The sequence below is a fragment of the Acidobacteriota bacterium genome (assembly GCA_018268895.1).
Lineage (GTDB): Bacteria > Acidobacteriota > Terriglobia > Terriglobales > Acidobacteriaceae > Edaphobacter.
The window spans coordinates 458,652-689,337 of sequence record JAFDVP010000001.1; the positions used below are offsets into that span (position 1 = coordinate 458,652).

Annotated in this window: 198 protein-coding genes and 7 tRNA genes (2 of these 205 only partly in view); 114 read left to right on the forward strand and 91 right to left on the reverse strand. The window is 59.3% G+C overall.

Features of this window, described 5'->3' with window-relative positions:
* The 3 genes in view from rseP to JSS95_02000 are tightly spaced (at most 34 nt apart) and all read right to left on the reverse strand, a layout consistent with a single transcriptional unit that may run on beyond the window.
* Positions 1–38, reverse strand: the start of a protein-coding gene (gene rseP / locus JSS95_01990; protein MBS1798576.1) for an RIP metalloprotease RseP. Its footprint begins 1,315 nt before the window's first position; only the first 38 of its 1,353 coding nucleotides appear in the window; it begins with the start codon at positions 36–38; the stop codon falls past the left edge of the window.
* A gap of 34 nt (positions 39–72) precedes the next feature.
* Positions 73–1,260 carry a 1-deoxy-D-xylulose-5-phosphate reductoisomerase gene (locus tag JSS95_01995; protein MBS1798577.1) on the reverse strand — a complete coding sequence of 396 codons (1,188 nt, stop codon included), beginning with the start codon at positions 1,258–1,260 and terminating at the stop codon, positions 73–75.
* 24 nt (positions 1,261–1,284) lie between these two features.
* Positions 1,285–2,148 (reverse strand): CDP-archaeol synthase, encoded by an 864-nt coding sequence (locus tag JSS95_02000; protein ID MBS1798578.1) that lies wholly within the window; start codon positions 2,146–2,148, stop codon positions 1,285–1,287.
* An 86-nt stretch (positions 2,149–2,234) separates the two neighbouring features.
* Between JSS95_02000 and JSS95_02005 the strand changes: the two genes are divergently transcribed.
* Positions 2,235–2,840 (forward strand): PadR family transcriptional regulator, encoded by a 606-nt coding sequence (locus tag JSS95_02005; GenBank protein MBS1798579.1) that lies wholly within the window; start codon positions 2,235–2,237, stop codon positions 2,838–2,840.
* Positions 2,841–3,098 carry a DUF3861 domain-containing protein gene (locus JSS95_02010; GenBank protein MBS1798580.1) on the forward strand — a complete coding sequence of 86 codons (258 nt, stop codon included), beginning with the start codon at positions 2,841–2,843 and terminating at the stop codon, positions 3,096–3,098.
* Positions 3,099–3,260: 162 nt separating this feature from the next.
* Here JSS95_02010 and JSS95_02015 read toward each other — a convergent pair whose 3' ends face one another.
* Together JSS95_02015 and JSS95_02020 are read right to left on the reverse strand one after the other, a co-directional pair.
* Positions 3,261–4,178 carry an isoprenyl transferase gene (locus tag JSS95_02015; protein MBS1798581.1) on the reverse strand — a complete coding sequence of 306 codons (918 nt, stop codon included), beginning with the start codon at positions 4,176–4,178 and terminating at the stop codon, positions 3,261–3,263.
* 152 nt (positions 4,179–4,330) lie between these two features.
* Positions 4,331–4,864: a helix-turn-helix transcriptional regulator gene (locus tag JSS95_02020; GenBank protein ID MBS1798582.1), complete on the reverse strand. Its 534-nt coding sequence runs from the start codon at positions 4,862–4,864 to the stop codon at positions 4,331–4,333.
* Between the two features lie 218 nt (positions 4,865–5,082).
* Between JSS95_02020 and JSS95_02025 the strand changes: the two genes are divergently transcribed.
* Entirely contained in the window at positions 5,083–5,688 is a 606-nt protein-coding gene (locus JSS95_02025) for an HD domain-containing protein (GenBank protein ID MBS1798583.1), read from the forward strand.
* Here the strand turns inward: JSS95_02025 and JSS95_02030 are convergent.
* Both JSS95_02030 and pncA read right to left on the reverse strand, forming a co-directional pair.
* Entirely contained in the window at positions 5,685–6,203 is a 519-nt protein-coding gene (locus JSS95_02030) for a hypothetical protein (GenBank protein ID MBS1798584.1), read from the reverse strand. The genes JSS95_02025 and JSS95_02030 overlap by 4 nt on opposite strands.
* Positions 6,200–6,844 carry a bifunctional nicotinamidase/pyrazinamidase gene (pncA, locus tag JSS95_02035; GenBank protein ID MBS1798585.1) on the reverse strand — a complete coding sequence of 215 codons (645 nt, stop codon included), beginning with the start codon at positions 6,842–6,844 and terminating at the stop codon, positions 6,200–6,202. The genes JSS95_02030 and pncA overlap by 4 nt, the downstream gene beginning before the upstream one ends.
* Before the next feature lie 88 nt (positions 6,845–6,932).
* Between pncA and JSS95_02040 the strand changes: the two genes are divergently transcribed.
* Positions 6,933–7,601 carry a hypothetical protein gene (locus JSS95_02040; protein ID MBS1798586.1) on the forward strand — a complete coding sequence of 223 codons (669 nt, stop codon included), beginning with the start codon at positions 6,933–6,935 and terminating at the stop codon, positions 7,599–7,601.
* Here the strand turns inward: JSS95_02040 and JSS95_02045 are convergent.
* Complete coding sequence (locus tag JSS95_02045; protein ID MBS1798587.1) at positions 7,585–8,049, reverse strand: hypothetical protein; 465 nt, start codon at positions 8,047–8,049, stop codon at positions 7,585–7,587. The genes JSS95_02040 and JSS95_02045 overlap by 17 nt on opposite strands.
* 129 nt (positions 8,050–8,178) lie before the next feature.
* On the opposite strand from JSS95_02045, the gene JSS95_02050 reads away from it, so the two are divergent.
* The 6 genes from JSS95_02050 to JSS95_02075 are packed head-to-tail and all read left to right on the forward strand — an operon-like array spanning position 8,179 to position 13,269.
* Entirely contained in the window at positions 8,179–9,969 is a 1,791-nt protein-coding gene (locus JSS95_02050) for an acyl-CoA carboxylase subunit beta (protein ID MBS1798588.1), read from the forward strand.
* 24 nt (positions 9,970–9,993) lie between these two features.
* On the forward strand, positions 9,994–10,284 hold the full coding sequence (locus JSS95_02055) for a hypothetical protein (protein ID MBS1798589.1): 291 nt from the start codon (positions 9,994–9,996) through the stop codon (positions 10,282–10,284).
* Positions 10,285–10,304: 20 nt separating this feature from the next.
* Positions 10,305–11,177 (forward strand): hydroxymethylglutaryl-CoA lyase, encoded by an 873-nt coding sequence (locus JSS95_02060; protein MBS1798590.1) that lies wholly within the window; start codon positions 10,305–10,307, stop codon positions 11,175–11,177.
* Positions 11,178–11,218: 41 nt separating this feature from the next.
* Positions 11,219–11,998 carry an enoyl-CoA hydratase/isomerase family protein gene (locus JSS95_02065; GenBank protein MBS1798591.1) on the forward strand — a complete coding sequence of 260 codons (780 nt, stop codon included), beginning with the start codon at positions 11,219–11,221 and terminating at the stop codon, positions 11,996–11,998.
* Between the two features lie 45 nt (positions 11,999–12,043).
* Positions 12,044–12,481, forward strand: coding sequence for an acyl-CoA thioesterase (locus tag JSS95_02070; GenBank protein MBS1798592.1), 438 nt, complete (start codon positions 12,044–12,046; stop codon positions 12,479–12,481).
* 50 nt (positions 12,482–12,531) lie between these two features.
* Positions 12,532–13,269 carry an SDR family oxidoreductase gene (locus tag JSS95_02075; protein ID MBS1798593.1) on the forward strand — a complete coding sequence of 246 codons (738 nt, stop codon included), beginning with the start codon at positions 12,532–12,534 and terminating at the stop codon, positions 13,267–13,269.
* Here JSS95_02075 and JSS95_02080 read toward each other — a convergent pair.
* The 4 genes from JSS95_02080 to cyaY form a co-directional block, all read right to left on the reverse strand.
* On the reverse strand, positions 13,259–13,675 hold the full coding sequence (locus JSS95_02080) for a cobalamin B12-binding domain-containing protein (GenBank protein MBS1798594.1): 417 nt from the start codon (positions 13,673–13,675) through the stop codon (positions 13,259–13,261). The two genes, JSS95_02075 and JSS95_02080, sit on opposite strands and share 11 nt — an antisense overlap.
* A 17-nt stretch (positions 13,676–13,692) precedes the next feature.
* Complete coding sequence (locus JSS95_02085) at positions 13,693–15,318, reverse strand: M28 family peptidase (protein MBS1798595.1); 1,626 nt, start codon at positions 15,316–15,318, stop codon at positions 13,693–13,695.
* Between the two features lie 9 nt (positions 15,319–15,327).
* Entirely contained in the window at positions 15,328–16,113 is a 786-nt protein-coding gene (locus tag JSS95_02090; GenBank protein ID MBS1798596.1) for a glycosyltransferase family 2 protein, read from the reverse strand.
* A 177-nt stretch (positions 16,114–16,290) separates the two neighbouring features.
* Positions 16,291–16,635: an iron donor protein CyaY gene (gene cyaY, locus JSS95_02095; GenBank protein MBS1798597.1), complete on the reverse strand. Its 345-nt coding sequence runs from the start codon at positions 16,633–16,635 to the stop codon at positions 16,291–16,293.
* A gap of 136 nt (positions 16,636–16,771) precedes the next feature.
* On the opposite strand from cyaY, the gene JSS95_02100 reads away from it, so the two are divergent.
* Positions 16,772–17,617: a transporter gene (locus JSS95_02100; protein ID MBS1798598.1), complete on the forward strand. Its 846-nt coding sequence runs from the start codon at positions 16,772–16,774 to the stop codon at positions 17,615–17,617.
* A gap of 6 nt (positions 17,618–17,623) precedes the next feature.
* Here JSS95_02100 and JSS95_02105 read toward each other — a convergent pair whose 3' ends face one another.
* The 8 genes from JSS95_02105 to JSS95_02140 form a co-directional block, all read right to left on the reverse strand.
* Positions 17,624–18,871, reverse strand: a complete 1,248-nt coding sequence (locus JSS95_02105; protein MBS1798599.1) for an amidohydrolase/deacetylase family metallohydrolase — start codon at positions 18,869–18,871, stop codon at positions 17,624–17,626.
* A 112-nt stretch (positions 18,872–18,983) separates the two neighbouring features.
* Complete coding sequence (ssb, locus tag JSS95_02110) at positions 18,984–19,454, reverse strand: single-stranded DNA-binding protein (protein ID MBS1798600.1); 471 nt, start codon at positions 19,452–19,454, stop codon at positions 18,984–18,986.
* 56 nt (positions 19,455–19,510) lie between these two features.
* Positions 19,511–19,735: a hypothetical protein gene (locus JSS95_02115; protein MBS1798601.1), complete on the reverse strand. Its 225-nt coding sequence runs from the start codon at positions 19,733–19,735 to the stop codon at positions 19,511–19,513.
* A gap of 20 nt (positions 19,736–19,755) precedes the next feature.
* Positions 19,756–20,313, reverse strand: a complete 558-nt coding sequence (locus tag JSS95_02120; GenBank protein MBS1798602.1) for a DUF420 domain-containing protein — start codon at positions 20,311–20,313, stop codon at positions 19,756–19,758.
* A complete protein-coding gene (cyoE, locus tag JSS95_02125; GenBank protein ID MBS1798603.1) occupies positions 20,313–21,275 on the reverse strand; it encodes a protoheme IX farnesyltransferase in 963 nt (320 codons plus the stop codon). Before cyoE ends, JSS95_02120 begins: the two co-directional genes overlap by 1 nt.
* 127 nt (positions 21,276–21,402) lie before the next feature.
* Positions 21,403–23,148 (reverse strand): DNA polymerase/3'-5' exonuclease PolX, encoded by a 1,746-nt coding sequence (gene polX / locus JSS95_02130; GenBank protein ID MBS1798604.1) that lies wholly within the window; start codon positions 23,146–23,148, stop codon positions 21,403–21,405.
* Positions 23,149–23,271: 123 nt separating this feature from the next.
* Entirely contained in the window at positions 23,272–23,550 is a 279-nt protein-coding gene (locus tag JSS95_02135) for a cold shock domain-containing protein (GenBank protein ID MBS1798605.1), read from the reverse strand.
* Between the two features lie 261 nt (positions 23,551–23,811).
* Positions 23,812–24,459, reverse strand: a complete 648-nt coding sequence (locus JSS95_02140; protein ID MBS1798606.1) for an NUDIX hydrolase — start codon at positions 24,457–24,459, stop codon at positions 23,812–23,814.
* Between the two features lie 115 nt (positions 24,460–24,574).
* On the opposite strand from JSS95_02140, the gene bshC reads away from it, so the two are divergent.
* The 3 genes from bshC to JSS95_02155 all read left to right on the forward strand — a co-directional run bounded on the left by bshC (position 24,575) and on the right by JSS95_02155 (position 28,671).
* Entirely contained in the window at positions 24,575–26,248 is a 1,674-nt protein-coding gene (gene bshC, locus JSS95_02145; protein MBS1798607.1) for a bacillithiol biosynthesis cysteine-adding enzyme BshC, read from the forward strand.
* A 56-nt stretch (positions 26,249–26,304) separates the two neighbouring features.
* Complete coding sequence (locus JSS95_02150) at positions 26,305–26,613, forward strand: hypothetical protein (GenBank protein MBS1798608.1); 309 nt, start codon at positions 26,305–26,307, stop codon at positions 26,611–26,613.
* A 237-nt stretch (positions 26,614–26,850) separates the two neighbouring features.
* Complete coding sequence (locus JSS95_02155) at positions 26,851–28,671, forward strand: ABC-F family ATP-binding cassette domain-containing protein (protein MBS1798609.1); 1,821 nt, start codon at positions 26,851–26,853, stop codon at positions 28,669–28,671.
* 2 nt (positions 28,672–28,673) lie between these two features.
* On the opposite strand, the gene JSS95_02160 is transcribed toward JSS95_02155, so the two are convergent.
* The 3 genes from JSS95_02160 to JSS95_02170 all read right to left on the reverse strand — a co-directional run bounded on the left by JSS95_02160 (position 28,674) and on the right by JSS95_02170 (position 32,371).
* The gene (locus tag JSS95_02160; GenBank protein ID MBS1798610.1) at positions 28,674–29,366 is read right to left on the reverse strand and encodes an outer membrane beta-barrel protein; all 693 of its coding nucleotides are present in this window, start codon (positions 29,364–29,366) and stop codon (positions 28,674–28,676) included.
* An 84-nt stretch (positions 29,367–29,450) separates the two neighbouring features.
* Positions 29,451–30,746 (reverse strand): nodulation protein NfeD, encoded by a 1,296-nt coding sequence (locus JSS95_02165; GenBank protein MBS1798611.1) that lies wholly within the window; start codon positions 30,744–30,746, stop codon positions 29,451–29,453.
* On the reverse strand, positions 30,743–32,371 hold the full coding sequence (locus JSS95_02170) for a tetratricopeptide repeat protein (protein ID MBS1798612.1): 1,629 nt from the start codon (positions 32,369–32,371) through the stop codon (positions 30,743–30,745). Before JSS95_02170 ends, JSS95_02165 begins: the two co-directional genes overlap by 4 nt.
* A gap of 198 nt (positions 32,372–32,569) precedes the next feature.
* Here JSS95_02170 and JSS95_02175 point away from each other — a divergent pair, with 198 nt between their 5' ends.
* Complete coding sequence (locus JSS95_02175; protein MBS1798613.1) at positions 32,570–33,901, forward strand: alkaline phosphatase family protein; 1,332 nt, start codon at positions 32,570–32,572, stop codon at positions 33,899–33,901.
* Here JSS95_02175 and JSS95_02180 read toward each other — a convergent pair.
* The 7 genes from JSS95_02180 to JSS95_02210 all read right to left on the reverse strand — a co-directional run bounded on the left by JSS95_02180 (position 33,890) and on the right by JSS95_02210 (position 40,881).
* Positions 33,890–35,443 (reverse strand): glycosyltransferase family 39 protein, encoded by a 1,554-nt coding sequence (locus tag JSS95_02180; protein ID MBS1798614.1) that lies wholly within the window; start codon positions 35,441–35,443, stop codon positions 33,890–33,892. The two genes, JSS95_02175 and JSS95_02180, sit on opposite strands and share 12 nt — an antisense overlap.
* Positions 35,444–35,531: 88 nt before the next feature.
* Complete coding sequence (locus JSS95_02185; GenBank protein MBS1798615.1) at positions 35,532–35,840, reverse strand: DUF3467 domain-containing protein; 309 nt, start codon at positions 35,838–35,840, stop codon at positions 35,532–35,534.
* A gap of 30 nt (positions 35,841–35,870) precedes the next feature.
* Positions 35,871–35,955 (reverse strand) — tRNA-Leu (locus JSS95_02190).
* A gap of 153 nt (positions 35,956–36,108) precedes the next feature.
* Positions 36,109–37,635, reverse strand: coding sequence for a Do family serine endopeptidase (locus JSS95_02195; GenBank protein MBS1798616.1), 1,527 nt, complete (start codon positions 37,633–37,635; stop codon positions 36,109–36,111).
* 30 nt (positions 37,636–37,665) lie between these two features.
* On the reverse strand, positions 37,666–38,964 hold the full coding sequence (locus JSS95_02200; protein ID MBS1798617.1) for a M56 family metallopeptidase: 1,299 nt from the start codon (positions 38,962–38,964) through the stop codon (positions 37,666–37,668).
* 2 nt (positions 38,965–38,966) lie between these two features.
* The gene (locus tag JSS95_02205) at positions 38,967–39,365 is read right to left on the reverse strand and encodes a BlaI/MecI/CopY family transcriptional regulator (protein MBS1798618.1); all 399 of its coding nucleotides are present in this window, start codon (positions 39,363–39,365) and stop codon (positions 38,967–38,969) included.
* Positions 39,366–39,450: 85 nt separating this feature from the next.
* A complete protein-coding gene (locus tag JSS95_02210; GenBank protein MBS1798619.1) occupies positions 39,451–40,881 on the reverse strand; it encodes an MFS transporter in 1,431 nt (476 codons plus the stop codon).
* A 250-nt stretch (positions 40,882–41,131) separates the two neighbouring features.
* Here JSS95_02210 and JSS95_02215 point away from each other — a divergent pair, with 250 nt between their 5' ends.
* The 9 genes from JSS95_02215 (at position 41,132) to JSS95_02255 (ending at position 54,105) form a co-directional block, all read left to right on the forward strand.
* Positions 41,132–42,430 (forward strand): MFS transporter, encoded by a 1,299-nt coding sequence (locus JSS95_02215; GenBank protein ID MBS1798620.1) that lies wholly within the window; start codon positions 41,132–41,134, stop codon positions 42,428–42,430.
* Positions 42,431–42,458: 28 nt separating this feature from the next.
* On the forward strand, positions 42,459–44,000 hold the full coding sequence (locus tag JSS95_02220) for an ATP-binding protein (GenBank protein ID MBS1798621.1): 1,542 nt from the start codon (positions 42,459–42,461) through the stop codon (positions 43,998–44,000).
* The gene (locus JSS95_02225; GenBank protein MBS1798622.1) at positions 43,997–44,620 is read left to right on the forward strand and encodes a response regulator transcription factor; all 624 of its coding nucleotides are present in this window, start codon (positions 43,997–43,999) and stop codon (positions 44,618–44,620) included. The genes JSS95_02220 and JSS95_02225 overlap by 4 nt, the downstream gene beginning before the upstream one ends.
* A gap of 237 nt (positions 44,621–44,857) precedes the next feature.
* Positions 44,858–48,199 carry a TonB-dependent receptor gene (locus tag JSS95_02230; protein MBS1798623.1) on the forward strand — a complete coding sequence of 1,114 codons (3,342 nt, stop codon included), beginning with the start codon at positions 44,858–44,860 and terminating at the stop codon, positions 48,197–48,199.
* A 265-nt stretch (positions 48,200–48,464) separates the two neighbouring features.
* A complete protein-coding gene (locus JSS95_02235; protein ID MBS1798624.1) occupies positions 48,465–49,100 on the forward strand; it encodes an RraA family protein in 636 nt (211 codons plus the stop codon).
* A gap of 77 nt (positions 49,101–49,177) precedes the next feature.
* Entirely contained in the window at positions 49,178–50,464 is a 1,287-nt protein-coding gene (locus JSS95_02240) for an aminotransferase class V-fold PLP-dependent enzyme (protein ID MBS1798625.1), read from the forward strand.
* A 46-nt stretch (positions 50,465–50,510) separates the two neighbouring features.
* Positions 50,511–51,008, forward strand: coding sequence for a RidA family protein (locus tag JSS95_02245; protein MBS1798626.1), 498 nt, complete (start codon positions 50,511–50,513; stop codon positions 51,006–51,008).
* A gap of 51 nt (positions 51,009–51,059) precedes the next feature.
* Positions 51,060–52,676 carry a PLP-dependent transferase gene (locus tag JSS95_02250; GenBank protein MBS1798627.1) on the forward strand — a complete coding sequence of 539 codons (1,617 nt, stop codon included), beginning with the start codon at positions 51,060–51,062 and terminating at the stop codon, positions 52,674–52,676.
* A gap of 34 nt (positions 52,677–52,710) precedes the next feature.
* Positions 52,711–54,105, forward strand: coding sequence for an amidohydrolase/deacetylase family metallohydrolase (locus tag JSS95_02255; GenBank protein ID MBS1798628.1), 1,395 nt, complete (start codon positions 52,711–52,713; stop codon positions 54,103–54,105).
* Between the two features lie 77 nt (positions 54,106–54,182).
* Here the strand turns inward: JSS95_02255 and JSS95_02260 are convergent, their stop codons facing one another.
* Positions 54,183–55,346 carry a lactonase family protein gene (locus tag JSS95_02260; protein ID MBS1798629.1) on the reverse strand — a complete coding sequence of 388 codons (1,164 nt, stop codon included), beginning with the start codon at positions 55,344–55,346 and terminating at the stop codon, positions 54,183–54,185.
* A gap of 57 nt (positions 55,347–55,403) precedes the next feature.
* Positions 55,404–56,522, reverse strand: coding sequence for a beta-propeller fold lactonase family protein (locus JSS95_02265; GenBank protein ID MBS1798630.1), 1,119 nt, complete (start codon positions 56,520–56,522; stop codon positions 55,404–55,406).
* A gap of 205 nt (positions 56,523–56,727) precedes the next feature.
* On the opposite strand from JSS95_02265, the gene tdh reads away from it, so the two are divergent.
* Positions 56,728–57,756: an L-threonine 3-dehydrogenase gene (gene tdh, locus JSS95_02270; protein ID MBS1798631.1), complete on the forward strand. Its 1,029-nt coding sequence runs from the start codon at positions 56,728–56,730 to the stop codon at positions 57,754–57,756.
* Between the two features lie 487 nt (positions 57,757–58,243).
* Here tdh and JSS95_02275 read toward each other — a convergent pair whose 3' ends face one another.
* Positions 58,244–58,429 (reverse strand): hypothetical protein, encoded by a 186-nt coding sequence (locus JSS95_02275; protein MBS1798632.1) that lies wholly within the window; start codon positions 58,427–58,429, stop codon positions 58,244–58,246.
* A gap of 26 nt (positions 58,430–58,455) precedes the next feature.
* On the opposite strand from JSS95_02275, the gene JSS95_02280 reads away from it, so the two are divergent.
* Genes JSS95_02280 through JSS95_02290 form a run of 3 tightly spaced genes read left to right on the forward strand, consistent with a single transcriptional unit; the run spans position 58,456 to position 62,078 of the window.
* Positions 58,456–58,842 carry a hypothetical protein gene (locus JSS95_02280; protein ID MBS1798633.1) on the forward strand — a complete coding sequence of 129 codons (387 nt, stop codon included), beginning with the start codon at positions 58,456–58,458 and terminating at the stop codon, positions 58,840–58,842.
* Positions 58,806–60,725 carry a DUF1800 domain-containing protein gene (locus JSS95_02285; GenBank protein ID MBS1798634.1) on the forward strand — a complete coding sequence of 640 codons (1,920 nt, stop codon included), beginning with the start codon at positions 58,806–58,808 and terminating at the stop codon, positions 60,723–60,725. Before JSS95_02280 ends, JSS95_02285 begins: the two co-directional genes overlap by 37 nt.
* Positions 60,726–60,737: 12 nt before the next feature.
* A complete protein-coding gene (locus JSS95_02290; protein ID MBS1798635.1) occupies positions 60,738–62,078 on the forward strand; it encodes a DUF1501 domain-containing protein in 1,341 nt (446 codons plus the stop codon).
* A gap of 99 nt (positions 62,079–62,177) precedes the next feature.
* Here the strand turns inward: JSS95_02290 and JSS95_02295 are convergent, their stop codons facing one another.
* Positions 62,178–63,017 (reverse strand): protein-L-isoaspartate(D-aspartate) O-methyltransferase, encoded by an 840-nt coding sequence (locus JSS95_02295; GenBank protein MBS1798636.1) that lies wholly within the window; start codon positions 63,015–63,017, stop codon positions 62,178–62,180.
* A gap of 110 nt (positions 63,018–63,127) precedes the next feature.
* On the opposite strand from JSS95_02295, the gene JSS95_02300 reads away from it, so the two are divergent.
* Positions 63,128–63,919 carry an ATP-binding cassette domain-containing protein gene (locus tag JSS95_02300; protein MBS1798637.1) on the forward strand — a complete coding sequence of 264 codons (792 nt, stop codon included), beginning with the start codon at positions 63,128–63,130 and terminating at the stop codon, positions 63,917–63,919.
* Between the two features lie 121 nt (positions 63,920–64,040).
* Here the strand turns inward: JSS95_02300 and cydB are convergent, their stop codons facing one another.
* The 3 genes from cydB to JSS95_02315 form a co-directional block, all read right to left on the reverse strand.
* Positions 64,041–65,087: a cytochrome d ubiquinol oxidase subunit II gene (gene cydB, locus JSS95_02305; GenBank protein MBS1798638.1), complete on the reverse strand. Its 1,047-nt coding sequence runs from the start codon at positions 65,085–65,087 to the stop codon at positions 64,041–64,043.
* Between the two features lie 19 nt (positions 65,088–65,106).
* On the reverse strand, positions 65,107–66,480 hold the full coding sequence (locus JSS95_02310; protein MBS1798639.1) for a cytochrome ubiquinol oxidase subunit I: 1,374 nt from the start codon (positions 66,478–66,480) through the stop codon (positions 65,107–65,109).
* A 171-nt stretch (positions 66,481–66,651) separates the two neighbouring features.
* On the reverse strand, positions 66,652–71,181 hold the full coding sequence (locus tag JSS95_02315) for a glutamate synthase large subunit (GenBank protein ID MBS1798640.1): 4,530 nt from the start codon (positions 71,179–71,181) through the stop codon (positions 66,652–66,654).
* Between the two features lie 172 nt (positions 71,182–71,353).
* Between JSS95_02315 and JSS95_02320 the strand changes: the two genes are divergently transcribed.
* From JSS95_02320 to JSS95_02385, 14 genes are all read left to right on the forward strand, one after another.
* Positions 71,354–71,794, forward strand: coding sequence for an ArgR family transcriptional regulator (locus JSS95_02320; GenBank protein MBS1798641.1), 441 nt, complete (start codon positions 71,354–71,356; stop codon positions 71,792–71,794).
* A 10-nt stretch (positions 71,795–71,804) separates the two neighbouring features.
* Positions 71,805–72,920, forward strand: coding sequence for an N-acetyl-gamma-glutamyl-phosphate reductase (gene argC, locus JSS95_02325; protein ID MBS1798642.1), 1,116 nt, complete (start codon positions 71,805–71,807; stop codon positions 72,918–72,920).
* The gene (gene argB / locus JSS95_02330) at positions 72,917–73,699 is read left to right on the forward strand and encodes an acetylglutamate kinase (GenBank protein ID MBS1798643.1); all 783 of its coding nucleotides are present in this window, start codon (positions 72,917–72,919) and stop codon (positions 73,697–73,699) included. Before argC ends, argB begins: the two co-directional genes overlap by 4 nt.
* The gene (locus JSS95_02335; GenBank protein MBS1798644.1) at positions 73,696–74,946 is read left to right on the forward strand and encodes an aspartate aminotransferase family protein; all 1,251 of its coding nucleotides are present in this window, start codon (positions 73,696–73,698) and stop codon (positions 74,944–74,946) included. The genes argB and JSS95_02335 overlap by 4 nt, the downstream gene beginning before the upstream one ends.
* A complete protein-coding gene (argF, locus tag JSS95_02340) occupies positions 74,939–76,045 on the forward strand; it encodes an ornithine carbamoyltransferase (GenBank protein MBS1798645.1) in 1,107 nt (368 codons plus the stop codon). Before JSS95_02335 ends, argF begins: the two co-directional genes overlap by 8 nt.
* A gap of 39 nt (positions 76,046–76,084) precedes the next feature.
* Positions 76,085–77,572 carry an argininosuccinate lyase gene (gene argH / locus JSS95_02345; GenBank protein ID MBS1798646.1) on the forward strand — a complete coding sequence of 496 codons (1,488 nt, stop codon included), beginning with the start codon at positions 76,085–76,087 and terminating at the stop codon, positions 77,570–77,572.
* 10 nt (positions 77,573–77,582) lie between these two features.
* On the forward strand, positions 77,583–78,179 hold the full coding sequence (locus JSS95_02350; GenBank protein ID MBS1798647.1) for a GNAT family N-acetyltransferase: 597 nt from the start codon (positions 77,583–77,585) through the stop codon (positions 78,177–78,179).
* Between the two features lie 351 nt (positions 78,180–78,530).
* Positions 78,531–79,034, forward strand: coding sequence for a TetR/AcrR family transcriptional regulator (locus JSS95_02355; protein ID MBS1798648.1), 504 nt, complete (start codon positions 78,531–78,533; stop codon positions 79,032–79,034).
* A gap of 17 nt (positions 79,035–79,051) precedes the next feature.
* A complete protein-coding gene (locus tag JSS95_02360; GenBank protein MBS1798649.1) occupies positions 79,052–80,839 on the forward strand; it encodes a long-chain fatty acid--CoA ligase in 1,788 nt (595 codons plus the stop codon).
* A 120-nt stretch (positions 80,840–80,959) separates the two neighbouring features.
* Positions 80,960–81,781, forward strand: coding sequence for an HAD family acid phosphatase (locus JSS95_02365; protein ID MBS1798650.1), 822 nt, complete (start codon positions 80,960–80,962; stop codon positions 81,779–81,781).
* 30 nt (positions 81,782–81,811) lie between these two features.
* Positions 81,812–82,855, forward strand: a complete 1,044-nt coding sequence (locus JSS95_02370) for an MBL fold metallo-hydrolase (protein ID MBS1798651.1) — start codon at positions 81,812–81,814, stop codon at positions 82,853–82,855.
* A gap of 147 nt (positions 82,856–83,002) precedes the next feature.
* Complete coding sequence (locus JSS95_02375; protein ID MBS1798652.1) at positions 83,003–84,046, forward strand: 6-phosphofructokinase; 1,044 nt, start codon at positions 83,003–83,005, stop codon at positions 84,044–84,046.
* 149 nt (positions 84,047–84,195) lie between these two features.
* Positions 84,196–84,447: a helix-turn-helix domain-containing protein gene (locus JSS95_02380; protein MBS1798653.1), complete on the forward strand. Its 252-nt coding sequence runs from the start codon at positions 84,196–84,198 to the stop codon at positions 84,445–84,447.
* An 83-nt stretch (positions 84,448–84,530) separates the two neighbouring features.
* Entirely contained in the window at positions 84,531–85,088 is a 558-nt protein-coding gene (locus tag JSS95_02385) for a DNA-3-methyladenine glycosylase I (GenBank protein ID MBS1798654.1), read from the forward strand.
* Between the two features lie 16 nt (positions 85,089–85,104).
* On the opposite strand, the gene JSS95_02390 is transcribed toward JSS95_02385, so the two are convergent.
* The gene (locus JSS95_02390; protein ID MBS1798655.1) at positions 85,105–86,013 is read right to left on the reverse strand and encodes a metallophosphoesterase; all 909 of its coding nucleotides are present in this window, start codon (positions 86,011–86,013) and stop codon (positions 85,105–85,107) included.
* A 73-nt stretch (positions 86,014–86,086) separates the two neighbouring features.
* Here JSS95_02390 and JSS95_02395 point away from each other — a divergent pair, with 73 nt between their 5' ends.
* From JSS95_02395 to JSS95_02425, 7 genes are all read left to right on the forward strand, one after another.
* Entirely contained in the window at positions 86,087–87,172 is a 1,086-nt protein-coding gene (locus JSS95_02395; GenBank protein ID MBS1798656.1) for an aminopeptidase P family protein, read from the forward strand.
* A 37-nt stretch (positions 87,173–87,209) separates the two neighbouring features.
* Positions 87,210–87,710 carry an acetyl-CoA carboxylase biotin carboxyl carrier protein gene (accB, locus tag JSS95_02400; protein ID MBS1798657.1) on the forward strand — a complete coding sequence of 167 codons (501 nt, stop codon included), beginning with the start codon at positions 87,210–87,212 and terminating at the stop codon, positions 87,708–87,710.
* 48 nt (positions 87,711–87,758) lie between these two features.
* A complete protein-coding gene (accC, locus tag JSS95_02405; GenBank protein MBS1798658.1) occupies positions 87,759–89,108 on the forward strand; it encodes an acetyl-CoA carboxylase biotin carboxylase subunit in 1,350 nt (449 codons plus the stop codon).
* Between the two features lie 95 nt (positions 89,109–89,203).
* The gene (thiE, locus tag JSS95_02410; protein MBS1798659.1) at positions 89,204–89,800 is read left to right on the forward strand and encodes a thiamine phosphate synthase; all 597 of its coding nucleotides are present in this window, start codon (positions 89,204–89,206) and stop codon (positions 89,798–89,800) included.
* Between the two features lie 57 nt (positions 89,801–89,857).
* Positions 89,858–90,772, forward strand: coding sequence for a glycosyltransferase family 2 protein (locus tag JSS95_02415; protein ID MBS1798660.1), 915 nt, complete (start codon positions 89,858–89,860; stop codon positions 90,770–90,772).
* Between the two features lie 385 nt (positions 90,773–91,157).
* Complete coding sequence (locus JSS95_02420; GenBank protein MBS1798661.1) at positions 91,158–92,642, forward strand: amino acid permease; 1,485 nt, start codon at positions 91,158–91,160, stop codon at positions 92,640–92,642.
* Positions 92,643–92,692: 50 nt separating this feature from the next.
* A complete protein-coding gene (locus JSS95_02425) occupies positions 92,693–94,240 on the forward strand; it encodes an amino acid permease (protein ID MBS1798662.1) in 1,548 nt (515 codons plus the stop codon).
* Positions 94,241–94,468: 228 nt separating this feature from the next.
* Here JSS95_02425 and JSS95_02430 read toward each other — a convergent pair whose 3' ends face one another.
* From JSS95_02430 to JSS95_02440, 3 genes are all read right to left on the reverse strand, one after another.
* A complete protein-coding gene (locus JSS95_02430) occupies positions 94,469–97,123 on the reverse strand; it encodes a hypothetical protein (protein MBS1798663.1) in 2,655 nt (884 codons plus the stop codon).
* A gap of 88 nt (positions 97,124–97,211) precedes the next feature.
* On the reverse strand, positions 97,212–97,868 hold the full coding sequence (locus tag JSS95_02435; GenBank protein MBS1798664.1) for an ABC transporter ATP-binding protein: 657 nt from the start codon (positions 97,866–97,868) through the stop codon (positions 97,212–97,214).
* Positions 97,869–98,139: 271 nt separating this feature from the next.
* The gene (locus tag JSS95_02440) at positions 98,140–99,543 is read right to left on the reverse strand and encodes an efflux RND transporter periplasmic adaptor subunit (GenBank protein MBS1798665.1); all 1,404 of its coding nucleotides are present in this window, start codon (positions 99,541–99,543) and stop codon (positions 98,140–98,142) included.
* 305 nt (positions 99,544–99,848) lie between these two features.
* Between JSS95_02440 and JSS95_02445 the strand changes: the two genes are divergently transcribed.
* Together JSS95_02445 and JSS95_02450 are read left to right on the forward strand one after the other, a co-directional pair.
* On the forward strand, positions 99,849–101,573 hold the full coding sequence (locus JSS95_02445; protein ID MBS1798666.1) for a GWxTD domain-containing protein: 1,725 nt from the start codon (positions 99,849–99,851) through the stop codon (positions 101,571–101,573).
* Positions 101,574–101,752: 179 nt separating this feature from the next.
* Complete coding sequence (locus JSS95_02450) at positions 101,753–103,459, forward strand: carboxypeptidase regulatory-like domain-containing protein (GenBank protein MBS1798667.1); 1,707 nt, start codon at positions 101,753–101,755, stop codon at positions 103,457–103,459.
* 531 nt (positions 103,460–103,990) lie between these two features.
* On the opposite strand, the gene JSS95_02455 is transcribed toward JSS95_02450, so the two are convergent.
* Together JSS95_02455 and JSS95_02460 are read right to left on the reverse strand one after the other, a co-directional pair.
* Entirely contained in the window at positions 103,991–105,079 is a 1,089-nt protein-coding gene (locus JSS95_02455; GenBank protein MBS1798668.1) for an SIS domain-containing protein, read from the reverse strand.
* 354 nt (positions 105,080–105,433) lie between these two features.
* Positions 105,434–105,510 (reverse strand) — tRNA-Met (locus JSS95_02460).
* Between the two features lie 166 nt (positions 105,511–105,676).
* On the opposite strand from JSS95_02460, the gene JSS95_02465 reads away from it, so the two are divergent.
* The 7 genes from JSS95_02465 to JSS95_02495 all read left to right on the forward strand — a co-directional run bounded on the left by JSS95_02465 (position 105,677) and on the right by JSS95_02495 (position 114,275).
* Positions 105,677–106,918: a BON domain-containing protein gene (locus tag JSS95_02465; GenBank protein MBS1798669.1), complete on the forward strand. Its 1,242-nt coding sequence runs from the start codon at positions 105,677–105,679 to the stop codon at positions 106,916–106,918.
* Between the two features lie 217 nt (positions 106,919–107,135).
* Positions 107,136–109,112, forward strand: a complete 1,977-nt coding sequence (locus JSS95_02470; protein MBS1798670.1) for a peptidylprolyl isomerase — start codon at positions 107,136–107,138, stop codon at positions 109,110–109,112.
* 154 nt (positions 109,113–109,266) lie between these two features.
* Positions 109,267–110,859 (forward strand): 4-alpha-glucanotransferase, encoded by a 1,593-nt coding sequence (gene malQ / locus JSS95_02475; protein MBS1798671.1) that lies wholly within the window; start codon positions 109,267–109,269, stop codon positions 110,857–110,859.
* A 35-nt stretch (positions 110,860–110,894) separates the two neighbouring features.
* A complete protein-coding gene (locus JSS95_02480) occupies positions 110,895–111,080 on the forward strand; it encodes a hypothetical protein (GenBank protein MBS1798672.1) in 186 nt (61 codons plus the stop codon).
* Positions 111,077–111,658, forward strand: coding sequence for a 3-hydroxyacyl-CoA dehydrogenase (locus tag JSS95_02485; GenBank protein MBS1798673.1), 582 nt, complete (start codon positions 111,077–111,079; stop codon positions 111,656–111,658). Before JSS95_02480 ends, JSS95_02485 begins: the two co-directional genes overlap by 4 nt.
* A gap of 103 nt (positions 111,659–111,761) precedes the next feature.
* The gene (locus JSS95_02490) at positions 111,762–113,018 is read left to right on the forward strand and encodes an ABC transporter permease (GenBank protein MBS1798674.1); all 1,257 of its coding nucleotides are present in this window, start codon (positions 111,762–111,764) and stop codon (positions 113,016–113,018) included.
* An 18-nt stretch (positions 113,019–113,036) separates the two neighbouring features.
* Positions 113,037–114,275 (forward strand): ABC transporter permease, encoded by a 1,239-nt coding sequence (locus JSS95_02495; GenBank protein ID MBS1798675.1) that lies wholly within the window; start codon positions 113,037–113,039, stop codon positions 114,273–114,275.
* 3 nt (positions 114,276–114,278) lie between these two features.
* On the opposite strand, the gene JSS95_02500 is transcribed toward JSS95_02495, so the two are convergent.
* Positions 114,279–114,773 carry a DUF1572 family protein gene (locus JSS95_02500; GenBank protein ID MBS1798676.1) on the reverse strand — a complete coding sequence of 165 codons (495 nt, stop codon included), beginning with the start codon at positions 114,771–114,773 and terminating at the stop codon, positions 114,279–114,281.
* A 103-nt stretch (positions 114,774–114,876) separates the two neighbouring features.
* Between JSS95_02500 and JSS95_02505 the strand changes: the two genes are divergently transcribed.
* Positions 114,877–114,950 (forward strand) — tRNA-Gln (locus JSS95_02505).
* 36 nt (positions 114,951–114,986) lie between these two features.
* Here JSS95_02505 and JSS95_02510 read toward each other — a convergent pair.
* Together JSS95_02510 and JSS95_02515 are read right to left on the reverse strand one after the other, a co-directional pair.
* Complete coding sequence (locus JSS95_02510; GenBank protein MBS1798677.1) at positions 114,987–116,429, reverse strand: hypothetical protein; 1,443 nt, start codon at positions 116,427–116,429, stop codon at positions 114,987–114,989.
* 59 nt (positions 116,430–116,488) lie between these two features.
* Positions 116,489–117,895, reverse strand: coding sequence for a sigma-54-dependent Fis family transcriptional regulator (locus tag JSS95_02515; protein ID MBS1798678.1), 1,407 nt, complete (start codon positions 117,893–117,895; stop codon positions 116,489–116,491).
* A gap of 285 nt (positions 117,896–118,180) precedes the next feature.
* Here JSS95_02515 and JSS95_02520 point away from each other — a divergent pair, with 285 nt between their 5' ends.
* From JSS95_02520 to JSS95_02565, 10 genes are all read left to right on the forward strand, one after another.
* Positions 118,181–119,791: a DUF2723 domain-containing protein gene (locus JSS95_02520; protein ID MBS1798679.1), complete on the forward strand. Its 1,611-nt coding sequence runs from the start codon at positions 118,181–118,183 to the stop codon at positions 119,789–119,791.
* A gap of 97 nt (positions 119,792–119,888) precedes the next feature.
* Positions 119,889–120,404, forward strand: coding sequence for a prepilin peptidase (locus tag JSS95_02525; protein ID MBS1798680.1), 516 nt, complete (start codon positions 119,889–119,891; stop codon positions 120,402–120,404).
* Between the two features lie 73 nt (positions 120,405–120,477).
* Positions 120,478–121,671, forward strand: a complete 1,194-nt coding sequence (locus JSS95_02530; protein ID MBS1798681.1) for a hypothetical protein — start codon at positions 120,478–120,480, stop codon at positions 121,669–121,671.
* A gap of 30 nt (positions 121,672–121,701) precedes the next feature.
* Positions 121,702–122,982, forward strand: a complete 1,281-nt coding sequence (locus JSS95_02535) for a CpaF family protein (protein MBS1798682.1) — start codon at positions 121,702–121,704, stop codon at positions 122,980–122,982.
* A gap of 18 nt (positions 122,983–123,000) precedes the next feature.
* Positions 123,001–123,972 carry a type II secretion system F family protein gene (locus tag JSS95_02540; protein MBS1798683.1) on the forward strand — a complete coding sequence of 324 codons (972 nt, stop codon included), beginning with the start codon at positions 123,001–123,003 and terminating at the stop codon, positions 123,970–123,972.
* A gap of 9 nt (positions 123,973–123,981) precedes the next feature.
* Positions 123,982–124,887 carry a type II secretion system F family protein gene (locus JSS95_02545; GenBank protein ID MBS1798684.1) on the forward strand — a complete coding sequence of 302 codons (906 nt, stop codon included), beginning with the start codon at positions 123,982–123,984 and terminating at the stop codon, positions 124,885–124,887.
* A gap of 314 nt (positions 124,888–125,201) precedes the next feature.
* A complete protein-coding gene (locus tag JSS95_02550) occupies positions 125,202–125,645 on the forward strand; it encodes a DUF192 domain-containing protein (GenBank protein MBS1798685.1) in 444 nt (147 codons plus the stop codon).
* Between the two features lie 2 nt (positions 125,646–125,647).
* On the forward strand, positions 125,648–126,628 hold the full coding sequence (locus JSS95_02555) for a pilus assembly protein (protein MBS1798686.1): 981 nt from the start codon (positions 125,648–125,650) through the stop codon (positions 126,626–126,628).
* On the forward strand, positions 126,625–127,107 hold the full coding sequence (locus JSS95_02560) for a pilus assembly protein (protein ID MBS1798687.1): 483 nt from the start codon (positions 126,625–126,627) through the stop codon (positions 127,105–127,107). Before JSS95_02555 ends, JSS95_02560 begins: the two co-directional genes overlap by 4 nt.
* A gap of 12 nt (positions 127,108–127,119) precedes the next feature.
* Positions 127,120–128,673 carry a hypothetical protein gene (locus JSS95_02565; GenBank protein ID MBS1798688.1) on the forward strand — a complete coding sequence of 518 codons (1,554 nt, stop codon included), beginning with the start codon at positions 127,120–127,122 and terminating at the stop codon, positions 128,671–128,673.
* 646 nt (positions 128,674–129,319) lie between these two features.
* On the opposite strand, the gene JSS95_02570 is transcribed toward JSS95_02565, so the two are convergent.
* Positions 129,320–130,834: a hypothetical protein gene (locus JSS95_02570; protein ID MBS1798689.1), complete on the reverse strand. Its 1,515-nt coding sequence runs from the start codon at positions 130,832–130,834 to the stop codon at positions 129,320–129,322.
* 302 nt (positions 130,835–131,136) lie between these two features.
* On the opposite strand from JSS95_02570, the gene cpaB reads away from it, so the two are divergent.
* The 6 genes from cpaB to JSS95_02600 all read left to right on the forward strand — a co-directional run bounded on the left by cpaB (position 131,137) and on the right by JSS95_02600 (position 136,185).
* Positions 131,137–131,988, forward strand: a complete 852-nt coding sequence (gene cpaB, locus JSS95_02575; protein ID MBS1798690.1) for a Flp pilus assembly protein CpaB — start codon at positions 131,137–131,139, stop codon at positions 131,986–131,988.
* Between the two features lie 34 nt (positions 131,989–132,022).
* Complete coding sequence (locus tag JSS95_02580) at positions 132,023–133,552, forward strand: pilus assembly protein N-terminal domain-containing protein (protein ID MBS1798691.1); 1,530 nt, start codon at positions 132,023–132,025, stop codon at positions 133,550–133,552.
* A gap of 9 nt (positions 133,553–133,561) precedes the next feature.
* Positions 133,562–133,993, forward strand: coding sequence for a DUF192 domain-containing protein (locus JSS95_02585; GenBank protein MBS1798692.1), 432 nt, complete (start codon positions 133,562–133,564; stop codon positions 133,991–133,993).
* A 223-nt stretch (positions 133,994–134,216) separates the two neighbouring features.
* Positions 134,217–134,411: a Flp family type IVb pilin gene (locus tag JSS95_02590; GenBank protein MBS1798693.1), complete on the forward strand. Its 195-nt coding sequence runs from the start codon at positions 134,217–134,219 to the stop codon at positions 134,409–134,411.
* Positions 134,412–134,532: 121 nt separating this feature from the next.
* Positions 134,533–135,588, forward strand: coding sequence for a glycosyltransferase family 2 protein (locus JSS95_02595; protein ID MBS1798694.1), 1,056 nt, complete (start codon positions 134,533–134,535; stop codon positions 135,586–135,588).
* Between the two features lie 9 nt (positions 135,589–135,597).
* On the forward strand, positions 135,598–136,185 hold the full coding sequence (locus JSS95_02600) for a methyltransferase domain-containing protein (protein MBS1798695.1): 588 nt from the start codon (positions 135,598–135,600) through the stop codon (positions 136,183–136,185).
* A 434-nt stretch (positions 136,186–136,619) separates the two neighbouring features.
* Here the strand turns inward: JSS95_02600 and JSS95_02605 are convergent, their stop codons facing one another.
* Positions 136,620–138,290, reverse strand: a complete 1,671-nt coding sequence (locus JSS95_02605) for an Ig-like domain-containing protein (protein ID MBS1798696.1) — start codon at positions 138,288–138,290, stop codon at positions 136,620–136,622.
* Between the two features lie 650 nt (positions 138,291–138,940).
* Between JSS95_02605 and JSS95_02610 the strand changes: the two genes are divergently transcribed.
* Positions 138,941–140,020: an oxidoreductase gene (locus JSS95_02610; protein MBS1798697.1), complete on the forward strand. Its 1,080-nt coding sequence runs from the start codon at positions 138,941–138,943 to the stop codon at positions 140,018–140,020.
* A gap of 18 nt (positions 140,021–140,038) precedes the next feature.
* Here the strand turns inward: JSS95_02610 and JSS95_02615 are convergent, their stop codons facing one another.
* The 3 genes from JSS95_02615 to mutS all read right to left on the reverse strand — a co-directional run bounded on the left by JSS95_02615 (position 140,039) and on the right by mutS (position 145,475).
* Positions 140,039–141,475 carry an ABC transporter substrate-binding protein gene (locus tag JSS95_02615; GenBank protein ID MBS1798698.1) on the reverse strand — a complete coding sequence of 479 codons (1,437 nt, stop codon included), beginning with the start codon at positions 141,473–141,475 and terminating at the stop codon, positions 140,039–140,041.
* A 110-nt stretch (positions 141,476–141,585) separates the two neighbouring features.
* Positions 141,586–142,776 carry an anhydro-N-acetylmuramic acid kinase gene (locus JSS95_02620; GenBank protein ID MBS1798699.1) on the reverse strand — a complete coding sequence of 397 codons (1,191 nt, stop codon included), beginning with the start codon at positions 142,774–142,776 and terminating at the stop codon, positions 141,586–141,588.
* Positions 142,773–145,475, reverse strand: a complete 2,703-nt coding sequence (gene mutS, locus JSS95_02625; protein ID MBS1798700.1) for a DNA mismatch repair protein MutS — start codon at positions 145,473–145,475, stop codon at positions 142,773–142,775. The genes JSS95_02620 and mutS overlap by 4 nt, the downstream gene beginning before the upstream one ends.
* Positions 145,476–145,570: 95 nt before the next feature.
* Here mutS and ccsA point away from each other — a divergent pair, with 95 nt between their 5' ends.
* From ccsA to JSS95_02650, 5 genes are all read left to right on the forward strand, one after another.
* Positions 145,571–146,386: a cytochrome c biogenesis protein CcsA gene (ccsA, locus tag JSS95_02630; protein ID MBS1798701.1), complete on the forward strand. Its 816-nt coding sequence runs from the start codon at positions 145,571–145,573 to the stop codon at positions 146,384–146,386.
* Positions 146,383–147,687, forward strand: a complete 1,305-nt coding sequence (locus JSS95_02635; GenBank protein MBS1798702.1) for a glutamyl-tRNA reductase — start codon at positions 146,383–146,385, stop codon at positions 147,685–147,687. The genes ccsA and JSS95_02635 overlap by 4 nt, the downstream gene beginning before the upstream one ends.
* Positions 147,688–147,734: 47 nt before the next feature.
* Complete coding sequence (gene hemC / locus JSS95_02640; GenBank protein ID MBS1798703.1) at positions 147,735–148,688, forward strand: hydroxymethylbilane synthase; 954 nt, start codon at positions 147,735–147,737, stop codon at positions 148,686–148,688.
* 97 nt (positions 148,689–148,785) lie between these two features.
* On the forward strand, positions 148,786–151,191 hold the full coding sequence (locus JSS95_02645; GenBank protein ID MBS1798704.1) for an arginine decarboxylase: 2,406 nt from the start codon (positions 148,786–148,788) through the stop codon (positions 151,189–151,191).
* A gap of 11 nt (positions 151,192–151,202) precedes the next feature.
* Entirely contained in the window at positions 151,203–151,994 is a 792-nt protein-coding gene (locus tag JSS95_02650; GenBank protein ID MBS1798705.1) for a uroporphyrinogen-III synthase, read from the forward strand.
* A 15-nt stretch (positions 151,995–152,009) separates the two neighbouring features.
* Here the strand turns inward: JSS95_02650 and nth are convergent, their stop codons facing one another.
* Both nth and JSS95_02660 read right to left on the reverse strand, forming a co-directional pair.
* The gene (nth, locus tag JSS95_02655) at positions 152,010–152,708 is read right to left on the reverse strand and encodes an endonuclease III (protein ID MBS1798706.1); all 699 of its coding nucleotides are present in this window, start codon (positions 152,706–152,708) and stop codon (positions 152,010–152,012) included.
* A gap of 20 nt (positions 152,709–152,728) precedes the next feature.
* Positions 152,729–153,550 (reverse strand): chlorite dismutase family protein, encoded by an 822-nt coding sequence (locus tag JSS95_02660; GenBank protein ID MBS1798707.1) that lies wholly within the window; start codon positions 153,548–153,550, stop codon positions 152,729–152,731.
* 73 nt (positions 153,551–153,623) lie between these two features.
* On the opposite strand from JSS95_02660, the gene JSS95_02665 reads away from it, so the two are divergent.
* A complete protein-coding gene (locus JSS95_02665; GenBank protein ID MBS1798708.1) occupies positions 153,624–154,262 on the forward strand; it encodes a DedA family protein in 639 nt (212 codons plus the stop codon).
* A 150-nt stretch (positions 154,263–154,412) separates the two neighbouring features.
* Positions 154,413–155,756, forward strand: coding sequence for an inositol-3-phosphate synthase (locus JSS95_02670; protein ID MBS1798709.1), 1,344 nt, complete (start codon positions 154,413–154,415; stop codon positions 155,754–155,756).
* Between the two features lie 76 nt (positions 155,757–155,832).
* Here JSS95_02670 and JSS95_02675 read toward each other — a convergent pair whose 3' ends face one another.
* The gene (locus JSS95_02675; GenBank protein ID MBS1798710.1) at positions 155,833–159,357 is read right to left on the reverse strand and encodes a glycosyltransferase; all 3,525 of its coding nucleotides are present in this window, start codon (positions 159,355–159,357) and stop codon (positions 155,833–155,835) included.
* Between the two features lie 108 nt (positions 159,358–159,465).
* Here JSS95_02675 and JSS95_02680 point away from each other — a divergent pair, with 108 nt between their 5' ends.
* From JSS95_02680 to JSS95_02690, 3 genes are all read left to right on the forward strand, one after another.
* Positions 159,466–160,878, forward strand: a complete 1,413-nt coding sequence (locus tag JSS95_02680) for a glycosyltransferase family 39 protein (protein ID MBS1798711.1) — start codon at positions 159,466–159,468, stop codon at positions 160,876–160,878.
* On the forward strand, positions 160,875–161,594 hold the full coding sequence (locus JSS95_02685; protein MBS1798712.1) for an SDR family NAD(P)-dependent oxidoreductase: 720 nt from the start codon (positions 160,875–160,877) through the stop codon (positions 161,592–161,594). Before JSS95_02680 ends, JSS95_02685 begins: the two co-directional genes overlap by 4 nt.
* Positions 161,595–161,813: 219 nt before the next feature.
* Positions 161,814–162,503, forward strand: a complete 690-nt coding sequence (locus JSS95_02690; protein MBS1798713.1) for a lipid-binding SYLF domain-containing protein — start codon at positions 161,814–161,816, stop codon at positions 162,501–162,503.
* Between the two features lie 121 nt (positions 162,504–162,624).
* Here JSS95_02690 and JSS95_02695 read toward each other — a convergent pair whose 3' ends face one another.
* Together JSS95_02695 and JSS95_02700 are read right to left on the reverse strand one after the other, a co-directional pair.
* Positions 162,625–162,870 (reverse strand): zf-HC2 domain-containing protein, encoded by a 246-nt coding sequence (locus JSS95_02695; GenBank protein MBS1798714.1) that lies wholly within the window; start codon positions 162,868–162,870, stop codon positions 162,625–162,627.
* Complete coding sequence (locus JSS95_02700) at positions 162,867–163,493, reverse strand: sigma-70 family RNA polymerase sigma factor (GenBank protein ID MBS1798715.1); 627 nt, start codon at positions 163,491–163,493, stop codon at positions 162,867–162,869. The genes JSS95_02695 and JSS95_02700 overlap by 4 nt, the downstream gene beginning before the upstream one ends.
* A gap of 82 nt (positions 163,494–163,575) precedes the next feature.
* Here JSS95_02700 and JSS95_02705 point away from each other — a divergent pair, with 82 nt between their 5' ends.
* Both JSS95_02705 and JSS95_02710 read left to right on the forward strand, forming a co-directional pair.
* Positions 163,576–166,086, forward strand: a complete 2,511-nt coding sequence (locus JSS95_02705; GenBank protein MBS1798716.1) for a transglycosylase SLT domain-containing protein — start codon at positions 163,576–163,578, stop codon at positions 166,084–166,086.
* 635 nt (positions 166,087–166,721) lie between these two features.
* A tRNA-Leu gene (locus tag JSS95_02710) sits at positions 166,722–166,810 on the forward strand.
* A gap of 309 nt (positions 166,811–167,119) precedes the next feature.
* Here JSS95_02710 and JSS95_02715 read toward each other — a convergent pair.
* Complete coding sequence (locus JSS95_02715) at positions 167,120–168,769, reverse strand: uroporphyrinogen-III synthase (GenBank protein MBS1798717.1); 1,650 nt, start codon at positions 168,767–168,769, stop codon at positions 167,120–167,122.
* A gap of 162 nt (positions 168,770–168,931) precedes the next feature.
* On the reverse strand, positions 168,932–169,765 hold the full coding sequence (locus JSS95_02720; GenBank protein MBS1798718.1) for a hypothetical protein: 834 nt from the start codon (positions 169,763–169,765) through the stop codon (positions 168,932–168,934).
* Positions 169,766–170,370: 605 nt separating this feature from the next.
* On the opposite strand from JSS95_02720, the gene JSS95_02725 reads away from it, so the two are divergent.
* Genes JSS95_02725 through JSS95_02745 form a run of 5 tightly spaced genes read left to right on the forward strand, consistent with a single transcriptional unit; the run spans position 170,371 to position 179,095 of the window.
* Positions 170,371–172,152 carry a NirA family protein gene (locus JSS95_02725; protein MBS1798719.1) on the forward strand — a complete coding sequence of 594 codons (1,782 nt, stop codon included), beginning with the start codon at positions 170,371–170,373 and terminating at the stop codon, positions 172,150–172,152.
* Positions 172,153–172,154: 2 nt separating this feature from the next.
* Positions 172,155–173,933: a sulfite reductase flavoprotein subunit alpha gene (locus JSS95_02730; protein ID MBS1798720.1), complete on the forward strand. Its 1,779-nt coding sequence runs from the start codon at positions 172,155–172,157 to the stop codon at positions 173,931–173,933.
* 28 nt (positions 173,934–173,961) lie between these two features.
* Positions 173,962–175,566: a dimethyl sulfoxide reductase anchor subunit gene (locus JSS95_02735; protein ID MBS1798721.1), complete on the forward strand. Its 1,605-nt coding sequence runs from the start codon at positions 173,962–173,964 to the stop codon at positions 175,564–175,566.
* On the forward strand, positions 175,563–177,776 hold the full coding sequence (locus JSS95_02740; GenBank protein MBS1798722.1) for a molybdopterin-dependent oxidoreductase: 2,214 nt from the start codon (positions 175,563–175,565) through the stop codon (positions 177,774–177,776). The genes JSS95_02735 and JSS95_02740 overlap by 4 nt, the downstream gene beginning before the upstream one ends.
* A gap of 50 nt (positions 177,777–177,826) precedes the next feature.
* Positions 177,827–179,095: a NarK/NasA family nitrate transporter gene (locus tag JSS95_02745; GenBank protein MBS1798723.1), complete on the forward strand. Its 1,269-nt coding sequence runs from the start codon at positions 177,827–177,829 to the stop codon at positions 179,093–179,095.
* Positions 179,096–179,178: 83 nt separating this feature from the next.
* On the opposite strand, the gene JSS95_02750 is transcribed toward JSS95_02745, so the two are convergent.
* From JSS95_02750 to JSS95_02765, 4 genes are all read right to left on the reverse strand, one after another.
* A tRNA-Lys gene (locus JSS95_02750) sits at positions 179,179–179,254 on the reverse strand.
* A gap of 129 nt (positions 179,255–179,383) precedes the next feature.
* Positions 179,384–180,238, reverse strand: coding sequence for an ABC transporter substrate-binding protein (locus tag JSS95_02755; GenBank protein MBS1798724.1), 855 nt, complete (start codon positions 180,236–180,238; stop codon positions 179,384–179,386).
* A gap of 82 nt (positions 180,239–180,320) precedes the next feature.
* Positions 180,321–180,917: a biotin transporter BioY gene (locus JSS95_02760; GenBank protein MBS1798725.1), complete on the reverse strand. Its 597-nt coding sequence runs from the start codon at positions 180,915–180,917 to the stop codon at positions 180,321–180,323.
* 19 nt (positions 180,918–180,936) lie between these two features.
* Positions 180,937–181,413, reverse strand: coding sequence for a hypothetical protein (locus tag JSS95_02765; GenBank protein MBS1798726.1), 477 nt, complete (start codon positions 181,411–181,413; stop codon positions 180,937–180,939).
* 180 nt (positions 181,414–181,593) lie between these two features.
* Here JSS95_02765 and JSS95_02770 point away from each other — a divergent pair, with 180 nt between their 5' ends.
* Both JSS95_02770 and JSS95_02775 read left to right on the forward strand, forming a co-directional pair.
* A complete protein-coding gene (locus JSS95_02770) occupies positions 181,594–181,983 on the forward strand; it encodes a septum formation initiator family protein (protein MBS1798727.1) in 390 nt (129 codons plus the stop codon).
* 74 nt (positions 181,984–182,057) lie between these two features.
* Positions 182,058–182,699, forward strand: a complete 642-nt coding sequence (locus JSS95_02775; protein ID MBS1798728.1) for a flavin reductase family protein — start codon at positions 182,058–182,060, stop codon at positions 182,697–182,699.
* Positions 182,700–182,703: 4 nt separating this feature from the next.
* Here JSS95_02775 and JSS95_02780 read toward each other — a convergent pair whose 3' ends face one another.
* Together JSS95_02780 and JSS95_02785 are read right to left on the reverse strand one after the other, a co-directional pair.
* Complete coding sequence (locus JSS95_02780; GenBank protein MBS1798729.1) at positions 182,704–183,546, reverse strand: ATP-binding cassette domain-containing protein; 843 nt, start codon at positions 183,544–183,546, stop codon at positions 182,704–182,706.
* A gap of 11 nt (positions 183,547–183,557) precedes the next feature.
* Positions 183,558–184,337 carry an ABC transporter permease gene (locus tag JSS95_02785; protein ID MBS1798730.1) on the reverse strand — a complete coding sequence of 260 codons (780 nt, stop codon included), beginning with the start codon at positions 184,335–184,337 and terminating at the stop codon, positions 183,558–183,560.
* A gap of 114 nt (positions 184,338–184,451) precedes the next feature.
* On the opposite strand from JSS95_02785, the gene JSS95_02790 reads away from it, so the two are divergent.
* The 4 genes from JSS95_02790 to JSS95_02805 are packed head-to-tail and all read left to right on the forward strand — an operon-like array spanning position 184,452 to position 188,786.
* Positions 184,452–185,519, forward strand: a complete 1,068-nt coding sequence (locus tag JSS95_02790) for an alcohol dehydrogenase catalytic domain-containing protein (GenBank protein ID MBS1798731.1) — start codon at positions 184,452–184,454, stop codon at positions 185,517–185,519.
* The gene (gene hpnC, locus JSS95_02795; GenBank protein MBS1798732.1) at positions 185,516–186,466 is read left to right on the forward strand and encodes a squalene synthase HpnC; all 951 of its coding nucleotides are present in this window, start codon (positions 185,516–185,518) and stop codon (positions 186,464–186,466) included. The genes JSS95_02790 and hpnC overlap by 4 nt, the downstream gene beginning before the upstream one ends.
* The gene (locus JSS95_02800; GenBank protein MBS1798733.1) at positions 186,463–187,380 is read left to right on the forward strand and encodes a phytoene/squalene synthase family protein; all 918 of its coding nucleotides are present in this window, start codon (positions 186,463–186,465) and stop codon (positions 187,378–187,380) included. The genes hpnC and JSS95_02800 overlap by 4 nt, the downstream gene beginning before the upstream one ends.
* Complete coding sequence (locus JSS95_02805) at positions 187,377–188,786, forward strand: FAD-dependent oxidoreductase (GenBank protein ID MBS1798734.1); 1,410 nt, start codon at positions 187,377–187,379, stop codon at positions 188,784–188,786. Before JSS95_02800 ends, JSS95_02805 begins: the two co-directional genes overlap by 4 nt.
* 425 nt (positions 188,787–189,211) lie before the next feature.
* On the opposite strand, the gene JSS95_02810 is transcribed toward JSS95_02805, so the two are convergent.
* The 10 genes from JSS95_02810 to JSS95_02855 form a co-directional block, all read right to left on the reverse strand.
* On the reverse strand, positions 189,212–189,616 hold the full coding sequence (locus JSS95_02810; protein ID MBS1798735.1) for an EamA family transporter: 405 nt from the start codon (positions 189,614–189,616) through the stop codon (positions 189,212–189,214).
* Positions 189,613–190,053 carry an EamA family transporter gene (locus tag JSS95_02815; protein ID MBS1798736.1) on the reverse strand — a complete coding sequence of 147 codons (441 nt, stop codon included), beginning with the start codon at positions 190,051–190,053 and terminating at the stop codon, positions 189,613–189,615. Before JSS95_02815 ends, JSS95_02810 begins: the two co-directional genes overlap by 4 nt.
* Before the next feature lie 140 nt (positions 190,054–190,193).
* Complete coding sequence (locus JSS95_02820; GenBank protein MBS1798737.1) at positions 190,194–190,868, reverse strand: hypothetical protein; 675 nt, start codon at positions 190,866–190,868, stop codon at positions 190,194–190,196.
* Between the two features lie 181 nt (positions 190,869–191,049).
* Positions 191,050–192,528: a hopanoid biosynthesis associated radical SAM protein HpnJ gene (gene hpnJ / locus JSS95_02825; protein MBS1798738.1), complete on the reverse strand. Its 1,479-nt coding sequence runs from the start codon at positions 192,526–192,528 to the stop codon at positions 191,050–191,052.
* A gap of 62 nt (positions 192,529–192,590) precedes the next feature.
* Entirely contained in the window at positions 192,591–192,911 is a 321-nt protein-coding gene (locus tag JSS95_02830; protein ID MBS1798739.1) for a hypothetical protein, read from the reverse strand.
* Positions 192,908–194,239, reverse strand: coding sequence for a TolC family protein (locus JSS95_02835; GenBank protein MBS1798740.1), 1,332 nt, complete (start codon positions 194,237–194,239; stop codon positions 192,908–192,910). Before JSS95_02835 ends, JSS95_02830 begins: the two co-directional genes overlap by 4 nt.
* 55 nt (positions 194,240–194,294) lie before the next feature.
* Positions 194,295–195,266, reverse strand: coding sequence for a tetratricopeptide repeat protein (locus tag JSS95_02840; GenBank protein MBS1798741.1), 972 nt, complete (start codon positions 195,264–195,266; stop codon positions 194,295–194,297).
* Positions 195,267–195,269: 3 nt separating this feature from the next.
* Entirely contained in the window at positions 195,270–196,508 is a 1,239-nt protein-coding gene (locus JSS95_02845; protein ID MBS1798742.1) for an efflux RND transporter periplasmic adaptor subunit, read from the reverse strand.
* Between the two features lie 101 nt (positions 196,509–196,609).
* On the reverse strand, positions 196,610–198,352 hold the full coding sequence (recJ, locus tag JSS95_02850) for a single-stranded-DNA-specific exonuclease RecJ (GenBank protein MBS1798743.1): 1,743 nt from the start codon (positions 198,350–198,352) through the stop codon (positions 196,610–196,612).
* Between the two features lie 97 nt (positions 198,353–198,449).
* The gene (locus JSS95_02855) at positions 198,450–198,914 is read right to left on the reverse strand and encodes a hypothetical protein (protein MBS1798744.1); all 465 of its coding nucleotides are present in this window, start codon (positions 198,912–198,914) and stop codon (positions 198,450–198,452) included.
* Between the two features lie 93 nt (positions 198,915–199,007).
* On the opposite strand from JSS95_02855, the gene JSS95_02860 reads away from it, so the two are divergent.
* Genes JSS95_02860 through JSS95_02870 form a run of 3 tightly spaced genes read left to right on the forward strand, consistent with a single transcriptional unit; the run spans position 199,008 to position 199,976 of the window.
* Complete coding sequence (locus JSS95_02860) at positions 199,008–199,373, forward strand: (2Fe-2S) ferredoxin domain-containing protein (GenBank protein ID MBS1798745.1); 366 nt, start codon at positions 199,008–199,010, stop codon at positions 199,371–199,373.
* A 52-nt stretch (positions 199,374–199,425) separates the two neighbouring features.
* A complete protein-coding gene (locus JSS95_02865; protein ID MBS1798746.1) occupies positions 199,426–199,704 on the forward strand; it encodes a DUF507 family protein in 279 nt (92 codons plus the stop codon).
* Entirely contained in the window at positions 199,701–199,976 is a 276-nt protein-coding gene (locus JSS95_02870) for a DUF507 family protein (protein ID MBS1798747.1), read from the forward strand. Before JSS95_02865 ends, JSS95_02870 begins: the two co-directional genes overlap by 4 nt.
* Before the next feature lie 87 nt (positions 199,977–200,063).
* On the opposite strand, the gene JSS95_02875 is transcribed toward JSS95_02870, so the two are convergent.
* Positions 200,064–201,536 (reverse strand): hypothetical protein, encoded by a 1,473-nt coding sequence (locus JSS95_02875; protein ID MBS1798748.1) that lies wholly within the window; start codon positions 201,534–201,536, stop codon positions 200,064–200,066.
* Positions 201,537–201,701: 165 nt separating this feature from the next.
* Here JSS95_02875 and JSS95_02880 point away from each other — a divergent pair.
* From JSS95_02880 to JSS95_02900, 5 genes are all read left to right on the forward strand, one after another.
* Positions 201,702–201,778 (forward strand) — tRNA-Glu (locus tag JSS95_02880).
* 25 nt (positions 201,779–201,803) lie between these two features.
* Positions 201,804–201,880, forward strand: a tRNA-Glu gene (locus JSS95_02885).
* Positions 201,881–201,926: 46 nt separating this feature from the next.
* A complete protein-coding gene (gene miaB, locus JSS95_02890; GenBank protein ID MBS1798749.1) occupies positions 201,927–203,300 on the forward strand; it encodes a tRNA (N6-isopentenyl adenosine(37)-C2)-methylthiotransferase MiaB in 1,374 nt (457 codons plus the stop codon).
* A gap of 2 nt (positions 203,301–203,302) precedes the next feature.
* Entirely contained in the window at positions 203,303–203,827 is a 525-nt protein-coding gene (locus JSS95_02895; GenBank protein MBS1798750.1) for a bifunctional nuclease family protein, read from the forward strand.
* A 107-nt stretch (positions 203,828–203,934) separates the two neighbouring features.
* Positions 203,935–205,002, forward strand: a complete 1,068-nt coding sequence (locus JSS95_02900) for a glycosyltransferase family 9 protein (protein ID MBS1798751.1) — start codon at positions 203,935–203,937, stop codon at positions 205,000–205,002.
* A gap of 24 nt (positions 205,003–205,026) precedes the next feature.
* Here JSS95_02900 and aroA read toward each other — a convergent pair whose 3' ends face one another.
* Positions 205,027–206,364: a 3-phosphoshikimate 1-carboxyvinyltransferase gene (gene aroA, locus JSS95_02905; protein ID MBS1798752.1), complete on the reverse strand. Its 1,338-nt coding sequence runs from the start codon at positions 206,362–206,364 to the stop codon at positions 205,027–205,029.
* 98 nt (positions 206,365–206,462) lie between these two features.
* Between aroA and JSS95_02910 the strand changes: the two genes are divergently transcribed.
* Positions 206,463–207,551, forward strand: a complete 1,089-nt coding sequence (locus JSS95_02910; GenBank protein MBS1798753.1) for a hypothetical protein — start codon at positions 206,463–206,465, stop codon at positions 207,549–207,551.
* Between the two features lie 156 nt (positions 207,552–207,707).
* Here the strand turns inward: JSS95_02910 and JSS95_02915 are convergent, their stop codons facing one another.
* Together JSS95_02915 and deoC are read right to left on the reverse strand one after the other, a co-directional pair.
* Positions 207,708–209,588, reverse strand: coding sequence for a GAF domain-containing protein (locus tag JSS95_02915; protein ID MBS1798754.1), 1,881 nt, complete (start codon positions 209,586–209,588; stop codon positions 207,708–207,710).
* A 114-nt stretch (positions 209,589–209,702) separates the two neighbouring features.
* Positions 209,703–210,479 carry a deoxyribose-phosphate aldolase gene (deoC, locus tag JSS95_02920; protein ID MBS1798755.1) on the reverse strand — a complete coding sequence of 259 codons (777 nt, stop codon included), beginning with the start codon at positions 210,477–210,479 and terminating at the stop codon, positions 209,703–209,705.
* 358 nt (positions 210,480–210,837) lie between these two features.
* Between deoC and JSS95_02925 the strand changes: the two genes are divergently transcribed.
* From JSS95_02925 to JSS95_02935, 3 genes are all read left to right on the forward strand, one after another.
* On the forward strand, positions 210,838–211,887 hold the full coding sequence (locus tag JSS95_02925; GenBank protein MBS1798756.1) for an LLM class flavin-dependent oxidoreductase: 1,050 nt from the start codon (positions 210,838–210,840) through the stop codon (positions 211,885–211,887).
* A 63-nt stretch (positions 211,888–211,950) separates the two neighbouring features.
* Positions 211,951–212,220 carry a type II toxin-antitoxin system HigB family toxin gene (locus JSS95_02930; protein MBS1798757.1) on the forward strand — a complete coding sequence of 90 codons (270 nt, stop codon included), beginning with the start codon at positions 211,951–211,953 and terminating at the stop codon, positions 212,218–212,220.
* Positions 212,217–212,618, forward strand: a complete 402-nt coding sequence (locus JSS95_02935; protein MBS1798758.1) for a transcriptional regulator — start codon at positions 212,217–212,219, stop codon at positions 212,616–212,618. Before JSS95_02930 ends, JSS95_02935 begins: the two co-directional genes overlap by 4 nt.
* A gap of 32 nt (positions 212,619–212,650) precedes the next feature.
* On the opposite strand, the gene JSS95_02940 is transcribed toward JSS95_02935, so the two are convergent.
* Entirely contained in the window at positions 212,651–213,001 is a 351-nt protein-coding gene (locus tag JSS95_02940; GenBank protein MBS1798759.1) for a hypothetical protein, read from the reverse strand.
* A 244-nt stretch (positions 213,002–213,245) separates the two neighbouring features.
* Entirely contained in the window at positions 213,246–213,821 is a 576-nt protein-coding gene (gene hpt / locus JSS95_02945) for a hypoxanthine phosphoribosyltransferase (GenBank protein ID MBS1798760.1), read from the reverse strand.
* A 71-nt stretch (positions 213,822–213,892) separates the two neighbouring features.
* Between hpt and JSS95_02950 the strand changes: the two genes are divergently transcribed.
* Positions 213,893–214,756, forward strand: coding sequence for a prolipoprotein diacylglyceryl transferase (locus tag JSS95_02950; GenBank protein ID MBS1798761.1), 864 nt, complete (start codon positions 213,893–213,895; stop codon positions 214,754–214,756).
* 205 nt (positions 214,757–214,961) lie between these two features.
* Here JSS95_02950 and aqpZ read toward each other — a convergent pair whose 3' ends face one another.
* From aqpZ to ileS, 10 genes are all read right to left on the reverse strand, one after another.
* Complete coding sequence (gene aqpZ / locus JSS95_02955; GenBank protein ID MBS1798762.1) at positions 214,962–215,687, reverse strand: aquaporin Z; 726 nt, start codon at positions 215,685–215,687, stop codon at positions 214,962–214,964.
* 136 nt (positions 215,688–215,823) lie between these two features.
* Positions 215,824–216,510 (reverse strand): M48 family metallopeptidase, encoded by a 687-nt coding sequence (locus JSS95_02960; protein ID MBS1798763.1) that lies wholly within the window; start codon positions 216,508–216,510, stop codon positions 215,824–215,826.
* Positions 216,511–216,545: 35 nt separating this feature from the next.
* Positions 216,546–217,073 carry a hypothetical protein gene (locus JSS95_02965; protein MBS1798764.1) on the reverse strand — a complete coding sequence of 176 codons (528 nt, stop codon included), beginning with the start codon at positions 217,071–217,073 and terminating at the stop codon, positions 216,546–216,548.
* Positions 217,074–217,115: 42 nt separating this feature from the next.
* Positions 217,116–217,583: a hypothetical protein gene (locus tag JSS95_02970; protein MBS1798765.1), complete on the reverse strand. Its 468-nt coding sequence runs from the start codon at positions 217,581–217,583 to the stop codon at positions 217,116–217,118.
* 122 nt (positions 217,584–217,705) lie between these two features.
* Positions 217,706–219,055, reverse strand: coding sequence for a tetratricopeptide repeat protein (locus tag JSS95_02975; protein MBS1798766.1), 1,350 nt, complete (start codon positions 219,053–219,055; stop codon positions 217,706–217,708).
* Positions 219,056–219,236: 181 nt separating this feature from the next.
* A complete protein-coding gene (locus tag JSS95_02980; protein MBS1798767.1) occupies positions 219,237–219,935 on the reverse strand; it encodes a PAS domain-containing protein in 699 nt (232 codons plus the stop codon).
* Between the two features lie 96 nt (positions 219,936–220,031).
* Entirely contained in the window at positions 220,032–223,073 is a 3,042-nt protein-coding gene (uvrA, locus tag JSS95_02985) for an excinuclease ABC subunit UvrA (protein ID MBS1798768.1), read from the reverse strand.
* A gap of 69 nt (positions 223,074–223,142) precedes the next feature.
* A complete protein-coding gene (locus tag JSS95_02990; GenBank protein MBS1798769.1) occupies positions 223,143–225,167 on the reverse strand; it encodes a hypothetical protein in 2,025 nt (674 codons plus the stop codon).
* A gap of 246 nt (positions 225,168–225,413) precedes the next feature.
* The gene (gene lspA, locus JSS95_02995; GenBank protein MBS1798770.1) at positions 225,414–225,992 is read right to left on the reverse strand and encodes a signal peptidase II; all 579 of its coding nucleotides are present in this window, start codon (positions 225,990–225,992) and stop codon (positions 225,414–225,416) included.
* 119 nt (positions 225,993–226,111) lie between these two features.
* Positions 226,112–229,018, reverse strand: coding sequence for an isoleucine--tRNA ligase (gene ileS / locus JSS95_03000; GenBank protein MBS1798771.1), 2,907 nt, complete (start codon positions 229,016–229,018; stop codon positions 226,112–226,114).
* A 428-nt stretch (positions 229,019–229,446) separates the two neighbouring features.
* Here ileS and JSS95_03005 point away from each other — a divergent pair, with 428 nt between their 5' ends.
* Positions 229,447–230,418 (forward strand): TonB family protein, encoded by a 972-nt coding sequence (locus JSS95_03005; protein MBS1798772.1) that lies wholly within the window; start codon positions 229,447–229,449, stop codon positions 230,416–230,418.
* Between the two features lie 84 nt (positions 230,419–230,502).
* Here JSS95_03005 and JSS95_03010 read toward each other — a convergent pair whose 3' ends face one another.
* A protein-coding gene (locus JSS95_03010) for a methyl-accepting chemotaxis protein (protein MBS1798773.1) crosses the window boundary here: on the reverse strand, positions 230,503–230,686 show its final stretch. It continues 1,526 nt past the right edge of the window; the window shows 184 of its 1,710 coding nt (coding positions 1,527–1,710); the start codon falls outside the window, past its right edge — the gene reads right to left on this strand; the stop codon is at positions 230,503–230,505.

Here is a 230,686-nt window from a genome sequence, read left to right on the forward strand (position 1 = left end):
ATGCCGAGCACGATGCCTAGCTGAATGATGGTGGACATAAAAGGGAGTAGGAACCTCGTTTACCTGTGCGGCTTATCGTACACCGGTGAGCTGATGGGCAATCACATTACGCGCAGTAGTTCGCGCAGCAATATCCGCTTCGAGAACCTCATGGATAGACGTTGGACGGCCACCCGGCGTTTGCATCAGCACCTGCTCTATTGTACGTGGAATGCCGAGGAAGGGGATACGCCCTTCGAGGAATGCCGCGACGGCGATCTCATCTGCTGCATTCAAAGCGATACAGGCTTTTCCACCGGCCTCGGCGGACTCATAGGCGAGCCGCAGGCAGGGGAAGCGGACGAGGTCGGGAGCGGAGAAGTCCAGTTGGCTCAACGCGGCGAGGTCGAAGTGCAGACCTGGGGCAGAGGAGGCATCGACCCGCTCAGGGTAGGCCAGAGCATAGAGGATCGGCAGCCGCATGTCCGTCACAGAGATCTGCGCCAGGATGCTGCCGTCGATGAACTCCACCAGCGAGTGAACCGTCGACTGCGGGTGGATGGTGACGCGGACCTCGGCAGGTGGGAGAGAGAAGAGGCGGCAGGCCTCGATCACCTCGAAGCCCTTGTTCATCATCGTCGCCGAGTCGATGGTGATGCGCTGTCCCATCACCCACGTCGGATGCTTGAGCGCCTGCGCCGGGGTGATGTGTTCAAAGTCGGCCAGCGGAGTATTGCGGAAGGGACCACCTGAAGCCGTAAGCCATATCTGCCGGACCTCGGCAGGAGTCCCCCCCCTCATGCACTGGTGGACGGCGTTGTGCTCGGAGTCGATGGGGAGCAGCGCAACGTTGTGCTCCTTCGCCGCTGCCATGATCAGTTCACCGGCGGCGACCAGGCACTCCTTGTTGGCGAGGCCGATGGTCTTGCCTGCTTTGACTGCCGCATAGGTGGCTTCAAGGCCGGCGACTCCGACGATGGCGGAGACGACGAAGTCGACTTCAGAGAGCGTAGCGACGAGGACTGTACCGGCGGTGCCGTAGACGACTTCAATACCGCTAATACCGGCGGCCTTCAAACGCAATTGCAGCTTTGCCGCGAGCTCCTCGGTAGCGATAGAGATAACCTGCGGATGCCAGCGCTCACACTGGGCAAATGCTACGTCGACATTCCGGCCAGCCGCCAGCGCAATGGGCTTGTAACGGTCGGGGAAGGATTCGCAGATGGAAAGAGTAGAGGTACCGATGGAGCCGGTCGAACCGAGGATGGCGAGCTTTTTCACGTGATCTATTTTCTCAGATGGCAGTTAGAAACGCCCGAGCCCCAAATAGTCCTTGATCACAAGAGCGAACCAGAGCACCGGTGCGGCCAGCAGCAGGGCATCGATGCGGTCGAGGATGCCTCCGTGGCCGGGAAGCATGGTGCCAGAGTCTTTCACTCCTGCGCCGCGCTTTATGGCGGATTCCAGCAGATCGCCGAGTTGGGCGGCGATGTTCAGCACAGCTGCGAGAACGAGTGTCTGCCAGACCGGTTCGGTGATGTGCAGTATCAGGTTGCCACGTGCTGTGAGTACGTCGCCGATCCAGATGACGAGTCCTGCGGCGGCGATGCTGCCTGCGATGGAGGCAATGGACCCCTCCCACGTCTTGCCGGGGCTCAGGCGGGGGGCGAGCTTGTGCTTGCCGAAGGCCTTACCAATGTAGAGCGCGGCGATGTCGCCTGCCCACACGCAGACCATCAGGAAGACGACGAGCGCGGGGCCGTTCTCCTGCTTCCAGAGCAGAGGAACGAGCGTGAGGGGGTAGGCGATCCAGATCAGACCGAATAACCCCTGCGCAGTATCGGGCAGAACCTGAATGAGGGGGGCGCGGAATCCGTTCCACGCAAAAAGAATCAGGGTGAGCCCGCTGAGGACGGGAAGCTGTGCGTCGACGGGGAAGTTGGGAAGGGTAACGATGAAGGCGATTGCGGTAGCGATGGCCATCCACCAGACCGGGATACGCAGGTGCGCTCCATTTGCTTCTGCTCCGACGGCGGCCAGCTTGAGGTACTCATAGACGGCTAGCTCGGCGACGATGGCGGCGGCCAGGGTAATCATCCAAAGCTGGCCGAAGAAGATCAGCGCAAAGACGGCAACGATCAGAACGGTGGCGGTGAGGATTCGCTTCATGAAGATTCAGACAAGTATATCTGTGGATGGGAGAGACATTAAATCACTCTTGACATATAAAGATATATCTTGATACTTTCTAAAACATGAGATACCAATATCAACATGAACACTTTAGAGGGTTCCGCGGCGGAGAAGACTTCCACGGGATGAAAGAACAACTGCGGGAGAGATTCTGCACAAACTTTGGCGACTTCGGCCGAGGACGGCATGGTGGCAGGGGGGGGAGGGGCCCGTGGGGCGGACGGATGTTCGGCTCGGGCGACCTGCGCTACGTCATCCTGCAACTGATCTCCGAGAAGCCGAGCCACGGATACGAGATCATCAAATCGATCCAGGAGCGCCTGGGCGGAACGTATGCTCCTAGCCCCGGTGTGGTCTACCCCATGCTGACCATGCTCGAGGAGATGGGCCACATCGCCGGTTCTGCCGAAGGCTCGCGCAAGCAATACACCATCACGGAAGAGGGAGCGAAGGCTCTGGCAGAGAACAAGACCATGGTCGATGCGCTGTTCTCCCGGATCGAGAACCTGCGCCAGGAGTATGCGCGCCAGAGGCCGCAGCAGATCGAGCGCGCTGTGGAAAACCTGCGGATGGCGTTGCGGATGAAGATGGGCTCGTTGACGACAGAGCAGATCAACGCCGTCACGGACATCATCGACGCGGCGGCGAAGCAGATAGAGAGGGTATAGATGAACTCGTACCGTTACCGAGTCACGGTGGAAAAGCTGAACGATGCGAAAGGGCAACCCGTGCATGGCGAGAGCCTGAGCTTTTACGCGGCCAACCATGACGACATCCTGGCGATTGTAAAGAGGTTGGAATCGAGGCTTCCGTTCGACGCCGGCACGGCTGCCTCACTTGGCGTCGGCCTGAAGCTGTTTGGCGAGGTGGTGCTCACTCATCGCAACGATCCAATGTTTGCCGCGATAAGTCCTGCGCTTGGTTAGTTTATTCAAGAGTTGAAGCGACAGCTGGAGGGTGCTGGCCAGGTCAATGCGTAGGCAGACCCTGGGATTGGTTGGCGCTCCTGGAGGATACAGGGATTCTTCGCTTCGCTCAGAATGACACCCTCAATAGGTATCGGACACTAGCGGTGGATGTTGTTTAGGCTAGCGGCGGGTGAGTTCGCGCGGTGGGTGCAGTTCATTGGCTATTTCGTTTTCGAGCTCTGAGACGGGCTGCAACGTGTCGATCTTCTCGTCGGAGTTGTCGCTGAGTCCGCCGAAGCGGCGGTCGCGGCGCTGGTAGTCGGCGATGGCCTCGAGCAGATGAACGCCGCGAAAGTCGGGCCAGAGGCGGTCGGTGATGAAGATCTCGGAGTAGGCGATCTGCCAGAGAAGGAAGTTCGAGATACGCTGCTCGCCCGAGGTGCGGATGATCAGGTCGGGGTCGGGCATGCCGGCGGTATAAAGCGCTTTCGAGATGGTCGACTCATCCAGTGAGTCGAGGGCACCGGCACCAAGCAGGTCTTCGACCGAGCAGCCGCGTGTGTGGGCCTCGGTGGTGAGATCGGTCAGGATGCGGCGGACGGCATCGACGATCTCCGAGCGGGCGCCGTAGTTGAGAGCCAGGGTCAGCGTGGTTCCGGTGTTCTTTGCGGTGGACTCCATCGCCCATTGCATGGTCTCCTGAACCTCCTGCGGGAGGTCGTAGGTGCGGCCGATGTAGGACATGCGAACGTTATTGTCGTTCATCCGCTTGACGTTGCCGATCAGGTAGTTCTTAAGCAGCTTCATCAGAAAACTGACCTCGGTCTTGGGGCGGCGGAGGTTGTTTTCGAGTGAAAAAGCGTAGAGGGTGAGGAACGGGAGATTGATGCGCGAGGCCGTCTCCACAACGTACTGGACGCTCTCGGCGCCTTGCTGGTGCCCCAGAAAACGCTTGAGTGCACGCTTGCCTGCCCAGCGCCCGTTGCCATCCATAATGATGGCGATATGCTGCGGAATTCGCGAGAGATCGAGCTGCCGATAGACGGCTTGTTCCTCCTGGGAGAGCTCGTGAACGCGGCTGGGGGACGTGGGGGACAAATCTACCTCTCAAAGCATGACGCTAGCACACCGGGAGGGAGCTTCGCAAAGACAAGACTGTGCAAGAGAAGAGAGAGGCGGAGGGTGCCGCACCCTTCCGCAGATTGCGGTTGGATGCGGCACGGAGGTTATTGTTGCTGCGCGGGTCTTCGCTATGCCGAGCGGCGGCGGCCAGCGGCCAGCTCGCGCACATGGTTCAGGAAGATGGAGCGCTGCAGAGCATCGAGCTGCGAGGTGTAAGCGGCAATCTCGGCGAGGAACGGGTCCGTCATCAGAACAGCCGTCTCGTCGCGGTGGCGCGTGTTCGAGTCGCGCAGCAGGGTGGAGATGTCGACCTGAAGCGCCTTGGCCAGACGGTCGAGCGAGGAGAGGGTCGGCATCGCCTTGCCGTTCTCGATCTTCGAGATGTAGGTGCGCGGCACGTTCATGCGTGCGGCGAGCTGACGCTGCGAGAGATTGCGTACGTGGCGAAGGTCACGAACCGCCGTGGCGACCTGAAGGCCGTCAGGGGAGGGCGTCGTTGCCGGAACGATGGATAGTGGAGCTGCTACCGGCTCGGGCTCTTCGACCTCGAGCGATTTGTGGCAGCGGCGGCACAGCGAGTTTGCTGTGCGGAACTGCACCAGGCTGCAGTGGTCACAGCGCAGGACCTCACGCTGTTCGACGGGTGCCATCATAGTTGCCATAAGTTGTCTTAACGCGGGCGGACCCAGAGCAAGGAACCGCGGCACATGTCCGATAACGGAGCAATGCGATGTGCCTAGAGTGACACTGGGTTACTGGATAGTCAAGAGAAACCCGTTGATTATTAGCACAAAAACCGGTAAAAACCAGAAGCGAACCAAAGTAGTAAAGGCGGGGAGTAGGGAATAGGGTGTAGGGAGTAGAAGGCCGGAGGTTCTGGATGGGCGAAGGGTATGGACGCAGAGCAGCGTTGGCGTTGCTGGAAGAGTGGACGAAGAGCGAGTCGCTACGCAAGCACGGCATGGCGGTGTCGGTGTGCACGGAATCCTACGGCCGTCGCGAGGCCGTGCGGCTTGGGCTGAACGGCGCTGAGGCAGATGCGTTCGTCGAGGCGTACGCCTGCGCCGGGCTGCTGCATGACATGGACTACGAGCGGCATCCTTCGCTGGAAGAGCATCCGTTTGTCGGCGTCAAACACCTGCGCGAGACGGGCTGGCCGGAGCCGGTGCTGAACGCGATCCTTGCGCATGCGGACTACTCCGGCGTGCCGAGGGAGTCGCACCTTGAGCGGGCGCTGTTTGCCTGCGATGAGCTCGCGGGGTTTCTGACGGCGTGTGCTCTGGTGAAACCGACGAAGTCGATTCACGATGTCGAAGTGGCTGGTGTGAAGAAGAAGATGAAGGACAAGGCCTTCGCACGGGCGGTGAAGCGCGAGGATATTACCGGCGGAGCGGAGCTGCTGGGGATTTCGCTTGAGGAGCATCTGGGGAACTGCCTGAAGGCGATGCAGGATAGGGCCGGGGAGTTGGGGCTGGCGGGTAGCTAGTGAGATTTGCAGTGAACACTGATTCCTGCGGCTACAGGTTTACATGCCTGTGTTCTTTGCGAGTCGGGACGATATCCAATCTCTAAGTTTTGGTCGTCTAGCCAACGAACATTTGTATCTTCCCAAGAGCTTGGGCCGAAATAAAAGTAGGCTTCTTCACCATGAAGGCTATTACTTGATCGAATAGTAACGCCGGTAAAATCCCGACCTAAAAATCCGGCTTCATACGTCAGATCTGCTACGTGTTTACGGTCAGGCGATACGAAAAAATGCGGTTTGTCGGTTGAAGTTAGTGAACTGAAAGCGATCCAGAGAGATATGGCTGCTGGTAGCGCCGTAAAAAGACCCAAGCCAAATATTGTTTTCTGCTTCCATCCCGTAGGGAATTTGTTCCGACGAACGAGCAGGAATGTGACCGTTGTGAGCAGTATGGAGATGATGAGAGCCTTCAGTTTCGGCGCGGCAAACATGATCGCCTCTGTCACTTCGACCTCATTAAATTTAGGCCAGATCAATCTCTAATCTCCTCGGCATCGATTCGCATGACACTCGCAGACGCCAACGCTTTTTGCGCAGATGTAATGGAATCAGGCAACCCGACAGCTCGCGTGGCATCTTCGATGACTATGCACTCAAACCCCGCCGCTGTGCCATCAATGGCCGAAGCCCGCACGCAGAAATCATAGGCAAGCCCGCAGATAAACAACCGCTTCAAACCGCGCTCGCGGAGATAACTCGCGAGTCCCGTAGGCGTCGTATGGTCGTCTTCGAGGAAGGCGGAGTAGCTGTCGATCTCGCGGCGGAAGCCCTTGCGCAAAATCAGTTCGGCGTGGGGGATGTGGAGGCCGGGGTGGAGATCGGCTCCCAATGTGCCCTGGACGCAGTGATCGGGCCAGAGGGTCTGGGTGCCGTAGGCGATTTCGGTAGTCTCGAAGGGTTTCTTGCCGGGGTGTGATGAGGCGAAGGAGATATGGCCTGCCGGGTGCCAGTCCTGTGTGAGGATGACGTGCTGGAAGCGGGTGGCGAGGCGATTGATAATGGGGACGACGGCGTCTCCGTCTTTGACTGCCAGTGCGCCGCCGATTCCGTTGATGGGCGGGCAGAAGTCGTTCTGGACGTCGATAACCAGCAGGGCATCAGTGGGTTGGAGCTGCACGGTAACTTAAGTCTGCCACAAATAGGGTATGTCGTAAGCGGTAACGGATTTTCTAGACTGGCGAACGATACTTTGAGGTGCGACCCAGTTGATTGAGACGCTTGAGTTTTCCAGTGTGCAGCCTACAGACGGGTGGCTGAGGCGGCTGTTCTGGCCGAGGATTGCGAACCGGCAGGATGTCGACCTGGTGGGGCAGCAGGGATTCTGGATCTGTTTTGTGGTGGCGACGGCCTGGGGGATTGGGGCGTTCTTTACGGCGCATGCCTCGCTGGGGCTGTTGATTGCGGCTACCTATTTTCTAGGTGCAATGGGTGTCAGGCGATATAGTCTGGCGGCGTCGGTCTTCATGTTTCTTTGCCTGTTTCTCGATCGTGTGGCTTCGCTGGAGGCTTTGTTGCTGGGGGCGCCGGGGGGAGGCAATCCCATGGTAGGCATCACTGCAATTGTGCTGCTGTTCCTGAACATCCGCGCGACGGTGCTTGCGCGGCGCTGGCAGGCACGGAACCGCCCGATGGAGCGGCGTCAGCGGCAGAGGCCGGTGACGCCGCTTGCCGACACGCTGGTCAATGAATGGCCGGGGCTTGTCTGGCCGCGTGCGCGGTATGTGTTTTATCCGCTGGCAACGGTGGTGGTGATGACCTCGTTAAGCGCGATCTTTGGATTGCCGCATATGAAGGCTGAGCTGGAGAGGGTAAGGCCAGCGAGTCCGCGAATGGACGTGGTGCAGCAATCGATGCCGGTTAGGGGTGCTTCTTAGCGCCGCTGGTGTTCTGAATTGTAATGATTCGGATGTCGGTCTGTTTGCATTGCTTGTCTTTGCAGATGCCGCCGATCCAAACCTCGCCTGAGCCGAGCATGGCTCCCCGGGAGTTCACAAACAGGCCTTCGTACTTCTGGTTCTCGATGACATCGGCGATGTGCGGCGTGATGATCCTGTCGTATCCCGCTGTGAATGCTTTGGGGGTGCGTATGCGCTTTGCCGATCTGGTGCGCGGGTTGATCGTGATGGGGTAGCTGACGAGCTCGGCGACGGCAGCGGCGTCGTGCCTCTGGACCGCCTGCTTGAGGTCTGCGAAGAAGGCCTGGAACTTTGCCGGGTCACTGATATTCGCCGCAATCGACTTTTCGATATCTGCATGGCTGTTCTGGCCCTGCGCCGGGGGCAGAACGGAGCAGGCGAACACAGCCAAAGCTGTCAGGCGCATGAACACCTTCATTGATCCTCAAACCCCCCTTCGCAAAGCCGTCACAGCATAGGTTACATGGCAGAAGTAGGTTGAAGCGCGCGTAAAGACTAAGATGCTATGCTGACGAGTCTTACGCGGGTGGTGGCGATGGCAGGGGAGGCGAAGTTGGAGGGCAGTCTCGAGTCGAAGCTGGATACAAAGTCGGCGCGGTTTATTTCAAATCGTGCGGCGTTGATGACGCTGTTGGGTGGTATGCGCGAGCAGGAGTCGGCGATCCGTCAGGGTGGCGGCAAAAAGGCGGCCGAGGCGCAACGGGCCAAGGGACGCCTCACCGTGCGCGAGCGGTTGGCGCTGCTGCTCGATCCTGTGGACGAAAGTGTGTCGAATCCACCGTTCGCAAAGAGCGCGAAGGATGGGGCACCCGGGCTGTTGTTGCCGAACTTTCTGGAGCTTGGTCTTTGGGCTGCGCATGGGATGTATGAGGAGTTTGGTGGTGCACCAGGGGCGGGAGTTGTTACCGGACTGGGACGAGTGAGCGGGAAGTTGTGCATGATCGTGGCCAACGACGCCACGGTTAAGGCAGGCGCGTTCTTCCCGATGACGGCGAAGAAGGTGCTGCGTTCGCAGACGATTGCTCTGGAAAACCGCATCCCGACGCTTTACCTCGTCGATTCGGCGGGGGTGTTTCTGCCGCTGCAGGAGGATGTGTTTCCGGACCAGGACGACTTCGGGAGGGTGTTTCGCAACAACGCTGTAATGAGCTCGCAGGGAATTCCGCAGATTACGGCGATCATGGGCATGTGCGTTGCGGGCGGGGCGTATCTGCCGGTGATGACGGACACGGTGCTGATGACGGAGGGTTCTGGGCTGTTTCTTGCAGGGCCTTCACTGGTGCAGGCGGCGATCGGGCAGAAGACTGGCGCCGAAGAGTTGGGCGGAGCGGCGATGCACGCCGAGATCTCCGGCACGGTCGACTTCAAGGAGGCGAACGACCACCTGTGCATCGCGCGGCTGCGGTCGCTGGTGGAGAAGATCGGCGAGCGGCCGGGTGCTCCGTTCAGCGTGGTGCCGTATGACGCAGCGAAGGATGCTCCGCGGTATGCGGCGGAAGATCTGTACGGGCTGATCGATCCCGATCCGGCGAAGGCGGCGACGAATGTGTATGACATGCGCGATGTGATTGCGCGGATTGTGGATCGTTCGGAGTTCGATGAGTACAAGGCGGAGTTTGGGCGGACATTGCTCTGCGGCTATGCGCGGATCGGCGGGCGTGCGGTGGGGATCGTCGCCAACCAGAAGGTGCATCAGCAGCAGACGGTGGCGATGGGGCCGCAGGCGGGGTCGAAGCGGACGGAGTTTGGCGGCGTGATCTACACGGAGAGCGCGCAGAAGGCTGCCCGCTTCATCATGGACTGCAACCAGAACCTCATCCCGCTGGTCTTTCTGCACGACGTCAACGGCTTTATGGTGGGCAAGGATGCGGAGTGGAGCGGGATTATTCGCGCGGGGGCGAAGATGGTGTCGGCCGTGAGTACGAGCGTGGTGCCGAAGATCACGGTGATTGTCGGCGGCAGCTTTGGCGCGGGGCACTATGCGATGTGCGGGAAGGCGTACGATCCGCGGTTTATCTTTGCGTGGCCGACGGCTCGGTATGCGGTGATGAGTGGGGCTTCGGCGGCGAATACTTTGGTCGAAGTACGTGTGAAGCAGATGGAGCGTGGTGGCAAGCATCTGTCGGAGGAGGAGAAGAAGGCGATCTACGAGGAGATTAAAGCCACGTATGATGCGCAGGCCGATCCGAGATATGGCGCGGCGCGGATGTGGGTGGATGCGATCATTGATCCGGCGAAGACTCGTGAGGTACTGATGACGGCTCTGGAGGCTTGTGCGCTGAATCCGGAGGTGGCGAGGTTTAATCCGGGGGTGTTGCAGACGTGAGAAATGAGCTTGAGGAGAGAATGTATGGATCGTGTAATCAATGGAAGAGTTGCGAATGAGTCAGACGTACATCCCAATGGAGCAATTTTCTATATCCCTGATGATCGCAGCGTACCCTATTCATTCGGTCGCGAGCTTCCTGTAAGCGTCACAATTAAGTCGAATGATTCTGAGAGTCTTCCACCTGAAGGTACGGTTGTGCATATTCTTCAGGCTGAACAGGCGGGCGACGGCTCAGTCTTACTGGGTTTTGTTCACGAACATAACGACTATGTTTGTATGCTCGAAGATGTAGAGGTTTTGCCCAGCACATAGAAAGCGTAGCTGCAGAAGGGATTTTGGTTGTGGTGAAGATTATTGAATGTCCGCGTGACGCCTGGCAGGGACTGCCGGTGCATATCTCTGCCGAAGTCAAGGCGGACTACCTGCGCGTGTTGATTGCGGCGGGGTTCAAGCATATCGATGCGGTTAGCTTTGTTTCGGCGGGTGCGGTGCCGCAGATGGCTGACTCGGAGAAGGTGCTGGAGTATCTTGATCCGCCGGATGATGTGGAGATCATCGGCATTGTGGTGAACGCCAAGGGGGCGGAGCGCGCGATCAAGACGGGGTCGGTGCAGACGCTGGGGTTTCCTTACTCGATCTCGCCGGGGTTTTTGCAGCGGAATCAGAACCAGACGCCGGAGGAGTCGCTGGAGGCGCTGGAGCGCGTGGGCGAGATGGCGTACAAGGCGGGGCTTGATTTGGTGGCGTACATCTCGATGGCGTTCGGGAATCCTTACGGCGATGCCTGGTCGATCGACGAGATCGTCGACGCCTGCGATCTGCTGATCGACTCTGGCGTGAAGCAGATATCGCTCGCCGACACGGTAGGCATGGCGACGCCGAAGCTCGTCGCCGATGTTGTGAGCGATGTGATGGCAGTGCACGACGGCATTGAGATCGGCGTCCATCTGCATTCGCGTTATGAAGGTGCAAGTGAGCTGGTACGGGCGGCTTACAATGCAGGCTGCCGGCGGTTCGACGCGGCGATCGGTGGGCTTGGCGGGTGCCCTTTCGCACAGGATGTTCTGGTGGGCAACCTTCCCACAGAGTTGGTGTTGGAGGAGTTACGCGCCCTTGGCGCCGAGCTTCCACCTATGCGTCCGCTGGACGGTCTGCAATCGGCGACCTCCGAGATCGCGCGCAGGTTCGGAGCGAAGATGCAGTAAAGCAGGGAGCAGGTGTAGGGGATAGGGAGTAGAGAGCGACCATGAGCTACAAGACGATCCTGGTAAGCGAAGTCGACGGCGTGAAGACGATCATGCTGAACCGGCCTGAGCGGCGCAACGCCATGACCCCTGAGATGCAGGACGAGCTGATCGCCGCGCTCGAGAAGGCGGCGGTGGGGCACTGCCGCGTGGTCGTGCTGACGGGGGCGGGCGAGGCCTTTTGCGCGGGGCTCGACATGGTGCACCTGCGCGCCATCGCCGACAAGTCTCTCTCCGAGCATGTGGCCGACGCCGAGCGCGTCGCGCGGCTCTTTCGCACATTGTACGAGCTGCCCAAGCCCACGATCGCAGTGGTCCACGGCGCGGCCATCGCCGGAGGCACCGGCCTTGCGACGATCTGCGACTTCACGCTCGCCGCTCCCGGCGTGAAGTTCGGCTTCACCGAGGTGAAGATCGGCTTCGTGCCGGCGCTGGTCTCGGCGTTCCTTGCGCTACAGGTCGGTGACAAGCGCTCGCGCGACCTGCTGCTGACGGGACGCCTGTTCACCTCCGAGGAGGCTGAGCGGCTGGGCCTGGTCAATCATGTCTACCACGCCGAGGAGCTTGCCGACCGCGCCAGCGCTCTGGCCGCCTGCCTGAAGACCAACAGTCCGCAGTCAATGGCAGCGACCAAGCGGCTGATGGCGACGCAGAACCGCGCCTGGCTCGATGCGGCCATCGCGCACGCACTGACGGCGAACGCCGAGGCCCGCGCCATGCACGATTTCCGCGAGGGCGTGACGGCATTTCTCGAAAAGCGCAAACCAGTGTGGAGCGAGTAATTTCCTGCGCTCTCCCCGCCTCACTCAGTTCGATAAACTTGAAGCATGAGTGAATCGACTGTGAGCAAGCCCATGATCGCCGAGGCGCGCGTCCGCGTCCGCTATGCGGAGACCGATCAGATGGGCGTGGTCTACCACGCCAACTACCTCATCTGGTTCGAAGTAGGCCGCGTGGAGTTTATCCGCAGCCTGGGCCTGGACTATAAGACGATGGAGCGCGAGGACGGCGTCGGCATCGCTGTCGTCGACGTGTCGGCACGGTTCAAGTCTCCCGCCCGCTACGACGATGAGCTGGTCATCCAGACGCGCCTGCTCGCAGCCCGCGGCGCAGTCGTCAAGTTTGGCTACAAGATCGTCCGTGCAGCGGACGAGGCGTTGTTGTGCGAGGGCGAGACGTCGCATGTTGTTGTCGGCAGGGACATGAAAAGATCGCGGTTGCCGGAGAAATATGCGAAGCGTTTTGCCCAGGTGCTCATCTCATAATCAAATACTCATCGAACGATTGCAGGACAATCGAACGGGAAGGCGGCACTATGAGCACAGCAAAGAAGGTTGCACTGATCTCGGGAGCAAACAAGGGGATCGGCTTTGAAACCGCGCGCCAGCTTGGCAAGCAGGGAGTTACGGTCATCCTCGGAGCGCGCGATCTTGCCAAAGGCGAAGCTGCGGCGGCCACGCTGAAGAAAGAGGGAATCGACGGAAGGGCGGTGAAGCTCGATGTCGTCGACGCGGCGGATGTGAAGACAGTCGCGGCTCAAATCGCCAAGGAGTTTGGCAAGCTCGACATTCTCGTCAACAACGCAGGCGTGATGTTCGAGCCGATCGGCGGAAACAACTCGAGCACGATCTCCGAGGAGACGCTTCGCAAGACCTTCGACACAAACTTCTTCTCGGTGATCGCGGTCACGAATGCGCTTCTACCGCTTCTGAAGAAGAGCGACGCGGGCCGCATCGTCAATGTCTCGAGCATCCTCGGCTCGCTCACGCTCCATGCAACGGAGGGATCGCCGATCTACGAGGCGAAGGCCCTGGCCTACGATGCTTCCAAGGCCGCGCAGAATGCTTACACGATCCATCTTGCGCACGAGCTGAAGGGCACGAAGATCAAGGTCAACTCGGCGCATCCCGGCTGGGTGAAGACCGACATGGGGACCGACGCCGCTCCGATGAACGTCGTCGACGGCGCGAAGACCGAGGTCGAGCTCGCGACGCTCGGGCCCGATGGGCCGACGGGCGGCTTCTTCCACCTGGGCGAAGCGATCAGTTGGTAAGCAGTCTGCGCGGCTTCACGTTTTCGCGGATGAACTGGATCGTCGTCTCAAGCGGCGTGCCGGGGCCAAAGATGGCCGCGACGCCGCTCTCCTTCAGGCGAGGGAAGTCCCCTTCGGGAACCGTGCCGCCCAGCACAAGCAGAATGTCCTCGGCGTGCTGCTCGCGCAGCAGCGCGGCGATGCGCGGCACGATCACGTTGTGCGCGCCGGAGAGGATCGACAGCCCGATGCAGTCGACGTCCTCCTGCACGGCCGCCGAGACGATCATCTCCGGCGTCTGCCGCAGGCCGGTGTAGATCACCTCCATGCCTGCGTCGCGCAGCGCGCGCGCGATCACCTTCGCTCCGCGGTCGTGGCCGTCGAGGCCGGGCTTGGCGACAAGAACGCGAATAGGAGGCTTCGTCATTCGCTCGTGAGTATACGTCAGGGCTGTGCCGGTGTTACAGGTGCCCCGGCGGCGACAAAGGGAACTGCCTCCCCGGAGTTCGCGAGCTCCGCCACCGACCGGAAGACGAGCTGAACGATGCGCGTCGTCTTGGGGTAGTTGATCCTGTCCCACGTGTCGTTGTCGGTGTGATAGTCCGGGTGCAGCCCGGTCTGGAACTCCACTTGCGGAATGTGCAGCGTGGCGAACCAGAAGTGATCGCTGCGCGACCACAGCGAATCGGGATCGACGGCGTCCATCTTGTAGTCGAGCTTCAGCGCCTCGGCCTTGTTGTTGCGATCGATGATGCGGCGCAGCGCAGGATTGTAGCGCGTGCCCAGCACGTTGACCGTGTTGCGATTGTGATCGGCAGGAGTAGGCCAGTTGGCGTCGTCCTCATCGCGGCCGATCATGTCCAGGTTGATCGTCGCGACCGTCTGGCTCAGCGGAACCACCGGATGCGTCACGTAGTAGTACGATCCCAGGAAGATGCGTTCCTCCGCATCGTAGGCGACGAACAGCACGCTGCGCTTCGGGCGAATGTTCCCATTCACCAGCGCGCGCGCCACGCCGAGGATGCCCGCCACGCCCGAGGCGTTGTCGTCCGCGCCATAGTAGATATGCCCGCCGGATTCGCCCATATGGTCGTGGTGCGCGGTCACGATGATTGTCTCCGCGTTCAGCTTCGGATCGGAGCCTTCGAGCATCGCGACGACGTTGCGGCCCCTGCGCGTCTCCATGCCGGTGAAAGCCTTTGTTACACAAGCCGATGCCTGCGGTATCTCGAACGATGCGGGCGCGAGCGACCGGTCGATTTCTTCCTGCAGCGCGTCTGTCGTTTTGCCTGAGGGAGCAAGCAGCTCGTCTGCGACCTCGCGCTTGATGAGCAGCGCGGGGATGTCCCACATCTCGCCCGCAAGTGCGTAGGAGGTGGTCGCTGCCGGGCGCGGAGACGTCGGCGGGATCGGCTTCACGACGCGAGGCACGCGGTCCTGGATCATCAGGATTCCCGCTGCGCCGCGTTTGCGCAGCTCCTCCAGCTTGTGCCACTGGAAGGCGTGGTAGGTGTCGAGCGTGCCCATAAACTTTGAGTGCGGGTCGTTGGCCTGCGGTTCGCGAACGAAGACCAGCGCAACCTTGCCCTTCACGTCGACGTTGCTGAAGTCGTTGTAGCCGTACTCCGGCGCGTCGATGCCGTAACCTGCAAATACAACCGGGCCGCAGGCTTTGCCGGGATGGATGCTCTGCCGGACCGTCTGAACGCCGGGGCCCAGTTTGAAGGTATGCTCCGTGCCGTTAATGGTTGCGCTTAGCCCTGTGTGGTCGCGGTCCCACTCGCCGGTGACGATGTCCATGCTCTGGAAGAACGTGCCGTTGTCGCCCATGGGCTTCAGGCCCAGGCGCATGAACTCCGACGCGATGAACTCGGTGGCGATGCGGTCTTCAGGGCTGGTTGTATTGCGTCCGGCCAGCGCATCGGAGGCGAGGAAGTAGATGTCGGCGCGAAGGTCCTGCTCGCGGATGAGACTGGCGGCGCGGTCGATCGTCTGGCTGAGGGCAGGTTGCGGTGCCGCGAGCAGAACAAGTGAGAACAGTGCTATAGGTGCGGTTGCTGAAAAGCGCATACAGAGAGACTACCTCTTGCGCGCGATCTGCCATGCCTTCGAGTATTTCCAACTCGTATACGTCGAGTGATACAGGTGCAGCAGCAGCCCCTCGCGCCCGTCGAGGAATCCGCCGCGAAAGAAGAAGTTCCACACAAAGGTGAACGAAGGAATGAGGAAGATGTTGTTGAAGAAGGCAAACAGCGACCTGCCCGTCTTGCCCTTGTCGAGAACAATCTGCGCGCCGAGCGTGCTGTAGCGGTCCATATGCTCGATGTAGCTCTCGATCGTCGGATAGGCGTGGTGGACCAAGTCATGCTCCAGCGTCTCCAGCCTGCCCTCAAACGCCATCGTCTCGTGCACCGGGCGCTCGGTAAACCGCGCGGGAGGCGCGAAGTTCGCCGAGTGGCGGCGGAAGAGTCGCAGCTTTGGATCGGGGTAGTAGCCGCCATGGCGAATCCAGCGGCCCAGAAAGATATTGCGGCGGCGTAGAAGGTAGGCGTCGGCGGAAGGGCTGCCCTTCAGCAGGGCGGCGATCTCACGCTGTAGCTCCGGGGTCAGTTCCTCATCGGCGTCGAGCGACAAGACCCACGTTCCCGAGCACTTTTCGATGGCGTAGTTCTTCTGTTGCGCGAAGCCCTTCCAGGGTTCGAAGATAACGCGCGCGCCATATTCGCGAGCGATCTCAAGCGTGCGGTCGGTTGAGCCGGAGTCGACCACAACGACTTCGTCGGCGAACTGGACGCTGGCAAGCGTCCGCGCAAGGTTCTCTTCTTCATTCAGGGTGATGATCGCGACCGATAGCTTTGGCTGCATGGTTTCGGTGCGTGTGCTCCCCGCAGTCGCAGGTTGGCGAGAATCGGATGCGAGAAGCATAAGCCCTGACGTGGCCCCCGTTCAGGCGAGGTAATAGAGGGATTGTGACACATTTACAGGAATTGTCGAGCCAAAAAGACTCTCGATGGTCGAATTCTATACGCGTTTCTTGCTGCGCTAAGACAACGTGATGCTGTCGTCGCCGAGGTGCTCGCGGAGCAGCCGCTCCGTCAACGTCCGCAAATCTTCGCCGGTCTTCGCGAGACGAAAGACGTCATTGGACCAGTCGAGTTTGAAGCTGGTGGTTAGGGCCGAGATCCATATTTGCCGCACTGGGGTATTGGGGGTAAAGACAAACTTGCTTCCGTCGTGCTCGAACACTACGTTCAGCACGCCGTTCTTCTCTTCGGTTTCGAAGGGGATCTCCTCAGCCACACTCTGTTCCTCCGCACGGATCAGCGACTGTTTCAGAGATTCAAGGGCGCGGTCGGACTCACGGCGAAAGGTGACTTCATCAAGCATGAACTTAGTGTAGCCGGTCGCGTATGGCGCCACCAGAGCGCGGCGTCCGGTAAAATCGATGAAGAGTGAGCTTGGACGCCAATGATCCTTGGCCGCGTGATTTCGAGAAGAAGCAACGGGATAGAAGGAGCATTTTTTGCGCAGGACTCTATTACTGTTGACCGTTCTCGGTCTCGCTCCGTTCAACGCCACCGCAGAGGGCAACGCCGTCGAGAAGTTTGGCAAGGCATGGCAGGCTCGCGCCACCAGGACCCAGGCCGAACAGCCGAAGTGGGCGGTTCCCATGTACTCGCCGTTCCCCATGGTGGCGCAGGTCTTCCGGCTGGACTACACGAGGCAGCGTGTTGCCGGCGGGTACGACAACTGGAACATCGGTGGAAACAAGGGCTTCAACTTCATTCCCTTTGCGCGGACGCAGATCGATGTCTTCTTTCCTGGCTACATTCTGCACGGCGCCAGCCCCTCCGAAGACGGATTCGCCGACACGAACATTATCGGCAAGTATCGTTTTGCCGCTGCCAATGAGAAGCAGGGCAATTACGCCGTCAGCGGAGCCATAAGTATTCATATTCCGACCGGAAGCTATAAAAACGGCGCCCCAAGCACCATCCTGACGCCGACGGTCATGGGCGGCAAGGGCTTCGGAAAGCTCGCGTTGTTCAGCAGCGTGGGCGTCGCTTTGCCGGCTTCAGGCACGGCTACTTCAGGCCGGACCATTCATTGGAATACGGTGGCCCAATATAAGACAGGCAAGTACCTCACGCCCGAGCTCGAGCTGAACTCGAACACATGGGTCGGAGGCACACGCGACGGAAAGACGCAGATGTTTCTTTCGCCAGGCCTGCTCAGCAAGATTCCGTTGCGGCCAAAGGACCCCGCCAGCCGCCTCAGTTTGATCTTCGGCGTCGCCTTTCAGACGTCAGTCACCAGCTACCACACCCACAACCGCGGCCTGGCGGTGACGACGCGCTTCGGCTTTTGAGGCTGCTCACCGCGTCGCATACTTCAGATGCCCCGTGCGCCAGGGAACAGCCGTCCGCGCGTTCAGGTCGAAGACCACCTTGCCCGCGCGGACCGTCATCTCCGGCACGATCCGCTCCGTGCCATCGACCTTCCCTCCTGCGAGATCGGCGTAGCCGAAGCTGCCGCGATCCACACGCAGAACCGCGATATCTGCGACGGAGCCTACGGCGATCTGGCCAAGCTCTGGATGACCGATCTCGGTTGCCGGGTTGGTCGTCGACTCGCGAATCACCTCGGGCAAAGGAATGCCCAGCGCAAGCATCTTGCTCATGACGTTGGGTAGGTTCAGCATTACTCCCGTGGCCGACGCCACGTGCAAGTCGGTCGAGATCGAGTCCGGGAAGAAGCCGCCCTTCACCATCGGCTCGGCGAGCGCGAAGTTGAATGAGCCACCTCCGTGGCCCACGTCGAACTTCACGCCGCGTCTGCGCGCGTCCAGCATGTATGGCGCGGGCTTGCCCTCCGGCGTCAGCAGCGGCGCGGGCATGCGGAAGACGTGCGTGCTGATGTCCCCCGGACGCAGGATCGTCGAAACCATCGTCTCGTACGACTTGTTGTCGAACCAGCCGAAGTCGACCATCACCGGAAGATGGTTGCGATTGCCCGCCGCGACGGCCTTCTCGACCGAAATGAAGTTCGGCTGCTGCCAGTGCGCGGTCTTGATGCCGACGATGATGTCCTTGTTCTGCTCGATCACCTTCGAGAGCGCGTCGAGGTCCATGTCGTGCTCATTCTGCTCGGCCACATCGTCGCTGTTGGCCATCCCCGCGCCCACGATGTTGACGAAGGCGAAGACCCGCGTCTTCGCGTTGTCGATCACGCGGCGGCGAAACTCGGCGAAGTCACGCCAGCCGGAAGACCCGGCGTCGGCTACCGTCGTAACGCCGTAGGGAACGGACATCACATCTGCGGGGACGGAGAGGTCTCCATTGCCCCAGGCATTGTGGCGCAAGCCGGTGAAGACGTGCACGTGAATATCGACAAGGCCTGGCGTGAGATAGAGGCCCGTGATGTCGACGGATTGTTTCGCCGCGTCAGCGGGAATAGACGGCTCAATGGCCGCGATCTTGCCGTCGCGAATGGCAACATCGCGTTTCGCATCGACGTTGTTTCTGGGGTCAATGACGTGGCCATTGCGAAGCACGAGATCGAACTGCTGCGCGTTTGCAGTGAGGGTGCAGGCGACAACGCCCGCAATCAGGATGCGGAACATAGTTGGGAGTATAGAGAAGTGATGCGGAGGATGTCTTCGTGAAGAGGAACCTCGGCCCATCCTGTCTACCAGAGAAACTGTTCAATGGAGTTGAGGATGGGCCGGGTAAGGCCTAGAAGGGGATATCGTCGTCGGTGATGCCCTGGTCTGCGTATTCGGTTTGCGAAGAAGGTGTGCGCTGGTCGTAGCTCGCCGTATTCGATTTTGAGTAGCCGCCGCCTGAGCTGGATCCTTCGCCGCGTCCAGGGCCGCCGCCGAGCAGGCTCAGCTCATTGACCAGAATCTCGGTCTTGTACTTCTTCTGGCCAGACTCTTTGTCGTCCCACGAGCGGGTCTGGATCTTGCCTTCGATAAAGAGCTGCGTGCCCTTCTTGACGTAGTCGCGCACGATCTCGGCGGTGCGATTGAAGGCGACAAGGTTGTGCCATTCCGTTTTGTCGACCCAGTTGCCGGTTTGGTCCTTGGCGCGATCGGCCGTGGCGAGCGAGAAGCTGGCGACGGTCGTGCCGCCGGCCGTGGAACGAATCTCGGGGTCTTTGCCGACGTTGCCGAGAAGAAGAACTTTATTGACGCCTTTTGCCATTGCGGATGCTCCAGTGTCGTTCAGGTGTAGAAGCTGAGAATAGCAGAACGGAGCCGCTACCGGCGGCGGTCGGCTAAGAGCTTCATCAGGGCCAGAATCAGCGTCAGGGTCCCCGTCGGCAGGCATCCCAGGGCCAGCACCAGCGCCAGCCAGCCGGAGTTGGTATGCGGTCCTTGGCGGCCGATGCCTCCGAAGATCGTCATCGTCGCCGCGACAGCCAGTATGCCAGTGCCTAAGATCGTCAGTCCGCTGCGGAGAAGTTTTTGCGTATCAGGCTGCATGAAGTAAAGGACCGCCCTGGTTAGTGGATAGCAGACTGCATCCAGTAGACGATAACTCCCGTAATGGAGACGTAGAGCCAGACGGGATAGGTGTAGCGCGCCAGCCGCCGATGTGCCGGAAACCGGCCCGTCAGCGACAGGAAAAAAGTAATGAGGATCATCGGCAGTGCAAAGACCGACAAAACGATGTGCGACAGCAACAGCTTCCAGTAGAAGGGCCACCACGCGCTCAGGCGATCGAATTTTGTCTCGCCGTGCAACGCGAAGTTGACCAGGTATGAGGCCAGGAAGATTGTGGAAAAAAAGAATGCAGTCAGCATCGCTGCGCGGTGTGCGGGGACATTCCGAGCACGGATAAACCAGTATCCGGCAAACAGGGCGACGGTCGAGAGCGCATTGAGCACGGCGTTGACCAGAGGCAGGGAACGAAGCTGTGTCCCGGCTACGTCCGTTGGCGTATGAAAGTAGACAAGCCAGCAGATCAAGGCGCTTGCTGCGGCGCTGACGGCGATAATGCCTGCGACCACCCCCAGAGGGGTGCGAACGGTTGACGAAGGAAGTGCCGTTGGATTGCTCATCAGAAGAGGAGGCGTCCTTTCGCGTCGAGCATCAGTGCAGCCATCAGCAGGGGCAGATAGATCACCGAAGCTTTCAGCAGATCGCCGGCATATCTGCGTGACGCTGGTTCTTCGGGCGACTGCGTGATGCGGGCAAACCTCACGGTGTACCAGAGGTAGGCAAGCGAAAGCAGAGCTGCGACCACCTCATAGATCGTTCCTGTAACGCCAAGCCAGGTTGGCCACATGCTTACCGGCACCATCAGCACGGCGTAGAACAGCGACTGGATTACGGTCGAGCGGGCCGCGAAGCTGACGTCCGGCTGGGTCGGCGTCAGGCGGATTCCCGCAGCCGCATAGTCGTCGCGGTACATCCAGCCAATGGCCATAAAGTGCGGAAACTGCCATACAAAAAGAATCGCGAACAGCGCGACTGCCGGCCATTCAATGACGCCGCGCACAGCCGTCCATCCAATAAGCGGCGGCAACGCGCCCGGAAATGCTCCGATGAAGGTGTTGACTACGGTAATCCGCTTGAGCGGGGTATAGATTCCCACGTAGCCGACGGCTGTCAGAAGGGTGAGGGTGCCAGTCAGCAGGTTCGTCGTGACGGCGAGGTAGAGCGATCCCAGAAAGATCGCCGCGAACCCGAGAATCAATCCATGCGCGAGAGAGATGCGTCCCGCGGCCATGGGGCGGTTCGAGGTTCGCCGCATCAGGGCGTCGGTGCGTCTCTCCAGGGCCTGGTTCAGTGCGCTCGACCCGCAGGTAACCGCGGCAATTCCGGCCAGTGCTTGTACCATGCCCGCATGAAACGGGCTGATGCCGCTGGCCAGCGAGCCTAGATAGAACCCCGCGCCCGCGGTAATGACCACCATCGCCGAGACGCGCAGTTTGAACAGCGTCGCGTAGTCGGCAAAGAGCCTCGGCTCCGTGAGGGCCTTTGCCGAAAGCGTCGTCGAGGTTGTCGCGGATTGCGCCACGTACTAAGAATATCGCGTCTTCACGGTGGGCGCTTATCGGCGCGGGTGCCGGGGTGCCCATATCTGGCGGCCTCTCGCCAGATGTGGGTTATTCGCGCAAAGCGCGAGCCGATTCCAAACCCGCAACCTACTGCCGCGCTCGCATCTTCTCCAGCAGCGCCTCCGCCGTCGGCTGGGTATTCAGTACATCGGTCGCAGTCAGCCACGCCCGCCGCAACTGCGTAATCCCATACCGAATCTGGTCAAGTTCGGCAATGGAGTGCGCGTCTGTGTTCACGACAATCCTGCATCCATGCTGCTTCGCCTGCCGAAGATGCAGGTCGGTCAAATCGGAGCGCGCGGGATTGGCGTTGTGCTCGACAGCAACGCCCAACTCCGCCGCCCGCTTCAGCACTGCGTCGATGTGCAGCGCGTACGGATCGCGCTTCAGCACCTTACGCCCCGTCGGATGCCCGAGAATGCGCACGTAGGGGTTCTCGATCGCGCGCAGGATCCTGTCGGTCATCTGCTCGATCGTCTGGTCGAAGCGGCTGTGGACGCTGGCGACCACGATGTCCATCTCGGCCAGCGTTTCGTCGGCAAGGTCAAGCTCGCCCTCGGCAAGTATGTCGACCTCGACGCCGGCCAGCACTCTTATGCGGCCCTTCAATTCGGCGTCAACCTCGCGAATGCGCTTCACGTGGGCCAGCGCGCGCCGGTCGTCCATGCCGTTGGTCATGGCGAGGTTCTTCGAGTGGTCGGTGATGGCGATGTACTTCAGTCCGCGATCCGCTGCGGCCTCGGCCATCTCACGAATCGTGTTGACGCCGTCCGTCTCGTTGGTGTGCATGTGCAGGTCGCCGCGAATGTCGGTCGCGGCAATCAACTCCGGCAGAGCGTGCGTCGCGGCAGCCTCAAGCTCGCCGCCATTCTCACGCAGCTCTGGAGGAATGTAGTCCAACTCGAGCGCACGATAGATCGCCTCTTCCGTCGCGGCGGCGACGATGGTGTTGTCCTCCACACGCAGCAGAGCGTACTCGTTCAGCGTCAGTCCCCGCTTGATCGCCCTTTGCCGCAGCGCGACGTTGTGCATCTTCGACCCTGTGAAGTACTGCAACGCGGCTCCATAGCTGGCGCGGGGCAACAGGCGTACATCGACCTGAAGGTTGTTACGCAGCGTAAAGCTGACCTTGTTCTGGCCGCTGGCAAGCAGCTTGTCGATGAGCGGAAGGCTGGCGACATGCTGGACGGCAGCCGCTACAACGTCGGGTTCGCATGCCGGTCCTGTTACCAGCAGATCCAGGTCGCCGACGGTCTCGCGGCCGCGGCGCAGGGAGCCGGCGGGGGTGATCTCCTCAATGCCGGGGAACGCGCGGATGAGCTCGCTGATTCGGTCTGCCTGCTCGCGTGCGTGATCGATGCGGAACCGGCTTGAGTTTTTGCGATAGTCCTCGATGCCCTTCAGCAGCTTGGTGGTGAACTTCTCGCCCATGCGCGGCAGCTTGTTCAGATGTCCGGCCTTCGCGGCTTCTTCCAGCGCATCGATGTCTCCGACCTGAAGCGCCGACCAGATCAACGCTACCGTCTTAGGTCCCATACCGGGCAGCTTCAACAGATCCAGCATGGTGGGCTTGTACTTCGCCAGCAGATCTTCGCGCAGAGGCATCGTGCCGGTGCTCACGATGTCCACGATATTTGCGGCCATGCCTTTGCCAATACCCGCGATGGCGAGCAGCTGCTTCGGGTCATCCACCATACTGGCCAGCCGAGAGGTCTGCTGCTCCACAGCCTCGGCCGCGCGGCGATATGAACGGACACGAAAGGTATCCGCTCCGTCAATCTCAAGCAGCGAAGCCGTTTCGTCCAACAAACGTGCGATTGTGATGTTATCCATTTGGCAGGAACTCAGAGCCTCGTAGAGCTACTGAGAAAGTATGCAGCAGGGTAAAGCTGTTTCATAGCGCCAGAACGGAAGTTCTTTTCCCCGGCTGCAAAACGTGCAAGCCGGGGGAGTGACTTAGGAGGCTTTGGCGTGTTGCTCATGATCGGATTGCTGCTCGTGCGGCACTTCCTTGAGACGGAAGACCTGGTCTGCCTGGGGTCCTTTCGTTCCCTGAATGATGTCGAACTCCACCTCGTCGCCTTCCTTCAGGCTCTTGTAGCCATCACGCTGAATCGAGGTGTAGTGCACAAAGACGTCCGCACCGCCGTCGCGGCCCAGAAACCCGTAGCCCTTCGCATTGTTAAACCACTTCACGGTTCCTCTGTATTGTGCCAAGACTCTTGCTCCTTGCATTCAAATCGACTCGCATATACCCACTCGACTCACCATGAGGTACAGGAGTTCACTCCATCTGACGCAAAGACCATCGCATGGGTTATCTCTGCTCCACAAGGGACGGGCATGCGTAACTCGCGCTATTGCAGAGTTAAGAGGATCCCGTCAGGCGCCCGTTGAAGGCGTGATAGAGAAGTGATTGGTTTAAAAAGGCATTGGGCGGCAGAAGATTTTTAGAGCAGCCGCCGTCCGATGCGAGATGGAAATCGAAAGGATCGCTCAGCGTAGCGTTTGCCTCAGGCGGTCGTAGAGCATCAGCCCAATCAGCGTCTTGCCGTCGTGAATCTTGTTGGCCGTGGTCAGGGCCAATGCCTGCGAGAGCGGCATGCGCACAATCTCGATCTTTTCGTCTTCCTCGGGCTGGGCCTCGCCGAGGCGGATCTCTCGCGCAAGGTAGATTTGCATCCACTCGCCGAGAAAACCCGGGCTGGCGAAGTATTTCGTCAACAGGGTCCATCTCTTCGCGCGGTAGCCCGTCTCTTCAATCATCTCGCGCTTCGCTGCTGCCAGTGTGGACTCGCCTGGCTCCACCCGGCCAGCCGGAAGTTCCAGCAGAAACTGCCCCGTGGCGTGCCGGTACTGACGCTCGAGGATGACATCGGGGTCGTGCGGGTTCTTCGACTCATCCACAGCCAGAATCACCACTGAGCCGTTGTGCCGGATCACCTCGCGGACGTTTTTATGGCCCCCCGGTTCAATTACTTCGTCGCGGGATACCGAGAAGACCCGTCCCTGAAAGACCTTCTTTGAGGAAAGCACCCGCGTCTTTTTACTTCCGTCGCCCGTCTTTCCGCTGGTCGTCCTCTTCGTGCCCTTGTCATTGGGGCGCGCCGTCTTCTGTACCGCAGTCTTTGTCTTCTGTACCATAGCCCTACGGTATCATCCTGCATCGAGATTGCAGGATGCTGCATCCAAATCCGAAAGCATCCAAATCTGTCTCTCAGCCGATTGAGACAAACGACTGAGGACGAAGGCCGCCGCGATGAGCGTTGAGTGTTATCCGATTACGATATTGCCTCATGTGTCGCAGCTTTACCGCGACTACCTCGTCATGGGTGATAGCGCGGCGGATGCACCCGTCCGTCAGTGGTATGGATCCGGAGCGAACGGCGGGCCGTTCGCCGGTGGATGGATGCGCACACAGCTTCCGCCTGTTGCCTCAGCCGATCGCCTCGCGAATGAGTTGCTTCGTCAGAACAAATCCTTCGAAGCCAGCCCCGAGACGATTGCAAACATTGAGTTGGTTCGCAAGGGGGCCCGCACGGTGATTACCGGGCAGCAGGTAGTTCTCTTCGGTGGGCCGCTTCTCACGCTATTGAAGGCTGCCACAGCCATCTCGCGCGCGAAAGACGCTACGCGCATCAGCGGAGTTCCTCATGTTCCCGTTTTCTGGATGGCGACCGAAGACCACGATCTTGCCGAGGTCGACCAGGCTGCGCTCCTCACCAAGACCACAGTCGAGACGCTTCGCGCCGGCCTTCGTGTTGCTCACCCTGTCGAAGTCGGCGGAGTTGAACTGACGCCCGAAGCGGCGCCTGATCTTGAACAGGCGATTGAGCAAGCCACAGAATTGCTGGGTTATGCGCCCGTTGCCGACTGGATCCGTGAGGCATACCTTCCCGCCGATGCTTCTCAGTCCCGGCCCACGCTGGCCCAGGCCTTCGGACGTCTTATTGCGCGTATCTTTGCCCGCCAGGGGCTGATTGTTGTCGACGCCTCAGGCCGCGAGTTTCACTCCATGGGCGCTTCAACGCTGCGCTATGCCATTGAAAACACCGACCAGCTTCATCAGGCGCTTCTTGCGAGGACGGAGCAGCTTACCTCGCACGGCTACCACGCGCAGGTGCTTGTTGCAGAGGCTTCGTCGCTGCTCTTTCTTGTAGACGAGACGACTGGCGAGCGTGTCGCCCTGCGCCGGACCTCCGACCCGGCAACGAATGAACTTCAATGGCGCGCGGGGTCCCACATCTATACCACCGTGGCGCTGCTGGAAATTCTGGAGACTGCTCCTGAGCGTCTCAGCCCGAATGCGCTGCTGCGACCCGTTTTTCAGGACACCGTGCTCCCTACCGCGGCCTACGTCGGCGGCCCGGCGGAGATTGCATACTTCGCCCAGAGCGCCGTGCTCTACCAGCAGATTCTTGGCCGCCTTACGCCAGTGTTGCCTCGCCTGAGCGCTACCCTGATTGAGCCTGCGATCACCACGATAATGGAGAAGGATGAGGTGCAGCTTCCCGATGCCATGACCACGGCCGAGGAGCTTGCGCAGCGGCTTGGTGCGCGCGCCATGCCCATTCCGCTCAAGCGCAAGCTGGCCGCTGCCGGCAATGCTCTGGAATCGGAACTCGACGCTCTTACCGAGTACCTGCGTGGCATCGACTCCTCGCTCGGTACTGCGGCGGAGACCTCCAGCTCAAAGATGCGCTACCAGATGGACCGCCTGCGCCGCATGGCTGCAACCTACGAGCTGCAGAAAGAGGCTTCTCTCGGAAAACATGCCGCAGCGATCACGCTCAATCTCTTTTCCAACGGCCATCCCCAGGAGCGCGTGCTGGCGGGAGTCTGGTTCATGGCGCGTTATGGCGAGGAACTGATCGAGCGTATCGTTCAGGTCGCTGGCAACCAGTGTCCGGGCCACGTCGTCGTTCGCCTGTAACCTGCCCCTTCAACTTCAGCCCACTGCGCTTTAGAATTGCTTGGCGAGGAGTTGTTATGGGACTGAGCGACCAGCCGTTTGAAGTGATGTGCCCCGATTGCGGTGCGATGCTGAAGATCGATCCGGTCACGCGCGCCATCATCGCCCACAAGTCCGCCCCGAAGAAGAAGATGTTCGAAGACTTCGGCGAAGCCGCCAAGGCCCTCCGCGAGGCCGACGCCCGCCGCGACTCCATCTTCCAGCAATCTGTCGAAGCGCAGAAGAACAAGGACGATGTGCTCGCCAAGAAGTTTGCGGAGGCCGTCAAGAAGGCCAAAGAAACACCGCTGACCGACCGTCCCCTCCGCGACTTCGACCTCGATTGAAATCCATAGGCTGGCCCAAGAATTTGTCATCCTGATCGCAACTCAACCCACCTATCAATTTGTCGTCCTGAGCGAGTCGAAGGCGAGTCGAAGGATCTGCGTTTGCTTCGTTCCCCAATCGTGTCGACCTGCAGCGGGCGCCCATCCTTCGTGAAACGAAGGGTGGGAGTGATTTTCTCAGACCAGCTGCGAACCCCAACTCATCTTCGGATGAGGGTTCTCCGTTAAACTAAATCCATGCCACCGATTCTTAACGCGCAAGGCCTGTCCAAAAGCTTCGGTGCAACGCCACTTTTCAGCGAGATAGCTTTCACCGTCTCCGACGGAGACCGCATTGGCCTGATCGGCCCCAACGGCGCGGGTAAAAGTACCCTGCTCAAGATACTGGCTGCTGAGGAAGATGCCGATGCGGGTGATGTAGCTGTCCGTAAGCGGGCGCGCATCGGCTACGTCCGCCAGGAATCAACCTTCGCCACGGGCATTACCGTGCGGGAGGTGCTTGAAGCCGCGCTCCACGCCGGGCACGTCGCCGAGGCTGAGCGCGAGGGGAAGCTCCGTGAGACGAGCGGACGCATCGGCTTGTCCGATCTCTCCGTTGAAGCTGCGAAGCTGAGCGGAGGCTGGCGCAAGCGCCTTGCCATCGCCGAGGCAATTGTGGCGGCGCCAGATGTCTTGCTTCTCGACGAGCCGACCAATCACCTCGACCTGGCGGGGATCGCGTGGCTGGAGGGAATGCTCAGCGCTGGAGACTTTGCCTCCGTCATCATCACCCACGACCGCTACTTCTTAGAGAACGTTGCAACTGAGATCGTCGAGTTGAACCGCGTCTATGCCGATGGGCTGCTGCGCGTGCAGGGTAGTTACTCGAAGTTCATCGAAGCAAGGCAGAGCTATCTTGAATCGCAATCGCGGCTAGAAGAATCCCTGCGCAACCGAGTCCGCACCGAGATCGAGTGGCTGCGCCGCGGCCCGAAGGCCCGTGCTACCAAGGCCAAGGCGCGTATCGACAATGCCCACCAGCTCATCGGCCAGCTCAAGGAAGTCTCCTCTCGTGCGCAGACCGCAACCGCATCCATCGACTTTGCTGCAACGGAGCGACAGACCAAACGCCTCGTCGAGTTGAACGACATCGCCATCGAGCTCGGCGATAGAACCATCGTCGAGAAGCTGAACTTCCTCATCGCCAATGGAACCCGCATCGGTCTCGTCGGCCCCAACGGCAGCGGCAAGACGACGATCCTCCGCCTGCTCACCGGCGAGCTCACGCCATCGACGGGCACGATCAACAAGGCAGGCTCGCTGCGCATCGTCTACTTCAGCCAGAAGCGTGAGCTTCCCGAAGGCGTAACGCTGCGCCGCGCGCTCGCCCCCGACTCCGACTCCGTCGTCTATCAGGACCGCGTCGTCCACGTCGCCAGCTACGCGCAGAAGTTCCTCTTCACCGGCGACCAGCTCAACCAGCCGGTCGAGCGGCTGAGCGGGGGTGAGCGTGCCCGCGTGTTGATTGCGCGGCTGATGCTCGAGCCTGCGGACCTCCTGCTGCTCGACGAACCCACCAACGACCTCGACATCGCCACGCTCGAAGTCCTCGAAGAGAGCTTGCTCGAATACAAAGGCGCGCTTGTGCTGGTGACGCATGACCGCTATATGCTCGACCGGGTCTCTACGACCGTTCTGGGGCTTGATGGGAAGGGAAGCGCCGCGACCTTCGCCGACTACGCGCAGTGGGAGCAGTGGTTCCTCGATCAGGCATCGTCGCAGGATGCAGCCCAGCCCGCGCGCGACGAGCCATCCAAACCGGTGCAGTCGACTGCGTCGTCAACTGTCCCGGCGAAGAAGAAGCTCTCCTATCTCGAAGCGCGCGAGTTCGCCGATATCGAGCAGCGAGTAGAAGCTGCCGACGCTGCTCTTGAAGCAGCAAAAGCGCGCGTCAACGATCCTGAAGTCTCCATCGATGTGACAAAGCTGACAGAAGCGCTTGCAGCTCTCGATGCCGCACAAACCGAGTCGGACAAGCTCTACGCTCGCTGGGCCGAGCTGACCGAGAAAGCCGGTTAGAGCTAGAACTTGATAAAGAAGCCGACCCCGGGTTCAAAGGTCGAGGTGCGCTGCTGGATCGTGAGATAGTCTTGACCGAAGTCCGGAGCTTTGAAGAAGGTCTGACGGACCTGAGCGCGAAAACCAAAGTGTTCTAACACTAGTTTTTCAACACCAACAGCGTAGTAGTACGTCATGCGAGCCTGAACGGGAAGCCCCTGGCCGCCACCGGGCGTGGGGCGGAAGGCCGTGGAGCCTGCACCGCCTGCGACGAAAGGTTGCGCGCCGAGGATTAGGTGGGGGGGATGAGCGACATAGCCAAGCGTGTATTCATTGGCATTGGTCTGTGCGCCACCGACGATGTACTGGTGGTTGATCAGCGCGTTTGTGGTGTTGGAAAAATTTTGCGTGTAGCGAGCGTAGCCGTAGTTGAACTCGCCGCCGATCCATGGAGATTTGGTGTAGCGGATCGAGATAAGCGCTCCGAGAGTGTTCGAGGCGTTCTGTGTCACCGTGGCACCATGCTTTTTGTTGACGCCGGTGACATCTTTCGTAAACATTCCGACGCCGCTGATCGCAAAATCAATACGGGAGAGCTGCTTGTCGAGGGCAGGATTGCCGCTGGTTGCCTGGGCGCGAACAGCCGGAGCTGCAAGAGTTGTGAAAAGACAAAAAACGAGGCTCCGTACAAGCAGCGCGCGGGACACGTTCGACATCAGCAAGGAACTCCCTTAAGGCGAAAAGTGGTGCCAGTTCAGTTTACTCTGAATTGACCGCACTTCGTGGGCCAGTGGGTCAATTCAGGGTTCGACGAGCAACATAAGGTCTTCCACAGCGCGGATGCGCACTGTTGCCCCGATGGGTGCCGGTGCCGATGCCGGGTCGAGAAGGCGGGCCTGCCATATCTCGCCGCGTACCTCGACCTGCCCAGCCGGCGCAAGAGGTGTACGGACCATGGCCACAGAACCGATCATGGCCTGCGGTCCGGTAAGGACCTTGTTCCGTCTTGCCTTGAAGGCGATGAATGCCAATGCAAATGAGATGATGCCAAAGCCGAGCCCCAGCGCGACGGCGGTCGAGGTGTGAACGCGCTGCTCCGGGATGGGACCATCGACCAACGTGGCCAGGCCGAAGACCAGTGCGATGGTTCCAGCAAGCGCGAGTATGCCGTGGCTCGCGAACTTCGCCTCAAGAACGATAAGCGCCATTGCGGCGACCAGTAGAAAGACCGATGTGTGATGAATGGGCAGCAGGTTCAGGCCGAAGAGCGCCAGCAGGACAAACAAGGTCCCGAGCGTACCTGGGACGATGGTGCCCGGAACGTTGAACTCCAGATAGATCAACAACGCGCCGATAACGAGGACGAGCACCGCGAGGTCAGGATTGGCCAGACGGCCGAGGATGCGTTCGCGCAGTGAGGGTCGAAAGACACTGATCGCCGCGCCAGCCAGATGCAATACCTGCGTGGAGCCGTCGAGGCGACGTATCTGCCGGCCGTCGAGCTGGCGAAGCAGCGAGGCATCGTTGGGAGCGGTGAGGTCGATCAGGTTCAGCTTCAGCGCCTCCTCATCGCTGTACGACTTGGAGCTGCGGATGGCGTCTTCGCCTGCGGTAGTGTTTCTGCCCCGGCGTGAGGCATAGGAGCGGAGAAACGCTGCTGCATCGTTCTCAACCTTTTCCTTGAGTATGGGATCGAGCTGGCGTCCTTCGATGATGGGATGCGCGGCTCCGGCGTTGGTCCCGGGCGCCATGGCAGCAACGTCGGCTGCTTCAAGAATGAAGAAGCCGGCGGAGCCAGCACGGCTGCCCGCAGGCGAGACGTAGACGATGACCGGCACGGACGATTGTTCGATGGACTGAACGATCGTCCGGGTGGAGTCGAGCAAACCGCCGGGAGTGCCGAGCGAGATCAGCACGGCTGATGCGTTTGTTCGGCGAGCCTCGTCGAGACCGCGCTGAATGTAACCGGCGGAGATGGGCTGGATGGTGTCGTGAAGCGTGAGCTTAATTACAGTAGGCTCGCCCTGCGCTGACGCCAGGCAGAGGAACAACAGAAGAAGGAACGCCGGTACGCGGGTTGGCGCGAAGGCTCTCATGGCAGGCTCTGGCCGCGCGCGGCTAAAGCCTGTTTCATACCGAGTGCGGCGGTATTGTTGGGTTCGAGCTTAAGGGCCTTGCTGACGTTGGCGGCGGAGGCCGCGATCTGGTTGTCGTGAAGCTCAAGACGCGCAAGCACCAGGTACGCCGTGGCGTTGGCAGCAAGCTGGAGAGACGCCTGCGCCTCTTTACGCGCCGCAGCAGTATCGCCGCTCAACTCGCGCACCTGCGCGAGACCGGCGCGGGCTTCGGCGCTGGAGGAGTTGATGGCGAGCGCGGATTGGAACTCCTGCTCCGCTTCCGGCACGAGTCCCTGAGCGAGATAATCTCGCCCAAGTTGCACGTACTGTGCCACCTGCTGCGCTGGAGGAAGTGTTGCCATACGGGCCGCGCGCATCTGGTCGAGCTGGAAGGCAGCTTGGCGGAAAGATGCCTCCGAGTAAGTGCGGCGAATTCGTTCCAGCGGCTCGAAGGTAGAGCTCGAAGATGCCGCAGGTTTGGCGGCGGTTGCAGAACCAGTGGCCGCCGGTTTCGGTGAAGGAAGCGCGATTGGAGCCGGTGGGCGCCCGAAGGAGATCAGCGCCTTCAACTCCTGGGCTTCTGCGTCGTTCGGACGAAGGCGGAGGGTCTGCGCAACCTCAGTTTGAGCGCGCGTAAAGTTGCTCTGACGCAGCAGCGAGACGGCGAGGTTGTAGTGGTAGTCCGCGTCGTTGGGATCTGCTGCTACGGCGCGTTCAAACAGAGCGGTCGCATTGTGGCCCTGACGGCTTGAGGCTACAGCCTGATTGTTGATGACCTCGGGCAGGGGAAGGCGCGTCGCCACGAATGCGAAGGCCTTTTCGGCGTCGGCATAGCGGGCGGAGTTGAATCGCGCGAGGCCCAGGTAAAAGTTTGCTTCGAGCGCGCGCCGGTCGGATGCCGGGATTCGCGCAAGAGTTGTAGCGGCGTGATCGTAGTCGCGTTCAATGTACTGCGACTTGCCAAGCGCCAGCAGTGCCGCGGCATAGGTGGGCGACTCCTGAACGGCAAGCTGAAGCCGCTTGATGCGCTCCTGTGGCGTAGCGGCAGAGATGCCGCGAATGTAGTTCTCAAAAGAACTGAGCTTGACCTGTCCCGGCGTGGCAAGGAAGGTCTGTTCCGCAACATTGAATCGAGGATCCATCGCGCGGGCGATCTTCCAGGCGATGGCGTTCTGTACATCGAAGAGCCGCGTCAGTTCGCTGGAGTCTTCAAGCGGCGACGACATGTGCAGGTTGTTGACATCGAGGACCTGCGATTGAACGGAGATGCGTCCGCGTGCCACGTTGTAGCTGCCGATGACGACGTAGTTCGCATCGAGTGTCTGCGCAATGCGAATGGTTGTGGCGCGCGTAGGACGAAAGTCGGGTGGCAGGCCAAGATGGTCGAGCGCGTACTGGCGGTCGTCCCGCGAGATGGTAAGGAACCCGGCAGAGTTGAAACGCTGGTTCAGCGTGTCGGGGAAGGACTCGCCAATCCAACCGAGATCCTGTTGGCCTGAACGATTGTCGAAGGGAAGCACAAGAACGACGCGTCCCGCGATGGCTGCTGTAGCGTCAGTGGCTTGGTCCGGCTGCGCTTGAGCAAAAAAAGACGCGCACACCAGGGCGAGAAGTAATCCGCAAAGCCTGAAGCGAGATAGAGAGGACCGTCGCACAGCTTGAGTATAGAAGGGTTGGCTGCGGCGCGTTGGCTGGACATCTCAGATCGCACAATGCTGATAACCTTCCAGACACAGGATGATCGTACAGGCGGAGACCGTAGAAGCGATTTACAACCGGAAGTTTAGAAGAGGAGTAAGAGGATGTTGCATCGTGTAACTGCGGCTCTTGCTGTATCGGTATTGGTAGGTGCCTGCTGCGCCAGTATGACTGCGCAGCCTTCAGGGCGAAAGGTTGTCGTGATAAGCCTTGATGCGTTTGGCGCGGAGAGCCTTCACGATCCCCAACTGCCCGCGCCAACGCTGCACCGCCTGATGAAGATGGGAGCCTATGCAACGTCGATGAAGCCGATCAACCCGACGGTGACCTGGCCGAACCATACATCGATGGTCTCCGGCGTAAACGCGAGCAGGCATCATGTGATCGTCAACGGCCTGATCGTGAACCAGAGGACGGACACGCCCCCGAAGATAGAGCCGCATACTCCCCGCGCGGAGCTTGTGGCCGTGCCGACAGTCTATGACGCCGCGCACAAAGCTGGTTTGGTTACGGCTGAAGTCGACTGGGTCGCGATTGAAAAGGCCGACGGCATTACGTGGAGGTTCACCGAATACTCCGATCCGCATGGGCCTATCGAGCGGGACCTGGTACAGCAGGGCGCAATGACCGAGGAGCAGCTTGCGCACTTCAACAAGCCATCGCAGGCCTGGCGCGACCGCATCTATACGCTTGCGGCTGTGGACATTATCAAAAAGCATCATCCCGACCTGATGCTGCTGCACCTGCTGGCGCTCGACAGCATTGAGCACCAGACGGGCTACGGGAATGACTCCGGCAGGAATACGATCGCCTTCCTCGACGACCGCGTGAAAGATGTGATCGACGCCGTACGCGAGGCAGGCGACCTGGATCGCACGACGTTCCTGATCGTCTCCGATCACGGCCAGATGAGTGTGCATAAGCATCTCAATGCAAACCTTCTCTTGAGGCAGTCTGGACTCCAGGGCGCTTCATCTGTAAATCCGACGTTTGCGATTCCTGAAGGCGGCTATGCGCTGCTGTACCAGAAGCATGCGACAGAGGAGTCCACGGACGCGCTGAAGGCGTTGTTTGCGGGGAAGGCCGGGGTTCGTGCAGCGCTGACCCCAACCGAGGCGTCGAAGGATGGCTGGCCTACTCCCGCCGAGACAAATCAGGCTCCAGACCTGTTGCTCTATGCGGAGAATGGCTACGCCTTCTCGGGCAACGCAGATCAATTCGCGGTGGATGCCAAAGAGACGGGTGCTCATGGATACCCGAACACCGAGCCGCTGATGAAAGAGATATTCATCGCGGCAGGAGCGGGAATCGAAAACAAGGGTGAGATCGCCGAGTTCAACAATGTCGATATCGCGCCGACGATCGCGCGGCTGCTCAACATTTCACTGACGAACGTAGACGGCAAGCCGCTGACGGAGATACTTTCAGCGAAGTAGCCGCATCGGCCGTGTTGGCCTCTCAAGCGAGGCGCTTACGGCCCGGGGAAAACGGAGGACAGCGGCCCACTCGCCTTTGCGATGTGTCTGCCAGACGACCTCTCCATGTAGCAATGCTGCGGCCTCCGACGGCGAAAGATCGTGGTGAAAGTCGAAGTACTTTGCGTCGGACTGGCGGTTCGCGCGGCCCAGGTTGATTCCGTTTTGCGGCTCCCATTTAGTGGAGAAGAGCAGTGCGGTGTCATAGGCCCCGGGGTCCTGGGCCGCTTGTTCGATCTGGTCAATGGCGAAGTTCTGAATGGACGCAACCTTCAGAGGATGAGAGACGTAGCCCAACTCCGGGCGCGACATCTCGGCGGTTGCAGGCCATGCGGAGAGGACCGTCGCCTGGGGATAGCGATGCTCGATCAGCGAGATGGCCTGCTTATGCAGGATGACCATGTCGCGGTACGTCAGGTTGTCTTCGGGCGCGAAGGCGTAGGGCGGGTTGATCCAGATGCCCGCGAGAAAAGCCACCCCACTGAACGCTGCCAATGCCCACCACTGTTTCAGATGCCTCTGCCATGTGGCGACGCACAGAAGAATGACGAGCGGATACATGGGCAGGAGATAGCGCGTAAGCAGCGCTCCGCCAAGCACGGAGAAAGCGACCCAGTTTGCCGCCAGTATCGTCGCAATCGCCGCGAGCGTGCGGCGCGGAAGTATCGCTGGCGTTGACGGCTTCACGGGGACAAACGATGCAGCGATCGCGCATACCACCGGCACGTACATATTCATATGTGCCGCAAGGTGCAGCAGCCGGTGCCACAGCGACAGCAGTATGCGGTGTACGCCGAAGTTGGCCGTGGCGTTGTAGCGGAGATACTCCGGGTTGCCGAAGATGAATCCCGTCTGGTGTCGATGGTATGCATACCAGGCCATCAGAGGAATCAATGGCGAGAGAAGCGAAGCAATCCAGAGTGCGTGTGCCCGCCGTTGCATGGAGACCGTGCGCGAGCGATAGAGAAGGACCGCTTCAAATGCCGCTAGTGCAGCCGGCGTTACAATTGCCGTCTCTTTTGAGAGCGCGGCGAGCGAGAACAGGCCCGAGACGAGTATCTGGTTCTCGGAGCTGGGTTCGAGGTAGAGGGCCAGCCCCCACAAGGTGAACGCGGCGGCGAAGATGTCGGCGTGCGCCAGCGTGCTCTGCGCAAACCAAATGGGATAGACCGCCGTCAGTACGGTCGTCGCGATAGCGGCAGGAGTGTTGAGCAACGACCTCGCAAGGCGAAAGACCGCCAGCAGCGCGGCTGCGGCGATCATCACCACCAGGGTGCGCGTTCCGCTGACGACGAATCCTGAAAGATGCCACCACGAAGCCAGAAGAATGGATGGCAGCGGCGGATGTGCGTTAGTCAGCGTCGTCTGCGGGATCAGCGATCCTGTGCGGAAAAAATCCCACGCGGCGGGAATGTAGTAGCCAGCCTCGTCCCAGAAGTAGGGAAGCCGCAGCAGCGTGATGTGCGACAGATAGATCGCTGCGAAGAACAGCGGGTACAGCATCCCTAGAGGAATGTCTGCAGGACCACGGCGGGTTCGGCTGCTGGGAGAGAATCTCACGCGCGGTTCGATATCGGGAAGTTGTTAAGGTTTAGTGGACTGGTCCGCCGGGCTGAGGCAGTTGCTGGTCGAGCGTAATGGTGCCGAAGGTCTGCTCATACTGAGCAAGATTGCTGCCCAGCACGTTGAACAATGCTTTGGCCTGCTGTGGGCTGAGGTAGATGCCCTGAAAGTTTTTTATGTTCAGCTCATCGGCCGACTCCTGCGTCATCGTGCCGAAGACAAGGAGAAAATCCCATACCGACATGCGAACCTGCACGCTGTTTGCGTATCCGTCCCTATAGTCCGGCGTTGCCGTCAGGTTGACCTTGGGTTCTGTAGGCGATTTTTGCTGGCTCATAGGTGTGCTTTCAAAGGGAAGAGGAGGTGATGGTGCGAAAGGGGGGACTTGAACCCCCACGGATTGCTCCGCCAGATCCTAAGTCTGGTGCGTCTGCCAATTTCGCCACTTTCGCGTGCTCAAAATCAATCTCTCAACCCTGCGTTGATGTCTATCGATCTGTATTCAATCCTAGCATCCAGCAATAAAACGGGGACACACGCGCAGGTCGGCCGTGTGTCCCTTGATAGCTTGCCAGAAGAAATGATGCAGGGGCCGCCCCTGCTGACTATCCGTTCTGTCCTTCAGGATGGATGGTGCGATAGCTTGCATTGCCCTTCGACCAGACCAGCAGAAGCAGGTCTTTGCCCGAAGCGTTCTGGTGCACCTGGTTCACGAACTGGTTGGCAGAGGCCGTCGGCTTGCGATCGACCTCCATGATGACATCGCCCGGCTGCAACCCAGCATCTTCTGCAGGGCTGCCAGGACGAACGCTCTGAACGATAGCTCCGCTCAGTTGATCGGGAGCGTTGATCTGCTGCTTTGCATCGGAAGTAAGGTCGCTGACGGCCAATCCCAGCTTTCCGCTCTGCGACCCGCCGCTATCGTCGTTGCTGGCTACGTCCGTGTTCTTCTGAAACTGCCCTAAGGTCAGGTCCAGCGACACCGGCTTGCCGTCGCGGCGTATGCCCAGATTGACCTTTGTGCCTGGAGTCAACTGGCTTACCGCCACCTGCAACGCACTTCCATTGGCAACCTTCTGTCCATTGATCGCGGAGATCACGTCGCCGCGGTGCAGCCCACCCTTGCTCGCGGGCGACCCCGGAGTGACCTGCGAGATGATCGCTCCCGAGGCCTCATCAAGGTTGAAGAAGCGCGAGTTGTCGGGCGTTACATCGTTCAGGCTGATGCCGAGATATCCATGTTCCACCTTGCCGTTCTTCATAAGCTGCTCAGCCGTCGAGCGGACGATCTGCGATGGAATCGCGAAACCGGCGCCGGCGAAGGATCCGCTGTTCGAGATGATGAAGGTGTTGATTCCAACAAGCTCGCCATGCGCGTTGACCAGAGCGCCGCCGGAGTTGCCGGGATTGATCGCGGCGTCGGTCTGGATAAATCCGCCAGGCTTACGCGCATCGTCCGAATAAGGATTCGGCCGGTTGACCGCGCTTACGATTCCGCGCGTGACGGAGAACTGGAAGTATCCAAATGGACTGCCGAAGGCAAGAACAGTCTGGCCGGGCTGAAGCTTCGAGGAGTCTCCCCAGGCGATGCTGGGCAGATTGCTTGCATCGATCTTTACCACAGCGAGGTCGGTCAGCTTATCGACGCCGATCAGCTTTCCCGACAGCACCCGCCGGTCATGAAGCGTGACCTTGATCTGCGTCGCTCCGTCGACGACATGGCCGTTTGTGACGATATATCCATCGGGCGATATGATGACGCCGCTGCCGATGCCGTGCTCCAACTGCGGCTGCTGCGGCATTCCGCCACCCTGGCCAAAGAACTGTGCAAAGCCGGGAGGAAGATTTTGCATCTGGTCCTGATCCATCGTCGCCCGCTCCTGGCTCTTTGCCGTGACCGAGATATTGACCACAGCCGGAGTCACGCGCGATGCTACCGACTCCATCGCCTGGTCGAGCGACGTCAGTGCCGAGACGCTGTGGTCGTCGAGCGGAGAGGCGGAGAATGCAGCGGCATGAACGCCTCCACTGCCGACAAAGATCGCGGCCCCCAGGGTGAAGGCCCCGGCAATTGCAGCCGGTACTGCGAACTTCCTTCCTTTTGCTACTAATTGATTAGTTGGTGCGGACATGACGGTGCCCTCCTCTGGGCGGTTTGGTAGTTAAAGTTGAATGACCAGCCAGCCGTTTCCAACAGGAACGGCTGCATAGGCGGACCCTGTTCTCTCCGAGATCGTGAGTGTCAGGCGCGGCTGAGCAAATTGCATATCCGATCCGGTAAGTATGAGCAGGTCCTGCGGCTCAGGTTTGTGCTGACGATGAACGATGTTTTTGACAACCGGAGCGCGATGCGAACGCTTGCGATCAACAGCGTTCGTCGAGGACTTTTGCGGCATCACTGCTTTCACCAACGTTGCCGAAGGCTTCTCGTCGCGTGTGGCGGGTAGAACGATCTCTGCTGACGATATCGCGGACGGCGCGAGAGCAACCGAGGCAGTCGGAGCGGAGAAGCTGACCAGTGCGGGCATTCGAGTCAGTGACACTGCCCCAACCGTCAGTCCTGCCAGAAAGACTCCGGCTACTGCATACCCCGCGGTGCGCCCCATGGTGCCGACAGGTCTCGACAGAATGCGCTGAACGCGATGGACCAGCTCCGGCCTTCTTCCCCACGCTCCCAGTGCAAGTGAGATGTTCCGGCGCAGCAACGATTGCTCGGCAAGGTTGGTGAGGCAGGAGGCATAAGCCTTGTGGGCCGATGTGGCGGCCAGCACACAGTCGTCGCAGGCAAGCTCGCGTTCCATGCAGAGCCGCCGCTCGATCCAGTTGAGCGCGGGGTTCAGCGGAAACAGGGCGAGACCGATCTTCTGCACAAGGTTCGTCCAGTCGTCCCAGCGCCGAAGATGTTCCATCTCATGCAGAACGATCTGTTCGCGCTCCTGCGACGAGAGCTGCGCGTCGATACTCTGCGGAAGCAGAATGCGTGGACGAAAGAACCCGGCTACGCTTGGCCTGTCGACCTCGGTTGAGGTGCACAGAGTTGCCCGCCTGCGCGCGCCGCGAAGCAATACCTCACAAGCCGCGTCAGGAACAACGGGAGAGGCTCCGGCTGCGATGCGCCGCAGTGAAACAGCGCTTCGGATAAGGCCTGTGATACGGGAGAGGGCAACGGTCGACCATACCGCCACAATGGCCACTCCCCAATACGCGTTGATGTGAAAGATATTCGCGGAAGCGGCAATCGATGGCCCGCCCCCTGTCCTGAGGGGCACAAGATGAAATGCGACTGCCGCAAGCATAACGGCAGCCCAGATGACGAAGCGGATGGAAGGCTTGAGACGCGGGCATAGATACAGCACAACGCCTACGCAGACGGTAAGCAATACGCCTTCGACAACGGCGTTAACCAGAGAAGAGGCTGCCGCTGCGGAATACTGCAACGCGGTTTCAAACAGATGCACCATTGTTAGAACTCCTCCGCTGGTTCGTCCGGCGCATTTGCAATCGCCTCCTTGAGGCGTTTGATCTCGTCTGGAGTGATCTCGTCATCGCCAAGCAGCGAAAGCAGCAGGCGCTCGCGCGAGTTGTCGAAGAAGCGTTGCAACAATTGCCGCACCTCCGATATGCTGGCATCGTTTTCGGCAACGCAGGGGCTGTAGAGAAAGGCGCGTCCATCCTGGCGGTGGCGCACATAACCTTTTTTCTCAAGAATGCGGATCGTCGTCAGGACCGACGTGTAGGCGAGCGGAACCGTATCCGACAGACCTGATACGAGATCGGATACGGCGGATTCGCCTCTCTCCCACAGAATCTTCATCAGTCGAAGTTCCGCTTCCGTCAGCGTGTTGGATCTCTTCGGCGGCATCGTTTCCTACTGGAGAGACGGTCAACTAATAAATTAGTTAGCAACTCAGCAAGCCAGTTTTAGTTTGTTGTCTTATCCGAAGCCGTTAGACCGGAGTGACTTCCAGCTCGTTATGAAGATGACCGCTGGTGGTCGATCCCGCATCGGGTGGCAGGCTAAGACTGTCGAAGACCGGTCCAAGCGACAGCACGGCGATGGCCAGAATCGCGAGCCGGAAGTCCAGAAGCTGGGGCATTGCGGCAGAGTGGCCACGCGCGTGCGCGATGAAGCGCAACGTGATGGCTCCCACCGCAACGCCCAGCCCCATGCTGAGCTGCATGACAGCACTCAGGAAGCCGTTGGCGCGGCTCATGCGCTCCGGGGTGATCTCGGAGTACGCGAGCGTCGTCATGCAGGTGAACTCGAGCGACCGGAACGCGCCGTGAAAGAACAGAATGGCGGCGATCAAAGCTGGAGGAGTCGCCGGACCGAGCGCGGCGCACGCCATCATCGACGCCGTCGTGATCAATCCGTTCATGATGAGAAGTCTGCGGAAGCCGAAGCGCCGGAGCAGTTGAATCACGACGGACTTCATGCTGAGGTCGCCAAGGAAGAGAGCGAGCAGATAAAGACCGGAGTGAAAGGCGCTCATGCCGAAGGCGATCTGAAACATGAGCGGCAACAGAAACGGAAGGACCGAGACTGAGATGCGGAAGAGACTGGCTCCATAAACAGAGAGAGAGTACGTCTTTAGCTTCATCGATTCCAGATCGATGAACGAAGTTGTGGGTCTGCGTCGCGCGATGACGATCGCTGCTACCCCGCTAAGAAGACTCAACAATAGAATCGCGACCGGGCCCTGCCAGTGTTGCCCCTCCGCTCCGAGTTTTTCCATGGCATAGACGGCGCCCGATGATGCCGCTCCGCCAAGCGCGAAGGTCAACCAGTCAAACGGATGGACCTCTTCGGCGCGAACGTTCTCAATCCAAAGCAGCGTAAGAACAAGGGCGGCGATGCCAAGGGGAAGGTTGAGGAAGAAGATCCAGTGCCAGCTCCAGTAGGTCGTAATAAAGCCGCCAATCGCAGGGCCCAGCACTAGAGCTGTAAGGCCCGGCCAGCTTATATAGGCGATGGCCTGCGCGAGCTGGTCCTTCGGCGTGTTGCGCAGTACGACCAGGCGGCCGACAGGAACCATCATGGCCCCGCCGATGCCTTGCAGGATGCGCATCAGCGTGAATTGTGTCAGCGTCTTTGAGATACCGCAGAGGAGCGATGCCACGGTGAAGATGACGATGGCCGATGCAAACACCGAGCGGGAACCGAAACGGTCGGCCACCCAGCCGCTGATTGGAATAAAGACCGCCAGTGTAAGCAAATATGCGGTCATACCAATGTTGAGGCTGACGGCGCCAACGTGGAAGCTGCGCGCCATCTGGGGAAGGGCGGTAGCGATAATCGTACCGTCGAGGTTCTCCATAAAAAATGCTCCCGCGATCAGCGATGTAACGTACAGCGGAGAGCGTTTCTTTGCAGTCATCCCTTAAGTTTACGAAATTACAATGGTTCCCGGTCCTCTACAGCGCGTTTTCATGATTTTTTGAAATTGAGATGGCAATTCGTTCCATCAACGCTCAGAGGCCATCCTTCCAACTAAGACATATAGCCCTTGCGCATGGTTCCCGCGCGCCGATACCATTCAGGTGCCATTCGGGTACCGGATGGTTCAGTTGCAACAAACTTGCAAACATATAGATAGAGACGGTCGCGTAGCGACTGTCAGGAGCATGATGTCCGACGAGCGTCGTACCAGGATCCGTTTTTTTCTTGCCTTCTGGCTCTTTGTTATCAGCGGTGTTGCCTTTCTCGACCGCACAAATATCACCATCGCCGGCCTTGAGATCAGCAGAGAGTATGGTCTGGGAGATCAGCGCCTGGGATGGATATTCAGCGCGTTTCTGATCGGGTACGCCGTCTTCCAAATCCCGGCCGGATGGCTTGCGGCACGCTTTGGGCCGCGAAAGGTGCTGACTCTCGGTGTCCTATGGTGGGGCGTTGCGACAGCACTTACCGCCATGCTGCCAACAGGAATCGCTCATGCCGTTCTACTTCTGATTACCATCCGCTTTGCCCTTGGAGCAGGCGAGGCGGTTGTCTATCCGGCAGCCAACCAGTTCGTTGCCCGATGGGTTCCGCTTGAAGAACGCGGCTTTATCAACGGGTTGATCTTCGCCGGTGTGGGAGCGGGAAGCGGGCTTACGCCGCCATTGCTCACCTGGTTCATTACCAATCAGGGATGGCGAGCCGCCTTCTGGTTCAGCGCCATTGTGGGCGTGATCGTCGGAGCAATCTGGTGGTACGCGGCACGCGATACTCCCGACGAGCATCCTGCCGTCTCTCAGGCAGAGCTGCGCAAGATACGCGACGGCCTGAGCTACACACCAGTCCAGACTGCGTCGCAAAATGCTGTCGACAAAGACGCTCCCATATCATGGCGGGCAATCCTGCATCGCCGCGACCTGCCCGCCCTGATGATCGGCTACTTCGCCTTCGGATATGTCGCGTGGATCTTCTTTAGCTGGTTCTTTCTTTACATGGTGCAGGTGCGCGGCTTCGATCTAAAGTCCAGTGCGCGCTTCGCCATGCTTCCGTTCCTGCTGATGACCGTCTGCTGCCTTGTAGGAGGCGTTCTCAGCGACAGGCTTACGACCCGTTTCGGACTTCGGGTTGGCCGCTGCGGTCTAGCTGCAGCCGCTCTCGCAATTGCTGCCGTCTTTCTGGTTCTGGGATCGCAGACGCACAGTCCGCAACTTGCCGGGTTTATTCTTGCGGGCGGCGGCGGTACCCTCTATCTCTCGCAAAGCTCTTTCTGGTCGGTCTCCAACGATATCGCGGGGCGAAGCTCCGGCGTCTTCTCCAGTATGGTCAACATGGGAGGACAGATTGGCGGGGCGGTCACTGCGTCGCTGACCCCGTGGATCGCCCACCGCTTCGGATGGACAACCTCCTTCGCCGTAGCGTCGGCGTTGGCCATTCTTGGCGCGATCTGCTGGCTCACCGTGCATCCAGAGAGACCGTTGGATGCGTAATGCGATTGCATTGTGCTAAGGGTTGCATATGACCGACAGGGGAAATCTCGCGCGAATGGTCTCGCTTCGGCTGTTCTGCCGGCTGATCGTTCTGCTTGCGCTGATACTCTCCGTGTCAGTCCTCGGCTACGCAGATGAAGGCTTGCCCCAGCCTGGCTCAATCGTTGCTGAACACCCGGTTCCAGAGACGGGCGACGGCGTTCGACAGATTTATCGCGACCAGCAGGGCGTACTTTGGGTTGCGACAGAAGGAAAAGTCGAACGGCTGACGAGGAACTCTCTCGAAGTCCTGCCGGCAGTTGGAGGCATCTCACCGGAGATCGTCGCTCCTTTTGCCGAGGACGGCAACGGAGGCATGTTCTTTATTACCTCCGATGGGCTGTTTCAGTGGGAGAAGGGGGCGGTTCGCCGGCTGCCTCTTCAGCTTGCGCCTGAGGACGCAGTGGTCGCCGTGTACCGCGATCCCCGGCAGCGTGTCTGGCTTGGAACTCGCACTGGTGTCTATGAACTGGTTGCGCGAAAGGCCAGCGTGTTCGCTCCATTGGCGCAACCCGCATACGAAGCGGTCCTTCATGCCAGTGTGCATGGTCCTGTCACTGCTTTGCAGGGAGATGCTGCTGGGAACCTGTGGATCGGCACAAGCTCAGATGGTTTGTGGCGCCTGGAGCGCGATGGCCTCGTCCGCGCCACCCCTGGCAGTCTCGAGAGCAGCGCTCCTCTCGAGACACTCAGCGATAAAGACCGCAGCAGCGCCGAAGCCCGCATTGTGAGCCGTCTTCCGTCGATCTATCAGAGCTTGTACTTCTATCTCGTTTTGTCGATCGCTATCGTTGCATTCTCTGTGTATCTTCTGCGGCGCAAGATGCAGTTGATGACCGGGCGACTGGGGATTGTGCTTGAAGAACGCAACAGAATTGCGTCGGAGTGCCATGACACTCTGATGGCGGGATTCGCCGCAATCTCATGGCAGCTCGAAGCCACTGCCAAACTGTTTCGCGACAGCGGAGCGGAGACCACTCCGGCTGCGAAGTCGTGCGATCTTGCGCGCAGTATGGTCTCGCACTGTCAGGCCGAGGCGCGCCGCATCATCTGGGACCTGCGCGACACCGGCGAGGTCACAGATGTCCTCTCGCAGGCATTGTCGCGCGCTCTCTCTGCAAGCCATATCCAGGCCGCCATCGAGACGACACTCGATGTCGAGGGCGACGAAGTCCATCTCGCACCGGGCTGCGTGCATCACCTGGTCTGCATCGGTCAGGAAGCCGTATCGAACGCAATCCGTCATGCAAAGCCCTCGCATATCCTGGTGAACCTTCGCTATGACAGCGATGCTCTCTCTCTTTCCATTCGCGATAACGGACACGGATTTCTCCCTGCCGATCGTGCGGCCTCGCGTCGAGGACACTTCGGCATTCCCGTTATGGAGGAGCGCGCGCGCAAGCTCGGCGGAAGCCTTCGCATTCAAACCTCTGTTGGCGCAGGAACCGAAGTGATGGTCAAGGTCGCTTTCAATGCCATGCAGCAACCAGTTAATGAGCAACACCATGTGATACGTTGGATTGGGATATGAAGCAGATTCGAGTTCTTCTGATCGAAGACCACTTTTTAGCACGCATCGCTCTTCATTCGGTGCTTTCAGGGCACCCTCAGATACAGATTGTGGGCGAGGCAGGCGACGGGGAACTCGGTATCTCCATGTACCGGCAGTTGCGTCCGGACGTCGTGGTGCTCGATCTGCGGCTTCCGCGCGTCAGCGGCTTCGATGTCATCGTTGCCCTGCGCAAGGAGTTCCCCAGTGTGCGCATCGTCATCCTCTCCAACTACCACGGCAGCGAAGATGTCTATCGCGCCGTGCGCAATGGAGCGATGGCCTACCTGACAAAGGACGCGAGCGGCGAGGAGCTTCTCAGCGCCATTCAGAGCGTCGACCGCGGACTGCGCTACCTGCCTCACGGTGCGCTTGACCGGCTGGCCGAGAGAATGCCCTCTGTCGACTTGACGCCGCGCGAAGCCGAGGTGCTGGCCTGCATCACCCAGGGGCGCAGCAACCGCGAGATCGCCGAGGACCTGAAGATCGCCGAGAAGACCGTCCGTATCCATGTCAGCTCGCTTTTGGACAAAATGGGGGCCCGTGATCGCACGCAGGCAACTATTTATGCACTCCAGCGGGGACTAGTTCACCTCGATTGATTAGCTCAACTTATTTATTTTCATTAACTTGGAATAAAATTAAGGCATTTGTCCTATTCATCCGACTGACAACCGTCCGATTGACGACAGTGTGTGAATGTCATGAGAATCGTTCCCACACGCACAGAAGAGCAGCATCGCGCAAAGATCGAGCGCTGCGAAGCTCATTTTCTGCAGTTTTGACATCAATTACCGTACCGTTTGCACGCCCTGTTTCACAGTAACCAGGAGGCTCCAGTGAAAAAGATATTCGGCTGTTTACTTACTCTTCTCCTTGCTCCGCTGTTCCTTCATGCCCAGGTTGCAGATAACACTGCGTTGGTGGGAACGGTAACCGACCCAACCGGCAGTGTCGTCTCTGGAGCGAAGGTAACCGGAACCAACCGCGACACAAAGGTGGTCTACAGCGGCACGACCAATGCTGAAGGCTTCTACTCCATTCCGTTCGTCAGCCCAGGCACCTATGACATCAATGTAGAGATGTCAGGTTTCAAGAAGATGACAGGCACCGGCGTGATCGTCACCATCAACCACGCCGTGCGTACCGATTTTGCGCTCTCCGTTGGCTCGGAGACGGCAGAGATTAGCATCTCGGCCGACACCCCTCCGCTCTCGACCGACGACGCGCTCCTCGGCGAGACCATCGACTCGCAGCAGGTGCATGACCTGCCCATGAACGGCCGTCACGCCATCGACCTGGCCGCCACTGCGTCGAACATCACCATCAGCGGCAACGCCCTCACCGGCAACCCCCCCGGCAACCGCGCCAGCGGCTCGGGTACGCGCAACATCAACAACAGCATCTCGCTCGACGGCATCTCGATCATGAACAACCTGATCACGACTGCCACACTCTCGCCCAACCCCGACGCTCTCAGCGCCGTGCAGACGCAGAACGGCAACTATACCGCGCAGTATGGCGACTATCTCGGCGTTCACATCAACCTGGTATCGAAGAGCGGAACCAACAAGTTCCACGGCACGGTCTACGACTACCTGCAGAACGATGCGATGAATGCCAAGAGTTGGCTTCAGCCAACGACAGGACCAAGCGCGAAGAAGAGCCCGTTGCGCTACAACCTCTTTGGCGGAGTTTTGAGCGGCCCCGTGCTGATTCCCGGACTTTACAATGGACGAGACAAGACATTTTTCCTGGGATCGTATGAAGGCCTTCGCAACACCGGAGCCACGGCGACGACATCAACTGTGCTTTCAAACAAGATGCGTCAGGGCGATTTTAGCGAACTGTACTCATCTGACCCAACGAAGAATATTCAGCTTTATAACCCCAAGACGCGCTTTACCCTCTGCTCGGCTCCCGATTACCAATGCCCAGCCGCTGCATATCCTGGAAACATTGTTCCGATTAGCCCTGTTGCGGCCAAGGTGCTGCCATACCTTGCGGCACCAACACAGGCGGGAACCACGAATAACTGGACGGGCAATCTTCCCAATCAGGTCAACGAAGACTCCACCATGGAGCGTGTCGATCACAACATTCATGGCAAGGTCATCCTCTTCGGGCGCTTTGCTTGGCAGTCGGTCAACAACTTCACCCAGTCAGTCAACCTTGCCAATACCGCATATACCACCACCAAGACGCGGAACGGCGCGGCAGGTTATACGCACATCATTACGCCAAAGCTGGTCAATGACTTCCGTTTTGGGTTCAACGTTGTCAACACTTTCATTCTCAATCAGCAGGCACAGCTCAAGCAGACGAGCGCCGGTTCAGCACTCGGCATACCCGGATTTACGGCTGACGTAGACAGCGGCAACCCCGGACTTGTCGATATGTCTTTGAACAACGGTGTCTACCAGGGCATTGCTCAGAGCGGTACCAATTGGTATCAGGATGATCGCCAGCTTACTTGGTACGACCAGATCAGCTATACGGTTGGCAAGCATGCGCTGATGGCAGGCGTTAGCTTCCGCAAGATGACGATCGGCCGTTCTGCTGCAAACACAGCACGCGGTCAATTTGTATTCGATTCAACCCTCAATCGTGTCAGAGTACCAGTTGATGCTAACGATCCTACGAAGGGAACAAAGCTGCTGGGAGATCCTGCTGCCGCTTTCATGGCGGGCACGGCAACAAGTTACACTTCGCCGTTTTTCCAGGTGAAGGGTTCCATTGGTCAGTGGCGCGACGGCTTCTTCGTTCAAGACACCTGGCAGGTCACTCAGAATCTCACCCTTCAGCTTGGCCTTCGGTACGAGCTTCCGCAGGTCGCTTACAGTCTGAACGGTGTGGGACGAATCATGGATCCGACCCTGACAACGTTGTATCCGCAGATTGGCGGCACAACGCCTCTGAATGCACAGAAATATCCTGGCTTCAAGTTCAGTGGCTCGAACCATGACAACATCAGCCCGCGTCTTGGCTTCTCCTATCGCGCTACTGACAAAATTGTGGTTCGCGGCGGAGGTGGCATCTACTACAACGCTAACCAGTTGAACTCCTATACCCTTTCCTCGACCAACTATCCTTACTCGGCAGTCGTCACGCCTTCCACAGGATTCGGCGCGACACCTGCGTTCACGCTGGAAAACCCGAACGTGCCTGCTCCTGTGGCATGGCCCGGTCCAGTTGCCAACCCATATGCCAACTTCACGGTTGACCCAAATCTGCCGACAGCACGTATGTATCAGTGGAATTTGGATGTGGGTAATGAAGTATGGCGTAACGGCGGATTCGAGCTGCAGTACCTCGGGTCGCGCACCATCCACCTGGATCAAAGCTACTATCCAAACCAGCCCGATCCTTCTCCCATCATCTTTTCTCAGTCGCGCCGCCCGAATCCCAACGTCGGCCAGATTCGCGAGATTCATAACGATGGATTTGCTACCTACAACGGCCTCACCGCAATTCTGCGTCAGCGTATGACCCGTGGCCTGAGCGCCAATCTCAGCTATACCTGGTCGCATTCCATGGATACTTCGGATAGCTCCAACGACGGCGGTACGGCGATGTGGCAGGGACACCTGAAGCTCGACTATGGCAACTCCGGCTATGACATCCGTAACCGTTTTGTCGGTACAGTCACCTATGAGCTTCCGAAGTTCGAAGGTCACAACATGCTTATCCGCCAGGCCGTCGGTGGATGGCAGGCCAATGCGATCGTCGATCTTCGCAGTGGCACTCCACTCAATATCTCGATTAGCACAAACCAGGCTAATGTGGGCGGCGTAGGCTCTTCGCAGCGTCCGAACTACGTCCACGATCCACATGTCACCTGCAGCCGCGCCACGGTTACAGGACCTGGCGGATCGAATAAGAACAGTTGTATCGATGCCACAGCCTATGCGACTCCGAATTCCGGAACATTTGGCAACGTGCGCCGCAACTCGATCAACGCTCCTGGCGTGTCCAATACCAACTTCTCCCTCTTCAAGAACTTCCCCATCTGGGAGAGCGTTACCTTCCAGCTTCGCGGAGAGGCCTTCAACGCCTTCAATCATCCGAACCCCGGCAGCCCGAACACAACCTTCGGCGGCGCGACCTTCGGATACATTACGGCTGCCAATACAAACTTTGGCGCTCGTGTGTTGCAGATTGCAGGCAAGATCAACTTCTAACCCGGTCCATTGGCCGCCGGGCAGTCCCCGGCGGCCAGCTTCCTTCCCTCCAAAACCTAACCCAACACGAGTAACATTCTCCTGTCTCTCTATAAGGAGTCGAATAGCCTTGAAGCAGTTCTCTCTGGTTTCCGCCCTTCGGTCCCGCGCCATCCGCCTCTCAGCCGCCGCGATCATCGTGTGCGGCTCTCTCTTTACGGCAAAAATAATCGTTCATGCCGACGTGCCGAAGACCGCAGCCGATTACCAGGCCGATCCTGCCCTCATGATCGACGCCTACCGCCACGTCGAGGCCGCGTCCGTCTCCGACGCCATCGAGCAGTTGCTGCATGAGAAGCGGTACATGTCGCATCGTATGCAGTCAATCTTCCCGGCCAAGTTTGCCGGCCCTGCCCTGACCGTCAAGCTTGTCAAGCAGGAGAACCACGACGCCGACGCGCTGAGCGGCATGTTGAAAGCAATTGATTCCGGCGGCCCCGGTTCCGTCTACGTCATGCAGGTTGAGGATGGCGCCGACATCGCCGGTATGGGCGGCCTGATGGGAACAGCGATGTTCTCGCGTGGATTCGCCGGTGCAGTCGTCGATGGCGGCGTGCGCGACCTCCCGCAGCTCAAGAAGATCGGCTTCCCGGTCTTCTCGACTGGCCCCGTTCCCTCGACATCGGTCACCCACTATCGTTTTGGCGGAATGAACATCCCCGTTGACTGCGACGGAGTTCGCGTCAATGCGAACGACATCATTGTCGCGGACCAGGATGGAGTCGTCGTGGTGCCGCGCGACAAAGCAGCCGAAGTTCTCGTGCTCGCACAGAAGCTCGATAACAGTGAGCACTCGATGTATCCCTTCATTGAAAAGTTCCATTCCATCCAGGAAGCAGTGAAGCAGTTCGGCAGGATTTGAGCGCGTACCGGCAACGCTCAGTCTGCGATGACAAACGGTTCGATCCGGTTCAAACAAAGCAAGCAGAGGTGAACGGCATGTCCAGCAACGGTAATTCCACACGTCTCAGCCGGCGCAGCTTCCTGCGTTGGTCGCAGTCCGCCATGGCAATGTTTGGCGCGGCCCCTCTTATCGGCAGCAAGGCAGAAGCTGCTGTGCCAAAGCAGCCCGAGGGCGAAGACTACTACGACAAGCTGGGCGTCACCAAGATCATCAATGCTGCTGGCACCTATACCACGCTGACTGCGGCATGTATGCCTCCGCAGGTCATCCGCGCGGTGGAACGTGCAGCGCTGCATCCGGTCTATCTGCACGATCTGCAGGTGGCATCAGGCGAGTATCTCGCGAAGAAGCTTCGCTGCGAGGGTGCGCTTGTCACCTCTGGGGCCTCTGGCGCGATCACGCTGGCGACTGCGGCCTGCATTACCAGCGCCAACGGCAGCAAGCCCGGTGCGCTTCCCCAGGATGCAGGCAGACTGAAGAACGAGGTCATCGTTCAGAAGGCCCACCGCTACAGCTACGACCACGCCATGATGCTGAGCGGCGCCGTCATCCGCGAGGTCGTCACACTCGACGACTACAAGAACGCCTTCAACGAGAAGACAGTGATGACCAACTTCTTCAACGCCGCCGAAGAAGAAGATGGCCCGCAGGCCCAGATCGGCCGCGAGCAGTGGCTGGAGATCGCTCACCAGCACAACGTGCCCTGCCATCTCGATGCGGCCGCCGATATGCCTCCGATCGAAAATCTCTGGAAGTACACGCAGATGGGCTTCGACCTGGTCTGCTTCTCGGGAGGGAAGGGAATCCGTGGCCCGCAGAACGCCGGGCTGCTGCTCGGCAAGAAGCACCTCACCGATCTCGCCCTGCGCAACACCAACCCCAACGGCGACGCAGTGGGACGCGGCATGAAGGTGGCCAAGGAGCAGATCGTCGGCATGGTGGCCGCCGTGGACTGGCTGCTGGAGCAGTCCGACGAGGCGAACGAGAAGGAGTACAACCGCCGCGCAAAGATCATCTCGGACGCCGTCAAGAACATCCCGTCGATGCAGTCGAGCGTGGTGGTCCCGAAGATCGCCAACCATGTGCCGCACCTGCTGCTGAAGTTTGACCCCTCCGTCGTCGGCGTCACAGTGCCGCAGGTGGTCGAGAGGCTGCGTGCGGAGAAGCCCCGGGTCGAGCTCAACCCGAACACCGGCCACAAGCCCAACCAGGGTATTCCGTCCGACGCGAACACGCTCGTTGTCGGTGTCTGGATGCTACAGCCCGGTGAAGCAGAGATCGTCGGCCGCCGCATTCATGCCGTGCTGACGCAGAAGGCATAGCCCCGTGTATTCCAGTTCCACTAACCGAGACGAAGGAGCAAGCACCATGGAAAAGCAATCCAGAAGAGGTCTTCTCAAGAACGCGGCCGCAGCTGCCGTTGCCGTAACCGGTGGAGCGGCGATAACGCAGACCGCCAGCGCACAGGTCTCAGGCAAGCTGGAGAAGCGATCCATTCCTCCGAAGACCCAGGCCGACAAGGTCCCCACCACCCCTGCGAAAAAGCCGTTGTTCTCCAGCATCATCACCTACGGCAACATGGTCTTTCTGGCCGGCATCGGCGCCCACTTCAAGGGCACCGTCGAAGAGCATACCAAGCACGTTCTTGACGAACTGGAGAAGAACCTCATCAAGGCGGGCTCGTCGATGGAGAAGGTGCTCAAGGTCAATGTCTACCTCAACGACCTCAAGGACTACACCGCGATGAACAGTGTCTATGCCAATGCAAACTGGGGCGATACTCCCCCTGTCCGAACGACGATTGCAGCGGCTGGCGGGATCCCAGGGGACTCGCTCGTTGAGATCGACTGCATCGCTTATATGTAATCCGCTTCACTGGATCGATGCAGTCTAAAACTGATAGGAAAAGGTAAGCCCATGTCCCTCTTTGGCAAGACGCGCTGGTCGAGGCGCGATGTGATCAAGCAGACCGGGATGCTCTCGGCTCTGGGGGCGGCGAACGCCGTCGCTCCGCTTGCTGCAGGAGCGTCCGCTCCTGCAAAGCCTGGCTCCGAGCATAAGCTGCCTGCACGGCAGGGCAATGACTCCGACAACCTCTTCACACGTATTGGTGTCCGTCCCATCGTCAATGGACGCGGTACCTTTACGATCCTCAGCGGCTCGCGTTCGCTGCCTGAGGTCAAACAGGCCATGTACGACGCCTCGTTCTACTACGTTCACCTCGACGAGATGATGAACGGCATTGGCGCTCAACTCGGCAAGCTGATGGGCGCTGAGTGGGGGATTGCAACGACAGGCTGCGAGGCGGCCATCTGTCTCGCGACCATCGCCTGCATGGTCGGTTCCAACGTCGAAGAGAGTCAGATCCTCCCCTACAAGAAGAAAAAAGACCAGGTCATCATCCCCAAAGGATCGCGCAACCAGTACGATTTCGGCGTGCGCATGCTGGGCGTTGAGATCGTCGAGGTCTCGACTCCGGAAGAGCTGAACTCCAAACTCTCCAATCGCGTCGCGATGGTTTATATGATGTCCAACCCCGGCAATGCCAACGGGCCAATGAGCATCAGGAACGTCTGCACCATTGCAAAGACAAAGAACGTACCCGTCTTCGTCGACGCCGCAGCCGAAGAGCCGCTGAGCCCCAACATCCATATACAGAACGGCGCGACGCTGGTTGGCTACTCTGGCGGCAAGTGCCTTCGCGGCCCGCAGTCTTCGGGAATCCTTCTCGGCCAGAAAGACCTCTGCAAGGCGGCCTATTTTCAGGCTGCGCCGCACCACAACTTTGGCCGCGCGTTGAAGTGCAGCAAAGAAGAGGCGATGGGCGTTCTCGCAGCCGTCGAAACCTGGTACAAGCGTGATCATGCCGCTGAGCAAAAGATGTGGCGCTCGTGGCTGAACAATATCGAAAACCGCCTCAAGGGCCTGCCATCGACCAGCTTTGCGTACCACGAGCCTGAAGACCTCTCCAATCACGCTCCCGTTTTGCAGATCAAGTGGGACGCGAATGTGTTGAAGATTACCGGCACCGAACTTGCCGCTCGTCTCTTCGACGGCACGCCGCGCATTGCCGTCGCTGGCGCGCGCGGCAAGCGGCCCGACATGATGGAAAGCTCCGTCTCCGTCATGCCCTACATGATGGACCCCGGCGAAGACAAGATCATCGCGGACGCCATCTACGAAGCGCTGACGAAGCCGGGCCACTACGAAAACCCCGTCATCCCAACCGGCGAGCCCGCAAAGGTAAGCGGCGACTGGGCGGTTACCATCGACTATCCGCGCGGCACCGGCGAGCAGAAGTTCTCGCTGCACCAGAGTGGCAACGATGTCACCGGCGAGCAGGTCGGCGAGATCTACAAAACCAGCATGAAGGGAAGCATTCACGCCGATCAACTGGAGCTCCACAGCGGCATGGCCGTTGGAGGCAACACCATCATGTGGACCTTCAAAGGCAAAGTGGAGGGCAACGAGGTTGCCGGTACAGTCAACATGGGCGAGTTTGGCGATGCAACGTGGAAGGCCATTCGCGCCTAACTATCATCAGCGGTTTCAAATCATAAGGAGCACCATGATTCACTCACTTCGCAGATCGACACGGTCTATCGCCTCCTGTTGCGCGGTCCTCTCACTGGCCGCGGCATCGGTTCATGCCTTCGCCCAGGAGGGGAACCGCCCCCGGCTCCCTCAGCCCCCGGCAAACATCGCCTACGACCTCATCCTCCAGAACGGCCACGTCCTCGACGACAAGAACCACGTCGACTCCGTGATGGACGTTGCGATCAAGGATGGAAAGATTGCCAAGGTCGCCCAGCACATTCCTTCGACCGATGCCCTCAAGGCTATCGACGTGAAGGGCCTCTACGTTACGCCTGGCCTGATTGACCTGCACGTGCATGTTTACACAGGCACCGGCGAGCGCAACTCCTATGCCGGTGACAATAGTATCCCTCCCGACGGTTTCACCTTCCGTACCGGCGTAACGACAGTTGTCGATGCAGGCTGCTCCGGCTGGCGTAACTTTGAGGACTTCAAGGACAAGATCATTGATCGTTCCAAGACCCGTATTCTGGTCATGCTCAACATCGTTGGCGCCGGCATGCGCGGCGGCAAGTATGAGAATAACCAGGCCGATATGGATGGCGAGGCCACCGCGAAGATGGCGCTCAAGTATCCTGAGGTTGTAGTCGGCATCAAGACCGCGCACTACGCCGGTCCTGAGTGGACGCCGGTTGAGCAGGCCGTCATCGCCGGCACCAAGGCCAACATTCCCGTCATGGTCGACTTCGGCGAGAACCATCCCGACACCCGCCCGTTGTACGACCTGCTCACCAAAAAGCTGCGCCCCGGCGACATCTACACGCACATGTACTCCGGTCTTCGCAACGAGCAGGACCCCGTCACCATGGGGCCGAGCAAGGCCTTCATCGAAGGCCGCAAGCGCGGCGTCTTCTTCGACACCGGCACCGGCGGCGGCAGCTTCAAGTTCTCGCTCGCCGTTCCCATGGTCAAGGATGGCTTCATCCCCGACTCCATCTCGACCGACCTGCACATCGGCAGCATGAATGGCGCAACCAAGGACGAGCTCAACGTCGCCAGCAAGATGATGGCGATCGGTCTCTCGCTGAAGGAAGCCGTGGCCGAGATGACCTCGCATCCCGCGCATGAGATCAAGCGCGAGGAGCTTGGCAACCTCTCCGTCGGCTCAGTCGCCGATGTTGCGGTTCTGCGCCTCGAAGACGGGCACTTCGGATTCACCGATATGGTCAACGGCCGCGTCGATGGAACGAAGAAGCTGGTGGCCGAGATCACGATCAAGGGCGGCAAGATCGTGTATGACCTCAACGGTATGGAAGCGCAGAAGTGGGATGCCAAGCCCGATGCCAATGCACCCTATGCCTATCGCTGGACCACCTTCGCGCCTCGCGTTCCAGTACAGCGCCCCAGCGACAACAACAGCCACTAATCCATCCGGCACCATCCAAAGTAAAACCGCTCAGGCGATTCCTGAGCGGTTTTTCTTGTCTGCAAAATAAGTGGCTTCTACAGAAACAGAATGCACTGCGGCTTCGACAGGGGAAAATCCTTGCCCTCATTCGCCAGCTTGCCTGTCTTGCTGTCACGCGCAAATACCGAAAGATTGTCCGTTGCCTGGTTGGCCACCAGCAGCCACTTGCCGGTGGGGTCGAGCGCAATGTGCCGCGGTGTCTTTCCACCGCACGAGGTCCTCTCCATCAGCGTCAGCTTGCCATCCGCCGGTGAGATCGAGAACGATACCATGAAGTCGTTCGGCGCCAGCCGGTTCGCCACGTAGCAGAACTGCCCCTTCTTATCCATGACGATATCCGACGGGGCCGAAGGCCCCGTATTGTCGGCAGCAGCGGTCGAGATCAATTGCTTCGTCGTAAACACGCCCTTCTTTGCATCCCAGTCCAGCACGTTCACCGACGAGCCGACTTCGTTCACGCAGTAGGCCCACTTGCGGTTCGGGTGAAAGAGCAGGGAACGCGGGCCCGATCCGGGCTCAGCTTTCCACGCCGGCGGGTCCTGTGCGGTGAGCTTCGCCGTCGCAGCGTCCAGGTGGTAGACGTGGATCTCGTCCAGGCCAAGATCGTTCACAAACAGATACTTGTTGTCGGGGGAGACCGTAACGCGATGTCCGCGCGGCCCCCGCTGCTGCGGCTTTGGCCCGCTCCCCGTGTACTGGAAGAAGGAGACGGCATCGCTCAGCTTACCTGTGGGATCCACGGCGAACGACGATGCGCTTCCTCCACCATAGTTCGCCGCGAAGGCGCAGCGGCCCGTGTGGTCCACCGTTACATGGCACGTGCCCGAACCTCCGGCGGAGACCTCGTTGATCTTGGTCAGCTTCATAGAGCCACGGTCGATGGCATAGCTTGAGACCGCTCCGCTGCGCTTGTCCTGGAACCGGTTGATCTCGTTTGCAGTAAACAAGGTCTTGCCGTTTGGTGAGATGGCGAGGAAGGTCGGGCTGTCGGCCTCTGCCGCGAGTCCCGTCTGCTTCAGTTTTCCCGTCGTCGAGTCGAAGGTGTAGGAGTAGACACCTTTGCTACCCTGCCCGGTCGATGTTCCGACGAATAGCTTATGCTCGCTCGAAGACTTCGCCAGCACAGCCAGGGGGCTGCCGCTCAGCGCCGCAACCGCAGCAGAGCTCTTTACAAACCCACGCCTCGAAATTCGTGCCATCATCTCTCCTCTTTATTTCGTTGGTTGCTTCCGCCGCGTGTTTGTGCGGCGCACTCGCTAGCTCAGTACTACGGCCAGGCTCACCGGCGACTTGACGCGGGCAAGCGTTCCATTGTCGTTCACCTGTCCGGTCGCGGCATCGATCGTTGCTCCCAGAACTCTGCCGTCTTCGCGGCTGATCGCGGTCAGGAAGCCTCCATCATGCGAAAGGTCGATCGCCTGAAGCGTTCCCCATGTCTCCGCATAACGGCCAATGCTGCGCAACGCGCCAGAGGAGCCGTTCGTCTGCCACGCCGTGATGCCCTTGTCGTTGTTGCAGGCTAACAGCATCTTTCCTGAGGGATGAACGGCAAGCGTTCTGGAGCCATCCGCCACGCCCGCTCCGGCGATATGCTGCCTCCTGCCGCCGATCTGCCCGGCGGCCGAGTCGTACTCGAAGTGCTGCAGCGCATCTTCGTGGGCGATATAAAGCGACTTTCCGCTCGAGTGCATGGCGATGTGCAGCGGCCCGCTTCCATTCTCCGTAAGACTGCGCGCCGATGCCTCCAATCCGTTGTCCTCGGTCTTGAACACGCTCAGCATTCCGGTGCCCTGGTCGGCGCTCACCACGCGGCCCGCGCCGTCGAAGATCGCCATCTGCGGCTGCGCTGCCTGAGTCTCGGTGCCAGTCTCTTTCAGAATTCCCGATGCGCACCCTACCGAACCGTCTTCACCAAGCTGCATCAGGTTGTAAGCGCCTCCACCCTGCGCAGTCACAACAACGCTCTTCCCATCGGGCGAGATGGCAAGGTGTCGCGGCATCGTGGCCGACAGCGAAAGGGCCTGCTTATTCAGAAGCGCAATCCTGCCGTCGCGCGCCACTGTGTAGGCCTCCACCGTGCCCACCGGCAGCCCCTTGTACTCGGAGACTTCATTGACGACGTAAAGAAAGCGCCGGTCCGCCGAGAGCGCCATACTGACGGGGCGATCGCTCTTGACGCGCTGAATGGTAGTCCAGCGTCCGCCCCGAATCGCAAAGACCTCGATCGCGTCCTCTCCACCGGAACAGCCGACGTAAGCAAAACCATTCTTTGCGGCAGAAGTGGAAGCAAACATGGACAGTCCAGGAGAGGCGACGGCTGCTGCTCCCATCAACTGAACAAATCCCCTGCGGCTTACGCCATTTTGGTTACGCATTGGAACTCTCCTTCACATCCATCCACAAAATCATCTCACAGCCTTATAGCCTTGGTTTACAGGGATTTTTCGATACACCAATTGGCCTATATGCGGCTCAAGCATTGGCCCTATCCCCTGCTGCGGCAGTAGAATGGCTTTGACTGGCGGTCGACATTGCGGTGCGGTTCGAGCTTTGACGTATGCGGCATGAAAGGGATTCCAGGTGAAGGCATTAGTAAAGAGCCGCAGCGAGCGCGGCCTATGGCTCGAGGATGTACCCGAGCCCGAAATCGGTATCAACGACGTCAAAATCCGTGTCCTTGCCACAGGCATCTGCGGCACCGACCTCCACATCTATGACTGGGACGCCTGGGCAAGCTCCACCATCCGCCAGGGCCTTGTCATCGGCCACGAGTTTGTCGGCGAGGTCGTCGCCTTCGGCTCCAACGTTACAGACATCTCCGTCGGCCAGCTCGTCTCCGGCGAAGGCCATGTCGTCTGCGGACGCTGCCGCAACTGCCTCGCCGGCCGCCGCCATCTCTGCGCCCACACCCTCGGCGTCGGCGTCAACCGCGACGGAGCATTCGCCGAGTACATCGTGTTGCCCATGTCCAACATCTGGCAGCATGCTCCCGGCATCAAACATGAGATTGCCGCGATCTTCGATCCTCTCGGCAACGCTGTCCACACTGCACTGGCCTTTCCGGTGTTGGGAGAAGATGTCCTCGTCACCGGCGCCGGCCCCATCGGCATCATGGCCGCAGCCGTCGCCCGCCACGCCGGCGCGCGCTATGTCGTTATCTCCGACCCCAACCAGTACCGCCGCGACCTCGCCGCGAAGGTCGGCGTCACCCTCGCCGTCGATCCACGAGCCACGCCGCTCAAGGAGATACAGAAGCAGCTCCACATGCACGAGGGCTTCGACGTAGGCCTCGAGATGTCGGGCAACCCAGCCGCCTTTCGCGAGATGCTCTCCAACATGAGCCACGGCGGCAAGATCGCCATGCTCGGCATCCCATCGGAGCAGATCGCCATCGACTGGAACCAGATCGTCTTCAACCAGCTCACCATTCGCGGCATCTACGGCCGTGAGATGTATGAGACCTGGTACAAGATGACCGTCATGCTGCAATCCGGTCTCGACATTTCCGGCGTCATCACGCACCGCCTCAACTGGCGCGAATACGAAAAGGGCTTCGAGGCCATGCGATCCGGAAACTCAGGCAAGGTCATTCTCGACTGGAGCGCGTAAGTTGAGTACACCGTACGTTGAAGATCAGTCGAGCTGACTTGCGCGTTCGATGAATCTCGCGAAGTTGCTCCATCGTTTGCTTGAGAATGTAGTTCGAGGACATTCTCAAGCTCTACTCCATTAGTTAGCCCACTTCCGCCGGTCAGCATTCGCGACGAAGGCCTGATCATTCTGCAGCCAATAAAAGTATCTCCAGCAATTTGTGCACTGCAATGGAATGAGGTTCACGAGTCGAAGCATAGCGTCCGTTGACCGCGGAGGCGACCGTTGGAACTCGATTGATGTACACACCGGGCACTCCGGCTCTTTCCACAAAATGCGCGAGATACCGCCGGACAATTTACCGGGGAACCGTTTCGGGATCATTTTGAGCTCCTTAGCCGACTATTGGGCGAAGATAACGATGCGCCTCTTGCTGAATAATATGGCGTGTATGGATCGTGACTCCTGCAACGCTGAAACTCCCAAAGATAGACCGCTGGGGTGCTCATGCGGTCTCAGCTTTTTGCTGCACATCAGTCGTTTCTGGAATCGGGACGATTTCAGTCTGTATCGAGGGAGCCACAACGGCATCACCATTCGCCTGATGACTCTTCTCCGTATCAGGTGAGACAAAGCGAGGAACGGCGCGCGCGAGATGTTTCTTGACGTCAGTATTTCTTAACAGGCTCATCGGAACTCCAGTCGAGGGTGGTCTGCTTGAAAGACGCTCGTCTGAAGCGAAGCCTTGAAGGCTGGAGGCGAGAAGGGAACTACAGTTCCGACTATACTCCGAATCCTCAGTCCGCAGGCAGTTCGTTGCAGCCACTGTTGACGTCGTCAATTTGGAAAATATCGGCTATCGTTCAAAACGGCGTCCATTCCATCGCTAAAGGAAGCGCTGCCAGACGCCGTAACCTCGCAGAAAGTTTCACCCACTCAAAATTATTTAAAGATTTCCGCGACTTGTTGCGCACAGCGATGTTATACAGGATGCCTGCTGAGCAACAAGGCAGCTACATGCTGCCGGGCAACGATAGCCCCGAACGTACAGACTGGAGTCTGGCGATATGGATTCTTGTGCCTTTTTGCGAAGTTCTTTTTTGAGACGTGCCGCGCAAGCTGCCCTGTTTCTCCCGTTAGCGGCACTTACCGGATGTGGAGGCAGCGGTTCGGGCTCATCCCAGTCGGTCAACGTTACTGTGACTGGCAACAGTCAGGTGCGGCTCGGCGGAACAACCCAGTTCACAGCAGCCGTTGCCAACACTGCGAACACCGCTGTGACGTGGCAGGTCAACGGAGTTTCTGGCGGCACATCCGCCGCAGGCTCCATCTCATCGACCGGCCTCTATACTCCTCCGGCTTCAGTCCCCAACCCAAACACGGTCACCATTACTGCGGTCAGCCAGGCGTCGGCCTCCGCTTCAGGCTCACTCACCGAATCGATCCTCTATCCGGCCGCTACTGTCACGGCAGCCGCGCGGCTGCTCGACCAGGCCACCTTCGGGCCAACGCTCTCCGACATCCAGCACGTCGAAGACGCGGGTCTGCAAGGGTATCTGAACGAGCAGTTTGCAGCGCAGCCCACCACGGAGCCGCTTCTGCCCGCAACGCCGCCTACGCCCTGTGTCAACAGCCTCATCCCATGCTCGCAGTCAGAGTGGTGGCAGGCTACTCTCACCGCGCCCGACCAGCTTCGCCAGCGCGTTGCCTTTGCCCTCGCGGAGATGTTCGTCATCTCCACCAACTCCGTCAACGCGCGCGCCGTTGTTACCTACCAGAACGTGCTTGTCAACGACGCCTTCGGCAACTTCTCCACCATCATGAAGGACGTCACCCTCTCCACCGGCATGGGCGCCTATCTCAACATGATCAACAGCAACAAGCCGGGAACGGTGAATGGCGTTGTCCAGATCGCGAACGAGAACTATGCGCGCGAGCTGATGCAGCTCTTCACCATGGGACTCTTCCTGATCAATCCCGATGGAACGCCTCAGCTCGACTCCAGCGGCAACCCCATTCCGGCCTACACCCAGGCCCAGGTGCAGGCCTTCGCCCGCGCCTACACGGGATGGACCTTTTCCAACGGCGACGGCAGCAGCCCCTCCAAATTTCCCAACGCCATCAACTACACCATGCCCATGGGATCGGTCGATGCCAACCATGACACTGCCGCCAAGATTCTCCTCAATGGCACAACGCTTCCTGCGGGACAGACCGCCGCGCAGGACCTTGACGGCGCGCTGGCGAACATCTTCAATCACCCCAATGTTGGCCCCTTCGTCTGCCGCCAGCTTATCCAGCATCTCGTCTCCAGCGATCCCAGCCCCGCCTACGTGCAGCGTGTTGCAGCCGTCTTCGCCAACAACGGCAATAACGTTCGTGGAGACATGAAGGCAGTCATCAATGCCATCCTCATGGACAAGGAGGCGCGCGCTGGCGACACCGACGCCACCGCTCCCGGCGGCCATCTGCGCGAGCCTATGCTCTGGCTCACCAATCTCATTCGCGGCCTCGGCTTCACCAACAACGACGCGGTCGCAGGCAAGGACGTCGTCGCCAACGCCTCCTACAACACCCTCGGCAACTACACCGCCTCCCTCAGTGAGAGACCTTACGCCTCGCCCAGCGTCTTCAACTTCTTTCCGCCTGAATACGTGATCCCCGGAAGCTCGACCAATGCGCCAGAGTTCAGCCTCGAGAATACGGCCAGCTCTGTCCTCCGCCTCTCGCTGGCCAATACCGTAGTCTTCAACAAGATCTCAGGCTTCAGCGTCGATCTCTCCGCCACCAGCCCGCTGGGAGTCCTCGCAGCCAAGCCCGGCGATCTCGTCGACTCGCTCAACATGCTCTTCATGCACGGCCAGATGTCGTCGCAGATGCGCACCGCCATCGTCAACCACATCACCACGCTCACCGATCCCGCACAGCGCGTCCGCGTGGCGACCTACCTCGTCATCAGTTCGTCGCAGTACAAGATTCTGCACTAGAGGAGACTCCAGATGCGTCCCACTCGCCGCAGCTTCGTCCGGTGCGCCTCGCTCGCCGCCGCAGGAAACGCAATCGGTCTCCGCCCCTTCGGTGCGCTCAACGCGCTGGCGCAAAGCGCCTCCGGTTACAAGGCGCTGGTCTGCGTCTTTCTCTATGGAGGCAACGATGCCAACAACACCTTCATTCCTTACGACACCACCGGCTACGGTAACTACTCAAAGATTCGCGGGCCCCTTGCCATCGCACAGAACCAGCTTCTGCCGCTGACGCCGCTGCCCAACTTCGCGCTCAACCCCAGTCTTCCGGATATTCAGACGCTCTTCAACAACAACAATGCGGCCATCGTCGCTAACGTCGGAACGCTCGTCGCGCCTACAACCCGCGCGCAGTTTCTCGCCAACCAGTCCCTCCCCACCAACCTCTTCTCGCACCCTGATCAACAGCTTGAGTGGCAGAACGCCTCGCAGAGCGGAGCGACGTCCACCGGCTGGGCCGGCCGCATCGCCGACACGCTGAACAGCAGCTACAACCCCAACGGCCTCGTCCCCATGATCACCTCCGTCGCCGGAGACACCCTCTTCTGCAACGGCACGGCGAGCACGCCGGTCTCCGTCAGTCCCGGAAACCTCGGCGCCGCCGCCTGTTCCGAAGGCACAACCGAGTGTGGCGCGCGGCTCGCCACCGCCCAGGCCCTGCTCACATTCGACACAGGACTCACGCTTGTGCAGGCCGACGACACGATCACCTCGAACGCCTACAACTACTCCAAGGTGCTCACCGCGGCAACGGCCTCCGTTCCTGCGTTGCAGACTGTCTTCCCAACCGGCAACGGCCTCGCAGCGCAGCTCCAGCAGATTGCTCAGATCATGCAGGTCCGCGCCGCGCTCGGCGTCAACCGGCAGATCTTCTTCGCCGGCATCGGTAACTTCGATACGCACGCCGGCCAACTCACTCTTCAGAACGGCCTGCTCGCCCAGGTCTCTGCTGCCCTCGCTGCCTTCTACCAGGCCACCATCGAGCTCGGTCTCCAGAACAACGTAACCACATTCACCATGTCCGACTTCAGCCGCACCTTCCAGCCAAACTCCAACACCGGCACCGACCACGCCTGGGGCTCGCATCACTTCGTCATCGGCGGAGCCGTCAAGGGAGGGCAGATGTACGGCACCTTCCCCACGCTTGCCCTCGCCGGGCCCGACGACTCCGGCTCCAACGGCCGCTGGGTTCCCACCACAGGCGCGGTGCAATACGCCGCAACCCTGGCGCAATGGTTCGGAGTCAGCACAGCGCAACTCCCCGCCATCTTCCCCAACATCGGCAGCTTCAGCGCGAGCAATCTCGGCTTCGTCTAGACCGCGCTTTATCGCATAGAAACCCCGATGTCATTCCTCGCGGACCGTTGAACCGAGTAGTCAAGGAATCCCCGCATTTTACTTTAGCAAACACTCGCGTTACGGTGAGCGTGTCGACAACCACCATCCATCTCCCACGCACCAGGCCGTCTCATCCGGACAATCGTCGCGGACCAGCGACCTCACCCCGCCCGCGTGGCCCGTGCGAAAGCACTCAATCAGGCTCTGTTCCATCCTGGTATCTCGCGCGCCCACGCACCCCACAAACTTTGCGCCACACAAAAAATTGGCTGCATAGCCTTCGTCCAGCCGAGTCACCAGCAGCATCGCTCCATAGCCCTCATCCGGAGTAAGAGGAAACAACAGCCGTCCTCCCCTTCGCAGCGCAGCCACCCACGCATTCAGCGGAGATGTCGCCCCCGCGCTCACATACAGCACATCACACTCGGGCAGTGGGGCCATCGCTCCTGACGCAGCATGGACTCGCACCCATGGCATCGCGCGCAGGTTCTCCACCGCACACTCCGCAAGGTCACGCACAATCTCATACCCGTCGACACGACCCTCGGGCCCGGTCAGAACTCCTAACATTGTCGTGTAGTACCCAGTCCCCGTGCCTACATGGATCACCGTTTCGCCCGCGTTGATTCGTAAAGCGCCAAAGCACAGAGCGTGAAGACTCGGCTGTCCATTGTTGAGGCCCGTATGGGGAGCGGAGGTCCCTTTCAACTGCACCAGCACATCCTGATACAGCGCCATGGGGTTGTCCGTTACTGCCTCCGAACCCTCTCGCTCACCGAAGATCCTCCAGGGCGGAGCACCCACATAGTCCTCGCGTGGGACGATTGCAAACGCGTGCGCAACCGCGCTGTCCTCCGGCAGTCCTGCCTTGGCGGCCATCTCCCTGCCGAACCTCGCCCTTATCTCAGCCAGATTCATACTTCGCCTCTACAAACTTCATGGACCGTGTCTCCGTCGGTCCACTAATGGCGATATTCATTCGATGCATGTAGGGCCGGGCAGGCATATCGAGCGGCTATGCTTGACTCATGGCCCCGCAATCGACCGAAGCCTTCCTGCAACTGCGTCACGTCAATGTAGCCCGCGGTGAAAACGTCGTCCTGCACGACATCAATCTCTCCGTCAACGCGGGCGAGCACATCGCCATCCTCGGCCCGAACGGCTGCGGCAAGTCGACACTCATCAAGACCATCACCTGCGAGTGCTACCCCATCGCCGAAGAAGGGATGGACGTCCGCATCTTCGGCCGAGCCCGCTGGGACCTCACCGAGTTGAAGAAGCGCCTCGGCGTCGTCTCACCCGAGCTGCCCGGCCGTCACACGCTCACGACCACAGGCCGCGATGCCGTGCTTACAGGCTTCTTCTCCGCTTCCACGCTGTGGCCCAATCTCACCGTCACCGGCGAGATGTGTGCCCGCGCCGACGAGGTGCTCACATTGATCGATGCCGAGCCGCTCCGCGACAAACTCGTCGGTCACATGTCTGCCGGTCAGCAGCGCCGCATTATGATCGGCCGCGCTCTGGTAGCGTCCTCGCAGATGCTTCTTCTCGATGAGCCATCGAATGCGCTCGACCTTGCAGCGCAGCGCGACCTCCGTGAACTTCTCCGCCGCCTGGCGCAGCAGGGAACCGGCATCCTCCTCATCACGCATCATGTCTCCGACATCATCCCGGAGATCGAGCGCATCCTGATGATGAAAGACGGCCGCATCGTCGCCGACGGCCCGCGCAAAAAACTGCTGACAGCAGATCGCCTGAGCGATCTCTTCCACACCGAGGTCCGGCTCACCGAAAAAGACGGATTCCATCACGCGTGGTGAACGGCAGAACCAAGGGCCAACGGCCCGCAATATATCAGCCTGGGCCGAAGGCCCAGGTAAGCAATCAGAGATGAATAAAGCGCTGAAAGCGCGACACAAAATACCTCTGGGTGGAAATACCCTAGTGCCCGTATCCCTCTGCATGCTCAGGCACCTTGCCGCGGAAGAGCCAGTACACGGTAGCCGAATAGATCAGCGCCAGCGTGATGCCGAAGCTCCACCACACCAGGCCCACTCGAACCGTATGCGGCCCCGCAAGCGCGCGGTCGATGGTGATGCTCTGTCCCGCAGGTCCCACGGAGGGCAGCACGACGGGATACAAACCGGCGGCTGCTCCAACCAGCATCGACATCAGGTACAGACACGATCCGAGGAAGGCGCGAAACTCCGCTCCCTTGGCCAGTGAAACCGCTATCGTCACCAGTCCTGCGAGAACCCCCGCCGGTGCTAGCCACGCAAGACCATGCTCATGATAATGAACCAGAGAATCAGGGCGAGCGATGACAGTCGCAGGCACACTTGCCAGTGTGATCAGCAGAACGGCCGGCCATAGCTTCTTCGCCAGCGCAGTTGCTCTCTGGTTCAAGTCGCCCCCCGTCTTCAGAGCAAGATAGAGAAGCCCATGCAACGCGAGAGCCAGCAGCGCCAGCACGCCGCCGGTGACCGTGTACCAATCGAGAATCCCCGGGTTGGGGCCAGTCCTCCAGTCGGTCCAGAGCGGCAGAAAGAAGTAGTCGTCAGCGCCGAGCGGTACTCCGCGCACAACGTTGGCCAGTGCCGCTCCAAAGAAGACGGCCAGCAGCGCGCTCGATAGAAAGAACGTCGCATCGAAGAGGCTCTTGTACACCTCGTCATGCGTGTGCGCCCGCATCTCGATGCTCAGGCCGCGCACAATCAAAAGCCACAACACGATGGTGAGAGGAAGATAGAAGCCGCTGAACGACGACGCATACAGGAGAGGAAAGGCGAAGAACAGCGTTCCCCCTCCTGCGATCAGCCAGACTTCGTTTCCATCCCACACCGGCCCAATCACGTGCATGGCCTTGCGCTTATCCTGCTCCGTGCGCGCGACCAGCGGGTAGACGATGCCCACACCAAGATCGAAGCCATCGAGCACGACGTAGATCGCCAGCATTGCCGCCACAATCCAGAACCACAGCGTTCCCATAGTCTCTCCTCGCGGAAGTCTAAGCCGTTGTCAGCGTGTGTCCGTCATGACCTGCGTCGACGACAGGCGTGCGCGGTCCCTTTTGAATCGCCGTGTAGACCAGCACAATCCACAGGATGGAAAGCAGCGAGTACATCCCCAGGAACCCGAGCAGCGTAAACAGGCTCGACCCGGCGCCGACGTGCTTCGAGTAGCCCTCCGACGTCCGCATCAGCCCGTAAACAAGCCACGGCTGCCGTCCCAGCTCTGCGGTCATCCATCCCGCCGTGTTGGCAATGTAGGGCAGCGGAAAGCTCAACAGCAGCGGCCACAGAATCCATCGCGTCGAGTAAAGCTTCCCTCGCCAGAGCAGGAACGCGGCCACAGCCATCAATGCCGCGAAGTACGTCCCAAGCCCTGCCATGATGTGATACGAGTAAAAGAGCAGCGGGAGCGCCGTTGGCCAGTCCTCTTTGGGAAACCGATCGAGTCCCTGCACCTCAGCCTGCGTCGTTCCGTAGATCAGAAAGCTGAGCACCTTGTTGACGACCAGTGGATTGTCGATCGTCTGGTTCTCGACGTCGGGTTGGCCCATCAACACCATCGGCGCGCCCGGCGTGGAGTGGAAGAGTCCTTCCATGCCTGCCACTGCAAGAGGCTGATGCTTTGCCATGTACTTGCCATGCAGGTCACCTGTGGGAAAAATTTGCGCGATGCACGAGATCACACCCGCGACGACGCCGACTTTGACAAAGATGCGCCCGAAATCGCTGTTCCTGCCTTGCAGCAGGTACAGCGCACCCGTTGCCGCCACGACAAACGCTCCGGTAATGACCGCGCCTGACATGTTGTGCGCATACTGAATCCACGCCCACGGATTCATCAGCAGACCCCAGAAGCTGGTAACCTCGTACACTCCGTTCGGCATGATCCTGTATGCCACCGGGTGCTGCATCCAGGCATCGGTCACGATGATGAAGAACCCCGATATCCACGAGCCCAGAAAGACCATGAAGGCGGCAAACCAGTGCAGTCCGCGCGAGATCTTCTTTTCGCCAAAGAGCAGCAGCCCGAGGAAGGCGGACTCCAGGAAGAAGGAGAAAACTCCCTCCATGGCCAGCGGCTGGCCGATCACGCCGCCCGTCCTGCGCGAGAACTCCGACCAGTTGGTGCCGAACTGAAACTCCATCGGGATGCCGGTGACCACGCCGATCACGAAGTTCACCGCGAAGATGCGCGCCCAGAAGCGTGCCGCAACATCGTAAAGCTCGCGCTTTTCCGGATCGGCCGTGCGCAGCGCGACCGTCTTCATCGCAACGATCAGCAGCGCCAGCCCCATCGTGAGCTGGGGGAACAGATAGTGGTAGGTGATGGTGAAAGCAAAGTGGATCCGATGAAGCGTCAGGGCATCCATCAATATCTCCTCTTAGCGCATCGACATACACAGTATGTACTCGAAATCGTCCAGACGGAGACATGGTATTTTCACTTTGGCCAAATAGCGACTGAAAAAGAATGAAAAGGAGCGTTTATCGGAGCAAAGAAAAAGCCCCGGTCGCCCGGGGCTTATGTTCTTCGTTGAGATTTATACCTGCGGCTTTGGAGTCAGCTTGACGAAGGCCTTCGAGTAAGTCGCCCAGCCGGCAAGCATCGTCTTCGCCAGCCCGCTGTCCGCCAGTGCGCTGTGCTCTTCCAGCAGGTGCTTCAGGAACTCCTGCGACTCCGGGTCGACCGCATCGAACGGCTGCGGGTCGATGAACTCGGGGTGGAAGCGGTGACCCTTGATGAACTCCCCGCCTGCGTCGTAGACCCAGGCCAGTCCGCCCGTCATGCCTGCGCCGAAGTTCATCCCGGTCTTGCCCAGCACGACGACCATTCCGCCCGTCATGTACTCGCAGCCATGGTCGCCTACGCCTTCCACCACTGCGGTTGCGCCCGAGTTACGAACGCCGAAGCGTTCGCCCGCGCGTCCAGCGGCAAACAATCTGCCCGAGGTCGCTCCGTACAGCGCAACGTTCCCCAGGATCACGTGCTGTCCGCTGTCCTTCGCCGCCAGCCCGCGAGCTCTGATGACGATCTCTCCTCCGGACAGTCCTTTGCCGACGAAGTCATTCGCCTGTCCATCGAGCACCAGCTTCATCCCGTCGGCGGCAAATGCGCCAAAGGACTGGCCTGCCGTCCCATGCAGGTTGAACGTCACATCGGCGTGCAGATCGCTCTGCGCGCGGCGCAAGGCCAGCTCGCCCGAGAGCCGCGAACCCACCGAACGGTCCCGGTTGGCGATCTCCGACTCGACGACATAAGGCTTCCCGGCTTCGACCGCTTCGAGCGCCGGTGCAACCCACTTCTCGTCGATCGGCGGCTCAGGCAGGGGCTGATCGTTGCGCCCGCCCATCCAGCGGCGCGGACCGTCTCCCGCAGGGGCCAGCATCGGCGACAGATCCAGATTGCCGTCGAAGCGCACCTGCTCCAGAAGATCGGAGCGGCCAACGGCTGCTTCCAGAGAAGGCAGGCCGTAGCGCGCCAGAAGATGCTGCAGGTCGGCCGACATCTGCTCAAAGAAGCGGACGATATGCTCCGGCTTGCCGCGGAACTTGGCCCGCAGCTCCGGCTTCTGCGTTGCGATGCCGGTGGGACAGGTGTTCAGATGGCACTGGCGGGCCATGTCGCAGCCCAGTACAACCAGCACTGCCGTGCCAAAGGCGAACTCGTCGGCGCCGAGTAGAGCTGCCACCAGCACGTCGCGCGCCGTGGCGATGCCGCCGTCGGTGCGCAGGCGAACGCGTCCGCGCATGCCGTTCTGCATCAGCACCTGCTGCGCCTCGGCCAGTCCAAGCTCCCATGGATTACCCGCGTACTTGATGCTCGAAAGCGCGGCGGCTCCCGTGCCGCCGGTGTTGCCGGCGATCACAACGTAGTCGGCATATGCCTTGGCCACGCCTGCCGCAACCGTGCCCACGCCGCAGCCGGAGACCAGCTTCACGCCGACCGTGGCCTTCGGGTTCACGCGCTTCAGGTCATAGATCAGCTGCGCCAGGTCTTCGATCGAGTAGATGTCGTGGTGTGGCGGAGGCGAGATCAGCGGGACTCCCGGCTGCGCATGACGAAGCCGCGCAATCAGGCCGCTAACCTTGTGGCCGGGAAGCTGTCCGCCCTCGCCGGGCTTCGCTCCCTGGGCTACCTTGATCTCGATCTCTTCCGCGTGAGCCAGGTACTCTGCTGTGACGCCAAAGCGGCCCGAGGCGATCTGCTTGATCTTGTTGTTCAGCGAAACATGGACTGCCGGTGCCGCAACCAGAGGCTCAGCGACCGCGACATTGCCTTGTGCGCTTATGGCTGCGCTTGCGCCACCGCCAGATGAAGGTTGTCCTGCAACGACAGGATTGACGCGGTAGACGGCTGCGTCTTCGCCGCCTTCGCCCGTGTTCGAGCGCGCGCCCAGCATGTTCATTCCGGCCGTGATCGTCTGGTGCGCCTCCGGGCTGAGCGAGCCAAGCGACATTGCGCTGGCAATGAATCGCTTTGTCAGGCTGGCCGGGCTCTCAACATCGCTAAGAGCGAGTTCGGGGCCGGCCGGGCGAATCTCCAGCAGGTCGCGCAGCACCGCCGGGTCGCGCGCAATAACGTCCTTGGTATAGATGGCGAACGCGCCTGCAGGATCGGTCGGCTGCGGCACATTGCGCGCGCTTCCCACCACCGACTGCAACGCCTTGACCGTCGGCGGCTGCCACGCATGAGGTTCGGCAACATCCGCCTTGCGGAAGCGAACCCAGCCATAGTCCGGCAGGTCGGTAGCGGCTGCTTCCGTCGGCGGCTGCCACGTATAGCGAAGCTGGCGATCGACCTCGGTAAAACCAATGCCCGACAGCGGCGCAGGTGTATTCGGGAAGCAACGCTCAACCACACTCGAGTGCAGGCCGAGGATATCGAACTGCCGCGCGCTGCGGTAGCTGTCGACGACCGAGATACCCATCTTCGACATCACCTTCGCCAGTCCGGCGTCCAGGGCCTTGAGCATCTTCTTCTCGGCGACCTCAGGCTCGGTCCCTGCCGGTGCAAGGGCGCGGCCGGTCTCAAGCGCGAGCCACGGACACACTGCGCCAGCACCATAACCGATCAGCACGGCGGCGTGGTGGATGTCGCGGCAGTCGCCGGCCTCGACAGCAATACCGGTCAGTGTGCGGAGTCCCGCTGCAACCAGCGCCTGGTGGATCGCGCCTGTCGCCATCGCAATGGGGACGGGAAGCTGTTCCGGGCTGGCGTAACGGTCGGTCAGCAGAAGGATGCGCGCTCCGTTGCGGACCAGGTCGATGGACTTGTTGCAAAGCTCGTCCAGAGCCTGCAACAGCGTGAGGCTCGGAGCGAAGACGCACGAAAGCTCCGACAGGCGCAGCTCATCGGCGTGCGGATAATCGCCCTTGCGAAGCGACTCCACCTGTCCCAGTGACAGGAAGGGCGAGGGAAGCGAGACGCCCGGCAGAGGTGCATTCTTGTCCAGCAGGTGGGGCCAGGGGCCGAGGCGCGTATGCAGCGAGACCACGCAGGCCTCGCGCAGAGGATCGATCGCCGGGTTCGTCACCTGGGCAAACCGCTGCCGGAAGTACGCATACACCGGACGCGGCGTGCGCGCCAGAAAGGCCAGCGGAGTGTCGTCGCCCATCGACCACACGGCGTCCTTGCCGTCGGCGGCCATCGGCTGAAGAATCATCTTGACGTCTTCGCGCGTGTAGCCAAAGCCCTTCTGCAAGGCGGTCAGCTTTGCGGCATCGGCAGAGGTGACTACCGCCGGGACAAGCGGCGCGTCCTCAAGCAGACGGGCGTAGATGGGATCGGCGTCGAACAGCCCAAGCAGTTCCTCGTCCTCGTAGACCTTGTGCTTCTTCAGGTCGACCACCAGCATCTGTCCCGGCCCAAGGCGGCCGCTGTGCGCAACCTCGTTCGGATCGAGATCGACCAGGCCAATCTCCGACCCGGCAACGACCAGGCCGTCGGTGGTGATGGCGAAGCGGCAGGGGCGCAGACCGTTACGGTCGAGGATCGCTCCCACCAGCGAGCCATTCGCGAAGGCGATCGCCGCGGGGCCATCCCAGGGCTCCGTCACGTCGGAGTGATACCGCAAAAACGACGAGTCGTGACCCGATACCGCCGCGGGAGGCAGCAGCATCCGCATGGCCTCCGCCAGGGTGCGGCCGTTCTGCGAGATCATCTCCACCGTCTCGTCGAGGCTGGTGGAGTCCGTGCCGCCCTGCGTCAGGACAGGCTTGCACTCGACCGGAAGCGTTGAGTCGCGGGAGGCCATGCGCGCGCGGTTGCCCCACACCGTGTTGATCTCGCCATTATGTCCAAGGGTGCGGCCGGGCTGGGCGCGGTGCCACGAGGGAAGAGTATTGGTCGCGTAGCGCTGATGGAAGATCGCAAACGGCGTCACGTAATCTTCCGTTGCAAGATCGGGATAGAACGCCGCCAGGTCCACTCCCGTACACATCGCCTTATAGACGATCGTCTGTGTCGAGAGACTACATATATATCCGTTGACGTCGCCACGCTCGTGAGCGCGCTCAAACTGCTTGCGTGCAAGATAAAGCCGCCGCTCGATGGTCCCCGGCTCGGCGTCCTCGGCATCGATCGCCAGCACCTGCCGGATCTTCGGCATGGTCGAGAGCGCCATCTCGCCCAGATATTCGGTCTTGATCGGCACATCGCGCCACGCAAGAACTTTGAGGTCGTGCGACTTCAGGCAGCGCTCGATCTGGCCCTCGGCCCGCGTCTCCTCCTGCGGGATGAAGATCATCCCTACACCCAGGACCGTCTCGGGAGCGATGGTCAGTCCGGCCTCACGAACCAGAAGGTCCCGTGGGATTCCCGCCAGGATCCCGACACCGTCCGAGCTCTTGCCGTCGGCGGCGGTCGCACCACGGTGCGCAAGGCGGCCAAGCGCCGTCAGGGCCTGTTCCAGAATCCTGTGCGTGGGGGTCGCTTGAATGGAGGCAACGAAACCAACGCCGCAGGAGTCGTGATCGAAACGCTCATCAATCAGGGATGGCGATGACGATCTCTCACGCGCGCGGGAGGGTAAAGGCGTAGGAGCAGAGACAAGTGCGCAGGGCCGGTCCATAGTTCACTATACGTCCGATGAAAGGGTAGTTCCATCGGAGATACCTTTCCGTCAAGGTTTGGACAGGACTCCTCGTGGAGTCCTTTGCATAAATATACATCAAGTTGTATATTTATGCACGAGGGCGGGAATACCGCCGAGCCGAAAAAGAAACGGCAAAATAGATACAGAGATGAAACAGCAACGTCATACCGTAATTCGAGAGCTGCTTGGTAAAGCTCCTATCGCGAGTCAGGACGATCTACGGCAAAAATTAGCGGGGCGTGGTTTCTATGTTACACAAGCAACCCTCTCCCGCGATATCCATGAATTGAGATTGTCGAAGGGGCCGGATGGATATTCGCTTTCAAACGGAAACGGCGACGAGGACGATTCGATCCCGGGAATCCGCGAGGTGCTTGCCAGCTTTGGACTTGAGGTGCGCCAGGCGATCAATCTGCTGGTGCTGATTACAAAGACCGGAGGCGCGCAACCCATCGCCGCCGGCATCGACTACGAAGACTGGGCCGAGGTGGTTGGCACAGTCGCGGGAGATGACACAGTATTAATTATCTGCCCCGACGGGGAGCAGGCAGGGCGGCTGAAGTCGCGGATTGAGGGGTACATTGGCTAACTCGGCAGTGATGGAGACAACGACGGAGTCCGCCGGAGCAAAGGCGGAAGATTTGCGTTCGCCGCGCGTGGCTGTCGCAGGCGTCAGCGGATATGCGGGCGGCGAACTTGCGCGTCTGCTGTTGCGCCATCCCGGCATGAAAGATGCCGCACCGCTCTTTCTCGGGCGCGCGGGCGAAAGCGCGACTGAGGCCACCACAACGATCGAGGAGCTTCATCCTCATCTGGCAGGCATTGCGCAGCCTGGTGGCAGCGCCACGCACGCCGTTCAGTCATTTAACTGGAACAAGCTCGCCGATGCCGGCACCCAGATTCTCTTCATGGCCACGCCGCACGAGCAGTCGCGCGAGTGGGCCCCTGAAGCCATCGCGCGCGGCATCCGCGTGATCGACCTCAGCGGAGCGTGGCGTCTCGACGAAGACGCCAACCGCGCCATCTACAAGCTGCACGATGCCGACCCCGCGCTGGCAGCGAAGTTGCAGGCCGAAGCCGTCTACGGCTGTCCGGAGCTGCATCGCGATGCCATCCGCACGGCGCGGCTGATCGCCAATCCCGGCTGCTACTCGACGTCGATGATCCTCGCCCTTGCTCCTCTGACGCGGGCTGGAGCCGTCGATCTCGATCGCGGCATCGTCTGCGATGCGAAGTCGGGCGTCAGCGGCGCGGGTAAGGCTCCCACGTCGAAGACGCACTTCATGTATGCGGCGGACAACCTATCCGCATATGCCGTCTTCAATCATCGCCACACGGGCGAGCTGCTGGAGCAGCTGCACCTTACCTCCGACCAGGTCGTCTTCACGCCGCACCTGCTGCCGATCCCGCGCGGCATCCTGTCGACGGTCTACCTGAAGCTGAAGCAGAAGACCACCGCGGCGCAGGTGAGCGAGTTGTTTGCGGAGTTCTACAAAGGCAGCCCGATGGTGCGTTTGCACCGGACGCCGCAGCTTCCGCAGATACAGCACGTCGTGCGCACGAACTTCTGCGACCTCGGCTTCGTACTGGCTGAAGACGGCCAGCGGCTGATCGTCGTCTCCTGCCTCGACAATCTTTTGAAGGGCGCTGCCGGACAGGCCGTGCAAAACATGAATGTGATGTGTGGATTCAAGGAAGAGGAGGGTCTGCTGTGAAATTCGTCGTAAAACTTGGCGGCGCGGGCCTGGAAAATCCCAAGCTGCTGCACGCCTGCGGTAAAGCAATCGCCGAGCTGGTCGCCGACGGCAACCAGGTGGCCGTTGTGCATGGCGGCGGCGTTCAGCTGACAAAGACGCTGGCTCAAATGGGCAAGAAGAGCGAGTTCATCTCCGGCCTGCGCGTGACCGATGCCGAAACCCGCGACGCCGCGCTGATGGTGCTCGCCGGCCGCGTCAACAAGTCGCTGGTGGCGTCCCTCGCCTCGCACGGCCAGGCGGCGGTCGGCCTCTCCGGCGGCGACGGACACGTCTTCCGCGCGCGCAAGAAGAAGACCAACCCTGACCTTGGCTTCGTCGGTGAGATCGCCGCGACCGACCCGCGCTGGCTCGAAGCCATCTGGACGATGGGCGCCGTCCCGGTCATCTCGTCCATCGCGCTCGGCTTCGACGGTGAGTACTACAATATCAACGCCGACGAGATGGCCGCGGCCTGCGCCGTTGCCACCAAGGCCGATGCTCTGGTCTTCCTCACCGATGTGCCGGGAGTGAAGGGAGCCGATGGCAGCGTGATGCGGTGGCTGACGCTGGCACAGATTCCTATGCTCGAGAAGCAGCAGATCATCTCCGGCGGCATGTTGCCCAAGCTGAACGCCTGCCGCGAGGCGCTGACGCATGGCGTCAAGCGCGTGCGTATTCTTCCTGCGGAGGCCGCGGCGTCGTTGCCGGACATCTGCTCCACACGGGTCAATGACGGAACGGAGGTTATGGTCGCATGAATCTGGCATCCATCCAGGCAGCCGAGAACAAGCTGCTGCTGAATACCTATGAGCGGAATCCCTATCTGTTTGTCGATGGCAAAGGCGTTTATCTCCGCGACGAAAACGGCGAGCACTTCCTCGACCTGCTGAGCGGCATCGGCGTCTGCGCTCTCGGCTACGGTCACCCGGCAATCGAGCAGGCCATCGCGCACCAGAGCGCGCGCCTGCTGCATACCTCGAACCTTTTCTTTCACGAAGGCACCGCCAACCTCGCGTTGCGCCTGACCGAAATCAGCGGCCTCGATCGCGTCTTTTTCTGCAACAGCGGGACCGAGGCAATGGAGGCGGCGCTGAAGCTGGCCCGTGCGAACGCGACCAAAGCCCGCGAGGAAGGCAAGAAGATCGGCACAAAATTCCTCGCGCTCGAACACAGTTTCCACGGCCGCACCATGGGTTCAGTGGCGACGACGCACAAGGAAAAGTACCGCCTGCCGTTTGGCCCCGTCATGTCCGATGTCGAGTTCGTGCGCTTCAACGACGTCGCCGACCTGCGCGCAAAGTTCTCCGAGGATGTCTGCGGCATTTGCATCGAGCCGGTGCAGGGCGAGGGTGGAATCCATCCCATCTCAAAGGAGTTCTTCGCCGCCGCGCGTGAATTGTGCGATTCGACCGGAGCGTTGCTGATCGCCGACGAGATCCAGAGCGGCATCGGACGCACCGGCAAGTGGTTTGCCTATCAGCATTACGGTATTCTTCCCGACGTAACCACGGTTGCCAAACCCATCGCGGGTGGCATCCCCATGGGTGCGATGCTCTGCGCGGAGAAGGCTGCGGCAGCCATTACGCCCGGCATGCACGGCACAACCTTCGGCGGCGGCCCTCTGGCCTGCGCCGTCGCGATTGCCGTCATCGACACCATCCAGCGGGAAGACATCCTGTCGCATGTGGAGGAGGTTGGCAACTACTTCCGCTCGCAGCTCGAAGGCCTCAAACAGCGCCACGACAGCATCAAAGAAGTACGTGGGCTCGGCCTGATGCTTGGCGTGGAGCTGCACTCCGCCGAGCTTGCCAAACAGGTTGCCGCGCAGATGATGGAGCGCCGCATCATTATCAACCGGACCAGCGAGACGGTTCTTCGCTTTCTGCCGCCCTACATTCTGGAGCGCAAGCACGTCGATACGACGGTTACAGCGCTCGATGAGCTGCTGAAGGCCAATCGAGAGTACGCCGGCGCCGTGCCGGCCGGAGAAAAGATACATGGGTAGCAAGACCGTTGTGATGAACGCAAAGCCGGACGCAGGGCAGGAGCCTCCCGTCCGCAAGCCTGCTGTAACCCTGGGCATCCAGTCGGACACAGCATTCAACGAAGCCGCGAAGCGCCTTTGCGGACGCGACCTCTGCTCCATCGCCGACCTCACTGTCGAGGAGACGGCCGCCATCATGGAGCTGGCGCACGCCGTCAAGAACCATCCCGAGGACTTCCGCCACGCGCTCGACGCAAAGCAGATGGTGATGTTCTTCGAGAAGGCATCGCTGCGCACGCGCCTCACGTTTGAAGCTGCGATCAACACGTTGGGCGGCAACGCCATCTTCGTCGACCAGACGCAGTCGCCGCTGGGCGAGCGCGAGTCGCTGTCCGACATGGCCCGCAACCTCGAGCGCTGGATGTCTGTCATCGTACTGCGCACCTACTCGCACGAGACCATCACCGAGATGGCCGCCTGTTCCAGGGTTCCCGTGATCAATGCGCTGTCGGACCTCGAGCATCCCTGCCAGGCCATCACAGACTTCTTCACTCTCGAAGAGCGCTTTGGCTCGGCGGAAGGTCTACGCTTTACCTACATCGGTGACGGCAACAACGTATGCCACTCGCTGATGTTGATCGCGGCGCAGCTTGGCACCCACTGCACCGTCTCCTGCCCCAAGGGCTTTGAGCCAAAGCTCGACATCATCCACAAGGCAATCGAGATCGCGGAGCTGACCGGCGGCAGCATCACCATCCAGCACGATCCGGTCAAAGCCGTCTCTGGCGCGGACGCGGTCTACACCGACGTCTGCACCAGCATGGGCTTTGAGCATGAGGCGACCAAGCGCGCGCCGATCTTCAAGCCCTACCAGGTGAACGAAGACCTGATGAGGCACGCGCAGCAGGACGCCGTCTTCATGCACTGCCTGCCCGCGCACCGCAACGCCGAGGTCACAGACGCTGTGCTCGACGGTCCGCAGTCGATCGTCTTCGACCAGGCAGAGAACCGCATGCACGCGCAGAAGGCCCTGTTGCTGATGTTGCTGGGCGGAGCCAAGCGAATATCGAGTGGACGTGGCCGTGGAACGCAGGCCCGCAAGCGTCCGTCGCTGACGTAGACAGAAACGCATCATCGCAAGGAGCAAACAGTGAGCAAGATGTGGTCGGGGCGGTTCCGGGAACCGCTCGATCCCGGGTTCGAGTCGTGGCAGCGTTCTTTTCCTTTCGACGTGCGGCTGCTTCCGCAGGAGGTAGCCGCGTCGAAAGCGCATGCGCGCGCAATCGCCGCGGTGGGAATCCTCACGCAGGCTGAACTCGCCTCGATGCTCGACGGGCTGGGCAGAGTAATCCCGTTCGCGCTCGAGGAGTGCGGCAGCGCGAAACTCGATGCCGGATCGGCTGCCGCGATTGCGGAGCTGCATCCCGAGGCCGAAGACATCCATCACTTCGTCGAGCTGACGCTGACCAGGATTATTGGCGACCTCGCGCTGAAGCTGCACACAGGCCGCAGCCGCAACGAACAGATTGCGACCGACATGCGTCTGTTTGTTCGTGATGCTATCGACACCACGCTGGCAGGCCTGCTCGACTGGCGCGAGGCCCTGGTCGAACAGGCGCGTGCGGCTGGCGGCGCTGCGATGCCCTCTTACACGCATCTGCAACGCGCGGAACCCGTGCTCGTGGCTCACTGGCTGCTGGCGTATGTTGCGATGATCGAGCGCGATTTCTCGCGATTGCAGGACTGCCGCGCGCGGTTGAATTTGTGCCCCCTGGGCTCAGGTGCGATTGCCGGCGCAACCCTCAAGCTCGACCGCGCTATTGCAGCCAAGGCTTTGGGCTTCGACGCGCCCACGCCGAACAGCATGGACGCAACCAGTGACCGCGACTTTGCGCTCGAGTTTACCCAGGCACTGACCACGCTGGGGCTGCACATCTCCCGCTTTGCCGAGGAGCTGACGCTGCACTCTACAGCGGAGTTCGGCTTCCTCGACCTCCCGGAGAAGTTTTCGACCGGCTCAAGCGCGATGCCGCAGAAGAAAAATCCAGACCTTACCGAACTGATTCGCGGCAAGGCAGGACGCCTGCAGGGCGCGGCGATCACTCTGGCGACGATCATCAAGGGACTCCCGCTCGCTTACAACAAAGACCTTCAGGAAGGGCAGGAGCCCGTCTTCGATGCCGCCGACACCATCGCAGGAATTCTTCGCGTGCTTCCCGCATTCACCCGGTCGCTTCGTTTTCGAGCGGACGTCATGAAGGTTGCGGCTGAGAAGGGCTACCTGAACGCGATGGCTGCGGCCACCTATCTCACGCACAAAGGCGTCCCGTTCCGCAAGGCTCACGAGAAGATCGGCAACGCAGTGCGGCTAGGGCTTGAGACGGGCCGCGAATTGAGCGACCTCTCGCTCGATGAACTGCGTGGCTTCGGCGAAGAATTCGGCCCCGACTTCTTCGATGCGATCACCCTCGAGGCCACGCTCGACTGCCACGACGTCATCGGCGGAACGGCAAGGGCGCAGGTGAGGGATGCCTTGGAAGGTGCCTCGGTAAGGATTGCGACCGATAGGGCCTCGCTTGCATCTATAAACTCGTTTAAGTCTGCTTCTTCTCAGAAGCAAGGCGTGGAGCAGGTTGCAAGTGTCTAACTCTTCACTGATGGCAGCAAGCGAATCGACTGCGTCGACGCGGGCGCGTGTCGGCGGAGCGGTAACGCGCAAGGCCAAGCTGCCCGACGCGGCGAACATCTTTGAGCTGGTCAATTCACTCTCCGGCGACGGAACCCTGTTGCGCCGCAGCTACGCCGAGATCTGCGAGAATGTGCGCGACTTCTCGGTAGCAGAGAGCGAGAGCGGAGTCTTCCTCGGCTGCGGTGCACTGCATCTCTACGGACCGCATCTGGCCGAGGTGCGATCGATCGTCGTAAAGCCTGAGGCGAAGGGGCAGGGAGCTGGCGGAAGGCTGCTGCGGGCCCTGCTGGAAGAGGCTGAAGACCAGGGTGTGACCTCAGTTTGCCTGTTTACGCGCATACCCGACTTCTTCTTTCATTTCGGCTTCCGTGTCGTCGACCGCACCGTTCTGCCGGACAAGATCTACAAGGACTGCCAGAACTGCCCGCGGCTCTACGCCTGCGACGAGGTCGCCATGGCGCGCGGCCCCATCCCCCGTATCGCCGTGCTTGGCCCCAGCAAGTTCGCTGAGCCGGAGCTGGTAAAGCTCCAGGCCGGTTCCATCGCGCCTCACGGTTCCAAATAACATTCTTGCACTACCTCCTTTGTTGTCATTCCGAGCGAAGCGAGGAATCTGCTGTTCCCCTGTCGCACCACGGTAGATAGCGCCAGCGCATGCACCGCCAAAGCCATGTATTTTCATCCCGAATGCCAGTTGATTCTTGGCAAATGTGGACTGTTTCTTTAGAGTGGCGGGTGACCGGAAACTTCCGGTCGTGAGGCCCACCTGAAGCACAAAGAAGAAGCCGCAGGATCAAACGAAGAGGCGAGAGAAAAGCCGGGGGGGCCTTCTACGGGGCCGGGCAGCGAAAAGTATCAGAAGATTCTGGATGCCGCGGTCGAGGTTATCGCCGAACGCGGCTACTTCAACTCGCCTGTGAGTGCCATTGCAAAACGCGCCGGCGTGGCCGACGGCACCATCTATCTCTACTTCAAAAGCAAGGACGATGTTCTGCGCACGGCGATCGATTCGACCTTCGGAAAGTTCTACGCTCAGGTCGAGGAGAGGTTCGAGACGCTAAAAAATCCGCGCGAGCAACTGGAGTACATCGCCGAAGTGCATCTCGCCAGTCACCAGGTCAACCGCAGCATGGCGGTCTTGATGCAGACCGAGATGCGTCAGAGCGCGAAGTTCATCGCCGAGTTCTCGCACCATCATCTCGTCAAGTACATCCAGGTCGTGCGCGAGGTCATCCGCCGTGGCCAGCAGGAGGGCATCTTCCGTCAGGACATCTCCGACGGCGTCGTCGCGCACTGCATGTTCGGCGCGATCGATGAGCTGCTCAGCTCCGCTGTTTTCACAGAGCGCGTTTATGATGCGAAGGTCACGGCACGGCAGGTGATGGACATTCTGATGAACGGCATCGCGACAGCCGGCTGAAGGGAAAAGGCGAAGGCATGTTTGATCTGCGGACGGTAAACGATGTTTTTGTGCGGGCCACGTGGCGCGGCGATCGCACAGTTATGATGGAGCAGAGCGGCGTGGACCAGTGGACGCCCATCAGCTCTACCGAGCTCTATGGCCGGGTGTGTGCGCTGGCGGATGTCTTTCGCGGCTGGGGGCTCGTCAAGGGCGACCGCGTGGCGATTCTTTCGGAGAACAGGTGGGAGTGGGCGGTAACAGACTTCGCCACACTCGTCATGGGCGGAGTCGATGTGCCGCTCTACCCAACGCTGACACCCGAGCAGATCGCCTACATGCTCAAGGATTCAGGCGCTAGAGTCGCAGTGGTTTCGACGGCGGAGCAGTATGAGAAGGTGAAGGCCGCCGGAGACATCTCCACCCTTGAGCATGTCGTTGTGATGGATCCCGGCAGCTTCGATGGAGCGGAGAGCTTCGCCTCGCTGATATCCGGAGCAAAGCAGCGCGAGCAGCGTGACGCGGAGTTCGATGTCATGGCGAAGACCTCGCGTCCGGGAGACCTTGCGACCATCATCTATACCTCGGGCACAACGGGCGAGCCGAAGGGCGTTATGCTCACGCACGGAAACCTCGCCAGCAATCTCAACTACTCGACCGGCCCGCTGGGGTTGAGCGACAAGGACACCGCGATCTCCTTTCTGCCGCTGTCGCACGTCACAGCGCGTCACCTCGACTATGCGCTGCTGTGCCATGGAACGAAGCTGGCTTACTGCGCGAAGTTCGATCAGCTTCCAGCCGCGATGAAGGTCGTGCAGCCGACCATCTTCGTCGCCGTGCCCCGCGTCTACGAAAAAATCCGCCAGGCGGTAGAAGGCAAGTCTGCCGTCTCGCCGCTGAAGCTGAAGATACTCAACTGGGCGCTGGGCGTGGGCCGGAAGAACCGGGATGCGACGCTCAACGGCAGGCATCCGCGGAGCCTAGCGTGGATGCTGGCAGGGAAGCTGGTCTTCAGCAAAATCCACGAGGCCTTTGGGGGAAGGACGAGGACATTCATCTCAGGGGGTGCCCCCCTTGGGATGGACACAGCGGGCTGGTTTGCCGACACCGGCATCGTCATCCTTGAAGGCTACGGCCTCACCGAAACCTCGCCGGTGATCGCGCTGAACTACCCGGACGCATACAAAATCGGCACTGTCGGCAAGGCGCTCCCGAACGTGGAGTGCCGGTTTGCGGAAGACGGCGAGCTTGAGGTCAAGGGGCCGTCCATCTTTCCCGGCTACTGGAACAAGGAGAAGGAGACCAGAGAGGTCTTCACAGAAGACGGCTGGTTCAGAACGGGAGACATCGGCAACCTGGATCAGGACGGCTTCCTCTCGATCACCGACCGTAAGAAAGAGCTGCTCAAGACCAGCGGAGGCAAATTGATCGCGCCGCAACCTATCGAGAACAAGCTGAAGGCGAATATCCTGGTGGGTCATGCGGCGATGGTGGGCGACAAGCACAAGTTTGCCTGCGTATTGATCTCGCCCAATCTTGCGGCGTTGAAGAACTGGGCCAAAGCACAGGGAATTGCTACCGAAGACGCCGCCTTGCTGGTAAAAGAACCGAAGGTGGTCGAGGCGTATCGCGAGATTGTGGAGAAAGTGAACGGCACTCTCGCAAACTTCGAGAGCATCAAGCGCGTATGCGTCGTGCCCGAGGAGTGGAGTGTCGAAGACGGCACCATGACGCCCAGCATGAAGCTGAAGCGACGCGTCGTAAACGAGAAGCACGCACGGCAGATTGCGGAGTTCTACGCCGACGAGGCCACGTCGAAGGGATAGTATGTGCCCTCACGTTCACTTCACGATGTTGTCATCCTGAGCGAGTCATTGCGAAGCAATGACGTAGTCGAAGGATCTGCGGGTTGTACGACGTAGTGCAAAAGCCCGTTTGGAGGAGAGATGAAGGCTCTGTTTCGACTGTTCGGGATGCTGTCCTTGTCGGCGGCTGTCAGTGTTGGCCAGGTCACCACGGAATCCGCGCCACCGTCCTGTCCGGCGAATCCTGGCGGCAGGCCGGTAAGCATCACGCCCGCAAAGCGTCCCACCGCGGAACAGATTAGACAAACCGCCGAGACGGCGGCTGCCGACCCCTCCATCATCGTCGCGGCCGAGCCTGTGCCCAACTTCGGCACCGAGCGCTATCGCCTTGCCGACTATGCAGAGTGCGTTGGCAGCGGCGGCTGCTACTGGGCCGATCTCGACGCTCAGACCAGACGCGCCGAGGCCGCGCTTGATCGCGCCGTTGCGCTCGCAAAGCCCGGTGAGAAGCTCGCCATCGTGCTCGATATCGACGAGACGTCGATGTCCGGCTTCTGCGAGCTGCGCCGCGAAGACTACGGATTTCTTCTCGCCTCCTTCAACAGGTGGGTCGTCACTCCCGAGGCCGCTGTGCCGATTCCGGGAACGGTAAGGCTGTTCAACAAGGCGCGCGCCGCGGGCGTCGAGGTCTTCTTCATCACCGGCCGATGGGACGAGCAGCGCGATGCGACGGCGAAGAACCTGCAGCTTGCCGGCTACAAAGGGTGGAAGGGCCTCGCCCTGCGTGTCGGCCCGCAAAAACAGATGACCACTGTCGCCTACAAGAGCGAGGAGCGAAAGAAGATCGTCGATGCCGGTTACCGCATCGTATTGAACATGGGCGACCAGTGGAGCGACCTGAACGGTGATGCTCGCGGCAAGGTCAGCGTTAAGCTGCCGAATCCGTTCTACTATCTGCCTTGATGTTGCTGCACCCTGCGGAGGCGACACAAGATGAATTTGGCAGACCCGGCTGAGATCGAACAGGCCCGGAGGTTCCTGCGGCATGCCCAGCGGCAGGAGCAGCGATTTCTCAACCCGGTTCCAACATCGGTCGGCGGGTGGAGAACGCTGCGCGACGCCTTACCGCTCTACCTCAATAACAAGGAAGAGAAGTTCCCCAAGAACCCTCTCGGGCCGTTTCGCACCGACCCGGCTCTCTACGATGCCGCTCCGGCCAGCGGCCTGCGCGTTACCTGGATGGGCCACTCCTCAACGCTGATCGAGATCGATGGCATGCGCGTGCTGACAGACCCCGTATGGGACCAGCGTGCCTCGCCCTTTCGCTGGGCCGGGCCGAAGCGGTTTTTCGATGCACCGCTGCCGCTGGAAAAGCTGCCGCGCCTCGACGCTGTGCTCATCTCGCATGACCACTACGATCACCTCGGCGAATCGACGATACGAAAGCTCGCGCGCATGGACGCAATGCGCGACACCCAGTGGATCACATCGCTCGGCGTTGGAGAGATCCTTCAACAGTACGGCGTAAAGCGTCGCAGAATCGCCGAACTAGACTGGACACAAAGCATCGGCGACTCCGCGCTCCAAATCACTGCCGTTCCATCAAGACACTTCTCCGGGCGCAGCATGTTTAACCGCTTCGAGACGCTCTGGTCGGCCTTCGTGCTGAAGGGGCCAAAGCACAAGGTCTACTTCGGCGCCGACTCAGGACTGTGGGAGGGTTTCGAAGAGATCGGTCACGAGTATGGCCCCTTTGATCTCACCATGCTCGAGATCGGCGCGTACAACGAGCTGTGGAAAGACATCCACATGGGCCCCGACGGCGCGGCGCAGGCATTCGCAGACCTCGGCGGCAAGGGACTCCTGATGCCAATTCACTGGGGCCTCTTCGACCTGGCATTGCACGGATGGCGGCAGCCGATCGAGCGAATGCTCGAGGTGGCGGCTGAGAAGGGAATCGCCCTCTGGTCGCCCGAGCCCGGTGAGCCCGTCGAGGTCGTCGCCGCTACTGAGGTTCGCTCCGACTGGTGGCGCTAAAGTCAGGCCGTCTCACACAAAATCCCCATAAAAGATAATTTGTCATCCTGAGCGAAGCGCGCAGTCGAAGGACCTGCATTTTCTTACGTACAAAACCCCACCCGTCCAACTGATTTATGATTTTCCCGACGTTAAAAAGGAGATGCAATGCGCATTGGGATGTTGACGGGCGGCGGTGACTGCCCCGGTCTGAACGCTGTCATTCGTGCAGCGGTACGCAAAGGGATTCTGCACTACGGCGACGAGTTCGTCGGCTTTATGGAGGGCTGGCGCGGCGTCATTGACGACGTCACGATGCCGCTGACCATGGAGACCACATCGGGGATTCTGCAAAAGGGCGGAACGATCCTGCGCTCGTCGCGCACCAATGTGAAGAAGATCCCCGGCGGCTTTGAGAAGTGCCTTGAGGTGATCGCCAAAAATAAGCTCGACGCTCTGATCGCGCTCGGCGGAGACGACACGCAGTCCATCTCGCTGGCGCTCAGCGAGCGCGGCGTCAAGTGTGTCGGCGTTCCCAAGACTATCGACAACGACCTCAGCGGCACCGACGCCTGCTTCGGATTCGACACCGCGGTGACCATCGCAACCGAGGCGGTCGATCGCCTGCACTCCACCGCGGAGGCGCACAACCGCGTGCTGGTATGCGAGGTCATGGGACGCGACGCCGGATGGATCGCCATCACGTCAGGCATTGCAGGAGGCGCGGATGCGATCTGCGTGCCCGAGGTGCCGATCGACATTGATGAGATCTGCCGCCTGTTGAAGTACCGCCACGACCACGGCAAGAAGTTCGGCATCGTCGTGGTAGCCGAGGGTGCAAAGTTGCCCGAAGGCGACCAGGCAACGCACGGCTCGTCCGTCGACTCCTTCGGCCACGTCCGCCTCAGCGGTATCGGCCAGCAGTTGGCCGAAGAGATCGAGAAGCGCACCAAATACGAGACCCGCAGCGTCAACCTCGGACACACGCAGCGCGGCGGTACGCCCTCGGCCTACGACCGTATGCTGGCCTCCCGCTACGGCGTCAAGGCGATCGACCTTGTACACCAGGGCAGGTTCGGACGTCTGGTCGTGCTCAAGGGAACTGAGATCTCCGACATCCCTCTGGCCGATGCCATCGCAAAGACACGCACCGTCGGGCAGGATTTGCTGGATGTGATGACCGGCCTCCAGCCTCCTAAAAATGCTGTTTAGCGGTTAGTTATCAGTTATTTACTGGTAAATACCCTAAAAAATTGATTGAACGGGCGGAGAAAAGGGGATACAAAGAGTGTGCCGGGTTTCAACCGGGCTCTTCCCGGTTTTCCGCCCGTTTCTTTCTGGAATTGGAGCGTTCTTATCCAATGGCACCAATGGCACAGGCTGCACCGCGCGAGGTGATGGACATCCGGCAGGCGTCCGAGTATCTCGGCATCAGCGGAGACACGCTGTACCGTTACGCCTCTGAAGGCTTCATCCCTGCCTTCAAACTGGGGAACCGCTGGCGGTTCAAAAAATCCCTTCTCGACGCCTGGATGGACGAGAAGAGCGGTGTTGCTCCACCGCAGGCGCCCGTCTCCCCAAAGCAGAAAAAGCCCGCAGGTCGGGCACGCTAAAGGCTCGATTCTTATCTCCCTTCCTCGATCACAATCCTGTTTATTCCTTGCAGCGTTGAACCATTCGTAGAATCGAATGGACTATGAAAGAGATTGTCCGTTGTTCCTGGGCAGAGAGCGACCCTCTGCTGCGCACGTATCACGACGAAGAGTGGGGTGTTCCCGAGCACGACAGCCGCGCCCTATGGGAGAAGCTAATGCTCGATGGCTTCCAGGCTGGGTTGTCATGGCTGATCATCCTGCGCAAGCGCGATGAGTTTCGCAGGGTGTTCCACAACTTCGACCCCGAGAAGGTAGCGCGAATGAAAGACGCCGATGTGAAGCGGCTTCTCGAAAACCCCGGGATCATCCGCTCACGTGCAAAGATCGAAGCGACAATCGGAGGCGCTCGCGCCTATTTGAAGATGCAGGCCGACGGCGAGGACTTCTCAAAGTTCGTCTGGGGGATGGCGGGCGATAAGCCGATCCGCAATACAACGGGCCACGTACCCGCAAAGACTCCGCTCTCCGAGGAGATGTCAAAGGCTCTCAAAAAGAGGGGTTTCAAGTTCGTTGGGCCTGTGATCGTCTACGCGTGGCTGCAAGCGACCGGCATTGTTAACGATCACTCGTTGAATTGCTTTCGGAAATCGGCGAAGTAAGGTTAGGCCTCCCACGCTAGGACGGCTGCAACGTAATGACCGTGATCTCAGGCGGGCAGGCGAAGCGGAACGGAAGCCCGACCGCCCCGATGCCGCGATTCACATAAAGCTGCATATCCCCAAAGCGAAAGTGTCCTTCAACATACTTCTGCCCCAGCGGCGGAAGGATCAGCGGACCGTAGAAGGGGATCCGCACCTGTCCTCCGTGCGAGTGGCCCGACAGCATCAGGTCGATCATCTTTGCCTTCGGGTGCTGGACCACGGTATCGGCATAGTCGGGCTCGTGGGCCATCAGGATCACCGGGGCATCCTTCTTTTCAGGAAGCGTAAGATCCAGATCGGGGTGGCCGTTGCCGATATCATCCGTTCCGCACAGCCAAAACCGTGAGCCGCCCCGTTCGATCGCCACATGCTGGTTGACGAGTACGGGAATCTTGAACGATCGCAGTGCCCCCGTCACCAGCGACGGACTTACCGCGACATCGTGGTTGCCAAGAATCGTGTAGGTCTCGGGCGCCTTGAGCTGGCTCAGTATCTCCGCCGCCCGGTGCGCGGCATGTTTGCTGGCAACAAAGGTGAGCGAACCCCGGGTCACGAAGTCGCCGGTCACCAGCACGAGGTCGGGCGTGAGCGCATTGATCCGATTGACGACGTGTTCGAGGAACAGAGGCTCCGTGAACTCGTCCAGGTGGATGTCCGATATCTGCACGATGCGGAAGCCGTGGAACTCCGTTGGAAGATCCACAATCCGCATCGTCGTCTCCACCTTGTCGATCACGTGCCTGGCAATCTCGCCCGAATAGAAGGCCAGTCCGGCTGCGGTTACACCCGATCCAACAATAAAAGTGCGGCGGGAGAACCTCGCTGGTGACGGTCTCGATTTGGACAACTCCGGCGGCGAAGAAACGCCCTGGGGAGAGGACATAGTTCATGATAGCGGTTCCGAAGGAGTAAATCTCCTCCGGCACATGCCCCATTGGTTGAGTAGAATCAAAGGGATGAACTTTCAGGCACGGAAGAGACGGGCGGCGGCGGCGGCGAAGACTGCCGGGTTGGATGGCCTGCTGATCACCCATCTTCCCGATGTGCGCTATCTCTCTGGCTTTACAGGTTCAAACGCCGCGCTGGCACTCGCTGGCGGACGCGCTGTTCTGTTTACCGACGGCCGCTATACCGTCCAGGCAAAGGCTGAGGCGGTGGGAACCCAGGTCGTGATCGCCAATAAGCCCGCAACTCCATCGGCCTGTGAATGGCTTGCAAATAAAGGGGTTAGACGCTGCGGCTTCGATGCGGCGAATACCACCGTCGCCGCGCTCGAAGCCATGCGCAAGGCTGTCCCGGCGAAGCTGAGGCGTGGAATGTTTGTTGCTTCCGAGTCCCTTGTCGCCCGTCTGCGCGAGGTGAAGGATGCGGACGAGGTGGTGAAGATTCGCCGTGCCGCGCTGCTGGGTTGTGAGCTGTTTGACCAGATGCTCGGCTATCTGAAGCCAGGGCTTACCGAGATGCAGGTGGCAGCAGAGCTTGAACATGCAGCCCGTCTGGCTGGAGCGGAAACCATGTCGTTTGAGACGATTGTCGCCAGTGGTGAACGTAGCGCTTTACCTCATGGACGTGCCAGCGCGACGAAGCTCCCAAAGCGCGGCTTCGTCACCATGGACTTTGGCGTCGTGCTCGACGGCTACATGAGCGACATGACTCGCACCGTGCACCTTGGCAAGGCGCTTGAGGGCGAGCGGGAAGTGTATGATGCGGTTCTGGAAGCGCAGGAAGCAGCGGTCGCGGCAGTCGCCCCGGGAGTAACGGCGGGTGATGTCGACGAGGCCGCGCGAAGCATTTTGCGCCGGGCGGGGCTGGACAAGTTCTTTACCCACTCGACCGGCCACGGTGTAGGACTGGAGATTCACGAGGGCCCAAGGCTCGCTGCGAAACAGACGCAGCCGCTGAAGGCAGGGATGGTGATCACGATCGAACCGGGAGTCTATATGCCCGGAAAGTTCGGTCTGCGGATCGAGGATATGGTTTTAGTGACGGCGTCGGGTGGCGAAGTGCTGACGCCGAGTGTGAAGGCCTGGATAGAGCTGTAATAACGTAGCAAGTGCCGCAACAGGCACGGGAGAGATGATGGACGGAACAAAGATGCAAGAGCTGCGCGAACTGGTCGAATTCCTCAAGGCGAACGAGATCGCAGAATTCGACATGGAGCAGGCGGATCTGAAGGTTCGGATCAAGTTTGCGGGCGAGCCTGCTGCGGTCCAAAGCAGCCTGGACCTGGCGCAGTTGAGCAGGCTAATGGCTTCTGCTCCGGTGGCTGCTGCTCCGGTAGCGCACGCCCACGTTGCGGCTCCCGCGCCTGCTGCTGCTCCTGCCGCTGTGGAAGAGAAGTTGCACGAAGTCAAATCGCCCATCGTCGGAACCTTCTACGACTCGCCAGCGCCCGGAGCGCCTGCGTTTGTACAGATTGGCGACCAGGTTGAAGTCGGCCAGGTGCTTTGCATCGTCGAGGCGATGAAGCTGATGAACGAGATCGAATCCGACGTTGCCGGTGAAGTGGTCAAGCGCATCGGCGTCAGTGGCCAGCCGGTCGAGTACGGGCAGCCGCTGTTCGAAATCCGTCCACGATAGTTCCACGGTAGCTACAATCCAACGGTTCGACGGAAGGCATCTGGATTTATGTTTCGGAAGGTATTGATTGCAAATCGTGGGGAGATTGCACTGCGCGTGATCAGCGCGTGCAAGGAGATGGGCATCCGCACGGTGGCGGTTTACAGCGAGCCGGACAGAAATTCGCTGCATGTGAAGTTTGCCGATGAGGCGATCTGCATCGGCCCCGCGCGTTCTGCCGAAAGCTACCTCAACGTTCCCGCGGTCATCTCCGCGGCTGAGATCGCCGACGTCGATGCGATTCATCCCGGTTACGGTCTCCTCAGCGAGAATGCAAACTTCGCCGAGGTCTGTCGCGCCTCGAACATCAAGTTCATCGGGCCTCCGCCCGAGGTCACACGCATGATGGGCGAAAAGTCCACCGCGCGCCAGACCATGAAGAAGGCCAAAGTTCCTATCCTGCCCGGCTCCGACGGCGTCATCGCCGGTGAAGGCGAAGCGCTCGAATGGGCGAAGAGCGTCGGCTATCCCGTCATCCTGAAGGCAGTGGCCGGCGGCGGTGGTCGCGGTATGCGTATCTGCCGCAACGCCGAGGAGCTACCCGGCCTCTACAACCAGGCCTCCACCGAGGCGGCAAACGCCTTCGGCAACGGCGACCTCTACATGGAGAAGTTCATCGAGCGCCCGCGCCACATCGAGTTCCAGGTGCTCGCCGACGAGCACGGCAACGTGATGAGCCTCGGCGAACGCGAGTGCTCGATCCAGCGACGTCATCAGAAGCTCATCGAAGAGGCCCCCAGCCTTCAGGTGACGCCCAAGCTGCGCGAAGAGCTCGGCAAGACCATCCGCAGGTCGCTCGAGAACATCGGCTACTGGAACGCCGGGACCATCGAGTTCCTGATGGACGAAGACGGCAAGATCTACTTCATCGAGATGAACACCCGCATTCAGGTGGAACACTGCGTTACGGAGATGGTCACCGGCATCGACCTCGTCAAGGCGCAGCTTCGCATCGCCGCAGGCGAGAAGCTGAACTCGATCGTCACCGGCCCCGTCGAGATTCGCGGCCACGCGATCGAGTGCCGCATCAACGCCGAGCACCCGGAGAAGTTCACCCCCAGCGCAGGCAAGATCACGGCCTTCAACGTTCCCGGCGGCAATGGTGTACGAGTAGATACCGCCCAGTATGCTGAAGGCGTGGTGCCGCCTTACTATGACTCCATGATCGCCAAGCTCATCTGTCACGGCAAAGACCGCGAAGAGGCGATGAACAAGATGCAGCGCGCGCTGAGCCAGTTCGTCGTGCAGGGAATCCACACCACGATCCCGCTGCACCAGAAGATCTTCGCCGACGAAGAGTTCCGCTCCGGCAAGTTCGACACCAAGTTCATGGAACGGTTCCTGGAACGTCAGAAATAGGGGCGGGAGGGCCCGACGTGGGAAAATCTGCACGCCGCCGGTCGCCATCGCGCCTCCCCATACTTCCGCGCCTGTATCCCATCGTGGATGCCGCGATGCTTCAGGCGCGCAACCTCACACTCTTCGATTTCACCAGCGAGCTGCGCGATGCCGGCGTGACGTTGTTGCAGTACCGCGACAAGCGCGGTACCCAGGAAGAGATTCTGCGCAACGCAAAGATCGTGCAGGAGGTTTTTCGCGGCGTCGAGTGCACCCTCATCATGAACGACGATCCTGTGCTTGCGATGCTCTCGGACTGGAACGCCGTCCATGTGGGACAAGGCGACACCGCGGTCGAAGATGCACGGGCTGTGCTGCTGCCCGAAGGCATCGTCGGTTGTTCGACCCACAACGACCGGCAGGTCGCAGTGGCCAATAAAGCCGGTGCGGACTACATCGCCATCGGCCCCGTCTTTGCCACGACAACCAAGCCGGACGCCGAGCCCGTCGTCGGCCTCGAAGGCGTGCGCAACGCCCGCGCTCTCACCTCGCGCCCCCTGGTCGCCATCGGCGGAATCACGCCGGAGAACGCCGCAAGTGTCATTGAAGCGGGCGCAGACTCGGTCGCGGTGATCGGCGCTCTCCTGCAACCCGATGCAAGGCCGGCAGACCTCGTAAAGAAGTTTCTCGAAAACATGCCCGGCGGACAATGAATTCAGCGCGGCTTTGGCCGTCGAGGGATACGCCAGCAACGCGGAGAAGGAAACTGGATGGCAGTATTCGAAGCGAAACAATCTCAAGCCGGATCGGTGACGGTCATCATTTCGGTGCACAACAGCGAACGATACGTTCGTTGCGCTCTCGACAGCGTTCTGAAGCAGACCCACGCCGTCGGCCAGGTCGTCGTCGTCGATAGCGGCTCCACAGATTCAACCCGCCAGGTCGTCGCGCAGGAGTACTCCGGCCGCGCAATGCTCATCGAGCAGCAGGCCGAGAACCCCGCAAGCGCCCGTAACGCTGGCCTGCGCGCCGCGACCGGCGAGTTCATCGCCTTCCTCGATGCCAGCGACCTCTGGGAGCCGGAGAAGATCGCCACCCAGCTTCACGCTCTCGCGCAGCATCCCGATGCCGTCGCCTGCTACACCGGCCTCCGCATCGTCGGCGACAGCGGCGAACACCTCGTCGACCTGAACCCGCCCGATCCTTCTACTCTGCGCCAAGTCCTGCGCTGGTCGAACCCCGGCATCCCGCTTTCATCCGTTCTGCTGCGGCGCTCGGCGCTCGAAAGACTTGGCGCAGGCTTCGACGAGCGGCTCAACGGGTGCGAAGACTGGAACCTCTGGTTGCGCCTCATCGCGCACGGGCCGTTCTGCGTCTGTCCTGAGCCGCTGACAGACTACCGCTCCAGCGCCGACAGCCCCGCAGAAGACGCAGGCCACATGTACGACGACTTCATGAAGATGCTGGACGACGTGCTTCTGGCCGGCCTTCACGGTATCGGCCGCGCCATCTGGCGTCGCCGCATCATGAGCTATCAGGCATTCAAGGCATGTCTTACGGCGCGCGCCGCGGGCGACAAGGAGGCCGAGCGGCACTTCATGATGAAGTCCGTCTCGGACTGGCCCTCGCCCTTCTGGGCACCCGAGAGGTTCCGCTACTTCGCCGTCACCGCAATGAGGGCATAGCTTATGAAGCCCCACACCGGGTGCCCCATCTTCGCCGCGAAGCGGCTAAGGTGGGATCATTCGCGCAACGCGCGAACTGCCCTCTCTGAAGTGCAGACGGGCAATTCAGAGCGAAGTGCAGGCAGCAGCTCAGGGCCAACGGCCCGCAACATATCAGCCTGGGCCGACAGGCCAGGGTCAGCAATCCCAACGCGACCGAAGCGCTGAAAGCGCGACACAAAATCCAGCCTCAAATGCTGTGTGCACCATTCATGGCATGAACCGCTAGTCGAGATAACAATCATGCAAGACTTTCCCGCATATTTCCGGTAGAACATACAGCAACGTGAAAACTTCCGAAGAGAGACTGGTTGCATCTCCCGCCGCGCCGCAGTTCGTGCAGGGGATGGGCCTTTACTCCGCCACCGCCATCGTCATGGGGTCGATGATCGGGTCGGGCATCTTCATCGTCTCGGCCGAGATGTCGCGCACCCTGGCCTCGCCCGCTCTGCTGATTGCGGCATGGCTGGTGACAGCGGTGATGACCATCATCGGAGCGCTCAGCTACGGCGAACTCGCCGCAATGATGCCAAAAGCGGGCGGACAATACGTCTACCTTCGCGAAGCCCTCGGCCCCCTATGGGGCTTTCTTTATGGCTGGACACTCTTCCTCGTCATCCAGACAGGGACCATCGCTGCCGTCGGCGTCGCCTTCGGCAAGTTCCTCGGCATTTTCTTTCCCTCCATCGGCACGAGCAACTGGCTGTGGCACTTCGGCCGCGTTCCCGCCTGGCACGTCGGCCCGATGGTCCTCGGTAACATGGACATCGGCGTCAACACCGCCAATCTCACAGCGATCGTCATCATCGTCCTGCTGACGCTGCTGAACACGCGCGGCATCAGGATGGGCGCTGCCATTCAGAATCTCTTCACCTCGGCGAAGGTGCTGGCCCTCGCCATCGTCGTCCTCGTCGGCGTCGTGGTGCGCGACCCGGTAGCCATTGCTGCGAACTTCGGCGCAGGCTGGCACAATTTCTGGGCAGGCGCCGGCTGGGGTTCGCTGCACCCCGCCCAGCCCGGCGGCACGGAGCTCGTCGGAATCCTCACCATCGTCGCCATCGTGCAGGTGGGGTCGCTCTTCAGCGCCGACGCCTGGAACAACGTCACCTTTACCGCCGGCGAGATCCGCAACCCGAAGCGCAATCTTCCGCTCTCGCTCGCCATCGGCACCGGCGTGGTGCTGCTGCTCTATATCCTCTGCAACTTCGTCTACCTCAGCGTGCTTCCCATGGCGGGCGACCCGCACGGCACCACGATCGTCGCGCGGGGAATTCAGTACGCGCAGGAAGACCGCGTCGCCACCGCCGTCATGGAGCGCGCCTTCACCGGCTGCGGAGCCAGGCTGATGGCGCTGGCCATCCTCGTCTCCACCTTCGGCTGCGCCAACGGTATGCTGCTGGCCGGCGCTCGCGTCTACTATGCGATGAGCCGCGACGGCCTGTTCTTCAAGTCGGTGGGCAAGCTTAATGAGAAGTCAAAGACGCCGGTAAACTCGTTGTGGCTTCAGTGTGCCTGGACATGCCTGCTCTGCATCTCAGGCAGCTACGGGCAACTGCTGGATTACGTGATCTTTGCCGTGCTCGTCTTCTATATCCTGACGATTCTCGGCCTCTTCGTCCTGCGCAGAAAGCGGCCCGACGTCTCCCGCCCCTATCGGGCATTTGGATATCCAGTCCTGCCGGCACTGTATATCGTCATGGCAGTCTGGATTTGTCTTGTACTATTGCGTTACAAACCTCAATACACGTGGCCGGGCCTGATTCTCGTCCTGCTCGGCGTTCCGGTATATCTCGTCTGGAAGCGTTTGGGGAATGCAGCGTCGTTAGCCTGAAGCGATTTTGCCAGCAGGTGAGATGAGAAAGAGGAGGGAGATCGATACTGATGTTGAAGCTGTTGGCAACAAAGCCGTTGGAGGCGATTCTAGGTGAGGCCGCCGAAACAGGCGAACATACGCTGAAACGATCTCTGGGTGCGAGCAATCTTGTAGCTCTTGGGATTGGCGCCATTATTGGGACCGGCATTTTTGTGTTGGCCGGTCCAGCTGCCGCGATCTATGCCGGGCCGGGAGTCGTTTACGCGTTTATTCTGGCGGCGGTCGCCTGTGTCTTTGCGGGACTCTGCTATGCAGAATTCTCGGCGATGATCCCGGTAGCCGGGTCGGCATACACATACGGATACGCGACGCTGGGCGAGATATTTGCATGGATCATTGGGTGGGACCTTGTGCTGGAGTACGCCTTCGGCGCTGCAACAGTCTGCTCCGGATGGAGTGGGTATGTCTTGAGTCTGGGGCAGGATTTCGGGCTGCGCCTGCCACCAGAACTGGCTGGAACGCCAGGTTCGGAGTTCGTGCTCTACAACGGTCATTGGGAATATCTGGGCAGGATCGGAGCGAAGCTGACAGAGCTGGGAATCGATCCGGCAACGCTACCGCATCGCTATGGCGTCTTCAACCTGATTGCTTTTGTTGGGATTCTGCTGGTGACGACCATTCTGGTGATCGGCATTAAGGAATCGGCGAACTTCAACAGCCTGATCGTCGCGGTTAAGTTGGCAGTGCTGGTAATTTTCATTGCCCTTGGTGGATACACGTTGATGCACCATCGTGAACTCATGGCCAACTGGCATCCGTTCTTGCCGCCGAACACTGGGAAATTCGGGCAATTCGGTTATTCCGGCGTCCTGCGCGCGGCCGGAGTCATCTTCTTCGCTTATATCGGGTTCGATGCGGTATCCACCGCGGCCCAGGAGGCGAAGAATCCGAAGCGGGACATGCCGATGGGGATTCTGGGATCGCTCGTGCTCTGCACGATTCTGTACATCCTGGTATCGGGCATACTTACCGGACTGGTGAATTACAAGGATCTGGATGTGCCGGACTCTCTTGCCGTTGGCATCGACGTGACCGGTGTTCGATGGGGAAGCCTACTCGTGAAGCTTGGGGCTCTCGGCGGACTTTCGAGCACCATGATCGTGATGTTGCTTGGGCAGAGCCGGGTGTTCTTTTCCATGTCCAAGGACGGATTGCTGCCGAAATTTTTCAGCAATGTGCACCCGAAGTTCAGGACCCCCTGGATCTCGTCGATAACCGTGGGACTGGTGGTAGCCGTCTTCGCCTCTACGATTCCGCTGGCAAAGCTCGGAGAGATGACGAGCATCGGCACATTGCTGGCGTTCATCATTGTTTGCGCGGGAACCCTGGTGTTGCGGCGAAAGCGTCCCGACATTCCCAGGCCATTCAAAGTTCCATGGATGCCATTTACGGCAATAGCGGGAATCCTGGTCTCGTTTGCCATGATGCTGGGATTGCCGCTCGATACCTGGATTCGCTTGATTGTCTGGTTGGCAGTTGGTCTGGTGATTTATTTCGCGTATAGCAGACACCATAGCAAGGTGCAGCAGAAAGTAAACCAGGGCGCATTGGAATAGGCGTGCTGTCCGCGAGAGTTGCAACAGAAGAGAGAAGGAGAGCCGAGTTCCATAAGGCCAACGCCCGGCGGAGCTCGGCTTTCTCTTGTTAAAGCGGATTTCTTGTGCCGTAGAGCATTTTCCTCGCAGGTGTAGTCTTCAGGGCCGAAGGCCCGCAACATAACAGCCTGGGCCGACAGGCCTGGGTACGCAATGCCAACACAAACGAAGCGCTGTAAGCATGCCGCCCTAATGCGTCTGGTGCTCTGGCGGTGCGGGTGTCGGCGCAGCAGGCGTCTGCGGTGCAGCGGCCGGTGGAGTCGTCACTGCCGGTTCAGGCTGCTCCGTCGCCGGGGTCGCGGTTGCAGCAGGCGGCGGTGGAGCGGGCACGGGCTGCGGTCCGCGTTGGATCTGCGGCGCAAGGCTCACCAGATTGGCCGACTCCGGTTCGTCCCGCAGCTTCAGGTAGAAGCCGGACTTCGGTGGCCTCGGCATACTCAGCGTATTGCCGACAAAGCCCTCCGGCACATCCACGGCCGTCCCGAAGTCCGAGGTGGTCGAAAGGGCGTCGACCAAATAAAGATTCGAGCCGGTCAGCTTGCACGCCGCCGCCGGATCGAACGGGCAATGTAGCGTGTCGAGCGTTGGCAGGCGAACGAGCGTAGCCAGAGGAATCCAGTCGCCCGGTGTCCCATCGGGACCAAGCGCGCGCAGCCGCACCGGGCCAAACGCCGAGGTTCCGAAGGCCTTCAGCGGGTCGAAGGTGCCGAGAACCGTATGCGAGTTCTGAAGCACCAGCGAACCCGCGGTGACGGAGAGCGTGGTGCGCATCGTCTCGTCTTCGTCCGCAATCTCCACCTGCGCGTTGCGGGGGAAGGGGGCCTTCGAGCGCAGCGAGAAGGTCAGCCGCTGCGTGATTGGCAGGTCGTCCGGGTTCGCAAGGTGAATCGGAGATCCCGTGGGCTGGTTCACCGATTTGTTCAGCAACGCAACCTCAAGGCGCGAGCTGGTGATGTTCACCGGGACCGACAGGGTGCGGCCGTCGTTCAGAACGACTTTAGCTATGAGCCTGTCGCCGGGCTTCAAGGCGGGCGCGGGAGCATTGGGCGGCAGCGTAAACGACAGTGTCTGCGAAGTCTCGCTGCGCGGAACAGCCGCGGGACTGCCCGAAGGCGTGAAGACGAGTGTGTCGAGCGTGATCTGGCGCACCTGCTCCAGGCTGGTGCCCGTCAGTATGGCCTTCGTGTCGCCTGCGTGCAGGTTCAGGCTCGCAAGCTGCGACGGCTCGGAGAAGGTCTGCGCCGTCACCGAGGCCACATCGTGATCGCCGAACTGGCGCACCTTGAGATGAATGGCGCCGGGATCTACCGACTTCAACGAGAGACTTACATCCACCGTGCTCGGCTTGTCCGACTGCTTCCACTTCACGTCCACCTGTCTGCCGCTGGGCCGCTCCAGCGTGATCGTGTCGATGCAGGCGGTGCCCGAGGACGACAGGTTCAGGTGGTTCTCGCGCCCGGCGATCAGTACGCCCTCCGACGACAGCTTCCACCCCGTTCCCGGAACGTCCTGCAAGGGAAGCGTTGGCCCGGTGAAGGGGTCGAAGCCCCAGTGGCCCATGATCGTTCCTGTGACAGCGGTGCGCGGAGCATCCGGGTCGGTCGGCTCCTTGACCTTACCCTGATCGGCATTATCGGCAACCGGCGCGGCAGCTTCTTCAGATGGCGACGGCAGCGCCTTGCGTTCCTTTGCCGGAGCAATCACAAGCCCGCCCTTGTAGGCATCAGCCTCCAGCGGAATGTCGGCCCGCGGTGCGCCACCCGTCACATGCAGATACAAGTCGTGCGCAAAGCCCGTGGAGAAGACCAGAGGCGCGCCCTCGACCGGCAGAACGACCGTTGGCTCCAGCAGGCAGGTGACATGCCGCGACTCAGCCGCGCGCAGCGGCGGAGGCACCGCCTTCTGGATCGAAGGCAGCCCGATCACGATCACCGACTTCGGGTTGTGGAACGACGGCGGCGTGTTCAGCCGCAGGTTAAGCTGCTCCACCCTGGGAAACGCGATCGCAGGGATGTACTGGTACTGGGCTGTGTGCAGGTTGCTGGTCAGGCGCACCAGATCGACCACCGCACCGACGTATGCGCTGTACATACCCCCTCCCATCACAGCGGTACGCGAGGCCGCCCCGATAAAGGCGGAGGTATCGCCACTCGACAGCATGGAGGCCACAGTCTCCCCATGCCCGTCGTTCAGCAGGGTCTGGGTCCCGGTCTGGGTGAGGCAGTTGTACTGCTGGTCGACAGGCTTGGTGAAGCACTCCTGGTTCGGTCTCAGGTTCAGCGTGCGCGCAAGAAAGTTTGAGTGGTCGAGCAGGGCCTTGGGATCTCCTGGAGGCGTCTGGCGGATCGAATCAAGGTACTTCTCGATGCGGGCCTGCTCGAAGCCGGCCTCCGACAGGTCCTGTGAGGCGCGGACGAAGATGCCGGGGCGTCCCTGCACGGCCGAGCGCAGCGTGCTGAAGTCGCCGCCGGTCTCAGGGGCGAGGAAGAGGATGGCCTGCTGCGCCTCCTCGGGCACGGTGATCGTGACCCCCTCCTCGCGCACCTTCTTGTTCCATGTCTCGATCTTGGTGAACCAGCTATCCGGCGGAGGGTTGGTCGTTCCCCGCAGGAACACCGCTACCAGAAGGTAGTGGACCGACTGCGTGCGAGGAAGGTCGGCAAACAGCCACAGCTTGTCGCCAGCCTGAAGATTGGGGACAGAGGCGATCGGCAACGTCTTGTCCCCGCGGGTGACGCGAACGTCGATGCGTGGGCCAACGAGGTCGAAGCGTCCGGAGTCAGCGCGCAAAGCGGCAGAGCCAAACGGCAGCGTAACAGATAGAGCAAGAGCTATGGCCTTCAGGCGACCGGACAGAAATGCCATCATTCCATCTTAGACGGCTGGCAACGCCAGAGTGGATGGCAAAGCGGGGCAAATCCCCTAATGTGCTCTACTGATTACGTTTGCGGGGAGAAAGATGATCGCCCGCAATGACGCCGTCACGGATGGTGACGATGCGGTGGGCATATTCGGCGATGTCGGGCTCGTGGGTGACGAGGATGATCGTGTTCCCCTTGGCATGGAGATCGTCGAACAGCGCCATAATCTCGTCGCCGGTCTTCGAGTCCAGGTTACCGGTCGGCTCGTCGGCAAGGATGATGGATGGGTTGTTGATCAGCGCGCGGGCGATGGCGACGCGCTGCCGCTGGCCGCCCGAGAGCTCGTTTGGCTTGTGCAACATGCGGGTGCCGAGGTTGACGCTCTCAAGCGTGGCCTTGGCGCGTTCGGTGCGTTCGGCGGCAGGGGTGCCGTTGTAGATCAGCGGCAGCTCTACGTTGTGCAGGGCGGTGGCGCGGGCCAGCAGGTTGAAGGTCTGGAAGACGAAGCCGATCTCTTTATTGCGAATGCGAGCCAGTTCGTCGTCGTTCAACTCGGAGACATCGTGCCCGTTAAGCCAGTACTTGCCCTGCGTCGGCGAGTCGAGGCAGCCGATCAGGTTCATCAGCGTCGACTTGCCCGATCCCGAAGGACCCATGATGGCAACGTACTCGTTGTGGCGAATGCGCAGGTTCACGCCCCTCAGCGCGTGTACCTCCTGGTCGCCCATCTCGTAGGTCTTCCAGAGATTGTCGGTGACGATAACGTCGCCTGGCCGGGGGCCGGCTGCCGTGCTTGTAGTGGTCTCGACTGCGGTTTCGATAGCCATCCGGTTCTCCGGTGCGGTTAGGTTACAGGATAGTACGTTTCACTGAACAGGTACGTCCGAAAGTGGGCGCAGGTTCCCTCCATGGAACCGCAGCCGTGAATTCGGGAGAGAAAAGGAGCCAGTGGCGAAGCGCTGTCTCCGCGCCTCGCCCAGCACAGCACTACCGCCGGGGCTATGACTTGTCTGCCTCGGTCTCAGGTGTGTTGTCTCTTTTGACTGGCGTGCCACTCTTAAGGGTGCGAAGAATTTTGTACCGCCCGGTGACGATCTCGTCGCCCGGTTTCAGCCCGCTGAGGACCTCGATCTCGGTCGCGCCGGTGATGCCGGTCGTGACTGGAACAAAGATGGCCCTGAGCTTCTTCTTCTCGGTTTCAATAACGTAGACGCCCTGGACCGCCGGGGCCTTGGTCGATGTCTGGCTGGCGCCCGCGGTAGCGACCGCGCCTGCGCTGGGCGGCTTGCCGCCGTTCGCTGCAAGCGCCTTCTCCGTCGCGGGAACGCGCTGCACCAGCGCCTGGATCGGGATGGTCAGCACATTTTGCTGGTGCGCCGTGGTGATCTTCGCCGTAGTCGACAGGCCGGGACGAAGATCGTCCGAGGGCTGATCGAGGGTGACGACTACTTTGAAGTCCTTGGCCTCCTCGGTGCCGGTCGTGCTCTGCGTGGTCGAGAGCCCCGTGGTGCGCAGCAGCGCCTGGTCGCCGACCTCGGTGACGTGGCCCTTGAAGACGCGCCCGGGAAGGGCATCGACCGTGACGTCGGCGGGCTGGTTCAGCTTGATGTTGACGATGTCGGTCTCATCGACCTTGACCTCGGCTGTGATGACCGACATATCGGCCAGCGTCATGATGGTCGAGCCGCCGGCGTTCTGGATACCGACCACAACCGTCTCACCCTCGCGCACAGGAACGTTGGTGACCAGCCCGTCAAACGGCGCGCGGCTGATGGTCTTGTCGAGCGAGTCGTAGTTGGCGCGCTGCGAGGCGACCGCCTGGTTCACATGCGCGCGCTGCGAGGCCGTCTGCGCCTTGGCCTGAGCAGCTGCCGCCTGACGCTGGGCCAGCGTGGCGACCGACATGTCGTAGGCCGCCTTCTTGGCGTCGAAGTCCTGCTTGGCGATCAGCTTCTCGTTGTAGAGCTGCTGGGCGCGCTGGAAGTCGAGGTTCTTCTGCTCGAGGTCGGCCTTGGCCTGGGCGATGTTGGCCTCGGCGGTGCGTTCGGCTGCTACCAGGCTGTTGACGTCCGTCCGCGAGCTGTCGATCGCCGCCTGCTGCGCCGAGACCGTGGCGGAGGGCTGAACGTTCTCCACCGTGGCCAGCACTGTGCCCTTCTTGACATGGTCGCCTTCCTTCACGTTCAGGTGCGTAATGCGGCCAAAGGCCGTCGCTCCCACGTTGACGTAGGTCTTGGGCTTGATCTGCCCGGTACCGTTGACGATCGAGACGAGGTCCTGCCGGACGGCCTTGCCCGTAGCGACCTTGGTAACAGAATTCTGGCTATGGACAATGCTCGCGGCGACGATGCCTGCGATAACAAGCACACCCACTGCGATCAGGACAATTTTTTTAGCGCTCATCGATTTGCTGTTCTCTGGGCTTTCTGGCTTTCTATGGACCCGCCTCTCCTCAGATGAGGGGGGCGCGTTAAAGTAGCGGCAAAAAAGAAGATACGGAAGCTGGATGAATTAGGTTCCGCCGAATCTTCCGGCCGGCCGGTACGCTGCCGGCTGGACTTGGCTGCCCAAAACCATGGAGCGTGCGTCTATTCAACACAGGCTTTGTTGCGGAATCATATCAGGGGCATAATCCAATGTTCCACCCTTGTAACCACCATGGAACCGGCACTACAATAGAGGTTGGTAACAGGAGTATTTCCAGCATCATGAAGACCTCCCGGCTCTTTGTCCTTGGTACAACGTTTCTTACGCTTGCGCTGCCTGGCAGCCAGTGGCTCGCCGCGCAGTCCAGCGCGCAGGACGGCGTGACCCAGACCAAGCCGGTCGAGGAGAAGCCCGACCCTCTGAAGCGGCAGCCAAGCGACAAGGAACGTTTCGCCCAGCAGAAGGCGCTCCGGCAGGAGTTGAAGGGCGTCTACAAGAAGTGGCTGGACGAGGACGTTCGCTGGATCATTACCGACCAGGAGATGTCGGCATTCAAATCGCTCGCCAACGATGAGGAGCGCGACACCTTCATCGAAAACTTCTGGCTCCGCCGCAACCCGAACCCGGATTCGCCGGACAACGAGTACCGCGACGAGCACTACCGCCGCATCGCCTATGCCAACGAGCACTTCGCCGCGGGCAAGCCGGGCTGGAAGACAGACCGCGGCCATATATACATCGCTTTCGGCAAGCCGGACTCGACCGAATCGCACCCCAGCGGCGGAAACTATCAGCGCCCGATCGAGGAAGGCGGCGGAAATACCTCGACCTATCCCTTCGAGACGTGGCACTACCGCTATATCCAGGGAATCGGCGACAACATCGACATCGAGTTTGTCGATACGTGCATGTGCGGCGACTATCACATGACGATCGACCGCTCGGAAAAAGACGCGCTCAAATACGTGCCGGGGGCCGGTGCAACGCTGTACGAGCAGATGGGACAGTCTGAAAAGAAAGACCGCTTCTCAGGCGGCGGACTCGAGCAGCTCGGGGCCGGTCCCATGTCGACGATGAACCAGTCCAAGCAGTTCGACCGCTTGAACACTTACGCAAAACTGATGGCCGCGCCCGAGATCAAGTTCAAAGATCTTGAGAGCTATATGGTCAGCTCGAAGATCCTCACCGGGCCGCCGTTCCTCTTCGACGTGCGCACCGACTATGTGAAGGTCACCAACGACACCATCCTGGTGCCAGTGACGCTGCAGATCCGCAACAAGGACATCACCTTCAACAACAAGGACGGCGTCGCCACCGGCACCGTCAATATCCTTGGCCGCGTCTCGAACCTGAGCCATCGCCCCATCCAGACGTTCGAGGACACGGTGAAGGTCGAAGTGCCGAGCGACCTGCTGGGCCGCACCCAGAACAACGCATCGGTCTACTGGAAGGCGCTTCCTCTGCGCCCCGGCCTCTACAAGGTCGACATCGTCATTAAGGACGTCAATAACCCCGACCACATCGGGACGTGGCGCCGCAGCATCAACGTTCCCAAGTATGATGACGACCGGCTGGCCGCCTCCTCGCTCATCCTGGCCGACCAGATGGAGCGGGTGCCCTCGAAGGACATCGGCGCCGGAAACTTCGTCATCGGCAACACCCGGATTCGTCCCAGGGTATCCTCTGGCGGTTCGCAGCCTGTGACTTTCCACCGCAATCAGAACTTGAACTTCTGGATGCAGGTGTATAACCTTGGCATCGACGAAAAGAGCAAGCAGAACGGCGCGAAGATCGAGTACCAGGTCACCAATATGGGGACCAACCAGACGATCCTTCAGACCGAGGAGCTTACGTCGAAGACAAACCCGAATGCGGACCAGGTGACGCTGGAGCGGTCGATGCCGCTGGCCAGCCTGGAGCCGGGCAAATATCAGATCACCATCAAAGTGGATGATGGGATCTCCAAGCAGCAGATCGCAGAGTCTGCGCCGTTTGTAGTCGATTGATTTGTTTTGCTGGAGTAACTTCCAGGTATTCAGGCAGAAGGCGACACAGTTACGCGGACAGCATCGGCGGTAACTGGTCCCAGGCGCGACCTCTCAACGCCAGTCCTTTACTTTTGCGGACGCGTTATTTCTGGAGTAGCCATCGACGCCCAGGTGCCAATACGGTGCAGCGAAACCAAGTGAAGATCGCGATTTTCGTGCTGCTGCTGGCAGCCGCTCCCGGTTGGGCTTCAAACCCCGCAGCCGTTACGGGAATCGTCCGCGATGCGCAGGGCGTGGCGCAGATGGGCGCGCTGGTGCAGGTACTTGGCGCGGACTCCGCCACGGTGGGTACCGCCCTTACCGACCTCCACGGACGCTACCTGATCGCCAATCTTCTTCCCGGCAAAAAGTATGAGGTGCGGGCCTCTGCGGCGCTCTTTGTTCCAACGACGCGTGGTAATCTGCTGCTTCGCCCCGGAGCGCGCACCGTCGTCAACCTGACAATGAACGCTATCTTCGATGCCGCGGCGTGGCTCCCGGCGGAGCGGCGCAAGGCCGATGAGCCGAGCGACGACTGGAAGTGGACGCTGCGTTCGTCCGCGAACCGCCCCATCCTGCGCATCTTTGAGGACGACGGCGAGATGGTGATGATCTCGTCGAGTGCGGCGGAGCACAAGACCGCTCCCGACAGGGCGCGCGCGTCGGTCAGCTCGGGCGACGGCGGATTCGGCACCGGCGGCGTACATAACGTCTTTCAGACGGACAAGTCGCTGCCCGATGGCTCCGACATGAGGCTGCGTGCCGATGTGGGCGCGATGACGGGTCCTTATCTGCGGGCGCCTTCCACATCAATGTCCGCCGGGTATCAGCGCAGGCTGGGCTTCGCAGGCGCGGGCAGGACGGTCATCAGCTACCAGTCGCACCCGGAGATGATGGGCACTGGCGGCACGGCCGGGTTCGATGTCGTGCAGTTTGCCTCCGCGCAGAAGACCTCGCTTGGCGACATGGTCGACATGGAGTTGGGCGGCACGGTCTTCGTCGTCCACGGCCCAGGCTACGCGATGGCGTCGCGGCCGTTCCTCAAGATTACGGCGCATCCCAAATCGAACTGGAACGTTGGATACAGGATGGCGACTTCGCGCGACCTGCAATCCTTCGAAGGGCTGGACTCGGTTGAGCTGGAACTGCCCACCAGCGTACTTGCGCAGGGAAGGATGCAGACGGAGCGCGGTCTGCATCAGGAGTTTTCACTCGGACGCAAGGCAGGCAAGGGACTGATCCAGGCCTCCTACTACAAGGACAACATAGGCGGCGCGATGCTCTCAGGCGGAGGCCCGCTGACAACCGCGGACCTTAACGCCCAGGGCCAGGCGGGCATCGGCCTCATCGCCGACACCACCACCGGCACCTTCCGCATGTTGAGCGACGGATACAAGTCGCAGGGCTTCAATATCCTGATGACCGAGCCGATCACTCCTGGGCTCTGGGTTGCCCTCGAGTACAGCACTGGCGCAGCTCTTGCCGCCGATGCCGAGCAGCCGATGCGCCTGGAGACGGTTGCCGCGCAGTTGAAGCAGCGCTCCTCGCAGGCCGCGACCATCGCCGTTAAGGGCCGCGTGATTCACAGCGCAACGCAGGTGCGAGCGTCGTATCGCTGGCAGCCCGAGTCGCTGGTCACGCCGGTCAATCCCTTCGCGGCCTTCAGCGACCAGGCCTACCTGAGCTTCTTCATTCGCCAGCCCATCCGCGTCGGAACGCTGCTGCCCGCCGGGCTCGAGGCCACGGTGGACGTCACGAACCTTTTGGAGCAGGGATACCGTCCCATCCTCTCGAAGGACGGAAAGACGCTCTTCCTCGCGCAAACCCCGCGTATGATGCAGGCCGGACTCGCCTTCAACTTCTAGGCGGGCTGGTTCGCTTCACCAAGCGGTGCGGACAATCTCCGAGTGCAATGTTAGATACTCCAATCAGACTGCTTGCTCTCATAAACTGCCCGCCTCCGGAAGGTTCTGAGCGATATCCAGTAATATGTGAAATGTAAAGAAAGAAATAGAAATTAAACATAGCAAGAGGGGAACCACGCGACCACGTTGACCATTCCGGCGCTCATGCGGGTTCCTAAGTTGATCGCTTCTGTCCCCGGCCGCGAAAGACTCACATTGTCTATCGTGCGTTGACGGAGCCGATTTTGATCGTGTGCCCGGCAACTATCTTGCGAACGCATCCGGATTGCACTGTATCTGGATGAAGATTCTGCCGGAGAATTGCGCGCGTCCGAATTTCGATTACCGCGTAGACAACAGCAGGTGCTGTATCGAGGTACGGAGGATGGATCCCATGCCGACGAATCGCAGAAGCTTCGTGAAGCAGTGTGGGGTTCCGGGATTGCGTGTCGCGCGACGGTTGGTCGGTTATTTGTATTGCTGCGGCCAATCCTACTCTTTGTAGATTCGCACACCCTGCACAACGCGGGTAATGATGCCGTCTTCACTCGGATTGTCAGGATCAAGTCCAACGCGAAGGCTAAGATAATACCCCAGCAGTTGCGGAGCGATGATCTCAAACGGTGTGCGAAGTTCATCTGCAGCCTGCGGCGAAGTTGCCGGAATGATTGCGTCGAAGAGATCTGTTTCTTCCCGCGTGGCTCCGATCGCTACCAGGTGCCCAAGGTTTTTCGAGCGTAACTCTTGAACCAGATCGCGCTCGTACCGGCGACGAAGAGGGTCGTTCGATAGCAGGCAAAGAACAACTGTGTCCGGACGGACAAAGCTCATGGGGCCATGTCTCAGTCCCAGGTATGTCTCCGCGAGCACGGGAAACCTTCCAGCAGTCATCTCCAGGGATTTGAGCGAGCCTTCTTGAGCCCAGGCAAGCAGAGGCGATGAAGCAAGCAGAACGATGCGCTCTTTTACGATAGAGGCGACGTGCTTCACTGCCGAATTGATCTCGGCAAAACTGGCCTTTGCCTTGGCACAGGCCGTCGGAAGCATTTGATCCAAACCCTCCGCTCGAGCAAGGCACAGACCGCCAATTACGAGATTGGAGAACGAACTGGTCATAACCAGGCTCTTGTCATCGGTGCGCGGGTCCAGAAGGATGGAGCGGATGATGTCTGACTTCGCAAGTGCGCCTGTGCCATTGCATGTGATGGCGAGTTGACTGATCTGCGGGCGCAGCGCGTGAACACGATCGACTACCGCCATGCTTTCGGGGCTATTGCCCGAACGCCCGATGGAAATAAGTACATCTGCTTCTGCTACATATCGTTCCGTATCGACAAGTAGATCGGTGGACGGAACGGCGATCGCTTTGTGCCAGGCCGGGGCAATGGCAGAAGCGATGTACGCAGAAGTCCCCGCCCCGGTGAGGACAACGCGCGCATCTGAAAGAAGGCCGACGAGGTCAAACTCATGGACAGCCCTCTTAACATGTTCCAGGGTAGTAGGCCAAAGCTCGGGTTGTTGTGCGATTTCAAACCAGGTGTGGCTTTTAGCTGTCAGGACGCTTCCTTTGTCGACTTCCATGAGACCAACTTCCTCCAGGCATTTGAAGACTTCTTCATATATGGGGGCTGGTTGGTTCTGCCCTGAGCAATGCAAATATAAAAAGAAAGAATAACATGATCGTAAATCAAATAATAATAAAACGAAATGCGAGTACTCGTAATGTCAGGACCGGAGTGAGCATCTTCATCAAGGTGGTGGAATTTGCTGTGGTGTGCCTGGGGCTAGGATGTCGTCGTCAAAGAGAAGCGAATGGGAAGGTCGTAGAGATGGTGCTCAAGCCGATGAAAGCGAGCGCCTAAACTATGAATTTTCTTATTGGGAGATATTGGGAGTCTGTCGGTAGCACCGGATTCCCGTAAGTTATTGATTCTTTGGTTGCGGGGGCAGGATTTGAACCTGCGACCTTTGGGTTATGAGCCCAACGAGCTACCGGGCTGCTCCACCCCGCTCTTCAAATATATCGCGTGTTGGGGGTGCGGTCAATTTGGTGGAAATTCATTGATGCCATGTGGCTTTCATGCGACTTCAGAAGTAGTGCATGGCGTAACTTTTTCGTGGAGAATACGTTTGATGAAGTAACGGCTTTTGCGCCGTGGAGGATGTATGACTCACCCGATGGCACGATTGAGAAATCTGGGGTTGGGGATTTTGGGAGGGGCCGTCCTTTCCGCCGCAGGATTTGCCCAGAGCGGCCAGGACAGGCCGATGCCCGATGCGCAGATTGAGTCGAATGTTCTGAAGGCGCTGGCGAGCGCTCCCGAGCTTTCTGACCAGGCGATTGGCACCACGACCGTTTACGGAACGGTAACGCTTACCGGGTCGGTTCGCGACGAGGCCTCCCGAGATAAAGCCGAGCATCTGGTAGCAACTACATCTGGAGTTAAAAAGGTGGTCAGCGAACTGGTGGTCGGGTCGCCAGGGGAGACTGCCAATGCGGAAGTGTCTCAACCTGTTGATGGGGCGGGTGAGGGGCAGGCAGATGGCACAATGTCTGGCGCTCAGCAGGGGCAGAGCGCTCCGGTGCCGCAAACAAACTCTGCTCCTGTAGGACGTTCGCAAACGCAGCCCCAGCAGCCCTCTGCTTACCCTCCCTACCCGCCGCAGTCGCAGGGAGGGAATGGTTATCCGCAACGGCAGCCCTATCCTGCGTATCCGAATCCAGCTTATTCAAGCCAGCGACCTACCCGTATTCAGCAGGCAGGGCAGCCGGTGATTGTACCTGCGGGGACGATGTTGAGAGTCCGTATCAACCAGGCAATGGACAGCCGCCATACGCAACCCGGAACGGTCTTTGATGGTGTCGTTATCAGCGATGTATTGGCGGATGGGCCGGTCGCTATTCCTCGGGGAGCGATGGTGCAGGGGCGAGTGTCCGATGTACAGCCAGGCGGCGATCTCAGGGGACGTGGCGGACTTGCCCTGGAGTTGAGCCAGGTGACGCTGGAGGGCCGCACGTATCCTCTGGCGACCGAGGCCTGGTCGCACCAGGGATACGACAAAACTGGCCAAACGGTAGGTAACACCGTAGGCCTCGGCGCGGTCGGTGCGATGATTGGCGCGATAGCGGGCGGCGGTCCGGGTGCGTTGCTTGGAGCCGGAATCGGCAGCGTTGCCGGTCTGGGAGTTTCTTCGGCATCGAGGCAGGGTGAGGCAACGGTTCCTTCGGAGGCGATTGTGAACTTCCGCCTGAGCCAGCAGACAGAACTGACAACAGTCTCGCAGGCAGAGCTGGATCGGCTGGGAGCAGGTCTTCCTCCGTCGGCTGGAATGCAACCACAGATGAGGCGTCGTTATTATCCTCCTCCGCCCCCGCCGTATTACTATCCGGCGCCTTACTTCTATCCGTATTACAGATAAAACGATAAAGACGAAGGCTGTCTAAGTGACCGGGCATCCTTCGTTTTGCATCGCTACCGCCTGCGGCTGAATTCCTCTGGCGGAGGTGATTTATACTTGTAGCTTGCCCTGCATCCGGCACATCCCTTCGGGCCTGTGCTCAGGTTTCGCAAATTCCGGGCGCGCGCCAATCCGTGTCTGATGGGTGGCGTTTTGAAGTGAAGGTCTTCAGTCAAGCATGATTCGTATTCTGCAGCAGGACAACCGCATTACGAAGATTCTCTTCGCTGTCATTATTGGCTTTGCCGTGGTCACGATGGTGATCACCCTTGTTCCAGGTGTCTTTGACAATACCGGGACGAACGATACCAACGTCTTTGCCACAGTGCGTGAGACCGGACTGCTCGGCCGGATGGGCATCGACAGCACAGCGGTAAAGATGACCGAGGTCAACCAGTTGGCGTCCCGCCAGTTGCAGCAGCAGCGTCTGCCGGAGTTTCTGCTCCCATATATGTCGCAGCGGGCCGGACAGATCCTTGTGCAGCGGCAGATCCTGAAGCACGAGGCTGACCGCCTGAACCTTCAGGTGAGCGACGAAGACCTGCGCAACGAACTTCAGACGGGACCCTTTGCGCAGTACCTGTTTCCCGGTGGGAAGTACATTGGCGACGACGCTTACATGAACTTCGTGCAGAACTTCTTCCAGACCAACCGCGCCGACTTTGAGTCGCAGATCAAGAGCGACATGGAGCTGCAGCGGCTACAGGCGCTGATCACCGGCGGCGTCACTGTCTCTGACGGTGCTGTGCGCGAGGCCTACAAGACGCAGGGAACCAAGGTGAAGTTCGATTACGCCGTGATCTCCGCCGACGGATTGGGGAAGACGATCAACCCTACCGATGCCGAGTTGGAGAAGTTCTTCAAGGACAACGCCGCCAAGTATGCAACGGCGATCCCGGAGACACGCAAGATTGAGTACGTCTCGTTCGACGCGTCGAATCTGCCGGGCGGCAAGCCGCAGATCTCGGACGCCGATGTGCAGGCCTACTACAACCAGCATCAATCGCAGTACCAGGTGAAGGAGCAGGTGAAGGTCCGCCACATTCTGGTTGCCGTGCCACAGGGAGCGGATGCGAAGACCGATCAGGCTGCCAAGGCCAAGGCCGACGATCTGCTGAAGCAGATCAAGAACGGCGGCAACTTCGCCGATCTTGCCAGCAAGAACTCCGACGATCCTGGCAGTAAAGCTCAGGGTGGCGAGTTGGGCTGGCTCGACCGGGGACGCACCGTGCCGGAGTTCGACAAGACGGCATTTGCGCTTGCTCCGGGGCAGACCTCGGACGTAATCAAGACGCAGTTCGGCTACCACATCCTTCAGGTCGAGGACAAGAAGACGGCGCACCTGCGTCCGCTCTCCGAGGTGAAGGCGGAGATCGTTCCTGTGCTCGAGCAGCAGCGCGTTGGCGCGGCGGAGCAAACCTATGCGTCGCAGCTTGCGACGGACGCCAAGAAGAACGGTATTGAGAAGGCCGCTACTGCTCGCGGGCTTCATGCGGTGACGACCGACTACGTGGCGAAGGATGGCGTTATTGCCGGCGTGGCTGACGGTTCGGGTCTGCTGACGCAGGCGTTCAGTGTCGTCAAGGGTGCTGATCCGGCTTCGGTATCGACCGGCGACGGCTTTGCAGTCTTTCAGGTAGTGGACATCAAGGCGGCGCATGCTCCTGCATTTGCCGACTACAAGCCCCACATCCTGGACGACTATCGCGAGCAGCAGATTCCGCTGCTGCTGAATACGCAGCTCAACAAACTGGCTGACCGTGCCAAAGTCCTTAACGATCTGAAGAAGGCTGCGGCGGAGATGAACATTCCACTCAAGACCAGCGAACTGGTCGGCCGCGATGCACAGGTTCCCGAGATCGGCGCGATGAGCGGTCCGGCTTCGGTCGTCTTCTCCTTGAATAAGGGAGGCATCTCCAACGCGATCAACCTGGGCCGCACTGGCATCGTGCTTGATGTTACCGACAAGCAGGAGCCGACGGCAGAGGACATTGCGAAGAACTTCGACCAGACCCGTGAGCAGTTGCTCAACGATCAGCGCGAGGAGATCTTCCGTGTCTATGTTGGAACGGTGACCAAGAAGTACGAGGATGCGGGCGCCGTCCGGTACTCGAAGAAACAGCAGGGGCCGGCACTGCCGACTGGCGGTAACTGACCCTCAGTGCACCGTTTGATCTGGCAAGGCCCGTTTACCTTTGGTAGACGGGCCTTTTACTTTGCAGAGCGTCATGCCAGACTCTACACAGGCGACAGCGGCGAAACGGACGCATCGAACAGAGACAGTACCGGCAAGTGGTTCTGGAGGCGGAATGAGCGTGGAAGCGGGGAGTGAACAGAGGCTGTCCGGAGTCCTGCTGCATGTAACATCGTTGCCCTCCTATGGGGGCGTAGGCGACTTCGGGCCAGCGGCGTATGCGTTTGTCGATTTTCTGGCGCAAGCGAAGCAACGACTTTGGCAGGTGCTCCCGCTAAGCCCGACAGGGTATGGGAGCTCGCCATACTCGGCGCTGTCGGCGTTTGCCGGAAACCCGCTGCTGATCAGCCTGGAAAGGCTGGTTGCCGATGGATGGCTTGCGGAAAGCCGTATCGCGGGTTTGCCGGGGCACGATGGCGCGGCGGACTTTGGCGCGGCATCGGCGCTCAAGTTGCCGTTGATCGAAGAGGCAGCCGGCAACTTTCTCGACCGCGCCTCCGACGAGGCCAGGGGCCGCTTCCAGCAATTTTCGAAGAACAACATCTCGTGGCTGGCCGATTACGCGATGTTCAATGTGCTGCGGCGAAGATTTGAATACAAAAGCTGGAACGAGTGGCCCCGGCAGTTCGCCCGGCGCGAAGATGAGGCCATGACGGCTACGCTCAATGAGCATGGCCGCGAGCTTGCCGTTGAGCAGGTGATCCAGTATTTCTTCCACGAGCAGTGGAGCGCACTGCGCAGCTATTGTTCCGAACGCAAGATCCGCGTGCTGGGCGATGTTGCGATCTTTGTGAGCTACGACAGCGCGGATGTCTGGACGCACCCGGAGATTTTTGAGCTGGACGCTGAAGGCAGACCGCTGCGAGTCTCCGGGGTTCCGCCTGACTATTTTTCAGCTACCGGGCAGCGATGGGGAAATCCCCTCTACAAGTGGAGATTGCTGGAGCAGCGAGGATTCGACTGGTGGGTAGCGAGAATCCGGCGGTCGCTGGCACTTTACGACATGATTCGCCTCGACCACTTTCGCGGTTTCGAGGCGTACTGGTCGATCCCGGCGGAAGAGGAGACGGCGATAAATGGTGTATGGGTGAAGGCTCCCGGGCACGCGCTCTTCAATCGGCTGAAGGAGGTCTTTGGCGACCTGCCCTTTATTGCGGAAGACCTGGGGCTGATTACTCCGGAGGTCGATGAGCTGCGGGAGCACTTCAAGATGCCCGGTATGCGGGTGATGCAATTCGGTTTCTCCGACCGCGGAGGCCATCTTCACCTTCCGCAAAGTTTTGTGCCAAATACCGTCGTTTACACCGGAACGCACGACAATAACACCACCCTGGGCTGGTGGAGCGAAGATACGGGTGAACACGAGCGCCGGCACCTTCAAACCTACCTTCAGCCGATCCATCATGAAGCCGAGGTCGTTTGGGCGATGATTCGTGCGGCGGCGCGCTCGGTGGCGAACATCTGTATCTTTCCCATGCAGGACATCCTGCACCTTGGCAGCGATGCGCGGATGAACACGCCGTCTGCAATCGAGGGAAACTGGACGTGGCGTTATGGCCTTCATGCGCTGCATCCTGATTTTGCCGTCCAGCTTGCCGAGCTGATGGAGATGACGGATCGGGACGGATATGTTCGGCCAAAGTCGGATGAACCTCCTATTGAACCACTGTTGGTGAGTCCGGCAGCAGAGCCCGGCCAGACCGGTTAGACTGGTGAGGCAATCTGAAACTTTCAGGAGCACCCATGCCTCTCTCTGGCGAAGCAATCCGCACCATGAACTACGTCGACGACATCTCTGTCACCCTGCGCCGTATCCTTGCCGTACTTCCGTCGCTGACTGAGGAAGAGCGCCAGCGCGTTGCTGAACATATCAAGCATGCGGATCCCAGCTACGATGCTGTAATTGCAGCGGTTGCGGGAAAAAAATGAGCGCAGGGCAGCAGGCCCCTCCCGGCCTCGGGATACGTGTCGTGGCCGTGATTGGAGCAGGGGTGGCGGGCCGGAGCTTCGCAATGGCCTGCGCCGCCGCAGGGTTTTACGTTGTGCTCGAAGACGTGATGCCGGCCAACCTGCGCAAGGCTGAGGTCGAATACTCGGATATGAGTCTGCGCGGAGGCTTCGGCGAGCTCCAGTTGGCTTCGACCGTCGAAGACGCAGTTCGGGAGGCGGACATCGCCATCGACTTTGTACCGGATGAGCTGGAGTCGAAGCTGGAGATCTTCAGTATGATCGACCGCATGGCCCCCCCGAAGACGATCATTTGTACTCCCAGCGAGGCGCAGAGCATTACCGACCTGGCCTCATGCGTCTACAGGCCGGAGAAGTGTATCGCTTTGAGAGGAAAGCCGGTTGCGGGGGGTGAGGTGCGGCTTCTGTACCCACCGATAGCCAGCCAGGAGACCATAGCGGCGGTGGAGAGCTTCTTTACCTGTCTCGGCGCCACTCCTCGTGCCGAGATCGACCCGGATGCGCCGATGCTGGTAAAGAATCAGGCGCGAACACACTAACTCTTTCGTGCCATCCCTCGTTGGTCACAATTGGGAACTCTTTCCTGTTCAAATACGTAATCCATACGTAACCTGCAAGAGATAATGCAGTCGAACGATCGTTATGCGCGCCTTGCTCGACATCTTCGCACAGGTCTTCCGTTCGATCGGGGCCAATAAGTTACGCTCCTTTCTGACGATGTTCGGCATCGCCTGGGGTGTGGCATCGCTGTTGCTGCTGATCGGATTGGGCGAGGGCTTCCGGTCGGGGCAACGCAGAGGACTGGCTCAGCTTGGCACCGACGTCATTATGATCTGGGGCGGAACGGTTCCTGCCCTGCCCAATCAGCACACCGGAATGCGTCCCTACAAGCTGACAGTGGGGGATGCCGATGCGATTCGTGCAGAGGCAACTCATGTCCGGAATGTGACGGCTTTTATCAATCGCGGCGACCTGAAACAGGTGAGCGAGTTTTCAAGCTCGGGCGGATCGGTGATGGGGGTCGAACTCAATTACCCCGACATACGCAATCTGCCGATCGCACAGGGCCGCTTCTTCGATTCAGATGACCTTGCGCAGCGCCGGAAGGTAGTGGTGCTTGGGCAGAAGAACAATAAGCTGCTGTTCCCGGGGCGCCCTTCGGTGGGGTCGTTCATCACCATCAATGGATCAAGGTTTCAGGTAATCGGTGTGGCCGAAAAGATCGGTCGGGGAAACAACGACAGCGACAACCAGAGACTTTATATTCCGTTGACGACGATGCTTCAGATGTTCCCGATGACGGGCGAGAACATCCCGCAGGACTCGATCAGCTCGATTCAGTATCAGCCTCTTACGCCTGACCTGAATGAGACGGCGAAAGAGGATGTTCATCGCGTCATCGCGCGCAGGCATGGATTCGACCCCTCGGTGAAGGACGCCTTCGAGGAGTGGGACACGATCAAATCCCAGCGCACGGTGGGGTTGATCTTTACCGCGATGGATGTGTTCCTGGGCGGAGTGGGAGTTGTGACACTCGCTCTTGGCGCGGTCGGAATCATCAACATCATGCTGGTGACGGTGACGGAGCGGACCAAAGAGATTGGCCTCAGAAAGGCACTGGGGGCGACGAAGCGAAGCATTCTGATGCAGTTCTTTCTGGAGGGCCTGTTGCTGACGGGATTGAGCGGGCTGATAGGGATCCTCGCATCGGCCGGCCTGATGATTGGGCTGCGCGCGATGATGGGGGACAACCAGATGGGGTTTGATCCGCCACGGCTTGTTCCGTGGTCTGCGGCGATGGCGATGGGGACACTGACCATATGCGGTATCGTTGCCGGACTGTACCCGGCGAGCAAGGCGGCAGCTCTGGAACCGGTAGAGGCGTTGCGCAAGGAGTAGCTGCGCGAGGGAGTGGCGATGCTGAAAGATATCTTCGGTCAGGCGTTTGAAGCGATGCGCCACAACGGCCGCCGCACGGTGATTACGATTGTTGGCATGGCCTGGGGAATTGCTACGGTGGTCCTGCTGCTGGCCTATGGAGCAGGCTTCGGACGCGCCTTTGAGACGATCTTTGCGCAGTGGGGAACGCACATGATCGGTATTTTCCCTGGGACCACCAGCGAGCAGGCTGGCGGAGCCAAAGCCGGTGTCAAGGTGCGCTTTCAGATGGACGATGTGGAGCGGATCGCGGAGACCGTGCCGGGTATTACCCACGTCTCGCCGATGCTGTGGAAGCAGGTCCCGGTACAGAACGACCTGCATACCTTCACGTGGGAGACGGATGGCATCACGCCGGAGTTACAGCACATCATGAATGTGGAGGTCGACGAGGGCCGCTACATCAGCGCGGACGATATGCAGCAACGAAACCATGTAGCGGTCATCGGTTCCGAGGCCAAGACGAAGTTGTTCTCAGGTATGTACCCGCTCGGACAGAAGATCAGGCTGAATGGCGTGAGCTTCGAAGTGGTCGGCGTGTTGAAGGCGAAGATGCAGGAAGGGGATGACAACATCAACCGGGTCGTCTATATCCCTTTCAGCACGATGGGCGATTTGAAGGACACCAAATATCTCGACGGTATCTGGATGGCTTATCACGGCGATCACATGGCGGTGGAGCATGCGCTGCGCAACCAGATGGGCGCGGCGCATGGATTTCGGCCGACAGACAAAAATGCCATGTGGGTAGCCAATATCATGTCGCAGTTGTCGCAGTTCCGGCTGATCTCACTGGGGCTGCAAGCGCTGCTGTTGTTTATTGGCGTTTTGACGCTTGGTATCGCTGGAATCGGTTTGATGAACATCATGCTGGTGAGTGTGCAGCAGCGCACCCGCGAAATTGGAGTGGAAAAGGCTTTGGGAGCGCGCAAGCGCCATATCCTGCTTCAGTTTCTCTCTGAAGCAATGGTGATTACTGGCGTTGGCGGGTTGGCTGGGATTGCGCTGGCCTTTACCGTCAGCAAGCTGGCGGGTGGAATCACGTTCTACAGCGCGATCGCAAAGAATGGCAGCGCGGCCGACATCTATCTGCTTATTTCACCGGAGATTGTCATCGTTGCAACGGGTGTGCTCGTCGTCGTCGGCGTGGTGAGCGGCATGGTTCCGGCGATCCAGGCGGCGAACCTCGATCCCATCGAAGCGCTGCGCTACGAATAAGGCTTATCGCGGGCGCGGTATGGTCAGGTCCAGGTCCTTACCTGTCATCTGCTTCGTCAACAGAATAATCTGCCCCACATGCTGTTGGACGTGTCCAATCACCTGGTAGATTGCTTCGAGCATGGAGACGTCGCGTCCCTGCGGTGTTGTTCTTTCAGCCAACCGCGATGCGGGAAAGGAATCGATGATGGTCTTCGCTTCCTGCACGGTTGAGACGAAGCTTTCAATAAGAGCCGCAGCAGTGACTCCCTCGGATTGGTTGAACTCGGAGTCGCGTACCCGGATGTCTTTTGCACCGCCAACACCGTGCATGATCCACTGACGCATATTGCCGCAGAGGTGAAGGACGAGGTTGCCGATGGCGTTTTCGTGCGCTCCATGCCGCTCCCACACCTGCTCATCGCTGAGCTTGCTGAGGCAGGTGGTAAGGTATCCCGTCATCTGCTCCAGTTTGGCGCTGGAGGCCTTGAGAAACAGCGTTCCGATCTCGTTGTCCATGAAGGCATTTTAGCGCGAAGAGTTTGACCGAATCCCCCCTAACCCGTACACTCGAAAGAGTGGATGTCGGCAGTGATTTTCTGCGGCTCCCGCTCAAATCCGTTGCCTCCTCGTTCAATGGTAGGACAGTCGGCTCTGAACCGATCAATCGGGGTTCGAATCCCTGGGAGGCAACCAGTCTAAATAATGTATTTAGATCAATGAGACAATTTCTCAGAACGACATTGGGCCTTTGTCTCGCACAAGAATGATGGAATACTCATCTGAATAGATCGTCTTCCAATTGAGCAATGACATGACTCTTGCCATGGGAGACTCTCGCGATAATAGACAGAAATCGATCTTATATTTGTAGAGAAGATCAGTCGGGTTACTTTGCAGAGTTGCCCAGCTGCCGTAATCGCTCAAGACTCCAGTCTGCTCGAAGACATCAGCTCGCCCATCTACAAAGACCGGATGCTCTGGCGCAGCCCAGATAAGGTATCCGCCGTAGACATACTCATTCAACATATTGCCGGAGACTTGGTGAGCCGCCAAAAACATGACGGCTTTCACGGGGCTTTGATGTTCTATCTGGCTTGCCAGTGTCTGTCTGCCAGGAAAAGCAAGAAACACAACGAGTGCCGATGCCGCTATAAAAATGGCATTCGGCAGGGGCTTGTCCTGGTCGGGGTGATAGGTCTCCCATGTATCGGATAGCAACCGTGTAAGCGTAGGCGCTGTCAGAATTCCAAAGACGAACAGCATTCTCCGATGGCTCGCGGCCAACTGTGCTCCCATTGCCAGCAGGAAAAGCTCCTGACAATATAAGCTCCTGTAACGAAGGACCGCCAACAGCAGGATGCCCACAGTGACGGCTAGAAATGCTAAGGAGCGACCATCGCCGAACTGAAGAGGTTGCCACTCGCTCGATGCGCTGAGTCCTACTGGCTGGTGCAACATAGTATCAATCGGATAGAGCACTTGCTTTAGGCCAACGGGATTTATGAACAGGGCTGCAATAGCGAGAACTAACGCCCATTCAAATGTTCGTCTGATATGCGGCTCCCAGCGCTGCGACGCTACAAGGCCCTGTTCGAAATTGAAGAACGAGCACAGAAGAATTGCGCCTGCGGTTACAAGCCCGACAAAAAATGATCCATGACAGTTCACCCAGAGAGCGAACAGTGGCGGCAGGCCCCAAAACCATCGCGGATTACGGGTTTTTCCCAGTTGAATGAGCAGGAGTTCGACAATAAGCAGAAGATAGCCGATCATCTGGGGACGTACTGCCAACCCAATTGTTGCAAACAGCCAGATCGTCAGAGCTCCTACGAAAGCAACCTTCGCATTTTGCGAATACAGCCAGCACAGGCCGTATCCCGCCACTAGCAGCACTGAAGTAAGCACGCATAGCCAGAGCATCAGGCCGCTATTGCCGCCGAATCTGTAACCAGCGTAGATCAAACACTGCGACAACCACTCATGTGGAACATACGCATGATGCCCGGTTGTGTAAGAAAAGATGTCTGTAGTGGGGATAGAGTGTGTCGTCCATATGACCTGGCCCGTTTTCAGATGCCACCACATATCCGGATCGGCGAAGCGATCACGCACCGTAAGTACCGCCAGGGCCGTCAGGAGTCCCGCCAGCATGGCAGGAAAGGAGAAGATCATTCGCAAGGACCGAATCCATATCCGACTGTCAGCCGGTGTGGCCGCAATGGATGCGGTATTCACGCACTCTCCGTCTCTGCGCCCTTTTCTATAGGAAGTCCTTCCAGTATCTCCGGATCAGCCACACGTATCAGTCTGTGTAAATACGCGCGTGAGATGTTCAGGCTGCGCGCTGCCAGAGTTTTGTTCCCGTGGTGGTCCCGGAGTGCATTGGTAGCAAGCTTGACCTTGTATTCGCGGAGTTGCCGCTCAAACGATCCGCCTGGCTGATAATCATCGATACTGATAACAGCGCTCTCCTCCTGAATATTTGGAGGAAGATCCTCTAACCGGATGGTGTCGCTGGTAGCGATAATAATCGCTCGTTGAATCACGTTTTCAAGCTCGCGTACATTGCCAGGCCACGAGTAGCTTTGAAGCGCCGCGATTGCATCGACATGTATCTCGACCACAGGTATCTGATACATCGCGGCGTAGGTTTTAAGAAAGTGACGAGCAATCTGCGGAACGTCCTCGGGATGTTCCCTCAGAGCAAGAGCATCAATCCTCATTACGTTGATGCGGTAGTAGAGATCTTGCCGAAATGTTCCTTGAGCCACCCTGTCCGCAAGATTCTGGTGGGTCGCCAAGATCACGCGCGCGCGAAGCGGAATCAGCCTGTTACTTCCCAGGCGGCAGAACTCTCTTTGTTGCAGGACTCGCAGGAGCTTTACCTGTGTCAGCAGGCTCAGCTCACCGATCTCATCAAGGAACAGAGTTCCATCTCCGGCCTGCTCCAGGTAGCCAATGCGCGAACCGACCGTGCCCGTAAATGCGCCTTTCTCATGACCGAAAAGCTCAGCTTCGATCAGACTCTCGGGTATTGCACCGCAACTGACAGCAACGAAAGGGCGGTCGGCCCGTAGGCCCATGCAATGAATGCCGTTCGCAATCAATTCCTTGCCCGTTCCGGTTTCACCAGTCACCAGCACCGAGGCATTGATATTTGTGACGCGGCGCATCAGATCATATATCTGTTGCATCTGCGGGCTTGAACCAATCATTTTGTTCCCAATGATTGGCGCTTCCTGCAATTGCTGCACGTGAAGCAACTTACGCCGCAACGATAAACTCTCATACGCACGAATAAGCATCGTTTTAAGCTCCCGGATAGAAGGTGGACGCCGGCAATATCCATAGGCGCCTTTCCGGACAAGTTCAACAGCAGTAGAACGAAGTACGTCACTGGCCATAATGACAACAGGTATTTGCGAAGCGACGCACCGATCCATTAGGTCTTCGGTTCGTCTATTTATGTTCTCTGGGGAATCGATGTCCAGTAGCAGCACATCACAGATGCCAGACGATAAGTTCTCGTCTGTCAGATTCTTGCTCGCGACAAGAGTAACTTCAAAATCCTTACCGAGAGCAGAAGAAAGAAGTGGCTGCAGAGCACGGTCTTCTGAACAAAGGCCAAGTCGAATCATCAATCCATCCCCCAAACTTCGGAGTGCTGCTACCGGGGAGGTAAATAATTTACGATGTCTGCGGCTTATCCAACTTATTTAGCCGTTTAATCATCGAAAAGTAGTTGCATTCTGAGCCGAAGTTTGAGGCTATGTCGAGAAAACTGTGGTAACTCGCTTCTTCGTTACCTTCCTGAAGCAGGTGGAATACATGGGTTGGATGCCTCTAACGGTTGACCCTGGGTGAGATACCACCAACCAGCATCCACTAACTCGAATGGGCTATTAATTGCACGCTAAACGGTTATGATCAGGCCGTGGAAGTTTGAGCCATTACTGTTTGTAGCTGGCGTTGCAGTGAGCCGTTTTGCACTTCGCAGCCACTGGCTGTATGACCTCGACTCCATCAATTTTGCCTTGGGAATCGAGCATTTTTCCCCTCAAACACACCAACCTCATCCTCCCGGGTACTTTCTATACATCTGTCTCGCTCGTTTAATAAACCTCTTCGTTCACGACGCCAATCTTGCGCTCGTTCTCGTGAGTATTGCCGCGAGTTGTGCCGCGATAGCAGTGATTTACCGGTTCGCTTCTAATTGGTTTGGCTTAATGGAGGCACGTTTCGCAAGCCTGGTGTTTTTCTTCTCACCATTGGGGTGGTTCCACGGGATTGTAGCGCTAACTTACGGCGTCGAAGCCTTTTTTTCAGTATCTGTTGCTTACCTCTGCTGGCGAATCAATCGCGAAAACATGACGGCGATCGTGCCTGCCGCAATCACACTCGGTATCTCGGCAGGCGCTCGCCCATCGTCTTTGATGTTTCTCGGTCCGCTTTACCTTTACTCACTTCGAAAGTTTCCTTTCAGGCAAAAGCTAATCGCCGCGGCGATACTCGTCGCCGCATTGCTCGCTTGGTTTATTCCGATGATCATCCTGAGCGGTGGCTTCCACGCTTACTTCGAGGCCCTGCTCACACTTTGGAAGACTGTTCCCTCTAAGGGCACGGTCTTCAACTCTTCACCGGCAAATACGATCGCGCGCGCATGCGTTGTCCTTTTCATCGGCATTCTGATATGCGGCACCCCGTCACTTATCCTTGTGAGGACACTTCAGCAAAAGTCCACCGCCGGCAAGGGGAAGACTCACTTCACCTTGGTCTGGATTGCTCCTGCCCTCTGTTTCTATACATTCGTCTTTCTCAAATTTGTTAACAGCGGATACCTGTTGTTGTTGCTGCCTCCTGCAAGCATCTGGCTTGGCCGCTGGATTGCCGATTGGTATCGAGATAGCATATTGTCGGTTCTGGCCAGACGAACACTGGTAGCGGTCTGCGCCACTCTCAACACTCTTATTTTTCTTGCCTCGCCGCTTTATTGTTCCTATCGCTCGGTCCGGCAGTTTGAAGCGCAGCTACAAGAAGCTACGGCGGCGCTTCCTCTTATCGCTTCTCCCGACGATACCCTCGTCGTCGGGTTTGACTCGCACTTCCTGGGATATCGTCATGCCGGTTACTATCTGCCGGACTACCAAACGATCGAGTATCCGGAGGTCCATTTTCCCGAAGGGTCGAGAATCTTCTCCCTGGAAAATCGGGAGACACACCTGTTGAGTGAGCTCCCGCAGAAGCGCTACCGGCGATTCGTCTTCTTCCCTCTGCCGTCCGGCGATGGAGATTACGTGGCCTACTTGAACAAAGTGAAGCAGATACTTCCGGAGCAGAGTCTCGAAGTAAGGCGTAAAGGTCGCTATAACTTCGTTAGTGGCCCAATCACGCTGTTGCCTCTCCTGTTCCCCGCAACAACGCAAGCCTCAAAACCAACCGTGTATCCTCCCCTTCACTCAGAGCCTGGGAGTGTGTATACAAACGTGAACACTCCTCCAATAAGCCATTCCCATACCGGCACCGTAAGTCGCTGATTTCAAATCGTCGTGAACATTCGGGATTTGGACAGCAAATTGCACCATTCAGCGTGGAAATAGAGCTGCCTAAATCATTCGTTGTGGGGAAAGCTGTATGCACTCCGTCGCCTGGTGGTCAACGCTCATTGTTCTAGCGGTCGTAACGTGGACCGACCTGCGTACCCGGCGTGTTCCAAATGTTGTTGTACTCCCATATCTGGTTGCTGGCTTTGCTGCTTCGATCTGGCTTCATGGCATGCACGGTCTCATGACAAGCCTCGCCGGGCTGGCGGTCGGAGCAGCTTTCTTCGGGTTTCTTGCCTTGATGGGTGGCATGGGGATGGGCGACGTCAAGCTCTGCGCAGCTATTGGTGTCTGGATTGGCCCTTCGCAGATGCTTCTTGCCCTTGTGCTAACAGGAATTGCCGGTGCCGTCATCGCGGTCTGCTGGGCCATCAAGGGAGGGTTTGTCGGCGAAATGTTCAGTGGTACGGGAGACCTTCTATTCGGGTGGAAGGGGCGAGGATTTCGCCCGCATCCCGAGTTTGTCCTGGAGAACCCGCGATCGCGCAAGATGCCTTACGTGCCCGCGATTGCTATCGGGACGTTGATTTCATTCTTTTCAACCTAGAGATATCGCAGGGGCCATGTCAACTTCACTTCAACCCGAAACAGTAGTAGCGGCAGGGAGCCAGAAAGTTGTGATGTCAACATCTACCAAGGACCCGGATGCTCTGGGAAGCAACATTATCTCGATCGCATTGATCGCGCCCAGGGAGTCGCACCGCCACCGGATATCGTCCGCCTTGGCCGGACTGCACGGCAGCACGACGCGTGAATTCGATCTTTATCCTGGCATCGACGATCTCTCAAGATTGATCGAATTGAGCTACGACGTCATCATCATCGAGCTCGATAGCGACCCCGAGCATGCTCTCGACTTGGTCGAAAACATCTGCCGCGATAGCGATGCGACTGTCATGGTCTACTCCGAACATGTTTATCCGGAGATGCTGGTTCGCTGTATGCGCGCCGGTGCACGCGAGTTTCTCACCTCTCCTTTAACTCCGAATACTATCGCTGAAGCGCTCATACGCGCTGCGGTTCGCCGACCCACTACCCGTCCCCCCAAAAAAGTTGACGGCAAAATGTTTGTCTTCGTCGGGGCAAAGGGTGGCTCTGGTGTCACCACCGTCGCCAGTAACTTTGCTGTTGCGCTTGCTCAGGAGAACACCGGAAGTACATTGCTGATCGATCTCAATCTGCCGCTCGGTGATGCAGCGATCGAGCTCGGTATCCATGCAGAATACTCTGTGGCCAACGCGCTGGAGAACGCCAGTCGCCTGGATTTCAACTATCTCTCTCGGTTACTTGCCAAGCATCCATGTGGTCTCTCAGTCCTGGCGGGCCCGGATCAATACACCGATGTTGAAGTTACCGGGGAAGCCGTCGACAAGCTGCTCTCTGTCGCCAAGCAAAACTATAGCTATGTTGTTGTCGATGCAGGGTCGCGGTTCGGAGGAACTGACAAGGTTTTGTTTCAGCAGGGAACTGCTGTCTATCTGATTACGCAGGTAGGCGTCTCTGAGCTTCGCAACTCCAACCGGCTGATCTCTGAGCTGCTCAGGGACAGCGGTGCCAGCATCGAGGTCGTACTTAATCGTTATGCACCGCGCATGGCGCTCATTGACGAGGACAGCATCAACAAGGCATTGACGATGCGAGCCAATTGGAAGATACCCAGCGATTACAACGCTGTTCGCAACGCAAGAAACACCGCAACTCCAGTGGTGTCGAAGGATTCCGCAGTAACACGCGTCATTCAGCAGATGGCGAAGGCCGCTACCGGCGCAACACCTGAGCCGGAACGGAAGAAGAGGTTCGGACTGTTCGGATAAGGATGCAGCCTTAGAGAAGGGTGTGATTTTGTGGATCAACTGGATCTGGATAAATTCAAATCGGACATACATCGAACGCTGATCTCGAAGCTGGATCTCGAGAAGCTCTCGCGGATCAACACGTCCCAGGCCCGATCCGGTGTCGCCAGTATGGTCAATGAGATCATCCAGGCTTCAAGGGTTCCTCTGAGTCTCGCCGATCAATCGAGGATTGAGAATGATCTCCTCGATGAGGTCTTTGGCTTTGGCCCGCTGGAGCCGCTGCTGGCGGACAAAAGCATCTCTGACATTCTCGTCAACGGCAGGAATAGCGTCTTTATCGAGCGTCGCGGTGTCCTCAAGAAGGTAGACACGGCATTTCGTGACGACCGCCATCTGATGCAGATTATTGACCGCATCGTCTCTCGCGTTGGTCGTCGTGTCGATGAATCGTCGCCGATGGTTGATGCTCGTCTGCCCGATGGCTCGCGCGTTAACGCCATCATCCCTCCACTTGCGCTTGACGGTCCGGCTTTATCCATCCGCCGTTTCGGAACCGGCCCTTTAGGCTCCAACCAACTGGTTGAGCTCAAGAGTATCTCCCCGGAGATGATGGAGATGCTTGCTGCCGCTGTGCGAGCACGCATCAGCATTCTCATCTCAGGGGGAACAGGTGCCGGCAAGACCACCTTCCTGAATATCCTGTCGCAGTATGTCCCGAGGAACGAACGGATCGTTACGATCGAAGACGCTGCCGAACTGCAGCTTGCTCTCGAAAATCTCGTACGTCTGGAAACACGGCCGCCTAACGTCGAAGGGCAGGGAGCGATACGCCAGCGCCAACTGCTCATTAACAGCCTGCGCATGCGGCCGGACCGCATCATCATCGGTGAGGTGCGCGGCGAGGAAGCCTTCGACATGCTTCAGGCGATGAACACCGGCCACGAGGGATCCATGACCACAATTCACGCGAATACTCCGCGTGACGCTCTCACTCGCCTTGAATCGATGGTTGCAATGAGTAACCTCAATCTGCCGGAGAAGAGCGTGCGACAGCAAATCGCTTCGGCCATCGCCATTGTTGTCCAGGTCTCGCGTCTGAGCGATGGCACACGCAAGGTTGTCAGTATCACTGAGATCACTGGAATGGAAGAAAACATCATCAGTATGCAGGACATCTTCACGTTCCAGCGAAAGGGTGTCGGACCTGATGGTAAAGTCGTCGGCGTCTTCCAGCCGACACGAATAAGACCAAAATTTCTCGAACGGCTGAAGGTTTCCGGAATTATGCTCTCGCCTGCTTTGTTTGAACAAACACTTGAGGTCAGCTAGGAAAGGAGGTATGCGAACATGCTCATCATCATTGCGCTAGTGTTCTTGAGTGTCTTTGCTGTGTTCACCCTTCTCATGCTGGCTGGTGATTCCGGAGCCTCCAGGCAGGCCGAACAGGCGATGGCGAATCTTGATGCAGCGTTAGTCAGTCGAAGGAGTGGCACCCACGACGCGATTGTCGATATCCGTAAGACTGAGCTGCTTAGCGCTCTGCCTTGGCTCAATCGCTGGCTGACCCGCGGGAAGCTGGCTCCGCGCCTTCACACGCTGATTTATCAGTCTGGACTGAGATGGACTGCCGGAGCATTGGCATTGATGTCGCTCGCCTGCTTCGCCTTTCCCGCTTATCTGATTTATCTGCGGACAAGGGTGTTTCCGCTCGCATTGCTGATCGGCGTGCTCACTGCCATGGGTCCGCTGGCCTTCGTGCTGCACAAGCGCCGTTCACGTTTTTCCCAGATTGAGCGCGAGCTGCCGGAATCTCTTGACTTGATGGTGAGCGCTCTTCGTGCGGGGCACAGTCTCGTGACAGCTATCAGACTGGTCGCTTACGAATCTCCCGAACCCATCGCAGGTGAGTTTCGCATCTGCTTCGATGAACAAAATTATGGACTCGAGCTTAGAACTGCGCTCGACAATCTCGTCGATCGAGTGCCACTTCAGGACCTGAAGATTGTTTCTACGGCAATCCTGATCCAAAAAGAGAGTGGAGGCAATCTTGCCGAAGTGCTCGACAAAGCTTCCTATCTTATTCGCGAACGGTTCCGATTGAGGCAGCAGGTGCGCGTGCACACCGCGCAGGGCCGGCTTACGGGATGGATACTTTCTTTCCTTCCTCCGTTGCTTGGTCTTGCTCTGTACCTTATTAGCCCGGCCACAATGAGTCTGCTCTGGACCCGGGATATCGGTCAAAAACTGCTTCTAGCTTCTGCAATTATGACTATCGTCGGCGCTTTCATCATTCGGAAGATCGTCAACATGGATGTTTAAAGGTGAACTATGGGTTTTGCACTCATTACATTTGGCGTTGTCTTCCTCCTGATCGCTAGCGGCGGCCTCCTGTTGTTCTACCGGGAAGCCATGCTCCAGCGTCTCTCCGAGGTCACCTCGCGAGGAAAGGAGACACGCGATCTGCGAACGACGCTACGAATGACGGGTTCCTCGCTCGGCGGCATCGTTGGCCACCTGGAACGCGTTCTGCCCAAAAGCCAGTCTGAAGTCTCCATCATACAGAAGCGGCTCATTCGCGCAGGCTATCGCAACGACTCCGCAATTGATCTCTTTTATGGAGCCAAGGTTCTTACGCCTCTTGCGCTCACCTTTCTGGTCTTCTCCACTGGAATTGCACACGACAGCCCGTTCTTTATGGGAGTAGTGGCTCTGGGGCTAGGCTTCCTTATCCCCGACTTCTGGCTGGGCCATCGCATCTCCACCCGGCAAGGCAGGATTCGTCGCGGTCTCCCTGACGTCCTCGATCTGCTCGTTATCTGCATCGAAGCTGGCCTCAGCCTTGATCAGGCAACCTCTCGCACCGCAGAAGAACTTCGTTTCGCGCACCCGGAACTCGCCGACGAGCTTGGCATCGTCGTCCTTGAGCAGCATGCTGGCCGTGCCCGTACCGACGCCTGGAAGCAGTTCGCCGAACGTACCGATGTCGACAGCGTTCGCAACCTCGTTTCCGTGCTGGTGCAATCCGAGCAGCTCGGTACAAGTGTCGCCAAGACGCTGCGCGTTCATTCGGATACGCTTCGTGTACAGCGCAGGCAAAGAGTGGAAGAGGCCGCTGCGAAGACCACGGTCAAACTGGTCTTTCCGCTCGTCCTGTGTATCTTTCCTTCACTGTTTCTCGTAACCCTGGGTCCGGCGCTCATCATCATGTCGGAGTCGTTCAAAAAGTACCTCTAACTCAAAAGGAGATTCATCGTGGATAGCGTAACAATGATTCGGGTCGTTGCTGGTGTGCTCTTCGTTATTGTCCTGTTCTTTCTTATCTACCGTCGCCGCACCAGGGTTCGCTAGGTTTCGGCATCATCTCCGATGAGTGCCGGACAGGCGGCGGACCGTCTGTTCGGACACCTCGTCATCTCGCGACGGACAGCGCTCGTCCGTTGCCCAACAGGCCACCGCAGCGGGCCACACGTTTTGCGAAGATGTTCGATTCGTTCAGCAAAAAGGCCAGGCAGATTAGCATGCCACGGCCGGAGGGCTAAGTGACACAGATGAAAACTTATTGCGTCTACAATCTAACGCGCGAATGCTTTCTCAGCCTCAATGTAAAGGCTGCGGACACAATCTTTTCGCGCCTCAAAGGGCTGATTGGGAAATTCAGGCTCAGGTCAGACGAAGGCCTCTGGGTTGTCCCATCTCAGGGAGTTCACACATTCGGATTGCTTTTCCCTTTGGATTTGATCTATCTCGATGAAAACCACCACGTCATCCATCTCGTCGAATACCTTCCTTCCTTTCGCATAGGTCCGTTCAAGGCCCATGCGGAAAGCGTCCTCGAATTGCCGACGCACACCATCTACTCCTCGCACACGCAGGCTGGCGACCAGCTCGTCATCTGCCGGCCTGAGGAGATGGAGCAGCGGCTTAAGGTGAGTTCGATGTATGAGATGAGCGGATCGAGTGAACGCAATTCTTCTGGAGGAGGCAGAGGATAAAGATGTCAGCGTGGCTGGACAAATTGGTGTCAAGTGAACGGCGCAAAGCCGAGCGAAGCATACCCTACGAGCTCGTCGTTCACTATTGGAATGGTGATGTGCCTACAGGGCACAGCGCCCGCGATATCAGTTCGGCAGGAATCTTCCTTCTAACCGAAGACCGCTGGTATCCCGGCACTCTTGTCATGCTCTCGCTTCAGCGTGCCGGGGCATCGATGAATGATCCCGATCGAGCCATCATGGTCAAAGGTCAGGTCATCCGTTCAGATAAAGATGGTGTTGCTCTGGCGTTGCTCGCCACCACATCTGCTCCCATGGAGGTCCGCGACACCTTCTCGTCCGGTGTAGACGAAAAAACGATTTATCGCTTCATGAAGAAACTTAGCGCCGACGCCTATCAGGCGCAATTCGATTCGGGCGGCTCCATCTTCTCGGCAGCCCGCGATACGTTTCTGTCTCAGGCTGACAGAAAAGCCATCATGCGCTACTTCAAAAAACTCCGCTCCAATGGTGGCCAGGCACTTATGGAGTATGTTTTGATGCTACCGCTTCTGTTCATCCTCATCGTTAATCTGATCAACTTCGCCGGCTTCTTCTTCGCCTGGATTACTGTTTCCAATGCTGCACGCGCCGGCGCAGACTATATGGCGCTTGGCGGTGCATCCGCTGGTGCTCCCGGTACAGCGACCGCAACTCAAATCCAGAACGCCGTCACTGCCGATCTCGCCTCATTGCCCAACAACCCCAGCGCCGTCATCAATCTCTGCATAAACAACAGTGGTACCGTAACCGCAAAGCTGGGAACCTGCACCTCGGTCCCGTCTGACCCTGAGCCGTCGTCCTACAACCTCGTCAGCGTCGACGTCACCTACACCTACAAGCCGTTCATTCCTGCATCGTTCAAATTTGCCAAGCTCAATCTCTACGCCACCATGCCTCCAACCACGATCCATCGTCGAGCCGTCGTGAGGTCCATGTATTGACAGCCCTCATTCCAACTCGCTCTTTTGGATCGCGGCTGCGCCTCCGCCGCGACGAAGGCAGTGCTCTCGTTGAATTCAGCCTCATCAGCTTTATGTTCATCATGGTCCTGTTCGGCGTGGTTGAGTTGTCGAGAATGGTTATCGTCTACACCACCATCGCCAACGCATCGCGCGCCGGGGCGCGTTACGCCATCGTCCACGGCTACTACAGGACAGGCGCCGGCTCCACCGGCCCCAGTGGCCCGGGCAGCACCACACAGGTCGAAACCGTCGTCAAAAACTTCGCCGGCGCCGGTCTCCTCGATACCACCAGACTTACCATCACGGTCAGCTATCCCGGCTCCGGAACTCCACTTAACGGTCCGGGACAGCCGGTCACTGTAAAAGTTACCTATCCCTACGACGCCATCGTTCCGTTCTTCTCCGCTCTCTTCGGGCCCACCATGGGCAGCACCAGTGAAGGCGTCATTATGTTTTGAAGGAGTCTCTGTATGCGATGGAAAGACGACGACGGACAGGCAATCGTTCTCGTGGCTGTAGCAGCCAGCTTCTTCCTCATAGGAGCAATTGGACTTGGCATCGACGGTTCACACCTCTACGCCCAGCGTCAGATGGCTCAGGCTGCCGCTGATTCCGGCGCGATCGCCGGCATCATGAGTATCTTCGACGGAACCTACAGCACTGGAGGAACCGCGTTTCCTCTCACGACGTTTACCTGCGGCACGACCGATGCCCGCACTCCCTGCGCCTACGTCAGCAAAAATGGCTTTGGAACTTCCGCAAGCGATACAGTCACCATCGACTATCCCTCGACGGCACCCGGGGTCTCTCTCGCCTCCGGAGTTCCTGCTAATCTCCTCCGTGTCACTGTCTCCCGTCAGGTCAAAACGACCATCCTGCGCATGCTCGGGATAGTCGGCGGTGGTGCTTCGGTCTCCACCGTCAAGGCCACTGCGACTGCCGCGATCGTCTCCGTCGCTTCTCCCATTCCCATTCTTGTTACTCATCCGACTCTCTCCGGTGCCTTCTCCATGAGCGGCAACCCTGCCGTCACCATCTGCGGGGGGCCGCACCGCAGCGTCCAGGTCAACTCCACCAGTTCCACTGCCAGTACATCCAATGGAGCCAAGGCCACGATCAATCTTTCACATGCCGGGCCGCCCGATCCAGGCAACTGTACGACCGGTGCTGGCGCAGATTTTGGTGCCACTGGAGGCCCATCCTCCGAACCCTTCGGCACCTTCACCGTAGGTAACGGCTCCTATGTAACCAAAGCTTCGCCGATTAAGGACCCACTCGCTAGCGTCGCCGAGCCAGGTCCGCCAATTCCTACGGGCTGGCCTACGATTACCCCACCCACAACCAAGTATGTTGCCGGGGCAACCGTACCCGGAGGAGGTACCTGCCCCACATCGGCTGGCTCGGCAGGTTGTACTCTCTGGAAGCCCGGCGTGTACAACGGAGGCATCGCTATTAGCGGCACAACTGCGCTGATGCAGCCCGGGATCTACTACATCAATGGCCCAGCCACCAGTGGCTCTGCCAAAGGCGCCGCGCTTTACTGCCACAGCAACTGCAATATGCAGATGGCGACGGGGTTTACTGATACCACCACAGGTACAGGGTGGACTGGAAATGTCATGTTCTACAGCACAGGCAGTGGCAGTCCTGCCGCCGCCGGGGCCTTCAACCTCACCGCCAACGGAACGATCAATCTTGTCGGTGCTCCCACCACCTCCCCTTATAAGGGCATCCTTCTCTTTCAGGACCGTAACTCGCAGGGGAACAATACGCCATCAAAGAACCCGCACCAGATAGGCGGTGGAGGTGCGATGCAGCTTCAGGGAACGATTTACCTCAACAACACCACCATGACGTCCAGCCAATATCAGGAGCTCGATCTATCCGGCGGCTCCGGCAGCGGCACTACCATTCAAGGTGAGATCATCGTCGGTGTCCTCGCTCTCGGGGGAAATGGATCCATTACCATGAACCTCAACTCCACGCCGGCTTATACCGTCAATCAGATAGCCCTGGTCAATTGAGCCTTCCAGCGGAAGTCCTGTTTTGTTAGCCGGATGCCTGTAAAAAAGCTCAACAGGCTGCTGTCATCGAAGGAGCCGAGCAGCGCACCAAAGGCTTGAAGGAGCCGAACAGCGGATCGAAGGTTCGCGCTATACCAGCCTGGGCATCGCCCCACGGTATGTGAGTCAAGAGACCTGAAGGACTGAAAGCCCGTTCTATCTCTCCTCATAAGTAGGACAGGCCTTCACAGGTGCCCCAATCATGACGCGCAGCGGCATGATTGGGCTTCCACTGTCGTAGGTATGAGTTGAAGGCCAGCCGGAACGATAGAACTATCGCGCCAATGCAACCGGAGATATTTCCACAAGAAATTCTTGTCAAGCCCCGCTTCACCCAAGATCCAAACTAACCGGCACGAATCAAAGCAAATAAAAAATCTCACAAAACCGCCGATCAGTTCCCGCAAATCGATAAACTTAAATAAGACCCCAAAAACTCGTTTAGCGAAGCCATTACTCTAACCCCTCGATCGAAAGTGAGGGTTACCACTAACCCCTTTATTTTCTATATTTTGATACTTAACTCCTTTCGATGTAATACTTTGCAAAATAGGCCCAGCCCTAACCCTAATCTTTTGAATACTTTGCACGAAATAATACGGGGGGGTCACTGCTCCGCGGGAATAATCAGCAGCACCTCAACCATCGATAGCTTGGTGCCCTGCCTCGCAGGCCGGAACTTCCACTGCATCAGCGAATCCAGCAGGAACTTCGCCTGCGTGAAGCCCTGCGGAAAGACGAGGCCGAGCCGCTCGAACCGCCCGGCCAGATTCACGAAGCCATGAACGATCAGCGCATCGGCGGTATAGTCGTTCTCCGGCAGATGTGGCCGCAGAATATCGTACGGCCACGGCGCCTCTGGCTTTATCACTGTTCCGCCTGTCGCTGCCTCCTCGCTGGCTGGCACCGTGTACTGCATGATCCAGTTCTTGCCCGTTCCTACATGCAGATACACCGTATACACCAGCCGGCCATGCCAGACGTCCACAACCTCTGGATATTCGTCGGTAACCGATGAGCCAACCACGACGACGCCAAACTGCCCGTCTTTCGGCATGGTGAGATGCGTCACCGAACCCTCATAACCACTTCCCAACCCCTGCCCTGTCCCCCCGGCACGATCGGTCCGTGATCCTGTTCCCCATTGGCCACCCTGACCCGAGCCTGCTCCGGCAGTATCTCCTCCATCATTCCCAGCTTGACCTTTCGCGCCTGCGCCAGCCCCTACACCCTGATCTCCGGTTTTGCCCGACCCCAGCTTTGCCGCACCACCCGACCCCGAACCCGCCGAAGCGTCTGGCCGCGTAGGCGCAAGCATCTGCGATGTTCCTCCCTGAGCGCTCTGGTTCGCCAGTGGAATGACAACATCTCCTGTAGCCCGCAGCGAGGAGAGCGAGATCACACGCGCAGGCGTTGGCTCCGCTATCTCCGCAGACGATGTCGTCGGCACCTGCTTCGGGGCTTCCGGACCGCGCACAACCACCGGAGAGGTCGAGCCCGCGATAACAGGAACGGAGGAAGGGAAACGGGTCGAGGAGATGTTCACGTCGGCCAGCTTCGGTTCGCGGTTTGGCTTAATGACCGCCGGCCGCAAATCCGCAACCGTGATCTCCTGTGGTGGCGGTGCAACGATGGTCTTTGTCGGCAGATTGACCGGCGACCAGATTACCGCGACCGGAATTGGAATGGGCTGCAGGAGTTGGACATCAGGCGGAGCATCCGGCTGAATCAATGTCTGTGAGCGAACAGGAAGCTGTGCGAGCTGAGGTTGTGACGATGCTGGAGCCGAAGGTGCTCCGGCAGGGAGACGATCAGATGCGGAACCGGATGCCGATTCGGCAGAGGTTGCTGCCTCGAAGCGAGGTGCTCCAGCCGATGATGGGCTCGTGTATGCCTCTCTCGTCTCGATCTGTTTCTTCGGCATCTCTGGACGAGGAGCCTTTAAAAGACGTACGGTATAGCGCTCCTGCTCCAACCGGTCGTTCATCTGAGGGACGTGCCGAAGGCCCAGGAAGAGCAGGAAAAATCCCATCACGTGCACGACAAAAGAGACGGCTAGCGCAGACGGAGCGGTATGACGGGGTGGCTCTTCAGAGAAGAGGGTCGTGATGGAAGGTTTCATGGCAAACATGAACTCCCGCCCGGTGATAGCGTTGGCCGGTCTGGAAGGGAAGATGTGCAATCCGAAGGCCAACCGAAGTGCCTGTAAACGAAGCAAATGCAGCGGGAGGAGATGGGATGTGTCAACAGGGCTATACATCCCGGGACGGTGGTAAACATCGGGTCACACTTTGAGCAAGGGAGATCGCTTCAAACTGCTGATTCATGAGGAAGAGCCCCTCATTGGGTTTTGGCACAAGAATTGCCAATGATCACACTGAAGGCAGAGTTGCTCCCTTTGAAGCAACTCCGACAGGTCCGTCAATGAATAAAAGGCTGGTGGTCATTCTTCTCAGTGCGTTTGTGATCGCTGCTGCGTGCAGCTACATGGTCTACCGCGTCTTGGCCAAACGCATCGTGGGCTCGCGGCCGAGCACGACACAGGTTGTGGTTGCCGCCAATGATATTAAGATCGGCAGCATCCTTAAAGAAGAGGACCTGAGGCTTTCCGACGTAAATGGAGAACCTTCGAAGGGTGTGTTAAGGACCACGAAGGAAGCTGTCGGCCGTGGTGTCATCTCGAATATCTATAAGAACGAGCCAATCCTCGACAACCGTCTGGCGGCAGTCGGTTCCGGTGGCGGCCTCGCTGCGACGATTAGCCCAGGTATGAGGGCCTGTGCGGTTAAGGTGGACGACGTCGTCGGCCTGGCTGGCTTCGTCACACCGGGACAACGCGTCGACGTACTGATTACGGGCAACCCTCCAGGAAGCAATGCTGCTGCCGAAGGTCCAAAGGTCCGTACGCTGCTGCAGAATATCCAGGTGCTGTCGGCGGGTACAGACATTCAGAAGGACGAAGAGGGCAAGCCGAAGTCAGTGCAGGTCGTCAACCTGCTGGTGACGCCGGAGCAGGCGGAAAACCTGAGTCTGGCCAGCAATCAAACACACATTCAGCTCGTATTGAGAAATCCACTCGACACGCAGATCGCCCAGCCACCTGGCACGGCGGTGGCGAACCTCTTCACCGGAGAAAAGACAGCGCCTCCTGCCCCGAAGCCCGCCCGTGCGGCCTCTCGCGCACTTCCGCTGCGATCGGACCGGGTGTATTTGGTTCAGGTCTTCAATGGATCGAAGCGGACGGATGAAAAATTTGTTTCGAGCGAGGACAAATAAAGTGCGAGTGCAAACGGGGATCTCGTTGAGTTCAATGTGTGTGTTGTGCTGTTCTGCCTTTATTGCGTCTCCACTTCAGGCCCAGACACCAAGCGCCTCTCCCCAGGCATTGGTACAAGATGCAGCCAACGATCTAGTGGTAGCTGTGGGCAAGTCTGTACTGGTTGACTCAGCACGTCCGGTGGAGCGAGTGGCGATTGGTTCTTCCGATGTTGCCGAGGCGACTGCCGTCAGTCGAGCTGAGGTGATGATCAACGGCAAGGCTCCGGGAGAGACCACTCTTATTGTGTGGCAGGAAGGAGGTAGCCGGCAGTTTTTCAACGTGAAGGTTCATGCCAACAACTCTGTCGCGGCAGACCATCTCGATGCCCTGCGCCGTGAGCTACGGGCAGAGTTGCCTGGACAACCGTTACGAGTCTCTGCCGAAGGAGGGAATGTCTTCCTGCGCGGTACCGTGAAGGATCTCGAAAGCTCCGACCGCGCCATACAGATAGCGTCAACTGCCGGGAAGGTCGTCAATCTGCTTTATGTCAATGTTCCACCGCCCGAGCCCCAGATTCTGTTGAAGGTTCGTTTTGCAAGCATCGATCGCACACGCGGCAAGTCGCTGGGTTTGAATGTCTTCAGCACGGGAGCGGGAAATACGATCGGATCGGTGACTACCCAGCAGTTCTCTCCTCCTGGGCTAACCACATCGTCGTCGTCAACAACGAGCGATGGAAACACCTCCGCCACGTCTGTCTTCAATGTCACGAGCCTGTTGAACATATTTCTGTTTCGGCCCGATATCAATCTTGGAGCGACCATCCAGGCGCTGCAGACGAACGGTGTACTTCAGGTTCTTGCGGAACCAAATCTGCTGACCGCAAATGGGAAACAGGGCAGTTTCCTTGCTGGAGGACAGTACCCCTACCCCGTCGTCCAGGGCGTTACCGGAGGTGGGACCGGTGCTGTCACTATTCAGTTCAAGGAGTATGGCGTTCGCCTGAACTTTATTCCAACGATTACGCCTCGGGGGACGATTCGCCTGCAGGTAGCGCCGGAGGTCAGCGCGCTTGATCCCTCCAACGGAGTAACCATCTCCGGGTTTAATATTCCCGCACTGACAACGCGAAAGGTTAATACTGAGGTTGAACTGAGCCAAGGACAGAGTTTTGTCATCGGCGGTCTGCTCGACAACCGCGAGACGAAGAACCTCTCGAAGATGCCGTACATTGGCGATGTTCCTATTCTGGGCAAGTTCTTTCAGTCCATGAATGTCAACCGCACAAACACAGAACTGATCGTTCTGGTCACGCCGGAGATCGTGAACCCGATACCCGCCGGCGCCGCAACACCAGAACTGAAGTTCCCGGAGAAATTCCTTGAGCCCAACACGGCTGCACCGATGAGCAACCCTGTCAATGCAACTCCGGCGGCGCAGAGTGCAGCACCGCAGACCATTGCAGTTGAGAAGCTGGTGCGCAGCATGCAGCCGGAGACACCGTTAGTTATCGACAACTCATATGGTTCCTCGGGTATGGCAGGCAGTTCTGGAATGGGCGCTTCTGTTGCGGCGCATTAGTGACTAAGCATGAAGGCGGCTACCCGTTGGTTTGCGGCACTCCTTTCCATGCATCGCGGCGGCAAGGCGCGCGCGCAATGCAGCATCGTCAATCGGACTCGGCAGACGGAGCTGGCACGATTTGTCGATGTTGCCGGCGATGCGGCGAGTCGCCGCAAAGGATTGCTCGGGCGCGCAACTCTAGGCGAGGGAGAAGGTCTCTGGATCGTTCCATGTGAGGCGGTACACACCTTTGGCATGCAATTTCCCATAGATATTGTCTATGTGGACCGTCACAAGCGTGTAAGGAAGGTTCGACACTCTGTGCCTGCGCGAAGGTTCTCGGCCTGCCTTTCTGCGTACTCCGTGATTGAACTGACGGCGGGCTCTGTGCGCAGAACAGGAACAAAGGACGGCGATCAGCTGGAATTTACCTGTCATTCTCTTGAAGGGGAGCTATAGCATGCAGTTGAATTCGATCGGTTGTATACGTATCGCAGCATCCCGCTAGGCTTTGTATACACCAGTTCACATCTAAGACCCGGTTATTTGCCGCAGCAAAGATAAGGGTGTCTTTTTCAATCAGTTATATCTGCTACGAAAGTGGCACACCATTTGCTTTGAAATAGTCAACCCAGTCAGAGACTGGAACTTTATGTGAACAAACACCCAGAGGGGGGATTGTATGAAGAACAAGTTGTGGATGCTTTCGCTCAAGGTTCAAGATGTCCTGAAGAATGAAGAGGGTCAGGACCTTATCGAGTACGCGCTGGTTGTTGCTCTGGTTGCCCTGGCTGCCACCGCAGGTATGAATACTCTGGCAACCGGTATCAACACCGCCTTTACGAATATCGCTACCAAGCTGGGTCAATACACCTAGTCGTCGTTGTAGGGCCAAGTCGAAACCAAGAACCTATCCCGGTGTCAGGAGGATGCGTATGTCGATGCTATCGGTATACCCATCCTCCTAAACAACTCAATAGTCTGGCCGTGACGAACCTATGTTTCTTTCCGTTGTCATTCCGGTCTTCAATGAATCGGCAGCCCTGCCGCTTCTGTTTCCGCGTCTTCGCGACTCGTTGCGCGACTTCAGATGGGAGGTCATCTTTGTCGATGATGGAAGCCGGGATGAGACCCCCGAAATACTTGCATGTGCGGCATTATGCGATCCATGTATCAAGGTCCTTCGGTTGACGAGGAACTTCGGCCATCAGGCGGCAGTTACTGCCGGGCTTGACTTTGCCGAAGGAGATGCGGTCATCGTCATGGATGCAGATCTTCAAGACCCGCCTGAGCTGTTGCCGCGTATGGTTGCTCTTTACGAGCAGGGATATGACGTAGTCTCTCCGCAGAGAGTCTCGCGTCAGGCTGAGACAATGTTCAAGCGTTGGACTGCCACATTGTTCTATCGTTCGTTGTCGCTTTTCTCGAAGCAGCAACTAACGAATGACGTAGGAGACTTTCGGCTCTTCAGCCGCCGCGCTGTGAAGGCGATCCGCTCGCTTCGTGAGCAGCACCGGTATATGCGCGGCATGGTGGCGTGGCTTGGCATGAAAGAAGTTCTGCTGCCGTTTGAACGCCACGCCCGCGCGGCAGGAGAGACAAAATATCCGCTCCTCAAGATGCTGCGTTTTGCCTGCACGGCGATCTCATCGTTCTCAGCCTTGCCTCTGCGTATCAGCATTGCAGCGGGGTGCCTTCTTAGCTGCGGTGGGTTTCTCTACCTGTTCTATGTCATCTACCTGGCACTCTTCACGTCAGCACTTATCCCAGGCTGGGCCTCTGTCGTAGGGTTGGAGTGCATATTCTCAGGCATGATCCTGCTTGCGCTTGGCGGCATAGGAGACTACCTGGCCAGAACCTATGAAGAAGCGAAACAGCGGCCCTTGTATGTGGTTACGAGCACTTGCAATATCTCCGCATCGCAACGTGTTCCGGAACGAGCTATCGTCCTCGAAGGCGTCGAAGCTGTTGAAATGCCGGGTGGACTCACGGGGCCTCGTCTGGTTGAGGGCATTCCCGCTTCGTATGAACCGCTCGCTCGAGTGCGGGGGTGACGGTTTCCCATGAGCCTGCCTGCCGCTGCGATCAACCGCGAGCCGTCAAATGCAAGAGATAAGCCTGAGTTCGATCGCTATGCCTCAGACTATGACGAGTTGTTGACTGATCCAGCAAGAGATTATTTTGCAAAGGACCCACTCCACTTTCACAAAAGAAAATGGGATCTTATGCAGCGTCTCCTGAAGCGGGCTGGCGTAGATGCAGCCTCGTTGCGATGGCTTGACGTTGGATGTGGACGTGGTGAATTGCTTGGACTCGCTGGTGGCCACTTTGCCGAGGCGATGGGATGCGATCCTTCTCCGGCAATGCTCTCAGCTTGTGCAAACTTCAAGAATCGAGAATTCAAAGAAACTCTGCAAGTTTTACAAAGGCATCGAGTAAAGTACGTTGTTTGGAATACGCACTTCCAAGATGCGGCCGTCAGCCGTCTTTTTCCGTCAGCAGTACAGACCGATCCAGCTTCACAGGTGATTGAGCCCTATCTGGAGACCCACTACAGACAAATCTGGGCTGATGAAAATAACCGCTTGATGGAGTTAAAAAGCGATGACACCGCAGTCGAGAGAACATCCGGTTCCGACGACTCAAAGTGATCTCGGCTTTCGACTGCGCCGAACAAAATAAAGAAACCTTCGCAGCCGTTGCTATACGTGAAGCAATAGCCTTTATCGCGCATCCGGGAGGGCTCGTTCCCGATATTTTCGCTCTCGTCATCGGCTTGCCACAGCCGCTTGTAGCGGGAGCGGGAGTCCATGATCATCAAGGCGCAGATTCCGATTGTGCCCGTGATGCTGGCAGGGACATACGAGCTGCTGCCGATCCAAACCTACCTGGACTCGCGGCGGCTTGAGGTGATCGTCGGCAACCCATCGCGACGGCAGGGATGACAACTCGGGACGTAGATGCTCTTACGCAGAGCGTCCGCGGGATCATGCTGCAACGTATATGCAGTGGCATCCATCGAACCGGCTGAAGCCGGGGCCGGTTGAGCAGCGGAAACGGCGCTGACTTGGCGTGAGGTTACCGCTTAGTTGAAGATAGCTCCCACGGTGACGTTCGTATTGGTGTCTGTCAAATGGACTGTGCATGTGTTGGGCCCGACCGGGTCTGGTACGACAGGATTGGCGGTACAGTTGTAGGACCATCCACCGAACGTGACTCCTTTCGGGTGGGTCTCAGTTAAGACAACAGTGGTGCCTACGTTCGCAGGCGACAGGATCGGATAAGTCGCCACGCAGACAGAGCCGCCTGATGTTGAACCGGGGCCGCAATGGATCACGCCTGGAGTACCTGAAGCGGCCGGAGCCGTCACCACCCAATTTCCAGTGCTCGAACCTAAGTTGTAGACAGTCAAAGTCGATAAGAGAGCAGGTGTCTGCGAACCGGGAAAGCACGATCCCGGAGTCGTAGGAGGATTCGGCAGAACCAAGGGACAATTGAAGGTTGCTGTAGCAGTTTGTATCGTACCGTCTGGGTTTTTGGCTTTAGCAATAATGGCGGCGCTGCCGTTCCCATAAGCAGTGACAATCCCGGCCGTCGCTCCCTGATTGCCCGCTAAGTTGGTGTTAACCGGAAAGACGCTGGGAAAGGAAGATATCCAGGTCACACTAGGATCATTCGTCAGGTCTCTCACATAAGGTGGGACTGAGAACGTTCCAATCGCAAGAAACTGCCCCGTGTCCTGAAGATCACCCACGGAAAGCACGCTTGGGATAATCGTGAGCGAGAGCAAAGGCTCCGGTGCCTGTGTCGTCGAAACCGCGACGTTTGCAGTATTCGAGATCACGCTGCCATCGCTGTTCGTCAGCACCGCGGTGATCGTCGTGTTACCTGCGCTCACACCCGTTACCAGACCTGTTGGACTCACGGTAGCAACAGATGGAATGCTGGAGCTCCATTTGAGCTGCGTCGAGCCCGTGACATCCTGCTGCAGACCGGTGGTGCCTGACGTTCCAAGCGCGACGAATTGGCCGGTCTGCCCGGATGCCGACAGAGCCTGTGTGTTTGGTGTGATGGTCAGTGACGTAAATTGCTGGCTTGTCCCGCCCGTTACGGTAAATGTTGCTGTCCCCGTCACTACGGATCCACCTGTGGGATTAGTGTAGAGAGCCGTAATGGTGTCCGCTCCCTTGTTCACCGCTGTGGCAAGTCCGGTCGTTGTACCGATGGTCGCAATCTGTGGGCTGCTGGAACTCCAAATGACCTGGTTGGTCAGATTTACGGTTCCGCCGGAAGCAGTTGTTCCTATGGCAATAAACTGGCTGGTCTGCGTTGGCAATGAAACTACTTGAGAACCAGGAATGATTGTGATCGAAGCAATGTTTCCCCCAGCTGACCCTCCACCTGACCCTGTAACCGTGATGACTGTGCTCGAACTGACGGGGCCATTGAAAGCCGTTGCATTGGCCGTGACCGTCGTTGTGCCGGCGCTCACAGCTGTTACCAATCCAGAGGCATTTACCGTTGCCACAGCAGAAGCGCTCGACGTCCATGTCAATCCCGCTGTCACACTTTGTGTCGTAGTGTGTTTCGCATTTCCATAGGTGCCCATGACGCTAAGTTGAGCAGTCTGACCAACCGCCAGCGACTGGCTTGATGGTGAAACCTGAATGGAGTCCAGTCCTGAGGTGCTGCAACCGATCAGTGTGGAGGCAAGGCAGAGGGGCAAGAATACTCGAGCAAGGTGGCGAGCGAACATGAAGTCTCTCCTGGCAACATCGGCAGGAACGAAGGTTCGCCGTCGGGCGGTCTGATCATAGGGACAGGCCGATCCCCTGAACTCCGGACGCAGTTCAATCCTTCATGCCGATGTTTCGCAGTACATGACTTTGCAAGCGGACAGCCATTTCTCCAATCGAATGTATCTATTCTGAAATCAGCAGCTTATTCGCAAATAGCCGTTGTGCGGTGTCATCGTGCGTATACAGCGGCAGGTCGGAAAAGATACTCGGAGTACACAGCAAGAAAAAATAGATCGACATTGCAGGGTAGATTCAAGCTTTCTATTCTGCCGCTCCATTTACAGCGTTCATATCGTGGCGGCTGTTCGTATTAGCCCGGGGCCAAAGCTATTTCTCATGCGCTAAGGAGATCTGTAATTTATGCCTAATTTCTGGGGGTATTAATTGGGGTATTCTCTCGATGCGGTACCTATACATTGTATTTTCAACGAAAATGCATCCCTGGGAGGCGACCAATACAGCCCGTGCAATAGGGGATCATCAACGAGCATCACTTTTGGTGGCTTCGCCGGTATCTTTTTGTACGTCGTCCCGCAGAAGAAAGAGTTGTTTGACCGATAGACTTACTCTGAGCCAGCGAGGTTTCACTAAATTCTATGGGTAAGGAATGAACGTTACTGAATCGGAGCAGAAGAGAGTTGTCCGTGTTGGACTGATCGGTTATGGCTATGTAGGACGCACATTCCATGCGCCACTTATCCAGGCTGTACCTGGCATGGCACTCAGCGTTATTGGATCGAGTCAGGGTGAGGCGTTGCGAGCGGTCTTTCCGGACAGCAGAATCTGCAAGCCAGACGACGTCCCGACGAGCAAGGACGTAGACCTGGTGGTCATTGCCAGCCCGAACGAGAGTCATTACCAACTGGCGCTGGCTGCCTTACGCGCTGGAAAAGATGTTGTTGTCGACAAGCCGTTTACCGTGACTCTCGAAGAGGCACGGTCTTTGAGGAAGGTTGCTCAGGAAGAAAAGCGGCTTCTCTCCGTCTTTCACAATCGCCGGTGGGAGAGCGAGATTCTTGCGGCGAGAGACGTTTTGCAGTCGGGTGCGCTGGGCGAGGTGACACACTTTGAGTGTCACATGGACAGGTTTCGTCCAAACGTTCGCAGGCGATGGAGAGAAGACCCTGGACCTGGTGCGGGACTGTGGTTCGATCTTGGACCGCACCTGATTGATCTTTCGCTGTATCTCTTTGGCATGCCGCACTCGGTAAGCGGAAGCTTTGCCATTCTGCGCGAGGGTGGCAGGACGGACGACTGGGCGCATGTCCAGCTCTTCTACGATCGAATGCGCGTCGTGCTGCATGCGTCGCTGCTGGTCTCAGGCGGAGGGCCGCGCTCGGTTCTGCATGGCACGAAGGCGAGCTGGGCGAAGTGGGGGGGAGATGTGCAGGAAGACCAGCTCAAGGTGGGGATGTCACCGAACAATCCGAACTTTGGTTTCGATCCGTCACCCAGCTTTCTGTTCAGTGGAGAGACCGGCGCGAAGACGGAGATGGCTTCGCCGCGCGCGAACCAGCTTGGCTACTATATCGCGATACGCGACGCCATATTGAACGGCGAGCCGTTGCCGGTGACGGCGCGGGATGCAGTAGCAACCATGGCGATTCTTGAGGCATCGTTCCAGTCAGGTGCCGAAGGGAAGGTGTTGCCCATACCGCTCACGGAAGAAGAGCTGGCTGAATGGTAGCTGGCGCAGCGTAATGCACTATCTCACCGTGACCTGGCGCAGATAGTCGAAGGTGCCCGATGCCTCCGGTTTGACGCCGTCGATTCGCCGCGAGTGGACCACCTCGTTGTTGGGATACCAGAGAGGAATTCCGGGCAGGTCGATGGCGAGAATCTTCTGTACTTCGACATAGTCTTCGCGGCGTTTCGCCTGGTCGGTTTCTGAGGCTGCGGCCGTTAGCAGCGCGTCGACGCGCGGGTTGGAGTAGCGTCCGCGATTGGCGCCCTTGGGCGGAAAAGAGCCGGTGCCATAGGTATATCGAAAGATGTCAGGGTCTTCGTTGGACCCGATCCAGCGCAGTGCGTACATCTGGAATGCGCCGTGTGTGACATCGGCGTAAAAGGTACCGAATTCGGTGGAACGGATATCGAGTCGTATGCCGGCGGCGCGAAGTTGCTGCTGGAGCACGGCGGCCATCAAACGCGTGGACTCATCGGTCGAGGTCTTCAACGTCAACCGCAATCTAATGCCGTCTGTTCCGGGATGAAAGCCTGCTTCATCGAGCAGCCGCTCGGCGCGCGCGACGTCATGCGGATATTGCGCCATCTCGGTATCACTCGCTGCGGCCCAATGTCCTTGCGGCAGAAGCGTATTCGCAAGCACGGCCTGTCCTCGCCAGATTGCATCGACAATCGCCCGTCTATCCATAGCGCAGGCTATCGCCTGTCGAACGCGACGGTCACGCAACACAGGGTCGTTTACGTTGAAGTTGGAGTAGATGACGACCGAGCTGGGGCCGGATTCGACCTTTACGTTGGGAGCCTGCTCAAGCGTATGGATCATGTCGAGCGTAAGGACGTTGCTGGCGAGATCGGCTGATCCCTTGCGAAGTTCGAGCGCACTGGTGATGGTGTCGGGAACGACGGTGAAGCGGACGCCATTGATCTTTGGCGGGCCGGCCCAATAATGGTCGTTGCGGGCAACGATGACCTCTTTGTCCTGTACGGCGCTTATGAAGCGGAACGGCCCGGTGCCGATGGGATGCAGGCCAAAGTCCTTCCCTGCGCCGCGCGGAACAATCCCAAACAGACCATCGCTCATGTTGAAGAGCAGGCCGGCGTCGGGGTGCTTCAGGTGGATGACGAGAGTGAGCCGGCCGCGAACATCGATGCGATCGACAGAGGCGAAGGCGCCTCCTTTGGCCGTAATCAGCGTACCGTCGATCATGCTGCGAATCGTCCATGCAACGTCTTCTGCTTCAAGCGGACGGCCGTCGTGGAACTGCACTCCGTCGCGGAGATGAATGACGAGTGTAAGCGGGTCGGGCTGCTCCCAGCCTGTTGCGAGCCAGGGCCTGAGGTTGTAGTGCTCGTCTTTCTTTACCAGAGCGTCGAAGATTACGCCGCCGACGCGTTCGGACTGCGCATCCGTGCCCTGGCGCAGGTCGAGGTTGTTGGGGCTGCTCTCGATGATCATGACGACCGTGTTTGGGTCGGCTTTTTTACTTCGGCAGCCGGCGAGCAGGGAGGCGCAGGAGACTACGGCGCACAGGGCGCTTTTGAGCGGGATTCTGGAGCGGAGCTTGCTCATCCGTGTGTGACCTTCCCAAGGATGACGGGCCGCGCGGCTCCGGTGGCGCTTGGAATGTTGCCCGGCAGATTGTTCCATGTCAGCCACGCCATCAACGCGAACGCGATGCTCTCTTTCGCCTGCACGGGAACGCCTAGCTCTTCCATGAGGCGAGTTCTAACGCCGAGCGGCTCGAGTCCAGACCGGAGTAGATTCATCAGCGTTGCATTCTTCGCTCCGCCGCCGGCGATGACATACTCTGTGCCGCCAGCCTTCGGCGCCTTTTGATTCAGGTGCGGCCAGACGAAGCGGCGGAAGGCATCGAGGATCGACTCGGCCGTCAGTGCGGTTGCCGTCGCTATAACGTCGGCGTCTTTCGCGACATGCTTGCGGCACAGGGTGATGAAGCGCTCCACGAATGCGCCGCCGAACTCTTCGCGGCCGCAGCTCTTCGGCGGCGGAGCAGAGAAGTAACGCGACCGCATGAGCTGTTCAACTAGTGGCCGATGCACGGTGCCATGACGAGCGGTTGCTCCGTTGCGGTCAAAAGATCTACCGAAGAGCTTCGCCATGCAGCCGTCGATTACGACGTTTGCCGGGCCGGAATCGAAGGCCATCACCTCTTCGCTTGAAGCACCTGCGGGGATGGCTGTCATGTTCGCGATGCCACCGAGATTCTGCAGCACACGGTTTTGTTTCGGTGAACGGAACATGATGTAGTCGAGCACCGGCACCAGGGGAGCGCCCTGCCCGCCAGCTGCGAGGTCCGCGGGACGGAAGTCGCTGACGACTGGCGCATGAAGCCGTTCTGCGATGACCGATGCTTCGCCCATCTGCCATGTGCATCGCACTGGTTTGCCGAGGTAGTTTGTGGGTGAACCCTGGTGGTAGATCGTCTGGCCGTGGCACCCGACGAGGTCCACCTTTGCGCCGAACCGTTTTGCGGTTGCTTTTATCGCATCGGCATACAGCTCACCGAGCCGCCAGTGTAGACGCGATAGCTCGGCTGCGGAGATGGCCTTCGCGTCCATGGCGGTGAGCACGGCTGTGCGCAGTGGCTTCGGATACGGGAAGCCCGACGAACCGATCAACTTGATGCGCGGCCCTTTACCTGTGCCGGGCAAGATACGGCAGAGAGCTACGTCCACGCCGTCGGCCGAGGTTCCGCTCATCACACCGGCTACGATCATGCTCCTGGGCTTGGTCATCCCTTCAACTCCCGTTGTAGTTCGGCCAGCAGGTTCAGCGCCTCGCGTGGTGTCAGGCCGTCGAGGTCGATTTCGGCGATGCGATCGACGATGCGCTGCGAGAGGGGTGTGAACATTGTCATCTGGAGCGGCGCGGCTCGTTCGGGAGAAGCCTCCTTCACCTGCTGGTTTTCTGCGCGTTCGTGCAGCTTCAGCACCTCGCGCGCCCGTGCGATCACGCCAGCCGGGAGCCCCGCCAGACGGGCCACATCGATGCCGTAACTTCTGTTCGCGGGGCCGGCCTCGACGGAGTGCAGGAAGATGATTCCGTTCGCGGTCTCCTTGACGGTCACGCGAAGGTTTTTCAGGCGGCCCAGCTTTTCGGCAAGTAAGGTGAGCTCGTGGTAGTGCGTTGCGAAGAGCGTGCGCGCGCCGATGCGTTCGTGGAGGTGTTCGACGGTCGCCCATGCCAGCGAAAGACCGTCATAGGTTGCTGTGCCGCGGCCCATCTCGTCGAGCAGCACCAGCGAGCGGCTGGTCGCAGTGTTGAGGATCGCGGCGGTTTCAGTCATCTCGACCATGAACGTCGAGCGTCCGCGCGCAACGTTGTCGCTTGCGCCGATGCGTGTGTAGATGCGGTCTACCAACCCAAGGCGCATCTGCGCGGCGGGAACGAAGCAGCCGCACTGAGCCATGACGGCCAACAGAGCGGTCTGGCGAAGGTAGGTGCTCTTGCCGCCCATGTTCGGGCCGGTGATCAGCAGGATGGAGGGGCCGGCGTCAGCATCGAGGTGGACGGAGTTCGGGACGAAGCGGCCTGTTCCGGACTCTTCGAGACGCCGCTCTACGACAGGGTGCCGCGCGTCGATGAACTCAAGCACGCCGCTCCTCTCGACCCTGGGCCGCGTCCAGCCGTGCATGGATGCGAGGTGCGCAAAGCAACTCAGGAGGTCGATCTCGGCGATTCGCCGCGCCGCCTCGCGCATGCGACCGGCGGCGTCGAGCAGGCGACGGCGAAGTTCAGCGAAGAGCCGCCGCTCGATCTCGCCGGAGCGTTCCTGCGCGGTGAGAATTTTTGTCTCGTACTCTTTCAGCTCCGGTGTCGTGAAGCGCTCGGCGTTGACCAGCGTCTGCTTGCGCTCGTAGTCGGGTGGAACTGCCTTGGTATTCGCCTTCGTGACCTCGATGTAGTAGCCGAAGACGTTGTTGAAGCGCACCTTCAGCGATGTGATCCCGGTGCGCTCTCGCTCGCGCTCTTCGATTACGGCGAGCGCCTGGCGTCCGCTGCGACTCAACTCGCGCAGCTCGTCGAGTTCCGCGTCAACTCCGGATCGAATCACTCCGCCGTCCGAGAGAGTGACAGGGGGCTCGTCCGCAATCGTCTGCGCGATCATCTCGTGCAGGTCGCCGAGCGTGTCGAAGCCATCCGCAAGTGCTCCCCATCTTGCCGCCTGAAATGCCAGCGTCGCTTTCAGCAGAGCAGGCAAACAGGCGAGCGTCGCAGCGACGGCCATGACCTCGCGGGGACCGGCGGAGTCCAATGCCACGCGTCCGAGCAGACGCTCGAGGTCGAGCACGCCGTCCATGGCGCGGCGCAGACCATCGCGTCGTCGCAGGTCCGATGTTGCTTCGGCGACAGCGTCGAGCCGGGCTTCGATCTCGGTGAGATCGGCCGATGGCCTGAGAAGGGTTGCGCGCAACAAGCGCTTGCCCATGGGCGTGCCACAGGCGTCGAGCGTGTAGAAAAGTGTGGTCTGCGCGGTTTCGCCGGAGAAGAGCGGTTCGACCAGCTCCAGGTTGCGCACGCTGACGGCATCGAGTTCGAGGCAGGAGGATCGCTCGTAGAAGCGCAGCGCGTCGACATGCTCGAGGCCGCCTTGCTTGGTCGCCTGCATATAGTGCAGCAGTCCGCCTGCGGCGATGGCCGCAGCTTCGTGACCTCCCAGCCCAAGCCCGTCGAGCGAATGCACCTTGAAGTGGTTCCGCAACAGAGGCAGCGCGTGGTTGGAGGTAAAGATCCAGTCGTCGAGAGGAGTCTTAGTGCGAATGCCGTCAAGCCAGGAGCTCTCTTCCTCTTCGTCGGCGTTCCCGTCTTTCCCGGAGAGATGAAGGGAGCGATTGGGCGCGGCAAACAGTGCTCCTGCGGAGGCGAAGAGCAGCTCCACCGGGCGCATACGTCCAAGCTCGTCGGCCAACTGCGCCTTTGCGGCGAGGCCGGAGAACTCGGTTGTGCGGAAATCGCCCGTTGAGAGATCCAGCAGCGCCAGTCCGTATGCCGTGGCGGCTCCCGACCCTGTTACGGAGGCGCTCGCGAGGTAGTTGCTCTGCTCGGCGGCAAGCGAAGGGTCGATGGCCGTGCCGGGCGTCAGGACGCGCGTCACCTCGCGGCGCACGACGGCCTTCGCGAGCTTGGGGTCTTCCATCTGCTCACAGATGGCCACGCGAAAGCCTTTGCGCAGAAGGCGTTGCAGGTAGGTCTCGGCGGCGTGGTACGGAACGCCGCACATGGGCACGCTGCGCGCCTTGTCGCGGGCGGTCAACGTCAGTTGCAGCTCGCGGGAGGCGACGATTGCGTCCTCGAAAAAGAGCTCGTAGAAGTCGCCCATGCGAAAGAAGAGCAGGGAGTCGGGATAGGCGTCTTTTGCCGCCCGATACTGCCGCATGGCCGGTGAGAGCGCGGCGGTGTCGGGGCTCAGGCTGGTGGTAATCTCTTGTGCCATTGCAGAACCGCAGAATACCGTACCCGAGGCCCCGAGGTCGCCGGGAACCGATATACTGAAGATTCGGCACCTTTGTGCCGGTGAACGCATCCTTCATGTCGCTCCTCTGGCTTAGAGTCGCAGTTCTGCTTTACGGCGTCGCCGCCCTCGCGGTGCTGCCGGCCGCGCTCTACGACAGGCCGCGCTGGCGGCATGTGGCTGTGCCTGCGACCGTTGCGGCGCTGCTGTTTCACTTCGTCTCGCTGGCCGAGATGCTCAATGCGGCGCATCATCGCCTTCCGGTCGATACGCATGAGACGCAGGCTCTGCTCGGCCTGCTGCTCGCAGCCGCGTTTCTTATCGTCTACTGGCGTTATCGCACGGTCTCTCTGGGCATCTTCGTGCTTCCGATCTGCTTTCTTCTCGGCCTGATTCCGGCGTTCAAGCCTGGGCAGGAGAGTATGCCGTTTCCGCAGTTTCACACGGGCTGGATCTTCCTGCACATCACGCTCCTGCTGGCTGCCTATGCGGCGCTGCTGCTGTCGCTGCTGGCGTCGGTCCTCTACCTGATCCAGGAGCGCAATCTCAAATCCAAGCACAGCACGGTAAAGGCCGCGTGGCTTCCGCCGCTTGAGACAACCGACCAGATCGCACTGAAATCGTTACTCTTTGGGTTGCCGTGTATGACGGCGGGGCTGCTGATCGGTTCGCTGATCGCGCAGCAGACCATCGGTCCCAGCTACTTTCTCGACACCAAGGTGCTGCTCTCGTTTGCGATGTGGCTGGCCTATGTGGGGATGATCTACATACGGCGTCACTCAGGCCTGCGGGGACGCCGCGCCATCTATCTTTCGGCGTTTGTCTTTCTCGTGGTTCTGGCGGTGTGGTCGGCCAACCAGTTTTCAGTGGTCCACAGGTTTACGACGCCATGAGCCAGAACCTCAATCTTGTGCTCCTCGGCATCAATCACAATACCGCGCCAATCGAAGTTCGCGAGCGCCTTGCGATCCCTGCCGGCCGCCTGGCGGAAGCGACGCGCACTCTGGCGCATCAACCGGGGATACTTGAAGGCCTGATCCTTTCGACCTGCAATCGAGTGGAGCTGCTGACGCTGCAGGAGGACGGCCCGACGACCCATGCCGACCTGCTTCGCTTTCTGCACGAGTACTTTGCCGTTGCTCCCGCGTCCCTTGCGCCACATCTGTACGAGTACCGCGAGCGCGAGGCTGTGCGCCACCTCTTCCGCGTTGCCAGTTCGCTCGATTCGATGGTCGTGGGCGAGCCGCAGATCCTCGGCCAGGTGAAGGAGTCGTACACGGTTGCGCGCGAGGTTGGGGCCATCTCCAGTTCGCTCGATTCACTCATCCAGCGAGCGTTCACCGTGGCGAAGAAGGTGCGCTCGGAGACCCAGATCGGTTCCAGTTCCGTATCGATTGCGTCGGTCGCCGTCGATCTCGCACGAAAGATATTCGGTTCACTCGACGGCAAGACGGTGCTGCTGGTGGGAGCTGGCAAGATGTCGGAGCTGGCGGCCCGCCACCTGATGCAGCAGGGGGCGTCGAAGATCCTGGTGGCCAACCGTACTCTCGAGCGCGCAGAGAAGATCGCGGCGCTGTTTCATGGCCAGGCGATCCCCTTTGAGGCCTTGTACGATCAGGCGGCGCGAGCGGACATCGTCATCACATCGACGGGAGCGCCCCAGAATATCTTCACCCGCTCTCATGGGCAGCATTTTCTGCATAGCCGGCGCAATCGGCCCATGTTCTTCATCGACATTGCCGTTCCGCGCGATGTCGATCCCGCCATGAACGAGGTAGAGGGTTGCTTCGTCTACGACATCGATGATCTGCAGCAGGTTGCCGCGGCGAACCTCGCCGATCGCAGCCGCGAGGCGGCGGCGGCCGAGACGATCGTGACGCGCGAGGTGGAGAAGTACCAGCAGCGGATGCAGTCACTCGATGCGGCCCCAGCCATACGCAACCTGCAGGATCATGCCGAAGGGCTTCGCCAGGCTGAATTGCGCCGCAGTGCCGGCAAGCTGGCCGGGCTTACGGAGGAGCAGCAGGCGGCAGTCGACGCACTGACGCGCTCGCTAATCAACAAATTTCTCCACGCTCCGATGACGGCGCTGCGCGAGGCCGCGCGCGATGGCGACGCGCGGACGCTCCAGGAGTTGGAGACGCTTTATACGAGCCAGCCGCGCAACAAGTCCGGTCAATCGAACAGAGAGTGACGAAGTGCGCGCATCTCCACATCGGTCTGGATTAAACTGAGGACGTCATGACACAACCCATCCGCATCGGTTCGCGCGGCTCGCAGCTGGCGCTCTGGCAGGCCAATCACGTGCTTGATGCTTTGCGTGCCGCCGGGCACGCCGCCGAGATTGAGGTGATCCGCACTACTGGCGACCGCCTGCAGCAGCCGGGCTTCGTGATGCCGCCGAACGTGGACGGCAAAGGCATCTTTATTAAGGAGATTGAGGAGGCGCTCGCCGACGGCCGCATCGACCTGGCGGTGCACTCGCTCAAGGACCTGCCCACACGGATCGAGCCGAGGTTTACTCTTGCCGCCATTCCCAAGCGAGCCGATGCGCGCGATGTGTGGGTCTGCGAGCCTTATTGGGCGCTCCACACGCTGCCGTTGCATGGCAGGGTCGGCACAACGAGCCCTCGGCGCAAGGCGCAGCTTCTCGCTTTGCGGCCGGACATTGAGTTCGTCGAGATCCGCGGCAATATCGATACGCGCCTGAAGAAGCTTGCCGCCGGAGCATGTGACGCGCTTGTGCTTGCGGCTGCCGGCTTGGATCGTCTGGGTCGTGCGGAGTGGGCTCACCAGCGCTTTTCGCCGGACGAGATTTGCCCGGCGCCTGGCCAGGGGGCGCTCGCCATCGAGACCCGCAGCGCCACGCACCCGATCGACGCTGCTCGTGATCGCTCGATTCGCCAGGCCGTCGCGCCGCTCGACCATCTCGAGACTCGCTTCTGCGTGGAGGCAGAGCGTATCGTACTGGATGCGCTCGGAGGAGGATGTTCGCTGCCGGTGGGAGCCCACTGTGTGCCGGAGTACGAGAGGTGGCGTATGTTTGCGCAGGTTGTTGCGCCCGACGGCGACACGATGATTCAGCTTGATACTGAGTTTCCGCTATCGACTGACGCCGAGACGCTGGGCCGTGCGGTTGCCGAAGAACTCAAATCCCGGGGAGCGCTCGAGTTGCTCTCCCCAACAGCCATCTAAAACCTGAACGCCTGGGCGGTTTGTCAAATCCTCCAGACGTTTACATTGTCATGCGTCAAATAGCTATAAACTGCTTAATCGGAAGTCGTGAGGTGGAATGAACGAAGGTCGCTGGGTCCTATTGATTGCGAGTGAAGTGGGTGGAACGGATTCGGTCTCGGATCGTGCCATGGAGCGCCTGGTGGAAGCCATCCGCGAAGAAGGCTATGACGTCGTCCGGACGTCCACTCCCGAGGATGGTCTGTCGCTTGTCACCTCCGACCCCTCGTACTCCGCGATTCTGTTGGACTGGGACCTCGAAGGGGAGAGTCAGTTCGACGAGCGCGCCGCGCTGAAGATTCTTCGCGCCGTCCGTCACCGCAACAAGAAGATTCCGATCTTTCTTATCGCCGACCGCACGCTCGTCTCTGAGCTTCCGCTCGAAGTCGTCAAGCAGGTGCATGAATACATCCACCTCTTCGGAGACACGCCTGCCTTCATCGCCAATCGTGTGGACTTTGCCGTGGAGCGCTATCACGAACAGCTTCTTCCGCCGTACTTTCGCGAATTGAAGAAGTACACCGACCAGGGAGCATACTCGTGGGATGCGCCGGGCCACATGGGCGGCGTTGCTTATCTGAAGCATCCGGTTGGAATGGAGTTCCAGCGGTTCTTCGGGGAGAACCTGCTACGATCGGACCTTGGCATCTCGACCGCACAGCTAGGGTCGTGGCTCGATCATCTGGGGCCTCCAGGGGAGTCCGAGCGAAACGCCGCGCGCATCTTCGGCGCCGACTGGACGTTCTATGTCCTCGGCGGTTCGTCGACCTCGAACCAGATTATCGGCCACGGTGTGATCGCGCAGGACGACATCGTTCTCGCGGACGCGAATTGTCACAAGTCCATCTGTCACTCGCTTACCGTCACTGGTGCGCGGCCGGTTTACATGAAGCCGACGCGCAACGGCTACGGCATGATCGGTCTCGTGCCCCTCAAGCGCTTCAGCCCGGAGTTTATCCGTGGACTAATCGACAAGAGTCCTCTGACTACGGGCGTTCCGAATCAGAATCCTACGTATGCCGTTGTGACCAACTCCACGTATGACGGACTCTGTTATGACGTCAATCGCGTGGTTGAAGAGCTGTCGAAGTCGGTTCCGCGTGTTCATTTCGACGAGGCGTGGTACGCCTACGCCAAGTTCCACAAGATCTATCGCGGCCGCTTCGCCATGGATGTTCCGGACGATATGCCGGAGCGTCCGACGATCTTCTCCGTGCAGTCGACGCACAAGATGCTGGCGGCGTTCTCCATGGGATCGATGGTACATATCAAGCTCAGCCCGCGCGCACCCCTGGAGTTCGACCAGTTCAATGAATCGTTCATGATGCACGGGACGACGTCGCCGTTCTATCCGCTGATCGCTTCGCTCGACGTCGCCGCTGCGATGATGGACGAGCCTGCCGGCCCGACACTGATGTACGAGACGATCCAGGATGCCATCAGCTTCCGCAAGGCGATGTCTTCGGTGGCCCACCGTCTTCGCCTGGCCGAGAATGGGGAAGGCTGGTTCTTCCGCCTCTTTCAGCCCGACCAGGTCAGCGATCCCTCGACCGGAGAGAAGTATGTCTTCGAAGAGACGCCGGACGAGATTCTCGGCTCGGAGCCCGCCTGCTGGACGCTCAAACCGGGCGAAGACTGGCACGGCTTCCAGGACGAGGACATCGCCGACGGCTATGCAATGCTCGACCCCACCAAGGTCACGATTCTTATGCCCGGAGTCAATGCACAGGGCAACGTCAGCGACTGGGGAATACCGGCGGCCATCCTGACGGAGTTCCTCGACTCCCGCCGCGTGGAGATTGCGCGCACAGGCGACTATACCGTGCTCGTTCTCTTCTCCGTTGGAACTTCAAAGGGGAAGTGGGGTTCATTGCTCGAGAACCTGTTCGAGTTCAAGCGGCTCTATGACAGTGAGGCCCCGCTGGAAGAGGCGTTGCCTGAGCTGGTGGCGAAGTATCCCGCACGTTACCGGAACGCTACGCTTAAGGAACTCTCCGACGAGATGCACGCGGCGATGATCGAGCTGAACCTGCCCACGCTTGTGGGCGATGCGTGCGATGAAGACTTCGACCCTGTGTTGACGCCAGCTCAGACCTACCAGAAGCTGCTTCGCAGCGAGACGGAGAAGATTCGCTTCACCCAGATGCCCGGACGTATCGGCGCCGTGATGCTCGTGCCTTATCCCCCCGGCATACCCATGTGCATGCCGGGCGAACGGCTTGGTGGGCCGGAGAGTCCAGTCATCCGTCTCATTCTTGCGACGGAGGCATTCGGCAAGCGTTTCCCGGGCTTCGAGCGCGAGGTGCACGGCATCGAGGTCGACGGAGAAGGGAACTACTGGATGCGAGCGGTGGTAGAGACACCCGGCCAACACGTTACAGGCAATGGCAAATCGCATCCTCCCAGTGCAGCTCCTCCCGTGAAGAAGACGCGAAGGAGCCAGCCGCGTCGCACACAGGAGTAGCCGAACATACAATGTCGGAGATGCTCTCTCTTGCCGGCAAGCGCATTCTGATTACTCGAACGAGGCAACAGGCGTCGGGCCTTGCTGCGCAACTTGAGGCCATTGGAGCGCACCCTATTGTGATTCCCACGATTGAGATCGCTCCGCCACAGAGCTACGCTGTGCTCGACGATGCCATCCAGCGGCTCGACACCTTCGATTGGCTTCTTTTTACCAGTGCCAACGCCGTCGAAGTATTTGCGCGGCGAAGTGAGCTGGCCGATTTGACGCTGGCCTCGCCACGTAAGCCGATAGTGGCAGTAATCGGCCCTGCAACAGCCAGAGCGGTGGAGAAGATTGGCCTGGCCGTTGCAATAATTCCCCCGCGTTTTGTCGCGGAATCCCTGGCGGAAGCACTCAGCCAGCAAGTTGCTGGGTGCCGCGTTCTTCTTGTCCGTGCAGAGGAGGCCCGCGACATTCTTCCTGAAGCCCTCACACATGCTGGAGCGACAGTGACCATCGCACCGGCCTATCGCAACCTGATTCCGGATAGCTCGATCGGCGAACTTCAGGTATTGTTTGCGGATTCCTCGGTCTATCCGGACGCAATCACCTTTACCAGCGCATCAACCGCACGGAACCTCGCGGCACTCCTTCAGCACGCGAGCGTTTCTCTGCCTGCGAATATCGTGCTCGCTTCCATTGGCCCCATTACCTCTGAAGCCATGCGCGAAGCAGGTTACATGCCTGCGGTTGAAGCGAACGAGTCAACGATCCCAGCCCTGATTCAAGCGCTGAGCGATCACTTTGACCGAAAGACGTAAAGGATCGATTCCAGCTCACGAAGCTGAACTCCAGGTCTTATCCTTCGAATGGCACAGTTTCTCCAACGTGCAATCGATACAGCGGGGCTTTCGCGCCACGCACACCTGCCGGCCATGATGAATCAACTCGTGTGAGAAATTGATCCACTTGTTTTGCGGGATGATCTTCATAAGATCGCGCTCAATCTTTTCCGGGGTTGTCTGTTTCGTCAATTCGAGCCTGCGCGATATCCGCATGACGTGCGTGTCGACGACAACACCTGCAGCGATCCCGTACCACGATCCCAGGACGACATTCGCAGTCTTGCGGGCAACACCGGGGAGCTGAAGGATCTCTTCCATCGTCTGCGGAATCTTTCCTCCGAACTCTTCGGTTACGATGCGCGAGGCACCCTGGATTGACTTCGCTTTATTGCGAAAGAACCCTGTCGTGCGGATCAACTCCTCGATCTCAGGCAGAGATGCCGCGGCCATTGCCTTCGGTGTAGGAAAAGCCTTGAACAGCGCAGGGGTCACCAGGTTCACGCGCACATCGGTGCATTGCGCGGAGAGGATCGTCGCAACGGTAAGCTCCCAGGCATTGCGGTGATTCAGGGCGCAGACGACCCCCGGGTACGTCTGCGCGAGTATGTCCAGGATGGCGGCGATACGCGCAGGAGCAAGCGGGTTTGTCTTCTTGTTTACGGACTTTTTGCCGGCGGCTTTCAGTGCCATATCGTGGTCGATCTCTTCGGTTACCCCAGACGGTTCAACATCTCTTCCGCAGGAACACGAACGCAACTGAAGATCGGGGTGTCCTGTAGTGTGTACATGCTGATCTCCGTCTCGCGAAGTTGCTGGACGAGATCGAGGAAGTCCTCGGGAAAGTTCGTCTCAAATGCGACAACAAACTCCTGATCGTCGATGCCGAACGAATACGTCGTGTTGAGTTTCACGCGGGGATAGCTCAGCCCCACACGGATATGCTCATCCATCAGGCGCTTGCGCTCATCGAGCGGGAGAAGATACCACGGCCGCGTCTTCCAGAACGGATAGATGAAGATGTACTTCTGCCCGCCGGGGCGAATCGCGCCGCGTCCCTCGCCTTCGCTCTCGTCGGGCCGGTCGATCTGATACTGCGAGCGCTTCGTCATAGCGAGGAAGTTATGTGGCGTCGTCAGATATCCGCCGAGTGGCGATGAGAGCAATTCACTGCGCATGCGGTTCAGTTCTTCGACCGCATAACCAATGGACCAGACGCACATATCCACGTCGCCGCGTGTTCCAACGGTCGAATACGTCAACGACAAAAACTCGCCCGGTTTGTTCCACTTCGCCAGCACCTCGGCAAAGGCTGCCTTATGCGCTGTACGTTCCGCTGCGGGCAGGCGGCGCCACTCCGGCATGATCTTGTAGAAGCTGAAGCAGACGATCTGGCGTTTCACGGGCGGCTTGGAGGGATCGTGCGGCTGCGCTCCATAGCTTGAGGCTGGCCTGCCGGATGCTGCGGCGGGAGCCGCAACAGCAGCGGTTGGTGCACTGGTTCCTGTAGCCGGGGCGGTCGTTGACTCTGACATCTTCGTATTCTCCTGACAACTTTAATGCTAGCGCATCGGGCCATTTGCCGCTCGACCGCTATACTCAAACTGCATGTCCGAAAAGATCATCGCAGCCGTTGCCAGCTTCATCATCGCCGTCATCTCCGCCGGAGGATACGTCGGCGTCGCTCTCTTGATGGGCATCGAGTCCGCCTGCATCCCGTTGCCGTCGGAGATCATCATGCCCTTCGCAGGCTATCTGGTGCATACCGGACAGCTAAAGCTCTTCTGGGTTGCGACCGCCGGGGCCATCGGATGCAACCTCGGCTCGATCCCGGCGTACTGGCTGGGTGCCTGGGGAGGCCGTCCCGCCGTCGAACGCTTCGGTAAATATGTGTTGCTTAGCCGCCACGACCTGGAGCGCGTCGAGCACTTCTTTCATCGCTTCGGCGGAATCACCGTTCTTCTAGGCCGCCTTCTCCCTGTTGTCCGCACCTTCATCGCTCTGCCTGCGGGCATTGCGAAGATGTCGCAGACGCGCTTCCACGTCTACACGTTTGTGGGTTCGTGGCCGTGGTGCTACGCGCTTGCTTACGTTGGCATGAAGCTCGGCGATCGCTGGGAGACGGATCCGCGATTCAAGGAAGTCTTCCATCGCTTCCACCTCGGCGTGGAAGCCGCTCTCCTTGTTGCGATCGTCTTCTTCGTCTACACGCACTGGAAGAATCGCATTCGCGCCGAAGAGGCATAGTCACTCACGATTTTCGCGTAACCGCTAACCCCCCTTTACCGTTTACGCCTGTAAAAACGGGTGTTTTGTTTGCATCGCTCTTCGATGCTGCTCCATACTGGCGCTTCCGGACACACGGAAAATCGCAGCACAGAAGGGTATCGCGAAGAAATGTCCAACACGCCTGCCGCGCCCAATGAAGCGGCATCCAGCATCAAGCCAGCTCAAGGAAAACTAGGTGTCATGATCCCCGGGATGGGAGCCGTTGCTACGACTCTGATCGCCGGTGTGGAGGCCGTGCGTCGCGGCTTCGCCAAACCTATCGGTTCCACCTCGCAGATGGGAACAATCCGTCTCGGCAAGCGCACAGAGGGACGTTCGCCGCTCATCAAGGACTTCGTCCCGCTTGCCTCGCTCGACGATCTCGTCTTCACCGGGTGGGACATCTTCGGCGGCAACCTCTACGACGCGGCAAAGACCGCGCAGGTGCTCGACAACGATCAGCTCCAGCAGATGCGTCCCTTCCTCGAGTCCATCGAGCCTCTTCCGGCCGCATTCAATCAGCACTACGTCAAGCGTCTGGAAGGCAAGAAGACCAAGACCGGCAAGAACAAGTGCGATCTCGCCAACCAGATCCGCAACGACATTGCCGAGTTCAAGACGAAGACCGATCGCCAGGTGATGATCTGGTGCGGCTCCACCGAGATTTATATGGAGCAGGCGCCCGTGCATCAGACACTGGCTGCCTTTGAGAAGGGCCTCGTCGAAGACGATCCTTCGATTACGCCCTCGATGCTCTATGCGTGGGCCGCGCTGAAGGAGGGCATCCCCTTCGCGAACGGCGCGCCAAATCTCACCGTCGACATCCCCGCGCTACAGGAGCTGTCGAAGAAGATGAACGCTCCCATCTGCGGAAAGGACTTCAAGACCGGGCAGACCTTCATCAAGACCGTACTTGCGCCGGCGTTCAAGGTTCGCAACATCGGCGTCTCCGGCTGGTACTCCACCAACATTCTCGGCAACCGCGACGGCGAGGTTCTCGACGACCCGGACTCCTTCAAGACCAAGGAGGTCTCGAAGCTCGGGGTGCTCGAACACATCTTCCAGCCCGAGCTGCATCCCGAGCTTTACAAGGACCTCTACCACAAGGTCCGCATCAACTACTACCCGCCGCGCGGCGACAACAAGGAGGGTTGGGACAACATCGACATCTTCGGGTGGCTTGGCTATCCGATGCAGCTCAAGGTCGACTTCCTCTGCCGCGACTCCATCCTGGCTGCGCCGCTCGCGCTCGACCTCGTCCTCTTTATGGACCTCGCCGCGCGGACGCCTTCGCTACGTGGTCTGGGCATCCAGGAGTGGCTCAGCTTTTACTTCAAGGACCCGGATTCCGCGCCCGGCGTCTATCCTGAGCATGATCTCTTCATTCAGAACATGAAGCTCAAGAACACGCTTCGTCACATCATGGGCGAAGACCTCATTACGCACCTCGGACTTGATTACTACGGCGAGTAGGGTATTGGGATCGATCAAAGAAACGGCCTGCGACGATTCGCAGGCCGTTTCCTTTCGTTGATGCAATCCGTATTGATTACTGCCCTGTCAGAGCTTCGGCCTGTTTCGACATTTTCGCCGTGCGTTCCAGCTTGTCCCAGTTGAAGGGTTTGCCGTCGATGGCGCGCTTCAATGTTTTGAAGAGCACGATCGAAAAGACCTGGCGATAGCTGAAGCGTTGAATCCAGATGTGGACCAGCAGCCATGCGTCACCGCGGCTGGCGGGATGTTTCCTCTCAAGCGCAAAGGCGAGAGCGGACGTGAGGAAGTCTATGACCAGGAAGGCCGCGAAGAAGATCAGTAATTTGTGGAAGCTGTCCACGGAAGCTGATTCTGGATGAAAATGTTTGTCGATGAAGTAGTGCAGGACGCCGGCGACAAACATCAGATCGATCAAGGGCGAGACGAGTGGAAGCAGTATCTGGAATATGAGGATATTGGGCAGCGCGAACAAGCCCATGGCGCGATGCTTTCTGACTGCTCCTCGATGCTTGAAGATGGCCTGCAGAATTCCAAAAGACCAACGGAAGCGCTGCCGCATCAAGCCGTTCATGTCGACGGGAGCTTCGGTGAAGGCGAGCGCCTGATCTTCATAGATCACCGAGTAGCCCTGCTCGAGGATATTCATGGTGAGATCGGCATCCTCGGCGACCGTATCGGGGTGGTAGCCATCGCCTGCGCGAACGGCGGAGGTGCGCCATGCGCCGATTGCTCCGGGTACAACCATGACAACGTCGAACAAGTCCAGCGCCCGGCGCTCGAAGTTCTGGCTGGTGATGTACTCCAGCGCCTGCCAGCGCGTCCACAGGTTGACGCGGTTGCCAACCTTTGCGTTACCGGCAACAGCGCCGATTTTGGGGTTGGCAAAGTGAGGCACCAGCCGCGTAATAGCGTCGTGCGCGATCACGCCGTCGGCATCGATGCCGATGTAGATCTCTTCGTTGGTATGGTTCAGGGCAAAGTTGAGGGCCTCGGCTTTGCCGGCATTTGGCTTTGTCAGTACGGTAAGTCGGCCTGAAGCAATATCGGCCGGGTATGCTTCGCGAACGACCTCGAGTGTGCGGTCCTTTGAGCCATCGTCGATGACGATGATGCGGATGTTCTTATAGTTCGACATCATCACGGAACGCACGGTGCGGACAATGACCTTTTCTTCGTTGTAAGCGGGAATCAGCACGGCGATACGCGGAGCGTACTCGGGTGTTGCAAAGTTTTTCCGTGTGCGCAGCCGGTCGATCAGGGCGAAGACGCCGATGATGATGAGTCGAGCGCTCATCAGGATATCGCCAACAAAGAAGACGCCGACGACGAAGTTGTTGAAGAAGCCGAAGAGGAAGAAAGCGACAGAGTCGGCACGAGCCTGCCAGCGTTGATGTGGGGTGAGGGCCGGCATCACTTCGGCGCGAGTCTTGCCTACCAGCTCTGAGATAGGAACAATCTCATAGCCTTGTTCGCGCAAAGACTGGATCAGTACGGGAAGGGCCGCTACCGTAGCGGAACGGTCGCCCCCGCCGTCATGAAGAAGAATAATTGAGCCCCGCATCCAGGGCTTCTTCTCCATTGCCGAGATCTGTTCGAAGACGCTATCGGTGATCTCTTTCGGTGTCTTGCGAGGATTTTCGTCCCAGTCGTTTGTATCGATCTTGTTGCCGACGATGACGTAGCCGAGGCTTTGAATTCGGTCGACAGGGGCGGCCTGGTCGTTAGTGTCAGGCTCCTGGTCGATCGAGTAGGGCGGACGGAAGTAGAGCGGTTGAACTCCGAGTTTCGAAGCGAACAGCCGCTCCGTTAGATTGAGTTGGAGATCGGCCTGAGCATTGGAGATTTCGCTGATATCAGGATGCGTAAAGCTGTGATTGCCGATCTCATGGCCCTCGCGGTAGACGCGCTGCATGGTGCCAACGTATTTTTCAGCCTCTTCCCCGATCATGAAGAAGGCACCTTTGACGTTGTATTTCTTTAGAACATCGAGAATGCGTGGCGTCCAGACAGGGTCTGGGCCATCGTCGAAGCTCAAAGCGACCTTCTTCGGGTGATAGCCATACTGCGTCACGGTGTAAGAAAGCGGGTAGGAGTGCATCGACTCCTGCAGAATCATGCGGTAGTGCTGTGGAACGGAGTCGTCGTCATCCATGGTGACGTCGCGGTCCCCGCTCTGGGGCTTACGTGTTACGCGAAGAATATCGCCTTCACCTTCTGTATCGACGTCGTAGCCCGGCTCCACATGGGCAAGGTCTTTATTGGGGTCGGCTCGGAGCGGGCTATCCCAAACCTTCCAAAGCGAGTTGTCTTCCTGGCCGAGTCTCCATAGGGCATACGTTTGAATGCCAAGCTCGCGGGCTGCACGCATCTGATTGAGCACAGTCACTGCGTCAAGGAACCAGACGTAATGGCGGACATGAGCGTCCTCGTCGTCATAGGCAAAGTGCGCGTTGAGCGTGTCGTCGTCGAGATCGATCTGCGAATCGGAGTCGTAAGCCTCCTGCCAGGCTTCCTGCGTGGAAAGATTGACGGAAGAGAGAACCCTTGCCGACTGACGTTTCTGCCCCTTCTTCGCCGGTACTGGAAGGGTGGTCGTCCAGTCGTATCCATAACTGCCGATGGCGCAGATTAGTTTTTCTTTGGGGACAGTCTTCAGCGCCGCCTTCAGGTTGTCGATAAACCAGTCCTGCGAGGCGATAGGCCCTGGGCCGCTATCGGTCTCGTGTTCGTCGTAGTTCATCAGCAGCAGGCCGTCGGAGTGGTCGGCGAGGAACTTCAGATCAAAGTCATCGTCGCGGACGGGGACATTGATGTACAAGCGCAGATTGCGAGGATGAAAGTCGTTGTAGATCTCTTGGACTAAAGCTCGAAAGCCAGGCTGCGCGTTGGTTGGTATGGCTTCAAAATCCAGCGAAAGCCCGCGGTAGCTGGGGTTCGCCGCTAGAAAGGCGTCTGTCTGACGAAGGAAGTTGGCCCGAGCAGCATCGTTGAGTAGAAAGTCACCGATCTCGGGCATGAAGAGGCCTTTGGTCGGGTCGTAGTTGTTGACCAGTGGCAGTAGGTCGAGGTTGACGTGGTTGGCGGCGATCGTTGCCGCGACCTTGCCGTCGCGATCAACAGGCTGGATGTGGCTGCCATTGACGACGCTGTAAGGCCGGTTGTCGATCGTATAGGACGTCAGATTGCCGTTGGGGGTGACAACGTGCAGCCACTCCGGAAAGAGGATGTCGATCTGGCTGATGTGCTGGCGCAACGAAGAGTAGCTGGCCGGATCGTCTTCGACGTAATAGGCCGCGCGCAAGCCTTCGCCGGAGTTTAAGGGAACGTCGGAGGGCTTGGTGTCCGTCTTGCGATGGGCTGAACGACGAAGCTTCTGGCTCTTCTGCGTCTGCTGGTTAGCCAGGGTACGATAGTTGCGTTTCTGCGATTCCAGCAAAAGCTCTGGCAGCGGCCGCGTACGAATCAGCCCAACCAGGAAAATAGTGCCCAATAACAGTCCGCAAAGCGCAAGCATGTCAAAGACGATCCGGAGACGTTTCCAACGCTTTCTCTGAGGATCGAAGAAGATCTGTTTGCTCATTGGGGGTACGTTCCAGCCGAGCGAACGTCTACAGCCATCCTATGCACCCTCGGCGGTGGCGTCAACGAATCAACTTGTGAACCTGTAAGGCGGTTATGATGCTGCTACATGATCAACTTGCAGGCCAGGTCGCGTGTACAAATTTGGCTGGCCCTGGGCCTGGGTTTGGTCCTGCGGCTGGCATTTATCGGCAATGCAGCGCGCATTGCGGGCGACACACTTCTGTATGGCGATATCGCCAAAAACTGGATGCAATATGGAGTCTATGGATTTGCCCACTCCGGTCCGAACCCAGTCCCGACGCTCATCCGGCTGCCGGGTTATCCGATGTTCCTGGCGCTCTGCTTCAAAGTCTTTGGTCCTGACCGCTACACCCAGGTCATGCTGGTGCAGTGCGTCATTGACCTTGTCACCTGTGTGTTGCTTGCAGATCTTGCACGAAGATTGTTCGGCGGTCGTGCAGGACTTTCGGTGTTGTGGTTGAGTGTGCTTTGCCCCTTTACTGCCAACTATGTTGCTGCGCCTCTTACCGAGACGCTGAGCCTTGCCTGCATTGCATTGGCTTTTAACGGGCTATACCGTTGGAGCAAAGCAGATTCGCGCTGGAACCGCTGGCTTTGGATAACCTCAGCGGCCATGGCCTATGCAGTCTTACTGCGCCCAGAGCAGGGGTTGCTGGCCGCAGCCATCATTCCGGCGATGCTCTGGATTGCCATCCGTGGGCGGCGGCTTGAAGTACTACATTCCGTTCCCGTTCTTGTAGCGGCGCTGTGTGTCATTCTGCCTTTGGCTCCGTGGACGGTGCGCAACTGGCGGACCTTTCACGTCCTTGAGCCTCTAGCACCACGTTACGCGACCGATCCCGGCGAACCTGTCCCGCGTGGCTTTCAACGCTGGTTCAAAACCTGGGCAATCGATTTTGCATCGACCGAGAACGTCTACTGGAACTGGGACTCCGACGAGGTGGATATCGCCAAGGTGCCCGAGCGTGCCTTCGATACGGAGAGCCAGTACGTGCGTACAGCCGCTCTGCTGGCCACTTACAACAAGGACAACAATGCTACCGATGCTCTCGATCGAGGATTTGGGGCACTGGCCGAAGAGCGTATCGCAGACAATCCGGTCCGGTATTACGTGGCCCTGCCGGTTGCACGCCTTCTCAATATGATGCTGCGGCCGCGTACCGAGATGATGGAGGTTGGACTTGAGTGGTGGCAATGGGACAAGCATCCCGGCAAAACAGCGCTGGCCGGGGCCTATGCGGCACTGAATCTTGGATATATCGTTCTGGGGGGAGTCGGTCTGTGGCTCTGGAGGAGGGCTCGTTGGGGTGGCGAGGGCGCCTTGGCCTGGGCAATGGTTGCATTTGTTCTGTTCAGATGTGCACTGCTGCTCACGCTCGACAACTCGGAGCCACGCTACACGCTCGAGTTTTTTCCGCTGCTCGAACTGTGGGCTGGCGCTATCTTCAGTCAGAGGGTGCAGGCCAAAGAGTTGAATTATCCGGAGGAGGCGCAATGAATGTCGATCTATCTGGCAAAGTGGTTTTTGTAGCAGGAGGGACGGGCGGACTTGGCCGTTCTGTGAGCCTCGCATTCTTGGCAGAAGCAGCAAAGGTCGTCGTGACCTATCGCCGGCCCGAAGAGTTTGACGAGCTCAAGCTGGCTGCTGGAGTCGAGTCCGGCAGACTGGAAGGAACCCAGGTCGATATTACCGATGAACAGGCTGTTGCTACGCTTGCTTCAGAAATTTTAAAGAGACATGGCCGTATCGATGTGGTCGTCAATACGGTTGGCGGATATGCAGGTGGATTGAAGTTGTGGGAGACCGATTCGATGGTCTTTGACAAGATGCTGGATCTGAATCTTCGGTCTGGCTTTGCATTGGCGCGGGCCACTATGCCTGCGATGCTGGGGCACGGGAATGGGGTATTTATCAACGTTGGCGCAAAGGCGGCATTTGACCACGCTGCGGGTGCCGCAGCCTATGCGGCTTCAAAGGCGGCAGCCGTGGCAATGATGGATTGCCTGGCAGCAGATGCGCAGGGGACTGGGGTTCGCGTCAATTCCATTTTGCCTAGCATTATCGATACCGCGGCGAACCGAAGGGCCATGCCCGGCGCTCCCTTTGATAAATGGCCCAAGCCAGTGGAGATCGCACGCGTCATTCTCTTCCTGGCCAGTGATGCCGCTCGTGTGATTCACGGAGCATCGGTCCCAGTCTATGGAAATTACTGACGCTTCTTCGTGACGAGAACGCAGCCTGAAATTTGAGGCATCCAGCTGTTTCAGTGGACTTAAATCTTTGATTTTGGTGTAACTTCAAGCAACTGCGCGGACAGCGGGAACGTCGTATGCCTTGGTGTATAAAGTTCGGGTTCCGGCAGCCGGTCTCAGAAGCCGGAGTTGAGATCAGGCCCTTGGAGAATTGACATTCGTAAGTTCAAGGAGAGCAAGATGAAGAAAATGGCTGTTTTGTCGATGTGTCTGCTGCTGGCCGCTCCACTGGTAGCGCAGCAGAAGGAAAATGATCGTATCAAGGAGTCCGGACTGGTGCTGAAGGACATCATCGAGATGCCGGACAAAGGCATTCCGCACGATCTGCTGGATAAATCGGCCTGCGTGATTGTCTTCCCGTCTGTGAAAAAGGCGGCCTTTGTCGTCGGCGGAAGCTACGGTCGCGGTGTCATTACGTGCAGGACCGGCAAAAACTACAATGGTCCCTGGAGCGCGCCTGCTATGTTTGCTCTTGAAGGCGCCAGCTTTGGCTTCCAGATCGGCGGCCAGGCCACTGACTTCGTTCTTCTCGTGATGAATGACAAGGGAGCCCGCTCGGTCATGTCCAGCAAGGTCAAGCTCGGCGCCGATGCTTCGGCTGCCGCCGGCCCGGTAGGACGCAATGCCAGCGCAGAGACGGATATCGTGATGAAGGCGGAGATTCTCTCCTGGTCGCGTGCCCAGGGCCTCTTTGCCGGGATCTCACTCTCAGGCTCAACCCTGCGTTCGGACGATGGCGCCAATAAGGCCCTTTATGGCAAAGACCTGACGGCCCAGCAGATTGTATTTGGCGGTGCAGTCAAGGCCCCAGCCTCTGCTCGTGGTCTGCTGGCTGAATTGACCAAGATCACGCCTCATCACGCGCAGTAATAAAGTTATTGCAGTCCAATTAAGATCATTAGGGCTTCAACGATGGAGGGGAACCTCTCTTAAACGTTGAAGCCCTTTCTTCAGCAGGAAAGGGCTTCTGGAACAGTTTGTGGAGAGGCGATCAGGCTCGTTTCCGGGCTGCGATACATTTCGTCATGATTGCCGAATGCAATCTTTCACGAAGTTCATCGGAGACTTCATAGATTTCGTTGCCACGATACACTTCGATCGTTTGACGGGTTGTATTCAGGACAATCTTGCAATGATCGCACTCGCCCAGATGTGTACGAACCTCGGCCAGGAGCTCAGGGCTTATCTGGCCGTCGAAGTAGTCCGTTAGCTGACTGAGAAAATCTGTGCAGTTCATGCGGGTTGCCCCTCCTTACGTTGCCCGAAGTACCTGCTGAGCCGCTCGCGCAATTGTAAGCGAGCGCGCAACAGGCGCGATTTGACCGCAGGCACGCTCAAGCCGAGTGCCTCCGCAGTCTCTTCCGTGGAGAGGTTTTCAATATCACGAAGCGTAAAGACGGTCCGGAAGCCGGGAGGGAGCCCCTGGATGGTCTTCCGCAGAATGTTCCCAAGCTCGTTCTGGTCGTAGATCTGTTCGGGGTTGGGCCGCCATTCCGCGAAGTCCCGTGGAATGGATCCCTCTTCCGTCTGGACGTCCTCGTCCATGGAGACGGTTTTGCTTGTCTTGCGCTTGCGCAGCCGCATAAGGCTCTCGTTGACGGCAATGCGGACGAGCCAGGTCGAGAATTTGGAGTTTCCCTGAAACTGCTCCAGCTTCTCGTAGGCCTTGAGGAATGTGTCCTGCGTGATGTCTTCGGCGTCTTCACGGTTTTGCGTAATATGCTGTGCTACCCGGAAGATCTGGCGCTCGTACTGACGAACCAACTGCTCGAAAGCAGCTGTATCGCCCTCCTTGGCGCGCGCTACAAGCGCTACGTCTGGATGGACCTCTTCCGTTCCTGGAGATTGGATGGCTGGCATGAGCAAAAAGGTGCGCAAATCTGGGCGCTGAGTCTGGTCCGCTCAACTTCGCGGTCATGATGCAGCGCTTTGTCCATAGTAAATGTCGGAAGCACTCCTGCAAAATGCCGTTTCCAGACAGGCGTGCCATTCGGATGACCGATGTACCTGTCCGGATTCCATCTTGCAGAGTCCAACCATCAGGCTGAGAGATGCAGCTTACAGTGGAAGAGTGGGTCTGCCGCAAAGCGAGGCGATATTGAAGGGCTGTACTGGTTTTCTGAAGATTACTCTGCTTGGTTGTTTCGTAACCGGTGCGCTTTCGGTCGGCGTTGAAGGCAAACAGCCCTCTGCGCCAGCCAGGTCTTCCTCAAAGACAAGGAAGCCGGCGGCCAAGACATCGGCCAAGACATCGTCGCACTCGGCGAAAGAGAAGTCTGTTGCCAGTCACTCGAAGGCTGCGGGAAAAAGGACAGCGGCATCGAGAGCGAGAAGGGCACCAAAGCCTACCCCGCAAAGTATCCGTTTGACGAGCGCTTTTCGCGCATCTGAGCAACTTCGGCCGATGGCGCAGCAACTTGCCGGCACGCGTTCGGCGGCCGCCTACGCTGGAGTGCAGTCCTATGCCAGCTCGCATCCAGGAGAAGGCGCTGCCGCCGCATGGCTCGCCATCGGTCATGCCTACATGCTTGATCGCCGCTACACCGAAGCGCAGTCGGCCTTCCGGCAGGCAAAGGCAAGCGGCACGGCGCTCGACGACTACGCCGACTATCTTGGCGCGCAGGCGGCACTCGCTGCGAACCGTGGATCCGATGCCTACGCTTTGCTCGACCGCTTCGCCCAACGCCACCCCGACAGTATCTTCGTTGCGAATGCTCCAGTTCTTCTTGCCTCGGCTTATATCCAGCAAAACAATCCACTGGGAGCGCTCGCCGTATTGCAGCCACTGGCCAGCACACAGATTGGCGGCCACAGCGACTTCCGATACATGCTCGGCCGTGCCTACCAGTTTGCGGGAGACGCAGGACATGCTGCTCCAATCTACCGCAGTATCTATGCAAAGTTTCCGCTAAGCACGGAAGCATCGCAGTCACGCGCTCAGTTGGATGCCATGTCCGTTCCTTTGAATGCCGCGGAGCTAAAAGCGCATGCAGACCAGCTTTTCAATGCTCGGCGTTATAGCGAAGCCGCGCAGGAATATCACTCCATCGCACGTAACGACCAGAGTCTCTCTCAGGCAGACCGGGATGCGTTGGCAATCTACTCCGCGGTTTGCGAAATGAAGCTCAAGCGCATTGGGCGCCGCGAAGTTGAGCGTCTGCCGGAGACGGCCGACGACACAGCCGCAGCCAAGCTCTATATGCTGGCGGAGATCTCTCGCAGCGAGAAGAAGGAGGATGAGCACACCGCCATCATCAGCCAGATGGTGAAACGTTTTCCAACCAGCCGCTGGCTCGAAGAGGCGCTCTACTCCGGCGGCAACATGTATCTGCTCAAGCACGATTCAGAGCGTGCGATCTATCACTACGAACTGCTGGTGCAGTTGTTCCCCACCAGTTCATACGCGCCCTCGGCCCACTGGCGTGCTGCGTGGATGAACTACCGTCTGAGGAACTATGCCCAGGCAGCGCGCCTGATGGACGAGCAGGTCGTCCGTTATGCCGCAGGAATCGAAGCCCCCTCGGCACTCTACTGGCGCGCGCGCATCTACGAGAACCAGGAACACAATCTTGGCCAGGCGGCAAACTACTACCGCGCTCTTTCATCTGCCTATGTGAACTACTACTACGGCGGACTTGCCCGCAAGCGTCTTGCGATCATTGGAACTCAGGCCCCCGCCGTCGCGCCATCAGAGGTCCTTGCTTCGGTTCGCCAGGTGGAGGTTCCTCCGCTCATCGGGGAGCTACCCGAGAATGAACCTCATCTCATCAAGGCACGTCTGCTGGCGAACGCCGCGCTGAACGAGTACATCGGGCCGGAGATTCAGGCCAGCCCAACTGCCGGCGAATGGGGTGCGCTCGCTCAGGCGCAGATTTACAACTCCTTCGGCGAGACGACCCGTGCTCTCCAGTCAATGAAGAAGAGCGGCATCTCGTTCTTTGCCATTCCTCTCAACCAGGTTCCTACAGCTTACTGGCAGATACTCTTTCCGCGTCCTTACTGGAGTGAACTGACGGCCAATGCTGAAAAGAATAGCCTCGACCCATACCTGGTCGCTTCGCTCATACGTCAGGAGTCGGAGTTCAACGCCGGTGCGGTCAGTCATGCCAACGCGTATGGCCTGATGCAGCTTCTGCCGTCGGTAGGCAAGTCTCTGGCCCACAAGCAGGGAATCAAGGGATTCAGCACTGGCCAGCTGCTTAACCCTTCCATCAATCTCCGCCTGGGAACGCTGAATCTGCGCCAGGTGCTTGATCGTTACAGCGGTCAGCAGGAGTACGCGCTCGCTGCCTACAACGCTGGTGACGTTCCGGTGCGGCAGTGGATGTCCTCAGGGGAATATCAGGACATCGCCGAGTACGTCGAATCGATTCCGTATACCGAGACGCGCGAGTACGTTCAGGCGATCTTGCGCAACCAGCAGATTTACCGGACCCTCTATGGTGGACGGTAAGCGGATGTCATAGAGACATTCCCGAGGGTTGATGTGAGCAGGTTGCTCAGTGGTCCCCATCATTTCTCTTGGAACCAATCTCGGAGCTTCCCAAAAAGCACAGTTGACACGCCGCTCAAATCGGATATGCTGTGCACCATAAGTAGTGCAGCCGTTCTTCCCCTCCACAAGGAGGGCTGTAGGTGTAGCAAATCGCAGTGCCTTGGCGCATATACACACGCCTGAACGCGAACGAAGTCATCCCGTAGGAATGCGCAGTCTCTGAAAGGGTATCTATGGTCGCTGAGTTGAGTCTTCTCGAAGAGTGGATCCCGGAGCAGATGGAGCCGGGTACGCTGTTTCTCCTGGAACAGGCCGGAGGTATTGGAAACGCGGACAACCCGTACTGGGCTGTACTTGCATGTCCAAAATGCGGCTCGCTGGGGTTGATTACGCGTCAACAATGCGCTGGACTGGAGACGATGATCTGCGGATCGGAGACTTGCTCAGCTGAGTATTACCTCTCCGATAAGACAATCTGTTACCGCAAACCGAGTTGATGAGCCGCAGCGTGACTCGTAGCGGTCCGCCGTACCTCAACAGACCGGAGCAATGCGTTAGCATGAAAGATAGCGAAAACGCTCAAGAGCATACTTGCCCGGATGGTGAAATCGGCAGACACAGCGGACTTAAAATCCGCAGACCTTAACCGGTCGTGGGGGTTCAAGTCCCCCTCCGGGCACCACAAAATAAAAGAGTTATGTCGATTTAGCCTCTCGAAATTTGAGAGGCTAAAATTGCTTGGTGGCTGTTTGATGGGTGTTGGTTTCTACAGGGCCCCGCCGTTTTCGACAGCCAAGAACGCATTGGAGGTTGATGACATCCCCGGATACCCAGAGGGTAGCCGAGGCCGGGCCGGAGTCAAGGCTGCGCTGAGGCGCGCCGGTTCGCGGTCGTAGAGCCATGACATGGGCCCTTGTGCCTTGGCAGAACCATGCCCACTATCCGCGAAAAGTCAAAAGTATGCATGGCTTCAATTTGCCGCACCTGCGCATCATTTGGCACGGCGCAATTCTTCTGAGAGCAGAATTGCGTCGGCAATCTCTCGCATCGATTTTCTACGCTGACGGCTTTCCTTGTGCATCATCTGGTAGGCCTCGTCTTCGCTGAGCGACAGGTCTCGCTGCAACACGCTTTTCGCTCGATCAACTGCTTTGCGTGTCTCAAGCCGATTGGCGAGTTGTGAGTTCTCCGTTTCCAGACGAGCGCGTTCAATCTCCGCTCCAACAAGATAGCCAAGGGTCGACAACAACCTTACCTCGTGTGTCGTGTGCTTGTACGATAGCCTGTGTTGCAGGTTGATAACGCCAACCACTCTACCGGCGCATATGATCGGGCTACACAGCATCGCTTCAAAATGGTCTTCGGGGATGTTTTTAAATGCCTTGAAGCGAGGATCGTTCGATGCGCCGGAGGCAAGAGCGACAGGCTGTCTATATTTGGCAACCCATCCCGTAACGCCCTGACCTATCTGGATTCCAACCTGGTCTACAAGATCTGCGTGCGGGTTTTTTGAAGCGCGCATGACAAGACTCTCTCCTTCGAGGACATAGATAAAGCAGGAATCACAGGGAATTACGTTCGATATAAAGGACACGATCCGGTCAAGCACCAGGTGAAGCGAATCCGCTGCTGCAATGCGGCTACTGATTTCGTGAAGAAAGTCGATTTGTTTGAGGCCATCGCGAAACCCGGCCATGGTGGGAGTTGAGGCCGCCACGCGTCGGACTTTTTTGGGCGCGTCGATATCTTCAGTGTCGAGAGTGTCGAGAGTGTCGGAGAGGACTCCTTCAATTTTCTTATTTCGTTTCTCCTCAAGCAGGCGACGGGAATATTGAGCCGCCTCATTGACCAAGAATCCCATCTTTGGACGCGAGGGTTCAAAGTCCGGTTGAATGCCATAATGCGCCAGTTCCTCAGAGGTCGTTGGTCCTATGGAGAGCACGACAGTTGATTGCAGGGCCTCTCGTAGTTGAGGCGCTACTCCCATCTGCTCGGCTATCTGGAACAGATGAATCACTTGTACTGCCGTCATAAACAGGACGACATCCACCATGCCATTGATCAGGCCCATGATCGATTCGCGCAGCGGTTGAAGATCTTCAGGAAGGGTCCATTGATAGACAGGAACCTTCACCAATTCTTCGCAGCGATTATTGAGTTCGGCGAGAAACTCTGGATTGGAAGCACCGTACTCCTGCACAGCGACTTTCATGGTGCTTAGCGCTTCACTAAATGTCGTGTTGATCGCGTGCAATAGTTCGCGCCAGGTGCTGGGATCCTCAGAGATGGCATGAACTGGAATCTTCAATTCACGAAGAGCTGTTGTTGGTTTCGCTCCTCTCGCAGCAATCTTAACTTTGCGCAGAGCCTGGAGGAATTCATCCTTGCCGACGCGTGTCTGTGCGATTTCAACCATGGCACGAACGCCGACGCCCGTCAGAAAGACGACGAGACCGAACTCGCCGCGTATCAATCTATTGGCAAATTCGATGGTCTCCTCATTCGAGTCCAGACCAATCTCACGCATGGCTGGCACGACGATCGCTTCGCCGCCGTAGGTGCGAATCAGCTTTTCGACCTCTTTCGCACGGCGAGACTCCAACGAAAGTACACGGAGTCCTTTGAAGCTTGCATGAGCCACGCTTCCTCCAGTCAAGTGTGATCGGGGTACTTCCTGCCGTGCCTTCGGCGGCAAACGCTCGACGTGGAGCTATGTCGGTAGGAGCTAGTTTGATTCTAGCCGCGAGATGGCTACAGAGCCAAGCCAAACCTCACTTGGCCGCTGGTCCACGAATGCAATTACCTAAAATGTAAGACGTCCAGTAAGAATCAGGCTGTGGTTATAGCTATGGTATCGAGAGGTCGCAATCTGCATGCCTGTGCCTAAGACTAGTCCGAGTCTGTCTTTCGGATCCTTGCGTAGCTTGATCTTGCTGACAATCAAGCCCGGCGTCAGGAAGACCTGATTTCTTCCGTCGTTAGGGCCGCCGTGGAAGAAACTTGCATTGGCCTCCAACTCTGGCCAGAGATATCTCCCAACCTTGTATTGCGCGACGCTGTTCCACAGAATGGTTCGCCCGATTGCAGGTACAGAGCTGGTTGGCAAAACTCCGCCAATTGCAGATTGAACGGCGAGCTTTCCGAATCCTTTCCCTCCTATAACGGTGGGTGTAATCGTCGAAACGGCTGTACCATTTTTATAGGCTCCTGTCGGGACAGAGAACGCCATCTGTACTGCCGTGGAATAGCTGCCGCCCTCACTTCTGGCAAACATTCTGTACTTTGCAACGACTGAGAAATCACCCGTACCGTCTTTAACCTTCGGCGTGTTGTGCTGAATATAGGCGGGTAGATTGATGTCGAACTCGGTTCGCGCAAAGGGGATCAGATTGATTCCTTTGCCGTTGCCATAATTCCAGGTCTCAGTACGTGTCGAGGTGTATTGGTGCACGAAATCGGCGCGAGCAAGCTGCACAATCACGGACGACGGAGCGACTACTGGCACCGGCCACGCCGGTTGTCTTGCTGAGGTTGCACGCACGCGGTCCTCCCATGTCTTGAAGAAGCCTGTCTGAGCGGAAGCAAACGAATGCGCAATCCACAAAAATAGAGTGAGCTTAACTGCCGTTTTCGTCATTGTGTTCTCCCGAGATATTTGAGAGGTTCTCTTTTGCATGCGACTGCAGCAGATCACTTTAGAGCGATGCGTTTTGCCCTATGCGCACGCCATAGCGTTGGTTTCGCGGGGAACCATTGCTCTCGCCATGGGCGTAGTCCGCACGTGTGGATTGCTGCTATCTGCAAAAAGAGAATGTCGATTGAGCGACAGAGTCCGCCCACAGGTGGTGGGTACTGGGCCACGCGCCGCGTCTCATGACACATCAAGGTGTCAAAATTGTGAAGAGAAGTTGTTGTATCGTGCCACGGCTGACGGCTTCTAGCAAGCTCCTTTTACGGAGAGATTGATTTTTACTTGCAGTGTCGCCGATTTGTCGCTACTATCAATCCAACGCCACCGACGGCGCTAACCTGAAGCAGCGGCGCACCTCCTGTTGTGTGCCGGCAGCTCAAAACCTCGACAAATTATCTACAAGCTCCTTGAAGAGCCCTGATTGCCAAAGTGCGGCTTTACGCCGTGATGCTTTCTGGTCTACGCACTGTTGTTTCCAAAACACAGCGCGCTGTTGATTGATTGCTCCGCCAGCAGACGCGGGCTTGAGCAAACCTCTCAAGGAGTCGGTCATGGGTGACAGTGTAACGGTCAATCCGAGCGAGTTTACCGCTGAACAGAAAGAATACCTTCAGGGCTTCTTTACCTCGGTAGCACAACGCGGGTTCAATCCATTCGCTGGTCACACCTCGAATGGGCTCATTACGGCGGACGCCGCTTCCTGTCTGCCTAACCTGGCGGCGGTGGAGGCCGAGCCTTGCTGGTTCGGAACACCGGTCTCTGACCTTGCCAGAGAAGAGCGTTGGAAGTACGAGCAGGATCCCTTCGCAATATGGGACAAGGTTCTTGAATACAGCAACCGGAACCAGCCTCCATCTGACGATGATCGCTTCCGTCTCAAGTATCTTGGGCTGTTCCACGTTGCTCCCGCGCAGGACTCTTTTATGCTCCGGCTCAGAGTTCCGGGAGGAATTCTCTATGCGCATCAACTTCGCGGTCTTGCGCAGCTCACCGAGAGTTACGGCTCTGGCCGCGTCGATCTCACGACACGCAGCAATCTTCAGATTCGCGAGTTTAAGCCCAGGGACATTGTCCGGGTCTTAAACCGAGTTCAGACCCTTGGCCTGACCTCGCACGGATCTGGCGCAGACAATATCCGCAACGTCACAGCCTCGCCTTTGACGGGGCTTGATCCTCATGAGCTGATCGATGTCGCTCCCTTGGCGGAAGCCATGCAGTCTTACATCACAAACACCCCTGAGATGTACGACCTGCCAAGGAAGTTCAATATCGCATTCGACAACGGCGGGTCAATCTCAACGCTTGCCGACACCAACGATATCGGCTTCATGGCCGTGCGTGTCGTAGAAGGTCGCAGCGTTCCGGCTGGGGTTTATTTCCGCGTAATGCTGTGTGGCATCACGGGCCATCGCCAATTCGCCACCGATTGCGGATTGCTGCTGAGGCCTGAAGAGACAGTGGCCGTAGCTGCCGCAATGGTGCGGGTATTCGTGCGACATGGAGATCGTACTGATCGTAAGAAAGCCCGGCTCAAATATCTGGTAGATCAGTGGGGCGTTGATCGATTTATCGAAGAGACGGAGAGCAATCTCGCTTTCCCACTCATCCGGGTTGAAGCTTCGGAGTGCGAACCGCGCCACACCATACATCGCACAGCCCATCTCGGGATTCATACTCAATCGCAATCCGGATTGCACTACATGGGCGTGTGTGTTCCTGTCGGTCACCTTCCTGCTACGCAGGTGCGCTCGCTTGCAGATATTGCGGAACGCTTCGGCACGGGTGAACTTCGCCTGACCGTATGGCAGAACGTGATCATCCCAAACATTACTGCGGGGCAGTTGGATGCAGCCAGACAAGCCCTTGTCGATACAGGACTAAGCTACGAGGCGACAACCGTGTTGAGTGGAACCGTTGCCTGTACAGGAAACCAGGGATGCCGTTTCGCAGCGGCAGATACAAAGAGTCATGCCGTGTTGCTTGCCAGGCATCTGGATGAGCGCTTTCCTATGCTCGATCAACCAGTCAATCTTCACGTTACCGGGTGTTCTCATTCCTGCGCACAGCATTACATCGGCGACATAGGTTTGATGGGCATAAAGGTCTCGGGCGAAGAAGGATACCAGGTCATCATTGGCGGCGGAGCAGACGGCGATCAGGGGATCGGCCGTGAGCTGATCTCTTCCATTCGGTTTACCGATCTGAAGCCGAAACTGGATAACCTGTTTTCTCAATACGTCTTGCATCGAACATCCAACGAGACATTTCTCCAGTTCACGCGGCGCTACGACATCACCACACTGCAATCGTTCTGCAATCGGGAGATCGCTTAGATATGTCAGCCATCCCATTCATTCCTGATAACGCCCCTTTTTCACCGGAACAACGGAATTGGCTCAACGGCTTTCTTGCAGGCATCTTCGCCAATGCGCCTGTTCGCCCCGCGGCAGATCCACCCCGCTCACTGAAGATTGCGGTTCTCTATGCGTCGCAGTCGGGAACGGCGGAGGGGCTTGCCCGCAAGATAGCGAAAGAACTGAAAGCCAATGGGCACGTAGCATCGCTCACCTCACTTGAGGGCTATACTCCCGCCACGTTGCTTACGGAAAGGTATGCAATCTTCATTGCGAGCACCTACGGTGACGGCGAAGCTCCAGACGCAGTGCGCCCGTTTTATGAGCAACTATGTCTCCAGCACTTCCCCTGTTGCGAGAACCTCTCCTTTGCGGTGTTGGCCCTGGGCGATTCCAACTATGAGCACTTCTGCAAGTTTGGTATCGATCTCGACAATAAACTGGCAGCCCTGGCCGGAACGCGCATCTGTGAGCGCGTCGACTGCGATGTCGATCTCGACGAGAGCTTTGCACGCTGGAAGTCGGCGCTCTTCGAAAGCCTGGACGATGTTGTCTCCGTTGGCCCCGCACGCTCCGCTCCATCGACTTCAATAGCCAGCGCGTCCCAGGCGCGATCCGGGCTTGAGGAGGCCTCGGTACACACTCGCGAAAACCCCTACATTGCGCCGCTCATCGAAAAGCGGCCGCTCACCAGCGATGTCTCGAGCAAGCTGACTCTTCACATTGCTTTCGACATTGGCGGTTCAAATGTCCGGTATGAGGCAGGAGACGCCTGCGGAGTGATCGCGCAAAATGATCGACGCCTCGTTGATGAGCTGCTCCACACGCTTAATTTCAGCAATACAGTCTCCGTGCCGCTTCCGAAAGGTGGCTCGACGACGTTGTTCGATGCGCTTCTCAATCATCTTCAAATCACTCGATTGACTCGCAAGATGATCGAGTCTTATGCGACCATCGGCGACTGCCAACATCTGTTCGGGCTCCTCGTTCCCGAACAGCAGGCGCATCTCGAAAAGTACACCTACGACCGGGGCCTGATCGACCTTCTGCATGATTACCCAGGTGTGCTTCGCGATCCAGCAGATCTCGTCGCGATGTTACCTCGTCTTGCTCCGCGTCTGTATTCCATCTCATCCAGTCCATCTGCGCATGCTGGTGAGATACATACAACGGTGTCGGTTGTACGCTATCGTTCTCACAACCGTGAGCGTGGTGGCGTCTGCTCAACACTCCTTGCTGACAGAACCGGAACCGGCGAGACGCTTCCGGTATACATCCACCCTAATAGGCGCTTCCGTCTTCCGTCTGACTCAAATGCTTCGATCATCATGATCGGCCCGGGGACCGGAGTCGCCCCATTTCGCTCCTTTCTTCATGAGCGCCGAGCGTTGGGTCACGTAGGTAAAAACTGGCTGTTCTTCGGCGAGCGCTCTGTCGCTACTGATTTTCTTTATTGCGACGAACTGGAATCGATGCGCAGCGATGGCCACCTGACGCATCTGGATCTGGCTTTTTCACGCGACCAGGAACGCAAGATCTATGTGCAGGACCGCATGCGTGAGCAAGAGAAGGAACTGTTCCGTTGGCTACAGGATGGAGCAAGTGTTTATGTCTGCGGAGACGCATCGCGTATGGCGAAGGATGTCGATGCCGCTCTTCACGAGGTCATTCAATCCCAAGGCGGTATGAGTCTGGATGCGGCCAACGAATATGTCCAGCAGATGAAAGACGAGCACCGTTATAACCGCGACGTCTACTAAAAGCGCAAGCCTCATCAGTGAGGAGACTATGTCACTTCCACTCCACGAACTCGCAAGCTCCGATGCCATGAGCCCGATCGTGCGTCTGACGGAGAATGGGGTTGAGTTCTTTCCGTCGGGGAAAAGCGGTTCTGAGAATAGAACATCTCTCATCCCCGATCGCGCGCTATTGCCGGGTGAACAGTACCGTTTTCATTTCGACATGACGAAATGTATTGGTTGCCGGTCGTGCGAGATTGCGTGCAACGAACAGAACGGCAATCCCGCAAGCTTACGCTGGCGGCGCATCGGTGAGATAGAAGGCGGTACATGGCCAGATACCAACCGCCACTATCTTTCCATGGGGTGCAATCACTGCCTCTCGGCGGACTGCGTGCGCGGCTGCCCTGTCGATGCTTATAAGAAAGACCCGATCACCGGAATCGTGCTCCACTCTGCTGAAGCCTGCATCGGCTGCCAGTATTGCGTGTGGAACTGCCCGTACTCAGTGCCTCAGTTCAATCCCGAACGCGGCATTGTTGGCAAATGCGATATGTGCCACGGCCGGTTGACCTCTGGTCTTGAGCCGGCATGCGTCAATTCGTGTCCCGAAAATGCAATTGAAATTGAGATTGTGGATCAGCTCGAATGGCGCAGCGACTACGCCGCGGCAAACGCGCCCGGCATGCCCGATGCTGGACATACGATCTCCACCACGCGCATTACTTTGCCGCCCGATACGGCTGCAACCCTTGAGAGAGTCGATATCGAGACGTTGCGCGCCGAGCATCCACATTGGTCCCTTGTCTGGATGACGTCTCTAATTCAGCTATCCGCTGGAACTCTTGCCGCAGCTCTGCTCTCGCGCCAGACCGATCCGGCTGCGTTGACGGGTATTCTTGCGCTCACTGCATTCACGTTAAACGTCTCCGTCCTTCATCTGGGACGTCCGGCATACGCCTGGCGCGCTCTCAAAATGTGGAGACGCTCCTGGCTCTCGCGAGAAGTACTCCTCTTCGGACTGTTCTTTGCTGCGCTCGCGTCTCTCACAGCCGTTGCATGGCTTACGGCGATACATGTTTCTTATCCGCTGCAGGTCGTACTACGGCTACTGCAAAACATCACGCCAATTCTGGGTGCAGCAGGCATACTGGCGAGCGCACGTATCTATCTTGTTCCTGCTCGGCCAGCCTGGAATATGCAGCACACGCCGATCGATTTTCTACTGAGTTCCGCTGTTCTTGGTTGTGCTGCGGCGCCTGTGCTCAATCAAATTACTCTTGCTATTCATCGACTCCCGCTTTTCAATTCAACTTCTTCGATCAGCGAGTTCCGTGAAGCCTCCATTTGGCCGCTGATCCTTACCTCTGGGCTATGGATGGCGAATCAAATTGTTCGCGCGATCGGTCTCTATAAGTCTGGAATTTATGAGCGGCGAGCGTCAGCGGCGTTGCTCAACACCCACAGCTTGCGTGGGACATTCCTGGTCGGCTTTGCGTTTATTGGCCTTGCAGTTTTGATGATGCTGGTTGGTCAGCCCATATTTGCTTTGTCGGCGGCGTTCGCAGGCGTTGTCACGTCGCGCTATCTCTTTTTCGTCTCCGTCGTTCCACTCAACATGGCCCTAACCTTCGTCAGGCAGGTACATGTATGAGCGGAACTTCGATACTCAAAAGGGCTAAGCGGCTTATAGGGATTGACACTCAGGCGGAGAAATATGCTTACGCTCAGGATCCCGTCTATGGCTACATCTCTGAGTCGCGGGTAGCGGAACGGTGGGTGAAGACCACCTGCGGTTATTGTTCGGTGGGCTGCGGAATGCTTGTTGGTGTTCGGGACAACAAGGCAGTTGCCGTGCGAGGCAACCATGATCATCCGGTGAATGCAGGTAAACTCTGCCCGAAAGGCCTTTCGGAGCACCACATCCTCGATGCACCTGGTCGTGCGCGCCAGCCTCTGCTGCGTAAAGACGGAGTGTTGACGCCGGTGTCGTGGGACGAAGCGCTCGACACCATGGTTACTCGCATACGACAGATTCAGGAGCGTTATGACAACGAATCCCTTGGCGTCGTCGGCACCGGCCAGCTATTGACTGAAGAGTGCTACACGCTGGGTAAGCTGGTTCAACTCGGTTTTCGGACGCGGAACAACGATGGCAACACCACTCTCTGCATGGCTTCAGCTGTCTCCGGATATAAGTTGTCCTTTGGCTCTGACGGTCCACCGGGGTCTTACGCAGATATGCAGTTGGCCGATGTCATACTGCTTATAGGCGCGAACATTGCAGACAACCACCCTATCCTCTGCCATCGTGTCGATCGAGCATCTCCAGGAACGAAGCCTCGCACATTGATTGTCGTTGATCCACGCGTTACAAAAACGGCGATGATGTCGGACATTCACCTGGCAATCAAGCCACGGTCCGACATAGCGCTGCTCAATGGCATCGCTCATATTCTTATTCGCGAAGATATCATCGACCACGATTACATCCGGCAACACACAACCGGATTTCAAGAGTTTGCTGAGTTCGTCTCGACCTTTACACCATCCTACGTAGCTTCCGTCACAGGACTTGAGGAAACGCGGCTTATTGAAGTCGCTTTGTTATACGGGCGAGCGCGTGCAGCGTTTATCGGTTGGACGATGGGAGTCAATCATTCAACCCAGGGGTCCGTCACGGTCGCAGCGATCAATAACCTTGCGCTCATTACAGGAAACATCGGTCGCACAGGCGCTGCGCCTTTCTCGATTACGGGGCAATGCAACGCCATGGGTACGCGCGAGTCGGGTTTTACAGCGTCGTTACCCGGTTATCGTAAATTCGATAGTGCCGTAGACAGAGCAGACCTCGCACGTATCTGGAACATTGATGTGGATCGCATTCCGTCGAGCCGTGGCCTTGCCTATCCTGACATTATTGAGGCTGCTGTACAGGGACGCATTAAAGCTCTCTGGTTTGTCGCAACCAATCCCGCAGTATCCTTCCCAAACTACAAGCTACTCGAACACGCTCTACGCTCCGTCGAGTTTCTGGTTGTGCAGGACGGCTTCCATCCCACCCCGACCAGTGAATTCGCTCATCTCGTCCTGCCTGCGGCCATCTGGGGTGAAAAAGAGGGCACGTATACCAATTCAGAGCGGCGTGTCTCGAAGGTGAATGCGGTTGTCTCTCCACCAGGAGAAGCGCGTCCAGACTTCGATATCTTTCTCGATATTGCAGCGCGTCTTGGCGTGAAAGAAGAACTCTACCCCGGCTGGAGCACGACGCATGATGCGTTTCTCGAATGGCAAAGCGTCTCTGCCGGACGGATGTGCGATTATTCGAAGTTCACGTGGCAACAAATCGAGGATGAAAATGGCTTGCAATGGGGCGGGCCGTCACTGTATCGCGATGGCGTCTTCGCTACGGATGATGGACGCGCGCGCATCCACTGCGTCCCCTGCGATCCCTTCGCGGAGCAGCCGGATACCAACTTCGAGTTCATCCTTAACACAGGGCGCACGGTGGAGCATTGGCACACTCGAACGAAGACAGCAGAGGTGGAGCTGCTGAACGACATGGTCCCCAATGCATGGCTGGAGATGAATCCCGCCGACGCGAACCGGCTCAACCTGAGGCCGCATGATCGCGTGACCATCCGCAGCCGTCGGGGGGCTGTCTCCGACCTTGAGCTTCGTATCACGGGTATCGTCGCCCCGGGGCAGGTGTTCATGCCCTTTCATTTCGCTGAGACCAACTCAAACATCGTTACGCTTGGTGCGTTCGACCCGATCTCCCGCGAGCCGAATTTTAAGCAATGTGCTGTAAACATCGAGCGCACCCCGATCCGCAATCGGCGCACGGTTGCCGCGCGCCACTAGTTGTCGTTCTGAACCCATAGCAAAAGAATCTACAAGGAGACTGCAAGCTCATGTCAAACTTCAAGGCATTCCTTAGGTCAGGGCATCCGCCAACGTTATTCAGCGCATTTCTCTACTTCGATTTTTCATTTGCGGTCTGGGTTCTCAACGGAGCCATGGGTCCCTTCATCTCCGAACAGTTTCACCTTACGCCTGCGCAGATCGGACTGATGGTTTCGATTCCGACACTTGCCGGTGCGCTTATGCGCTTTCCGCTGGGCGTTCTTTCACAATACATCGGGCGTAAGAACGCGGCTATCGTCGAGATGTCCGCTATCGCCCTTGCTCTCGTATACGGGTTTCTGTTCGTTAGAACATTTCACGACGTCCTCGCCATGGGAGTGTTGTTGGGAATCGCAGGAGCGAGTTTCGGCGTAGCGCTATCGCTTGGTTCAGGATGGTTCCCAAAACAGTACAAAGGGCTCGCAATGGGGATCGCTGGGGCAGGGAACAGTGGAACGGCCCTAGCAGCCTTGCTCGCTCCAAGACTTGCCCAACACTATGGCTGGCATAACGTGTATGGCTTTGCCGCAATTACGATGCTGCTTCCGTTGATCGTGATGATCGTCTTTGCCAAAGAGCCGCCCGATGTGGAGCATCAAACTCTCCGTCAGCACCTCTCCTGCCTCTGGGAAAAGGATGGGTGGGCCTTCAACTTCATCTATGTCATCACCTTTGGAGGCTTCCTCGGACTGGCGACATTTCTGCCATCGTTCTACTACTCGCAGTTTCATGTCTCTAAAGTTCAGGCCGGTACACTCACTGTTCTCGCTACTCTCACCGGCTCCCTCACACGCGTTGCAGGAGGGTTCTTTGCCGATCGTTTCGGCGGCATCACAACGCTGTCCGTAGTCTTCCTTATCGCGATCGCGGGCTTTTTAGGATTTCTGGCATCTCCCTCTCTCGTCGCGACGACGCTGCTATTTATGTTGTGCTTTGCAGCCCTTGGCGCAGGGAATGGAGCGACATTCCAGCTTGTGCCCCTTCGCTGGCCTCTGACCACGGCAGTCGCCGGCGGCATGATCGGTGAAATCGGTGCACTTGGCGGAGGTATTCTCCCCAACCTGCTCGGGCAGGCAAAGCAACATACAGGCTCCTATTCGGCTGGCTTTTTCGTGTATGCCATCTTTGCGCTCTGCGTTCTTGTGATGATGAGAGTCGTCTCAGAAACCTGGACTCGGACATGGGCAGGCGCCGGAGGCCGTGCTCGTATTCACGCCACCGAGTCGATGCCCGGGGCATTAGGGAGCGACACTGGCCTGCCTGCACTTGAGTTATAGCATCGAGTGCAGGAAAGTACGCCTATCCGGTTGCCGTTACGGACAGTTGTGCACGGCAACCACTAACAATGATGTTGAATAGATGGTGGACGCGGAAGGAATCGAACCTTCAACCTGTCGATTAAGAGTCGAATGCTCTGCCAGTTGAGCTACGCGTCCAGGCCTGTTGCAACCTCGGGGAAGAGGAGCGCTGATTGAGAGCCATTCTGATTTGAACAGGCTGCGATCAATCAACTTATTAAGAATAGCATAGCCTGCGGCATTTGGGCACGCCGCAGGCTCCCATTTTCAGCCTACAAAATCCACATTCGCGCGATGCGGAATCAAGCCACGGTCATAACCCATGTCCAGCAGCTTCCGAATAGCCTCACGTCCGTCTTCTCCATAGTTGAGCGTGCGCTCATTGACGTACATGCCGACGAAGCGGTTAGCCAGGTTTGGGTCGAGATCGCGCGCAAACTGCATGGCATAGGCCAGTGCCTCATCGCGGTGATCGAGGGCGTGCTGAATGCTGTCACGAAGCGCATTGGTCGCCATCACCATCGTCTCTTCGCCAAGCGAACGCCGAATTGCATTGCCGCCCAGCGGCAGTGGGAGTCCAGTCTGCTCGCGCCACCACTGCCCAAGGTCCAGCAGCTTAATAAGGCCGTCATTGGCGTAGGTCAACTGGCCCTCGTGAATAATCAACCCGGCGTCAAATTCACCTGAGCTGACGGCGGAGATGATCTTGTCGAATGGCACCACGGTGGTCTCGACCTCAGGCGCAAACAGCTTCAGGGTAAGAAACGCCGTCGTCAATGTGCCTGGAACTGCAATGCGGGTCTTCTTCGCTTCGGCCAGGGTTAGCTTGGGGCTGGCGACGATCATCGGACCGTAGCCTTCGCCCACGCTGCCACCACAGGCCATCAGCGTGTACTTATCCTGCAGATAAGGGTAGGCATGGAAGGAGATGGCCGTGACATCGTAGAAGGCTTCGTTGATGGCCTTGTGATTCAGTGTTTCGATATCGGTCAGCACATGGGTGAACTTGTATCCCGGAACGCGGACCTTGTTCGTAGCCAGTCCGTAGAACATAAAAGCGTCATCGGAGTCGGGGCTATGGGCGATGCTGATCTCTTGTATAGCAGTCTGTGCGGCATTCATGTTGCAGATAATCCTCTACGTGTTTTGGAGCGATAGACAACATGCCGGAGCAGCTCCGGCCATCAGACACTGGCGAATTGATTCAAGCGCGCCGCAGACGATCGAGGGCGCTGAAGATCCCAGCCGCAGCCGCAACCTTGACGGCATTGCCTGGAAGGAAAGGGGTGACGGCCATATGAAACACGGGCAGCGGTCCCAGATGACGATACTGGGCGAGCCACGTAGCGCCGAAGGCGAATAGAACGATGCTTGCAAAGGTGCAGGCCAGCGCCGCCCGGGCGAATCCGTTCTGGATTCGCAGCGACCGGGCTCCCCATCCAGCGATTGCAGCCACAAACGGGTACGAGAGCAGAAATCCTCCGGTGGGCCCGAGGATCTGAGCGACTCCTCCCAACCCCTGTGGCGTGAAGACCGGCATCCCCATGGCACCCTCAGCCAGGTAAAGCGCCAGTGCGCCAAAGCCGGCAACAGGACCCAACGCCAGACCTACCAGAAGCACAGCGAAGTCCTGCATCGAGAGCGGAACCGGCGTAAAAGGCAATGGCACTGCAATATGTGCGCAGGCTGCGATAAACGCAGTCGCCGCGACCATCAGCACGATACGGCCGGGAAGTGTCTGGATAAACGAACGGTCAGTGCTTTGCGATAGGCCCTGGGGCGATGAAAGTGTGGTTTGCATAGGAGGAGAAGTCCTTTCGCTAAGAGCGTTTTCTTGTAGCAGACCTGCTGCCTGAGGCTGCGCGTACTGGGCGTGATGGATGCGGGTCCGAAAGATCGCCGTAGTCCTTATTGAAGTAGTCCCAATCCACGCGGTTGCCGGCGAACTGCGCGCGCTGGGAGTGGACTGGTTGCGGCGATTTGCGTTTGCCTGCAACCGGTTCTTCGGCAGCCGGGTGAATCTCAACCGACTGTGAGGGAGCGTTCCAGGCTTTTTTCGCTGTAATGCCCTGTACCGTCTGGTGCGGGACCTGCCGAGGAGGGCGCGCGGAGCCGTACTCCGTCGCGGCGTAAAGGTGCTGGGTAAAGCTTGGTTCAGGAGGAGCTGTAACCGCGCTCCGCCGTTGCCCGGCCCGCACATGGCGAACGATCACGATAGCAGTGCCCGCCAGGGCGAAAAAACAGATGACCGAGATGACGAAGAGAATCAGCACCATCAGAAGAATATCAAGGAGCAAAGACTTTCGCGCATCTTATTCCAGCGCCTGTTCTCTAGAGGTCGCATCTGAAGGCCCAATCCGCTAAATAGCCACCGGACGCAGAGATAGCCTGCTATCCAGTACCAAACAGGTACGTGGCGCTCTTCTGGTAGTTTTCCACTTGACGCGCTTTGCCACGAACTTTTGTACTCAATAAACATGGGTGGTTCAGCCACAAAAATCGTCAGCACGGCGAAGTCTGGCCTTATGAGGGGTCTCTTCGGTCGCGTCCAATCCGGCTGGCGAAAGGCGGTGACCGTAGCCGTAGCCGCTCTGGCCATTGGTCTTGGATACCATGTGATCTTTGGTCAAAATGGCCTGACCGCCTATGAGCAGAAGCGTCATGATTCCCGGGTGCTCGAAGATCAGGCAAAGAGCCTCCAGCGAGAGAACGAGCTTCTGAAGGGACACGTCGAGCGTCTGCAAAACGATCCCAATGCCATTGAGCATCAGGCCCGGGAAGAGCTGCACTACACCCGCCCAGGCGAGGTCATCTACACTTTGCCTGCGACAACGCCCTCCGCGCCTGGTAGCCCATTCAAAAAATAAGCTGCCTGCACGTCTTTAGCAGAGACGTGAAGGTAGGGACTTCCAGCTTGGCGTCCTTAACGAAAGGAGCAGGATTGAAGTTCGATACCGAAAAAGCCACTCCCCGAGAGGTCTATAACCTTCTGATCGGGCTCGTTGCACCTCGCCCCATTGCGTTGGTGACAAGTCTGAACGAGGAAGGCATGCTCAATGCCGCGCCCTTCAGCGCATACAACTACCTCTGCACCGATCCTCCGATCGTCGGGCTCGGCGTGATGAACCGGCCTGCGGAACATTTTGTCCCAAAGGACACAGCGCGCAACATTCGTCGTACCGGTGAGTTCGTTGTCAATGTGGTGACCGAGGATATTGCGCAGCAGATGAACATCTGCGCGACAGACTTCCCATCCGATATTTCCGAGATCGATATGGCGGGTTTTTCCACCGCGCCCTCGGCCGTGGTCATGGTTCCACGCATCGCCCAGGCCCACGCCGCGCTCGAGTGTCGCGAGCATACGACGATGGAGATTGGCCGTTCGCGCATCATTCTTGGCCGCGTCGTTTCCATTTATATAGAGGACAGATTTATCGACGCTGCCGGTCCATATATACGCGCAGACGAGCTTCATGCCATCGGAAGAATGAACGGCCTGGGCAACTATGTGCGGACACGCGACAGCTTCATGAATATCCCCCGCATCTCCTACGAGGAATGGAAGAAGAACCACTCCTCATAGGAGGCTAGGACAGGTATTGCTTCAGCCAGGGGTCGGTGCTGCCGACAAGCTCATGGATCGTTCCATCGAAGACAACCCTGCCCTCGTTCAGCACAAGAAACTTCGTTCCTTCATCCACACCATTGCCCGGGATGCGTTCCATCGTCCCCTTTTCCGGGTCATACCGGTTCATGGCAAGCGTAAAGGCGTCCTGCAGGCGGTGTGTAATCAGCAACGAGGTTGTGTGGTTCACATCCCGCTCTTTCATGACGAGTTCGATGATGGTGGTCGAAGTAATCGGGTCCAGCCCGCCGGTCGGCGAGTCGTAAAGAATCAGGTCCGGTTCTGAGACAATCGCGCGCGCAATCGAGACGCGGCGGCGCATTCCTCCCGATAGCTCAGGCGGAAACTTGGCGATAGCCTGTTCAAGTTCGACAAACTTCAATGCCTCTACAACTCGCGTGTGGATCTCATCCGGCGGCACCTGCTCTTCATGAAGCCGATACGCTACGTTGTCCTCGACCGAGAGAGAGTCGAAGAGCGCCGATTCCTGAAACACCATGCCAATGCGCCCGCGCAGCTTATAGAGGTCGCGCTCCGGCATTCGGGTAATGTTCTCGCCAAAGATACGGATCGTACCCGAGTCCGGACGGATCAAGCCATTGGCCAGCTTCATCAGCACCGACTTTCCCCCGCCTGCCGGGCCAAGGATGATCCGTGTCTCGCCATGCTGTACCGAAAACGATATGTCCTTCAGGACTGGCTTCAGGTCGAAAGCGATCGAGACGTCCTCGAAGACGACAACGGGTCCCTTCTCGACAGGTTGGCCCTGTTGAACAGCATCGCGGGGAAGAAGCTCCTGAGACATCGGGTCTGTCCTTACCTGCCGAAGATACCGATCATGCCACGGCTCACGAGGAAGTCGACGATGATGATAAAGATGGAAGAGACGACGACGGCCTGTGTCGTCGATCTGCCTACCCCCTGCGTTCCGCCCTTGGTGTTCATACCGAAGTAGCACCCCACCGTTGCAACAATAAAGGCGGAGAACAACGGCTTCGTCAACCCTTGCACAATGTCGGCATATTGCAGCGCGCGATACGAACTGCTGAAGTAGGTGGAGGCATTCATCCCGAGCATCGTTACGCTGATAAGAGCGCCGCCGGCGATTCCAACGGCGTCAGCGATGATCGTGAGAAAGAAGAGCATGATGATCGTCGCATACAACCGCGGCGTTACCAGTTTGCGAACCGGGTCGGTGCCGAGTGCGCGCATGGCGTCAATCTGCTCGGTGACCTTCATGGAGCCCAGCTCCGAAGCCATGCCTGACGCATTCCGTCCCGCCAGCATGAGGCCCGTCAGTACTGGGCCCAGCTCCTTCACCATCGCAAGGGCCACCAGGTTGCCGGTCATGCTGACTGCGCCAAAGGTCTTGAGCGAGGTGGCCGATTGCAGCGCCAGAACTGAGCCGGTGAAGAAGCCTGTCAGGGCAATGGTCGGCAGCGAGCCGACACCGATCAGGTCCATCTGCGTGAAGATGTCGGGCCAGTATCTTGGCCGCGAGAACAGATTGGCGATGGCCTGCCACGACAGGATGGAGTAGTCCTGGACGGCTCCGATCTTCTGCTTGGCAAACTCTTCTGGAGACAGGAGGGGCATCTTATCTGTGGCTCAGACTATCAGATGCGGGCACCCACAGGGAGTGTGCATCTTGTTGATTGTCTTCGCGCTGGAAGATAGGAATGTACGCCGCAAGGTGAGAAAATAGTACAGATGGCATCCCGGATGACAGCAGCGGTTCTGTACGGTAGCGAAGATCTTCGCCTTGAACAGGTCGAGACCCCCAGGGCCTCCGCTGGCGAGCTTGTGGTGCGCGTAGGCGCGGCCTTGACCTGTGGCACGGACCTCAAGGTCTATCGTCGCGGCTACCACGCGATGATGCTCACCCCACCCATCCCCTTCGGCCATGAGCTTGCCGGGGTGGTGACCGAAGTTGGCGAAGGAGTGACGAAGTTCCACGAAGGCGATCGCGTCGTTGCTCTGAACTCCGCTCCCTGCGATGTCTGCTACTTCTGCCGGCACGGCCAGCAAAACCTGTGTGAAGACCTGCTCTTCAACAACGGGGCCTATGCCGATTACATCCGCATCCCGGCGCGCATCGTCGAAAAGAACACCCTGAAGGTCCCGGGCCACATTCCATTTGAATTTGCTGCACTGGCCGAGCCGCTGGCGTGCGTCGTCCGCGGCCTGGAGGAGACTGCTGCCCAACCTGGCGACACGATGGTCGTCATCGGTGCCGGGCCGATCGGGCTGATGTTCATGCACGTCGCCGAGCTTGCGGGCGTGCGAGTGATTGCGGTTGTCAAACGCGACGACCAGGTGGCTGCGGCGAAGCTCTTTGGCGCCGGCGAGGTTGTACAGGTTGGTGCCGTGAAAGATGTCATCGCTGCGACGCGCGCTCTGACGCCGGAAGGGCGCGGGGCGGACTCCGTGATTGAAGCCGTAGCAACCCCGGCAACCTGGGAATGGGCCGTGGATATGGTCCGCAAAGGCGGCGTCGTAAACTTCTTCGGCGGGCCGCCGAGCGGGACCAGGGTGCAGCTCGACACCAACCGTTTGCACTACGGCGATATCACGCTCAAGGCCAGCTTTCATCACACGCCTGCCACCTGCCGCACGGCGTTCGACCTGATCGCCAGCGGCCGCTTCAAGTGTGCGGAGGCGATTACAGACCGCGTCAGGCTCGACCAGGTGCCGGACGTCTTTGCCCGCATGATGACGCGCAGCGGAGGCTCTCGCGACATCAAGACCGCCGTCTTCCCGGAGGACGCGCCCCGGTGAGCGAACTGAGCACAAGCGAGCACGCGCTGCTCGGCGCGCCGCACCAGTACCTGACACCGCTTGAGCGGCCTTCACTCGGTGAAGCGCAGGCATGGTGCGCTCAACTGACGCGCAGCCACTACGAGAACTTCCACGTGGCCACTTTCTTTCTGCCTGAGAAGGTTCGCCCCCACTTTGAGAGCATCTATGCCTACTGCCGTGTGGCCGACGATCTGGGCGACGAGGTCGCCGACCCGGCCGTTGCAACGCGCCTGCTCGACGCCTGGGGTTCGATGCTCGATGAGTGCTATGACACCCCCGAGCGCTCCATGCACCCAGTCTTTGTCGCGTTGCATGAGAGCGTCGTCACCTGCGGCCTGCCGCGTCAGCTCTTTCACGACCTGCTGATCGCCTTTCGCCTGGACCAGGTGAAGACCGAATACCAGACATGGGACGAGTTGCTTGAGTACTCGCACTACTCGGCCAATCCTGTCGGGCGGCTCGTCCTCTGGGTCTGCGGATACAGGGACGAGAACATTGCGCTGCTCTCAGACAAAGTCTGCACAGCATTGCAGCTAGCCAACTTCTGGCAGGATGTCGTCGAAGACAAGGAGCGCGGCCGGCGCTACATCCCCGAGGAATCGATGGCTCGCTTCAATGTCGATGAAGGCCAGATTGAGGGCCGCGTCTTTACGCCGGAGTTCGGCGCAATGGTGAAGGACCTCGTGGAGCGGACGCGTGCCATGCTTCACGAGGGCGGCGAGATCAGCCGCCGCGTCGACCGCGAGCTTGGCGTGACGCTCAACCTCTTTCGCAAGGGAGGCGATGCGATTCTCGACGGCATCGTTGCGCAGAGCTACGACGTGTTGCGCGGAAGGCCGGTCGTCTCAAAGGTGAAGAAGCTGCTGCTGCTGGGCGGCTCGGTGATCGAAAAGATGCGGATCGTCACTGTGGGGAAGAAACGGTGACAGTTACCGAGGCATACACAATCTGCCGCGAGATTGCGAAGCGCGAGGCAAAGAACTTCTACTACGCCTTTCGCGTTCTTCCACGCCATAAGAGCGACGCCATGTGTGCGATCTACGCCTTCATGCGGCGCGCCGACGACATCGCAGACGACGAATCGCTCCCGATCGAGCAACGTCGCTCCACGATGGCTCAATGGGTCGGGCAATGGCGCGCTGCTCGCTCCGGTGGGCCGACAGAAGATGCAGTGTTTCTTGCACTGAACGACACGCAGCGCAGATTCGAGATTCCCGACATGCTGTTGGAAGAACTGGTGCAGGGAACCACGATGGATCTCGAACCTGTTATTGTCTCTCCGCAGGTGGAGGCTGGCGGTGTTCAAACCTTCGCGACCTTCGACGATCTCTACCGTTACTGCTACCTTGTCGCATCGGTTGTCGGCCTGGTTTGCATCCGTGTGTTTGGCTACACCGACCCCTCAGCAGAAAAACTTGCAGAGGAGACAGGCATCGCCTTTCAGCTCACCAACATTTTGCGTGACGTGAAAGAGGATGCTGAACGCGGCCGTCTGTATCTACCATTGGATATGCTGGCGCAGTTCCAGGTGTCGGAAGACCGCATTCATACCCTGGTTGCGGGCGCGCCGATGGAGGCCCGCGAACGAAGTCTGCTTGGCGAACTTGGCAACCGCGCCGAATACTACTATCGATCGGCCGATAAGCTGCTGCCATTGATCGACGCAGACAGCCGTGCCGCGTTATGGGTGCTGGTGACGATCTATCACGGCCTGCTCAGAAAGATCGAACGCCGCGGCTTTGAAGTATTCGAGCAGCGCATCAGCGTTCCGGCCTCGAAGAAGCTCGGCATTCTTGTGCAGGGTGCGGCGCGATCGCTCGGCAACAGGGTGCTGTCATGACTGCCGTGAGCAACACCGCCCAGAGCCAGAATCCGGACGTCATCGTCGCGGGCGCGGGTGTCGCCGGACTCGCCGCCGCCGTGGCACTGTCAAAGGCTGGAGCCCGAGTCATCCTTCTCGAGCGGCGGCCCTACATTGGCGGTCGCGCCTACTCCTACGATCACCCCGCGCTCGAGGAGACCATCGACTCGCAGCACGTCATCGTCGGCTGCTGCACCAACCTGGTCGACCTCGCGCAACAGGCAGGAATGACCGACACCATTCGCTGGTACGACGAGCTTACGTTCATCGAGTCGAACGGCGATCGCAGTTTGCTGAAGCCAGGTCCGTTGCCAGCTCCGATGCACCAGGCGCTCAGCTTTCTTAGAGCGCCGATGCTGAGCCTCGCAGATAAAACTACGGTCGCGTCGGGCTTGCTGCGGTTCCTGCGTGGCTATCCGCAGGATGATGCGGAGAGCTTTGCGTCGTGGCTGAAACGCACGGGACAGACGGAGCGCGCGATCAGGCACTTCTGGGAGCCGGTTGTTGTCGGCGCGCTCAACGACAACTTCGAGAGCTGTTCGGTGAAGTATGCGGGTAAGGTCTTTCACGAGTCCTTCCTCCGCTCGCCGCAGGCGGGGAGACTCGGCATCCCCGCTGCCCCGCTGACCGAGTTCCTTTCGCCTATAGCCACGCTGGCCGAGAGCAGCGGCGTCGACATTCGTCTGAAGTGCGGCGTCGAGTCGATCGCCCAAACCGGCGACGGCGGCTGGGTCGTTCGATCTGGCGGCGGCGACTATCGGGCGGATTCGCTCGTTCTCGCCACAGACTTTCGCCAGACACACTCGCTGCTCGCGGCGCTGCCTTCCTCCGAAGAGGCGAAGCGGCAGCGCCAGGCCGGCTTCGAGCGCTTTATCCCTTCACCCATCACGACCATCCACCTCTGGTACGACCGCGACGTCGTCGGGCTCGACCACGCCGTCCTGCTTGATACGCGCATCCAGTGGGTGTTCACGAAGTCGCGCATCCGCCGCTGGCCGGCCGAGCGCGGAAGCTACCAGGAGCTGGTCATCAGTGCTTCGTGGGCGGAGCTTGAGATGGGCAGGGAAGAGATCCTCTCCGCGGCCCTGCGTGAGTTTGAGAACTTTTTTCCGGCGGCTCGTGAGGCGAAGCTGGTGAAGAGCGGCGTGCTGAAGGAGGCGCGGGCGACGTTTTCGGTCACTCCTGGCCTCGACCGCTTCCGTCCGCAGCAGAAGACGCAGTGGCCGAGACTCTATCTTGCCGGTGACTGGACGGCTACGGAGTGGCCCTCGACGATGGAGGGAGCAGTTCGCAGCGGGCGTCTGGCTGCGGGTGAGGTTGTGGGTGACCGCCAGCGCTTTATGGCTCCAGAGCTTCCTGCTACCGGACTGATGAAGTTCTTCTGAGCCTACCCCTCCCTATTTTCGCAAAATATTCATATCATTGGGTTTAGCGGTGGACCGATTTCGCAAAATATTGATTACAGGTGACTTGCGGTCAAAATATTGAAAATAAATAAGTTATGGTCCAAGGAGTCAAGGAGTACGGCGCGGTCGAAACTTCGAGTTGCCGCCTATTTCTATTTTATCGGGCAGGACATAGCTGATCGGCACTTGAGACAGATGTGATTAGTTCCTTGTTTTGTGTGGTTTGAGCGGTTTTCCAGATGGTGAGGGTCTTGACAGGAATTGGCGCTCGCCCTGGAATGGCACTTCGTAAGAGAGCTTGGGAGAGTTGTGGCACAACCGGCGAAAAATACGGGGATTCCTCGACTTCGCTCGGAATGACACTTTCCGTTAGAGGTACTGCAAGGTTTTCAGAATGTGGATCGCTAGTGGGAGATGAGGACGACCCCGACGCAGACGAAGAGGACGGCAAGCCAGCGGCGGCGGTCGACGTTCTCGCCGAGGACGAGCTTTGCGCAAATCGCGTTGCCGATGTAGGTGAGCGAGGCGATGGCCGGAGCGGCCAGCGACAGGTCGACGATGGAGAGTGCCCAGAGCATGGCGAAGAAGTTCAGAGCCATGCAGAAGGCCCCGATGAGGAACTTGGGGCTTGCGAGGACGGCCTTGATGGGGCCGAGGAAGCCTTTAAGTCCGGGGCCGGTGCGGAGATTGTCGAGGTCGCCGAGGTCGCGCATGGCCGAGGCGATCAAGACCTCACCGGCGATGGCGAGTGCGGCGACAAAGGCAATGGCGCTCCACTGGCGCAGAAGGTCGGAGGAGTGAAAGATCATCGTCCGGCTCCGGAGTCCATGAGGCCGAGCTCGTGGGGTTCGTCGGGGTGCTCGGTGCGCGAGGGCCCCCCGGCGACGAAGCCGACGGCGCAGACGATGAGCAAAATTCCCGCCCAGCGATAGAGGGAGAGGTGCTCGTGCAGCCAGAAGCGGCTTAGCAGGGCGACGACGACGTAGCCGAACGCAGTGGCGGGCATGACGAAGGTCAGGTCGGCCCAGGAGAGCGCGGTCATATAGCTGGCGAAGAAGCCGATGAGCAGGACGATTCCCGAGATAACGTAGGGGTTGAAGAGCGCGCGCCAGAGGAGGCCGAGATGCTGCATATCCACTGCGCCAACCTGCGCCATGCCGCGGGAGAGAAGGGTGTCTCCCACGGATGCAGTGAGCATGATGGTGATGAGGATGGCGTACTGCGAGGGCTTGAGGGTGTGCTTCATAAAAGAGACTGGCCGCGCGATCTCATGCGAGATGCGCGGCCTGTATCAAGGGTATCAAACGGAGGCCAAGAGATGAGAGGGGTGGCGCTCCGTGCGAAAAGCAGATTCCTCCGCTTCGGTCGGAATGACAACTTTAAGAATTAGGGCTTGGTGATCTTCAGGTTGCTGACGGTGGCATCGGTGTTGTGGGCGAAGCGGATTCCATAAATGCCATCGGTGGACTTGAGCTTGCCTGCGGTGACGAGGTCGGATTTGGGGAAGGTCTTTACGGTGGTTCCGTTGATGATGCAGGAGACGGTGTCGCCCTTGACCTGCATGGCGATCTCCTGGGTTACCGGCTCGCCGACTGCGGCGGCCTTGTGAACGGCGTCATTAGCCTCGCGGCGGCCGTTGAGCTGGAAGGCTTCAGGGCCGAAGCCGCGGACGATGAAGTTGCCGTTGCCGTAGGCGGCGCAGTAGATGTAGCTCTGGTCGGCGGTGCCGAGGCCGTTGCCCGCGATGACGATGCCGTAGGGATGCGGGTGGGTGTTGAGGTTCATGAACTTCGGTTCGGTGAAGGTAGCCGAGACGGTGTAGTCGCCCTTGGCGACGTTCTTCGGGTTCCAATAAGTGATAGCTGGGCCGGTGGTGACGTGGAGGACGTGGCCCTCTTCGGAGAGCTTCGCATCGGCCACGGTCTGACCAGCCTTCTCGGCGTCGGCGTCAATCTTGCCTTCCCAGCCTTTGACGGTGATGCCTCCGCCGGCGACCTTGCGGTTGGTCTCGGGGGTTTCCTGCTGCGCGAGGAGCGTGGTGGAGACGAAGGTACAGGCCAGAGATGCGGCGAGGGCGTAGCGAAGAACAGAGCGCATAGAGAGATCTCCTGAAAGCAAGGTGGTATGCGGGGTAAGTATACGGCTTACAGGTTACGGCGATTCAAAGCTTTGGACGTTGCAAAAGCAAACCGGCGATCACAAAAGTGACCGCCGGAGTGTTTTGTGATCTGAATGTGGAGACTTACGCGTTCATGCTGACAGATTCCTGCTGTTTCAGCGCCTTTTCTTCGGCTTTGGCGCGGGCTGCCTTATTGCGCTGGGCCCGAAGTTTCATGAACGATTTGGCCTCGACGTAGAGACGTGGAACGTCGCGGTTGACGATGGCCTTCCAGACGACGCGGAACGCGGCCTTGGGGCGGAAGTAGTATTCGTCGTAGAACTTGTGCACCATCTCCATGACGTACTCGGTGGGCAGGCCCGGGTATTCGATATGCGCCATCTGGTGACCGCCGCCGTCCTCCATGTTCTCGTTGGTAATGAAGTTGTTGCGCTTGGCGAAGTCGTAGAACTCGGTGCCGGGGTAGGCGTGGGCGACGGAGACCTGGATCGTCTCGCAGTCCAGCGTCTTGGCGAAGTTGATGGTGTTGCGGATCGACTCCTTCGTCTCGCCCGGCAGGCCGAGGATGAAGTCGGCGTGGATGATGAGGCCGAGGTCGTGGCAGTCCTTCACGAAGTCGCGGGCGCGCTCGACGGTGGCGCCCTTCTTGATGTTCTTGAGGATCTGCGGATCGCCTGACTCGAAGCCGACGATCAGCAGGCGGCAGCCGGCCTCCTTCATGGCCTTCAGCGTATCGCGGTCGGTGGTGACGCGCGAGGTGCAGGACCAGGTGATGCCGAGCGGCTTCAGCTTGGCGCACAACTCAATGGTGCGGGCCTTCTGAATGTTGAAGGTGTCGTCGTCGAAGAAGAACTCTTTGACGTGCGGAAAGTTTTCCTTGGCCCACTTCATCTCGGCCGCCACATCATCTGTAGACCGCTTGCGCCAGGCGTGGCCCGAGAGCGTCTGCGGCCAGAGGCAGAAGGTGCACTGCGCCGGGCAGCCGCGCGTCGAGTAGAGCGAGATGTACGGGTGCAGCAGGAAGGGCACGTTGTAGCGCGTCACGTCCATGTCGCGCTTGTAGATCTTGGTGGCCCAGGGCATGGCGTCCAGGTCCTCGACCTGCGGGCGGTCGGGGTTGTGCTGGATCGTGCCGTTCGCGTCCTTGTAGCTGATGCCGAGGATCTCGTTCAACGGTTTACCGTTGGCGTACTCGACGACGGAGAAGTCGAACTCGCGGCGGCAGACGAAATCGATGACGTTGCATTCGTTGAGAGCGCGGTCGGGATCGGTGGTGACCGGCGGCCCGACGAAGGCGATGCGGATGGAGGGGTTGGCCTTTTTGATGGCCTGGGCGAGGGCGTGGTCGCCCGACCAGCCTACGGTCGAGGTAAAGAGCACCAGGAACTCATAGCCCTTCGCGATCTCGATCGTCTCGTCGGCCGAGACATGGTGCGGCGGGGCGTCGAGCAGGCGCGAGCCCTCGAGCATTCCGGCGGGATACGCCAGCCATACCGGATACCAGTAGGATTCGATCTCGCGAGTCGCGGGCCAGCGGGAGCTGGCGCCGCCGTCAAAATTTTCAAAGGAGGGCGGGTTCAGGAACAGTGTCTTTAGGGGCATGATCTTACCCTCAATTTTACCATTCAGTTACGCCGAATGGGGGGCTAATTGGGGGTTTTCAGCTATGGTTCCAGCGCGCTCGATGTGGCCGTAACCTGATTGTTTTGATCGAAGAAGACCAGCCAGTACCTGTGATTGAGGGGAGCGAAGGAAGACCGGTAGATAAACAGATGGTCGCAGTCGGGTGTCACCACGGTGTCGAAGGCCTCGCAGGACTTCTGAATCTGCTTCGGGTCACCCATCAGGTGGCGGATATCTGCTTCGCTGGATTGAGCGCGGATTGCGGGGAAGTCGGCGTCGATGCGCCAGTCGCGAATGACTCCGGCGGAGGCCACGCCTGCGGCGACGACGACGAAAACGGCGGTGAGCGCTCTCCAGTTCATTTTGGTTTGGATGCGTCCAGTGGCTGAGACTTTGCTGAGGATTTCAACCAGTTTTCCAGTCCACCGTTGGCATGAAGAAGATCGATCTGTGTCTGGCGGAGCTGGAGGTCGGCGTCCAGATAGTCGAGATAGCGGGCACGCTCCTGAATGCGCGCGTTCTGTTCTTCCTTGGGGGTAACGGGTTGGCCGCCGGGGCTGCCGTCGCGAAGTTGAATGCGCACGACGTCAATCTGGTTCTCAGCCAGTTCGCGTTCAAGCGAGGCGACTTCGGTGCGTGCCTGAAGCTCGCGGAGGGCATTGCTGATCTTGTGGCGGCCCTCAAGGAACTGATTGCGTGCCTGGTCTGCCTCGTGCAGGCTGCGCTGCGCTTCTGCGAGAGATTCGCGGGCCCTGGCGCGTTTCGTCAGGTCGAAGATGGGAAGGTTGAATTGCAGGCCTATCTGGATATTGTTGTAGTTCTTGAAGCTGCCTGGCCGGTAGTAGTCGGCGTAGTTGTTGAAGCTGGCGAGCCGGCTGTACTGCATGCCAAGGCCAATCTGCGGGCGGTAGAGCTTGCGGGTGTCGCCAAAGGCGGTCTGCAGCTTCGACTCGGCGGCGGCATAGGCTCCCTGAATCGACTCGGGGAGCACAGCGTCCTTTACGGGGGCGCTGTCGAAGGGGTCCAGCGGAGGAATGCTCGTGTGCTCCGTGATCAGGCCATCGGCGGGAAGTCCAGTCAGTCGGGCGAGGTGGTCGCGCTGGTTGCTGGCATCGTTTTCAAGGTGAATCTGGCGAAGCCGCAGGTTCGCTGCCGTGAGCTTTGAGCGCGTAAGCTCCACCTGCGTGTCCTGTCCGGCGTCCAGGCGCTGCTGAACGATCCTTGTCAATGCAGTGGCAAAGCCCGATTCTTCCTCCGCTGCCTTGAGGCGCTCCAGGTCGGCGTCGAGCGCGATATAGGTTGTGACGGCGTCTTCCATCACCTGCTGCCGCACATCGTTCAGGTTGTGATTGGCGGCATCCAGTCCAGACCGCGCGGCGCGAATGTAGTTGCGCTGAGATTGATCGAAGATGAGCGACTGCGCATTGACGTTGAAGAGCGATGGTGCGCCGAAAGGGAAGCCGTAGGTATATCCCAGTCCGGAGCCGACGCTGAAGGTGGGGACGTAGACGTCTGTCGTCTGCTGGAGCGTCGCCTGCGCCCGCTCCACTTCGGCTTGCGCTGCCAGCACACGGGGGCTGTTTTTGAGCGCAAGATCCACCGCGGTCGTCAGAGATATCTGTGCCGAGGCAGGCGCGGCCGTCGTTACGACGAGTGCTGCCGAGGCAAGAAGATGTCGAAGGCTCATCATGCGTCCTGTGGTGCTCATGCGGTGCCGGGTCGTGTTTATGGTATCGCCTTTCACGTCAGGCACCCTGCGTGGCCTTGAGTGCTGGAGGGTATTTCGAGGCCAGGGCAAGAGCGGCCGCGTACTCGCGCCTTGCGGCCACAATGTCGCCGCGTTGCTTCAGTAGATCGCCGAGTTGCAGATGCACCTTGAATGCGGGAGCGTCATCGGTCTTCGCGGCGGAGCCCAAATACTCGCGCAGGCTGCGCTCAGCCATGTCGGTCTGGCGATGCAGGTCGGTCAGAATGCTTGCCGCATCGACCAGCGCCGCGCTTTTCGGGCGGTTGGCCTCGATGCTGGTTTGCACGGCCGTTACCGCCTTTTCCGGCTGCGCGTGCTGCTGGTAGAACAGGGCAAGATCGACCCACGCGTCCGGCGTCCTGGCGGCGGCAATAGCGCTTTTGAACTCTGCCTCGGCCGAGGCCTGATCGTTCTTCTTTTGCGCAATCTGTGCCAGCAGACGGTGTCCTCTCGCCGCTGAGCGCGGAAGCAGTTGACCTGCGAGTGTCTGGGCCTTGTCCAGACCTCCGCCGACGATGGCCGGCGCGTTGACATAGAACTGGCCGAGATCGCTCATGGCGGCGACGTTCGATGGATCGAGCTGGATGGCGCGTTCAAAGGCAAGGTGGACTTTTTTTGCGATCGTGAAGGCGCTGACCATGTTGGCCTGAGAGGCCTTGAGGCCATAGGCGCGGCCAAGCCACAACTGGTGTGTCGAGTTGGATGCGTCGTCCTGCGTGGCAAGCTCGCACTCGCGCACGGCAGCGTCGCCCATGTCCTGCGCATAGTAGACCCGGCACAGAAGCTGGTGGGCCAGGGCGTCGTGAGGCTGCGAGGAGAGAGAACTGGTAAGCATCGCGGCGGCTTCGTCGACACGGCCCTGGTTCAGCAACTGAAGGGCCTGTCGGTTGTCGGCGTGCAGCGCGGGAGCGCCAACTGCGGCGACGAGAAAAAGCAGGGCCCGCGTGATGAGAGGAGAGCGCAATGCCATAGCTTATTCGACGATCTTTACATCGAGACCGTTTGATAGATCGCGATTGCTGGTCGCGTTCAGAGCGACCGTGTCTTTCTCGGTGAGGCCGCTGGTGATCTCTACCCGTGTGAGATTGGTTGCTCCCACCTGTACGGGGGTGCGCAGAAGTTTGCCCTGCACGACGCGGTAGACGAAGTAGCCGCCCTCGGTATGCAGTGCTTCACGGGGCACGCTCAACACGTTGAAGCGTTGCGACGTGGTTACCGTGACCGTCACGTTGGTGTTGGGCAGCAGATCGCCCTGTGCGTCGTCGACGGTGATGAGGCACTCGCCCACATTGCGTGTGCCGTAGGTGATGACGGTGGAAGGCGCCCGGCTGATATGCCCATGCCATGACTGGTTGGGTTTGGCGTCCCATACAATCTTGACCGCCTGGCCCACGGCGAGCTTGCCGATCTCGGGCTCGTCGAAGTAGGCGCGTACCTGGATGCGGTTCAGGTCGGCGACGTCCATCAGGTCTTCACCTGCGGGGACGAAATCGTACTGCGAGACTGGAATGGAGTAGACGGTCCCGTTGAGCGGAGAGCGGATGTTGACCCCGGCATAGCTGCTTTCGGCGGCGGCGACGGCGGTGCGGGCATCGTTCAGCTGCGCCTGAATGCGGCTCTTGTCGAGAGCGCTGTAACGCTGGGTCTGGCGTTGCTGCAGGCCAGCCAGAGTTGTGTTCGCCGCATCAAGACGCTGCTGCGCGCCTGCGACCTCTCCGGCGGAGGCTGCGCCCTTCTGCTCCAACTGCTGAAGCGCGGCCAGGTCTTTCTCCGCCTGCTGCTTCTGCTGCTGCGCGCGGCTGAGGTCGCCCGCCAGAGCGATGCGCTCTTCCTGCGATCCGCCCTGGGACTGGTCATATGCAGCCGCCTGCGCTGCGCTGAGGGCTGAGCGGCTGGTCGCGACACGAGCGGCTGCGTCGGAGTCGTCCATCCTGACCAGGGGATCGCCCTTCTTAACCTTCTGCCCCACGTCAACGTATAGCTTGGCGACGACGCCGGGAGCAGGGGCATGCGCCTGAAACTCCTCGATCGGCTCAACGCGGCCATTGGTGGAGACGGTGCTCAAAAGATTCTGGTGGGTGACCGCCGAAGCGCGCACCTCGACGACATCGCGGGTAAATAGCCGGATGGCCACAATGGCGAGTGCGACCACGGCAAGAACGATGCCCGTAAGCGCGTAGGAGTTCAGGCGTCTTGTCTCAGTCGTCGGCATTTGGCTCAAAACGTCAGTATATAAGACGTCCGTGGTGGCCAAGACGAATCAAAAGAATTACTTGGGGTGGGAGAATCTGGCGTTGTACGGCTCGCATGGACCTAACGTGCCGCGATGCGAATGTCCGACAGCTCCAGTTCGAGGCCCGTAAAGAACTGCGTGGCCTTCAGGCGCAGGCGATAGGCCAGGTCGATGCGAGAGCCTGGCGCAAGCTCCATCCGCAGGCAACGGTCTGCCCACGATTCGCCCCTGCGACTCCATCCCAGGGCGTTGAACCTCGCCTTGCCGGAGACGACATTGAGGCACACATGCTTCTCTTTGATGACTCGAACCGGCGCGCTGAGCTCGATGTTCCTCGACAAAAAGAGAGGCTCCTGGTGCCCCATGCCGAAGGGGCCGCAACGGTCGAGCCAGCTCTCGAAGCCGGAGTCCAGTTCTTCGAGCTCGATCTCAAGATCGCATTCGAGCGGCGGAGAGAGCAGTTCGCCCGCCAATCGTAAGCCGCTGTGCTGCTCCATGCGTTGTCGCAGTACGCCGATGCGTTCTGCGGGGAGCGAGAACCCAACGGCGTGGGCATGACCTCCGAAGCGCGAGAAGATGTTGTTGCCCTCGGCGGCGTGGATCTCGGTAAGGGCGTTGAGCAGGTGGTAGCCTTCGATCGACCGGCCGGAGCCGTGCCCCTGGCCGTCTTCGTGGCTGAGAACCAGCGCCGGACGGCCGGTGCGGTCGACGATACGCGAGGCGAGGATGCCGATGACGCCGCGGTGCCACTCGGCATCGTCCATGACCACGCACACAGCAGGGAAGCTGCCGTCCGGAGCCTGAAGCTGAGCGAGCCGCGCGTCGATGGCCTCAAGCGCGCGGGCCTCAGTGGCCTTGCGGTCGTCGTTCAGCCGGTTGAGCTTCGCTGCGAGGTCTTTTGCGCGCTCGACATCGCGAGTGAGAAAGAGGTCGACAACGTCACTGGCCACATCCATCCGTCCCGCCGCATTGATGCGGGGCGCGATGCGGAAGCCCACTTCGATGGCGGTCGGAGGGCGATCGAGCGGAATCTGGGCTGCCTCCATGAGAGCGCGAAGGCCAGGCTGGACAGGGTTGCTCAGCTCGCGAAGTCCTATCGAGGCAATCATGCGATTTTCGCCAGTAAGCGGCACGGAGTCGGCGATGGTGGCGATGGCGACCAGCTTAAGAAAAGAGGGAACCAGGCGGCGCTTGATCTGTTCGCGCTCGGCTGCGGTCTCGCAGGAGGCTTCGAGGATGGCCTGCGCCAGCTTGAAGGCGACGGCCGCTCCGCAGAGCGATTTGAAGGGGTAGCTGCACCCGGGCTGTGCGGGGTTGACGACGGCTATCGCATCGGGAACCCCCTGGGCGTCGTCGGGCAGATGATGATCGGTGACGATGAGGTCGAGGCCAAGGGCACGGGCTTCGGTTGCAGCCGCAAAGGCGCGAATGCCGGTGTCGACGCTGATGACGAGACGCACTCCGCCGGTGGCGGCATCGGCGAGGACGCCCACCTGCATGCCGTATCCCTCGCGGATCCGGTGCGGGACGTGATAGCGGACGATGGCGGGTTTGTCTTTGGGGGCGCTGCGCTCGATGGCGGTCTTCAGCAAAACGGTCGCCGTGGTTCCGTCCACGTCGTAGTCGCCGTAGATCAGGATCGGCTCCGACTCGCGAACGGCGCGCTGGATGCGTTCGACTGCGGCCTTCATGCCGAGCATCAGTAGAGGATCGTGCAGGTCGTCGAGCGACGGGGAGAGGAAGCGGCGGATCGGTTCGGCTTCAACAAAGCCGCGCGAGACCAGAAGCCGAGCAATGCCCTGCGGGCAGCCCGTGGCAGCCATCACCCGCGCGACATCGCCGGCGTCGACCTCAGGAGTTACCCAGTTGCGTTGTGTGTGGCTCGGGACCACGGTGGCGGCCACGGTCTTGTTCGCCTCGCTAATCGTCGTTGTCGCGGTCATCGACAACGATGCCGCCGAGACCGGTCACGGTCTCGAGCAGGTCCTGGAAGGTGTCGTACCAGTCGGTCGCTACCTCAAAGAGGAACATCACGCCCTGGTGCGCGAAGCCGAGTTGCAGGTAACCGACCTTGCCCACATGCCGCAACAGCCGCTCGGCGTCGTCTATCTCCGGCGAGTCGTCGTCGGGGTAGACCTGGTCGCGTATGCGCTCGATCAGCACCGCGATGTCGTCTTTTTCAAGCACAACCTCGCTCATGGTGACGAAGGGCGCGCCGGAGGCCTTGGCCAACTCGACGAAGTCCTTCCAGCCGTCGGGGTTCTCTTCTTCAAAGAGCACAGTCGGCACTTCGTCGGAGACGTAGCCGTTCATCCGCCGCAGGCCGTGGCCGACGACGAAGGCGATCATGTCGTCCTTGAGCGAGATGAGGTTATCTTGCTGCATCGAACCCCTATTGTCTCAGAAACACCGGCGCGCCGCACATCTGGAATGATGGAGAGGGAAGCAGCGCGAAATCCGCGGGAAACGGGAGATATTGTGCCTCTCTTTGAACACCACCTCTTTATCTGTACCAACGAGCGCGACGAATCAGCCCCCCGGCCCAGCTGCTTGCCGCAGGGGAGCAAAAAGCTGAAGGGCGCCTTCAAGGATGCGATCAAGGAGGCCGGCCTGAGACACAGGGTCAGGGCGAACGAGTCCGGCTGCCTGGACCAGTGCGAACACGGCCCGGTAGTGGTGGTTTACCCGGATGCGGTCTGGTACGGCCATGTCCATGTACGGGATGTGGAAGAGATTGTGAGGGAGCATCTGGTGGCGGGGCGTCCGGTGGAACGCCTGCGGCTGGCGCCCGGATGTATCAACTCGGAGCATTGCCCTCATAAAAAGTCTCAGGAAGCGAAGTAGCAAACCACGGCCCTTCATGCACATCGCCGTGATATATTCGAGTTAATTTCAAATGATCTTCTCTAAAGATTACGTAGGATATCTGGCGCGCCAGACGGTAAAGCACCTTGTCGCCCAGAAGATGATCCAGAGCGAAAAACCGGCGATTCTGGACGAGCGCGTCTCGGCTGCGATGGTCGATGAGCTTTCGCTTGAAGACCGCATTAACGACGAGGTCCGGGTCATCCTGGAGGCCATTCAGGAAGACATGCGCCGCGGCGGCGTGAGTTATCCCGAGATGTTCAAGAAGGTCAAGCAGAAGCTGGTGAACCAGTACAAGGCGGTGCTGTGAGAATCTCGCGCGACAAACTGAACAAGCTGGCCCATACCGTCGCCGACACGCTGGCCGAGATTCCGGAGTGCGACTTCCTGGAGGACCGCAATACGATCCGCCAGGAGGCCCGCAAGGCGCTGGAAAAGCTGCTGCTGGAGGAGACCAGGATCGACGCGGCGGCACGCCAGAAGATCGCCTCGCAGCGCAAGATCATCCTCGAAGGCTCGCAGGAGTGGGACATCCTCTACCGCAAGTACTACAACGACGAGGTCAAGAAGCTCGGCCTGTAGAGAATTGGCATTGAGCCTTCTCAACGCTTGGCGACTGTGCGAGGAGTCAAGAGCCGTCCATTGGTTCTTCTCAAGCATTTGCCGCAGTTACTTGAGTTTGAAGACTAGCGCTTCGGTGGAAGATCCGACCAGCAGAGCATCTTCCATCTGGAAGCTATCTTTGAGAAATGGCGGGATTGCCAGATAGACAGGTGCGCCAGGATAGTCGCGATGGGCTATCTGTAGTGCGTCCATCGCCGCTTGTGGGCTGTCGACTCCCCGAACAATGTGCCGTTCTGAATAATAAAGCGGAACAGAAGAGATCAGCGGTGCCAGCACAATCGAGCCGGGTGGTGTCCCTGCCTTGATGGTCTTCCCAAACTCGACCAGCCGGACAGGGTCGTATCCGTCGGAGATATGAGGATGGGGAAGTACCACTGCCTGAACCGCTGCCAGCACTACAAACACGACTGCCCGAACCGTTGCTGTCCGCTCTGTCCCAGAGTCTCTTTTGGTTGCTATCCACGCCAGCGAGACAGCTACTGCAGGAGCTGCGATGAGGAACTCAAAGTGGTGTCGAGCCGTATGGCTACTCATTAGGACGCACCATGCAATCCACGGTCCCGCCAGAGGGACGAATCGCTGCACCAGCCCGGCAGGGCGAGACATCGCCAATTGCAACGCGCCTGCTAACCCAAGTGCTCCCAGCATCCAAAAGTTATTCAGAAACGTGAGCCGAATTTGTTCAGACACAGGAAGCGGTGTCTGTCTCATCGTGTTCGAATGGGAATAAACGTCAGAGAGTCCCATATAGAACTTCGCGGTCTGAATGGTGTCCACTGCCGCTTGAGGATCTCCGTACAGGAACAGCATGGCTACCGATAGGAGACCGGCTCCCGTAGCTGCCAGCGCCACATTAGCTTGTCTTCTCCGCCCGGGGAACCATATCGAGACAAGCCACATCACAGGCGCAACCAGTGCCGCTTCCCAGGCGGAGACAACTGCGAGGAGTAGAAACAGGAACCCGAACCTTGAGCTTCCTTTTTCGAATGCCAGCAGAGCGGCTACAACAAACATCATCATGAGGGCCTGCTGCGCAACCAGGTCTCTAAATTGCAGCACGACTGGAAGGGTGAGCCAGAAGTATGCTGTTAGCGCTCCAGCGGTCGATCCAAGCCAGGCCTTACCAAGCAGATAAAGAAGTATTGCCGTCGCTACAAAGACAACGAGTATATAAAGATGCGCTGTACGTTCCGTTGGTCCCGCCGTTCGAAAGAAAATGGCTAGAGAGGCCGGCAATAATGGTGGCCAGTGCGTATATGCGTCGGAGACCGTGATGGGAGGGTTGTTGTTCACAGGAACGCCATGCAGCCGAATAATCCCCTCGGTTGCGAATGTCCTTGCTGTAGTCGCTACGTCGGCGCTTACGAAAGCATGAGGGGTAATGAAGAGTTCATCGGCGCGTTGGTAGGATCGCGCAGCGAGAAGGACGAGCGTAACGAGGAAAAAAACAAGGGCTCCACGCTCAACCCACAATGGAAATCGCGCAGTCTGTGAATCCGCTTCGGTAGGCGTCGTCATGATCCAGAATCAAAACCTCATCATATGGTGAAAAGCGGCTGGTTTTGAAGCTTCGTGGCACTCTGCCGATGAATCCTATCGCCAGGAACACGGAGCTGAGACACCGGAATGTGCTATACTCAATAACTGTGCTGGAGAGAAAATCCTCCTGCTGATGTCGGTTCTGGCGTTATGGTGTAACTGGTTAACACGTCGCCCTCTCAAGGCGAAGAGTCCGGGTTCGAGCCCCGGTAACGCTACCAAATCCATCAGTTCCTCGATGCCTTTGGCGCCATGGTGTAACTGGTTAACACGCGGCCCTTTCAAGGCTGAGAGTACGGGTTCGATCCCCGTTGGCGCTACCAAACCCTACACGATAAAGCTATCCACACGAGAGATATACTTATCCCTGTGAGCAAGACGTTTTACATTGAGACCTTCGGCTGCCAGATGAACGCCCATGACTCGGAGAAGGTCATCGGCACGCTGGAGCACGAAGGGTATACACAAGTCGCCGATGAAGCCGAGGCTGGGCTGATCCTCTACAACACCTGTTCCATCCGCGACAAGGCGGAGCAGAAGGTCTTTCATCGGCTGAATGAGTACAAAGCCATGCAGGGCGAGGGCAAGAAGTTCGCCGTGCTGGGCTGCGTCGCCCAGCAGGAGGGCAGCAAGATATTCGAGCGCGCGCCGTATGTCTCGCTGGTTGCGGGCAGCGCCTCGTACCGGAACCTGGGCGGGATGCTTGCCAGACTGGAGGCGGGGGAGACGCGCATCACCGGACTCGACGACCGCCAGACCGACGAGACCTTCGACACGGAGTTCACGGTTCGCTCCAACCCGCACCGCGGTTACATCACCATCATCGAAGGCTGCGACAAGTTCTGCGCCTACTGCGTTGTGCCCTACACACGCGGTAAGGAGCGCTCACGCACCTCGACCTCTGTGCTGGTCGAGGCGCGCCGCATGGCCGACCAAGGCTACACCGACATTCAGTTGTTGGGCCAGAACGTGAACTCCTGGCGCGACCCTTCAGGCCGCCTCAGCTTTGCCGAACTGCTCACCGCTGTAGGAAACATCGCCGGTATCAGGCGTGTCCGCTTCACCACGTCGCACCCGCGCGATTTTACGCGCGACATTGTCGACGCAATCGACGCGACGCCGACGCTCTGCGATCATATCCATCTTCCGGTGCAGTCCGGCTCTTCCGGCGTGCTGGCGGCCATGTCGCGCGAGTACACCCGCGACTGGTATCTCGAGCGCATGAGCTGGATTCACAATGCCAAGCGCGACATCAGCATCACGAGCGACATGATCGTCGGCTTCCCCGGAGAGACCGGCGCCGATTTCGAGCAGACGATCACTTTGCTCGATGCCGTTCGCTACGATGCCGTCTTCGCGTTCAAGTTCTCACCACGCCCGAACACTCCGGCGGTGACGATGGCCGACAGCATCCCAGAGGAGGTCAAGAACGAGCGTCTTCGCATCCTGAACGATCGCCAACGCGAGATCCAGCGCGAGCACTATGCGCGTCACCTCGGCCGTCAGGTTGAGGTGATGGTCGAAAGCTACAACACCGCGCGAGGGCAGGTCGTTGGACGTTCGTCGCAGAATAAGACGGTGAACTTTACGATGGCCCCCGGTTCTCCGCAGCCACCGATTGGAAGCTACCTTCCAATCGAGATCACGAAGACGATGCCGAACTGTCTTGTAGGCGAAGCAGTCGCCGGTGCGGTTCCGTTTCAGGCTATCCTTGAGCCACAGCCGTTCGTCGTACTGAATTGAAGATGACTACCCAGGCTATCCATTCCGACGCGAGCGCCCCCGACGAGATCGAGATGCAGATTCGCGGGCTGATGATGGACCCGGTCACGAACATGCCCATCATCGTGCTGAAGGATGTTGCCGGCGATGCCGTGTTGCCGATCTGGGTGGGCATCTTCGAGGCCAACGCCATCGCGCTCGAGCTGGAGAAGACCGCGACTCCCCGGCCGATGACGCACGATCTGATGCAGAACATGGCGCGCAACCTGAACGCCGAGGTGCGCAAGGTGGTCGTCTCGGAGCTGCGCGACGACACGTTCTACGCAGTCATCTGGCTCGATCATGCCGGCGAGACGGTGGCAATGGACGCGCGGCCCTCCGATGCGATTGCTCTTGCCCTGCGCTGGGACTGCCCCATCTACGTCAACCGCGAGGTGCTTGAGAACTCGCGGCAGTCTGCCACCGGGGCGCAGACGGTAAACGCCGAAGAGATGCGCCGCTGGCTCGAAAACCTGAACGACGACGAGATGGGCCGCTATAAGATGTAGTTGTTGATGCTCCTCCAGTCCTCGACCGACGCAGGTAACCGTTCTTGAGCTTGGTTCAATCAGTGAAAAATGGGGTCTTCAGGGGCATCCACGGTGTGGAGCGTGCCATGGGCCGCGAGTTTCGTGGCCCTCTCAGCGAGATAGACAACTTTTTTCTCTTGCAGTATCCGTCGGCACTGGGAACGGCCATCCACGCGACGCCCCTGATTCCGGCGCTTCGGCACGCAGTTCCCGGATGCCGCATTGCTGTCGCTGCCAGCGGATTTGCGCTGGAGATATTGCGAAATCATCCGGGGGTCGATCACCTCATTGAGACACCGAGTCCAGTCAAGAATTTTTCAGGAGCGGTAAAAGCCTTACGGGGAAAGATCCCTTTTGAAACGGGGTCATTCGCTACGATCACATCAACCGGCAATGAGCGGAGCCTGATTGCGATTCACGCTGTGCTTTGCGGAGCGACGACACGGGTTGGTTTTGCACTGGCTCCAGCACTCTACCGCGCTCCGCTGACATTTGACGCTCGTCAGAGCCAGATTGCGAATAACCTCCGCATAATAGATGCCCTGGGGCACACGCCGAAGCACTTTGAGCCCGAGATTTTCTTTAGCGAAGCAGACCTGGCATCGGCGAGAGAGACGATACGGAATGCAGGGATCGGGCAGACTCAACCGGTTGCGATCTTCGTTACACAGACCAGCGTGACCCAGCGTAAGGGTTGGCGCGCGGAACGATTCCGGGCGGTCGCGCAATATCTTCACGAACGCTATGGCGCGCATATCCTGTTCATTGGAACAGAGGCCGAGAGCGGAGCCATTGATGAGCTCCGGAATGGGCTTCCATTCTCCACAACCAGCGTTGCTGGCAGGACGACGCTGCCGGGTCTTACTGCTCTGATGAGCCTGGCAAATATAGGCCTTTCGCTCGATACCGGGCCGATGCATATAGGCCGTGCGGCAGGGCTGCCGATGGCAATCATAGCGCCGGCCTGGTCGCCTCCGCTGGAGTGGCTGCCTCTGAACGACGATAGATTTTGCATCCTTAAAAATAAGGACATGGAGAAGGCCCCGGAGGGGTACATCATCGACGAGGTTTCCATCGAAGAGGTGATCGCTGCGTTGGAGGGTCTTTTCGCACGTTTTCCGCGCGAATCACTCTATGAGCGGAGACGCGGCTGAGCCTTGCTATCCGAGCTGCAAGGGCTACCGCTTGCTCAGCTCGTTCAGGAACGGGAAGAACTCCGGGAAGGAGATCGCCGCAGCCTCTGCTCCGTGAATAATGTTCTCGCTGCTTGCGCGCAGAGCGGCGACGGCGAATGCCATGGCGATGCGGTGATCGCTGCCCGAATCGATCTCGGCTCCGTGTAGCTGCTGGTTGCCGGGGATGGCGAGGCCGTCCTCGTACTCGGTGAACTCGGCCCCCATGGCCTTGAGGTTCTTTGCCACAAGCGCGATGCGGTCGGACTCCTTGACACGCAGCTCCTTCGCGTCGCGGATGATGACGCCATCACGTGTGTAAGGGGCGATGGCTGCGATGACGGGAAGCTCGTCGATGATCTGTGCCGAGAGCGCGCCTGTGATCTCCGCTCCCTTCAGGCCAGCGGCATCGCGGTTCACCTGGATGGTGCCGATCATCTCGCCGTGACGCTCTTCGACCGTAAGGACCTTGATTTTGCCGCCGAGCGTGGTGATCACGTCGAGCAACGACGCGCGCGTTGGGTTCATGCCTACCGAGTCGAGCACGAGGTTCGAATCGGGGAAGAGAAGTGCGGCGCAGAGAAAGAAAGCGGCCGACGAGATGTCGCCAGGCACGGTCGCGTCGATGGCCTTCAGGTGCTGCCCTCCCGCGATGCTCAGCTTTGTTGCGCCATCGGCCCCGGCGGCCTCGCGGGTCAACTTCGCACCGAAGGCCTTCAAAGCGTGCTCGGAGTGGTCGCGTGTGCGCACGGCCTCGGAGAGGCTGGTTGTGCCCTTTGCCTGCAAGCCTGCGAACAGCACCGCCGTCTTCACCTGCGCGGACGGGATCGGCGTCTCGAAGTCGATCGCATTCAGCGGGCCGCCGTGGATTGTCATCGGCCCGTGGCCGTCGACCAGATCGATCTTCGCTCCCATCGCTACCAGCGGCTTGCGGATGCGTTCCATCGGGCGCATCGTCAGCGAGTGGTCGCCGATCATGGTGAAGGTGTGCGGGTGCGGCGCGATGAGCCCGGCGAGCATACGCATCGTGCTGCCGGAGTTGCCGCAGTCAAGCTCCGCCTTCGGCTGCTGGAATGCTCCGGCGACGCCGGTGACCTCGACCGAAGTGCCGGGCCCTTTGACGACCTTTGCGCCCAGCGCCTCCATGCAGCCGAGTGTCGAATGCGGATCGGCCCCGGTGGAAAAGTTCGTCAGACGGCTGGTGCCCTCGGCAAAGCCAGCAAGCATGGCGTAGCGATGCGAGATGGACTTGTCCCCGGGAACGGTCACCGAGCCCTGAAAGCTGCGGGAGGGGCGGACGATCTGGGTGGTCGAAGCGGACGGCTGGGTAATCGTGGAAGACATTACCTTTATCCTAACCGCTTCTCCGTTCCTGTTGATACACTTCAGCGGAACTCAAGATAGACCGGGCCTTGCATCGAACTTTTGCTACCAGGAGCAGGATGATGAGAACCAGGTATATCGCCCCAGTTCTTCTGTGCGTGCTACCGACCGCACTCCATGCAGACTTCAGTTACACCGAGACAACACAGATCACCGGCGGAGCCGTTGTCGGAATGATGAAGATGGCAGGCGTTTTCAGCAAGCAGGCTCGTCAAGCGGCGGAGCCCATCGTTTCAACGGTAATAATCAAGGGCAATCGTGAGGTTCGCAGCAACTCGCTGCACACAGAGATCGTTGACCTGGACAAGGAGACGATCACGACCATCGATCACCAGAAAAAGCAGTACACCACGATGACCTTTCAGCAGATGAAGCAGCAGATTCAGGATGCGATGAACAGGGCGAAGGAACAGAAGCAGACACAAACGGACTCAGGAGCCAATCCATCGGATACGGACATGTCGTTCGATGTGAAGGTGCGGAACACCGGGGCTACGAAGGACGTCGAAGGCATCAGCGCTAGTGAAGCCATTCTGAGTATGGCGATGAATGCAACCGACAAGAAGTCCGGGCAGACAGGTTCAATGGCGATCACGAACGATATGTGGATGGCGCCCGAGGTCCCAGGCTACAGTGAGGTTCGCGACTTTCAGCGGCGCTTTGCGGAGAAGATGGGCGAGGTCTTCAGCGATTCGATCAACCCGGCGATGCTTGCCTCGCAACCGGGAGCAGGTAAGGCGATGGCAGACATGGTGAAGGAGATGTCCAAACTCAAGGGCATTCCAGTCCAACAGGTGATGCGCATGGGTACAACCGCAGACGGTACTCCGTTGCCGGCGGCATCAGAGGCCCCGCTGCCGCAAACGAAGTCGCCGGACATACCAAGCGCTGGGCAGGTTGCGAAGGACTCCGCTGCATCTGCGATTACCAGCAGCCTGGGGCTTGGCGGCTTCGGTGGCTTCGGCAAAAAGAAGAAGGCCGCGGAGCCTGCACCGGATGCGAACAAGGCAAACGGCGAACCTGCGTGGGCCGTGCTTGTGGAATCGAACACACAGATGTCGGGCTTCTCTCAGGCTTCGGTCGATGCCTCAAAGTTTGATATTCCTGTTGGATATAAACAGATCGAGCCAAAGATTGCGAATCAGTAGGTTCGCTTGTGAGTCAGTTAAGCCGTCATTCTGAGCGCAGCGAAGAATCTCAGTAGTTGTCTCGGCTAAAGATGAACTACAGGGATTCTTCGCTGCGCTCAGAATGACGAGACTTAAGCTGGCGACTGAGAAATCTCAAACTGACCAATTACCGATTTACCGGACCCGGAGCACGACGACGGTCTCGTCGTCGAAGTGCTCCGTGCCGGACTGAAACTTTGTCACCGCGTCGAGGATCGCGTCTGCGGCCGAGTGCGCGGTCGGCATGCGCAGCGATTTGAGCACCTTCGCCAGGCGTTCTGTTCCGAACATGTCGCCGCGCGCGTTCTCTGCGTCGGGAATTCCATCGGAGAAAAAGACCACGAGATCGCCAGGCCGCGTCGAGAGGGTGAACTCCTCGTACTCGACGTCTGGAAAGAGGCCGAGGGGGAAGCCTTCTGCCTGGATGGTCTTGATGTCGACCGATGTTCTCGCCCCGGCCGAATTCACGGAGACGAACAGCGGCTGGACCGACCCGGCATTGGCGATCTGGATGGTCTGGTTCGAGTCGTCCCACAGGGCGATGAGCATGGTCACGTACTGCGAGTCGAGCTTGCGCTCCTGCAACTGATCGTTGAGCGCGCCCAGCATCGCCGCCGGAGAGAGATGCTGTGTGGCCAGCGAGCGCAGAATGCCGCTGACCAGTGCGGCGTAAAGCGCCGCAGGCGCAGCCTTTCCACTAACGTCTCCAACGGCGAGAGCGACGCGGCCGGGACCGTAGTCGAGGAAGTCGTAGACGTCACCGCCGATTGAGCGCGCAGCGTAAAACTTCGCGGCAAACTCCGCGTGCTCGAGTTGCGGCGGGCTGGGAGGCATCAGGCGGAGCTGCACCTTGCGCGCCATGTCCAACTCGCGCTCCATGCGCTGCTCTTCCTCGTGAATGCGCTGGTAGAGCCGGGCGTTGGCGATCGAGATGGCAACCTGCGCGGCGAGCGTGGTGAGTGTGCGCTGGTGGTCTTCGTTGAAGTAGTTGACGCGCGTGTGTTCGAGGTCGATGACGCCGATGACCTTGCCTTTGTAAATCAGCGGCACAGAAAGTTCCGAGCGCGTTTCGGGGTTCGCGGAGACGTAGCGAGGATCTTTGCGGACGTCGGGCGCGAGGATCGGCTCGCGCAACTGCGCCGCGCTGCCGATGATGCCTTCGCCGAGCGAGACGCTGCGCTCGCGCTCGACCCGTTCGCCATACCGCGAGCTGAAGCGATGCACAAACTGCTCCGTGCGATCGCTCCAGAGAAGGATGGTGAACATCTGGAAGTCGATGACGCGCTTGAGCAACTGGCCGATGCGTTCGAGCAGGTCGTCGAGGTCGAGGATGCTGGTGATCTCGCGCGAGATCTCGTTGAGCACGGTCAGCGTCTGCGCCTGGCGGGAGACGCGAGTGTAGAGCCGCGCATTTTCTACAGCTACCGCCATGCGCGAGGCGACCATCTCGAGCAATCGCTGATGTTCGGTGGTAAAGAAGCCGCGTGTCTCGGACTCAAGATCGAGGACGCCGATGACGCGATTCTTGACGATGAGCGGCACGGCCAGCTCGGAGCGAACGTTGGGGTTCGCTGCGATATAGTGCTCGTCTTTCGTGACGTCGTCGATGCGAAGCGTCTGACGGTGCAGCGCTGCCTGCCCGATAATGCCGCGACCGATCTTGACGCGTGTGCGTTCAACCTCTGGCGTATGGCCGATCTGGAAGCGCATCCACAGCTCCTGGGTGCGGTCGTTCAACAGCAGGATGGCAAAGATGCGATAGTCGATCACGGCGCGGACCAGGTCGGCGACGCGATGCATCAGCGTGTTCAGGTCGAGCGTCGTGTTCAGGGCGTCGGCGAGGGAGTGAAGGAACTCAACCTGGTGGACGGGCTCGACGCGGATATTCGACGGCTGCGAGGCCTCATCGGCGCTCGGACGATAGTCGCCTTCAAAAGCGTGGCCCTGTGTTCCCCCTGGAGCCGTTTCCGGCGCTGCGGGAGGGTTGGCGCGTCGCTGTTTGTCCGCATTAGACATGGGAAGAGCCGATCATACTCCTCAGGTGCTGGGGTGGACTGCTGGTTTTTCGTTCAGGATGTGTCACTTCAGGTTCGTGGTGTCTCCTCCGCGCATCCCGCCGTCTGCAAGCATTCAATAACCGGCAGCGGGAGAGGCCGAGGCCTGTTCGTTTCCAGCCAGCTCGTTGACGATCTTGACGCTCGCGCTGGCGCCGATACGTGTGGCTCCGGCATGAAGCATGGCGCTGGCGTCGGCGAGCGAGCGGATGCCCCCGGAGGCCTTGACCCCGGCGCGGTTGCCGGCGACGCCGCGCATCAGGGCGATGTCGTCGACCGTCGCGCCGCCGGTGGAGAACCCGGTCGAGGTCTTGATGAAGTCGGCCCCGGCGGAGAGAGCCAGCTCGGATGCGCGCAGCTTCTCCTCGAACGTGAGCAGGCAGGTCTCGAGGATGACCTTGACGATCCCTCCCGCGCCGTGGGCCAGCTCGACGACGCCGCGGATGTCCTGCTTGACGGCCTCGTAGTCGGCCGGGGTCGCGCTCTTGAGCAGGCCGATGTTCAGCACCATGTCCACGTCGTGCGCGCCGTACTTGAGCACGCGCGCGGTCTCGTCGCGCTTGGACGCCGAGAGCGTTGCGCCGAGAGGGAAGCCGACGACGACGCCGACTGGGATGCCCGTCCCCTTAAGGGCATCTGCCGCGAGGTTGACCCAGGTGGAGTTGACCATGGCGCAGGCGAACTTATGCGTCGCCGCCTCGTCGCAGATCTGAAGCACCTGGGTGCGGGTGGCGTCGGGCTTGAGCAGCGTGTGGTCAAGAACAGCGGCGAGGTTCTGCGGGGAGGAGAGTGTGTGAGCGGCAAAGGCCTGGGCGTCGAAGATCTGGGTTTCTGCGTGAGACGGGCTGCTCATGGTTCTCCTTGAGAGGCGGTGTTCGTGCCGCCGCCCTTTCTATCATATGGCGCACGGTGTTGGCCGATACGGGGTATTTCCCCCTTGTGCGGCCTGCACAAAATCTTGAAGATGTTGGACTTATGGGGGCGGGTATCCCGGGAGCCGGTATTGACTGCGTTGCCCGGGCTGTTTTGATGCTGAGCTCTAAGTGTAGCGGATGTGCATGATGAAATGTGCACATGGATGTTGTTGATTTAAAATAATTTACTAATTTCATCGATTGACAGCGTTTTGCCGGTTTCCGGTCGTGTTGCGCCAGGTTTAGGGTGGGTGATAGTTCGAGGGTCGTCTAAGGGTGGCCCGTCATCTGATGGGTATGAGTGGTGAGAAGAAGAGTTTGAGGCTGTCGGTGCTGGACCAGTCGCCTGTGCCTGCGGGGAGCGAGCCGGGGGATGCTCTGCGGAACTCGATTGCATTGGCGCGCCGGGTGGACGAGCTGGGGTACACGCGGTTCTGGATGTCGGAGCACCATGCGATGGATACGCTGGCGTGCACGGCTCCGGAGATCATGCTGGCGCGGATCGGCGCGGAGACGAAGCGGATCAGGGTCGGCTCGGGCGGCATCATGCTGCCGCACTACACGCCGTTGAAGGTGGCCGAGGTCTTTAGGACGCTGTACGGGCTTTATCCCGGTCGTGTAGACCTTGGGATTGGCCGCGCGCCTGGCGGCGGACCGACCGAGATGATGGCGCTGCGCCGCAGCCGCAAGACGGCGATGGAGGACGATTTTCCGGAGCAGGTGTCGGAGCTATTGGCATTCCTGGAGGACGAGTTTCCGGCAGGGCATCCGTTCGGTAGGGTGAAGGCGATGCCTGCTCCCACAGTGAATGGGCACAATGCCGGGCCGGAGGTATGGATGCTGGGGTCGAGTATGTGGAGCTCGGCTGCGGCGGTGGAGTTCGGGCTGCCGTATGCGTTCGCGCACTTCTTCTCGCCGGTGAAGACGCGGGATGCCATCGAGGCGTACACGCGGCACTTCCGGCCGGGGATACGATTGGCTCAGCCGGAGGCCACGGTGGCTGTAGGAGCGATCTGCGCGGAGACGGAGGAGGAGGCCGAGTATCTTGCAGCAAGCGTGAGGCTGCTGCAGCGGCGGATACGGCTGGGCGACCGCAGTCCTGTGGCCTCACCTGAGGACGCGCTGAGGGAGCTTCGGCTGTTGAGCGAGGTTCCGATGGAGGAGGGCGAGTGGCCACGGTACTTTGTGGGGACTCCCGCGAAGGTTAGAGAGCGGCTGGAGCAGATGGCTGGCGAGTTGGGGATTGGCGAGCTGATCGTGAATACGATCGTCTGGGACCATGCGAAGCGATTGAAGAGCTATGAGCTGCTGGCGCGGGAGTTTGGGCTGGGAAATAAAGGAGCTTGACAGATTCGCAATTTGCGAAGTTTACTGAAAGCAGGCAGAAGAAGATCGACTCGGAGAAGCTGTTTGCACGTTATAAGTCGCAAGAGGCTGCTGGAGGCGGTGGAGAAGCATAGTGATCTTTCAGCTCCTCTCGATGTGTGGTATCGCATTGCGAAGAGAGCGGAGTGGAAGTCACTGGAGGACATTCGCAGAGTATTTCCTTCGGCCGATGGGGTTGGCCGGTTCACTGTATTCAACATCAAGGGGAATAGCTTCCGGCTGATTGCGGAGATCAACTACACGACTGGCCGAGTGTATATACGGCAGTACGACAGAGGAGGATGGAAGTCATGAGCGCACTTGCAGTGAGTCCGGCATATACGGCGTTGCTGGCGAAGTTTCCTCCTCGTGTGATCCGCACGGAGGAGCAGAACGAGAGCTACATTGCGGCGTTGTACGAGCTCGAAAAGCGGCACAAGAAGTTGACGGAGGCGGAGCGGGAGCTCGCAGACCTGCTGACGGTGCTGATTGAAGACTTCGAGGAGAAGCACTATGATCTGCCGCGGTCGTCGCCGCTCGAAGTGATCGAGTTTCTGATGGATCAGCATGGGTTGAAGCAGAAGGACCTTGTGGATGTCTTCGGAACCCCGAGCATCGTCTCCGAGGTGATGAATCGGAAGCGGGAGTTGAACAAAGAGCAGATTCGCCGCTTGAGTGAGAGGTTCCACGTCTCACCGGAGATGTTCTTCTAGTGGGTTGGATCTCGCGATTGCCTATTGCCCACTCATGCCTGTGGCATGAATGGAGCATCCGGCTCTCCTGCCTTCTTTAAATCGTCCTTCCTATACCTGACACCGAAATATCCGAACCCCGCAATCGCCGCGCCTATGGGGATTGCAAGCCATATTCCGAGTGGGCGTGCATCTAGAGAATCATGCCACCCAGCGTTATCGCCGCTCAGGATTTTAATATCGACTGCTTCATTGCTCTCGCTTCGAGATGTGTCATTGAGGTAGGTGATTCGCAGCGTGCGTCCATTGAATATTTCAGGATTGCCCCAATGTGGCATGATAATTTGCGTTTCGATGTTGGTAGGATTACCGCCTTCAGGAATGAAGCCAAATACGAACTTCAAGCTTCTGCCGAACCTCTGCTCAACACAATCGGATGCCTTGCCGATAGTCGTAATCCGAGGAGCGAACGATGGCGCAGTCGAGTGGGACAGCCCGTACATGCAAGTAACGGAGCCGACGATTATGCAAAACCACCAAGCAAGTGGCGGGATGCACGCTCGACGGTTGGGGCCGAGTGGAAGGAGAACGGCTAGTGCTATGCCAAATCCAAGCAAACACCACAATAGAAAAATCGAACGATCCATCCTAGTGTGCCGCGTCTTCGGGGAAGAGGCGGATGTCGTCTACTCCGCGATAGCGTTCGGCGTAGTCCATGCCGTAGCCGATGACGAAGCGGTTGGGGATCTTGAAGGCTACGTAGTCGGCTTCGATGGGGACGAGGCGGCGCTCGGGCTTGTCGAGGCAGGTGGCGATCTTGAGTGAGGCGGGCTTGTGCTGGAGCATGAGGCCGCGCAGGTAGTTCAGCGTCAGGCCGGTGTCGAGGATGTCCTCGACGATGATGACGTGCTTGCCCTCGATGGGGTTGTCGATGTCCTTGATGAGCTTGACGGCGCCGGAGGAGACGCGGGCGCGGCCGTAGCTGGAGACGGCGACGAAGTCGAAGGTGTTGTCGACCTTGATGGCGCGGGCGAGGTCGGAGAGGAAGATGGCGGCGCCTTTGAGCACGCCGATGAGGACGATGGACTGGCCCTCGTAGTCTTTGGATATCTGCGCGCCGATCTCTTTCGTGCGCCGTGCGATCTCTTCTTTGGTGAAGAGAACATCCATGGTCTCGGGTGCGGGAAAGAAGGCGGTCGGGGCAGGCGTCGTGCTTGGAGGCATACCAGCAGGGTAGCGCGAAGGCGGGCCCGAGGCCAAGCGTCGCCTATACTTCTAAGAAGCAAGCGAGGATTATGTATCCGTATATCGATATCGGCCCGGTGCACCTGGGTACGTTTGGGCTGTTGCTGTGGCTGGCGGCGGTGGTGGGAACCATCGTGCTGCACAAGAACTTCGTTCGCAACGGCGTGGACGCCGATGCGCTGAGCGTGGTGGCGTTTGTGGTGATTGCCGGGGTCGTCGGCGCGAAGACGTGGCACGAGTTGCAGAGCGTTGATGAGTTGAAGGCGGCGATGCGCCACATCGCGGCCCCAGGCTGGGGACATCCGCTGGATGTGCTGATGGGTTTCCTGCACTGGTTCCAGGCTGGGTTCGCGTGGTTCGGCGGAATGGTGGCGGGGATCGCCATGCTGATGTGGCAGGGGAGGTCCGCGCGGTTCAAGGGATCGTTGAAAGGCACGCAGGGCGAGAGGGTCGGCGGGTTGCGGATGCTCGACCTGGCGGCCCCGGCTGCGGCGATCGGGTATGGCGTGGGCAGGATCGGCTGCCTGCTGTCGGGCGATGGCGACTACGGCATCAAGACGACGCTTCCGTGGGGCGTGCACATGAAGCCGGACGCACTGGTTCCGACGCCTGACCTGGTGCAGCCGACTCCGGTGTACGAGCTGCTGTTTTCGGCGGCGCTGGCATGGTGGCTGTGGCAGCGGGGAAAGAAGCACCTGCCGGTGAGCGTGATCACGGGCGAGTACCTGGTGATCAGCGGCATTGGGCGCTTCCTGGTGGAGTTTGTGCGCGTGAACCCAAAGCTCTACTTCGGCATGAGCAACGCGCAGGCGGCGGCTCTGGGTTCGGTGGTCGCGGGAGCTTTGCTGATCGCTTTCGCCCGGGCGAAGAATGTGCAGTGGGCTCCGGAGTTGGCGAAGGACTCGCGGACGTAAAGCCATCCCTCAATCAACTTGTCATCCTGAGCGAGCTGAAGGCGTGTCGAAGGACCTGCATTTTCTCCCGCCCCAGCAAGAAATCTACGAGGCATGGGAAAAAATGCAGGTCCTTCGACTTCGGGTTCGCTAAAAACTGCGAACCCTTCGCTCAGGATGACACTGTCTAACAGCGGTTCCTTTCCAGAGGGAACCGCTTCCCGTTTTAGCGCGACATCTCTTCGCGTACCGGCGGTTGCGGAATGCCGAACAGCCCGCTGTAGATAAGGCCTCCGACGATCGCTCCGATGATCGGCGCAACCCAGAAGAGCCATAGCTGTTGGATGGCCCATCCGCCAACGAAGAGTGCGGGGCCCGTGGAGCGCGCGGGGTTGACGGAGGTGTTCGTAACCGGGATGCCGACCAGGTGGATCAGCGTGAGGCAGAGGCCGATGGCGATGGGGGCGAAGCCCTTGGGGGCGCGGTCGTCGGTGGAGCCGAGGATGACGAGCAGGAAGAAGCAGGTCAGCACGACCTCGGCGACGAGGCAGGCGAGAAGACTGTAACCGCCGGGTGAGTGAGCGCCGTATCCGTTCGAGGCGAAGCCGCCGGAGAGCGAGAAGCCCTCTTTGCCGCTGGCGATCAGGTAGAGCACGCCCGAAGCTGCGATCGCTCCGGCGACCTGGGCGACGATGTAGGCGGGAAGCTCGGAGGCGGGGAAGCGCTTGCCGGCGACGAGTCCGAAGGAGACTGCCGGGTTGAGGTGGCAGCCGGAGATGTGTCCGATGGCGAAGGCCATGGTGAGCACGGTGAGTCCAAAAGCGAGCGCGACGCCGGTGAAGCCGATGCCGAGTTGCGGAAAGGCCGCAGCGAGCACTGCGCTTCCGCAGCCTCCGAAGACGAGCCAAAAGGTCCCGAAAAACTCGGCAGACGCACGTTTGAAGAGCGGCATGAGGCAAATCCTCCCAGAATGTATTTAGCGACGGTTCAGGCCCAGGGCGCGACGGCGTGCTATCGCGCATCCGCAACGTGAGTTCCGGACGGGAGGATGGTAGCACGGTGGCGAGAGCGGGCGGTGAAGATTCCGGTCAGAGGCGGCGCAGATACGCCTTGGCCTCTTCGAGGTGAGGGAAGAGGCGCTCCTCGGCCTGGAACTCGCGCGAGTGGACGCAGCGGCGTCCGGCCTTGACGCTGACGGGGTGCTTGAGGTGGAGCATCTCGTGATAGAGCAGGTATTCAACGGCGACGCGCGGTGTGTCGGGGCGGTCGAAGACGCGGCTGACGACGATGGTGTTGTGCGCGGCGTCGTAATGGCCCAGCATACGGCGGGCGTGGTGCGCGCTCCAGGTGAGCACGGGGCGGCCGAGCAGGCCGTGGAAGAAGCGCGCGTTGAGCGTGTCGAAGACCTCGTTGAGGTCGAAGTGGTGGCCCTGTGGAGTGAGGATGCGTTTGCGCCCGCGGGTCTGGCGGACGTGTTCGGCCTGACGCGAGACGGCTTCCGATGAGACGTGGCGGCGGTAGCGGTCGGCGTAGGTGGGAGCAATGGGCTTCTTGTAGATCTTGGCGATCAGGATGTGCGCGATAGCGTGATGCACAGACTCGGGCGCGTGTTCGAGGATGTCGGAGAGGCGGACGTGGAGGCGGCCTTCGCGAAGGCGGATGGTGGTGTTGAGCGAGGTGAAGCGCCGGAAGCGGATGTCGAACGGAGGCATGGGCGCGCGCGGCCGCAGGGCGCGGTATTGCTCCTCAAAGATGGCAACGAGGGGAGATGGCACTTTAGATAAATTTTACATCCGCGTGTAGCGCGTTTTTATCGCGGGTGGGATTCGCCTTGTAGCGGGTCTTCCTTCTGCGGCGGATGCGCGGCGAACCAGGCCTTCTGCTCGGGGATCATTTCGGTAGCTGCGTCGTGCAGGTCCTGAATGGCCTCAAGCGCGATCTTGCGGGAGAGGTTATAGATCTCATTGTCGGGCGGAGTCCTGGTGACGGTGCCCCAGCGCTCTGCCGCCTCCAGCAGTTTGGGCAGCGCCTTGCGGATATCGCGATGACGCTCGCCGTAGTCGTCGAGGTTGTCATTCAGTTCGTCGGCCAGAGCGGTGAACTGCTCGAGCAGGTCATGCGTGTCCTGCTCGCGGCCGGGTCTGCGCGGCTTGGCGTAGAGGTCCCGCAGCGTGTTGATGCGGACATCGATCAGTTTGATGAAGACCATCACTCGATCGTTGGCGACATAGGCGGAGTCGCGAATCTGTTCAATCTCGGCATCGGAGAGCGTGGCCTGTCCGCGCTGCGCGTCGCACACGCAGGGAAAGACTGCAAATGCGGTAAGCGCGAAGAACAGGGACCGGCGTCGCATGATGGTGATTGTAGGCGTCCGGCAGCCTTAGTGGTTGAAGACCTGCGCCAGCAGCTCGGTGTGGACCTGGTTCAACTGCTTGAGCGTGGCCTGCAAGGTGGGCCGGTCTTCGGTGGAGGCGCTGTGCAGGTACTCGTTCAGCCGGTAGGTCGTGTGATGCATCAGCATCTCAGCGTTCTTCAGCCGCTTAGTATCGCGGGCCAGGTTCATGTGGATGAGCTGGGCGTATTTGGCGACCTTCTTGAGGGTTGCGCTCGCGCTGTCCGTGTCGCCGTCCATCAATTGCTTACCGGCGATCTCGGTCATGGCTGAGACGAGCTCGGTGTACAGGAAACACTGGTCGCGGGGATTGGCTTGTTCGGCTCGCTGTTCGAGCTGCATCAGCGCCTGGTTATCGAGGATGACCGATTTGTCGAGACTGCCCGCCGCCGCGCGAAGCGGGGTGCAGAGGGAAAGAAGAAGACAAAGTGGCAAAAGCCGTTTGATGATTCGCATAACGCACCTCGTTGGGAGCGCCTGGCTTCATGACGTCATGGAGTCGGTCCGTACTTCGTTGTTCCTGCTGCCTTTGTAACGCATCCGGTGCAGCCTTTCCTGCACCGTTTGTCATTTCTTCGTTACTTCATATGTTCGAGGGCGGCGAGCCGGTGTTTTGCCTCCCACTCCTCGTCCGGAAACTGTCCTTTCGCCACGGAAAGGAACTGTTTGTACAGGTTGGATGCCTCCTTGACCTGGTGGAGTTTGTCGTGCGCCGTTGCCGCCAGAAAGATCGACGACGGCGTCTGCGCCAACACTCTATCACGCAGAGCAAGCGCGCGCAAAGTGGTGGCGGGGTCGTTGTTGACCGAGGCGGCAAAGGCGAGATGGCTGGCGGCGACCCCGTAGGCCTGCGGGGTGGGAAAGGCTTTGGGATCAACGATTGCGCGCTCGAGCAGCGGCTGGGCGTCGGAGGAGCGATGGAGGCGGATGAGAATGTCCGCCTGGTCGTCAAGCAGCGTGGGATCGCCGGGCGAAGCGGCGGCAAGCGCAGCCAGCAACGGGAGCGCCTTGTCGTACTGGCCGGCGCGACTGTAGAGCCGGGCAAGCAGACGCGCGACGGCGGCGTCCACCGGATTGGCGGCGTGGAGCTTTTCGAGGATCGGCACAGCCTGCGCTGCTTTGGCGGGATCGGGGTCGGACTCGTAGAGCGAGGCGAGCTGGGCGCTCAGCGCGGGATCGTCGGGGTGCTTCTTGAGGGTCGCGGTCAGCAGAGGTTCGGCCTGGTCGGGCTTCTTCTGCTGGATCAGCAGATGGACGAGGGCGGCGGTGGCCTGGGCGTTGTCGGGGTCGGCGGCCAGCAGGCGGCGGTAGGCAGTTTCGGCTGCGGCGGGATCGCCGTTGGCCTGGGCCAGCTCGCCGGTGAGCAGAATGTCGTCGGGCGTCTCGGACGAGAGCTTGAGCGCGGCGAGCAGCTCTTCGCTGGCGCCGGAGGGGTTGCCGGGCTGGTCGAGCCGCGCCATGGCGCGGTAGGCGCGGGCGCGAAGGGCCGCGTCGCCGTTGGGGATGGCCGCTGCGGCGGAGAGCTCGGTGTGCGCGTCGGCGGCGTTGCCGGTGCGAGCCAGTAAGAGGCCAAGCGCGAGATGCGGCTCAAGCATGTTGGGGCTGGCCGCGATGGCGCGCCGGTATGCGGCCTCGGCCTCGGCGGCCTGGTCAAGCGCGTCGTGCGCGGAGCCGAGGTTATAGAGCGCCTGCGCGTCGTTGGGATTCTTCTCGGCGAGTGTTGCCAGCAGCTTTACCGCGGTGGCGTAGTCCTGTTTGGCAAGGGCTTCGGCAGCTTGAGTGCGCAGAGGATCCTGTTGCACTTGTGAGGACGCATCGCGGGTTCCAGCGGGAAGCTGCGCGCGGAGGCCGGGCGCGAACGACAGCGCGAGTGCGAGGAAAGCGGGGGCGACGATGTATCTTCGCCGGGTAGACGATGCTGCGTACATCAGGAGGACCTCTGCTTCCAGTTTAGACAGGGTGCAGGCCTCCTGGTGGGTGGGGACGCGAACAGGGTCGCGCTTTGCGCGATGCCCATATCTGGCGATACGTGGAATGTAAGCAATTGCGGCTTCTTGTGCTGTGCCGTCACTTGGGGTGCGGCAGGCAGGCACAGCCCTATCCCGCAATTCAGGATTTTCCGCGATGGATTGCGGCATTGAGGCGCGTAGTGAGTAAAGTGCGATTGGCCAGTCCAGTTAAACGGCCATGCTGCGCCAGAAAACTGGCGCGGTCCTGCGCCTGCTTCTGTTTGGTAATGTCGCGGCTGGTGATAGCGAGTCCGTCGCCCAGCTTGACGGCGTGTACGTGAAGCCAGGTGGCGGCGATGCGCTCGTCGTCCAGGTAGACCTCGCCGTCGTAAGGTATGCCGGTGCGAACGACCTCCTGGTAACGGGTGATCAGTCCCTTGGTGACGGCCATGGGCCTGACCTCGGAGAGCGCCCGTCCTAGCAGGTTTTCGCGATGCGCCCGCAAGCGGTGTTCTGCGATGGGATTGATATAAGCGAAGCGGAAATCGACGATCTGGCCGGTGGAATCGGAAATGCCGGAAAAGATGTAAAAGTCGTCGAGGCTGTTTTCGGCGGCGGTGACAAAGCTCAATTCGTCCACCATCGCCGGGACTGGCCCCCTGATTGCGCGCTGGAGACGCGGAAGGACGTCCACCGTGAAGACGGTCGCTACCGCCGCGCTGAAGAGGTCGACCCACAAAGCTTTGAGTGACGGAAGGATATGACCGAGAAATATCTGGATCGCAAAGAATACCGTAAAGGCAGAGAGCAGGATAACGATAACCTGTTCCGGAGGGCATATACGTCTCGACTTGGCCACAAGGTTCTCCACAATTTCGCTTCCGATTAAAACAGAAGTCCGGCCGGCGTCAATAGCACGGAAGCGTAGGGTGGGCAGAGGGTTACAGGAAAATTCCTACACCGTAACCGGAACCTCCGCATCGATCGTTGCCCCCACTGGCTTTAGCACAGGCCCAAGCCAGTGGCCGGTGTGCGAGGCTGGGTTGGCGGCGATTTCTTCCGGGGTGCCGGTGGCAACGACCTGGCCTCCGCGCGAGCCGCCCTCGGGGCCCATGTCGATAATCCAGTCAGCGGACTTGATGACGTCGAGATTGTGTTCGATCACGAGCAACGAGCCGCCTCCGTCGATCAGCTTGCGGAAGGCTGCCAGCAGTTTGGCGACATCGTCGAAGTGGAGACCGGTCGTCGGCTCATCGAGGATGTAGAGCGTGCGGCTGCGGGCCTTGGCTGCGGCTTCGCTGGTGCCGGTGCGTGAGGAGACGGAGCGTGCCGTTGCCAGGTGCGAGGCCAGCTTGACGCGCTGCGCCTCTCCGCCTGAGAGCGTGGTGGCGGACTGGCCGAGACGCACATAGCCGAGGCCGACCTCGTCGAGCACGTAGAGCTTGTCGACGATCTTCGGATGACCGGCGAAGTAGACCAGCGCCTCCTTGACGGTCATGTTGAGCACGTCGTGGATGTTCCTGCCCTTGTAGCGAATGTCGAGAATGGAGGCCTTGTAGCGCGTGCCGTTGCACTCCTCGCAGGGAAGCTCGACGTCGGCGAGGAACTGCATCTCGACGGTGACGGTGCCGTCGCCCTCGCAGACATCGCAGCGCCCCCCCGGAACATTGAACGAGAAATGCCCGGCGGTGAGGCCGCGGCGCTTGGCGTCGGGTTGCGCGGCGAAGAGCGCGCGTATGTCGTCGAAGGCCTTGATATAGGTGACGGGGTTCGAGCGCGGCGTGCGGCCGATGGGCGACTGGTCGACGAGCACGACGTCGTTGAGGTGCTGCACGCCGGAGAGCTCGCGGTAGAGCTGCGTCGGGTCGACGCCGTCGGTGCTGCCCTCCTGCCCGAGCGACTGTACGAGCGCGCGATAGAGCACCTGGTGCACGAGCGTCGACTTGCCCGAGCCCGAGACTCCGGTGACGCAGACGAGCATGTTGAGCGGAATATCGACGTCGACGCCGCGCAGATTGTGGATGCGCGCGCCGTTCAGGTTGAGGTGCTCACGCCCCGGCTCGCGGCGGTGCTTCGGCGTGGCGATGGAGGCGCGACCGGAGAGATACTTGCCGGTGATCGAGTTCGGGTTCGCCGTGACCTGCTTCACCGTGCCCGATGCGAGAAGCTGGCCGCCGAGCTCACCCGCGCCGGGGCCGAGGTCGAGAAGGTGGTCGGCGGAGCGGATCACATCGGGGTCGTGCTCGACGACGAGGATCGTGTTGCCGAGGTCGCGCAGCTCTTCCATGATGTGGATGAGGCGGGCAGTGTCGCGTGTGTGCAGGCCGATAGACGGCTCATCGAGCACGTAGAGCGCGCCAACGAGTCGCGAGCCGAGCGACGTTGCAAGCTGGATGCGCTGTGACTCGCCCCCGGAGAGCGTCGAGGAGAGGCGGTCGAGCGTGAGGTAATCGAGCCCGACCTGGTCGAGGAAGTGGATGCGCTGGCGCACCTCTTCGAAGATCTTGCCGGCGATCTCGGCCTGCGACGGCGAGAGAACGAGCGAGTCGAAAAAGTCGCGCGCGGCGGTGACGGTGAGCGAGGAGACCTCGCAGATGTTTTTGTCGTTGATTAAGACAGCGCGCGCCTCGGCGCGCAGGCGCTGGCCCCGGCAGTCGGGACAGGAGGCGTAACCGCGATACTTCGACAGGAAGACGCGCACGTGCAGCTTGTACTTCTTGTGCTCGAGCGCCGCGAAGAAGCCGCGTATGCCAGGGAAGCCCGGGCCGCCTTCCTGGATGAAGCTCTGCTGCTCCGGTGTGAGGTCGTACCAGGGGACATCGGTGGGTACGCCTGCTACCTTGGCCGCGCGCAGCATCTCGCCGTGATGCGGGCGGTACTTGGTCGTGGTCCACGGGGCGACCGCTCCCTGCGCGAGCGTCTTCGACTTGTCGGGGATGATGAGGTTGGGGTCGAAGTCGATGGTGTTGCCGAAGCCCTGGCAGCGCGGGCATGCACCATAGGGATTGTTGAAGGAGAAGAGGCGCGGCTCGGGCTCGCGGTAGGCGCGGTGGCACGTAGTGCACTCGAATGCGGCGCTGAAGCGGAGCATCTGCGGCTGGCCTTCGCCTTCGCGCGGCACGGTGAGGAAGCGGATCTCGCCTGACTCGCGATAGCCGGTTTCGATGGCATCGACCAGACGTGCGCGGAAGTCTGGCGAGAGCGCGAGCCGGTCGGCGAGGACGAAGATGGGCTGCGAGAAGTCGAGCTCCAACAGTGATTCAGGCGTGGAGAACTCAACGATCCTTTCGTTCTGATAGAGCCGGTTGTAGCCGCGCCGGCGCAGCTCGCCGAGGCGGTCCTTCAGCGAGTCGGTGAGGTCGAGCGCTGGAGCGGCCGCGGGTTTAGCGGACTTCGCTGATTTTTTTGCGGCAGATTTTTTCGGTTTAGACGGCTCAGTAACGGCGGCTTCCGCCGATGCCGGCTGCATGGCTTCGAGCTTGATCTCGGCGCGGACGATGGGGAAGAGCGCGTAGACGCGAGTCCCTTCGGGCTGGGCAAGCAGCGAGGTAACTATCTCGTCGACGGTGTCGGTCTTGACGATTCCGCCGCAGTGCAGGCAGGTGACGGTGCCGCAGCGCGCGTAAAGCAGGCGCAGGTAGTCGTAGATCTCGGTCGCGGTGGCGACGGTGGAGCGCGGGTTGCGCGTCTGGTTCTTCTGCTTGATGGCGATGGCCGGGGCGAGACCGTCGATGTGGTCGACGTCGGGTTTTTCGATGCGTTCGAGGAACTGGCGCGCATAGGCGGAAAGCGACTCGACGTAGCGGCGCTGGCCCTCGGCGTAGACGGTGTCGAAGGCGAGCGACGACTTGCCCGAACCCGAGACGCCGCTGACGACGGTGAGGGCATTGTGCGGGATATCGACGTCGATGCCCTTGAGATTATGCGTGCGGGCACCGCGGATCGTGATCTGGTTCAGGTTCTGCTCAGGTTTCTGTGTGGGCTTCGGGTCGCTCATGGCCAAACTTCTATTTTCAGGCATGAGCCGACTTGAGTGCGAATTAATTGAAAATACAGGGCTACGGCCTCAGTGGAGGACCTCGGCGTTGGCCGGTGTGAACTCCACCGTGTTGTCACCAGGTGCAAAGCTTGCCGGAACATCCCACACCAGCACACCGTTTGCCGTGCGTACCTGTGCAAAGAGATAGTAGGTACCGGTGGCAGCGGTCTGCGTCGAGATTGTTGCTTTACCTGTTGTGTCGAGCCTGGTCGCGGCAACAACATGCGCCTTCAGTTGCGCCAATATGGAACTGCAATCCTTGCCCTTGCAGGCCTGGGCGAAGGTAACCCAGGCCTGTGCCGGTGTGGCGCCGGACGGAATCGGTGCACCGAGCGAGCGCAATACGGCGTCCATACGCTCGCGCATGACCCACACTGTCTCACCGGCCATAGGATTTGCAGCTGCCTCAAATGACGAACTGATAAGCACGCGCATGGCGGCACGTCCTCCTGCCGGAGAGACAGGTGTTAGTGCAGCGTGGCTCGCGACGGGTGAGGATGATGCTGCTGGAGAGAGAGAAGCCTCTGGTGATGCAGTCGTCGCGCCTCCGCCCGCAACCTTCATCGTCTCTCCCGAATCCGCATTTGGCCGCAATGTCCCAACCGCGCAGGTCTCCGAGTGCGGACGGTATGTGACATTCTCGCCCTGCATGCCGGAGATGAGCCGCCCATTCACTGTCGTCGAACCCGACCCGCGTAGCGAATTGTCCGGCTCAACCGCCAGCGTAAACGGACCGCCGCTGTCGTTCGCTACATGCACCACAAAACGCTCCGGCGTGTTTTCGACTGTGTAAGGTATCCGCACATGCGCCTCGCCGCAGTCGAGGATCACCGCCGCCGGACTGAATTGCAGCTTCATGCGGCCATCCGAGTACAGGCCGTTCATCCGCACTCCCCGGGGAGCATCTGCGTTGTCCATCGCTTCGGCCCCGCCGTTCGTGTACGCTACCATCCCCCCGATCATTCCCACCAGGCTGTTGCTCATGGCGTCCGTCTTCGAGTCATGCGGTGGAGGTGGAACCGGCGCATTGTATGTTCCTATGCTGCAGCGCTCCGTCTTCACTTTATAGATCGGCGATTGAGTCGTTTGCCGGCAGAATCCGCCGCACTCGGCTGCGACTCCCGCTCCAACGGAGACGCCATTGTGGTAGACCTGCGTAGTCTGCGTGGTCCATCCAACGATGGTCTTGCCCGTCACATCCACCATGCCGGGACCCGTGAGGCCGCCATTGGGACCGAGCGCCAGCGTGAACGGCGCAGGTGAATTGTTGACGACGATGCGCACCGAGCCAGCGCGCTTCTCAATCGCGTATGTGGGAATCGTCTGCGAAGCATCCAGATCGCCGCAGCCGCCGATCGCAACCTGCCGGATGCTGAACTCGAGGGATGTTTTCTCTCCCGGCCTCGCATACGTCCCGTGCAGTACAACGCGAGCTGGCCCGGGCCCCAACATCTTCGAGGTAACAGCACCCATGCCGCCGAGTCCAACCATGCTCAACATGCCCGTATTCATCCCTTTGCCCAGGCACCCGATCGAGCTGCCGCCGAGCTCGAGGCATCGCCGTATGGCCACCCCCGTCGGGTCGTTCGGGTCATTCGATCCGCCCGAAGCCTGCCGGTTCTTCGCCTCCTGCTGCTGCGCTACCGCCTGCTTGTACTGCTCCATCTCCTGCTCGTAGTGTTTCTGCTGCCCCGCGCTCAGATCGGCCAGCGCAGCGTTGTAGGTCGCCGCCGCCTGTTTGCCCATCAGCCGCGTCCTCCAGTCGCGCTCAAACGCACCGTCCATCTCGTAGCGGTTATGCAGCCCGTTGAACGCTTGTGTCTCGGCCGCACTGTGCGTCTTCTCATACTGCTGCGAGATCTGGTACGCCGCCAGCCGGTAGGCGTCGAAGAACTTCTGCTCGTCCGGCGTAAACGGCCCGCGCATTGAGCGGCTTGACTTGATGCGGTTGACGTACTGCACCAGTACGTTGAACACCGCTTCCTGCCGCGCCAGCGTGTCCGTCTCATCCGAGCCTTTGATCTCTGTACGAACTCGCTCAACGGAAGGCATGTCTGACAGATTGCTCTGGGCATGGACAGTGATAGACGGCAGGCAAAGCAGAGTGATGAGGAGAAGGCGACGAGGAAAATAGAAGAGAAGTGCCGTTGGGGAGGAAGCCGAGACGTTCATGGATCACGCTCCCAATGCGGATTGGCCGGATGCTGCAAAAACTAATGCTTTGCAGGCCTGCGCGTCAAGGAGCGCAATCGCAGCTTCGAAGTAAGCTATGCAAGGCGATGATGCATAAATAGTGATCTACGCCGATTTCGGTTGGGTTGGATCATCTTCCTTCTGTGGCCGGAAGATCTCGATCATCAGCAATCCCGCACCTATACAGATCGCCGAGTCGGCGAAGTTGAAGTCAGGCCAGTAGTAGTATGAGCCGGCATGAACGCTGATGAAGTCGATCACGTAGTGGTAGACCACGCGATCGTAGAGGTTGCCGACGGCCCCGCCGAGGATCAGCGCAAGCGCGGTCGAGGTGAGCGAGAGCGAGTCGCAGGAGCGCAGCAGCATGATGCCCACGATGACGACAGCGGCGACCGAGAAGAGGATCAGCCCCTTGAGAACGAGGTCGGGCGAGGCGGAGTCTGCAAGAAAGCTGAAGGCCGCGCCCGTGTTGAGCACGTGGGTGATGCGCAGCAGGCCTGGGATGATGGTATGGGAGCGCCCCGAAGGCAGGTGATGCACGATGAACTTCTTCGAGACGTGGTCGGCGATGGCGACAAACGCCGAGAGCGCGAGCAGGAGAGGGAAGTAGCGGCGGCGTCCCGCGGGCTTCGTCTTCTTCGGCTCGTCGAACTCGGTTGCAGGGTACTCGTAACGTTCGGGCATTCGTGGGAACTCCGTTGGGCATGGGTACCTGGTGAAAGCGTACCCCAGGGGCTAAAGCCCCCTTCAGCTAGTAGCAATCATGCGGCACGGCTGAAGCCGTGCCCTTAAGCAAAACAAGGTTATCCGGCGCTTTCGGGAGCGGCATAAGGAGCATACCCGATGGCGTCGAGGGCCTCGGCGCAGCGCAGGCAGACGGAAGGGTAGCGCGCGTCGTTGCCGACGTCGGTGGTGTAGTTCCAGCAGCGCTCGCACTTCACGCCCTCGGCAGCCTCGGTGGTGACGCGCGTCTCGCTGTTGGGGTGCTCGATGTGCGCAAGTGCAACCTGCGAGACGTTGAACAGCTCCTTCAGGCTGGACTCGTAGCGCTGAAGAAGTGAGAGCGTGGGCTCGCCGACTTCGATGATGACGCGGGCGTCGAGTCCCTTGCCGACCAGCTTCGCCTGACGCGCGGCCTCGAGCGAGAGCAGCACCTGGTCGCGGACCGCGAGCAGCTTCTCCCAGTCCTCTTCGAGTGGCTTCACGTTGCCGGGAATGATCTCTGCGATGTTGGGGAAGAGAGCGACGTGCACGCTCGACTCGCGTCCAGCGACCCGGGGCAGCGACTGCCAGACCTCGTCGGCGGTGAAGCTGAGGATCGGCGCGACCAGCCGCGTGAGTGCCTCGGCGATGCGCCAGAGAGCGGTCTGCGCCGAGCGCCGTGCCGGGTGGTTCGGCGCAAAGGTGTAGAGGCGGTCCTTCAGCACGTCGAGGTAGAGCGCGCTCAGGTCGGAGTTCGTGTACTCGTTCAGCGCGTGATAGGCGCGGTGGAACTCGAAGTCGTCGTAGGCCTGACGGATTCTGCAATCGAGTTCCGCCGTCCGTGCGAGGATGTACTGATCAAGCGGCTCCATCTGCGCGAACGGAACGGCGTGTTCTGCGGGAGTGAAGTCGTGCAGGTTGCCCAGCAGAAAGCGGAAGGTGTTGCGCAGCTTGCGGTAGTTGTCGCTGACGCGCTGCATCAGGTTTTCGCTGGCGGCGACGTCTTCACGAAAATCAACGGAGGCGACCCACAGCCGCACGATCTCGCCGCCCAGACGCTTGGCGATGTCGACCGGATCGACGCCGTTGCCGAGGGACTTCGAGAAGGCGCGGCCCTGCTCGTCCAAAGTCCAACCCGAGGTGGCGACCATCTTGTACGGCGCCTTACCGCGTACGGCGACGGATGCGAGGATCGACGAGTGGAACCAGCCGCGATGCTGGTCGCCGCCTTCGGTGTAGAGATCGGCGGGCCAGTGCAGCTCGGGCTCGACGTCGAGCACGGCGTGCCAGCTTGCGCCGGACTCGAACCACACGTCGAGGATGTCCATCTCCTTGCGGAATTCATTTGATCCACAGGAGGCGCAGGCCGTGCCCGCGGGCAGCAGCGTTGCGGCGTCGTACTTGTACCAGGCGTCCGCGCCCTCTTTGTGGAAGAGCTCGACGATGCTCTTGTTGATCTTCTTGTCGTTCAGTGGCGTGTGGCACCTCTCGCACATGAAGACGGCGATGGGCACGCCCCAGATGCGCTGGCGCGAGATGGTCCAGTCGGGACGCGTGGCGATCATGTTGGAGATGCGCTCCTGCCCCCACGACGGGTCCCAGACCACGTTCGCGATCTCGTCCAGCGTGCGCTGGCGGAAGGTCGTCGGCGTGCCGTCTGGCGCGGTCATCGGCGTCTCCATCGAGATGAACCACTGCTCCGTCGCGCGGAAGATCACCGGATTGTGGCAGCGCCAGCAGTGCGGGTAGGAGTGATGGATCTCGCTCAGACCCATGAGAGCGCCACGCGAACGAACCAGGTCGATGATGACGGGGTTGGCCTTGAAGATCTGCATCCCGTCGTACTCCGGCAGGCCGTTGCGCAGGCGGCCGGCGGCATCGACGTTACACACCTGCGAGAGCCCGTACTTGGTGCCGGTGTTGAAGTCGTCCGCGCCGTGCGAGGGGGCCGTGTGAACCGCGCCCGTACCCTGCTCGGTCGTCACATAGTCGGCGTTCACGCCGAGGACCTCGCGGTCGAGGAAGGGATGCTGAAAGGTGACGCGGTCGAGCCTGTCACCCTTGAAGCGCGCAATCTCCTTTGCATCGGTCAGGTTGCAGGCTTCGCGGGTCTGCGTCGCCAGGGCCTCAGCGACGATGTAGACGTTGCCGTCGGTGTTCTTCAACGCAACGTAGTCCAGCTCGGGGTTGAAGGCCACGGCGAGCGATGCCGGAAGCGTCCACGGAGTCGTCGTCCAGATGATGGTGTAGACCGGCAACCCTGCGAGCGCGGGATCGATGCCCTCCGGTGCGCTGGTCAGCTTGTAGCGCACATAGATCGAGGGCGAGGTGTGCATCTCGTACTCGATCTCGGCCTCGGCGAGAGCGGTCTTGTCGTGGATGCACCAGTAGACGGCCTTTAGGCCTTTGTAGACGAAGCCCTTTTCGAAGAACTCGTAGAAGGTCTCGACGATGGAGGCCTCGTAGGCGAGCGACATCGTCAGGTAGGGCTGGTTCCAGCGGCCGAAGACGCCGATGCGCTCGAACTGCGACCGCTGCAGGTCGACGTACTTCTGCGCGTATTCGCGGCAGGCCTTGCGCACGGCCAGCGGGTCCATCTCCAGCTTTTTGCGGCCAAGCTGCTCGTCGACCTTGATCTCGATGGGCAGCCCGTGGCAGTCCCAGCCTGGGACGTAGGGGGAGTCGAAGCCCGCCATCGTCTTCGTCTTCACCACGAAGTCTTTGATGCACTTGTTCAGTGCGTGGCCCAGGTGGATGGCCCCGTTGGCGTAGGGCGGCCCGTCGTGAAGGATGTACTTCGGAGCACCGACACGGGCGGCGCGAATCTGGCCGTAGATCTCCTGCTTCTGCCAGGCGGCCAGCCGGATGGGCTCGTTGACCGGGAGGTTGGCCTTCATGGCGAAGGCGGTCTGGGGCAGGTTCAGGGTCGACTTCAGGGGCTTCGTCTCGGGCTGGTTCTCGCTTGCGGCTCCGGTCGATTTGGGCTTGGTCTCGGTGACTTCCGGCATCTCTTCCTCTGGCTTCTGAATGGCATGGGCGCCAAATCTCTATTGTATCCGGGCCGCATCCAGGGCGCAGCCGGTCACGTAATAATGACAGGAAGATAGAGCCATGACATTCGCGTGACCTTCCTTCGATAGGATGCGTCCAATGTTCTGGGCAGGGCTGCGCTAATATTTGTAGAATGTTTCTGGAGCCAGATTTGCCTTAGGTGCGGCACCGATGGAGAGAACCGGCGTAGACCGGAGAATGAATAGAGACGCCCGATTCTCGAGGAAACAGGCGGTCGGATGAAGACAAACCACCGTCGAGGCAAAGCGGCATAATGGCGAACACCTGGCTGACACCAACTGAAGAAGATAAACGTACGAGCGACGGCCCCGATCTACGTCCAGCGGTCGATGCTCCGAAGCTGAACGAAGAGACCGAAGGCTCGATGTGGGCCTCGCTGATCTCGAATCTGGGTGACGTCTTCAACCCGGTCAAGCAGGCGCCTCTCAAGCTCGAATCCCGGCCCGCGGACAATGATCTTATCGTCGAAGAAGAAGGTGTCTTCACCTCGTTGCTGAGCAACATCCGCGATGTCTTCTTCCCGCAAAAACTCCCGCCCCTTGTCCTTGAGTCGAAGCCAATCGCCGTCCCGGACCTGATGAAGACGAGGCAGGACCCCAGGGCGACGGCTTCCTCGATTGCCATTTACGCTCTGCTCTTTCTGCTCTTCGCCTGGCTGCTGCACAAGAAGATTCCCTTTGCGGCTCCCGCCAAGACGACGCTGGTGACCGAGGTGAACGTTCCCCCGATTGCGCCGATGAAGGCGAACGCGATGGGAGGCGGCGGCGGTCAGCGCGGGCCGACCCCCGTGACCAAGGGAACTCCGCCTAAGTTTGCCGAGACGCAGATCGTTCCTCCCAAGGCGCCTCCGCTGCAGGACCCGAAGATCAAGATCGAGCCGACTGTTGAAGTGCAGAAGGACGTCCACATGGCCTCGAGCATTCCGCAGATCGGCGTGGCCAACTCGCCGCTGGTGGGCATGTCGATGGGCAACGGCTCGGGCACGGGACTTGGCTCGGGCAACGGCTCCGGCATCGGGCCGGGCTCGGGCGGCAATACAGGCGGCGGACCGAGGCGTATCGGTGGAGGCGTCTCCGCGCCGCAACTGATTTTCTCGGTTGAGCCGGAGTTCTCCGAAGAGGCGCGCAAGGCGAAGGTCGCGGGCAACGTGCTGGTGAACCTCTGGGTCGACACCAACGGCAACCCCAGCCATGTTCGCGTGATTCGCGGTGTGGGCATGGGGCTCGACGAGAAGGCCGTCGAAGCTGTGCGTCAGTACCGCTTCAAGCCTGCGATGGAGAATGGAAAGCCTGTCCTTGTAGAGCTAAACGTCGAGGTCAACTTCCAGATCTTCTAAAGGCAGGGAGCTTAGGGAATAGGGAGTAGAAAGCGAAGGGCCTGCTGGTTGGCAGGCCCTTCGCTTTTAACGCGGTGGTTGGTGTTACGCAGCTCGCGGGGTCGCAGTCAGGTGTGGTGTTGGAACAGAGCGGGTGAGTTTCATGCCGCTGTCCGATTGCAGACGGAAGCGGTCGACCTGCTCTTCGAGTGTGACTGCCGTGGTGCGCAGCGTCTCGATGCCCGAGGCCGTGGTTGCCATCTCCATCAGGTTGTCGTGGCTGAGCGTG

Coding starts and splice junctions, on each gene's coding strand:
- JSS95_02000 (MBS1798578.1), bottom strand. CDS start 2,148: ATGAAGCGAATCCTCACCGCCACCGTTCTGATCGTTGCCGTCTTTGCG.
- JSS95_02005 (MBS1798579.1), top strand. CDS start 2,235: ATGAGATACCAATATCAACATGAACACTTTAGAGGGTTCCGCGGCGGA.
- JSS95_02010 (MBS1798580.1), top strand. CDS start 2,841: ATGAACTCGTACCGTTACCGAGTCACGGTGGAAAAGCTGAACGATGCG.
- JSS95_02020 (MBS1798582.1), bottom strand. CDS start 4,864: ATGGCAACTATGATGGCACCCGTCGAACAGCGTGAGGTCCTGCGCTGT.
- JSS95_02025 (MBS1798583.1), top strand. CDS start 5,083: ATGGGCGAAGGGTATGGACGCAGAGCAGCGTTGGCGTTGCTGGAAGAG.
- JSS95_02045 (MBS1798587.1), bottom strand. CDS start 8,049: ATGCGCCTGACAGCTTTGGCTGTGTTCGCCTGCTCCGTTCTGCCCCCG.
- JSS95_02050 (MBS1798588.1), top strand. CDS start 8,179: ATGGCAGGGGAGGCGAAGTTGGAGGGCAGTCTCGAGTCGAAGCTGGAT.
- JSS95_02055 (MBS1798589.1), top strand. CDS start 9,994: ATGGATCGTGTAATCAATGGAAGAGTTGCGAATGAGTCAGACGTACAT.
- JSS95_02065 (MBS1798591.1), top strand. CDS start 11,219: ATGAGCTACAAGACGATCCTGGTAAGCGAAGTCGACGGCGTGAAGACG.
- JSS95_02070 (MBS1798592.1), top strand. CDS start 12,044: ATGAGTGAATCGACTGTGAGCAAGCCCATGATCGCCGAGGCGCGCGTC.
- JSS95_02075 (MBS1798593.1), top strand. CDS start 12,532: ATGAGCACAGCAAAGAAGGTTGCACTGATCTCGGGAGCAAACAAGGGG.
- JSS95_02080 (MBS1798594.1), bottom strand. CDS start 13,675: ATGACGAAGCCTCCTATTCGCGTTCTTGTCGCCAAGCCCGGCCTCGAC.
- JSS95_02085 (MBS1798595.1), bottom strand. CDS start 15,318: ATGCGCTTTTCAGCAACCGCACCTATAGCACTGTTCTCACTTGTTCTG.
- JSS95_02090 (MBS1798596.1), bottom strand. CDS start 16,113: ATGCAGCCAAAGCTATCGGTCGCGATCATCACCCTGAATGAAGAAGAG.
- cyaY (MBS1798597.1), bottom strand. CDS start 16,635: ATGCTTGATGAAGTCACCTTTCGCCGTGAGTCCGACCGCGCCCTTGAA.
- JSS95_02105 (MBS1798599.1), bottom strand. CDS start 18,871: ATGTTCCGCATCCTGATTGCGGGCGTTGTCGCCTGCACCCTCACTGCA.
- ssb (MBS1798600.1), bottom strand. CDS start 19,454: ATGGCAAAAGGCGTCAATAAAGTTCTTCTTCTCGGCAACGTCGGCAAA.
- JSS95_02115 (MBS1798601.1), bottom strand. CDS start 19,735: ATGCAGCCTGATACGCAAAAACTTCTCCGCAGCGGACTGACGATCTTA.
- JSS95_02120 (MBS1798602.1), bottom strand. CDS start 20,313: ATGAGCAATCCAACGGCACTTCCTTCGTCAACCGTTCGCACCCCTCTG.
- polX (MBS1798604.1), bottom strand. CDS start 23,148: ATGGATAACATCACAATCGCACGTTTGTTGGACGAAACGGCTTCGCTG.
- JSS95_02135 (MBS1798605.1), bottom strand. CDS start 23,550: ATGCAAGGAGCAAGAGTCTTGGCACAATACAGAGGAACCGTGAAGTGG.
- JSS95_02140 (MBS1798606.1), bottom strand. CDS start 24,459: ATGGTACAGAAGACAAAGACTGCGGTACAGAAGACGGCGCGCCCCAAT.
- bshC (MBS1798607.1), top strand. CDS start 24,575: ATGAGCGTTGAGTGTTATCCGATTACGATATTGCCTCATGTGTCGCAG.
- JSS95_02150 (MBS1798608.1), top strand. CDS start 26,305: ATGGGACTGAGCGACCAGCCGTTTGAAGTGATGTGCCCCGATTGCGGT.
- JSS95_02155 (MBS1798609.1), top strand. CDS start 26,851: ATGCCACCGATTCTTAACGCGCAAGGCCTGTCCAAAAGCTTCGGTGCA.
- JSS95_02160 (MBS1798610.1), bottom strand. CDS start 29,366: ATGTCGAACGTGTCCCGCGCGCTGCTTGTACGGAGCCTCGTTTTTTGT.
- JSS95_02165 (MBS1798611.1), bottom strand. CDS start 30,746: ATGAGAGCCTTCGCGCCAACCCGCGTACCGGCGTTCCTTCTTCTGTTG.
- JSS95_02175 (MBS1798613.1), top strand. CDS start 32,570: ATGTTGCATCGTGTAACTGCGGCTCTTGCTGTATCGGTATTGGTAGGT.
- JSS95_02180 (MBS1798614.1), bottom strand. CDS start 35,443: ATGCTGTACCCGCTGTTCTTCGCAGCGATCTATCTGTCGCACATCACG.
- JSS95_02185 (MBS1798615.1), bottom strand. CDS start 35,840: ATGAGCCAGCAAAAATCGCCTACAGAACCCAAGGTCAACCTGACGGCA.
- JSS95_02195 (MBS1798616.1), bottom strand. CDS start 37,635: ATGTCCGCACCAACTAATCAATTAGTAGCAAAAGGAAGGAAGTTCGCA.
- JSS95_02200 (MBS1798617.1), bottom strand. CDS start 38,964: ATGGTGCATCTGTTTGAAACCGCGTTGCAGTATTCCGCAGCGGCAGCC.
- JSS95_02205 (MBS1798618.1), bottom strand. CDS start 39,365: ATGCCGCCGAAGAGATCCAACACGCTGACGGAAGCGGAACTTCGACTG.
- JSS95_02210 (MBS1798619.1), bottom strand. CDS start 40,881: ATGACTGCAAAGAAACGCTCTCCGCTGTACGTTACATCGCTGATCGCG.
- JSS95_02215 (MBS1798620.1), top strand. CDS start 41,132: ATGTCCGACGAGCGTCGTACCAGGATCCGTTTTTTTCTTGCCTTCTGG.
- JSS95_02220 (MBS1798621.1), top strand. CDS start 42,459: ATGACCGACAGGGGAAATCTCGCGCGAATGGTCTCGCTTCGGCTGTTC.
- JSS95_02225 (MBS1798622.1), top strand. CDS start 43,997: ATGAAGCAGATTCGAGTTCTTCTGATCGAAGACCACTTTTTAGCACGC.
- JSS95_02235 (MBS1798624.1), top strand. CDS start 48,465: ATGATCGACGCCTACCGCCACGTCGAGGCCGCGTCCGTCTCCGACGCC.
- JSS95_02240 (MBS1798625.1), top strand. CDS start 49,178: ATGTCCAGCAACGGTAATTCCACACGTCTCAGCCGGCGCAGCTTCCTG.
- JSS95_02245 (MBS1798626.1), top strand. CDS start 50,511: ATGGAAAAGCAATCCAGAAGAGGTCTTCTCAAGAACGCGGCCGCAGCT.
- JSS95_02250 (MBS1798627.1), top strand. CDS start 51,060: ATGTCCCTCTTTGGCAAGACGCGCTGGTCGAGGCGCGATGTGATCAAG.
- JSS95_02255 (MBS1798628.1), top strand. CDS start 52,711: ATGATTCACTCACTTCGCAGATCGACACGGTCTATCGCCTCCTGTTGC.
- JSS95_02260 (MBS1798629.1), bottom strand. CDS start 55,346: ATGGCACGAATTTCGAGGCGTGGGTTTGTAAAGAGCTCTGCTGCGGTT.
- JSS95_02265 (MBS1798630.1), bottom strand. CDS start 56,522: ATGCGTAACCAAAATGGCGTAAGCCGCAGGGGATTTGTTCAGTTGATG.
- JSS95_02275 (MBS1798632.1), bottom strand. CDS start 58,429: ATGAGCCTGTTAAGAAATACTGACGTCAAGAAACATCTCGCGCGCGCC.
- JSS95_02285 (MBS1798634.1), top strand. CDS start 58,806: ATGGATTCTTGTGCCTTTTTGCGAAGTTCTTTTTTGAGACGTGCCGCG.
- JSS95_02290 (MBS1798635.1), top strand. CDS start 60,738: ATGCGTCCCACTCGCCGCAGCTTCGTCCGGTGCGCCTCGCTCGCCGCC.
- JSS95_02295 (MBS1798636.1), bottom strand. CDS start 63,017: ATGAATCTGGCTGAGATAAGGGCGAGGTTCGGCAGGGAGATGGCCGCC.
- JSS95_02300 (MBS1798637.1), top strand. CDS start 63,128: ATGGCCCCGCAATCGACCGAAGCCTTCCTGCAACTGCGTCACGTCAAT.
- cydB (MBS1798638.1), bottom strand. CDS start 65,087: ATGGGAACGCTGTGGTTCTGGATTGTGGCGGCAATGCTGGCGATCTAC.
- JSS95_02310 (MBS1798639.1), bottom strand. CDS start 66,480: ATGGATGCCCTGACGCTTCATCGGATCCACTTTGCTTTCACCATCACC.
- JSS95_02315 (MBS1798640.1), bottom strand. CDS start 71,181: ATGGACCGGCCCTGCGCACTTGTCTCTGCTCCTACGCCTTTACCCTCC.
- JSS95_02320 (MBS1798641.1), top strand. CDS start 71,354: ATGAAACAGCAACGTCATACCGTAATTCGAGAGCTGCTTGGTAAAGCT.
- argC (MBS1798642.1), top strand. CDS start 71,805: ATGGAGACAACGACGGAGTCCGCCGGAGCAAAGGCGGAAGATTTGCGT.
- JSS95_02335 (MBS1798644.1), top strand. CDS start 73,696: ATGAATCTGGCATCCATCCAGGCAGCCGAGAACAAGCTGCTGCTGAAT.
- argF (MBS1798645.1), top strand. CDS start 74,939: ATGGGTAGCAAGACCGTTGTGATGAACGCAAAGCCGGACGCAGGGCAG.
- argH (MBS1798646.1), top strand. CDS start 76,085: ATGTGGTCGGGGCGGTTCCGGGAACCGCTCGATCCCGGGTTCGAGTCG.
- JSS95_02350 (MBS1798647.1), top strand. CDS start 77,583: ATGGCAGCAAGCGAATCGACTGCGTCGACGCGGGCGCGTGTCGGCGGA.
- JSS95_02360 (MBS1798649.1), top strand. CDS start 79,052: ATGTTTGATCTGCGGACGGTAAACGATGTTTTTGTGCGGGCCACGTGG.
- JSS95_02365 (MBS1798650.1), top strand. CDS start 80,960: ATGAAGGCTCTGTTTCGACTGTTCGGGATGCTGTCCTTGTCGGCGGCT.
- JSS95_02370 (MBS1798651.1), top strand. CDS start 81,812: ATGAATTTGGCAGACCCGGCTGAGATCGAACAGGCCCGGAGGTTCCTG.
- JSS95_02375 (MBS1798652.1), top strand. CDS start 83,003: ATGCGCATTGGGATGTTGACGGGCGGCGGTGACTGCCCCGGTCTGAAC.
- JSS95_02380 (MBS1798653.1), top strand. CDS start 84,196: ATGGCACCAATGGCACAGGCTGCACCGCGCGAGGTGATGGACATCCGG.
- JSS95_02385 (MBS1798654.1), top strand. CDS start 84,531: ATGAAAGAGATTGTCCGTTGTTCCTGGGCAGAGAGCGACCCTCTGCTG.
- JSS95_02390 (MBS1798655.1), bottom strand. CDS start 86,013: ATGTCCTCTCCCCAGGGCGTTTCTTCGCCGCCGGAGTTGTCCAAATCG.
- JSS95_02395 (MBS1798656.1), top strand. CDS start 86,087: ATGAACTTTCAGGCACGGAAGAGACGGGCGGCGGCGGCGGCGAAGACT.
- accB (MBS1798657.1), top strand. CDS start 87,210: ATGGACGGAACAAAGATGCAAGAGCTGCGCGAACTGGTCGAATTCCTC.
- accC (MBS1798658.1), top strand. CDS start 87,759: ATGTTTCGGAAGGTATTGATTGCAAATCGTGGGGAGATTGCACTGCGC.
- thiE (MBS1798659.1), top strand. CDS start 89,204: ATGCTTCAGGCGCGCAACCTCACACTCTTCGATTTCACCAGCGAGCTG.
- JSS95_02415 (MBS1798660.1), top strand. CDS start 89,858: ATGGCAGTATTCGAAGCGAAACAATCTCAAGCCGGATCGGTGACGGTC.
- JSS95_02420 (MBS1798661.1), top strand. CDS start 91,158: ATGGGCCTTTACTCCGCCACCGCCATCGTCATGGGGTCGATGATCGGG.
- JSS95_02425 (MBS1798662.1), top strand. CDS start 92,693: ATGTTGAAGCTGTTGGCAACAAAGCCGTTGGAGGCGATTCTAGGTGAG.
- JSS95_02435 (MBS1798664.1), bottom strand. CDS start 97,868: ATGGGCGACCAGGAGGTACACGCGCTGAGGGGCGTGAACCTGCGCATT.
- JSS95_02440 (MBS1798665.1), bottom strand. CDS start 99,543: ATGAGCGCTAAAAAAATTGTCCTGATCGCAGTGGGTGTGCTTGTTATC.
- JSS95_02445 (MBS1798666.1), top strand. CDS start 99,849: ATGAAGACCTCCCGGCTCTTTGTCCTTGGTACAACGTTTCTTACGCTT.
- JSS95_02455 (MBS1798668.1), bottom strand. CDS start 105,079: ATGGAAGTCGACAAAGGAAGCGTCCTGACAGCTAAAAGCCACACCTGG.
- JSS95_02465 (MBS1798669.1), top strand. CDS start 105,677: ATGGCACGATTGAGAAATCTGGGGTTGGGGATTTTGGGAGGGGCCGTC.
- JSS95_02470 (MBS1798670.1), top strand. CDS start 107,136: ATGATTCGTATTCTGCAGCAGGACAACCGCATTACGAAGATTCTCTTC.
- malQ (MBS1798671.1), top strand. CDS start 109,267: ATGAGCGTGGAAGCGGGGAGTGAACAGAGGCTGTCCGGAGTCCTGCTG.
- JSS95_02480 (MBS1798672.1), top strand. CDS start 110,895: ATGCCTCTCTCTGGCGAAGCAATCCGCACCATGAACTACGTCGACGAC.
- JSS95_02485 (MBS1798673.1), top strand. CDS start 111,077: ATGAGCGCAGGGCAGCAGGCCCCTCCCGGCCTCGGGATACGTGTCGTG.
- JSS95_02490 (MBS1798674.1), top strand. CDS start 111,762: ATGCGCGCCTTGCTCGACATCTTCGCACAGGTCTTCCGTTCGATCGGG.
- JSS95_02495 (MBS1798675.1), top strand. CDS start 113,037: ATGCTGAAAGATATCTTCGGTCAGGCGTTTGAAGCGATGCGCCACAAC.
- JSS95_02500 (MBS1798676.1), bottom strand. CDS start 114,773: ATGGACAACGAGATCGGAACGCTGTTTCTCAAGGCCTCCAGCGCCAAA.
- JSS95_02510 (MBS1798677.1), bottom strand. CDS start 116,429: ATGATCTTCTCCTTTCCTGCCATGCTGGCGGGACTCCTGACGGCCCTG.
- JSS95_02515 (MBS1798678.1), bottom strand. CDS start 117,895: ATGATTCGACTTGGCCTTTGTTCAGAAGACCGTGCTCTGCAGCCACTT.
- JSS95_02520 (MBS1798679.1), top strand. CDS start 118,181: ATGATCAGGCCGTGGAAGTTTGAGCCATTACTGTTTGTAGCTGGCGTT.
- JSS95_02525 (MBS1798680.1), top strand. CDS start 119,889: ATGCACTCCGTCGCCTGGTGGTCAACGCTCATTGTTCTAGCGGTCGTA.
- JSS95_02530 (MBS1798681.1), top strand. CDS start 120,478: ATGTCAACATCTACCAAGGACCCGGATGCTCTGGGAAGCAACATTATC.
- JSS95_02540 (MBS1798683.1), top strand. CDS start 123,001: ATGCTCATCATCATTGCGCTAGTGTTCTTGAGTGTCTTTGCTGTGTTC.
- JSS95_02545 (MBS1798684.1), top strand. CDS start 123,982: ATGGGTTTTGCACTCATTACATTTGGCGTTGTCTTCCTCCTGATCGCT.
- JSS95_02550 (MBS1798685.1), top strand. CDS start 125,202: ATGAAAACTTATTGCGTCTACAATCTAACGCGCGAATGCTTTCTCAGC.
- JSS95_02555 (MBS1798686.1), top strand. CDS start 125,648: ATGTCAGCGTGGCTGGACAAATTGGTGTCAAGTGAACGGCGCAAAGCC.
- JSS95_02565 (MBS1798688.1), top strand. CDS start 127,120: ATGCGATGGAAAGACGACGACGGACAGGCAATCGTTCTCGTGGCTGTA.
- JSS95_02570 (MBS1798689.1), bottom strand. CDS start 130,834: ATGAAACCTTCCATCACGACCCTCTTCTCTGAAGAGCCACCCCGTCAT.
- cpaB (MBS1798690.1), top strand. CDS start 131,137: ATGAATAAAAGGCTGGTGGTCATTCTTCTCAGTGCGTTTGTGATCGCT.
- JSS95_02580 (MBS1798691.1), top strand. CDS start 132,023: ATGTGTGTGTTGTGCTGTTCTGCCTTTATTGCGTCTCCACTTCAGGCC.
- JSS95_02585 (MBS1798692.1), top strand. CDS start 133,562: ATGAAGGCGGCTACCCGTTGGTTTGCGGCACTCCTTTCCATGCATCGC.
- JSS95_02590 (MBS1798693.1), top strand. CDS start 134,217: ATGAAGAACAAGTTGTGGATGCTTTCGCTCAAGGTTCAAGATGTCCTG.
- JSS95_02595 (MBS1798694.1), top strand. CDS start 134,533: ATGTTTCTTTCCGTTGTCATTCCGGTCTTCAATGAATCGGCAGCCCTG.
- JSS95_02600 (MBS1798695.1), top strand. CDS start 135,598: ATGAGCCTGCCTGCCGCTGCGATCAACCGCGAGCCGTCAAATGCAAGA.
- JSS95_02605 (MBS1798696.1), bottom strand. CDS start 138,290: ATGTTCGCTCGCCACCTTGCTCGAGTATTCTTGCCCCTCTGCCTTGCC.
- JSS95_02610 (MBS1798697.1), top strand. CDS start 138,941: ATGAACGTTACTGAATCGGAGCAGAAGAGAGTTGTCCGTGTTGGACTG.
- JSS95_02615 (MBS1798698.1), bottom strand. CDS start 141,475: ATGATCATCGAGAGCAGCCCCAACAACCTCGACCTGCGCCAGGGCACG.
- JSS95_02620 (MBS1798699.1), bottom strand. CDS start 142,776: ATGACCAAGCCCAGGAGCATGATCGTAGCCGGTGTGATGAGCGGAACC.
- mutS (MBS1798700.1), bottom strand. CDS start 145,475: ATGGCACAAGAGATTACCACCAGCCTGAGCCCCGACACCGCCGCGCTC.
- ccsA (MBS1798701.1), top strand. CDS start 145,571: ATGTCGCTCCTCTGGCTTAGAGTCGCAGTTCTGCTTTACGGCGTCGCC.
- JSS95_02635 (MBS1798702.1), top strand. CDS start 146,383: ATGAGCCAGAACCTCAATCTTGTGCTCCTCGGCATCAATCACAATACC.
- hemC (MBS1798703.1), top strand. CDS start 147,735: ATGACACAACCCATCCGCATCGGTTCGCGCGGCTCGCAGCTGGCGCTC.
- JSS95_02645 (MBS1798704.1), top strand. CDS start 148,786: ATGAACGAAGGTCGCTGGGTCCTATTGATTGCGAGTGAAGTGGGTGGA.
- JSS95_02650 (MBS1798705.1), top strand. CDS start 151,203: ATGTCGGAGATGCTCTCTCTTGCCGGCAAGCGCATTCTGATTACTCGA.
- nth (MBS1798706.1), bottom strand. CDS start 152,708: ATGGCACTGAAAGCCGCCGGCAAAAAGTCCGTAAACAAGAAGACAAAC.
- JSS95_02660 (MBS1798707.1), bottom strand. CDS start 153,550: ATGTCAGAGTCAACGACCGCCCCGGCTACAGGAACCAGTGCACCAACC.
- JSS95_02665 (MBS1798708.1), top strand. CDS start 153,624: ATGTCCGAAAAGATCATCGCAGCCGTTGCCAGCTTCATCATCGCCGTC.
- JSS95_02670 (MBS1798709.1), top strand. CDS start 154,413: ATGTCCAACACGCCTGCCGCGCCCAATGAAGCGGCATCCAGCATCAAG.
- JSS95_02675 (MBS1798710.1), bottom strand. CDS start 159,357: ATGAGCAAACAGATCTTCTTCGATCCTCAGAGAAAGCGTTGGAAACGT.
- JSS95_02680 (MBS1798711.1), top strand. CDS start 159,466: ATGATCAACTTGCAGGCCAGGTCGCGTGTACAAATTTGGCTGGCCCTG.
- JSS95_02685 (MBS1798712.1), top strand. CDS start 160,875: ATGAATGTCGATCTATCTGGCAAAGTGGTTTTTGTAGCAGGAGGGACG.
- JSS95_02690 (MBS1798713.1), top strand. CDS start 161,814: ATGAAGAAAATGGCTGTTTTGTCGATGTGTCTGCTGCTGGCCGCTCCA.
- JSS95_02695 (MBS1798714.1), bottom strand. CDS start 162,870: ATGAACTGCACAGATTTTCTCAGTCAGCTAACGGACTACTTCGACGGC.
- JSS95_02700 (MBS1798715.1), bottom strand. CDS start 163,493: ATGCCAGCCATCCAATCTCCAGGAACGGAAGAGGTCCATCCAGACGTA.
- JSS95_02705 (MBS1798716.1), top strand. CDS start 163,576: ATGTCGGAAGCACTCCTGCAAAATGCCGTTTCCAGACAGGCGTGCCAT.
- JSS95_02720 (MBS1798718.1), bottom strand. CDS start 169,765: ATGACGAAAACGGCAGTTAAGCTCACTCTATTTTTGTGGATTGCGCAT.
- JSS95_02725 (MBS1798719.1), top strand. CDS start 170,371: ATGGGTGACAGTGTAACGGTCAATCCGAGCGAGTTTACCGCTGAACAG.
- JSS95_02730 (MBS1798720.1), top strand. CDS start 172,155: ATGTCAGCCATCCCATTCATTCCTGATAACGCCCCTTTTTCACCGGAA.
- JSS95_02735 (MBS1798721.1), top strand. CDS start 173,962: ATGTCACTTCCACTCCACGAACTCGCAAGCTCCGATGCCATGAGCCCG.
- JSS95_02740 (MBS1798722.1), top strand. CDS start 175,563: ATGAGCGGAACTTCGATACTCAAAAGGGCTAAGCGGCTTATAGGGATT.
- JSS95_02745 (MBS1798723.1), top strand. CDS start 177,827: ATGTCAAACTTCAAGGCATTCCTTAGGTCAGGGCATCCGCCAACGTTA.
- JSS95_02755 (MBS1798724.1), bottom strand. CDS start 180,238: ATGAATGCCGCACAGACTGCTATACAAGAGATCAGCATCGCCCATAGC.
- JSS95_02760 (MBS1798725.1), bottom strand. CDS start 180,917: ATGCAAACCACACTTTCATCGCCCCAGGGCCTATCGCAAAGCACTGAC.
- JSS95_02770 (MBS1798727.1), top strand. CDS start 181,594: ATGGGTGGTTCAGCCACAAAAATCGTCAGCACGGCGAAGTCTGGCCTT.
- JSS95_02780 (MBS1798729.1), bottom strand. CDS start 183,546: ATGTCTCAGGAGCTTCTTCCCCGCGATGCTGTTCAACAGGGCCAACCT.
- JSS95_02785 (MBS1798730.1), bottom strand. CDS start 184,337: ATGCCCCTCCTGTCTCCAGAAGAGTTTGCCAAGCAGAAGATCGGAGCC.
- JSS95_02790 (MBS1798731.1), top strand. CDS start 184,452: ATGGCATCCCGGATGACAGCAGCGGTTCTGTACGGTAGCGAAGATCTT.
- JSS95_02805 (MBS1798734.1), top strand. CDS start 187,377: ATGACTGCCGTGAGCAACACCGCCCAGAGCCAGAATCCGGACGTCATC.
- JSS95_02810 (MBS1798735.1), bottom strand. CDS start 189,616: ATGATCTTTCACTCCTCCGACCTTCTGCGCCAGTGGAGCGCCATTGCC.
- JSS95_02815 (MBS1798736.1), bottom strand. CDS start 190,053: ATGAAGCACACCCTCAAGCCCTCGCAGTACGCCATCCTCATCACCATC.
- hpnJ (MBS1798738.1), bottom strand. CDS start 192,528: ATGCCCCTAAAGACACTGTTCCTGAACCCGCCCTCCTTTGAAAATTTT.
- JSS95_02830 (MBS1798739.1), bottom strand. CDS start 192,911: ATGAACTGGAGAGCGCTCACCGCCGTTTTCGTCGTCGTCGCCGCAGGC.
- JSS95_02835 (MBS1798740.1), bottom strand. CDS start 194,239: ATGATGAGCCTTCGACATCTTCTTGCCTCGGCAGCACTCGTCGTAACG.
- JSS95_02840 (MBS1798741.1), bottom strand. CDS start 195,266: ATGGCATTGCGCTCTCCTCTCATCACGCGGGCCCTGCTTTTTCTCGTC.
- JSS95_02845 (MBS1798742.1), bottom strand. CDS start 196,508: ATGCCGACGACTGAGACAAGACGCCTGAACTCCTACGCGCTTACGGGC.
- recJ (MBS1798743.1), bottom strand. CDS start 198,352: ATGGCTGCCACGGGCTGCCCGCAGGGCATTGCTCGGCTTCTGGTCTCG.
- JSS95_02855 (MBS1798744.1), bottom strand. CDS start 198,914: ATGCAGCAAGATAACCTCATCTCGCTCAAGGACGACATGATCGCCTTC.
- JSS95_02865 (MBS1798746.1), top strand. CDS start 199,426: ATGATCTTCTCTAAAGATTACGTAGGATATCTGGCGCGCCAGACGGTA.
- JSS95_02875 (MBS1798748.1), bottom strand. CDS start 201,536: ATGACGACGCCTACCGAAGCGGATTCACAGACTGCGCGATTTCCATTG.
- JSS95_02895 (MBS1798750.1), top strand. CDS start 203,303: ATGACTACCCAGGCTATCCATTCCGACGCGAGCGCCCCCGACGAGATC.
- JSS95_02900 (MBS1798751.1), top strand. CDS start 203,935: ATGGGCCGCGAGTTTCGTGGCCCTCTCAGCGAGATAGACAACTTTTTT.
- aroA (MBS1798752.1), bottom strand. CDS start 206,364: ATGTCTTCCACGATTACCCAGCCGTCCGCTTCGACCACCCAGATCGTC.
- JSS95_02910 (MBS1798753.1), top strand. CDS start 206,463: ATGATGAGAACCAGGTATATCGCCCCAGTTCTTCTGTGCGTGCTACCG.
- JSS95_02915 (MBS1798754.1), bottom strand. CDS start 209,588: ATGTCTAATGCGGACAAACAGCGACGCGCCAACCCTCCCGCAGCGCCG.
- deoC (MBS1798755.1), bottom strand. CDS start 210,479: ATGAGCAGCCCGTCTCACGCAGAAACCCAGATCTTCGACGCCCAGGCC.
- JSS95_02925 (MBS1798756.1), top strand. CDS start 210,838: ATGAGTGGTGAGAAGAAGAGTTTGAGGCTGTCGGTGCTGGACCAGTCG.
- JSS95_02935 (MBS1798758.1), top strand. CDS start 212,217: ATGAGCGCACTTGCAGTGAGTCCGGCATATACGGCGTTGCTGGCGAAG.
- hpt (MBS1798760.1), bottom strand. CDS start 213,821: ATGCCTCCAAGCACGACGCCTGCCCCGACCGCCTTCTTTCCCGCACCC.
- JSS95_02950 (MBS1798761.1), top strand. CDS start 213,893: ATGTATCCGTATATCGATATCGGCCCGGTGCACCTGGGTACGTTTGGG.
- aqpZ (MBS1798762.1), bottom strand. CDS start 215,687: ATGCCGCTCTTCAAACGTGCGTCTGCCGAGTTTTTCGGGACCTTTTGG.
- JSS95_02970 (MBS1798765.1), bottom strand. CDS start 217,583: ATGCGAATCATCAAACGGCTTTTGCCACTTTGTCTTCTTCTTTCCCTC.
- JSS95_02975 (MBS1798766.1), bottom strand. CDS start 219,055: ATGTACGCAGCATCGTCTACCCGGCGAAGATACATCGTCGCCCCCGCT.
- uvrA (MBS1798768.1), bottom strand. CDS start 223,073: ATGAGCGACCCGAAGCCCACACAGAAACCTGAGCAGAACCTGAACCAG.
- JSS95_02990 (MBS1798769.1), bottom strand. CDS start 225,167: ATGCCTTCCGTTGAGCGAGTTCGTACAGAGATCAAAGGCTCGGATGAG.
- lspA (MBS1798770.1), bottom strand. CDS start 225,992: ATGCCCGAACGTTACGAGTACCCTGCAACCGAGTTCGACGAGCCGAAG.
- ileS (MBS1798771.1), bottom strand. CDS start 229,018: ATGCCGGAAGTCACCGAGACCAAGCCCAAATCGACCGGAGCCGCAAGC.
- JSS95_03005 (MBS1798772.1), top strand. CDS start 229,447: ATGTGGGCCTCGCTGATCTCGAATCTGGGTGACGTCTTCAACCCGGTC.